167 protein-coding genes, 1 other RNA gene, 1 pseudogene and 1 riboswitch (1 of these 170 running past the window's edge) are annotated in these 164,370 nt (G+C 31.5%); of the genes and pseudogenes, 67 read left to right on the top strand and 102 right to left on the bottom strand.

Annotation, left to right across the window (positions count from 1 at the left end):
* Positions 1-832 (top strand): collagen-like domain-containing protein (locus tag AAEO58_RS10440; RefSeq protein WP_481129026.1); only part of this gene is annotated, 832 nt, incomplete at its 5' end.
* A gap of 133 nt (positions 833-965) precedes the next feature.
* Here the strand turns inward: AAEO58_RS10440 and AAEO58_RS10435 are convergent.
* From AAEO58_RS10435 to AAEO58_RS10380, 12 genes are all read right to left on the bottom strand, one after another.
* Positions 966-1,712, bottom strand: coding sequence for a maleate cis-trans isomerase family protein (locus tag AAEO58_RS10435; protein ID WP_284698689.1), 747 nt, complete (start codon positions 1,710-1,712; stop codon positions 966-968).
* 133 nt (positions 1,713-1,845) lie between these two features.
* Positions 1,846-2,754: a fumarylacetoacetate hydrolase family protein gene (locus tag AAEO58_RS10430; RefSeq protein WP_341683339.1), complete on the bottom strand. Its 909-nt coding sequence runs from the start codon at positions 2,752-2,754 to the stop codon at positions 1,846-1,848.
* A gap of 77 nt (positions 2,755-2,831) precedes the next feature.
* A complete protein-coding gene (locus AAEO58_RS10425; RefSeq protein WP_341683338.1) occupies positions 2,832-4,007 on the bottom strand; it encodes a retropepsin-like aspartic protease in 1,176 nt (391 codons plus the stop codon).
* 16 nt (positions 4,008-4,023) lie between these two features.
* Positions 4,024-5,136, bottom strand: a complete 1,113-nt coding sequence (locus AAEO58_RS10420; RefSeq protein ID WP_341683337.1) for a cupin domain-containing protein — start codon at positions 5,134-5,136, stop codon at positions 4,024-4,026.
* A 24-nt stretch (positions 5,137-5,160) separates the two neighbouring features.
* Positions 5,161-6,411: a serine hydrolase domain-containing protein gene (locus AAEO58_RS10415; RefSeq protein WP_341683336.1), complete on the bottom strand. Its 1,251-nt coding sequence runs from the start codon at positions 6,409-6,411 to the stop codon at positions 5,161-5,163.
* Between the two features lie 3 nt (positions 6,412-6,414).
* Entirely contained in the window at positions 6,415-7,395 is a 981-nt protein-coding gene (locus AAEO58_RS10410) for a carbon-nitrogen hydrolase family protein (protein WP_341683335.1), read from the bottom strand.
* A gap of 61 nt (positions 7,396-7,456) precedes the next feature.
* On the bottom strand, positions 7,457-7,879 hold the full coding sequence (locus tag AAEO58_RS10405; protein ID WP_341683334.1) for an acyl-CoA thioesterase: 423 nt from the start codon (positions 7,877-7,879) through the stop codon (positions 7,457-7,459).
* Complete coding sequence (locus tag AAEO58_RS10400; protein WP_341683333.1) at positions 7,872-8,435, bottom strand: hypothetical protein; 564 nt, start codon at positions 8,433-8,435, stop codon at positions 7,872-7,874. Before AAEO58_RS10400 ends, AAEO58_RS10405 begins: the two co-directional genes overlap by 8 nt.
* Positions 8,436-8,440: 5 nt before the next feature.
* A complete protein-coding gene (locus AAEO58_RS10395; RefSeq protein WP_341683332.1) occupies positions 8,441-10,021 on the bottom strand; it encodes an AMP-binding protein in 1,581 nt (526 codons plus the stop codon).
* Positions 10,022-10,038: 17 nt separating this feature from the next.
* Positions 10,039-10,392: a four helix bundle protein gene (locus AAEO58_RS10390; protein WP_341683331.1), complete on the bottom strand. Its 354-nt coding sequence runs from the start codon at positions 10,390-10,392 to the stop codon at positions 10,039-10,041.
* Between the two features lie 27 nt (positions 10,393-10,419).
* Positions 10,420-12,720 (bottom strand): oxidoreductase, encoded by a 2,301-nt coding sequence (locus tag AAEO58_RS10385; protein WP_341683330.1) that lies wholly within the window; start codon positions 12,718-12,720, stop codon positions 10,420-10,422.
* A 40-nt stretch (positions 12,721-12,760) separates the two neighbouring features.
* Positions 12,761-13,366, bottom strand: a complete 606-nt coding sequence (locus AAEO58_RS10380; RefSeq protein ID WP_341683329.1) for a flavin reductase family protein — start codon at positions 13,364-13,366, stop codon at positions 12,761-12,763.
* Between the two features lie 232 nt (positions 13,367-13,598).
* Here AAEO58_RS10380 and AAEO58_RS10375 point away from each other — a divergent pair, with 232 nt between their 5' ends.
* The 10 genes from AAEO58_RS10375 (at position 13,599) to acs (ending at position 25,248) form a co-directional block, all read left to right on the top strand.
* Positions 13,599-14,018 carry an IS1/IS1595 family N-terminal zinc-binding domain-containing protein gene (locus AAEO58_RS10375; protein WP_026725866.1) on the top strand — a complete coding sequence of 140 codons (420 nt, stop codon included), beginning with the start codon at positions 13,599-13,601 and terminating at the stop codon, positions 14,016-14,018.
* Between the two features lie 97 nt (positions 14,019-14,115).
* Positions 14,116-15,492 (top strand): porin, encoded by a 1,377-nt coding sequence (locus AAEO58_RS10370; protein ID WP_341683328.1) that lies wholly within the window; start codon positions 14,116-14,118, stop codon positions 15,490-15,492.
* Between the two features lie 20 nt (positions 15,493-15,512).
* On the top strand, positions 15,513-17,054 hold the full coding sequence (locus AAEO58_RS10365) for an MFS transporter (protein ID WP_341683327.1): 1,542 nt from the start codon (positions 15,513-15,515) through the stop codon (positions 17,052-17,054).
* A 12-nt stretch (positions 17,055-17,066) separates the two neighbouring features.
* On the top strand, positions 17,067-17,282 hold the full coding sequence (locus tag AAEO58_RS10360; protein ID WP_264369391.1) for a DUF6814 family protein: 216 nt from the start codon (positions 17,067-17,069) through the stop codon (positions 17,280-17,282).
* A 74-nt stretch (positions 17,283-17,356) separates the two neighbouring features.
* Positions 17,357-17,551, top strand: a complete 195-nt coding sequence (locus AAEO58_RS10355; protein WP_341683326.1) for a hypothetical protein — start codon at positions 17,357-17,359, stop codon at positions 17,549-17,551.
* Positions 17,544-20,237 carry an ATP-binding protein gene (locus AAEO58_RS10350; RefSeq protein ID WP_341683325.1) on the top strand — a complete coding sequence of 898 codons (2,694 nt, stop codon included), beginning with the start codon at positions 17,544-17,546 and terminating at the stop codon, positions 20,235-20,237. Before AAEO58_RS10355 ends, AAEO58_RS10350 begins: the two co-directional genes overlap by 8 nt.
* A 6-nt stretch (positions 20,238-20,243) precedes the next feature.
* Positions 20,244-20,606 (top strand): response regulator transcription factor, encoded by a 363-nt coding sequence (locus AAEO58_RS10345; protein ID WP_341683324.1) that lies wholly within the window; start codon positions 20,244-20,246, stop codon positions 20,604-20,606.
* Between the two features lie 22 nt (positions 20,607-20,628).
* Positions 20,629-21,210, top strand: coding sequence for a DUF3885 domain-containing protein (locus AAEO58_RS10340; protein WP_341683323.1), 582 nt, complete (start codon positions 20,629-20,631; stop codon positions 21,208-21,210).
* Positions 21,211-21,323: 113 nt separating this feature from the next.
* Positions 21,324-23,219, top strand: coding sequence for an acetate--CoA ligase (locus AAEO58_RS10335; protein ID WP_341683322.1), 1,896 nt, complete (start codon positions 21,324-21,326; stop codon positions 23,217-23,219).
* A 121-nt stretch (positions 23,220-23,340) separates the two neighbouring features.
* Positions 23,341-25,248 carry an acetate--CoA ligase gene (gene acs / locus AAEO58_RS10330; protein ID WP_264369386.1) on the top strand — a complete coding sequence of 636 codons (1,908 nt, stop codon included), beginning with the start codon at positions 23,341-23,343 and terminating at the stop codon, positions 25,246-25,248.
* A gap of 55 nt (positions 25,249-25,303) precedes the next feature.
* On the opposite strand, the gene AAEO58_RS10325 is transcribed toward acs, so the two are convergent.
* Together AAEO58_RS10325 and AAEO58_RS10320 are read right to left on the bottom strand one after the other, a co-directional pair.
* Positions 25,304-25,912: a 3'-5' exonuclease gene (locus tag AAEO58_RS10325; RefSeq protein ID WP_341683321.1), complete on the bottom strand. Its 609-nt coding sequence runs from the start codon at positions 25,910-25,912 to the stop codon at positions 25,304-25,306.
* 3 nt (positions 25,913-25,915) lie between these two features.
* A complete protein-coding gene (locus AAEO58_RS10320) occupies positions 25,916-27,835 on the bottom strand; it encodes a DUF294 nucleotidyltransferase-like domain-containing protein (RefSeq protein ID WP_341683320.1) in 1,920 nt (639 codons plus the stop codon).
* A 133-nt stretch (positions 27,836-27,968) separates the two neighbouring features.
* Here AAEO58_RS10320 and AAEO58_RS10315 point away from each other — a divergent pair, with 133 nt between their 5' ends.
* The 17 genes from AAEO58_RS10315 to AAEO58_RS10235 all read left to right on the top strand — a co-directional run bounded on the left by AAEO58_RS10315 (position 27,969) and on the right by AAEO58_RS10235 (position 36,884).
* Complete coding sequence (locus tag AAEO58_RS10315; protein ID WP_341683319.1) at positions 27,969-29,096, top strand: hypothetical protein; 1,128 nt, start codon at positions 27,969-27,971, stop codon at positions 29,094-29,096.
* Positions 29,090-29,284, top strand: coding sequence for a hypothetical protein (locus tag AAEO58_RS10310; RefSeq protein WP_341683318.1), 195 nt, complete (start codon positions 29,090-29,092; stop codon positions 29,282-29,284). The genes AAEO58_RS10315 and AAEO58_RS10310 overlap by 7 nt, the downstream gene beginning before the upstream one ends.
* 62 nt (positions 29,285-29,346) lie before the next feature.
* Positions 29,347-29,526 (top strand): hypothetical protein, encoded by a 180-nt coding sequence (locus AAEO58_RS10305; RefSeq protein WP_291108238.1) that lies wholly within the window; start codon positions 29,347-29,349, stop codon positions 29,524-29,526.
* Positions 29,527-29,578: 52 nt separating this feature from the next.
* Positions 29,579-29,746 (top strand): hypothetical protein, encoded by a 168-nt coding sequence (locus tag AAEO58_RS10300; RefSeq protein WP_341683317.1) that lies wholly within the window; start codon positions 29,579-29,581, stop codon positions 29,744-29,746.
* Positions 29,747-29,856: 110 nt separating this feature from the next.
* The gene (locus tag AAEO58_RS10295; RefSeq protein ID WP_341683316.1) at positions 29,857-30,612 is read left to right on the top strand and encodes a hypothetical protein; all 756 of its coding nucleotides are present in this window, start codon (positions 29,857-29,859) and stop codon (positions 30,610-30,612) included.
* A 14-nt stretch (positions 30,613-30,626) separates the two neighbouring features.
* A complete protein-coding gene (locus AAEO58_RS10290) occupies positions 30,627-31,079 on the top strand; it encodes a hypothetical protein (protein WP_341683315.1) in 453 nt (150 codons plus the stop codon).
* Positions 31,079-31,282 (top strand): hypothetical protein, encoded by a 204-nt coding sequence (locus AAEO58_RS10285; RefSeq protein ID WP_291108231.1) that lies wholly within the window; start codon positions 31,079-31,081, stop codon positions 31,280-31,282. The genes AAEO58_RS10290 and AAEO58_RS10285 overlap by 1 nt, the downstream gene beginning before the upstream one ends.
* Positions 31,282-31,497: a hypothetical protein gene (locus AAEO58_RS10280; protein WP_291108229.1), complete on the top strand. Its 216-nt coding sequence runs from the start codon at positions 31,282-31,284 to the stop codon at positions 31,495-31,497. Before AAEO58_RS10285 ends, AAEO58_RS10280 begins: the two co-directional genes overlap by 1 nt.
* Positions 31,498-31,543: 46 nt before the next feature.
* A complete protein-coding gene (locus AAEO58_RS10275; RefSeq protein ID WP_291108226.1) occupies positions 31,544-31,687 on the top strand; it encodes a hypothetical protein in 144 nt (47 codons plus the stop codon).
* Entirely contained in the window at positions 31,677-32,258 is a 582-nt protein-coding gene (locus tag AAEO58_RS10270) for a lysozyme family protein (RefSeq protein WP_341683314.1), read from the top strand. The genes AAEO58_RS10275 and AAEO58_RS10270 overlap by 11 nt, the downstream gene beginning before the upstream one ends.
* Before the next feature lie 106 nt (positions 32,259-32,364).
* Positions 32,365-32,886: a hypothetical protein gene (locus AAEO58_RS10265; protein ID WP_341683313.1), complete on the top strand. Its 522-nt coding sequence runs from the start codon at positions 32,365-32,367 to the stop codon at positions 32,884-32,886.
* Between the two features lie 4 nt (positions 32,887-32,890).
* The gene (locus tag AAEO58_RS10260) at positions 32,891-33,268 is read left to right on the top strand and encodes a hypothetical protein (RefSeq protein WP_341683312.1); all 378 of its coding nucleotides are present in this window, start codon (positions 32,891-32,893) and stop codon (positions 33,266-33,268) included.
* A gap of 497 nt (positions 33,269-33,765) precedes the next feature.
* The gene (locus AAEO58_RS10255; RefSeq protein WP_341683311.1) at positions 33,766-34,158 is read left to right on the top strand and encodes a hypothetical protein; all 393 of its coding nucleotides are present in this window, start codon (positions 33,766-33,768) and stop codon (positions 34,156-34,158) included.
* A 116-nt stretch (positions 34,159-34,274) separates the two neighbouring features.
* Positions 34,275-34,883, top strand: coding sequence for a YqaA family protein (locus AAEO58_RS10250; protein ID WP_341683310.1), 609 nt, complete (start codon positions 34,275-34,277; stop codon positions 34,881-34,883).
* Positions 34,880-35,164: a DUF3817 domain-containing protein gene (locus AAEO58_RS10245; RefSeq protein ID WP_341683309.1), complete on the top strand. Its 285-nt coding sequence runs from the start codon at positions 34,880-34,882 to the stop codon at positions 35,162-35,164. The genes AAEO58_RS10250 and AAEO58_RS10245 overlap by 4 nt, the downstream gene beginning before the upstream one ends.
* Positions 35,165-35,167: 3 nt before the next feature.
* Positions 35,168-36,412 (top strand): mechanosensitive ion channel family protein, encoded by a 1,245-nt coding sequence (locus AAEO58_RS10240; RefSeq protein WP_341683308.1) that lies wholly within the window; start codon positions 35,168-35,170, stop codon positions 36,410-36,412.
* Positions 36,413-36,497: 85 nt separating this feature from the next.
* A complete protein-coding gene (locus tag AAEO58_RS10235; protein WP_133606918.1) occupies positions 36,498-36,884 on the top strand; it encodes a glyoxalase in 387 nt (128 codons plus the stop codon).
* On the opposite strand, the gene AAEO58_RS10230 is transcribed toward AAEO58_RS10235, so the two are convergent.
* A complete protein-coding gene (locus AAEO58_RS10230; RefSeq protein ID WP_341683307.1) occupies positions 36,881-37,546 on the bottom strand; it encodes a DUF2461 domain-containing protein in 666 nt (221 codons plus the stop codon). The genes AAEO58_RS10235 and AAEO58_RS10230 overlap by 4 nt on opposite strands.
* Positions 37,547-37,658: 112 nt before the next feature.
* Positions 37,659-38,048: an acyl-CoA thioesterase gene (locus tag AAEO58_RS10225; protein ID WP_133606912.1), complete on the bottom strand. Its 390-nt coding sequence runs from the start codon at positions 38,046-38,048 to the stop codon at positions 37,659-37,661.
* A 90-nt stretch (positions 38,049-38,138) separates the two neighbouring features.
* On the opposite strand from AAEO58_RS10225, the gene AAEO58_RS10220 reads away from it, so the two are divergent.
* Positions 38,139-38,606, top strand: coding sequence for a hypothetical protein (locus tag AAEO58_RS10220; RefSeq protein WP_341683306.1), 468 nt, complete (start codon positions 38,139-38,141; stop codon positions 38,604-38,606).
* Between the two features lie 105 nt (positions 38,607-38,711).
* On the opposite strand, the gene hisIE is transcribed toward AAEO58_RS10220, so the two are convergent.
* The 20 genes from hisIE to AAEO58_RS10120 form a co-directional block, all read right to left on the bottom strand.
* On the bottom strand, positions 38,712-39,311 hold the full coding sequence (gene hisIE / locus AAEO58_RS10215; RefSeq protein ID WP_341683305.1) for a bifunctional phosphoribosyl-AMP cyclohydrolase/phosphoribosyl-ATP diphosphatase HisIE: 600 nt from the start codon (positions 39,309-39,311) through the stop codon (positions 38,712-38,714).
* A gap of 76 nt (positions 39,312-39,387) precedes the next feature.
* Positions 39,388-40,143 carry an imidazole glycerol phosphate synthase subunit HisF gene (gene hisF, locus AAEO58_RS10210; RefSeq protein ID WP_341683304.1) on the bottom strand — a complete coding sequence of 252 codons (756 nt, stop codon included), beginning with the start codon at positions 40,141-40,143 and terminating at the stop codon, positions 39,388-39,390.
* Positions 40,144-40,205: 62 nt separating this feature from the next.
* Complete coding sequence (hisA, locus tag AAEO58_RS10205) at positions 40,206-40,970, bottom strand: 1-(5-phosphoribosyl)-5-[(5-phosphoribosylamino)methylideneamino]imidazole-4-carboxamide isomerase (protein WP_341683303.1); 765 nt, start codon at positions 40,968-40,970, stop codon at positions 40,206-40,208.
* 28 nt (positions 40,971-40,998) lie between these two features.
* A complete protein-coding gene (gene hisH, locus AAEO58_RS10200; protein ID WP_341683302.1) occupies positions 40,999-41,580 on the bottom strand; it encodes an imidazole glycerol phosphate synthase subunit HisH in 582 nt (193 codons plus the stop codon).
* A complete protein-coding gene (gene hisB, locus AAEO58_RS10195; RefSeq protein WP_341683301.1) occupies positions 41,580-42,719 on the bottom strand; it encodes a bifunctional histidinol-phosphatase/imidazoleglycerol-phosphate dehydratase HisB in 1,140 nt (379 codons plus the stop codon). The genes hisH and hisB overlap by 1 nt, the downstream gene beginning before the upstream one ends.
* A complete protein-coding gene (gene hisC / locus AAEO58_RS10190; protein WP_341683300.1) occupies positions 42,691-43,752 on the bottom strand; it encodes a histidinol-phosphate transaminase in 1,062 nt (353 codons plus the stop codon). The genes hisB and hisC overlap by 29 nt, the downstream gene beginning before the upstream one ends.
* Before the next feature lie 5 nt (positions 43,753-43,757).
* Positions 43,758-45,032, bottom strand: a complete 1,275-nt coding sequence (gene hisD / locus AAEO58_RS10185; protein ID WP_341683299.1) for a histidinol dehydrogenase — start codon at positions 45,030-45,032, stop codon at positions 43,758-43,760.
* 32 nt (positions 45,033-45,064) lie between these two features.
* Positions 45,065-45,922, bottom strand: coding sequence for an ATP phosphoribosyltransferase (gene hisG, locus AAEO58_RS10180; RefSeq protein ID WP_341683298.1), 858 nt, complete (start codon positions 45,920-45,922; stop codon positions 45,065-45,067).
* A gap of 260 nt (positions 45,923-46,182) precedes the next feature.
* Positions 46,183-46,683 (bottom strand): hypothetical protein, encoded by a 501-nt coding sequence (locus AAEO58_RS10175; protein WP_341683297.1) that lies wholly within the window; start codon positions 46,681-46,683, stop codon positions 46,183-46,185.
* Between the two features lie 12 nt (positions 46,684-46,695).
* Positions 46,696-47,808, bottom strand: a complete 1,113-nt coding sequence (locus tag AAEO58_RS10170) for an efflux RND transporter periplasmic adaptor subunit (protein ID WP_341683296.1) — start codon at positions 47,806-47,808, stop codon at positions 46,696-46,698.
* Positions 47,809-47,816: 8 nt separating this feature from the next.
* Positions 47,817-52,151 (bottom strand): CusA/CzcA family heavy metal efflux RND transporter, encoded by a 4,335-nt coding sequence (locus AAEO58_RS10165; protein ID WP_341683295.1) that lies wholly within the window; start codon positions 52,149-52,151, stop codon positions 47,817-47,819.
* Positions 52,152-52,239: 88 nt separating this feature from the next.
* Positions 52,240-52,614: a hypothetical protein gene (locus AAEO58_RS10160; RefSeq protein ID WP_341683294.1), complete on the bottom strand. Its 375-nt coding sequence runs from the start codon at positions 52,612-52,614 to the stop codon at positions 52,240-52,242.
* A gap of 81 nt (positions 52,615-52,695) precedes the next feature.
* The gene (locus AAEO58_RS10155; RefSeq protein WP_341683293.1) at positions 52,696-54,084 is read right to left on the bottom strand and encodes a sensor histidine kinase; all 1,389 of its coding nucleotides are present in this window, start codon (positions 54,082-54,084) and stop codon (positions 52,696-52,698) included.
* A 2-nt stretch (positions 54,085-54,086) separates the two neighbouring features.
* Positions 54,087-54,971, bottom strand: coding sequence for a cation diffusion facilitator family transporter (locus AAEO58_RS10150; protein ID WP_341683292.1), 885 nt, complete (start codon positions 54,969-54,971; stop codon positions 54,087-54,089).
* Position 54,972: 1 nt separating this feature from the next.
* On the bottom strand, positions 54,973-55,638 hold the full coding sequence (locus AAEO58_RS10145) for a response regulator transcription factor (protein ID WP_341683291.1): 666 nt from the start codon (positions 55,636-55,638) through the stop codon (positions 54,973-54,975).
* Positions 55,639-55,650: 12 nt separating this feature from the next.
* A complete protein-coding gene (locus AAEO58_RS10140) occupies positions 55,651-56,973 on the bottom strand; it encodes a DUF3570 domain-containing protein (protein WP_341683290.1) in 1,323 nt (440 codons plus the stop codon).
* Positions 56,974-56,983: 10 nt separating this feature from the next.
* Positions 56,984-57,193 carry a DUF4266 domain-containing protein gene (locus AAEO58_RS10135; protein ID WP_262318573.1) on the bottom strand — a complete coding sequence of 70 codons (210 nt, stop codon included), beginning with the start codon at positions 57,191-57,193 and terminating at the stop codon, positions 56,984-56,986.
* Complete coding sequence (locus AAEO58_RS10130) at positions 57,194-58,177, bottom strand: FAD:protein FMN transferase (RefSeq protein ID WP_341683289.1); 984 nt, start codon at positions 58,175-58,177, stop codon at positions 57,194-57,196. It lies immediately after the preceding gene.
* Positions 58,174-58,611 (bottom strand): thioredoxin family protein, encoded by a 438-nt coding sequence (locus AAEO58_RS10125; protein ID WP_341683288.1) that lies wholly within the window; start codon positions 58,609-58,611, stop codon positions 58,174-58,176. Before AAEO58_RS10125 ends, AAEO58_RS10130 begins: the two co-directional genes overlap by 4 nt.
* An 80-nt stretch (positions 58,612-58,691) precedes the next feature.
* A complete protein-coding gene (locus AAEO58_RS10120) occupies positions 58,692-59,042 on the bottom strand; it encodes a DUF1801 domain-containing protein (RefSeq protein ID WP_341683287.1) in 351 nt (116 codons plus the stop codon).
* Positions 59,043-59,129: 87 nt separating this feature from the next.
* On the opposite strand from AAEO58_RS10120, the gene AAEO58_RS10115 reads away from it, so the two are divergent.
* The 5 genes from AAEO58_RS10115 to creD all read left to right on the top strand — a co-directional run bounded on the left by AAEO58_RS10115 (position 59,130) and on the right by creD (position 62,631).
* Positions 59,130-59,753 (top strand): hypothetical protein, encoded by a 624-nt coding sequence (locus AAEO58_RS10115; protein ID WP_341683286.1) that lies wholly within the window; start codon positions 59,130-59,132, stop codon positions 59,751-59,753.
* A gap of 1 nt (position 59,754) precedes the next feature.
* Positions 59,755-60,381 carry a YiiX family permuted papain-like enzyme gene (locus AAEO58_RS10110; protein ID WP_341683285.1) on the top strand — a complete coding sequence of 209 codons (627 nt, stop codon included), beginning with the start codon at positions 59,755-59,757 and terminating at the stop codon, positions 60,379-60,381.
* 30 nt (positions 60,382-60,411) lie between these two features.
* Positions 60,412-60,708, top strand: a complete 297-nt coding sequence (locus AAEO58_RS10105) for a winged helix-turn-helix domain-containing protein (protein WP_133606851.1) — start codon at positions 60,412-60,414, stop codon at positions 60,706-60,708.
* 54 nt (positions 60,709-60,762) lie between these two features.
* Positions 60,763-61,218 (top strand): hypothetical protein, encoded by a 456-nt coding sequence (locus AAEO58_RS10100; RefSeq protein ID WP_341683284.1) that lies wholly within the window; start codon positions 60,763-60,765, stop codon positions 61,216-61,218.
* A gap of 117 nt (positions 61,219-61,335) precedes the next feature.
* Positions 61,336-62,631 (top strand): cell envelope integrity protein CreD, encoded by a 1,296-nt coding sequence (gene creD / locus AAEO58_RS10095; protein WP_341683283.1) that lies wholly within the window; start codon positions 61,336-61,338, stop codon positions 62,629-62,631.
* A 49-nt stretch (positions 62,632-62,680) separates the two neighbouring features.
* On the opposite strand, the gene AAEO58_RS10090 is transcribed toward creD, so the two are convergent.
* The 3 genes from AAEO58_RS10090 to AAEO58_RS10080 form a co-directional block, all read right to left on the bottom strand.
* Positions 62,681-63,991 (bottom strand): Na+/H+ antiporter NhaC family protein, encoded by a 1,311-nt coding sequence (locus AAEO58_RS10090; RefSeq protein WP_341683282.1) that lies wholly within the window; start codon positions 63,989-63,991, stop codon positions 62,681-62,683.
* A 60-nt stretch (positions 63,992-64,051) separates the two neighbouring features.
* Positions 64,052-64,147: riboswitch (SAM-I-IV-variant riboswitch) on the bottom strand.
* 81 nt (positions 64,148-64,228) lie between these two features.
* Positions 64,229-65,884, bottom strand: coding sequence for an MFS transporter (locus AAEO58_RS10085; RefSeq protein WP_341683281.1), 1,656 nt, complete (start codon positions 65,882-65,884; stop codon positions 64,229-64,231).
* 76 nt (positions 65,885-65,960) lie between these two features.
* Positions 65,961-67,184 (bottom strand): NAD(P)-dependent oxidoreductase, encoded by a 1,224-nt coding sequence (locus AAEO58_RS10080; protein WP_341683280.1) that lies wholly within the window; start codon positions 67,182-67,184, stop codon positions 65,961-65,963.
* A gap of 154 nt (positions 67,185-67,338) precedes the next feature.
* Here AAEO58_RS10080 and ssrA point away from each other — a divergent pair.
* Positions 67,339-67,736, top strand: a transfer-messenger RNA (tmRNA) gene (gene ssrA / locus AAEO58_RS10075).
* Between the two features lie 162 nt (positions 67,737-67,898).
* Here the strand turns inward: ssrA and AAEO58_RS10070 are convergent.
* The 3 genes from AAEO58_RS10070 to AAEO58_RS10060 are packed head-to-tail and all read right to left on the bottom strand — an operon-like array spanning position 67,899 to position 69,660.
* Positions 67,899-68,669, bottom strand: a complete 771-nt coding sequence (locus AAEO58_RS10070) for an ImmA/IrrE family metallo-endopeptidase (RefSeq protein ID WP_341683279.1) — start codon at positions 68,667-68,669, stop codon at positions 67,899-67,901.
* Positions 68,669-69,064: a hypothetical protein gene (locus AAEO58_RS10065; protein WP_341683278.1), complete on the bottom strand. Its 396-nt coding sequence runs from the start codon at positions 69,062-69,064 to the stop codon at positions 68,669-68,671. Before AAEO58_RS10065 ends, AAEO58_RS10070 begins: the two co-directional genes overlap by 1 nt.
* Complete coding sequence (locus AAEO58_RS10060) at positions 69,061-69,660, bottom strand: sigma-70 RNA polymerase sigma factor region 4 domain-containing protein (RefSeq protein WP_341683277.1); 600 nt, start codon at positions 69,658-69,660, stop codon at positions 69,061-69,063. The genes AAEO58_RS10065 and AAEO58_RS10060 overlap by 4 nt, the downstream gene beginning before the upstream one ends.
* A 138-nt stretch (positions 69,661-69,798) precedes the next feature.
* Here AAEO58_RS10060 and AAEO58_RS10055 point away from each other — a divergent pair, with 138 nt between their 5' ends.
* Genes AAEO58_RS10055 through AAEO58_RS10045 form a run of 3 tightly spaced genes read left to right on the top strand, consistent with a single transcriptional unit; the run spans position 69,799 to position 71,995 of the window.
* Entirely contained in the window at positions 69,799-70,290 is a 492-nt protein-coding gene (locus AAEO58_RS10055; protein ID WP_341683276.1) for a Pycsar system effector family protein, read from the top strand.
* Positions 70,291-70,296: 6 nt separating this feature from the next.
* Positions 70,297-71,322, top strand: coding sequence for an adenylate/guanylate cyclase domain-containing protein (locus AAEO58_RS10050; RefSeq protein WP_341683275.1), 1,026 nt, complete (start codon positions 70,297-70,299; stop codon positions 71,320-71,322).
* The gene (locus tag AAEO58_RS10045) at positions 71,300-71,995 is read left to right on the top strand and encodes an SEC-C domain-containing protein (RefSeq protein ID WP_341683274.1); all 696 of its coding nucleotides are present in this window, start codon (positions 71,300-71,302) and stop codon (positions 71,993-71,995) included. Before AAEO58_RS10050 ends, AAEO58_RS10045 begins: the two co-directional genes overlap by 23 nt.
* Positions 71,996-72,257: 262 nt before the next feature.
* On the opposite strand, the gene AAEO58_RS10040 is transcribed toward AAEO58_RS10045, so the two are convergent.
* The 9 genes from AAEO58_RS10040 to AAEO58_RS10000 all read right to left on the bottom strand — a co-directional run bounded on the left by AAEO58_RS10040 (position 72,258) and on the right by AAEO58_RS10000 (position 83,825).
* Positions 72,258-75,251 (bottom strand): NACHT domain-containing protein, encoded by a 2,994-nt coding sequence (locus AAEO58_RS10040; RefSeq protein WP_341683273.1) that lies wholly within the window; start codon positions 75,249-75,251, stop codon positions 72,258-72,260.
* Positions 75,252-75,474: 223 nt separating this feature from the next.
* Complete coding sequence (gene hsdR, locus AAEO58_RS10035) at positions 75,475-77,790, bottom strand: EcoAI/FtnUII family type I restriction enzme subunit R (RefSeq protein ID WP_341683272.1); 2,316 nt, start codon at positions 77,788-77,790, stop codon at positions 75,475-75,477.
* Between the two features lie 38 nt (positions 77,791-77,828).
* Entirely contained in the window at positions 77,829-78,287 is a 459-nt protein-coding gene (locus AAEO58_RS10030) for a hypothetical protein (protein ID WP_341683271.1), read from the bottom strand.
* Positions 78,287-78,763, bottom strand: coding sequence for a helix-turn-helix domain-containing protein (locus tag AAEO58_RS10025; protein ID WP_341683270.1), 477 nt, complete (start codon positions 78,761-78,763; stop codon positions 78,287-78,289). Before AAEO58_RS10025 ends, AAEO58_RS10030 begins: the two co-directional genes overlap by 1 nt.
* 3 nt (positions 78,764-78,766) lie before the next feature.
* A complete protein-coding gene (locus tag AAEO58_RS10020) occupies positions 78,767-79,366 on the bottom strand; it encodes a hypothetical protein (RefSeq protein WP_341683269.1) in 600 nt (199 codons plus the stop codon).
* A gap of 62 nt (positions 79,367-79,428) precedes the next feature.
* On the bottom strand, positions 79,429-80,856 hold the full coding sequence (locus AAEO58_RS10015) for a KAP family P-loop NTPase fold protein (protein WP_341683268.1): 1,428 nt from the start codon (positions 80,854-80,856) through the stop codon (positions 79,429-79,431).
* A complete protein-coding gene (locus AAEO58_RS10010) occupies positions 80,853-81,212 on the bottom strand; it encodes a hypothetical protein (RefSeq protein WP_341683267.1) in 360 nt (119 codons plus the stop codon). The genes AAEO58_RS10015 and AAEO58_RS10010 overlap by 4 nt, the downstream gene beginning before the upstream one ends.
* 16 nt (positions 81,213-81,228) lie before the next feature.
* The gene (locus AAEO58_RS10005) at positions 81,229-82,374 is read right to left on the bottom strand and encodes a restriction endonuclease subunit S (RefSeq protein WP_341683266.1); all 1,146 of its coding nucleotides are present in this window, start codon (positions 82,372-82,374) and stop codon (positions 81,229-81,231) included.
* Positions 82,371-83,825, bottom strand: a complete 1,455-nt coding sequence (locus AAEO58_RS10000; RefSeq protein ID WP_341683265.1) for a class I SAM-dependent DNA methyltransferase — start codon at positions 83,823-83,825, stop codon at positions 82,371-82,373. The genes AAEO58_RS10005 and AAEO58_RS10000 overlap by 4 nt, the downstream gene beginning before the upstream one ends.
* Before the next feature lie 529 nt (positions 83,826-84,354).
* Between AAEO58_RS10000 and AAEO58_RS09995 the strand changes: the two genes are divergently transcribed.
* Positions 84,355-84,888, top strand: a complete 534-nt coding sequence (locus tag AAEO58_RS09995) for a hypothetical protein (RefSeq protein WP_341683264.1) — start codon at positions 84,355-84,357, stop codon at positions 84,886-84,888.
* Between the two features lie 7 nt (positions 84,889-84,895).
* Here AAEO58_RS09995 and AAEO58_RS09990 read toward each other — a convergent pair whose 3' ends face one another.
* The 8 genes from AAEO58_RS09990 to AAEO58_RS09955 all read right to left on the bottom strand — a co-directional run bounded on the left by AAEO58_RS09990 (position 84,896) and on the right by AAEO58_RS09955 (position 91,818).
* Positions 84,896-85,357, bottom strand: coding sequence for a hypothetical protein (locus tag AAEO58_RS09990; RefSeq protein ID WP_341683263.1), 462 nt, complete (start codon positions 85,355-85,357; stop codon positions 84,896-84,898).
* A gap of 21 nt (positions 85,358-85,378) precedes the next feature.
* Positions 85,379-86,182 carry a relaxase/mobilization nuclease domain-containing protein gene (locus tag AAEO58_RS09985; protein WP_341683262.1) on the bottom strand — a complete coding sequence of 268 codons (804 nt, stop codon included), beginning with the start codon at positions 86,180-86,182 and terminating at the stop codon, positions 85,379-85,381.
* Positions 86,183-86,184: 2 nt separating this feature from the next.
* On the bottom strand, positions 86,185-86,481 hold the full coding sequence (locus tag AAEO58_RS09980; RefSeq protein ID WP_322549009.1) for a plasmid mobilization protein: 297 nt from the start codon (positions 86,479-86,481) through the stop codon (positions 86,185-86,187).
* A gap of 151 nt (positions 86,482-86,632) precedes the next feature.
* Positions 86,633-87,499 (bottom strand): toprim domain-containing protein, encoded by an 867-nt coding sequence (locus tag AAEO58_RS09975; protein ID WP_341683261.1) that lies wholly within the window; start codon positions 87,497-87,499, stop codon positions 86,633-86,635.
* 217 nt (positions 87,500-87,716) lie between these two features.
* On the bottom strand, positions 87,717-88,910 hold the full coding sequence (locus AAEO58_RS09970; protein WP_341683260.1) for a VapE domain-containing protein: 1,194 nt from the start codon (positions 88,908-88,910) through the stop codon (positions 87,717-87,719).
* A gap of 128 nt (positions 88,911-89,038) precedes the next feature.
* Complete coding sequence (locus AAEO58_RS09965) at positions 89,039-89,344, bottom strand: DUF3853 family protein (RefSeq protein WP_264369822.1); 306 nt, start codon at positions 89,342-89,344, stop codon at positions 89,039-89,041.
* A 216-nt stretch (positions 89,345-89,560) separates the two neighbouring features.
* Positions 89,561-90,529 (bottom strand): hypothetical protein, encoded by a 969-nt coding sequence (locus tag AAEO58_RS09960; protein WP_341683259.1) that lies wholly within the window; start codon positions 90,527-90,529, stop codon positions 89,561-89,563.
* A 2-nt stretch (positions 90,530-90,531) separates the two neighbouring features.
* Positions 90,532-91,818, bottom strand: coding sequence for a site-specific integrase (locus AAEO58_RS09955; protein WP_341683258.1), 1,287 nt, complete (start codon positions 91,816-91,818; stop codon positions 90,532-90,534).
* A gap of 437 nt (positions 91,819-92,255) precedes the next feature.
* Between AAEO58_RS09955 and AAEO58_RS09950 the strand changes: the two genes are divergently transcribed.
* The 9 genes from AAEO58_RS09950 (at position 92,256) to AAEO58_RS09910 (ending at position 100,453) form a co-directional block, all read left to right on the top strand.
* Positions 92,256-94,373, top strand: coding sequence for a ribonucleoside triphosphate reductase (locus AAEO58_RS09950; protein ID WP_341683257.1), 2,118 nt, complete (start codon positions 92,256-92,258; stop codon positions 94,371-94,373).
* A complete protein-coding gene (gene nrdD, locus AAEO58_RS09945) occupies positions 94,354-94,518 on the top strand; it encodes an anaerobic ribonucleoside-triphosphate reductase (RefSeq protein WP_111567273.1) in 165 nt (54 codons plus the stop codon). Before AAEO58_RS09950 ends, nrdD begins: the two co-directional genes overlap by 20 nt.
* A complete protein-coding gene (locus AAEO58_RS09940) occupies positions 94,475-95,197 on the top strand; it encodes an anaerobic ribonucleoside-triphosphate reductase activating protein (RefSeq protein WP_341683256.1) in 723 nt (240 codons plus the stop codon). The genes nrdD and AAEO58_RS09940 overlap by 44 nt, the downstream gene beginning before the upstream one ends.
* A gap of 33 nt (positions 95,198-95,230) precedes the next feature.
* Positions 95,231-95,665, top strand: a complete 435-nt coding sequence (locus tag AAEO58_RS09935; protein WP_264549169.1) for an RrF2 family transcriptional regulator — start codon at positions 95,231-95,233, stop codon at positions 95,663-95,665.
* A gap of 36 nt (positions 95,666-95,701) precedes the next feature.
* Positions 95,702-96,637, top strand: a complete 936-nt coding sequence (gene nadA, locus AAEO58_RS09930) for a quinolinate synthase NadA (protein ID WP_341683255.1) — start codon at positions 95,702-95,704, stop codon at positions 96,635-96,637.
* Between the two features lie 6 nt (positions 96,638-96,643).
* Positions 96,644-98,167 (top strand): L-aspartate oxidase, encoded by a 1,524-nt coding sequence (gene nadB, locus AAEO58_RS09925; RefSeq protein WP_341683254.1) that lies wholly within the window; start codon positions 96,644-96,646, stop codon positions 98,165-98,167.
* On the top strand, positions 98,167-98,598 hold the full coding sequence (locus AAEO58_RS09920) for a c-type cytochrome (protein WP_341683253.1): 432 nt from the start codon (positions 98,167-98,169) through the stop codon (positions 98,596-98,598). The genes nadB and AAEO58_RS09920 overlap by 1 nt, the downstream gene beginning before the upstream one ends.
* On the top strand, positions 98,595-99,920 hold the full coding sequence (locus AAEO58_RS09915; RefSeq protein WP_341683252.1) for a cbb3-type cytochrome c oxidase subunit I: 1,326 nt from the start codon (positions 98,595-98,597) through the stop codon (positions 99,918-99,920). Before AAEO58_RS09920 ends, AAEO58_RS09915 begins: the two co-directional genes overlap by 4 nt.
* A 95-nt stretch (positions 99,921-100,015) precedes the next feature.
* A complete protein-coding gene (locus tag AAEO58_RS09910) occupies positions 100,016-100,453 on the top strand; it encodes an RrF2 family transcriptional regulator (protein WP_264369705.1) in 438 nt (145 codons plus the stop codon).
* 27 nt (positions 100,454-100,480) lie between these two features.
* Here AAEO58_RS09910 and AAEO58_RS09905 read toward each other — a convergent pair whose 3' ends face one another.
* From AAEO58_RS09905 to AAEO58_RS09895, 3 genes are all read right to left on the bottom strand, one after another.
* On the bottom strand, positions 100,481-102,466 hold the full coding sequence (locus AAEO58_RS09905; protein ID WP_341683251.1) for a TonB-dependent receptor plug domain-containing protein: 1,986 nt from the start codon (positions 102,464-102,466) through the stop codon (positions 100,481-100,483).
* A 65-nt stretch (positions 102,467-102,531) separates the two neighbouring features.
* Positions 102,532-103,377 (bottom strand): hypothetical protein, encoded by an 846-nt coding sequence (locus tag AAEO58_RS09900; protein WP_341683250.1) that lies wholly within the window; start codon positions 103,375-103,377, stop codon positions 102,532-102,534.
* Positions 103,378-103,493: 116 nt separating this feature from the next.
* A complete protein-coding gene (locus AAEO58_RS09895) occupies positions 103,494-103,868 on the bottom strand; it encodes a hypothetical protein (protein WP_341683249.1) in 375 nt (124 codons plus the stop codon).
* Positions 103,869-103,989: 121 nt separating this feature from the next.
* On the opposite strand from AAEO58_RS09895, the gene AAEO58_RS09890 reads away from it, so the two are divergent.
* The 3 genes from AAEO58_RS09890 to AAEO58_RS09880 all read left to right on the top strand — a co-directional run bounded on the left by AAEO58_RS09890 (position 103,990) and on the right by AAEO58_RS09880 (position 106,435).
* Positions 103,990-104,577 carry a Crp/Fnr family transcriptional regulator gene (locus AAEO58_RS09890; RefSeq protein ID WP_341683248.1) on the top strand — a complete coding sequence of 196 codons (588 nt, stop codon included), beginning with the start codon at positions 103,990-103,992 and terminating at the stop codon, positions 104,575-104,577.
* Positions 104,577-105,794 (top strand): hypothetical protein, encoded by a 1,218-nt coding sequence (locus tag AAEO58_RS09885; protein WP_291138473.1) that lies wholly within the window; start codon positions 104,577-104,579, stop codon positions 105,792-105,794. The genes AAEO58_RS09890 and AAEO58_RS09885 overlap by 1 nt, the downstream gene beginning before the upstream one ends.
* Before the next feature lie 86 nt (positions 105,795-105,880).
* The gene (locus AAEO58_RS09880) at positions 105,881-106,435 is read left to right on the top strand and encodes a fasciclin domain-containing protein (protein WP_341683247.1); all 555 of its coding nucleotides are present in this window, start codon (positions 105,881-105,883) and stop codon (positions 106,433-106,435) included.
* 106 nt (positions 106,436-106,541) lie between these two features.
* Here the strand turns inward: AAEO58_RS09880 and AAEO58_RS09875 are convergent, their stop codons facing one another.
* The 18 genes and pseudogenes from AAEO58_RS09875 to AAEO58_RS09790 all read right to left on the bottom strand — a co-directional run bounded on the left by AAEO58_RS09875 (position 106,542) and on the right by AAEO58_RS09790 (position 122,812).
* A complete protein-coding gene (locus AAEO58_RS09875; protein WP_291138468.1) occupies positions 106,542-106,913 on the bottom strand; it encodes a group III truncated hemoglobin in 372 nt (123 codons plus the stop codon).
* Positions 106,914-106,949: 36 nt separating this feature from the next.
* Entirely contained in the window at positions 106,950-107,717 is a 768-nt protein-coding gene (locus AAEO58_RS09870; RefSeq protein ID WP_341683246.1) for an ABC transporter permease subunit, read from the bottom strand.
* Entirely contained in the window at positions 107,701-108,423 is a 723-nt protein-coding gene (locus AAEO58_RS09865; protein ID WP_341683245.1) for an ABC transporter ATP-binding protein, read from the bottom strand. The genes AAEO58_RS09870 and AAEO58_RS09865 overlap by 17 nt, the downstream gene beginning before the upstream one ends.
* On the bottom strand, positions 108,420-109,649 hold the full coding sequence (locus tag AAEO58_RS09860) for a nitrous oxide reductase family maturation protein NosD (RefSeq protein ID WP_291138459.1): 1,230 nt from the start codon (positions 109,647-109,649) through the stop codon (positions 108,420-108,422). The genes AAEO58_RS09865 and AAEO58_RS09860 overlap by 4 nt, the downstream gene beginning before the upstream one ends.
* 6 nt (positions 109,650-109,655) lie before the next feature.
* Positions 109,656-110,075 carry a nitrous oxide reductase accessory protein NosL gene (locus AAEO58_RS09855; protein WP_341683244.1) on the bottom strand — a complete coding sequence of 140 codons (420 nt, stop codon included), beginning with the start codon at positions 110,073-110,075 and terminating at the stop codon, positions 109,656-109,658.
* Positions 110,076-110,660 carry a hypothetical protein gene (locus tag AAEO58_RS09850; RefSeq protein ID WP_341683243.1) on the bottom strand — a complete coding sequence of 195 codons (585 nt, stop codon included), beginning with the start codon at positions 110,658-110,660 and terminating at the stop codon, positions 110,076-110,078. It abuts the gene before it with no gap.
* Between the two features lie 163 nt (positions 110,661-110,823).
* The gene (nosZ, locus tag AAEO58_RS09845; protein WP_341683242.1) at positions 110,824-112,809 is read right to left on the bottom strand and encodes a Sec-dependent nitrous-oxide reductase; all 1,986 of its coding nucleotides are present in this window, start codon (positions 112,807-112,809) and stop codon (positions 110,824-110,826) included.
* Between the two features lie 63 nt (positions 112,810-112,872).
* Positions 112,873-113,352, bottom strand: coding sequence for a c-type cytochrome (locus AAEO58_RS09840; protein ID WP_291138447.1), 480 nt, complete (start codon positions 113,350-113,352; stop codon positions 112,873-112,875).
* A 168-nt stretch (positions 113,353-113,520) separates the two neighbouring features.
* Positions 113,521-113,955 carry an OsmC family protein gene (locus AAEO58_RS09835; RefSeq protein WP_341683241.1) on the bottom strand — a complete coding sequence of 145 codons (435 nt, stop codon included), beginning with the start codon at positions 113,953-113,955 and terminating at the stop codon, positions 113,521-113,523.
* A 2-nt stretch (positions 113,956-113,957) separates the two neighbouring features.
* Positions 113,958-115,766: a hypothetical protein gene (locus AAEO58_RS09830; protein WP_341683240.1), complete on the bottom strand. Its 1,809-nt coding sequence runs from the start codon at positions 115,764-115,766 to the stop codon at positions 113,958-113,960.
* Positions 115,767-115,886: 120 nt separating this feature from the next.
* The gene (locus tag AAEO58_RS09825; RefSeq protein WP_264369722.1) at positions 115,887-116,126 is read right to left on the bottom strand and encodes a cytochrome C oxidase subunit IV family protein; all 240 of its coding nucleotides are present in this window, start codon (positions 116,124-116,126) and stop codon (positions 115,887-115,889) included.
* 10 nt (positions 116,127-116,136) lie between these two features.
* A complete protein-coding gene (locus tag AAEO58_RS09820; RefSeq protein WP_341683239.1) occupies positions 116,137-116,706 on the bottom strand; it encodes a cytochrome c oxidase subunit 3 in 570 nt (189 codons plus the stop codon).
* Positions 116,703-117,215 (bottom strand): annotated as a pseudogene (locus AAEO58_RS09815) (carbonic anhydrase). The gene AAEO58_RS09820 and the pseudogene AAEO58_RS09815 overlap by 4 nt, the downstream one beginning before the upstream one ends.
* Before the next feature lie 164 nt (positions 117,216-117,379).
* Positions 117,380-118,348 (bottom strand): DUF438 domain-containing protein, encoded by a 969-nt coding sequence (locus AAEO58_RS09810; RefSeq protein WP_341683238.1) that lies wholly within the window; start codon positions 118,346-118,348, stop codon positions 117,380-117,382.
* Between the two features lies 1 nt (position 118,349).
* Positions 118,350-120,116, bottom strand: a complete 1,767-nt coding sequence (locus AAEO58_RS09805; RefSeq protein ID WP_341683237.1) for a nitric oxide reductase activation protein NorD — start codon at positions 120,114-120,116, stop codon at positions 118,350-118,352.
* Positions 120,117-120,129: 13 nt separating this feature from the next.
* Positions 120,130-120,915, bottom strand: a complete 786-nt coding sequence (locus AAEO58_RS09800) for a CbbQ/NirQ/NorQ/GpvN family protein (protein ID WP_341683236.1) — start codon at positions 120,913-120,915, stop codon at positions 120,130-120,132.
* A gap of 108 nt (positions 120,916-121,023) precedes the next feature.
* On the bottom strand, positions 121,024-122,361 hold the full coding sequence (locus AAEO58_RS09795) for a cbb3-type cytochrome c oxidase subunit I (protein WP_341683235.1): 1,338 nt from the start codon (positions 122,359-122,361) through the stop codon (positions 121,024-121,026).
* Between the two features lie 16 nt (positions 122,362-122,377).
* On the bottom strand, positions 122,378-122,812 hold the full coding sequence (locus AAEO58_RS09790) for a c-type cytochrome (RefSeq protein WP_291138420.1): 435 nt from the start codon (positions 122,810-122,812) through the stop codon (positions 122,378-122,380).
* Positions 122,813-122,976: 164 nt separating this feature from the next.
* On the opposite strand from AAEO58_RS09790, the gene ric reads away from it, so the two are divergent.
* Positions 122,977-123,699: an iron-sulfur cluster repair di-iron protein gene (gene ric, locus AAEO58_RS09785; RefSeq protein WP_341683234.1), complete on the top strand. Its 723-nt coding sequence runs from the start codon at positions 122,977-122,979 to the stop codon at positions 123,697-123,699.
* A 127-nt stretch (positions 123,700-123,826) separates the two neighbouring features.
* On the opposite strand, the gene AAEO58_RS09780 is transcribed toward ric, so the two are convergent.
* From AAEO58_RS09780 to aroC, 5 genes are all read right to left on the bottom strand, one after another.
* On the bottom strand, positions 123,827-125,104 hold the full coding sequence (locus tag AAEO58_RS09780; RefSeq protein ID WP_341683233.1) for an alginate export family protein: 1,278 nt from the start codon (positions 125,102-125,104) through the stop codon (positions 123,827-123,829).
* Between the two features lie 28 nt (positions 125,105-125,132).
* The gene (locus tag AAEO58_RS09775; RefSeq protein WP_264369731.1) at positions 125,133-125,726 is read right to left on the bottom strand and encodes an SCO family protein; all 594 of its coding nucleotides are present in this window, start codon (positions 125,724-125,726) and stop codon (positions 125,133-125,135) included.
* A 23-nt stretch (positions 125,727-125,749) separates the two neighbouring features.
* Positions 125,750-126,535 carry a formylglycine-generating enzyme family protein gene (locus AAEO58_RS09770; RefSeq protein ID WP_341683232.1) on the bottom strand — a complete coding sequence of 262 codons (786 nt, stop codon included), beginning with the start codon at positions 126,533-126,535 and terminating at the stop codon, positions 125,750-125,752.
* 16 nt (positions 126,536-126,551) lie between these two features.
* A complete protein-coding gene (gene nirK / locus AAEO58_RS09765) occupies positions 126,552-128,018 on the bottom strand; it encodes a copper-containing nitrite reductase (RefSeq protein ID WP_341683231.1) in 1,467 nt (488 codons plus the stop codon).
* A 515-nt stretch (positions 128,019-128,533) separates the two neighbouring features.
* On the bottom strand, positions 128,534-129,595 hold the full coding sequence (aroC, locus tag AAEO58_RS09760) for a chorismate synthase (RefSeq protein WP_133606742.1): 1,062 nt from the start codon (positions 129,593-129,595) through the stop codon (positions 128,534-128,536).
* A gap of 159 nt (positions 129,596-129,754) precedes the next feature.
* Here aroC and AAEO58_RS09755 point away from each other — a divergent pair, with 159 nt between their 5' ends.
* Together AAEO58_RS09755 and AAEO58_RS09750 are read left to right on the top strand one after the other, a co-directional pair.
* A complete protein-coding gene (locus AAEO58_RS09755) occupies positions 129,755-130,561 on the top strand; it encodes a hypothetical protein (protein ID WP_341683230.1) in 807 nt (268 codons plus the stop codon).
* A gap of 51 nt (positions 130,562-130,612) precedes the next feature.
* Positions 130,613-131,116, top strand: coding sequence for an outer membrane protein (locus tag AAEO58_RS09750; protein ID WP_341683229.1), 504 nt, complete (start codon positions 130,613-130,615; stop codon positions 131,114-131,116).
* Positions 131,117-131,155: 39 nt separating this feature from the next.
* On the opposite strand, the gene AAEO58_RS09745 is transcribed toward AAEO58_RS09750, so the two are convergent.
* From AAEO58_RS09745 to AAEO58_RS09690, 12 genes are all read right to left on the bottom strand, one after another.
* Positions 131,156-131,581 (bottom strand): protease complex subunit PrcB family protein, encoded by a 426-nt coding sequence (locus tag AAEO58_RS09745; RefSeq protein WP_341683228.1) that lies wholly within the window; start codon positions 131,579-131,581, stop codon positions 131,156-131,158.
* Positions 131,581-132,714: an N-acetyl-alpha-D-glucosaminyl L-malate synthase BshA gene (gene bshA, locus AAEO58_RS09740; RefSeq protein WP_341683227.1), complete on the bottom strand. Its 1,134-nt coding sequence runs from the start codon at positions 132,712-132,714 to the stop codon at positions 131,581-131,583. Before bshA ends, AAEO58_RS09745 begins: the two co-directional genes overlap by 1 nt.
* A gap of 64 nt (positions 132,715-132,778) precedes the next feature.
* Positions 132,779-133,234 (bottom strand): DUF1801 domain-containing protein, encoded by a 456-nt coding sequence (locus tag AAEO58_RS09735; RefSeq protein ID WP_341683226.1) that lies wholly within the window; start codon positions 133,232-133,234, stop codon positions 132,779-132,781.
* Positions 133,235-133,275: 41 nt separating this feature from the next.
* The gene (locus tag AAEO58_RS09730) at positions 133,276-136,194 is read right to left on the bottom strand and encodes a serine hydrolase domain-containing protein (RefSeq protein WP_341683225.1); all 2,919 of its coding nucleotides are present in this window, start codon (positions 136,192-136,194) and stop codon (positions 133,276-133,278) included.
* 142 nt (positions 136,195-136,336) lie between these two features.
* Positions 136,337-137,560, bottom strand: a complete 1,224-nt coding sequence (serB, locus tag AAEO58_RS09725) for a phosphoserine phosphatase SerB (protein WP_341683224.1) — start codon at positions 137,558-137,560, stop codon at positions 136,337-136,339.
* Between the two features lie 21 nt (positions 137,561-137,581).
* Positions 137,582-138,064: an ABC transporter ATPase gene (locus tag AAEO58_RS09720; RefSeq protein ID WP_133606725.1), complete on the bottom strand. Its 483-nt coding sequence runs from the start codon at positions 138,062-138,064 to the stop codon at positions 137,582-137,584.
* Positions 138,065-138,066: 2 nt separating this feature from the next.
* Positions 138,067-138,672 (bottom strand): hypothetical protein, encoded by a 606-nt coding sequence (locus AAEO58_RS09715; protein WP_341683223.1) that lies wholly within the window; start codon positions 138,670-138,672, stop codon positions 138,067-138,069.
* A gap of 14 nt (positions 138,673-138,686) precedes the next feature.
* Complete coding sequence (locus AAEO58_RS09710; protein ID WP_341683222.1) at positions 138,687-139,478, bottom strand: (Fe-S)-binding protein; 792 nt, start codon at positions 139,476-139,478, stop codon at positions 138,687-138,689.
* Positions 139,479-139,509: 31 nt separating this feature from the next.
* The gene (locus AAEO58_RS09705) at positions 139,510-140,832 is read right to left on the bottom strand and encodes a 4Fe-4S dicluster domain-containing protein (RefSeq protein WP_133606719.1); all 1,323 of its coding nucleotides are present in this window, start codon (positions 140,830-140,832) and stop codon (positions 139,510-139,512) included.
* Positions 140,833-140,842: 10 nt separating this feature from the next.
* A complete protein-coding gene (locus tag AAEO58_RS09700) occupies positions 140,843-141,796 on the bottom strand; it encodes an MlaD family protein (protein WP_133606717.1) in 954 nt (317 codons plus the stop codon).
* Between the two features lie 35 nt (positions 141,797-141,831).
* Positions 141,832-142,959 carry an N-acetylmuramoyl-L-alanine amidase family protein gene (locus AAEO58_RS09695; protein WP_341683221.1) on the bottom strand — a complete coding sequence of 376 codons (1,128 nt, stop codon included), beginning with the start codon at positions 142,957-142,959 and terminating at the stop codon, positions 141,832-141,834.
* A 12-nt stretch (positions 142,960-142,971) separates the two neighbouring features.
* Positions 142,972-144,066 (bottom strand): N-acetylmuramoyl-L-alanine amidase family protein, encoded by a 1,095-nt coding sequence (locus AAEO58_RS09690; RefSeq protein WP_341683220.1) that lies wholly within the window; start codon positions 144,064-144,066, stop codon positions 142,972-142,974.
* Positions 144,067-144,136: 70 nt separating this feature from the next.
* Here AAEO58_RS09690 and AAEO58_RS09685 point away from each other — a divergent pair, with 70 nt between their 5' ends.
* From AAEO58_RS09685 to AAEO58_RS09670, 4 genes are all read left to right on the top strand, one after another.
* Positions 144,137-146,839, top strand: coding sequence for a putative LPS assembly protein LptD (locus AAEO58_RS09685; protein ID WP_341683219.1), 2,703 nt, complete (start codon positions 144,137-144,139; stop codon positions 146,837-146,839).
* A 12-nt stretch (positions 146,840-146,851) separates the two neighbouring features.
* Positions 146,852-147,232, top strand: a complete 381-nt coding sequence (locus tag AAEO58_RS09680; protein ID WP_341683218.1) for a RidA family protein — start codon at positions 146,852-146,854, stop codon at positions 147,230-147,232.
* Positions 147,233-147,359: 127 nt separating this feature from the next.
* Positions 147,360-147,842: a hypothetical protein gene (locus tag AAEO58_RS09675; RefSeq protein WP_341683217.1), complete on the top strand. Its 483-nt coding sequence runs from the start codon at positions 147,360-147,362 to the stop codon at positions 147,840-147,842.
* Between the two features lie 109 nt (positions 147,843-147,951).
* Positions 147,952-148,395: a PH domain-containing protein gene (locus AAEO58_RS09670; RefSeq protein ID WP_341683216.1), complete on the top strand. Its 444-nt coding sequence runs from the start codon at positions 147,952-147,954 to the stop codon at positions 148,393-148,395.
* Between the two features lie 53 nt (positions 148,396-148,448).
* Here the strand turns inward: AAEO58_RS09670 and AAEO58_RS09665 are convergent, their stop codons facing one another.
* From AAEO58_RS09665 to AAEO58_RS09645, 5 genes are all read right to left on the bottom strand, one after another.
* Positions 148,449-148,820, bottom strand: coding sequence for a methylglyoxal synthase (locus tag AAEO58_RS09665; protein ID WP_341683215.1), 372 nt, complete (start codon positions 148,818-148,820; stop codon positions 148,449-148,451).
* Between the two features lie 84 nt (positions 148,821-148,904).
* Positions 148,905-149,756: an N-acetylglucosamine kinase gene (locus AAEO58_RS09660; RefSeq protein ID WP_341683214.1), complete on the bottom strand. Its 852-nt coding sequence runs from the start codon at positions 149,754-149,756 to the stop codon at positions 148,905-148,907.
* An 80-nt stretch (positions 149,757-149,836) separates the two neighbouring features.
* The gene (gap, locus tag AAEO58_RS09655; RefSeq protein ID WP_341683213.1) at positions 149,837-150,841 is read right to left on the bottom strand and encodes a type I glyceraldehyde-3-phosphate dehydrogenase; all 1,005 of its coding nucleotides are present in this window, start codon (positions 150,839-150,841) and stop codon (positions 149,837-149,839) included.
* A 27-nt stretch (positions 150,842-150,868) separates the two neighbouring features.
* Positions 150,869-151,855, bottom strand: coding sequence for a 6-phosphofructokinase (gene pfkA, locus AAEO58_RS09650; protein WP_133606699.1), 987 nt, complete (start codon positions 151,853-151,855; stop codon positions 150,869-150,871).
* Positions 151,856-151,990: 135 nt separating this feature from the next.
* Complete coding sequence (locus tag AAEO58_RS09645; protein ID WP_341683212.1) at positions 151,991-156,376, bottom strand: translocation/assembly module TamB domain-containing protein; 4,386 nt, start codon at positions 156,374-156,376, stop codon at positions 151,991-151,993.
* Positions 156,377-156,592: 216 nt separating this feature from the next.
* Between AAEO58_RS09645 and tsaD the strand changes: the two genes are divergently transcribed.
* From tsaD to AAEO58_RS09600, 9 genes are all read left to right on the top strand, one after another.
* Positions 156,593-157,615: a tRNA (adenosine(37)-N6)-threonylcarbamoyltransferase complex transferase subunit TsaD gene (gene tsaD / locus AAEO58_RS09640; RefSeq protein ID WP_341683211.1), complete on the top strand. Its 1,023-nt coding sequence runs from the start codon at positions 156,593-156,595 to the stop codon at positions 157,613-157,615.
* Between the two features lie 4 nt (positions 157,616-157,619).
* Entirely contained in the window at positions 157,620-158,588 is a 969-nt protein-coding gene (locus tag AAEO58_RS09635) for an acyl-CoA thioester hydrolase/BAAT C-terminal domain-containing protein (protein ID WP_341683210.1), read from the top strand.
* Between the two features lie 5 nt (positions 158,589-158,593).
* A complete protein-coding gene (locus tag AAEO58_RS09630; RefSeq protein WP_341683209.1) occupies positions 158,594-159,298 on the top strand; it encodes a 16S rRNA (uracil(1498)-N(3))-methyltransferase in 705 nt (234 codons plus the stop codon).
* Complete coding sequence (locus AAEO58_RS09625) at positions 159,291-159,932, top strand: DUF4159 domain-containing protein (RefSeq protein WP_133606690.1); 642 nt, start codon at positions 159,291-159,293, stop codon at positions 159,930-159,932. Before AAEO58_RS09630 ends, AAEO58_RS09625 begins: the two co-directional genes overlap by 8 nt.
* 306 nt (positions 159,933-160,238) lie before the next feature.
* A complete protein-coding gene (locus AAEO58_RS09620) occupies positions 160,239-161,201 on the top strand; it encodes a zinc metalloprotease (RefSeq protein WP_341683208.1) in 963 nt (320 codons plus the stop codon).
* Positions 161,202-161,280: 79 nt separating this feature from the next.
* A complete protein-coding gene (locus tag AAEO58_RS09615; protein WP_133606686.1) occupies positions 161,281-162,375 on the top strand; it encodes an AI-2E family transporter in 1,095 nt (364 codons plus the stop codon).
* A 2-nt stretch (positions 162,376-162,377) separates the two neighbouring features.
* Positions 162,378-163,556, top strand: a complete 1,179-nt coding sequence (locus AAEO58_RS09610) for a class I SAM-dependent methyltransferase (protein WP_341683207.1) — start codon at positions 162,378-162,380, stop codon at positions 163,554-163,556.
* 5 nt (positions 163,557-163,561) lie between these two features.
* Positions 163,562-164,131 carry a hypothetical protein gene (locus tag AAEO58_RS09605; RefSeq protein WP_341683206.1) on the top strand — a complete coding sequence of 190 codons (570 nt, stop codon included), beginning with the start codon at positions 163,562-163,564 and terminating at the stop codon, positions 164,129-164,131.
* A gap of 12 nt (positions 164,132-164,143) precedes the next feature.
* Positions 164,144-164,370, top strand: the 5' portion of a protein-coding gene (locus AAEO58_RS09600; protein ID WP_341683205.1) for a hypothetical protein. Its footprint extends 226 nt past the window's final position; only the first 227 of its 453 coding nucleotides appear in the window; it begins with the start codon at positions 164,144-164,146; its stop codon lies off the right edge, out of view.

The following is a 164,370-nucleotide window of genomic DNA, read 5'->3' as shown; positions in this document are numbered from 1 at the left end:
AGCGACAGGTCCAATGGGTCCTCAAGGTCCAGCAGGATTAAATGGTAATGATGGTTTAGACGGAGCGACAGGTCCAATGGGTCCTCAAGGTCCAGCAGGATTAAATGGTAATGATGGTTTAGACGGAGCAACAGGTCCAATGGGTCCACAAGGTCCAGCAGGATTAAATGGTGTTGATGGTTTAGACGGAGCGACAGGTCCAATGGGTCCTCAAGGTCCAGCAGGATTAAATGGTAATGATGGTTTAGACGGAGCGACAGGTCCAATGGGTCCTCAAGGTCCAGCAGGATTAAATGGTAATGATGGTTTAGATGGAGCGACAGGTCCAATGGGTCCTCAAGGTCCAGCAGGATTAAATGGTGTTGATGGTTTAGACGGAGCAACAGGTCCAATGGGTCCACAAGGTCCAGCAGGGTTAAATGGTGTTGATGGTTTAGACGGAGCAACAGGTCCAATGGGTCCTCAAGGTCCAATTGGTTTATCAGGAGTTCCTACAGCATTTACATTTCTTTCTAAAACAACGAACTATACTATCACTTCTAGTGATATTTTAAACAATGTATTTTTAAAAAACACTAGTAATTCGTTAATTACAATTACACTTCCGAGTGCTAGTATAGCTGGATCTGGTAAGATGATTTATATTACAAGTACATCAACTAGTTTATACCAATCTATAAATGTATTGAGTAATGGTATCGATACTATATATGGTTTTTATAGCAATACAACGGGAACTATGAATATATCAACAATGACTTCTTCTAACATAGGTTGGGTTCAATTGGTTAGTGATGGAACAAGTTGGAATATTTTAGGAATGTATTGGTAATTTTGATAATTATAATATTCTCAGTTAGAATGTAAGTAAATGAATAAAAATTATTATAAGTAAATAATTAGATCAAAAAAAGCTACAACATATATGTTGTAGCTTTTTTGTTTATTATAATCTTAAAAAAAAATTAATACTTTCCACTCAACAATTCACCACCAATAGCTGATTTGGCTTCGATTCCTAATTTCTTCATCATCTCATAAGTCGTGCAAACGGCAGCTGAAGTCACAGGAATTCCACATTCCGCTTGAATCAAATCGATAGCTTCTAATGATGGCATTTGTACACAAGCTGAAGCCACTAAAACATCCACATCCGTTAAATCCAATTGTTTATAAATCTCCAATAAATTCATCGGATTTTGAGCCGCTACTTCTAAGTTATCAGGAATTTCCAATGCAATGCTTTGTTTTACTTTAATTCCTTGATTTTCGATATAATCTACCACCATATCCGTTAACGGACGCATATAAGGTGTAATAATCGAAATTTGTTTTGCACCTAAAACCTTTAATCCATTAATCAAAGCACCTGCAGAAGTTACAATTGGAGTAGGGAAGTCGTTTGCTACCGTTTCTTGATGTAAATTCACTTCCGAAACACAATGATAACCGCGTCCCATACTCATTATGGCTACTAAACATGCATAACCCATTACGTCAACATGAGCATCAGATAATTCTTGCGCACATTTTAAACTCATGGCATCCATAGCTTCCAATTCTTCTTTGGTAACTTTTTTCATGCGCATTCTACTGCTATGAAAAGTGAAGCGTTCTGGTAAGATAGTTTCTCTTGAGCGGAAAATAGCTGGTATTTCGGTTTCCATCGTTACGTTTGATGATGGAACTATTTGGCCTATTCTGTATTTCATTTTTATATTTTTTTGGAACGCGGATGAAACGGATTGCTTACGCAAACGCTAATAACCACAGATTTTATTTTAGAACACAGATTGAAAAAATTGAAATAATTTTAAAAATTTCTTTAATCTGATTTTATTATAATTATATTTCTTTAATCGTATTCACAATTGTACCAATTCCTTCCACAGTAGCTTCCACAACATCTCCATCGTACATCCATTCTTGAGGGTCACGACCTGCGCCAACACCTGCTGGAGTTCCGGTTGCAATGATGTCACCAGCTTCTAAAGTAAAAACTGTACTTAAATCTTCAATCAAATCATTTATGTTGAATAACATCAATTTAGTATTCGAATTTTGTTTTTCAACTCCGTTTACTTTTAAGGATAAATTCAAGTTGTGTGGGTTTTCGATTTCGTCTTTTGTAACGATAACGGGTCCCATTGGAGCAAAAGTATCTTGTCCTTTTGAAACAATCCATTGTCCTTCACGGCGACAATCACGTGCTGATATATCGTTAATTACCGTATATCCAAATACATAATCTAATGCTTCAGATTTTGAAACGTATTTTCCTTTCTTTGAGATAATTACAGCTAATTCACATTCCCAATCTAATTGCGAAGTCAACTTCGTATTTTTGATTATTTCAGTATTCGTAGCCGTAACCGTTGTTGGTGGTTTTGAAAAGATAATCGGTTTTGTCGGAAGCTTACCAGTTGTGTCTAATGTCCGAGCACTTTCTGCCACATGTTCGGTATAATTCAAACCAATTCCGATGATATTTTTTCTTGGTTTTTCGATTGGTGCTAAAATCGTTACTTCGTTCATTTCGTAAGCGATTTCTTCGAAGAAATTCTCAGGTGTTTCGGCAATCATTTCAGTAATTTCTGGAATAATTTCAAATCCCATATCAATTAATTCCAACATATCGTTTGGTAATGGGAAATTAGATATTTCTCCAAAATCCTGCATATCGATTACTTGGTTGTTATGAATGAATCCTAAACGAGGCTCGGTGTCTTGTGTTTTGTATGTAAGTAGTTTCATATATTGAATACCTCTATTTTATAAAATGGATTTCCTACAAGAGGTGAATAGGATTTTAATTTATATTTAAAAAAAATTTAGTTTACAATTTCGATTTCGAATATTACATTTTCTTTATTTTTTATTTTTAAGTAATATCTATCTTTATTTTTCCAATCCTCTTTGTGAGCTAAATAGTTACAAAGTGACATTTCTGAGATATTTTCTTGATCGATACTAATCACTTCATCTCCCGAATTCATTAATTTTTTAAGATTTTCATCCCAAATTAATCCAATAACAACTTTATCATTTAGTAAAGAAGTTTGAAATTTTGGTCTTGGGTCTAGTTCAACTCTATTTACAGGTTCAAAGTAAAATTTTTTATTTATAAAATCAAATGTTAAGTTGCCATGTTTTAAAAAATCTAATCCTATTCTCGAATTATTGTCACTAGTAGTTGAAGTAACCAAATTTTTTAGTTCATATTGATTAAGTAATGTAGTTTCCACTTGAAGCAATTTTTGCTCCGTAGCATTGCCAGAACCAAAAAGTCCTACATCACCAATACCTGTTGAAGTTCCAATAAGATTGAATATATTATGTTTTTCAAAAATTGAATAGGCTCTTTTTGACATATCATAAAGTCCATCCATACCTGTATCAACAAGAACCATGTCTGAAGCTTTCTTGTTATCTTTTCCAATGAATTTTAGTTTAATATAGGGCGAAAGTTGATTGTTAACTAAAACCATTTTCATTGGTTTATTTTCAATTTTCAGTTGTTTTATTTTGTTAGTGATTGTTATTGATTGATTTTGACTATCGATATTTAATATAGATTTTCGAAATAAATTACTACCAATAATTCCGTCAATACCATAACATTTCATTAGATTATGCTTGTCAAAATCATAAACTAATCCCGCTTGATTTTCAAAAGTTAGGTTTCCGATTTTTAATTGTGGAACCATAGCAGATTTCATAGCTTCATTTAAATTATTTGCGTCACTTATATTTATAGAGTCACCAATAATTAAATTATTTTCTTTTAAAATATTATTAGAAAATATATTTGGAGCACCTGTATCTAAAATGAATTTATAAGTTTTTTGATTTATGGTAACGGGAATAACAATCTTCCCTAAAACAAATTCATATTGTATTACTTCAAAATACTCTTTAGAATTTACTGAACCCTGATTAAAATTTATATTTTGCGAAAATGAAATTAAGGGCAATGAAAATATCAAATAGATTATCAAACTTCTCATGAAAATATAATTTTAATTATGTAATAGATTGATATCCATTGTTTTCTTCTAATTCTCTTGATTGAAATAATCCTAAACCTTCAATAACCGGTAAATCATTGAAATTGAAAAGGCAAGCATCTTCTGTTTCCGATAAATTGTGATGTTCGTGACAAGCCCAAGATGGAACGCAGAAAATATCGCGCTCTTTCCAATCAAAACGTTTTCCGTTGATAATAGTGTAACCTTTTCCTTTTGCACATTGGTAAACGAAAGAACCCGTGTGTTTGTGTGCTTTTCCTTTGAATCCTGCGGGTAATAATTGCATCGCAGCTCCCATAGTTTGCATTACATGTCCACCAGTTAATGGATTCGAATATTGCATAAAAATTCCATCAAATGGGTTGACTTCATTCACTTTTTGGGCTTCTAATAATGCTGGATAAACATTTTTCCAAGAATATTTGAATAGCGGAGAATACGGTTTGTCCCAAGTCTTATCCGCTGGAATCAATCCTGCACCACCATATGTCATAGGAGAGAAGTTTAATGGTGCTGTTAATGGTTGTTTACCATCATAAACCGCATAATCATTGGCCTCCAAAGCATTAACTAATGGAATATCCAAACCATCTTGCCAAATACAAGTTTTTCCGCCTTCTTCCACGCCATGCTCGTGCCATGTAGAATTAGGAGTAATGACAAAATCGTTGACTTCTAGCATGATTTTATTGCCATCAACCACGGTATATCCTTTTTCGCCTTCCATAATAAAACGTAGGGCAGAAGCACGATGACGGTGCGCCGAAGTACTTTCTCCAGGGCGCGTGACTTGAATTCCGGTGTATAACCAACCCACAGCTGCAGAAACATCTTTGCGTTTGTCGTTTACCAAATATACGACGCGTCTTCCGGCTTGTTCAGGCGTTACTAATTCGGATGATTTTAAAACTAAATCGCGTAAATCATCATATTTCCATAACATTGGAACCGAAGAAGAACGTGGTTCCCAAGGCTCGATGTCGTTGGCAACTGTCCATAATGCACCAGCACCAAGTGTTTCTAATTCTTTGTAGTACGCAATTAATTCGGGGGAGTCTTGAACACGAGCTCTTCCGTATTGGTCGTCTGAATAATTATTTTCTTCCATAAAATTATTTTAAATCGTATACAACTATTCTAATTTGCTTAATTTGTTTAATTTTTCTGTGTATATATCTAAAGCATCATTAATTTGCTTGTGATATTTATTTGTTTCTGATCCACTTGGATTAGTATTTATGATATAATATCTGGCCGTTTTTTTCTTTTTATCAAATTGAATAACGGAAAAAAGTCCAGGATCTCCTCCAAAATGCCCAAAATTACCCGATGGATAAATAGTCATGGTAATACCAATATTATAATCTCCATATTCGCTTGTATCTCTATCTATGAAGTTTTTAGCTTGAAGTTGCGGTCTAAAATATTCTTGATAACTTTCTTTATTCAATAAAGTACCTTTTCCTAAAAATCCCTTCAAAAGTTCGCTAATATAATTTCCCATATCTTTGGAAGTTGTTAGTAGTCCTCCATCTGGATAGGTATTTAAGGAATAAAATGGATAGGGAGTTTTTTTGTCTTGAAAGGTGTTTGTGCATTTCGAATAATTAACCGAATCAAAGCTCCATCCAGACGAATTCATTTGAAGTGGTTTTAATATATTTTCTGTTGTGAATTTATCATAAGAAATACCAGTTGCTTTTTCTAAGACTAAAGCTGCAAGCGTTGCTCCAATGTTAGAATAGTTGTAAATTTCGCCAGGTTTTTTGTTCAGAAATACATCTTTTAAATACCATTTTCCTTTAGAATCCAATGTGTTTTGCAAAAATTCTTCTATAGTTATTTTAGCCGTTGGTGGATTAAATTTTGTTGGTGAAATATCAATATCAAGATTTTGTTTAAGATTAATAGTGTCGTTTAATACGATTGTTTTTTTCATATAAACTTCATTATCATTTATTGAAGATGTATGTGTGGTTAATTGTCTAATGGTAATTGGAATATTTGGATAATATGGATTAGTGACTTTGAAAGAAAGGTATTTGTTAATTGGGTCATCCAATTGCAATTTTCCTAATTCTTGTGCCTTAAGTATGGCAATACCAATAAATGTTTTCGATACAGATGCAATATTTTGAACCGTATTTTCGTCATATTTTTGCTTGGGTTCCAAATTAGCAATTCCAAAGCCATTTTGATATAACACTTCATTTTCGTTTGCAATTGCTACTCCAAAACCATTAAAGTCAGTTTGCTTACTAATTTTTGTCAATTGTTCTGTAAGTTCCTTTTGAGCTATAAGAAATTCAGAAGAATGTGTTTTTTCCTTCTTAGTACAAGAATATAGAAGCAACGAAAATATAAATACGATTATTTTTTTCATTTTTTATCTCTTATTAAACTCCTCGTGATTATCGATAAATGTGATTTTTCGAGTAGGAGCGGTATTTACTCGTAAATCAAAAATATCAAATCGATTGTAATGTCCTAAAATATCGTGCATTTGTTTCGGTTGGATGCATTTTGCTAAATCAATTTCGGCATACACCATTCCTTCTTCGTCAATTAGTGGTTGCCCAATTACCGCTCCATTTGGACCTATAAATCCAGAGAAAGCAGAACTTTTTCTATCTAATAATTCATCTACATTCGGAACATCGGCACGTAACGCGTCTTTAATTTCTTGCGAAACGGTTGAACACGAAACAATTGTAAATAATTTCCCTTCAAACGAATGTGCAGCGGCACGAATTTTAATTGCTTCTGCCATATCGTAATCTGGTGGTGCTACGGGAAGTGAAATATAATTCGCAATATGAATCAATTCGCCTTGAGAAAGTAGCGTAAAACGTGCTAATGTATTTGTGTTTTCGCCACAAGCTAAGGTTCCAATAGGTCCAATTTCTGTATTGTACACTTTTAACGAAGAACCATCGCCAGAAGACCAGGTAAGTTTTTCGGCCCATGTTGGGACTAACTTTCTGTGTTTTCCAACGATAACGCCTTTGTTGTCGATGATTAAATTGGTATTGTAAATTTCGCCATAGCTTTTGCCGCGTTCGTTGATTCCCATCACAATATGAATGTCATTGTCTTTGGCAGCTAAGCAAAGCTTCTTGATTTCTGGACCTGCTACGTCAACCGAATTTTTATACAATTCTTCGTACCATTTGCTCCCTTGAACTGGCGTCATAATCCAATTCCAATAGGGATATCCAGCGATAAAAACTTCTGGAAAAGCGATTAATTTTGCTCCGTTATTACTAGCTTCTTTAATAAAAGAAATGGCTTTGTCTACCGTTTTTTCTACATTAAGAAATACAGGTGACGTTTGAACGGTTGCGGCTTTGAATTTTTTGAATTCCATAGTTATATAATTACGAATTTAAAATTACGAATTATGAATTGAAACGAGATTAAGTCGTAATTCATAATTGGTAATTCATAATTTTATTCTTCATTTCTTCTGTAAAAGGTTCTGCTTTGATGCCGTTTCTTTCTGGATTGAAAGCTACGTTTACTAAGGTAACTTCGCCTTCTAAAACGGTGTTTTCTGCTTCATTTACAAACTGAAATCCGCAAAGAATAGACGAGTTTTTTAATTCTTTTACCCACAATTTTTTGGTTAAGATTTCTCCCAATCTTGCTGCATTCTTAAATTGAATTTTTAAATCCACCGTTGGAATCCCATTGGTTTCGTGCATTTTTGAAAAAGGACGATCTAAGGCTTCTTCAAACCAATCTTCTACTAAACAGTTTAGCATTTCTAAAAATCGGGGATAGAAGACAATTCCAGCATAATCAACATGTTGGAAGCGTACTTTTTCTTGTTTTGTAAAATAATTACTCATTCTTTTTATTAAATTTCAGTTGTAATTCTAAATCTTTTTCTTCTATTTTTTTCCAATAAGCATCATTTTCTTCTTTTGTATCTTCAAAATAAGTAATTCCGAATTCTTTAAAAAGTTTTTCTTGATATAACATTTTGTTATTTAATACTATAAAATTATCTGATGCTCTTGAGTTCATACAAGAAAAGCATAGTTCAACAAATCCTAAAATAACATCATTTTCATCATAAAAAACAATTGTATGTCTTGGATCGTAACAATTCGCTCTTTCTTCAATATTACTGTTTGATTTTACTAAACTTTTCTTTAGTTTTTTTATTTCATTTAGGTTTAATATGACTTTATTTCTAATGTGTTTTTCTGGAAACTCGACAACACTTTTATTTCTTAAATATTCATATTTTTCATTTCTTTCCCATTTATTTTGATCATAATAGGCATAAATTTCAATTTTATTGGTTCTATTAAAAATTGATTCAATATCATTACTTTCTTTTTTTCTTGATACACAAGAATAAAAGATAACAAAGAGTATTAAAAATATTTTACACTTCATGTTTTCTACTTCAACTTAAATCGTTGTATTTTCCCTGTTTCCGTTTTTGGCAAACATTCCACAAAATTAATTACTCTTGGATATTTATAAGGAGCAGCTACTTCTTTGAACCAGTGTTGGATACGATTCTTCATTACATCTGTTGCTTTAGTTGTATCGTGTAATACAATATGCGCACAAACTAACATTCCTCGTTCTTCATCTGGTAAACCTACTACAGCACATTCCAAAATATCTTCGTGGGTTAAAAGTACGGATTCTACTTCAATTGCCGCAATATTATAGCCAGAAGAAATAATCATATCATCACCACGAGCTACAAAATGGAAATAACCTTCTTCATCTTGACGAAAAATGTCGCCTGTGATGTTCCAACCGTTTTCAACGTATTCTCGTTGTTTTTCTTCTCGGTTTAGGTATTTGCAACCAGTAATTCCTCGAACAGCTAGTCTTCCGGCTTCGTTTTTTTGTAATTCGTTGCCTTGTTGATCTATGATTTTAGCTTCATAACCGGTGATGGCTTTTCCTGTTGCTCCAGGTTTCATGTTTTCTTCATTGGACGAAATAAAAATATGCAACATTTCTGTAGCACCGATTCCATCTATGATTTTTAAACCTGTAGCTTCATACCAATCTTGCCAAATTTTCAAAGGCAAAGTTTCACCAGCAGATACACATTTTCTCAAACTCGAAATATCGTAATCTTGAACTTTTGTGGTGATGATGCGCCAAGCAGTAGGAGCGGTGAAGCAAATAGTTATTTTAAAATCTTGAATCGCTTTCAATAATAAATCTGGACTTGGTTTTTCGATAAGAAATGTTGAAGCTCCAAAATACATTGGAAACAAAACCAATCCACCTAAACCAAAGGTAAAACCTAATGGTGGACTTCCTGTGAAAATATCATTTGGTGAAGGCTGTAGTGAATATTTTGGAAAAGCTTCGCAAATATTCAAAATATCTTTGTGATAATGTGCCGTCATTTTGGGTAAACCCGTGGTTCCAGAAGTGAAACCAATCAAAGCCACCGAATCTGATTTGGAATGATAATTATGGAAAGTTTTTGGTTTGGTAGCCATTAATTCTTCCAATTGCGAATTACCATAAAAACAAGTTTGTTTTAGGAAATTTGACTTAACCAAATGAATTTCTTCTTCCAATTCCTTATCACACAACACATGCGAAATTTCAGCACAATCGATAATCGTAGTCAATTCTTTAGAACGAAGCAATGGCATGGTCGCTACTACAATTCCGCCCGCTTTTAAAATAGCAAACCAACACGCAACCATCATGGGATTGTTAGCCGAACGAATCAAAACGCGATTACCAGATTGTAATCCTAAATCATCTACCAAAACATGAGCAATTTGATTCACTTTTTCAAATAAATCTTGATAAGTCCAAGTTTCCTCAAACGTACGAATACAAATGCTATTTCCACGACCTTCACGAATGTGGTTGTCTAACAATCTATCCACGCAATTCAGCATTTCTGAATGTTGGAATTGAGGTAAATCCAAAAAGGTATATTCTGGTTGTAATTCCAGAGCAGGTAAGCTATTGTGAGCGAAATTATCCTTCATTAATTACGAATTTTAAATTACGAATTACGTAACGTTTTTTGAATAGAACCAATTATTCTAAGTAACTCATCAACATCTTTGAGTAAACTATCAGCTTCCTCAACAGATAAATAATCAGTATCTTTTAATAATCTAATCCAATAATGTGTTTCTCTTGCTTCTTTATATGATATGGTTAATTTGGCGAAAAAATCTTTTCCTGATTGTCCTCCAATGGCTTCTTCAATATTAGCTCCAATTGAAGTTCCACATCTTAATAGTTGTTTACTTAAAACAAATTCTTTTTTTTGTTCAGATAAATATTTAAAAACTTTTATTATTCGAACAGCAAAAGCATAACTTTTTATTTGAACAACATTATCATTTTTCATAATTCGTAATTTCTAATTCGTAATTATTTACTTCTTATTACTTTTCGGTTTTAATGCTTTTTTCATGCCTTCCACTTGTTTTCTTTCTGAAGCCTTAAGTGGATACAAATGAGAAACGCCCATTTTATATGGATTTGGGATATCATTCGCTTGAAATTGTTCGTAAGCTTGTGCGTTTCTAACGAAATTAGCATCTAACAATAATGGTCGTCCCAAAGCGACTAAATCGGCTCTTCCGTTAAGAATTATGGTGTTAATTTGGTCGATGTCTTGAATATAGCCAGCAGTTATGGTTGGAATATGAACGGTATTTCGAACAGCATCCGAAAAAGGTGTTTGCCACATTCTTCCCGTTAATGGTTTTTGTCCAGCGACAGTATTTCCTGTTGAAACATTTATGATATCTGCTCCAGCATTTTTGAAAGCAGTTGCAATAGTAATTACATCTTGTTCTGAAATTCCATTTTCTGCCCAATCTGTTGCTGAAATTCGCACTGAAATTGGTTTTTCAGTTGGGAATACTTCACGAATTGCTTTAAAAACTTCTATTGGATATTTCAAACGATTTTCGATGTTTTCACCAAATTCGTCCGTACGGATATTAGTCAATGGAGACAAGAAAGAAGCTAATAAAAAGCCGTGATGTGCTTGTAATTCAATCATATCAAAACCAGCTTCGTCTGCATTTTTAGTAGCTTGAACGAATTGCGCTTTGATTTCCTCCATATCTTCCAAAGTCATTTCCTTTGGAGTAGCAAAATTATCGTTGAATGGAATAGGAGAGGCGGAAATTAAATTCCAAGGCGTTTCCATTGGTCCGTTGCCTTCCCAAGGTTTTTTAGTAGCACCTTTTCTTCCTGAATGTCCTAATTGAATTCCGATTTTTGTTTCGGTATTGTTATGGATGAAATCCGTGATTTTTTTCCATTGGTTCAATTGTTCTGCATTGTAAATTCCCGCACAACCTTCTGTAATTCTTCCGGTTTCTGAAATTGCGGTCATTTCGGTAATGATTAACCCAACACCACCAGTAGCGCGACTTCCGTAATGGACTAAATGCCAATCGGAAACCAATCCGTCTGTAGCGGAATATTGTCCCATTGGCGCCATAACGATGCGGTTTGGGAGTTCTAGTTCTCTAATTTTAAATGGCGTAAATGCAGCCGAAACAATCTCGACTTCGCTCGATTTGACAAGATTATTGTTAAACTCTTTTAGAACTTTATCTGTAAATGATTTATCACGTAATCTTAAATTTTCATACGTTACTTTCTTAGAACGCGTCATACATCCAAAAGCAAATTGTTGGAACGGATGTTGCATGTGACGATCCATATTTTCGAACCAATCTAAAGAAACGATTGCTGCATATTGAATCATTTCTACTGTATTTCTTCTTGACTTGTCGTATTGTTCAAAAGCGGCTTGCACGTTATTTGGATTCGCAATTACGGCATCTGATAATCCGATAGCACAATCCATTGCTAATTTGGTTCCTGAGCCAATAGAGTAGTGGGCTGTAGCTTTCGCATCGCCTAATAAAACAATATTGTTATGATACCAATTTTCATTCGTTACATGCGGAAATTGACGCCAATGTGATTTGTTTGAAATTAGCGGATGACCATCTAATTCTTCTTTGAAGATTTCTGCGATTTTGGTCATCGTGTCTTCTTCATTTGTGACTTCAAAGCCGTGTTTTTGCCACGTTTCATCTGAACATTCAAAAATCCATGTACTCATGCCTTCTTCATATTGATAGGAGTGAGCAACTATAGTTCCGTGAGGTGTACTTCTGAAGAAATAAGTAAATGCATCTAGCGGTTTTGTAGAACCTAACCAAACAAAGCGGTTTTTCTTTAATTCGATTTTAGTTCCGAATTCCTTTTGGTATTTTGTACGGATAGCACTTGCAATTCCATCTGTTGCTAGAATTATATCAGAATCTGCGAATTGCGATAAATCTTCAACATTTTGTTCGAAATGCAGATTTACGCCTTCTTCTAAACAGCGTTGTTGTAATAATTGTAACAATGTTTTACGTGAACAACCGCAAAAACCATTTCCAGCAATACTTACTTCTTCACCATCACGAGCAACGATAATATCATCCCAATACGCAAATTTGCTACGAATTAATTCGTACGATTGCATGTCTCGTTTTAAAAATTCTCCTAGCGTTTCATCTGAAAATACGACACCAAAACCAAAACTATCGTCGGGTTTATTGCGTTCGTAAATATCGATTTGGCAATGAGGCATTGCTTTTTTTGTTAATATCGAAAAGTAAAGTCCGCCTGGACCACCACCTATAACTGTTATTTTCATGTTTTTAATTGATAATTAACAATGAATAATTGATAATTAGTTATTGTCTTTTGATTGAAAAAATTTCTCCTAATTTACTATAATTTGAACCTGCTAAACGTGCAACTGGTTTGTATTTATCTAAGTTAATCCTATGATTTTCCATTAGAATAGAATCATCTATATGCATCGTGATAATTTTACCAATAATAATACAAGCACCTCCATTCTGATGGTTTTCAATGAAATAATGATGTACCATTTCACATTCAAAATGGACCAAGCTTTCTTTGACACGTTTTGGTTTGATGTAAATAGCATCAATAGGAGTAACTCCAGCTAATTCAAATTCATCAATATCAGAAGCTACGCTTTGAGAAGTGGTGTTCATTTGTTCTACAACTTCTTCCGTAACTAAATTGACAACGAATTGTTTGTTGTCTAATATATTATTTAAGGTGTCTTTGTTTTTGTTTCCAGTTCTAACAGTTGAAAACATAACGTGTGGCGGATCTTCGCTTACTACATTAAAAAAGGAAAAAGGAGCAAGGTTATTAATTCCATTGGCATCAATTGTTGAAATCCAACCTATCGGTCTAGGAATTACAGTTCCTGTTAATAGTTTATATAAAGTGGAAGATTCCGTAGTAGTAATATCGAATTGCATAGTTTAGTGTTGTTTCTACAAATTAAATAAAATAACTATACTATTTCATAACAAAAATGCATTTTTTTTCATTTTAACAAAATTAAAAATGTAGTGATTTTGAGTTTAATTTATACTATTCACAATTTTAAAACCTAAAAATTGAAAGAAGTAAAAAAATAAATTAAAATTTTTATCATATTATTTTTTGTATATTTTGCAAAATTAGTATATTTATGCAAAAATTATATATATGGAGATTTTATCCTGTCCGAAGTGTCAAAGCGACAATATCGTTAAAAGTGGTATCATCAAAGATAGACAGCGCTATTTATGTAAATCATGTAATTATTACTTCACTGTCAATAAATTAGGAAAAAAGATAGATGATTACTATGTAACTAAAGCTTTGCAATTGTATCTAGAAGGTTTAAGTTTTAGAGAAATTGAACGTATTATTGGTGTTTCACACGTTTCTATTAGTAATTGGGTAAAAGAGTTTAAAATCAAGAAACCACCACATCCTAATTACCATCCAACATATAAGATTTTTAAGCATAATGAATTGGTTGAATTCCTTCAAAACAAGGATCAATTGTCGGGTGCAGGTATGATTATAACAGAACTTGGAGATAAGTTTATGCTTATAAAATGGGAACGTTTTAAAGATTAGCTATACTTTTTTACAAAAATATATACTGTAATTTTTTTCGTTAACAGAATTTTAGAATTTGGTCATGCAGAAATGCCCAACTAACCAAATTTTAATTATGAAAAAATTACTAACTATTTCAGGATTATTTTTATCTCTGCTAGTATCTGCTCAGGGTTCACCTGATTACGGTGGAGGTTTAAAATTCAATTTAAATCCAGAAGGAAGCAAATACATGCGCTTTATTGCATGGAATCAAGTTTGGCTTCGTTCAACCGATTTGAATCCAGGTTCTATGATTGGAGATGAATCTGTTTCTTCTTATGAAGATGCTGGCTTACGTCGTTTACGTTTGTTAGCTTATGCACAAATTTCTCCACGTTATATGATTTTGACTCATATAGGAATTAACAATCAAACTTTTATTAATGGTGGCGCTTCAGGTTCGGCTGGAACTGGTGGATATGGAGCAGGAAAAAAACCGGGAATTTTTTTCCATGATGCGTGGAATGAATATGCTGTAGTTTTACCACAAGAATCAAAACCTTTTAGTTTGTCTGTTGGAGCTGGATTGCATTATTATATGGGTTTATCTCGAATGACAATGTCTTCTACTTTGAATTATTTAACTATTGATGCACCAATCTTCAACTGGCCTTTAATTGAAAATTCAGATCAGTTTGCAAGACAAATTGGAATTTTCGCAAAAGGAAAATATAACAAATTCGAGTATCGTTTTAGTATCAATAAACCTTTTTCTACAAATCAAACACCAACAAATGTTACCGATGCAAGCATTGCAAGAGCTGTAGATAATAACAATGTTACTCAATGGTCAAAAGCGGGTTATGTGGAATATCAATTTTTTGATAAAGAAGCTAACTTTTTACCTTATAAAGTGGGAACTTATTTAGGAACTAAAAAAATGTTCAATATTGGAGCAGGTTTTTATAATGCACCAAAAGGAACGCAAACTTCAGTAAACGGAGTAATTGAAGAACATCCAATCAACTTATTTGCTGGTGATGTTTTCTTGGATATGCCAATTGGAGCTAAAGAGAAAAAAATGGCTATCACAGCGTATAGTGTTTTCTATAATTATGATTTCGGACCTAATTATTTAAGAAATCTTGGTATTATGAATGAAAGTATTGCCGATCCATCATTTTCAGGTTCACCATCTCTGGCAGGAGCAGGGAATTTACAACCGATGATTGGTACGGGGAATATTTGGTACACACAAGCAGGGGTTTTATTACCAAGTAAAAGTGAGAAACCAAAAGTAAGAATTCAACCATTTGGAGCTTATACTTATAAAAACTTTGATGCTTTAGAAAAAGCAAGTAGCCAATTTGACTTAGGTGCTAACTTTTTCTTAGACGGTCATCATGCAAAAATTACTACCCAATATTCAACACGACCTGTTTACACAGCAGTTGATAAAATTGACAAGTATAAAGGAGAATTCATCATACAATTACAAATCTATTTATAAACAACTAATAAAATTAAATTATGAGCGATAACAAATCATCAAAAGGAATCTGGAAAGTTATTTCGGCTTCCTCAATGGGAACAATGATTGAGTGGTATGACTTCTACATCTTCGGAAGTTTGGCTGTAGTATTATCTACTAAATTTTTCCCTTCTGACAATCCAACAGCAGCTTTCCTATCAACTTTAGCAACATTTGCTGCAGGTTTTGTAGTTCGTCCGTTTGGAGCCCTTTTCTTTGGTAGATTAGGCGATTTAATTGGAAGAAAGTATACTTTTATGGTTACTTTAATGTTAATGGGTGGTGCTACTTTTATAATTGGATGTATTCCAAGTTTTGAAACCATTGGCTACGCAGCACCTGTTTTAGTGTTAATTCTTCGTTTACTTCAAGGTTTAGCGCTTGGAGGTGAATATGGTGGTGCAGCAACTTATGTAGCAGAACATGCGCCTAAAAACGAAAAAGGATATTGGACTTCTTGGATTCAAACTACAGCAACTGTAGGTTTATTTATCTCTTTGATGGTAATCTTACTTACTAAAGGGCTAATGTCTAAAGAAGCTTTTGATGAGTGGGGATGGAGAGTACCGTTTTGGGTTTCTATTGTAATGGTATATGTTTCGTTCTTGATTCGTAAAAATATGCATGAATCTCCAGCTTTCGCAAAAGCAAAATCGGAAGGTAAAACATCAACAAATCCATTAAAAGAGAGTTTTGGAAATAAATTCAATTTAAAATTTGTTCTTTTAGCATTATTTGGTGCAACAATGGGGCAAGGAGTTGTTTGGTATACGGGGCAATTTTATGCCATGAACTTCTTAAAAACAGTACAAAGTATTGAATCTTCTCAAGTAGATACTCTATTAGGTATTGCGCTTTTATTAGGAACACCGTTTTTCGTATTCTTTGGATGGTTGAGTGATAAAGTTGGAAGAAAAGTGATTATGATGAGTGGTATGTTGATTGCTATTTTAGCGTATCGCCCAATTTATAGAGCCATGTATGCTTCAACAGATTTAGCATTGAAAACAGAAATAGTTAATCAAACTAAAGTAGTTCCTTCTTTAAAAGAAATTGATGCTACAAAAATGGATTCTATCTACACTACAACTAAAGCTTACACCGATGGCACTACTGTAGAAGAAATCAAAACTATCCATTTTGAAAGTGGAAAAGTAATGTTAGATGACAAAGGAAAAGACAGAGTAGAAACCAAAGTGACTAAAATGATTAATAATAGCGACCGATGGTTCTTAGTATTAATGGTTTTTATTCAGGTGATTTTTGTGACTATGGTTTATGGACCAATTGCGGCATTCCTTGTAGAAATGTTTCCAGTTAAGATTAGATATACCTCAATGTCATTGCCTTATCACGTAGGAAATGGTATCTTTGGTGGATTACTGCCTGCTATTTCAACCTATTTTGTTACCACTTCTAAAGAAGCAGGTGATGTAGAGTTTTATTTAGAAGGACTTTGGTATCCAATTGGAATTGCAGCGATATGTTTTGTAATTGGAATGATTTACATCGATAGAAAAATTAATACACTTCACGACTAAAAAATAATAATCATGAACACAATAAAAAAATATTTAGGAATCGTATGGATAGCGTTAGCAATTGCAATAGCCTATTTTTCGATTGGAATTTTTGGAGGTAAATTAACTTCAGGAAAACAAGATGATTTAGTTTTTGGAATTATAGTTTTCTTTATACTTTTACCAATGGTTGTTACCGGATTAACTATTTTTGGTTGGTATGCAATCACTGACGAATATGAAGATTAATTAAAAAAAATATACTTAACTTAGAAGCTCTTATTTTACATAAGGGCTTTTGGGTTTTATAAATAGATATAAAAATGAAAAAAAGACATCAACAAAAATTAGTGGTTTTGTCATTGCTATTGCTTTTGGCGCTCAACTTGCCAATAGTATTATTATTTGATAGTTCCGAAAGTTTTTTAGGGTTTCCTATCATTTATATTTATGTCTTTTCAGTTTGGTTATTTTCGGTTTTAATGTCATGGATTGTAGTTCAACGTTATTATGAATAGTGCGATACTTTTACTTATTCTACTAGGCTACTTAGGTATTCTTTTTTTTATAGCGCATTGGGCTGAAAAAAAAGAAAATATCAAATGGACTAATAATTCATACATCTATTCTTTATCATTAGCGGTGTATTGTACGGCTTGGACGTACTATGGAAGTATTGGAGTAGCAGCAAATTCGGGTTTAGGTTATTTACCCATTTACATCGGACCCATCATTATTATTCCGGCTTGGATTATTATTTTAAAGAAAATCATTCGTATTTCTCGTGTGAACAAAATTTCAAGTATTGCTGATTTTATCTCACTTCGTTATGGTAACAGCCGTTTTTTAGGAGCTATAGTAACTGTCGTTTGTTTGGCTGGAATTACTCCTTACATCGCTTTACAATTAAAAGCAATCTCAGAAACATTTCATATTGTAACAAAAACGAATACAAGTTCTTATATTTTTGATGACACCACGACTTATGTCGCCATCGCTTTAGCCTTATTTGCTTCTTATTATGGAACACGTTATGTAGATGCTTCTGAAAAACGTAAGGGAATTGTAACTGCTGTAGCTTTGGAAAGTATACTGAAGTTAGTCTTCTTTTTAATTGTTGGAGTTTACGTTACTTTCTTCGTTTTTGATGGATACGATGATATTTATGCAAAAGCCTCACTTTTAGAAAACTTCAAAGAAAAAAATACCATCGGCGGATTAGAACAAGGATTAAACTGGTTCTTTTTGAGTATGGTTTCGCTTTTTGCTATTTTCTTATTGCCTAGACAATTCCAAATGTCGGTAGTAGAAAATAACAGAGAACGTCATATTAAAACTGCGATTTGGTTGTTTCCATTATACTTATTGTTGTTCAATATTTTTGTGTACCCAATTGCTTGGGGTGGAAATGTTTTATTTGAAGGTCAAAATGTTAATGCCGATACATATTCACTTTTAATTCCTCAATTTTTCGATAATAAAACCTTAACCGTTTTAGTGTTTTTAGGTGGATTTTCAGCTGCGATATCAATGATTGTCGTTTCGAGTATCAGTTTGTCTACGATGTTGAGTAACAACTTGTTGATTCCGTATACTTTCTTAGGAAAATTAAAAAACGAGGAGCAAATTATCAACAACAAAAAGATTGTAAATATCCGTAAAATCGGAATCTTTTCACTCATTATCGCTGCTTATTTCATTTACCGATTCTTCGCTTTAGATTACAGTTTGGTTTCTATTGGATTGATTTCGTTTGTCATTATTGCTCAATTAGCACCAGCCTTTTTCGGAGCCATTTTTTGGAGAAGAGGTTCAAGATTAGGAGCTATTTATGGAATTTTAATTGGATTTTTAATTTGTATTTATACCTTGTTATTGCCTTATGCTATCGGGTTAACCAATAATGAAAGTTCGTTTATTTCAGAAGGTTTCATGAAAATTGGGTTGTTAAAACCGTTCCAACTTTTCGGATTGGATTATTTGCAACCGGTTCCTCATGCTTTGTTTTGGAGTATGTTGTTCAATACGCTGACTTATTTCGCGGTTTCGGTGAGTTTTAAAGGAAATTATCGCGAACGCAATTATGCCGAAATGTACGTTGACATCGATAAATACAGTACCAATCATGAAAACGCTTTTGTTTGGAAAGGAACGGCTTACACACGTGATATCGAAAAAGTCTTAATCCGATTTTTAGGAGAAGAACGTACCAAACGCGCCATGAATATCTTCAATGTGAAGTACAATGTGGATAAAGATCAAGAATTGGCAGATGCGAGATTAGTGAAATTTGCCGAGAATTTATTAACGGGTCACATTGGAACAGCTTCGGCACGAATTCTGATTTCGAGTGTGGTTAAGGAAGAAAAAGTTACACTTCCTGAAGTTTTGAAAATTCTAGAAGAATCAAAAGAAAATATCACCATCAATAAAAAATTGACGGAAACTTCGAACCAACTCCAAAAAATCACTTCAGAATTACAAAAAGCCAATGAAACGTTGGTACGAAAAGATGTTCAAAAAGATGAATTTTTAGATACGGTAACACACGAACTTCGCACGCCAATTACCGCTATTCGTGCTGCGAGTGAGATTTTGCACGATGATGACGAAATTCCAGAAGAATTACGAAAACAGTTTTTACAAAATATCATTTCCGAATCCGACCGATTGAATCGTTTGATTGATAAAATTTTGGATTTAGAGAAATTCGAAACGGGTAAACAAACCATTCATCCAAGTCAAAACAACCTAATTGCAACGATTGAACATTCGATTGAACCTTTAAAACAGTTGATTAAGAATAGAAATATCAGCGTTTATGTTGAAAGCAAAGACAAAGTTTTGGCTTATTATGACGAAGATAGAATCATTCAAGTGGTTACCAATTTACTATCAAACGCAATAAAATTCTGTCCAGAAACCGATGGTTTAATCACGATTCAAGTCAAAAAGAAAGATAATTTCATAGAAACTTCGGTTCAAGACAACGGAAAAGGTATAAATCCTAACGATTTTGACGTTATATTTGACAAATTTTATCAAGCTTCCAATCAGAATTTCAAAAAACCGGTGGGTAGCGGATTAGGATTGGCCATTTGCAAACAAATTATTGAACATCACAAAGGTAGAATTTGGGTAGAACCAAGTGTAAAAGGCGCTTGCATTGTATTCACTTTACCAGTAAAAAATATTGAAAATTAAGAGACGATGAAAAAGATTTTAATAGTAGACGACGAACCCAACATCGTAATGACGCTTGAATACACCTTTAAGAAAAGCAATTACGAAGTTTTCATAGCACGCGACGGACAAGAAGCTTTAGATATTTTAAAAACGAATTTCCCTGATGTTATCATTTTAGACATCATGATGCCTATGGTAGATGGTTTTGCTACTTTAGAACAAATTAGAAAAGACGCTAATTTACAACACACAAAAGTCATGTTCTTATCTGCAAAAAATAAAGAAAGTGACATTGAAAAAGGTTTAGCGCTTGGTGCTGATGCTTATATGACGAAGCCGTTTTCGATTAAGAAAGTAGTGGAGAAAGTGGAGGAGTTGTTGGGTTAGAAAATATATATTTAGACAAAAAATGATAGGTAGAGAATTTGAAAAATTTTGGAATAATTATTTTAATCAGACTATTCCATTAAATTATCTTTTTAAAGAAGTTTATCATGAAAGATGGTTAAGAATACATAGCCTTCCACAGTCAAAAAGATATCCTGATAATGATTTAGAAATGAATATCATTTTGCAACGACAAAATCAAATAATTTCTGATATTTACAATGAAAATGAAGAAATTTATTTAGTTATGGCAAATATAATTCATAAGAAAGAAAAACATGAACTAATAAATTTTTATCCAAATTTAAATTTTGAAAGAAGTTATTCAATTGAATTGGAAAAGCATTTTTCTAACAACTTTAATAAAGGTGAAATATTAGATGTTTTTGTTTGTGAAAAGAAGTGGAATTTAAATTCTTATGATGAAATTTTAAAAGACATTGCAAACGATATTTCAAGAGTTTTTTTTATTTCATTGAATAATAAAATAATTGTATCACCTTATGATGGAGGAATTGACATTATTTTCAATTTTGAAACTGATAAAAATATACATAAAGAAAAATACAAGGAGTGGATTTCAAATAGAATTGATGAATTATAATTTTTTAATACTTTAAAACTATCTATATCTATTTAGCAACATTAATTCATTTAGCATGATTTTATTTTCTACATTTACTAAAGAAAATAAATCACATAAATTGAATAATACAAATGAATTATTGCGATATATATAATAAAAGTATAACTTATTCTGAAGAATTCTGGAAAGAACAAGCCAATCAATTAGAATGGTACAATCAACCTTCCAATATTTTATCAACTGATAAAAACGGTTATCCATTATGGTTTGCCGATGGAGATTTAAATGCTTGTTATCTTTCAGTTGACAAACACATTCAAGATGGCTATGGCGAACAAGTAGCTATCATCTACGATTCACCCGTTACACAAACTGTTAAAAAGTATACATTTAACGAAGTTAAAACCGAAGTAGCCAAATTAGCAGGCGGTTTATTATCACTTGGTTTAGAAAAAGGCGATACCGCTGTAATATACATGCCAATGATTCCTCAAGCGGCATTCGCTATGTTAGCTTGCGCTCGAATAGGAGTAACGCATTCAGTAGTTTTTGGAGGTTTTGCCCCACATGAGTTAGCTATTCGTATCGATGATTGCGAACCTAAAGCCATTATTACCGCTTCTTCAGGAATTGAAATCGATAGATTAATTGCCTACAAACCTTTAGTAGATGAAGCTATCGAATTAGCCAATCACAAACCAGAAAAAGTAGTGGTTTTCAATAGAAAATTAGGAGCAAGAGTTCCGTTTAAAAAATATGATGTCGATTACGATGCGTTGGTTTATGGTTCTGAAGAAACGCCTTGTATTCCTGTAAATTCGACACATCCATTATACATTTTATACACTTCAGGAACAACTGGAAAACCAAAAGGAATCGTAAGAGATACAGGCGGTTATGCTACTGCACTTAAATTTTCAATGCAACATATTTACGATGCAAAAGAAGGTGATGTTTTTTGGGCTGCTTCTGATGTGGGTTGGGTTGTAGGGCATAGTTATATTGTCTACGGACCTTTAATGAATAGAAATACTACGGTTCTTTTCGAAGGAAAACCAATCCGAACTCCTGATGCGAGTACATTTTGGCGTGTTATTGCTGAACATAAAGTAAATATCATGTTTACGGCTCCAACAGCCATTCGTGCTATTAAAAAAGAAGATCCAAACGGAGAATTCATCAAACAATACGATTTAAGTAGTTTACGAATTCAATTCTTAGCAGGTGAACGTTGTGATGTAGCAACTTTAGAATGGTATCGCGAACATATTCCAGTTCCAGCTATCGACCATTGGTGGCAAACAGAATCAGGTTGGCCAATGATTGCTAACATGATGGGAGTAGAGTATTTGCCTATAAAACCAGGCTCAGCAGGAAAAGCGGTTACAGGTTATGACATTAGAATTTTTGGAGAAAACGGACAAGAGTTAGGTCCAAATGAAGAAGGTTACGTAGTAATTAAATTGCCATTACCGCCAGGAACTTTATTAGATTTATGGAAAGACAACGAACGTTTTAAAGCAGGATATTTAAACAAGTTTCCGGGTTATTATTTCTCAGGTGATGGCGGATTTAAAGATACTGACGATTATATTTACATCACAGGTAGAGTAGATGATGTCATCAATGTAGCGGGTCACCGACTTTCAACTGCTGAAATGGAAGAAATTGTTGCTTCTCATCATTCTGTGGCAGAGTGTGCTGTTATTGGAATTAATGACGAATTAAAAGGTCAAATTCCGTTAGCATTAGTAGTAGCAAAATCTGGTGAAGATATTGAACATTTCCAATTACAACATGAAGTGGTGCATTTAGTTCGTGAGCAAATTGGAGCGGTGGCTTCATTGCGTGATGTAGTTATTGTGCAACGTTTACCCAAAACACGTTCTGGAAAAATTCTTCGTAAAATGATGCGAAGCATTGCTGATGGTGAACAATTTCAAGTTCCATCAACCATTGACGATGAAGCAATTATTGATGAAATTAGAGATGTTTTAGAACATGCTAAAATTGGTTGTTTTAAATAATTTTGACCAATCACTAATTACTTTTTACTAATCACTTAACTATATCTATTTAGCAAGAAAATATAAAATTCTTAAAACAGATTGGTTATCTTTACATTATCAATTAAAATAAAGCTAAAAAATGAGTTATTATAAAATACACGATTTAGAAAACTACTTTAAAATGTATAAGAAATCGGTACGTGAACCAAGAAAATTTTGGGATCGTATTGCCGATGAAAACTTTACTTGGTACCAAAAATGGGACAAGGTTTTTGAAGTAGATATGCAAGAAGCTAACTTTAAATGGTTCTTGAATGCAAAAGTAAATATCACTAAAAACTGTATCGACAGACATTTAGCAAAAAGAGGCGATAAAACCGCAATCATTTTTGAACCAAATGATCCAAGCGAAGCAGCACAACATATTTCTTACAACGAATTATACGTTCGTGTGTCTAAAATGGCAAATGTTTTGCGCGATCAAGGCATTAAAAAAGGCGATAGAGTTTGTATTTATTTACCAATGATTCCAGAATTAGCCGTTGCTGTATTAGCATGTGCTCGAATTGGAGCTATACATTCAGTTGTTTTTGCTGGATTTTCATCTTCGGCAGTTGCTAGTCGTATTAATGATAGTGAATGTAAAATGGTGATTACTTCTGACGGAAGTTATAGAGGTAATAAATCAATCGATTTAAAAGGAATTGTTGATGAAGCTTTAGAAAAATGTCCTTGTGTAGAAACTGTTTTGGTAGTTAATAGAACCAATACAGAAGTTACCATGAAAGAAGGCAGAGATTTATGGTTACAACCTTTAATGGATGCTGCTATTGGTAACAATGTCGCTGAAATTATGGATGCAGAAGATCCGTTATTTATATTGTATACTTCGGGTTCTACTGGGAAACCAAAAGGAATGGTACATTCTACTGCCGGATATATGGTTTACACCGCTTATACCTTCAAAAACGTATTCAATTACGAAGAAAACGATGTGTATTGGTGTACCGCAGATATTGGTTGGATTACAGGTCACTCTTATATTTTATACGGACCACTTTTAAACGGAGCTACAACGGTAATTTTTGAAGGAGTTCCTTCTTATCCAGATTTTAGTCGTTTTTGGGAAGTGATTGAAAAACATAAAGTTACACAGTTTTATACTGCGCCAACAGCTATTCGTGCTTTAGCAAAAGAAAGTTTAGATTATGTTCAAAAATTTCCACTAAGTTCATTAAAAGTAATTGGTTCAGTAGGTGAACCTATTAACGAAGAAGCATGGCATTGGTACAACGACCACGTAGGAGGGAAGCGTTGTCCATTAGTAGATACTTGGTGGCAAACCGAAACAGGAGGAATTATGATTTCTCCAATTCCGTTTGTAACACCTACAAAACCAACGTATGCTTCGTTACCATTACCTGGAATTCAACCTGTTTTAATGGATGAATTGCGTAATGAAATTGAAGGTAATCAAGTAACAGGAGCTTTGTGTATTAAATTTCCTTGGCCGTCCATGGCGAGAACTATTTGGGGTGATCATCAGCGTTATAAAGAAACCTATTTCACTGCTTTCCCAGGTAAATATTTCACTGGTGATGGGGCTTTACGAGATGAAGTTGGGTATTATAGAATTACAGGTAGAGTAGATGATGTTATCATTGTTTCTGGACACAACTTAGGAACAGCGCCAATTGAAGATGCTATTAATGAACATCCAGCAGTTGCAGAAAGTGCAATTGTAGGTTTCCCTCATGATATCAAAGGAAATGCACTTTACGGATTCATTATCTTGAAAGAAACAGGTGAAGGTCGTGATAGAAATAACTTAGCAATAGAGATCAATCAATTGATTTCAGATCAAATAGGTCCAATCGCTAAATTAGATAAGATACAGTTTGTTAGTGGTTTACCAAAAACACGTTCTGGTAAAATTATGCGAAGAATATTAAGAAAGATTGCTGAAGGAGATTTCTCTAATTTTGGAGATATTTCCACTTTATTAAATCCTGAAATAGTGGAAGAAATTAAAAACGGCAAGCTCTAGTTTTTTAGTTTTATTGGTTAAGAAACTGCTTCAGCAATGGGGCAGTTTTTTTATTTTAAATCTCTAATTTTCGTTTCAATTTCAAAAACAATAAAGCTGTAATAAATGCATCACCACTTGCGGTATGACGATCAGATTTTTTGATTTTATAAATATCACATAATTCATCTAACGAACTGTGCTGTTCTTGTGGTAAGGATTTTAGTTTTTGATACATAACATCAGTATCCATAGCTTGATTTTCTAATTTACCCACATCCAATCGGTTTAAAGCTTGGTTTATCATTTCAATATCAAAATCTATGCGATGACCTATTAATGTTGCATCTTTTATAAAATCTAAAAAGCGAATTATAGCTTCAGCTTCAACCACTTTTTCTTCTTTTCCTTCTTTTAAAATCCCATGTAATGCTACTGTTTCAGGGTTGAAAACATCTTGTTGTAAAAATACTTCCATAAAGTCGCCAACAATAATTTGATTGTTCTGAATTCCAACAGCTCCAATAGATAAAATTCTATCCGATTTATAATCTAAACCTGTAGTTTCACAATCAAAAACTACATAACGTTGCTCTTTACTTTGATTTTCATTAAAGCAACTTAGGTACGTTTCCCAAAATTTAGGGTAATCTTTTACTATTTTTTTAAACCAATTAATTGCCATATTTTAAGTAAAATAAGTTAATTGGAATTTATTCTTAATCACTTCCTGAATATCATTTATCGGTTGGAAATCGTTTTTAAGTTTTACTTTATCTAACTTCGATAACTCACTTAAATTCAAATACCTACCATCTGTTTCATTTTTCAAACCTTCCTCAGTTCTAAACTTTAATAATTCGGCAAAAGCATCACCACAAGCTTCATAAATTGGAGCGTTTTGCGGTTCTAATTCTGCTAGTTTTGCATATCTCGAAATGGTATTGGCTGTGTTTTTAATTCCTTTACTCAATGATAAAATTCGTGCAGCATCAATCAAAGGCATTAAAGCTCTTCCTTTTAAATCAAAAGTATCTTTGTGTTCGCCATCACTTTCTACTAAAAACTGACGGAAGAAACCTAATGGTGGCGGATTTTTCAATGCATCAGCACCCAAATAGGCAAAAAACAACTGATTTTCATGAGTTTCTTCATGAATTGTTTTGGTAATAACATCTACTAAAGATTCATTTCCGTAAACAAAATCGTAATCGAAGAAAATGGTGTTTTGCAAAACATCCTTATCGGCAGGATTAATAATCCAACCTTTAAACTGGTTTTGCCAATCGGAAATCGATTTACACCAAAGGGGATTGCTTGCCATCATTTCGGCAGGACAATATTCGTAACCAACTTTGTTAAGCGTTTTGGTTACTTTTTCAGCTAATTCGATAAAATATTGTTTAACAGTATCGTATTTATCTTCTGGAACATCTTCAAAAACGATTGCATTATCTTGATCCGTTAGTAAAAGTTGTTCTTTTCTACCTTGACTTCCAATGTTTATCCAAGCAAATTGGGCTGGAGGAGGAGTTCCTATTTTTTCAATAGCTAATTCGATAGCACGTTTGGTAATCGCTAAATTAATTTCGCCTACAATAGAACCAATATGATTAATAGGTACATTTTTATCTAACGAATGCTGAATCAAATCGGCTAATTTTCCTCTAACTTCTTTTAAATCAGCTGATTTTTGAGCGCGTTTTGATTGTTTTAAAAGCACACCAGGATTGTTTGCTTGAGCCACTACAATATCATGCTCAGTAATAATTCCAGTAATTTCAGAATCGGTAGAACCATCTTTTGTAACACATAGATGCGATACATTATTCTTAAGCATTATAATTTGTGCTTCAGCAATAGACAAGTTGTCAGCTACTGTAATTACAGGAGAAGACATAATTTTATCAATCGTAACATCAATAGAATAAAGTCCGGTTGCAATTTTAGAACGCAAATCTTTATCAGTTACAATTCCGATTGGTTTTCTATTTTCGTGAATAATCATACTTCCAATTTTGCTACTCGACATTGTTTGTGCAACAAATTTCACAATATCATTAGGAGAAGCAGTTATCGGATTAGAAGTATATTTTATGGGTTGGTAATACTGAATTTCTGAGCTTTGGTCATTGTAAATAACGTTTTCTGAAATCAATTTACCTTTGTTATTTTTATCGTATGGATTTCTAGTATTAGATGCAAAACTCTCTAATAAGAAGCTTAAAACTTCTGGATTTGCAATTACATAAGGTTTAAATGTTTCAATAGGAATAGCATAAATAATACTTTCTTCACGAGCTTTTGCCGTCATTAAGTAATTATTCTTAGCAAAAAACGGGCGTAAACCTAAAATATCGCCTTCATCACATTTATCAATTAAAACATCGTCTGCATCTGAAGTTACAGATAAACCAACAGCACCAGAAGCTACAACATAAAAAAAGGAATGCGTAGCATCATTAATTTTGAATAAAGTTTGATTTTTTTCTAAGTAAATTACTTGACAAGTTTTAGCAATCTCTAACAAGTTTAAATAGGATAAACTTGAAAAGGGCGGATAATGCTTTAAAAAATCGGTGATGCGTTCGGCAATAGGGTTTTTCATAAACACGGTTTATTTATTAAACGAAGATACAAAGTTTGTTTGGCTTATAGAAGTAATTGTTTAAATTTTCTATTTTACATAATGTATATTATAGTTCATTGCTATAATCATACATTCTTAAAATCAGTTAGTTATGAAATTTAACCCAATTCCATTTAATGTCGGGTTAATAGATTCGTTAACTATCTATTTACCATTAGACAAAATTCAAGTTATAGATGAGCGTTTAATTTCAGAGTATCAAGTTTATTATCCTGAAACTGGCGAAATTATCGAAGATTTAAACCCACCAAAGCCAATTTTAATTAAAGATAATGGCATTAATTTTCGTTTTAATCGTGTCGTATTTCCTCCAAATATAATCAAAAAAGAAACTACAGAACTAATACGCTTAACATTGACTTCAAAAATGTTATTTGGTAGATACTTTGAAGGCATTAATATTGACAATTTACAAATGATTGTAGATTATATCAATACTCGTCAAATCATACGTTTTGACCTTGATACTGCATTAAATTCTATATGTAATGATATTGATATTTGTATAAATTACAACCTTGATTTTGAACCATATAAACAAAGTTTACAATACTTAAAAAAAATGGTTAAAGCTTCAAAACAACATGAAGTTACACTCTATCCACGTAAAGAAACATTCAAAAACGACAAAAATTATGGTATCGAATTCAGTAATAGAGATTCTGCGAAAATTGGCTCTCCCTTTTGTAAATTTTACAACAAAACAGAAGAATTGCTTACTAATTCCGCTGATTTTTATAATAAGTATTTATTCCCTCAATTACGTTACGGTCTATCCATTGACAATATTATTAGAAAAGAAATCACAATAAAAAACAATGCAGTAAAACAAAATTTAAGAAAGAAAAAACTTGTAAATCCTGAAAATCAATTATCAACTTTAAACGATATCCTTTCAATTTCACAAACTGAATTAACTACTATTTGCAACGTTCAGTTAAAATATTATTACGAAAAAAAGCAATTTTCTGTATCATCTGATTTAAGTCCTACAGATAAAATAATTAGTTATTATATGCACAAACTCGTAGAACTTGGAGCCGACAAATTAACACTTCAAGAACCACTTACTTTATTTGATTGTAAAGTACAAAAAGCACGCACTAAAAAGCAAATATTAAATTTAATAGATATCACTTTTGATACTGAATATTTAACCAAACAATTAGAACAAAATTCAATTACTAATCAATTTATAAAAATGCAAAACTTATGGTAAAAGCAACAAAACAAAAAAAACAAGCAATAACTAACTTTATTTTACATAGAGTTTTTATCAATTTAGAGTCTTACGACGGTACTTATTATTTAGATGGTAGAAAAAACACAATTTTATCTTTATCACCTCAAGAAGTCGAAATTATAAAGTCAATTTTTCTCGAAGATTACAGAAAACTAAAAATGTAGTTTGTGGGGGTTACTGATACCCCCACCCCAGTTAACAAAAATATTAACCAAAGCACAAAAAAATGAGTACAAAAAAAGCAAAAAAAGACAGGGGTTTAATTGTAAGTCATTCCGCAAAATCCCAAAAAATTACTGATTATGTTTATGTCCTTTCTAACGGTCAAGAACTAACATTCAAAAATAAAGAATTTCCAGTAAAAGAACCACGAATAGAAAATAACGGACAATTACTAATTTTTTAAATCAAATAGAGGGGTCGCACCCCCTCTATTCTAACCTAAAAACTTCCATGTTATGGCAACAATTTCAGAATTTAGAATTTTAACATACAAAGATATTAAGACTTTGTTAGATGTTACAGATGACAGAACAGCAAAAAAGTACTTACAAGATATTAAAGAAAGTACTGGAGCACCAAAAGTCCTATTTTGTCATTTTAAAAAGTATTTTAAAATAGCATAAATACTACATATTCTATACAAAAATACTACATAAAGGGTATAATTCAATAATTGTGCCTTTTTTCATTTCTCATATTTGCCCTATAAATTTTTAATTAAATAAAAAATAGTATGAACATTATTGAAACCACAGGCGTTGCAGATGCTAAAGCGGAATTACAAAAAGGGATTGAAAGTTTGGCTTTCTTCTCTGATAAGACCGTTGACGAAATCGGCGACGAATTGATTAGTATTCAAGTCGAAAGAAACGGCGGTTCTAATCTTGAAATCACTCAAGGTTTTGTAAGTTTAAAAAGATTCCTATTAGCTTCAACCTACGGAGATGATGCTATAGGTTCTTTTCCTGCTTCAAATCCTGAAAGTTACAAAACAGTTGCAGTTATTGAATTAACTGAAATGGGAGCGTTAGTCATGGGTCCAAATGACAAGTTAAAACTTGCTTTGAAAAATCTTGACCCTATGAAGAAATACATTTTTGACGGTATCGAAAGTCCAGTTACTTCTGATGATATCTATATGTATGAAGAAAAAAGCATTGCGGACGAACAAACAAACTACGATGTTAATGTGAAAAATTTTGATATTGCTATTATTGATGATGATGCAACTATTACAGAATTAAACTTTACACATGACAACGGAGTAGTAACTAAACATTCAATGCGTGAAATTAGAGCAATTTCACAAGATATTGACCCAGTTGCATACGTTCGTAATGACGGTAAAGTTTTACCAAATTTTGTTGGTTTTATTCAATTACCATTGAAAGGTATTGTAAATATCAACGTGAGAAAAAATGAAGGCAGTGTAGTTAAATTCTTTATGCGTAAAGATGTTGAATTACTTGCTATGGGTTTAATCAAATAATCTTTATTTAAGAAATGGGATTTTTCAAAAAAATTGGCGGTTTCGTAAAGAAAGCAACAAAACAAATCAGTTTTAAAAACTTGGTTAAAGTTGGTGCAGCGTTCGACCCCACAGGTATTGTAAGCGGTATGCAAGCAAGCCATGAAGCACAAAAGCAAGAAAAAGCACAAGCACAAGCAGAAGCACAAGCACAAGCAGAATACAATGCTACATTACAACGTGCAAACGTTGGTATCAAGGATATTGCTAATGGTGCATTAGGCGGTGCACTTTCAGGTGCTGGAAATGTTCTTGCTGGAACTCCACAAGCTGGTCAAATTGGTTCAACTTTAGTAGATAATACTGCTAACGCTTGGTTGAAAAAAAATTGGTTAAAACTTGTAGGCGGTATTTTAGGTACAGTTACTGTAGTTTTTGTTTTCGTAAAAATGTTAGGGTCAAAAAGACCTACATACCGCAGAAGATAATGAAAGCAGTAATAGGATTGACTGGCATCGGCTTTGTTGAAGGTGTTAGTCAAGTTCCAACCGACGGAACTCCAATGATTGAGGTCGGTAAATTACTAATTCAATTAGTAATCGGTGTGGTAACATTGTTCAAAATGTTAAAAAAACCAAAAGCACCACAAGAGCAAAAAGAAGTATTATCTAATCAAAACACACAAGAGTAATGGCTGGACAAAGTAGAATTTCAACAGATAGATTTGGTAACCCTTATCAGTTAATTGGCTGTAAAGACAAAAAAGGTACAGGATTTTCAAGCGGTTATGTTGAATTAGGCGGTAAACTTTATAAAGTTGAACCATCACAGGCACAAAAAGACGGAGTTGAATTTTGGGTTAAAATTACATTAGTAAAGAAAAAACCATCTCACTCATCAATGTAAAATCAAACGCCTATTATTTTAGGCGTTTTAAAACACTTTTATTATTATGAAAGGATTTTTAAACGGATTACGATTTGCGTTGAAATATGGCGCATATTTAACGGTTATTTTCGATATTATCGGTTATTCTATTGAGCAATTTGAAAAAATCGAAAACAAACAAAACAAGGAAGTCAATAATGATAAGTAGTCAATTCACAAAATTACTATCTGAAGCACAAATTGACAAAGTAATTGAAGTTTGTAACGATTTGGATATTAACCCAAACTGGTTACTTGCTGTTATGTACTTTGAAAGTGGTAAAACATTTAGTCCTTCAAAAACCAATAGTATTGGTTCTGTCGGTCTTATTCAATTTACAAGGGATAAAGCTGGTGTAAACTACAAAACTATTAACGGTAAACGTTACTTACTTTCTGACTTGGCAAAAATGTCATTTTCAGAACAAATGAACGTAGTTAAGGAATACTACAGAGAAGTCATAAGAACTACTAAAAAAGTTCCTGAAAGTTTTGTAGATACTTATTTGGTAACATTTTTTCCGCTTGCTGTCGGTAAAGATGATGACTTTATTTTTCAGACTAAAGGTTTAAGCGCTTCACTAATTGCTAAACAAAATCCAATCTTTGCAAAAGACGGTGTAGTAAAAAAGAAATATGTTATTGACATGTTTAAAAAGTGGTACGGTTCAATTTTCTCTGAAATCGATGTAAAAAAAAAACTTCTAACGCAGTGTCCACATTGCAAAAAATATTTTTAAAAATGAAAGAATTTTTGACAAAACACAAAATTAAAATCATTATTGGTTTAGTTGGTTTAGTTTCTATTACTGGCGCATTTTTCTTGTATAAAAAATACAAAAAATAATGTACAAAAAGAAAATCACAAAAAAAGCCACTACTCCATTTAATTGGAAAAAGTGGCTTTATATTATTATAGGCATTATTCTTTTCTTTCCTTTGGCTCGTTTTATTATTCGCCAGTATAATAAATTCAAAGGCTTAGAAACTGAAATTGATGCAGAAAATCAAGAAAATCAAAATAATGTAAATTACATTCAAAATCAAAATCCAGTTATTGCACAGAATAAAGCGGACAAAATTACTACTCGTAAAGATGTTCAAAGTGCAGCTAAACAATTGGCTCATGATCTGGGTACAAAATACAGCGATAAGAATTCTTGGTGGAGCTGGTTAGACCCACGAGGTTGGACAGAAAATGACAAAAAAGTAGCTGATACACTTTTGTATCAACGATACAATTTTCATCATTTAAAACGCCTTTATAACGAAGTTTACACAAATAACAGAGTTTTGACAGATGATATATTTTCCCTATTAGATGAAGCCGAACTCAAAAGAGTACAAGCTAAACTAACTTTAAATTAATCTTATGAGTATACGATTAAAACAATTAAGCTATCAAACATTAAAGTATTTACCTAAATTAGATTTAACTAAAAATACTTTTAAATTAATGGCGATTAACAGAAACAAAAAAATTGTTTTTGTTGAACTTATTAAATTTGAATTGGTTTATTCAGAAAAACAAGTTTACACTATTCATAGTGCTATTCTTCCAGATGACTTATTTGTATTGGCTATTTTCAATCAAAAAAATCAATTGCATCAAGTTAATGCTGAAAGTTTGTTTTTCACAAATTTAAGTTTAAAAGAAGTGTATTTTTACGGTAAAGAACTGCACGATTTGGATTGGTTGTATGAGGGCGATTTTAGAAAAAAAGATAGTTATTTTTACATAATTCCATAAAATTTAAAAATTTATGTATATTTGTCGTTGAAATGGTGTTACAGCACCTCTCAAAATAGAGTTCAATAGATATGCAAGCCTTTAAATTTATACAATCCACAATAAAAGAACCTATGCGAGTTTTTGCATAGGTTTTTTCCGTTACTATCTTTTCAACTCATTTCGGGAACAACGTGCGATTAGCTAAGTTGTTACGTGACAGGCAAACTAAAAAATTAAAACAGCGAAGCGTTCCATTATTAAATTAAAAATTGTCCTTTTTAATTTAATACCACCGAGAGCCCGGTAGGCGAAGGTTAATTTTAGTATAAACAAAAAAGCCAATAGTTCATCGGTGTTACAGCACCTCCCTACTGGCTATTAAAGTTCAATAATATGACTGCAAATATAATAATTTTATTTTACATGTTGTATATTATAAGTCAAATATAAATTACTTCAAGATTTGTTAAAATACTACTCAAAACGTTTGTGTAAAACTATGAGAAAGTTTAGTTTTGCAATCTATATTATTACGAATCATGGAAAACAGACAAGCCCTTAAATTAATCGAAAAGATTCAGAAAGAATTATTTAAAGATAATTTTGAAGTTTCTGAAATTGTAACCGATTTAAAAAAACTTAGAGAGATTACTTTAGAACTAAATAATCCTGTTGTAACTAAAGCATTACGTTTAGCCTACGAACATTTAGAAAATAACAATGGATTTTTTATTGGTATTCCAGATGATGAACCGATTGACAGCAAAGATGCTGAATTAGAAGTGAAAATTTCAGATGAAAATAATGTAGAAAGTTTTAATTATTTCCTATCATTATTAACTGACTTAGAAAAGAAAAATAATGTATTGGACTTAAAAGAATATAACAAAGCTTTTTTAGCTTACTAAGTTCTAAATTCTATTTTACATAATATAAATCGGTAATAAATTTACCGATTTTTTTGTTTTTCTTAACGCTATTATTACAGCAAACCAACTAATTTTGTTGAAAATATAAATTCCCAATGCCTAAAGTAAAAAAATCGAGAGTAAAACTACTACATCAATACTATAAATATACTGGTTTCTATTCCTTTATATGGCAAGGTGTTAAAAGTGCTATATTGCCAACTGTAATTGTAGTTGCTGTTCTTTTTTATGTCAATTACAAGGTAATCAACCTAAATGAAGGATTATTATATATCACACAAAACTTTAGTGATTTATTCATATTTGGTGTTTTCCTAGCCTCTGAAAGCGTTTTAGGATTAATTCCACCAGATATTTTTATCGCTTGGACAAAAAATACCGAATCACCACTACTCTACTTAACTATTTTAGCTTTTTTATCTTATCTAGGAGGAGTAATTGCTTATTTTATGGGAATGGCTATTGTGGCAATTCCTTCTATTAATAAGCATTTATATGGTAAAATGTCGAAACACATTATTAACATGCAAAAATGGGGCGGATTTTTAATTGCCGTTGGTGCTTTGCTTCCATTGCCTTTTGCTATTGCTTGTTTGGCAGCTGGAATGATTAATTACTCAAGAAAACACTTTTTCTTGTTTGGTTTACTTCGTTTTTTTAGATTTGCTATTTATGGATTTGTAATATATTCTGCTTTATCATGATGAAATCATTTAGATCAATTGCTCTTTTAGAGGGTATTTCTACTCTTGCATTATACTTTTTTGCTATGCCAATGAAATACATTGCTGGTGACCCTATATATGTAAAAAACATAGGAATGGCTCACGGTATTCTTTTTATGTTGTATATTGCTTTTGCAATTTTGAATAAAAATTCTCAAAAATGGACACTTAAAGAATTTGCTATCATTTGTTTAGCATCTTTATTTCCGTTTGCAACTTTTTATATTGACAAAAAATATTTACAACCTAAAGAAGTGTAAAATTTGAAAATCTTTAACTGGGCATACGACATATTTAAAAGTCTCAACTTTAGTGATGATGTTTCTTCTTATTTAAATTTGGGAGTAAATATTATCATATTAGTTGTTGTATCCTATATTTTAGATTTTATATTTAAAAAGGTATTTATTATTTTTCTAGCTATTGTTGCGGCAAAAACTAAATCTTCTTTTGATGATTTTTTAGTTGCTAATAAAACCGCAAAGTATTTAGCTCATTTGCTGCCGCTTCTTTTTATATATAAAACAGTTCCGGTAATCTTGAAAAAATTCACTTATTGGGAAGATTTTTTTGAAAAAGGAGTGAAAATTTACATCATTATACTTTCACTTTGGATTACACGAAGTATTTTCAATGCATTAAAAGATTATTTAAAACACAAGCCTCGCTACAGCGATAAACCAATTGATAGTTACATTCAGGTAATTATGATTGTATTGTGGATTTTCGGAATTACTTCTTTTGTGTTGATAATGTTTGATACTACAATGAAAACATTATTGACTACTTTCGGAGCCATTTCTGCCTTAATTTTTCTTATTTTTAAAGATACAATTCTTGGTTTTGTTGCCAGCATTTCGGTTTCTGTGAATGACATGGTTCGAATTGGCGATTGGATTACAATGGATAAATTTGGTGCCGATGGTGATGTTATCGAAATTAATTTAGCAACTGTAAAAGTTCGTAATTTTGATAATACGACTACGACTATTCCAACCTATAGCTTAATATCGGATAGTTTTAAAAACTGGCGCGGTATGTTAGATTCTGGTGGTAGACGTATCAAACGCCATATTTTAATAAAAGCCAATTCGGTAAGATTCATTCAATCAGTTGAATTAGAAAATTTCAAAAAAATACAACACTTAACAGCTTATATCGAACATCGTCAAGCGGATATTGATAAATACAATGCCAATAACGGAATCGATAAAAGTATCATTGTAAACGGAAGAAATTTAACAAATTTAGGTTTGTTCCGTAAATACATAAATCAATACATTTTATCACATCCAGGAATTAATAAAGATATGCACATGATGGTGCGTCATTTACAACCTACAGAAAAAGGAATTCCTCTAGAAATTTATTGTTTCTCTAAAGACAAAACGTGGCTGAATTACGAACACATTATGGCGGATATTTTTGATCACATTATTGCTTCTATGCCTTATTTTGATTTGGAAGTATTTGAATCAATCAGTACAACAAGTAAACAAAGTAATTAACAACTGATTCTTAATAACTTAAAATAACCTTCAATTTCTTGAAGGTTATTTTTTTTAACTTTAATACAAAATAATTCACTTTATTATGAAAACGAAAGACGAATCGCTTTTAGAAATTAGAGGGGCAAGTATTGGTGTAATTACCGAACAATCAAGTTCCGAAGAAAAGTTTCAAAATCAGACATTGCGACCTATTCTAAAATTCCAAAATGAATTGTTTATTGAAGTTTTTAGAAATTACGCTGTCAAACAAAAAGGTGTATATTTCACACTTTCTCCAGAAAAGAAAGAAAATTACATTGAAAATGCTATCCAACGCGATATCAAATTCCGAAATTCATTAAAAGGAATTGTTTTTGGAATGTTTACCGTTTCGGAATACAAAGAATACATTCAAAATTCATCTAACTTAAACAAAAGAATGATGAATTTACTAATTGAACGTTTAAAAAGTCAAATTCAGATTATTTAATAAATCGATTCTCCATTCAAATCGGTGCTCAATACTTCGCTCATATAATCGAAGAAAGGTCGCATGGCTTGGAAAGTAGCTAAAACTTCTTCTTGAAAATTAGGAGCCAATACTTCTTTATCCGAAAAGTTTCGAGTCAATAAATATTGCTTTTTACGAATCAAATCAATAGCTGGATGCGTTTTATCGAAACCTTTTGGCGCTGTTTTTAACTCCTCGCCTTTCAATTCTCCAAAGAATTTCTTGAATGTTTCATCAGCTATGATAGTCCTGATTGCTTCATCATCCATTTCAAATTCTTTACGAATGCGATTCAAATCGGCAGCATTTGGTTCCCAAAAACCACCACCTACAAAACTTCCTCCAGGTTCAATGTGCAAATAGTAACCGCCACGAAGCATTGGTTTTGTTCGAGTGAACCCTACGCTGAAATGATTTTTATAAGGCGCTTTATCCTTTGAAAATCGCACATCGCGATAAATTCTAAAAATTTGAATACGCTCAATACTATCTATTTTTCCCAACTGCTCACCTACTGATGTAAAAAATGTTTTGGCTAACTTTTGTTCGGTTTCAAAAGCTTTTTTATTTGACGCAAACCAATCACGGTCGTTGTTTTCTTTAAGTTTTGTTAGAAATTCTAGGGTAGATTTATTTATCATTGTATTCAGGATTTTGTCAAGCTGAACTTGTTTCAGCTTCTCTATTTTAGCCACAGATTACGCAGATTAGCACGGTCTTCATACTAATCCTTTAATCCGTGGCGAAATGATATTATTTTTTTAAACGGTCTTCTATAAATTCAATTTGTGTTTTGCCATGTGGTTTTGGTTTTCCATCTTCACCTAAGTTGACCATCGTAATGTTATCAATCGTGATGATTTTTTCACGGGTCATCATATTACGAACTTCACATTTCAATACTAACGATGATTTTCCAAAGTGCGCCACATCCAAACCAATCTCAACTATATCTCCTTGTTTGGCGGCACTCATGAAATTAATTTCACTCATAAACTTGGTTACTACTTTAGGATTTTCCAATTGCACAATCGAATACAAAGCAGCTTCTTCGTCTATCCAAGCCAATAATTTACCGCCGAATAAAGTTCCGTTGGCATTTAAATCTTCTGGTTTTACCCATTTTCTGGTATGAAATCGCATCTTGAATTTTTATTTTAAAGGTAAGAATTTTTGGAGAAATTTGGATATATTTGAGGGAAATTATTGGATGGAAATCTGTATACTAAAACTATGAAAATAAGAAACATACATAATAATTCAGAATTATCAATAACTTACAAAGAATGGAAAAATGATTTTTTAAAATATGGTAAACATGAAAATTTTGAAATATTTGACTATTCTGGACTCCTAGAATTATATCTAATTGATAAAAATGATGGAAAAGCGAAATTTTCTCAAGTTTTAGATAAAGATTTTGCAATTAAAATCGCTAAACAAGAACCTGATAGAATGTTTACAAAAGAACTTGAATTTATATATTATGACAAAAAATTGCTTAGTATTAATAATATTTCAGACGAATCAAAGAGTATAAGTGAAAAAGCTAAAAATTTCAAAACCATTAATATTAGTAGTTTGATAGATAAAGCTTTAAAGCATCCATTTGTAAGCGGTCTTCTTCTTGTTTTAATAACTGTTTTATTTAATAGTAAAAGAGTAATGAACTTTATAAATAAAATAATTGATAATTTGTAATTCTTAACATTAATTGATTTAAAACATTTCTCTGTATTCTATAAAAATAAAAATCATTGTTAGATTTTATGAATATCGAAAATATAATTTAAAAGCATTAAAACCCTACTTCTCCCTTCCCTTCAAAACATCCACAACATCTTGCAACTCAAAACCTTTCGCTTGCAATAAAATTAAGTAGTGAAACAATAAATCGGCACTTTCTGATAGGAATAAATCGTCGTTGTTGTCTTTGGCTTCAATAACTACTTCAACGGCTTCTTCTCCTACTTTTTGTGCTATTTTGTTAATGCCTTTTGCAAATAAGGAAGCAACGTAACTCTTTTCAGCATCGGCATTTGCTTTGCGTTTTGCAATTGTGCTTTCTAATTTTGATATAAACCCAAAATCTTGATTGTTAGCCTCTTGCCAACATGTATCTAAACCTGTGTGACAAGTTGGGCCAGCAGGTTTTACCTTTACTAAAAGCGTATCGTTATCACAATCTTCTTTAATGGAAACTAGTTCTAAGAAATTGCCACTCTCCTCGCCTTTTGTCCATAATCGGTTTTTGGTACGACTGAAAAAAGTTACTTTATTGGTTGCCAACGTTTGGTCTAATGCTTCTTGATTCATGTAGCCCAACATTAAGACGTTTTTGGTTTCACTGTCTTGAATGATGGCTGGGATAAGGTTGTCTGGGGTTTTGTTGAAGTTTATTTTCATGGTTTTTGTTACACAAAGTTTCACTAAGTTAAGCACGAAGTTTCACTAAGTTTTATTTTTAAATTAATCTTTATTTCTATAATCTGATTCTAATTTCTTTATCTTTTAAAAACTGTTTCAATTCAGGAATTTCGATTTCTTGATAGTGAAAAACACTGGCAGCTAAAGCGGCATCAGCTTTTCCGGTGATAAATGTTTCCGCGAAATGTTCCATAGTTCCCGCACCACCAGAAGCGATAATGGGAATGTTTACGATTTCGGATAACTTAGCTAAAGCTTCATTGGCGAATCCATTTTTAGTTCCGTCATTATTCATGGAAGTGAATAGAATTTCACCAGCGCCTCGTTGCTCGACTTCTTTTGCCCAATCAAATAAATTCAATTCAGTAGGTACTTTTCCACCAACTAAATGTACAATCCAATCGCCATCAATTTGTTTGGCATCAATAGCTACAACCACGCACTGACTTCCGTATTTTGCTGCAATTTCATTAATCAAATTTGGATTTTTAACAGCTGAAGAATTTATAGAAATTTTATCTGCGCCATTACGAAGCAATACATCTACATCTGCTACAGATGAAATACCACCACCAACCGTAAACGGAATATTTATCGCAGCAGCAACCTTTCGAACTAAGTCGATTAATGTTGCGCGACGTTCTTCTGTGGCTGAAATATCTAAGAAAACTAGTTCATCAGCGCCTGTTTCAGCGTATTTTTTTGCTAATTCTACTGGATCACCAGCATCTTTTAAATCCACAAAATTGACACCTTTAACAGTTCGTCCGTTTTTGATGTCTAAGCAGGGAATGATTCTTTTTGTCAACATGATTTAGTGATTAGTGATAAGTAAATAGTGATTAGCTTTCCAAACTTTTCACTATTTCCTTTTTACTTATTAATAATATAGTTTTCTAATTGCTTTAAAGTAATTCTGCCTTCGTAAATGGCTTTTCCGATGATGGTGCCTTCGCAACCTAATTCGGCTAATTTTGGTAATTCATCGAAAGTAGAAATTCCTCCAGAAGCGATTAGTTTTAATCTCGCTTCTCGACTTCGCTCGAAATGACATGCTCGATTTGACAAATCGGAATCTAAAATTCTTTGGTATAATTCAAAACTTGGACCTTCAAGCATACCGTCTTTTGAAATATCGGTACAAATTACGTATTGAATACCTTCTTGTTGATAGCTTTGAATAAACGGAATAACCTCTTCTTTTGATTCTTCTAACCAACCTGAAATCGCTACTTTTTCATTCATAGCATCAGCTCCTAAAATGATTTTATCTGCTCCGTATTGCTGAATCCAACTTTTGAAAACTTCTGGTTGTTTAATGGCAATACTTCCGCCTGTGATTTGATTGGCGCCGCTTTCAAAAGCAATTTTTAAATCGGCATCAGATTTTAAACCACCACCAAAATCGATTTTTAAATTCGTTTTCGAAGCTATTTGTTCCAAAACTTTGTAATTCACGATTTGGCTTGATTTTGCGCCATCTAAATCTACTAAATGCAAATACTCAATGCCGTGTGCTTCAAATGATTTGGCTACTTCTAAAGGATTTTCGTTGTATATTTTCTTCGTATCGTAATCGCCTTTAGAAAGTCGGACACATTTTCCGTCGATAATGTCTATGGCTGGGATTATTCTCATTTTATTGGTTTTAAGTGAACGGTAAAAGTTAAAGATTCAAAAAGTTATTCAAGATTTGTTCTCCGAAGATTCCACTTTTTTCTGGGTGAAATTGTACTCCGAAAAAGTTATCGCGTTGCAATGCCGTGCTATATTCAAGTTCGTAATTCGTGGTGGCAATCGTGTTTTCAGATAAAGACGCATAATAACTATGAACCAAATACATGAATTCGTTTTCTTTAATTCCTTCAAACAATGGCGTTTTCAGATTATAAATCGTATTCCAACCCATTTGAGGCACTTTTACTTCTTGAGAAAATTTCACAACATTAACATCAAAAATTCCTAATCCGTTTGTGTTACCTTCTTCAGAATATTTACACATCAATTGCATACCCAAACAAATTCCTAAAACCGGTTGTTTTAAGGTTGGAATTAATACATCTAAACCACTTTCTTGTAACATTTTCATGGCACTACTCGCCTCGCCTACACCAGGAAAAATAACTTTATCGGCTGATTTTATGGTAATCCAATCGTTCGTAACATTACCTTCAAAGCCCAGTCTTTCCAAAGCGAATAAAACACTTTGCACATTTCCGGCTCCGTAATCTATAATAGCTATTTTCATTACAACATTCCTTTGGTTGAAGGTAAAATCATTTTTTCTGTATCGCGTTTTACTGCTACTTTTATTGCTTTAGCGAAGGCTTTAAAAATCGCTTCAATTTTGTGGTGTTCGTTGGTGCCTTCTGCTTTGATGTTTAGATTCGCTTTTGCGCCATCTGTGAACGATTTGAAGAAGTGAAAAAACATTTCCGTTGGCATTTGACCAATCATTTCACGTTTAAATTCGGCTTCCCAAACTAACCAGTTTCTTCCTCCAAAATCAATCGCTACTTGCGCTAAACAATCGTCCATTGGTAAACAAAATCCGTAACGTTCGATGCCTAATTTATTACCTAACGCTTTTGCAAAAACTTCTCCTAAAGCTATTGCGGTATCCTCAATCGTGTGGTGTTCGTCTACTTCTAAATCGCCTTTAACTTGAATATCTAAATCCATTTGACCGTGACGTGCAATTTGGTCTAACATGTGATCGAAAAAGGAAATTCCGGTGTTGATGTTGCTTTTTCCTGTTCCGTCTAAGTTTAAAGAGATAGCGATATCAGTTTCATTTGTGGTTCTGGAAATAGAAGCTGTTCTTTCATCCAATTTTAAAAACTCGTAAATCTTCTGCCAATCCATAGTTTGTAAAGCTATTACATTTTGTAATTCTTCCAATGAAGTTGCGATTTCATTTCCGCCCAAATTTTCTTCATTTTTAATAAAAATTGCTTTTGAACCTAAGTTTTTTGCCAACTCTACATCGGTAATTCTATCACCAATTACGAATGAATTTTCCAAATCATATTCAGGATTATTCAAATACTTCGTTAACATTCCAGTTCTTGGCTTTCTGGTTGGCGCATTGTCTTCTGGAAAACTTTTATCGATAAAAATTTCATCAAATGTTACACCTTCATTTTCGAATGCTTTTAGAATAAAATTTTGGGTTGGCCAAAACGTTTCTTCTGGAAAGCTAGTTGTTCCCAAACCATCTTGATTGGTTACCATTGCTAATTCGAAGTCCAATTCTTTAGCTATTTTACTCAAGAATTGAAAAGCCTTTGGATAAAATTCTAATTTAGTTAAACAATCCAATTGGTAATTTTCTGGTTCTAAAACCAAAGTTCCAACTCTATCTATAAATAATACTCTTTTCGGCATTGTTGAAGGTTTTTAATAATTCAATAATTTGTTCGGTTTCTTCTTTCGTTCCAATACTAATTCGCAAGCAATTTTCGCATAATGGTTGATTGCTTCTGTTGCGAACCACTACTCCATTATCTATAAATTGTTGGTATCTGAAATTAGCATCATCTACTTTAATCAAAATAAAATTAGCATCTGATGGATAAATTTTTTCAACAAATTCACATTTTGAAAGTGCTTCAATTAACTTATTTCGTTCCACTAGTATCTTTCTAACTTGAGTTGACAAAGTGTTTTGCAATAATTTTTTCACCGCAGTTTCTTGCGATAAACCGTTGATATTGTAAGGAGGCTTAATTTTATTCAAAACCGAAATAATTTCTCTTGATGCATATAAAATTCCAATACGTAAACCTGCCATAGCATAGGCTTTTGATAAAGTTTGCGTAATAATCAAATTCGGAAAATCTTTCAAAACGGTTAACCAACTTACTTCATTTGAAAAATCAATATACGCTTCATCAATCACCACTAAACCCTTAAATTGATTCAGTATCTTTATTACTGCCGAATCATCAAAAGAATTTCCAGTTGGGTTGTTTGGCGAACACAAAAAGATGATTTTTGTCTTACTATCAACTGCATTCAAAATAGCATCTACATTGGGTTGAAATTCTTCATTTAAAAACACTTCACGATTTTCAATAGCGTTGATATTTGCTAAAACGCCATACATTCCGTACGTTGGTGGCAATGTAATGATATTATCGCGATTCGGTTCGCAAAAAGCTCTGAAAATCAAATCTAAGACTTCATCGCTACCATTTCCTAAAAGAATATTTTCTTTTTGAACGTTATTTTTATCCGCTATAATAGTTTTTAATTCTTTTTGTTGCGGATCTGGATAGCGATTCATTCCATTTGTGAATGGATTTTCATTGGCATCCAAATAAATCATTGGTTTGGTAAACTGTTCAAATTCATCACGTGCTGAGGAATAGGGACTCAGTTTTTTTACGTTTTCTCTGATTAGATTTTCTAAATTCATAGCTCTTATTTTAATCTTAATGTAACTGCATTTTTGTGTGCTTGTAAACCTTCGGCTTCCGCCATTGTTTCTATCGCTTTTCCGATGTTTTGAATTCCTTCATTTGATATTTTTTGGAATGTCATCGCTTTTAAGAAACTATCTAGATTTACACCGCTATAACTCTTGGAATATCCGTTTGTTGGTAAAGTGTGATTGGTTCCTGAAGCATAATCTCCTGCGCTTTCTGGAGTATAATTTCCAATAAAAATCGAACCTGCATTTTGAATGCCATCAACGAAATAATCTTCATTCTTAGAACATACGATAAAATGCTCTGGACCGTATTCGTTAATTAACGATAATGCTGTCTTTTCGGTTTCAACGAAGATTAATTTGGAATTATTAATAGCAACTTGAGCGATTTCTTGTCTCGGAAGTTCTTTTAATTGTTTGTATACTTCTTCTTCTACATCGTTTAAAATGTTTTTGTTAGTAGTTACCAAAATCACTTGGCTATCTTTTCCGTGTTCGGCTTGACTTAGCAAATCAGAAGCTACGAAACTTGGAATGGAGGTTTCATCTGCATACACTAACAATTCACTTGGACCAGCAGGCATATCAATTGCTACACCATTTTGAGAAGCAAATTGTTTAGCTATCGTTACAAATTGGTTTCCAGGTCCGAAAATTTTATATACTTGTGGAATAGTTTCTGTACCGAAAGTCATTCCGGCAATCGCTTGAATTCCGCCCACTTTGTAGATTTTAGTAACACCACATAAATCAGCAACATACAAAATTGCAGAATTAATTTTTCCATTTTTATCAGAAGGCGAACACATAATAATTTCTTTACAACCTGCTAATTTTGCTGGAACTGCCAACATTAAAACCGTTGAAAATAAAGGAGCAGTTCCACCAGGAATGTACAATCCAACTTTTTGAATTGGACGTTTTTCTTGCCAACACGTAACTCCAATAGTAGTTTCTACCACAATTTTATCTGTTTTTTGAGCTGCGTGAAATTGTTCGATATTTGATTTCGCTAATTGAATCGCTTCTTTTAATTCGGCAGAAACTTCTTTTTTAGCTATTTCAATTTCTTCTGGAGTTACTTTAATATTTTCTAAAGTTACACCATCAAAGAAAGATGCATATTTTGCTATGGCTTTATCACCTTTTTGTTGTACTTCTTTGAAGATTTGCTTTACCGTTTCTTCAACATCTGAAAATGTTTGTGTTGGTCTTTTGCAAATTTCTGACCAAGTTTCAGGTTGTGGATTATATATTTTTTTCATGATTCTTTATTCTAATTACTTTATACCATTTTCTATAAAACCATTTTTTCAATTGGGCAAACTAAAATTCCTTCTGCTCCGGCTTCTTTTAGTTGGTCGATGACTTCCCAAAATTTATCTTCATCAATTACCGAATGAACGCTGCTCCAACCTTCTTCCGCTAATGGCATAACTGTTGGACTTTTCAATACAGGAAGAATTTTACTGATTTCAGAAATTTTTTCATTGGGAACATTCATCAAAATATATTTCGATTTTCTTGATCGTAAAACCGATTGGATTCTAAATTGTAATTTAGCTACTACTTGTTTTGCTTCCTCTGAAATTTGAGGAGAAACCGCTAAAACAGCTTCACTTTTTAAGATCACTTCTACCTCTTTTAAACCGTTTTTAAATAAGGTACTTCCGCTTGAAACGATATCTACAATCGCATCTGAAAGTCCGATGTTTGGGGCAATTTCAACCGAACCTGAGATTTGGTGAATGTCTACAGAAATTCCTTTCGAAGAAAAGTAGTCCACAACCGTTTTTGGATATGAAGTGGCAACACGTAGTCCGTTTAAATCTTGAATAGAATTGTAGTTGAAATTCTTTGGAACCGCTACCGAAACTTTACATTTGGAGAAACCTAATTTTTCTGCAATTTGAATATTTTGACCTTTTTCAACCAAAAGATTATCGCCTACAATCGCAATATCAACTACACCATCAATCAAATATTGAGGAATATCGGAATTACGTAAATAATAGACTTCTAATGGAAAATTGGAAGCGGTAACTTTGAGTTGGTCATTTCCATTGTACACTGAAATTCCGCAATCTTTTAAGATTTGAATACTTTCATCGTGAAGGCGACCAGATTTTTGAATAGCAATTTTTAACGTGTTCATTTTAATTTTATTTAATTTTAAAATGAGTACACCAAGAAGTTTTTTAAAAAATGCTTACCAACAAAAAACCCGCTTGATGTACTCAAACGGGTTTCTGATTTATATGATTTAATTACATAGCATCATTACTTCGCTTGAGCGGAGGTATGATGATGATGATGTAATTGATTTAAAAACATAATTTCTGTTATTATTTAACACTGCAAATGTAACAACTAATTTTTCGAATAAACAAAAGTTTTTGAAAATTTATATTTTGTTTAGTGATCATCGTTGTCTAATTCTTGCTCTTTATTTTCTATTGAAGCGTTGCTATTATTAGCATTTTCTCTGATTTCGGTATGACGAATTTCACCACCAGAAGTTCCAACAGACTTAGACAAAACAGCAGATCCAATTGCTAAAATCAAAACAACATAAGAAACAATTGAAGCTTTTGCATGTTTTTTCACATTGGCAACTAAGCCTAAAATCGAAAGAATTCCTAAAACATAAAGAACTTTCATAAAGGTTTCAGCAATTTCTTCATGTTCGTGAATGATTTCGTGTGAAGTGCCTAACTCTTCAACAATTTCTTCTGCTCCTTCTCCTGTCATCATAGTAGCTTTTGCCATAATCATACAAACAATAAAAATGACATAAGCTGTATTAACTAAAATAGTTTGTTTTTTAATGATTCCATAAGCTAAAATTCCTATTCCAAAGAATAATCCAATAATCGGAAAATGGTTAAAAACCATGTGTAAATGTGCGTCGTTCATAATTTTTATTTTTTAATTAGTTAAATCGAAAACTCCTTTGGTTAGAATTTTTGAGTTTTCATTGATGGTTTCGTTTGATAAAATCTCAATAAATTTTTCTGATTTTTCGCCAATGTTTACCAATGTTTTCTTAAAAATATAATTGCCTTTGTTTTCTTGTAATAAAAGTACAAAATTCTTGTTGTTTTCAGTAATTAATGCTTCTGAAGGAATTCCTAAACCTTTTTTAGAACTAATTACTATTCCAGCTTCAACAAACATTCCTGATAGTAATTTAGCTTTGTCAGTTGGATTTAAAACTCCAAAAACGGAGATGGTTCTATCTTTATTTTCAATCGATTTTCCAACCAATTGTACTTTTGAAGTAAAAACATCTTTACTAGCCTCTGGAATGGTAAAACTAATATTTTGGCCTTGTTTTACATGTAAAATATCTTTTTCGAAAATGCTTAAATTTAAGTGTAAATAATTGGTATCTACAACTTCTAAAATTACATCAGATGGTGACATGAACATCCCAACATTAGCATTCATAACGGTAATGTCTCCCGAAATTGGAGATGTTAACGTGATAACGGATGTAAATCTTCCCTTTTCAACATTTGCTGGATTGATGTTTAGTAAAAGTAATTTTTCGCGTAATCCTTGATACATTCCTTTTGCTTTGCGGTAATCGCTTTCTGCTTTTAGGTAATTCTTTTGTGATGTAATTTTTTCATTATACAACGTTTTCTGACGCTCAAATTCGGATTTTAAATAATTAATTTGTTCAGCTACTTCTACATAGTCTTTTTGAATGTCTAAATATTCTGTGTTTTCCAATGTTATTAAAGCTTGTCCTTTTGAAACTTTATCACCAACCAATAACTTAGTTGCTTTTACATAACCATCAATAAAAGGTGTTATTTTAGCTCGATATTGTGGTGGAACATCAATTTTACCAGATGCTTTTACTGTAACATCAAAATCTTGTTCGGATGGTGAATCAACAATCATTCCTGAGGATTTAAATTGTTCAGCAGTAACCGTTATTAATCCATCATCTTTTACCGTTTCTTCTACTACTTCGTTTTTACATGAAATAGTAAAAGTTACTAAAGCTAGTATGTATAAAATCTTTTTCATTTGAATTTTTATAAATTGATATATTGTAAATCTAATTGTGTCTTGTTGTATTGAATAACTGCGTCTAAATATTCCACTTGAATAGTTGTAGCATTTTCTAAACTTAAAATGTATTGAAAAAAGTCAATTTCACCATGTTTATAGCTACTATTGGCAACTTTAATAATTTCTTCAGATACTTTCTTTCCGTATTGATTATAGTAATCGATGGCTTGTTGGTATTGATTTAACTCGCTACTCTTTTGATTAATATAAGCATCAATTTTTGTTTGTTCGTTTTGCTTTTGTTGCTCCCAAGCTTGAGATTCTAATTTAGCTACTTTTGATTTGGCTATGTTTCCATTAAACAAAATTGGAACTGATAATCCAACTTGAAAACCATACAAAGATTGTGAAATTCCAGTATTTTTCCCTTGAAAATATTCCAAATTTAAATTGGGTAACCAGTTTTGTTTTTGTAAACTTTCATTTGATTTATAATTTTTTGTAACACTTTCTAAATAAGAAGTATATAATTCTTTACTTGAAGTATTTTTTAAATTAATTAATGGTTTAATTTCTAATGATTCAATCACTATTTTTTCATCACTTTGTACTAATGATTGTAACAATTCTAACTGAGCTGCTTTGGCTTTATCTATTTGAGATAATTTAGTTCTAATCTGTCTAAATTTTGCTTCAGCAGTAATTTTTTCTAAATAGTTGGTTTCCCCTAATTCAAATCTTCGATTGCTAGCTTTTGAGAAATTTTGGTATAAACTATCTAAATACTGGTACAATTTTTCTTGATGCTTTAAATAAACGATTTCATGATATACTTTTGAAACTTCAAGAGAAAGTTTATTTTTCTGGATTTCAAAACCTGCTTTTTCTTTTTCATACTCAGCCGAATATACTTTTCGTTGTGCACCATAAACCGTTGGAAAAGCAAACGATTGTTGCGCTCCTAATACTTTTAAAGGCTGATTGTTTAAAGCTAAATTATTCTGATCATAACTGTAATACACATTCGTTTTTTCAAAATCATATGCTAGTTTTATCGCTTCTTTTGCTTTTTCAACTTGTAATTGTCCTGATTTTATGTTTTTATTATTGGTAATTGCCTTGGAAACCAAACTATCTAATTCTGGATTACTTTGTTGGCTATATCCTAACAACGAACTGAATAACAAAAAGATGATGATATTATTGTTTTTCATTTTTTTGAATTTTAGTTTTTTCTCTTCTTTTTCGTCATAAATTTTAAATAAAACAGGTAAAACGATTAATGTTAAAAGTGTTGCTGTTATTAAACCACCAATTACAACAGTAGCTAACGGACGCTGTACCTCTGCTCCAGCACCTGTAGAAATAGCCATTGGTAAAAATCCTAACGCAGCAGCAGCCGCTGTTAATAATACTGGACGGAGTCTGTCTGTTGTTCCTTTTAAAATCAGTTCGTTCATGTTTTTCATGCCGCTGTGTTTTAATTCTTTGAAATGTTCAATTAATACAATTCCGTTTAGCACTGCAATTCCGAAAAGAGCAATAAATCCAACTCCTGCTGAAATACTAAATGGTAAATCGCGCATCCATAGAAATAAAATTCCTCCTACAGCAGAAAGCGGAATAGCGGTATAAACCATCATTGCTTCTTTGATAGAACCAAAAGCAAAATGCAGTAAGATAAAAATTAAAAACAAAGCAATTGGAACGGCAATCATTAATCTAGCTTTAGCGCTTTCTAAGTTTTCAAATTGACCGCCGTAAGTAACACGATATCCTGGAGGCAAATCAACTTTAGCTTCAATAATTTTCTTAACGTCATCAACAACACTTTGTAAATCGCGGTTTCTTACGTTGATTCCTACCACAATTCTTCTGTTGGTATTATCTCTTGAAATTTTTGCTGGTCCTTCTGTATATTCAATTTTAGCTAGTTCTCGTAATGGGATTTGCTCTCCATTTGGTGTAGAAACATATAAATTGCGTAAATCTTCAATATCCGTTCTATTCGTTTTATCTAAACGAATGACCATATCAAAACGTTTTTCGCCTTCAAATACATTTCCTACTACTTTTCCAGCAAATCCTAGAGCAATCATTTCATTTAAATCGGAAATATTTAAGCCGTAGCGAGCGATTTTACTTCTATCGTATTGCACAAACATTTGTGGTAAACCTTCTGTTTTTTCAATGATAATATCAGAAGCTCCTTCTACATTTCGTATAGCTTTCTCTAGTTCATGCGCTTTTTTGGCCAAAATATCTAAATCTTCTCCAAAAATTTTAATCGCCACATCAGAACGAGAACCTGAAATTAATTCGTTAAAACGCATTTCGATAGGTTGTGTAAACTCGATTTCCATGTTTGGAATTTGTTTTTCTAAAGCTTCCTTAATTTTATCCGCCAATTCATCTTTAGAATCTGCAGAAACCCATTCTGATTTTGGTTTTAATTTAATAATAACATCACTTTCTTCCATACTCATAGGATCGGTTGGTACTTCGGCAGCACCAATTCTACTCACCACTTGTTCAACTTCAGGGAAATTTTTAAGAATTATTTTCTCGATTTTAGTCGTAGTTTCAATGGTTTTAGATAGTGAAGTTCCTGTTTTTAAAACGGGTTGAATTACAAAATCACCTTCATCTAATTGAGGAATAAATTCGCCACCCATGGTTGAAAATAAAGCTATCGCCATGAAAAGTAAAGCAACCGCTCCATATAAAACTTTCTTGGTATTGTGTAAAGCCCATTTAATTACAGGTAAATACCAAGAATTCAATTTATTAATTAATCGATTTGAAAACGAATTAGGGTTTTCTTTTTGTGGTTTTAAAAATAGTGATGCTGCCACTGGAACATAAGTAAAGCAGAATAACATAGCACCTAATAATGCAAAACTAAAGGTCATTGCCATAGGTTTGAACATTTTTCCTTCTACTCCAGAAAGCGATAAAATAGGAATAAACACAATCAAAATAATTAACTGACCAAATATGGCCGAATTCATCATTTTAGAAGCACTTTTATACGTGATTTGATCAATTTCATATTGACGTTCTTTTTTATCCAAACCAACCAAATGACTTGACTTACTTACGATTTGAAAAGCAATGAATTCTACAATAATGACGGCTCCATCAATAATAATTCCGAAATCGATTGCTCCTAAACTCATTAAGTTGGCATCAATATTAAAAATATTCATAAACGAAATCGCAAACAACAAACAAAGTGGAATTACGGAAGCAACAACCAATCCAGAACGCCAATTTCCTAATAAAAGAACGACAACAAAAATTACGATTAAACAACCTAAAATTAAGTTTTCAGCAACTGTAAATGTTGTTTTTCCTACTAATTCACTTCGTTCTAAGAATCCGTTGATGTAGACACCATCTGGTAATGTTTTTTCAATTTCTGTTACTCTATGTTTTACATCTTCAATTACTTTTTTAGAATTTCCATCTTTAAGCATCATGACTTGTCCTAATACTTTTTCTCCTTCTCCATTTCCAGTTATTGCACCAAAACGATTGGCATGACCAAATTGTACTTTAGCCACATTTTTAATGTAAATTGGAGTTCCTGATTCGTTTTTAACGACGATATTTTCAATATCTTCAATTGAGTTGACTTTTCCTTCACCACGAATAAAATAACTTTCATTGGTTTTTTCAATATACGAACCTCCTGCAATGCTGTTATTTTTTTCTAAAGCTGTAAACACATCAGAAGTTGAAATATTCATTGCCTTTAAACTAGCCGAATTAATAGCAATTTCATACTGTTTTAAGTAACCTCCCCAAGTATTAATTTCAACAACTCCTTTTATTCCAGACAATTGACGTTTTACTACCCAATCTTGTATGGTTCGTAAATCGGTAACAGAATATTGATTTTTAAATTCTGGTTTGACTTCTAAAGTATATTGGTAAATTTCGCCTAAACCTGTGGTAATTGGTCCCATTTCTGGCGTTCCAAATCCTTCAGGAATTTTCTCTGAAGCGGTTTTTATTTTTTCTGCAATAAGTTGTCTTGGTAAATAAGTTCCAATTTCATCTTCAAAAACTATGGTTACAACAGATAAACCAAATTTTGAAATAGAACGAATTTCAGTTACACCGGGTAAATTCGCCATTTCAATTTCAACTGGATACGTAATATATTGTTCAATATCTTGAGTGGAAAGATTGCGAGATGTAGTTATAACTTGCACTTGATTATTAGTAACATCAGGCACAGCACCGATTGAAATTTGGAAAACAGAAAACAAACCAAATCCAACAACACCAAGTGTAAACAAAAGGATTATGAGTTTATTTTTCAAACTAAAGGCAATAATTTTTTCTAACATTTTATCAAATTTAAAATAAACAAATAGCATTTATCTTTATAAGACAAATACAATTGAATCATTGATAATGAATCAATTAATAAAAATATTAGAATAACTTAGGCGGTAACCAAATTGAAGCAATCAAATTGGATTCAAAAGATTTATTGTAGAAAAATTTCTTCTCAGAAGAAATTAAAGGTTTTATTGTTTGAATTTGTAATGTTGTTAAAGAGAACGCAAATAATACATTTGACGAATTATCCAATGTTTTAAATGGTAAATCTTGATGATCATGATTGTTCTCGGCATTTTTAGAATAATGCGAAACAATGTAATCAATAAATGAAATTGAATCTGTTGTCAATTCATTTTTATGCTCGTTGTAATGTTCAATTAAGTTAGGAACCTTCAATAATTGTCCTATCGATGTGTTGGCACACATAAATACTGAAATTAGGAAATAGACAATTAACTTATTCACTTTATATTTTTTAAGTAGTTATAAATATACTAAAAACTACATTACAAATCTAAAGAATAAAAATAAGAAAAAACTTAAGAGCTACTTAAGTTTAGATAAAGGAAAGTTTAAAACAAATTTTGTTCCTTGGTTTAATTTGCTTTCTACAGCTATTTCAAGTTTCAATAAATCGCAAAGTCTTTTTACAATAGACAAACCTAACCCAGTTCCTTTAATTTCTGGATGATTAGAAACATCGGAACGATAGAACGAATTGAAAATTTTATCCAAATCATTTTTGGCAATTCCAACACCATAATCGGTAATTGAAAAAGTAACTACATCATTTGTTTTCCCTAATTCAATTGCAATTTCACCATTAGGATTTGAGTATTTTATGGCGTTTGAAATTAAATTACTAATAATGATTGAAACTAAATAATTGTCAGAAATCAGGTAATAATCTTCTGAAAACTGGGTTTTAATTTTAAGTTTTTTATTTTCCGATTTCTCCGAAAAACGAGTTAAATTATCTAAAACTAAAGCATTCAGATAAATAGTTTCTTGTTTTACATTTTGCTTTTGATTTTCAAAACGAGCTAAAAGCAATAATTGATCTACCATATGATTTAATCGATCTACTTCTGAAATACAGAATTGAATTTTTTCTTCATATTCTTGTTGATTTCTAGGCTTTCTGATTAAAACCTCCATTGTTCCTTTAATCACTGCTAACGGAGTTCTCAATTCATGTGAAGCATCAGAAGTGAATTGTTTTTCACGGTCGATTGCGCTTTCAATTCGGTTTAAAAGATTATTTATGTTTTCAGATAAAACGTAAAGTTCGTCTTTATTTTGAGGTAAAGGAATTCGGGTTTGTAAATTATCCTTGGTGATTTGGCTAGAAGTTTCAATAATGGTTCGAACAGGTTTAATGCTTCTTCCTGCAAAAAATCGAGCAATTAAGAAAAGTAGAATAAGGATTAATGGAAATGTAATTAATAGAATATTCTTCAAAATCATAACAATTTCAAAATCTTCTAATGACATCGCAACTACTAAATAACCAACAACTTCCCCTTTGTTTATAATTGCAGTTTGTATTTGTCTTACCGGAATATTATTTAACTTGGTATCGATAAATTCGTTGTTACTATTTGGGAAAAGTTTTAGGTTCGAACTTTTTAGATTTGGCGATTTATCAATAAGTAGCTTGTTATTATCGTAAAACTCAACAAAAACAGGATTCACACTAATGGAATTGTGTTCTCTTGCTCTCCATTGGTCCACCTGAATTAAATACGTATCATTAGAATCAGTAGAAACATCATCTAAATGTTTGTATAATTCTTCTTGAATTTCTTCATTAACGTGTTTATTAACACTATACTTTACAATATTATAAATGAATAAAAAAACTATAGCAATAAGAATGGAACCACTTACAATGTAGTTAAAAGCAATTCTATTTTTAAATGAAAAAGATAACATAGTTAGCGTTCGATGGATTCAAAATTAGGCTCAATATGTATTAAAACATGACCTAATTCAATTAATTGTTCACGAAGTGTATCTTTCAAAATATGTGAGATATCATGTCCTTCTTTTACCGAAATAGTACCATCAACCATAACGTGTAAATCGACGTGATACTTCATACCAGCTTTTCTAATAAAGCATTTTTCGATGCAAATTACACCATTAACTGTTTGAGAGATACGTTTGATATCGGCTTCTAAATCATGATACAAATGCTCATCCATAATTTCTCCTAAAGCTGGACGAAAAATTTTATAGCAGTTATACAGAATAAAAACAGAAGCTAATAAAGCCGCCCAATCATCAGCTGATTCATAACCTTTTCCTAAAATTAGTGCAATTGAAATACCAATAAAAGCGGCAACAGAGGTAATAGCATCACTTCTATGATGCCAAGCATCGGCTTTTAATGAACTACTTTTAGTTTCGATGCTTTTCTTCATTACAATTTGAAAAGAGATTTCTTTCCAGATAATGATTGCACCTAAAACAAAAAGTGTGAAAGGTTTTGGTAATTCGTGTGGTGTTCCAATGTTATGAATACTTTCGTAAGCAATAATTGTAGCAGAAATTATTAAAAAGCCAACAACTAAAAATGTAATTAATGGTTCAGCTCTTCCATGTCCGTAAGGATGATTTTCATCAGCAGGCTTGTTAGAATATTTAATACCAAAGAGCACTAAAAAAGAAGCAAAAATATCAGTCGTAGACTCTATTGCATCAGCAATCATGGCGTAAGAATTACCAAAATAACCCGTTATTCCTTTTATTAATGCTAATAACGTGTTTCCAATGATGCTAAAGTAAGTGGCTTTTATTGCTTTTTCAGTGTTTGGCATGCTAAATTTCGTTTGCTATATACCCTACTCCTCTAATAGTTTTAATTAATTCTTGGTCTTTCGTAAGATTCAATTTTTTCCGAATGGCATTCATGAAGACATCAATTACACCTGTATCATATTCAAAATGAATATCCCAAACGTCCTCAATGATATTGGTTCGGGTGCAAACCTGACCTTTGTTTTTAATTAAATATTCAAGTAGTTCAAATTCTCGTTGCGTCAAAGATACTTCTTTATTTTCCACAAAAACTTGAAATTTTGATTTATCAATTTTAATATTTCCTAAAGTTAAAACTTTCATTTCATCTTTTGTACGGAAATGAATTTTGATTCTTTCTAGTAATTCATCAAACGAAAAAGGTTTTTTAATATAATCATTTGCACCAGCTTTTAAACCTTCAATGGTTTCTTGAACCGTGTCTTTTGCAGTTAAAAAAATAATAGGCAAATTTGATTTTTCTATTCTGATGTTTTTGCATACTTCAATTCCTTGCATTTTTGGCAACATCCAATCTAATAAAACTAAATCAATTGGAAGTTCTAAGGCTTTTTTTAATCCATCTGCACCATCAAAAGCTGAAGAAACGGTATAATTTTCCTCTTCTAAACCTTGTTTTAGAAAATCAACAATTCCTTTTTCGTCTTCAATAATTAGAATATGCATGATAAATTAATGTTATTGTACAAATTTAACCCCAAAGCTAACAATATTAGCACTTAAACCATCGTTTCTGTCGTAATGATTAAAACGTAAATCGATATTTTTTAGTCCAAACTTCCAAATTTTTGCATTGGTAAAAATGTCGGTATAACTAATCCCAACTCCATATTGATGCGCATTAAAAGATGACAAATCATAATCTGAAGTATAATATTCATTCGTTGAAACATGACCTTCATATGGGGCAAAATACTTTGAAGCTCCTTGCGAATAAAAACGATACATCGGGATTACAGTAAATTTCTCAGTTAATTTATAAGGTAATTCAAAATTAAGTGTGTGTGATGTAATGTCCCAATTATCAAAATAATAACGATAATAAGTTCTCAATGTTAATTTTTCATTCAAATAGAAATTCCATCGTGTTCCAATTGGTAATTTGAATCTCGAATCTGGTAAACGTTCAATATCGTCAGCTAATTGGAATTCATTAATAAAGAAATCACCTTTGTCAGCAAAATAAACACGTTGGTATGGTGTTGAAAGTAAGCCATTTTGATATAAAACATCTAAGAAAAATGAACCTTGTATTTTTTTAGTCACCACTTGCGAAAAACCTAAACTTAAGGCAAATGAATTTCTGTTTTTTTGATCGTGTTCTTTGAAATTAGTAGGATTGTAAACTTCTGAAGAAATTTGACCTGGTGTAATTACGAAATCGTTATAAATTCCGCCATTCATTCCACTATAATCGACAAAATCTTGCAATTCTTTTGGGTAGATAGGCTTCCAAGTATCTAAATAAACGTTAGCAGCAACCGAAACTTCAGAGTTTTTTCCATTAAATAATCTCGAAACACCACCACCAAAACCAATGGATGAATAATCGTATTCCACCGAACCCGAAATATGTCCGTTCCAAATCGTGTTTCTATCATCTGAACTGTGGCTGTAATTTAAAACCAAAGACGTTAATACATCTTGTGCCGAAGCACCAGAACTCGCTTGCCACGGACTTGGTGTATTGCTATCAAACGGATTAATATTTCCAGAAGAAGCTGAAGAATAAGCTGAAATTCCAGCATCAACGGTTAATACGTCATCATCATTTAATGGAATTGCTACTACAAATGTTGGGGTAAGATTTGTTAATTCTTCCATACCATTTCCACCAGAAACAGCAGAATGAATACCATCTTGTTTATAATAACTCATTAAAAAATCTACCTCGATAGATTCCAAAACACGTTTTTTATACGCTACTTCAGTTGAATCTTTCTCTTGAGAAAAACCAATTAGCGAACAAAATGCAAATAGTAGGGTTATTTTGTTTTTCATTTTTTCTCAATTAATTACATCCACAACCACCACCTGTTTTTCCACCATTTGCACCCGAAGCAGCTTCGCGATACACTTGAAAAGTGGTTTCAAAACGCTCTGAACTTCTGGCAGAAAGTTTCATTTCTGGATCATTGATATATTGTTTATCGTACTCTTTTACGGTGTTGCATGAAATAGCTGAAAAAACAACTATTACAACTAAAATTATCTTTTTCATTTACTGATATTTTTTAATGTCTATATTTTTTGATACATGAATTGTGCCTTTATCGTCAACAATAATACAACCTATTCCGTTTAATTGATTGATTAAATCTAAACCAACTTCAACTCCTAAAACGAAAATTCCTGTGGCTAAAGCATCTGCTAATTCGGTTTGTTTTGAAAAAACGGAAACACTTACAATTCCTGAAGCAGGATAACCAGTTCTTGGATCAATAATGTGCGAATAGCGTTTTCTGTTGAACGTAACAAACTTTTCATAACTTCCTGAAGTTTCAACCGCACTATCATCTAATGGAAACGTAGCAAAGACTTTGTTTTTGTTCATTGGGTTTACAATTCCTACTGTCCAAAGTTCACCACTTGGTTGTTTTCCCCAAGTATTGATATCGCCTGAAACATTGACTATTCCGCTTTTACACCCTTTTTCTTGAAGTAAAACTTTAATTTTATCTGCTATATAACCTTGACCAATTCCTCCAAGTCCCAACTTCATTCCTTTGTTTTTAAGAAAAATTGTGGTGTCTTTTGGATTTAGAATTATGTTTTGATATCCAACTCTTTCAACCGATTTTTTAATAGCTTCTGGAGATGGCATTTCCTTCATGCTTCCGTCAAATTTCCAAATTTTATCCATTGATGCATAGCTAATATCAAATGCTCCCGAAGTTAATTTTGAAATTTTTGTAGCTCTTTCAACCAAATCATATACTTCTTTATCTACTTTAACTGGTTTAATTCCAGCATTTTGATTCACTTTTGAAATTTGAGTTGTTGGAATCCAATCCGAAATTAAATTTTCAATTCGTTTTACTTCGGCTATAGCCAAATCAGTGTATTGATTTCCCTGCATTGAATCAGTAGCAACAACCGTAATTTCAAAAGGACTTCCTAACAAATTTTGTTTTTTCTTAAAAATTTGTTGGCCAAATGAACTACTTGTTGCTAAAGCAAATAAAAGAATTGTTACTACTCTCATTTTTTCTCTAATGCGTGAATCATTTTGATATATTCTTCAGGAGAAACGTTTTTAAATCCCATTTTTCCTAATACTTTTCCATTTTTATCCAAAACTACGACTAATGGAAAACTACCTTCTACGTTATATTTTTCGGCTAATTTTCTGTTGTGTTCCGTTTGTTCTTTTGGTAATTCATTGGCTTTTTTTCTTGGAAAATTGGCTTTAACCAAAACCCATTCTTCTTTTGCCTCTTTTTTAAAAGCTTCAGATTGCCAAATATTTTTATCTAATTTGATACATGGCGCACACCAATCTGAACCTGAAAAAACGATTACTACATTTTTATCTTGTTCGGTTGCTATTTTTTTTGCTTCCTCAAAATTAGTTTGCCATTCTTGTGAAGCGGCGAAATTGGAAATTGCTAATGCAAATAATAGAAGTAACTTTCTCATTTCATTTAAATTTATATCAAATGTAACGAGAATATCTGTTGATTTGTATTTTATTAAAAGGAAATTAAGCGAAAATTAAGTTAGGTGTATAAGCCTTTCGCTTCCGAAATAACATCAATTAAAACAGTATTATCTATTTCTTCAATAGAAAAATAACGCAAGGATTTCACTGTGTTTCTCTTTTCATCAATTAAAGTTGCTTGATTCCTTTTTAACTGAAAACCTTTGGCAAAGCCAAGATCTAAAAAACCTTTTTTATGATTGGGAGCCAAATAACAAAATGGCTTTTTTTTATAATACACATACGGAATGCCCCATTTGAAAAGTAATTCAGATTGCGAAAGCTCCTGCTCTACTACTGATAATACATGTAACATCATCGCTTGGTATTGTTCAGGTTGACGGAGTATATATGCTTCTGTGGGTTTCATTTAAAAAACATTTTTTCAAAAATAATGTAAAAATTGTTTGGTCAACAAATTATTTATTATTTACTTTGTATTTCAAAGTACTTTAAAATGGAAAACTACAACTATCTTAACGACATTACCGAAATCAAAAATTTGATGAACAAATCATCACGTTTTATATCTTTGAGTGGTTTATCTGGAATTTTAGCAGGTTTTTATGCTTTAATTGGAGCATGGTTAGCTTATAAAACCATTTACTTTGATACTTCAACAATGGGTGCTTATCGTGATTTAATCATTTCTGAAGCTGCTGTAATTCGATTATTGATAATAGCAACATCCGTTTTGGTGTTGTCAATTGTAACTGGGATTGTTTTAAGTATCAGTAAAGCGAGAAAAAGTCATGAAAATGTATGGAATACCGCTTCAAAAAGATTGGTTATCAACTTTATGATTCCTTTGGCAACTGGTGGATTTTTTATTATCTTTTTAATCGAAAAAGACATTTTGGGTTTAGTTGCTCCGTTAACTTTGATATTCTACGGATTAGCCTGTGTAAATGCTAGTAAATATACTTTAGGAGATGTTCGTTATTTAGGAATAACCATGATTGCTTTGGGATTATTATCGACTTGGTTCTTAGGTTATGGCTTATTATTCTGGGCATTAGGTTTTGGAGGTTGTCACATTTTATACGGAAGTTTAATGTATTTTAAATACGAGAGAAAGTAAGATGAAAAATCTAATTGTATCGCTTTTCTTTTGTTTAATTTTTATTTCATTTAATTGTAAAGAAATAAATAGTAAAGAAGTTGCTTTTCAAAATGGTGATATCATTTTTCAAACTTCACAATCTAAACAATGTGAAGCAGTTAAAATTGCAACCAATTCAAAATTTTCTCATTGTGGAATCATCTTTATTGAAAATGGTAAAACTTACGTATATGAAGCGGTTCAACCTGTTAAAATGACTTTGCTTGAAGATTGGATTTCTCATGGAAAAGATGCTAAATATGCTGTAAAAAGATTAAGAAAGTCAGATAAAATATTGACTAATGAAGTTTTACAAAAAATGAAGTCTTACGGAAAATCAATGAATAACAAAGATTATGATTTGTATTTTGAATGGAGTGATAATAAAATTTATTGTTCGGAATTAGTTTGGAAAATTTATAAAAATGGAGCCAATATAGAACTATGTAAAACCAAAAAACTGAAAGATTTTAATCTTGATAATCCATTGGTAAAAAGCATTATGAAAGAAAGATATGGAAATAATATCCCTTTCAATGAAGCTGTAGTAGCTCCTTCTCAGTTATATGATTCTGAAATAGTTGAAACAATTTTCGACAACTTTTAATCTTTTAAACCATAAACTTTTAAACTAAACATGCTAAACATTATCCAAAATATCAACAAAGCCTTTGATCACCGAATTCGTTTGGGGATAATGTCGGTATTGATGGTGAATGAAAGTGCCGATTTTAATATGCTAAAGGAACTTTTAGGCGTAACAGATGGTAACTTAGCTTCGCATACTAAAGCGCTAGAATTAGAAAATTACATTCAAATTGAGAAACAGTTTATTGGCAAAAAACCCAACACAAAATATAGTGCTACAAAAGAAGGAAGAATTGCTTTTACTTCTCACATCGAGGCGCTTGAAAAATTAATAAAGAAAAGCTAAACCTATTTTTTTATCTATTTACTTTGAAATTCAAAGTACTTTTAAATATTTATTATGAGAGATTTATTTATAGAAAAAATGTACGAACTCAGTAAAAAACCGTATCAAAAATTCTTTAAAAAAGGAAAAGCTTGGGATGTTAAAGTCAATCATTTGATACAACTTCCTAATGATAGCTTGGGATTTCACTTGGGTTGCTTTTTATTGAAATATAATTTTGAAATCCAACCTAAGTTAGAAGACCATGATATTATTCACGTGCTAACCAACACTGGAATTTCAGTTGTGGAAGAAATAGGTATGCAATATTATCTCTTTGGCAACGGTAAACGAAGCTTGTATTTGATAATGGTAATCGTTTCTGGAACACTCTTCTATCCTACTAGATTTTCGTATTTCAAACAACAATATCAAAGAGGAAAACAAGCACATGCATTCTACGGGTTAGACTTTTATAATATGCTTTCTGTTTCACTAACACATATTCAACAAACCTTTAATATTCAATAACATGAACAAACTAATTTCAATCACAATGTCAATAGCTGTTACATTTATTTTAGCAATCGCTATGATATCAACAACGATTAGAAACCTTAAAAATTATAACCAATAAAATCAAACATCATGGAAACACAATTTCAACAAGAACCAAAAGTATCGTTCTTTCAAACCACAACCGCTAAAATGATCATGGTAGGGATTCTAACCTTAGTATTAATCATTCCACTTGCTTTAGTGCAAGAATTAATCGTAGAAAGAAGCCAACGCCAAAAAGAAGTCATTACCGAAACGACTTCCAAATGGGGAAATTCCGTTTATTTTTATGGTCCTATTTTAAAAGTGCCGTACAAAGACCCTTTGTCGGGTGCCAATAATTATGCCTATTTCTTTCCAGAAACCTTGAATAACAAAACCGAAGTTACCATGGTAAAACCTTTGGAAAGAAGCATTTACAAATCGAATGTATTTACAACCAAAATGCAATTTGATGGAAATTATACTACTCCTAATTTCGCTTCGAAAGGAATACCAGCCGAAAACATTTATTGGAATCGCGCTAAAATTTTAATTCGTACTACCAACTTGAAAAGTCTTAAAGATGAAGTAAAAATGAAAATTGGAAATCAAAATTTAGCTTTTGAATCGGTTGCAAATAGTACAAACGACAGCATCGAAAGTTTGGAAACCAACTATTTTGATTATAAAACGCTTGAAAACAATACCAAATTTAATTTTACGATTTCATTTAACGGAAGCAAGCAGGTAAAAATGGTTCCGATTGGAAAAACAACTGATGCAAAGGTTACTTCGAATTGGAATTCGCCAAACTTTAACGGAAACTTCTCGCCTATTTCAAGAGAAATTAAGGATAACGGATTTGAAGCCAATTGGAAAATACTGCACTTTAATCGACCATTTGCTCAAAACTATTTTGAAGTTTTACCTGAATTAGGCAAATACGCTTTTGCAGTAGATTTTATTACGCCGGTTGATGAATACCAACAAAACGAGCGTGCTTCAAAATATGGTTTTTTGGTAATTGGATTAACGTTTTTAATCTTCTTTTTGATTCAATCTATAAGTAAAATCAACATTCATATTTTTCAATATTCAATGATTGGAATAGCGTTAATCATGTTTTACACTTTGCTAATTTCGATTACAGAACACAGTACTTTTTCTTTTGCCTATTTAATAGCTGGAGCATCGGTCATCATAATGATTTCGCTGTATTCCATTTCCATATTAAAAGATAGAAAGTTTCCAACTTTCATTGGGATTTCGCTTAGTGTTTTATATACTTTTATCTATGTGATTATCCAATTGGAAGATTATGCGCTATTAGTAGGAAGTATTGGATTATTCTTGATATTGGCAGCCGTGATGTATTTTTCGAGAAAGATTGAGTGGAATAAATAAAAACAAAACCTCCGATTGAAGATTATCAATCGGAGGTTTGTTTAAACTATTATTTCGAATATTTCATAATAATTCGGTCCCAAAAATTACTATAAATAGCTAACAAAGTAACAACGAATAAAAACAAATAATACCAAGCATTCAAAAATAAATCAGACCAGGACAATGAACCTTTAGAAAAACTAATAATTAATAAAACTTGGGCACCATAAGGTAACAAACCTTGGAAAATACAAGAGAAAATATCTAAAATAGTAGCTGTTTTCTTTGGATTAAGCTCATAATCATCATTAATTTCTTTGGCAATACCTCCAGTTACTACAATAGAAACTGTATTATTGGCTATAGCAACATTTACTAATCCGACAAGTGCTCCAATTCCCATTTGTGCCGATTTCTTTGTTTTGATACGCTTTTTAATTTGATGTAGCAAAAAAGTAATTCCTCCTGCCTTTTCAACCAAAGCTGCCAAACCTCCTGTTAACATGGATAATAAAAAAATATCCGTCATGCTTGTAAAACCTTGGTAAATGGTCTTTGAAAAAGTTAAAAGCGTAAAATCATTCGAAATAAAACCAATAAGTCCTGCCGAAAGTATTCCAATAAAAAGTGTATAAAAAACATTAATCCCAATTAAAGCCAAAACAATAACCAACACATACGGTACAATGGCAATTAATTCATACTTTTCTGCTGCTACTGTCAATTGACCTTCACCATATCCCAAAAAAAGTAGTACTATAATCGTGAATAGAGCTGCAGGAAGTGCTATAAATAGATTTACTTTAAACTTATCTTTCATCTTACATTCTAAAGATTGTGTGGCTGCAATTGTTGTATCGGAAATCATGGAGAGATTGTCCCCAAACATGGCGCCACCTAACAAAGAACCTCCAATTAAAGGAAGAGAAGCACCAGACTTATCAGCTAATGAAATAGCTATTGGACCTAAAGCCACTATTGACCCTACGGATGTTCCGGTAGCAGTGGATAAAAATGCTGCGATTAGAAAGATTCCTAAAGGAAAATAGGAAGAATTGATGTTTTCTATTCCCAAATTTACTACTGCAGCAACACCTCCCATACTTGTGGAAACAGTTGCAAAAGCTCCTGCTAAAAGATAAATAAGACACATTGTAATAATCTTAGAATCACCACAACCTGCTATCAGACTGGAAACCTTGTTGTCTGAAGTATCTTTAAAAATAACAAAAGCTGTAACAATTCCTAAAATAACCGCAATGGATGAGGGTAAAGCGTAAAAATCATTTAGTAAAATTCCGCTTCCTAAAAATGTAAAAATAAAAACTGCTAAAGGCAGTAAGGCTAATAAATTTCCTTTGTTTTGTGTTTGTTTCATGCGCATTTTTTTAAAAATTTACGTATCACGAAACCCAAAATAAAATCATGAAAAATGAGAATAAACAACATTTTTTCCAAAAGTATTGGCTTATCGTTTTAGCACCTTGCTTGTTGTTGCAGGTTGCTATCTTTGAAAAGATTCGTGATAACGTTGGCAAAATTAAATTAAAAAAATGGTAAAAAAAAACTCCGTCACAAAATTACGTTATGACGGAGTTTTTTTTATGATATATTTCTAATGACTTCCTTCTACTTCAATAGCATCTACATCAATGTTTTGTTTCTTTAATAAGCCTTTCACTAATACAGCAAATAATGTTAAATAAGCAAAACAAATAACAGCAACAATATACGATTGATGAATTCCAATTATATCTGATAATTTTCCTTGTAAGGGAGGAATAATCCCACCTCCTAAAATCATCATTACTAAGAATGCCGAACCTTGAGAAGTATATTTTCCTAATCCAATAATAGATAAACTAAAAATAGAAGGCCACATAATACTACAAGCCAATCCACCAGATAAAAAGGCATAAATAGCAATTGTTCCTGTGCTAAACAATCCAATTAACATTGCAATTACACCAAAAGTTCCAAAAATCATTAAGGTTCTTGCCGGTTTATCTTTACTCAAAAAGAAAGCTATAATTTGAATAATCACACAAACGATATACCAATACAAGGGTTTCATATCTTTTCCAGAAATGATATTCACTCCTAAAATGATTCCGAATGCGATAATTGGTATAATAAGTAAAGCTAATGTTTTCTTCATTCCTTGCAAATTGAAAACACTGATAGCTCCTGCCCATCTTCCAATCATTAAACTTCCCCAATACATTGAAATATAAGGTGCAATTTCTGAAGATTGTAAACCTCCAAATTCATCTAATTTTAATAATTCACCCAAATTACTTCCAACAGCAACTTCTACTCCAACATAGGTAAATATCGCTAACATTCCTAAAACCAATTGAGGATATTGCATCGCACCCCAACCTTCCGATTTCTTTTTTGCGGATGTATAAGAAAACATCAAACCACCAACAACTACTAATAAAGCACCTGAAAGCCAAAGCATTCTATATTGTTCTAAATCTGAAAAATCTGCATCACAATAATTAGTTGTATCTAATTGATAGGTTTTAAAAATTGGCACAAAACAAGCTGCTAATAAAACCGTCATAATCACTAATGTTCTTAATGCTTTATTAGCCTTTTCCATTGGTTCGTTTGCAATTCCGCTAGGCACTTTTTTTGAAAACCAAAATAAAGCTGCAGCAGCTACGAATAATAAGCCTACTCCAACATATAGTAATACTACTTTATTAAGTTCTAATGTTTTAATCTGTTCGTCTGAAACGGATGCAGCTGTACCAAATAATGCTAATGCCACTATAATAGGACCTATTGTAGTTCCAAAAGAATTGATTCCGCCTCCAAGATTTACTCTACTCGCTCCCGTTTTTGGATCACCTAATAAAATAGCAAAAGGATTGGCTGCAGTTTGTTGTAATGAAAAACCTAAAGCAACTATAAATAATCCTACTAACATTCCCGCGTAAACACTTGCTTCAACGGCAATAATCATGACGCCAGCTCCCAGTGCTGAAAATAATAATCCATAAACAATACTTTTCTTATAGCCCCATTTTCCTACGATATCTTTTCCTGATAAATCACCCAAAGCAAACAATAATAAGGCTCCTATGTAATAAGCGGTATAAAAAGCAAAATCGACCAACTGAGACTGAAATTGATCTAGTGAAAAATAACTTTTACAAAAAGGAATAAAAATACTGTTTCCAGCTGCGATAAATCCCCAAAAGAAAAACACTGTAATTAGTGTATATAATGCAGGATAATTGGTTTTGATTTGATTGCTCATTAGTTTTTGATTAGTTTTAACAAATATATACGTTTTATTATAAAAACAAAAAACCCGATTCACATCGGGCTTGTTATTATTTAGTAGCTATAGCTTCTTGTTTTTCGTCAACGTAATCTTGTAGATATTTAAAACGTTCTGTAAGTTGACCGTTTTCTGTAATTTTGGCTCTTTGCAAAATTCCATCTTTATCTCCATTAAAGAAAGCTGGAATTACATGTTCCATAAACATTTCTCCAAAACCTTCACTAGCGTCTTTAGGTAATTCACAAGGTAAATTATCAACTGACATCACCATGATAGAAGCCGGATGAGTATACGAAACTTCTTTGTGTTCGCTTGGTAAGTATCCAAAGAAAGGCTCTGCAATTGTTGATGCTTTAATTGTACAAGCTACTGGTCCATCAACATCACAAGAAATATCGGCAACTACTTGAATTTTATTATCAGCAGCACGAAGCATATCACGAGTTAAAATATCTGGCGAACCGTTACCGTGAAAATGTCCAGCGATGTACATATCAGCAACTTTCGTAAAACGTTCAAAATTAGAAACGTAATCTTGTGGGTTTTTGTAAAAATCGGTATTATCTAAAACCTGACCATCAATACGTTTGTTATAATCTAATACGTCGATTTGAGTGTAAACAGGTTCTGTATAGTTTTTATTTAAAAAATCTTCAACACTTACTTGTTTGATTTTAATTCCGTCTAAAATCTCTTTAGCTCCCATTCCTACTTTACCATGTCCGGTAAGTACAATTTTAATATTTGGAAGCGTTCGGCGTTTTAAACGTGCGATTAAATCTTCTTTACCACTTAAGGTTTCTGCTTTTGGTAAAGTGAATAAATCGTATTTGATTCCGAATCCTCTGAATCCATTATAAGCCCCTACTAATCCAGCATAACGACCAAAGCCAATTAATCTGTGATTGGTTGCATCTACAATAGTTTCATGATCGTATAATTCGATATTTTTATCTAAAATAGCTTTTAACAATTTGCGATTGTATGGCTGTTTTTTAATCGTGTGCGAAAAGAAAAAGTACTTTTTATTTGGAATTAAAGCATCAACAGGAACTTCTTTTACTCCAAAAAGAACATCACAATCCGACATATCGGCAGTGACATTTAATCCTAAATTACGATATTGGTCATCAGAGAAGATTCTGATATCTGAACTTTCCACTTTTATTTCCGCTTCTGGATGTTCTGATTGTAAGCGTACTAACTCTTCTGGAGTAAAAACTACTCTTCTATCCGGTGGATTTTTTCTTTCTTTGATGATTCCAAACTTCATAGCCAACAGTATTTATAACTGAATATTGATTTAATGTTACAAATATAACTTTTTACTTTAGTTTGCACAATAGTTTTTTTATTGAAAAATTGGTAGTATTTTTGGCTCACTTTTTGAGTATAATATTATTCAAAAAACACTACTTATTACACATGGGGTCGACTGGTTTTGACAGCGAGTGGAATTGATTAGTAAGCACGTCGAGCATTGTATGTTTAGCTCGTAAATCCAAATGTACAAACCTATAAACGGCGAAAATAATTACGCTTTAGCTGCTTAATCTGAATTATAGTAAGATTTGCCAAGTTCCTACTAGGTAGGAAAGCTGGATTCTCCTCAAAAGCCTTGGTTTATGGCGGTTGGTTTAGGAGAACCGTAAATGTAAACCTAGAGAAGGTAATGCTTTAAATCCTTCTTGACACTGATAAAGCTAAGCTAAAAGTGGCGGTTTCTAGCCTTGCTTTTAGTCGAAAATTCAAGAGGAAACTAAGCGTGTAGAAAGCTTTTTGATTGCTTGTTTGGACGAGAGTTCGATTCTCTCCGACTCCACAATTAACATTGATTATCAATGTTTTAAAAAACTTACACCCAATTTTACACCCAGTTATGTAAAGTTGGGTGTTTTTTTAAAAGTGCATTTATTCAAATCTAAGCACTATAAAACCTTAATTATTGCCTTTCATATTTTGTAATATTTTCTTCATTATTAACCCTTTAGTCTTGCCAGATTATACTCAAAACAGAATTAAATCTTGGTGTAATTATACAAAATTCATACATTGTTTCATTCTTTTCATATTTTCCTAGCTCAAACCAAGTAGACTTTTCAATTTCTTGAATATCATTTATTTTGTAAACTCTTTTATGTCTATAATACTCCTCCGCTACTGATTCTTCAGGAACTTTTAGTTTATTTATATCAGGTATTTTGCAATACATATCATTTGATTTTTTCCAATATTGAACTTTTCCATTCTTACTATAAAAAGCAGCTAATGGATGATTTCCTAAATCTATAAAACGATATACTGTAGATGTTAAACTAGTATTAAAGGAATTTGAAAGTTCTACAAGTAATTCTGGATTAAATCTACACCCCAAACAAGCTTTTCTAAAACTATCTTCTGGCATTAACAATTCTGCAGCAAAGTCATTTGCTTCTTTTTCTTGAGGACCTTTTTTAAATCCTTCTAATGTCGTATCGTCATCCGAAAATGAAGCATTCATGTTAGCATGCAAAAGAATGTGCCCAAGTTCATGAGCCAAAACATAACGTTTTCTTTGAGGAAATTCTATTTTCGAATCAATTGTCACAATTGATTTACCATTCTTCATGACAAGTCTTCCATCTGAATTTCGTAAATTTTTTTCCAAAACTATCCCATCATGATATACTATTAAATCTTCTATATCGATAGAAGAAACATCGTCTATTCCTAAAAAAGCTAAAAGATTTTTAGCAGTACTAATAGCGTTTTTTATCATTAAATATCGTTCTTTTCAATTTTCTCCATCAAATCTAATAAATCAGTTTCGTTAAGAATATCTCTGAGATCTTGTTCATCCATTTTGTCAAGATTATTAAACTGTAGTTGTGGAGATCTTTCTTGTAATATAGCTAAAATACCATGTTTGGTAGTTTCTTTTGTCTGCTGAAAAAGCATTAATGCCTTTTTATAAATGTCATCTCGATGAGCTTTTTTAATTGCTACAGTTTGTTGAAAAAGTAGTTTTTTAACTTGAGAAACTACATTTCTCTCCAGTTGTGAAGGATCATATCCTTCTAGAACTAGAAGCTCATTAAGAATTTGAGGCTCTTCTACCACCATTAGATAAAGATCTCTATTTAAATTATCAATATTAACTTTTATATTTTTCATTGCTTTACAACGATTTTTTTTATAATTCTCAATCCTCTTTTGATTGAATTATTTACTTCATCTTTTGATATATTCAAATCTCTTGATATATCTCTTCTTGGTGAGCCTTCTAACCATTCACAAAATATTGTATGGTCATCTTTATTTTCACCAAAAGCTTTTTCAATTCTTCCCCAAAATTCATTTTCTATAAAAATTTCATCAGGTAATTCATTTTGACGAATCTGTTCATCTGTTAATTCATCATAGTCCGCGTAATTATCATTATCTACTATTAATTTTTCAGGACCTCCGGCATTTATAATTGATCTTGTTGATGATTTAATATGGCTAGAAATAAGACTTTTTACAACCCAAATTAGATGGTGAGTAATATTTGGATAACGCTCAAAATCCCATTTTCTTACTCCAGTAAAAACCTTCTCAATTGCTAGTGCCGCAAAATGTTCTGCATCAACACTATCTTTTTCGGTTCTAACTTCAAAACCCATCCTGTTCAATTTTTTTGATGCATATAACACCAATTCCTTATAAATCAAACCCCAAGACCGATCATCAATGCTCCTAAGCCTCTCTAAGGTTTTGGAATCTATCATACGGTTATTTTAGTTTCTATAAATATATGCTCTTTTAATTATTTTTTTTGCCATATGGCAAAAAAAATAATTCTTGGAGCTTATGTAATATATAAGGCTATTTTATTTAGCCATTTTTAATACTAAATTTTATATTTTATGGAAAAAGAAAGATTACTTTTTTGTATTCAGCGTTATGATCATTATTACGATAGTGTTAATAACAAGAGTTCTGTTTTTTTGGGACTAAGTACTTTTATTGTAGGTGGTTTAACAACAGGATACTTTGTCCTACCTGATTTAATTAATTGTATAACTTGGATATACATATTAATAGGGATACTTATTGTTTTAGGTATACTTATTATGATTATAGTTATACAAGCTGCAATACCACATCTCTCAAATGAAAAAAATTCTTTACATTATTTTGGTTCAATATCAAAAATGAGTTGTGAAAATTTTTGTCTAAAGTCTAAAGATACTAATTCTGATGAAGATGAGCTAATTGACTTGAGGATGCAAGTACATCAACTTTCAAGTGGATTAAAATCAAAATTCTCATTTTTGAGAATAGCAGGAATTTTATTTTTAATACAATTTATACTTTTTATACCTCTATTTATATTAATAATTAATAATTTAAAATAATTTTATATGAACATTTTTAATGATTATCTCTCAACAGTAAAAGCTGCAATGACAGCTGACCCTAAATCAAGAAATTTAAATGAGAACTGGAACAATGCAAGTGGTGGCCTAAGGGGTGCATTTAGTTCAAACACTCTAAATGCAATGGTGCCAGAAAAGCGTTTACTACCAAGTTTAGATGTTTTTGCACGTGAAATAGGTTTACAACCAAATTTTGAACAGAAACTAGGTCTTCATCCTGACCATGCACACTTGAAACATACTGACAATATAGAAAATGATTACATTGTCTCAATGTTTGTAGATATAAAAGGGTCAACAAATCTCTTCAAAAGGTATCTTCCTGAAACGGTTTGGATAATAAGTAATACTATTCAAAGAGCAGCAATTCATACATGTTTAATCTTTGGAGGATATGTTCATCGCCTTCAGGGAGATGGGTTGTTCGTTTATTTTGGAAATAAAAACACATCTCCTGAGATTGCTGTCAAAAGAGCTTTACAATTTGCAAGTATTTTTACATATTTTGTAAAAACCGATCTTAAACAATTATTTAATGAACAAGGCATAGAAGATGTCTGTACAAGAATTGGAATTGATTTAGGATATGATCGTGATGTTGTTTGGGGAATGGCAGGGCTTGGAGAAATAAGTGAAGTAACAACTTGTAGTCTTCATACTAGTTTAGCAAGTAAAATGCAATCTAGTGCAATTAGTAATGGAATCGTTATTGGTGATCATATTAAAAACGAAGTGCCATCTTTAGCAGAGTTTTTCACTCCTGTTTGCCAAAGAACTCAAAATGAAAATGACCGTTATATTTTTAGAATTCAAAATGAAAATTGGAATTATACACAATATGACTTTGCTTGGTTACCATTTCTTAAAACACAGGATTTCATTGCTACAGATTTACAAGGTGTACTTCAACTTAAACAAAAAACAACACCTATTTATGATAGAAATATTGCCAATTTAGCTCCAATTGCTATAAATAATAAACCATATTATGGATTTAATAAAAAAGATTAGTCAGTTTGAACGAGATTTTATTAAAGTCAATGAGTCGTTTCCTCTATTAAATTATTCATGGAATAATAAAAGTAAATCCTGGGTAATTAAAGGAGATTTAGATATTTGTGATGTTAAAGGCGTTTATTGGAACACCTTTAACATTGCAATTGTTGTTCCTGAAGGATATCCATTTTGTGTCCCAATGGTTTTTGAAATAAGTCAAATTTTACCACGAGATAAAGATTGGCATATTTCCGATGAAGGAATTTGTTGTATAGACATAGAACATAACTTAATTGTTATGAGTAGAAAAGGTATACAAATGAATGATTTTATTGAAAAAAAAATATATCCTTATTTCGCAAACCAATTATACAAACTAGAAAAACATAAATATGCGGGTGAAGAATATGGACATGAAACAGAGGGAATTATTCAATATTACAATGAAAATTTAAAAATACAATCCTTAGACAGCATCATTGTTTTCATTGAAATTATAATTAAAAATAATGATTTAACTCGAAACAGATTATGTCCTTGCAATAGTGGCAAAAAGATTAAAAAGTGTCATGAGACATCAATAGAATTAATTAAGACACTTGGAAAGGTCAAGATATTAGATGACTTAAAAAAGTTGAAAATCCATTATTTGAAAACACAATCTCAAAAAATTTCAAACGAATTATAAACTTGGATGTTTTCTAAACTAGTTATTTTTGAAACCGATAATCTATTATAATTTTTTTCTAAATTTTCTTTTATAATATTTAAATCCATTTTTAAAATTTTTATTGGTTCATAAATTTATCAAGATAAACAAATAATCAATAATCAAAGCTTCTAAAAATAACTTTTGATTTTTAGAATAGTAGATATTAAGTCACGGATTACAAATCCAGGACATCGGGAAAATTAAACATAATCATAAAATGTTTAAGATAAAAAGAGTATTATTTAATAATCTTTATTTCATTAATCTCTCTATATTCAATATCATCAACTCCAGATATTTTGTCAATCTCGTTAAAAAGCAAAATAAATTTTTGAAAAATATTTACATCATTTATTTTCAAAATTTTGTTGGCAAAAGTCATTTTGACTGAGTCTTTTACTTTGAAAATATTATCAATTTCTGTTTTTTCTAAAACATTATTTTCGTCTAGTAATTGTTTAGAAAAATAATGTTCAATTGAAAAATAATTATCATTTTGTTCTTTCTTTATATAAAATTGCAATTCATATGGAATAGGTAATAACATAGCATAAATATTCCCTTCAATTCTCTTTTTAATTCTAGCACAATTTTCATGAATATCAAATTTTGAACTATGTAAAGTCCCTTGAAACTGAGCTAAACCTTCTCTATCATTATCAAATAATCCTATGACAATTTGATTGCTCTCTAAATATGCTAGTCCATCGATTAATGCTTTTGCCAAAACATTTGCACCACCATTTGATACACCACCCACCTTAATTTCCCAATAAGGCATTTCACCTGTTAAAACAGTATACGCATGCTCAATTATCATTGCATCAGTAGGCCCTTCTACAAAGATTTTTATTTTTTTATTAGGGGTAACTGTATCATAAATAGTAAACCTATTTCTAGAAGAAGGTTGAATTATTCTGTCAATATTGTTCTTAATATAAGTCGGATGCGATGAATCAGAATTTCTAGTCCTTATTGGTTTTAAGATATCCTGCTTTTGTTTTCTAAGTTCTTTACTACCTAAATTGTCTATAGAAACTTCTAATAACTTTGTATAAAATTCGTTACCTGAAGTTTTAACCTTACCAATTACTTCCAATAATTTATTTTCCATATTAAGTCTATTACTCGAAGCTGTAATTGATAAAATCAAAATTCGGTAAACAATATTATCTAAATAAGGGTAATTTGGAATTGATTTTTTTTCTTCATATTCATCCAGTAATTCATCTATTGACATTGAAATAGGATTTTTTAGTGTGATGGAATCAAAATTATCTTGAAAAATAAATATTGGAAAAACTCCTAATACTGGTAGTGAAAATTTACTAAATAATATATTTTGAGGTAAACTTGAAGATATTTTTTTAAAACAATCATACATCTCTACCATTTTTAAAAGAATTACTTTAATTCCTTCTTTTCTAATATTATCATCTGTAAGATATAAAGATTGTAGTAGATATCCCATCCCATTAGCTGCTGACCAATAATCTTTCATATTACTACTGGTCTCGACTTTTTTAATTATTTCTTCAAGAAATTTTGGCATTTTTCTTGACCATCCTGCGTAGAAAACAGATGTATATTGCCAATTGACATCAAAAAAATTATCTACTAAATCAGCCTCTAATTCTCTATGATTCTTAAAAATTTCTTTTGCTGCAAAATACTCCATATAAGAGTCATGTCGGAACTTTATATACTTCCCTTTGTACAAAATTAATAAGCCTGTATGCTTAATAATAAAGTCTAAAGCTTGAGGTAATAAATCAAAATTAATCGTACCAGAAACAGAACCTAACTTATTTTTTATAAATTCTACAAACTCATCAATGGTCATTAATTCACCATTCTTTCTTTGGAGCAATTCCAAAGCATATAATCCAATAATATTTTCTTTTAATGTAACATCTAAAAAGTCAATGCTTTTATCAACCATTGTTCTTCCTAAAAGTAAATTACTGAATTTATCATAAACATCAGTTAAAGTTGAAGGAACTTCTTGATTGGTCTCTTCATATAATATTGATAATAAAGAAAGATTTAATGGTGTTAAAGGAAGTTTCTCAAGAACTTTATTTTCTTTCATTGACTCAATTAAACTTTGAGCCCTATCACCATTACCTTCAAAATATCTCAATGCAAAACTTTCAACTTGATGATTGTTGAATTTTTGTATAAAAACGTTTTTATGCTCATTTTTTGATGTTACTTTATAAATATCATCTAAACTATTTGATCTAGTACCAATAAAAACTTTAACCCCTTTTTCAAGCAAAAGTTCTAATTGTAATTTAATTCTTTTTTGATAGCTTTCATCAAATTCATCAATCGAATCAATAAGTAAAACTAATTGATAATTTTCAACAATATTATCAATAGTATAATTTTCAAAATGGCCATTTAATTTTTTCTCAAGTAAATAGTCTTTTAGACTTAAATGACTTTCTTTTGAAAAGACATCTCGTAAATTTGTATTGTCTAAAAAAACAGGTAAAAATTTTTTATTACTTATAAGTGTGTTCCTTTTTATTAAATTTTTACCAATTTCATTTAAAAGCCTTGTTTTACCAACCCCGGGATCTCCATTAATAACTAATAATCTCTCATTCTCATCTATTAATTTGTCTATATTAATTTTTGAGAATGCCTTTTGAGTTGATTGCTTATCTTCTGTTCTGAGAAATAAATTAGGCTCTATAAAAATTGATAATAATTTTTGATGAGCAGATTTATATTCTACTAGCTTTTTGATTTCAAATGATTCTTCAAGTATGTTCTCAAAACTTTTTTCATATTCAATTAAAGAGGTGTCATTATGTCTCCAATATTCTGAGTATTTTTCATCAATCAATTTAATTAATTGAGATAATTCCAAAAATTCTAGAAGATTCTTTGTTGGCAGAGTAGTTTCTAATTTTGTTTTAAATCCAGTAGAAATATATTTATTTGCTACTATATAAACTTTTGAGACACCCTCACTTATTTTTTTTTCGATATTTTTTTTAAGTTGGTCAATATCTTCATACGATTTACTAAGTCTTTCATCAAATATCATATAAAAAACCTTAAAATCACCAATATTCTCTTGTTTAAGAATTCCTTCTATTGTGTTTGAAGATGTTTTTTGAATTTCTTTAAAATTTAAAATAGGTAAAATATTCAAAAACAAATTAATCAATTCATCTGTATTTAATTCAGAAGTAATTTTTTCTTTATCTATAATCATCTCTTTACTTTTTTAATAAATACATTTTTATCTACTTTAAATGCATTTTTAATTCAACTTTTGCGAAAGTAACTAAAGTATTAATCTACTTTAATTACCCATTATTAACAACACTGATTTCCAAATCACATAATCTATAAAGCTACAATATCATTTTTTAAATTATTTAAAGCTTGGCAATTTTTTTTGTAATTATACTATAAAAGTTCAATTAACAAAAATACTATGCATATAAGTACTTTTGAAAATCTATAAATGTCTCTCTGATATTTTCAATACCTCCTAAAGTTTCAGATGCATCACTGATAGATTGGTATTTTAATAACAATAGCTGAGGTAATTTTTCTTGATCTAATTCATCGACACCTGTTTCTTCATATTTTGATAAAACAAAATTTAAGAAATCTTGCTGTTTATCACTTAATAAAAGTATGTTGTTTTTAGCTTTTACTACTCGATCAACTCTTGTTAATGGTTGAATATTAAAAGCAACATATTCTAACACATCAAATAAATCACTCTTCTCAGCTTCTATTAATTGTTGAAGACCTACCAATTCATCTTTACCATAACCAGCATCGCTAAGCTTATTTAAAAAGGCTTTTCGAGTTATTGGATTTGACCAAATAGCTTTCAATTCTTCTTCATTTTTAAAGAACTCAGGCAATTTGCCAAACAAATTTTGAATGAACTGTTCCGCTGTAATCGGCTTTCCATCGGCACTCCAAAATGAAGTTGAAGTCATGCTTTTAATTTCACGGAGCTTACCATCAGCTAGTTTAATTTTTACTTTTTCTCTTTTAGGCTTATCAATTGGTTCTCTTGGAGGTTCGTCAACACCTCCAGGACTATTTCCTCCCATAGGTTTTGGAACAGTTGGTTCCGGTTCTAAAGGTTCTCCGTCCCATTCAGGATCTAGGAAGTTTTTATAAGCTCCTACAAAATCATAAATAGTAAAATAATCTTTTCCATCAAACATTCTTGTACCTCTTCCTACAATTTGTTTAAATTCAATCATAGAATTAACAGGACGCAACAAAACAATGTTTCTAACATTACGAGCATCAACTCCAGTAGACAGTTTTTGAGAAGTAGTCAGTATGGTTGGAATTGTTTTTTCATTGTCTTGAAATTCTTTCAAATATTGTTCGCCCATTGCACCATCATAAGCTGTGACACGGACACAATAGTTTGGATTCTTGGATTTACTTTGCTGATTGATTAAATCACGAATAATTGCAGCGTGAGGCTGATTAGCACAAAAGATAATTGCTTTTTCATTCTCATTAGCATCTTCTAAATACAGTTGCACACGTTTTAGCTCACGCTCTTTAATTTCAATGTTTTTATTGAAATCACTTTCTTTATATACTTTTTTAGTGTCTACTTCACCTTCTACAATATCATCGTCTGGAGTGTAAATATATTCGTCTAATGTAGTTTGAATACGCTTTACTTTAAATGGAGTTAAGAAACCATCGTTAATACCTTCTTTTAAAGAATATATATAAACAGGCTCTCCAAAGTAAGCATATGTGTCAACATTGTCTTTACGTTTTGGAGTTGCTGTTAATCCCAATTGAACAGCTGGCGAAAAGTACTCTAAAATTTTTCTCCAATTTCCTTCGTCATTTGCACCGCCTCTATGACATTCATCTATAATAATGAAATCAAAAAAATCAGCTGGATATTCACCAAAATAAGGTTCTGGATTTCCTTCGTTATCAGTACCACTCATAAAGGTTTGGAATATGGTAAAAAAGACACTTCCATTGGTTGGCACACTTCCTTTTTTGCGAATCTCTTTTGGATTTATACGTACTAAAGCATCTTCTTGAAAAGCAGAAAATGAATTGTATGCTTGATCTGCTAATATATTTCTGTCCGCTAAAAATAATATTCTTGGTCTACGTTGTCCATCTTTTTTTAAATTCCATCGCGTTTGAAATAGCTTCCATGCTATTTGAAAAGAAATAAAAGTTTTACCCGTTCCTGTTGCTAATGTTAGTAAAATACGTTGGCAATCATTTGCAATGGCCTCCATTGTTTTCTGCACAGCGTTTTCTTGATAATAACGAGCACCTCTTGCTCCACCCATTAATTCAAAAGGTACAGCATTAAATTTATCACGCCATTCATTAGCTACTGCAAATGTTTTATGCCATAATTCCTCTGGGGTTGGAAAAGAAGTAATTAATCCTTCTTCGCCACTTTCCATACAAATTTGATAGATTTCTTTACCGTTTGCTGCAAAAGTAGTTTTCAATTGCATTTTGGTAGCGTATTCTTTGGCTTGCATAACACCCTCGCCAACTTCTAATTCAATACTTTTTGCTTCAACAACAGCTAATTTTATTCCTTTGTAAACCAATACATAATCAGAAATTACAGGCTTAGCTCGTTTTCCACCAGTTTGGATACGACCTTCAGTGATGTTGTGTTCACGTAAGATTTTAGTATCAATGTTTACATCGGTGCCCCAACCACTTGCTCGTAGCTGTGGGTCTATATATTCGGCTCTTGTTTCGGCTTCGTTCATAAATGAAGTATATAAATAAAAAAAGCAACCTGGTTAGGTTACTTTAATTCTACTGAATCTATTGTCTTTATTGTTACATCCTCTTTTACCATTTCTGTAACATTAATTGTTGGTAACAAAAACATATTAAAAGGAGTATTTTCTGTTTTAGCGTGTAAAACACCTCTCAGAGTCCCCATTGCTAACACTACTAAATGCCTTGCTAAAGCAATTGGAATTTTTATTACTTTGGTATCTTCATCATACAAAGTCTTCCAATGTTCTGGAATTATCTCAAATAAGCAACCTATTTCTAGTAGTAGAAAAGGGCCTTTATCTTGATTAAATTGAACCGAAAGCAATACTGTAATAACTCTTTTTTCTAAGTTAAAACCGAATCGAAGTCCATTTCCTATTTGGATATTCTGATTGTCCTTATCAAATGCACTTTCAATAATTGCAAATTGTTCAGTTGTGATTTTTCGTAATCCAAAACTGATTTGATCTTTATTTTCCATTAGGCTGCTAATGCGTAATTATTTTCTCCTGCAACACCTTGTATATTATCTACTACATAGGCTTTTGAAGTTACAGAAGAAGGTTTTGTCAAATTTGCTTTATTTACATCTAAAAACCAATTAAAGAATTCAGATTGTAAATTTTGTTTTATTTCTATTTTAGGAACCTCAATCAAAGTAATACCTAAAATGCGTCCTATTTTACAAATGGTTTCAATCTGTAAGTTTTCTTGTCCTTTCAATAGTTTATTCACATATTGAGCAGAACATCCCATAGCATCTGCTAATTCTACCTGATTTTTAGGATATTTATTAGCTTTTTTATTAGCCTTTAAAGTAGAGGCTACTCTAACAGCAATACTAAAAGAAATATCTAACCAATCTTCATTCTCTTGACGCCATTTGGCTTTCTCTAACCAGCCTGAGTCTTTAATAGAAGTTTGTTTTAGCTTTTGCTTTATTTTATCTATACTCATAATTTAGTTTACTATTAGTTCAAACAATTCTAACTCATCATTATCTTCATCCATAAGATAACTACGTGTTATTTTTAGTTTTTCTAATTCATTAAGTAAATAAGTTCTATCGTTTAGTGTTTTTCGGAGCTTTATAGCTCCTCCGCAAACTACAAATAAGTTTGCATCAATTCTAATGGCATATAGTCTTATCCAAGTTTTTTTGCCATCTACTTTTACTTTATCTTTTTCAAATTCCTTTTCAAACTTTCCATCCGATAAAGGCTTGAATAACATCGACAAATTTTTGTGGCGTGTAGTTTTTCCATGTTCTGCATATTCAATGAGAATAGCTTCTAATTTTTTTGCTTCTTTTCTAGTTTTTTCAATGGCTTCATCAATTGTAATTCCTTCCCAGTAAGCCTCTTTTAAGTCCTCTTCATGTTCCTCAAAAAATGCTCTCAGTCTTACAGGGTCATTCCAAAAGTAAAACAATCTTCTAAATTCATGTAATTGTTCTACTGGAATAGTTACTCCATTATCATCTACAGCGTTTATTTCTGTATCATATAGAACAGAATATAAACTTTCTTCTACAACTGCAAATGTACTAACTATTTCCATAAAATCAACTTACAGGTTTATTTTTTTTAAATATTTTAACGTTTAATCAAGTTTGTTTAATCTCATTCTTTAAATCCTTCTAGTAATTCAATCTTATTTAAAACATTTTCTAAAAATTCTCCACTTCCATATGCTTGATCGTTAAGATAAATAAGATTTTTTAAAAATATTGATTGTTGACCTGAATAATCTTCAAATTTAGATTGAATTTTTAACTCATATAACCTGAATTCTACATTTAAAGCTAATAAATTATCATTGCCATTAGGTTGGTAATAATTATTATAAAAATGGACTAAAAAACTTTCAACTTTGATAAGTAATGTATTTTCTTCTTTAGTTAATTTAGATTTAAAAAGATTAGCAAATTCATTTTGAAGTTCATTTACGGTCAAAACTTTGTTTCTAATTTTATAATAAAATTCTCTATCTGTATACTTTATAATATTAAAAAAAACAAAAATTTGTGGGTATAGATGGCTATTAAATACAAATGATTTCAAAGAGAGCCTTGCGTTAGATAGTATTTTTTCTTGTTGTCTTAATGAAATTTTAAGATGTTTAAAAATTAAAATTGTAATTTTTATAAAATTATTTACTTCTTCAGCAAACTCATAGTGATTATTATGGAGTCTTAATCTTTGTTCTTGTCTAAAGAATGTTTCATAACCATAATAATTATATAAATACTTTACATATTTAACTGTATCTGGTTCAGGGATAGAATACTCAATATCTATAAAACGTCTCAAATACTCATCTGCATCAATAAACTCACTGCCATAAACACCTCTAACCGCGTGACCTAATTGCTCCTTGTCAATAGATAAAACAAAAACGATGTTTGGTATTGAAAAGAAATGCTTAATCTGCTCTAAAATTGAAACCGCATAATCTGGGCGACAACGGTCTAATTCATCAATAATAAAAATAACAGGTTTATCTTTCCAGGTATCAGCAATAAACTTGGATAAACTTTCTCTAAATTCCTTTATACTTTTCTTTTTATTTGCATATTCATTTACATCTTTCTCGAAAATATCTCCTAAACTTTTTCCAACCCCTTCTGCTATGTCTTCATAAGTTTCACCAACGTATTTTTTTACAACAGCTTTAACTAAAACAGGGGCAAGATTTTTTGTGAAAATTGCTGCGTTTTTTAAGGCATTTTCAAAATTAGGATTGACTACATCTTTTTTGGTCAATGTTTTTAATTCTCCCATTAATGCAGTCAAAGCGTTATTCTCAAAATCATTTTCCCAAGCATTAAAAAGAACTGTTTGAAAACCATTATCTTTTAAATCTTGGTTCCACATTCTAATAAATGTAGTTTTACCTGTACCCCATTTATTGTTGATTGCTAACACAAACCCATCTGCATAAGTAGAAACAATGTTGGTTAAAACATCTGCATATTTTTTCCTATCCAATTGACATTTACCAAAAGGATTTTCTGCCTCTATATCTACTATTTCGTTGTGTTTTATCATAAAATTCTATAATTTCTACTATTAAGTTGAACTGCAATATTTGCTTTTACAAACAATTTTCCAACAGAATGAACATAACAAGGTTTAACTTCATATTCATGAGGATATATTTTTTTAAAAACATTTCTGTTATATATATTGTTATTTGTTAAACTCTCTTCAAACAGTAATTGCAACATCAATAAAGAGATATTTATATAACTATTTTTTCCAACTTTTATCTTAAACGCTTCATCAACTTTATTAAAAGTGTATGGAGGTGTATTCACAACAATCTTGTAATGACCAAATCCTGCAAGATGATCATTAATCACAATATTTTCTCTTAGATTTATTTCTGCTTCTCCCCAAGTCATAATTTCCTTTTATTTCCTAAAACTCACCACTAAAAGCCTTTTGCAAAACACTCTTTTTCAACTCCTCTAAATCCTGTAATTTTTGAGTATAAAACGCTTCAAGCTTTTTAGTTTGTTCACGCAAGGCATCGAGTTTGGATACAATATTTTGTTGCTCTTTTATTGTTTTTGGAAAACAAATAAAAAAGTTTTCTAATTGTACTTTTGTTATTGCTTGTCTTGTTGCTCCTTGATCTCCTGTTAATAATAATTGGTCTTTATAAAACTTTGAAGTTAACAGAAAATTTAAAAATCTGGAATTCAATATCTCATTTTTGGGTCTTATTATAGAAACGTGTTGATTTACTCTTGCTGGAATGATTTCTTTTGGAATAAGACAACATCTTGCAACAGATGCGCCTGTAATATTTAATAGAACATCTCCTTCTTCAATTGTAACATTTTTTAATGCTCTTCCTTGAATATCATCTATAAAAGCTAAGTTCTTTTTCTTAAATTTTAAATCATGAACATTCATACTCCTTATTAAAGAAATTCCTTCAGTTTTATAACTAGCATTTCCACCTTTAGGAGTTGCTCCACTTCCTATCTTTAAAGTTATATCCCCTAATCTTTTCTCATCCCAACCATCATTTTTCTCACTAAAAACCCTTTGTAACTCGCTTTCAAACAACTCCTTTGCATTTTTTAAATTTTGCTCGGTGTTGGCTTTGGCCTTATCAATAGCAGTAAACGCTTCATCTAAAATAGAAACAATGCGTTGTTGCTCTTTTAAAGGCATCCATAAGAAAGGTTCATTCTTATAATCTTTAAAATAAATATGTGGTATGGCGGCACCAGCAACATATTTTTTAAAGTCAACAGACATCAAAGTATAATTTAGATAATCTAAATCAATATCCTCATTTGGCAATAAATATTGTAATGTTCCAATAACAGATGTAAACGCTTCCATTTTTGTAACTCTTCCAACTCCTGAACCATCTTTTACAATTGATAAATATGGTTTATCTCTATGGTAAAAGCTAACGTTTTTTATTAAACCGCTTGCACCAAAAATTGGGTATATACCTTCATCATTTGCTAACTTATTTTGTGAAATATTTGACGATGCACTTTTACATACATCACCAATAGTTTTCATTTCCCAACCTTGCTTCATAACAATTCCAAAATTGAGTTTAAAATAGTATTTGTTTCAGCATCCAGCGTTTTCATTTCTTGTAAAATGGTTTGTGGTGCTCGTAAAACTGTTTCTTCTTTTTTATTCGGGTTTTTGGCGCTTAGGTCAAAAGTGGTTGCATCTAAATCGGCTACTTTTATACTCCAAGAATTATCACTATCGGCAAAGGTTTTTTGCAAGGCTATAAACTCGGCTAAATCTTTTTCGTTTAACGGGTTGGTTTTGCCTAAGTTACGGTCTAAGTTTAATTGGTAAAACCATACTTTATCGGTAGTCATTCCTTTTTCAAAAAACAATACAACTGTTTTTACTCCAGCACCTGTAAAGGTTCCGCCAGGCAAATCTAAAACCGTATGCAAATTGCAGTTTTCCAACAACAATTTACGTAAACTTACTGAGGCATTGTCAGTATTGCTTAAAAAAGTATTTTTAATTACTACACCTGCTCGTCCGCCAGCTTTCATCATTTTTACAAAATGTTGCATAAACAAACTTGCGGTTTCTCCTGTTTTAATAGGAAAGTTTTGTTGTACTTCGACACGTTCTTTTCCTCCAAAAGGCGGGTTGGCTAATACTACATCAAAACGGTCTTTGTCTTGTATGTCGGCAAGGTTTTCAGTAAGCGTGTTGGTATGCACAATATTAGGAGCTTCTACTCCATGTAATATCATGTTCATAATCCCAATAATATAAGCCAACGATTTTTTCTCTTTACCGTAAAAGGTATTTTTTTGTAAGGTTTCAATATCGGTAGTGCTTAAGTTTTTAGCGCTTCGCATATAATCAAATGCTTCGCACAAGAAGCCTGCACTTCCTACTGCACCATCATATACTTTTTCACCAATTTGTGGATTTACTACTTTTACAATGGTTCTAATTAATGGACGTGGGGTGTAGTATTCGCCACCATTACGCCCAGCGTTACCCATGTTTTTAATTTTGTCTTCGTACAAATGACTCATTTCGTGCTTTTCAGCGTGGGTACGAAAACGTAATTCGTCTATACGGTTAATTACTTCCCGCAAGTTGTAACCACTTTGTATGCGGTTTTTTAATTCGCTAAATATTTCACCTATTTTATATTCAATTGTATCGGCACTTTCCGCAGATGTTTTAAACTTTTTAAGATAATTAAACAGTTGGTTGTTTACAAAATCGGCTAAGTCATCACCCGTAAGTGCGGTATGATGGTCAATTTTTCCTTCTTTGTCTTTTGGAGCTGCCCAAGTATTCCATTTGAATTCGTGAGCAATAATAGGCAGATAGGTTTTGCCTGTTAGCAAGGCTTCATTTTTTTTATCTTCTTCTAAATCGTCTAAGTATTTTAAAAACAATACCCATGAGGTTTGCTCTACATAATCTAACTCGCTCCCGCAACCTGCATCTTTGTGTAATATGTCGTCTACGTTCTTAAAAGTTTGTTCAAACATGGTGTGTAACTAATTGGTTTTTAACTTTAATGAAAAAGTATTTTAAAATTCGATAATCCCCCAAACATAAAGAAAAAAAAGCACCCATACAACCCGTAAAATTACCTGATTTTGAAACCAGGTAAAAATACTTAGGAACTTTCTTAGCGAAAGTAAATAAAGGGATTGATAAAAAAATGTGGAAAACCGTAAAAGGCTATAAAAAAAATTAGTCCGCAGATTTGATGTTTTTAAGCTCCCTATGATTCATTTTTTCAATTGTTGAAAAAGAAAGATATATCTTTCAAAAGAATTGGATTAGAATTCTTAAATTTACATCAGAAAACAAAATAATGCGTTTCGCTTAAAAATTCCTGTTACAGAAATCGACCAAATTTTTAAACACTACAGGAAGTAAAAGTGGAAACGTCTGCGATAAGCGTGGGCGTTCCTTTTTGCTATGTAGTGTGGGTTCTTGGTCGGACCTCTGTGACTAGCTTGGGGAATTAGCCCACGTGTCTTTTTAGGTAAATCATAAACTTATAACTTTATGGCTCTGAAAGAAAAAGCAACAAAAAAAAGCAGTAAAACTGCTTTTCAAAAAATCCTAAACTACTTATTGTTTCAAGATTTTACTACTCCGAACTTTAGTTCTGGGTATGCTAATCTGTCAGAAAGTTTTATTGAGAATAACAAAACTGGAACATCAACAGAAGAAGTTCTGAATTCAAAATTAATTGACATATTTAAAATTCAGTTACTCAATCTGAACTATGAGGATAGAGGCGAAATCATTGATACCATATTAGATGACAAAAATAGTTATGATGTTTTATTGTTTTTATTTACAATGGAAATAGAAAAACATTTCAAAAATAAACCTGATAATATTCAAGCTGAATTCTTAAAAATGTTGCTCTATTATCAATCAGACAACCAATTAAATACTCTTATTCTTATCTATTTCAGATTATATTTCGTTGATTTATTCGAAGTACAATTTTCAAAAAGCTCTCAAATTTCGGAACAAGAATATGAATCTGTTTTGAAAATTTATACAACAAAAAAAATCCAGTTTGAATAAAGTTTTATTAATTTTTATTGTTCAACCATTTTACATATTTATCTTTTAATTTTTCATCATTAAGAAAACGAATAAATTGAGTTTCAGTTTTTTGCTTTTTGTAGTGATTACTAATAGCATAGTAAGAACAGAAAACAGTAATTGCAAACATTACAGCAATTGACATACTAAAATAATAGAAAAAAGAATCTTTTTGCTTTCTCTGTTGTTCTAGTTTGTTTAAGTATAAATTCATTGCAGCTTCAATTTGAGCATTTTTTTGAACAATTAAATTAATCTGTTTTTCGTTAATTGTTTCCAAAGGCTCAAAATTAAGTTTTGGTTCATATTGATAAAATAAATCCATTTTAGCATCTATACTATCGCTAATTTTTTGGAGTGAAGCAGTACTCTTTTCTATGTTTTCGATTTGTTCAATAAATACAGATAAACTATCTGCAATTTTTGGTTGTGCTTTTTTGTATGACATAATTTTTTAAATTATTATTATTTAATACCCCATATCATTGCTTTTACCAATCAACTTCGCAATTTTAATAATAGGTTCTAATGGAGTGTAAGGTTTCATTAAAGAGCTAAGGCCAAGATGTCTGTTTATTTCAGATGCTTTAAAAATTTGTCCTGAAAGTTTATCGGTTAATTTATGCCCTTGAACAATTCCTTTTTTATTAAATACTGTATCCACTTTAATTCCTAACTTCTCCATACTTTTTTGATACTCATTAAATCCTTTAGGATTCATTTTGATAACTGATTCATGTTTGTTAAAAATCTCTTTACGAAGACTTTTAAAATTGTCCTTTTGTGATTCAACACTCTTAACATTATCAATCATTATTTGTTTGGCAGAAGTTAACCCTCTTTCTTGTGCAATTTCATGCGCTGCCCATTGTGCTCGTTTTCCAATATGATGATCTGAAATTAATTTTCCATTGGTTTGAACCCTGTTTGCAATAATATGAATGTGTTTGTGTTTCTTCTCTGTGTGCACAAAAGCAACAAACTGCTGTTTATCGGGATCAATTCCTAATTTACCCATATACTGACGAGTAATATCTTTTAATTCCTTATTTGTTAGTTTTTGACCGTCTTTAATATCAGGTGACAAAACCAAACTAAATGTTTTATTGGAAGCTCTTTGATTTAATTCTTGCATAGACTTGATTTCCTCCATAATTTCTTTTGGATTATCTCCACAAAGTAAATTTCGGTCGAGTTCATACCCTTTTTCTTTATCCATAACGTAATTACCAAGCGTTCCTCCTCCAGAACATGCTTTTGCTAATCCAATCATAGTTATTTAATTTTCATTAAATGTTCACGAATTAATTTACTTGTTACAAGTGCTTCTTCTTTTACCCCAGTTGTATCACCAAGTTTAAAAAGATTAGAAATTCTTCGAAAATTATCTCCGTATTTTGAAAGTAATTGATAGCATTCAATTTCTTCGGGAGTTAATTTACTTGATAATTTGTAATTAAATGCTAATGCTCTCATTAGTTCAGAAATACTAATTCCACTATCTTCTGCTTTCTTTTTTATTATCAAATATTCTACTTTAGAGACTCTGAATTTTATAAAATAGTTTTTCATTTTTTTTCATTTTTGAATGTTTACTGAGTTCTGCTCTTCCTTTTTGCGACCATCGGGAGAAAAAACGAGATGCTAATTTGGACCAAATGCGGAGCAATTTGTGTCCACATTGGCACATCTCGATTACTTACTACTTTAAATCATTTTTAAATCACTCCTTTAAATTAAAATTCCCATTAACTAACCATTCATTCAAATCCTTATATCCAAAAAACAAGCTCCTCATATCTATAACATTCAAATACTTACTCTTCAGCATTTCCGTATATTTATCTCCCGCAGAATCATAATCTAGATATACTTCTATTTCATCGTAGTTTGATAAAAATTCACAACGACTAATTAATGCTACTGAATTCAGAATTAAATAATCACTTGAATTTTTTTCTAAACTCTTAAAAGAAATATAGTCAGTGAAGCCTTCAAATATTCGGATAGTTTTTTTGTTTTTATCACCTTTTACAATTAAAGTAATATCTTTTTTTCCAATGCAAATTTTTGCATATTTGGAACGAATTTCAAATCCATTACTATTATTTTGAAATCCAATTCCGAAGTATTTTTTTCCGTTTATTTCATAATGGACTTCTTTTAAATTTGATTCGTTTTCGTAATGATAAATTTTTCTGTTTTCTAAATATTCTCTCAAAGCATAGTGTTGAATTCCAGTTACTTTAATTATGTTTACTTTACTTTCAGGTTCACTAAAATTAGATGCAATATTTTTTTGCTTTTGAAAAGAAAAAATAGATTGATTAGAATAATTTTCTAAAAATTTTAAAACTTCTGGAATCGTATAATTGAATTTAATTGCAATAAAATCTATTATGTTTCCGCCTTTCTGAAGTCCGTGGTCGTACCATCTGTTAATTTTAGTATTGATTTTAAAAGAAGGCGTTTTTTCTTCGTGTAGAGGACTGGAATACCAAACATCAAATCCAATAGTTTTTGATGGTATATAATTCATTTTTTGCAACACTAATTCTAGAGGAATTTGCTTCGCTTTTTCTATGTTCATTTTTAGTTTTATCTAAGTATTTGCCATTTTTACTTACCTACTTACCTAAACCAGTAAATTCAAGTGTTCGCAACATTTTTATAAATTACCTAATACTTACCTACCTACCTGAGTTTTTTAGGTAAGTATAGGTAGGTTAATTTATATATACTTACCTTAAAAAAAGTCATATTCTATAAGGGTTTAGGTAAGTAGGTAAGTTAGGTAAGTACATTTTTTAATTATTCATTATTTCAACTGGACTAATATTGAACTTTGGCTTTGCCAAGTAACCATATACTTGCTTTTGGGGATGTTTTATCCTAGAAAATTTGAAACCACTAAGTGCCTTACCAATTTTCTCTCTGCTCAGTTTTAATCCCAATGGAATTAGTTTTGTCATGATTTCAGTTGATGTATTGAAATAGATTAAATTCTCCGTTTTTTCGAAGTATTTAATTATCATTTCTTGCTCAATAGTGAGGCTGGTATATTTTTCATTTCTCTTTTCATTATCAATGATATCTTGCTGCGTTAATTCCGGCTCAAAATTCTTGTCATGATATGCTAAATAGTAAGCTTGTGACCAGACATCGTCCATGTCAATTTCTTTGGAGTAATTAAAATCGATTCTTCCGATAACATCAAAAATTATCCATCGAACCGATCCAGTTTCATCTGTAAGGAAATCGACCATATTTGTTGAACCAACGAATGAGCAAATACGAGGTAAATTTTCAGCTCTGCGTTCGTATGGAAGTCGTTCGTTAATGAAAACCTTACTGATTAGAGATTTTAAGTAGTTTACTTCAGTTTTTCCAATTACTGATAATTCCTCCAGGTTAATGATTAGGTTCTTGCACATCTTAACCCGAGAATCCTTGTCGGTTCCAATATCTTCAGCAATGTAATTAGACAGCTTTTTTGGAATGAATTTTTGAAAATATGTTGATTTTCCAGCGTGTTGGTCACCATTTGCAAGAACTAGGCAATGTTTGTTTATTTTATCTTTTTCAAAAGCACAAATAACTGCTCTCGCAAACCATTTTTTCAAATGATAGGCAAATGCTTCATCATCATTAGTTTTTACATAAGAAGCAAGCTTTTTGATGTAATCAACTTGATTATTCCATTTTGGCAACTCTAAAAAATATTCTTTGATGGGATCATATCGTTCAATAAGGTTCGACTTGATTAATATTTCGAGCTTATTGTAATTGGTTTCAATGTTATTCCTGGTTAACTCAATTAAGAGTGAATTAAGGTTTAACGACTCCCAATTATCATTTCCATTGATATTTATCTCATAATCTAAAGAAATGGTGTTGAACCGAATTCTATATTTAGAATTGATGTATTTGATAATTCTATCAAATATGGTATTTGATGCAATATCAGACTGATACAGCACGTTTTGTGATTTGTTTTTCATACAATAGAAGAATTATTGTATATTTGCAACGCAGATATACAAAGAGATTACAAAGTATAAGCACGATTGAACGGCGAATTCAATTGTGCTTTTGTTTTTTAAAGAAGTTTGATTTCAATAAGACCAAATTACTTTCTCCCACCCTTTTCAACTTTTGCAAGTTTCATGGCTAAATCGGCATCTACAATAATTTTTCTACCAATTTGAGTAATTGCAGCATCAATCTTTTTACTTTTTTTCAAACGATTTGCAGTTGGTTTACTACACCCAAACAATGTTGCAATTCCTTTTATACCGTAAACATATTTTTTTGATTGAGTATTTTGGTCTGTATTAATTGGTGTAATCTCGTTAGAGGTTTTATTATTGATAAATAAAAACTCTTCTGTAGTTAACTGAAAAAGTGGCTTTTTTAATAATTCTTGAATTTCCATAATAATAAACTGTTGTATTAAACAATAGCCTTGTACAGAGGCTTTCGATGTTCGAACAGTGTAAAACTAAATAGTAATTGAAGTGGTATGAAGGTGGTTTTTCAAAAATATTTTACTAATTAATCCTAATAAAATAACCACTTCCCATAGCTTGAGAAGTGGTTATTAAGTAATTTGTTGTCTTTAAGATTCTGTATGATATGATTTTCTTCTAAATCATTTAAATATATTGTCAATTTCTTTCACAAAGTCTTTTGAAGTTTCATCTGCATCATCACGAGTAATTTCCTTGTATTTTGATTTGTAAGTATCTAAGTTCAATCCTAATTTATTTAAGATTTCTATTCTCCAGGCTACCTTTCTTTTTGAATCAATTGTTTCATATAATTTATGAACTAAATAATACGCTTTATTTTTTTGATTTTTGATGATTTTTAATTTACCAAATGAATTTACCAAATTGAACTCATTATAGTAATCAATTTCACATGAAGACTCAAATACAATTTCATTACTAACCTCAAATATATTTCCAATAAGTGTCATGTTAAAATAATTACTTTTATTTTCATCAGCTTTTTGTAAATGCTTCTGTAAAGTATTCTTGTAATTATTACTTAACTCAAATATTTTTGAAAAAATGTTTTTATAGTATTTCTGAGTAAATTTAATTAATGCATCTTTTTTGTTGACCAATTCATGAAATTTTTCCATTTCGGGTAAATAAAGTGATTCAGTATATTCGTACTGCTTTCTGAAAACATCTATCTCTTCAGTAGTATATCCTTTATAAAAAGTCCCATCAAATGCTTTTTTAGCTAAAGTATATTCAATCTCATATTCTTTTTTAACTCTAGTTTGATATTCAATCTCAAAATCATAAATTTCATTATGTTTATTACAAATATTTTGAATATCGTAATTATCAAAAACAGACTTATTGTCTTTGTAAATAATTATATTTTCTTCAATTTCATTTAGAAATGAGTTCAGTATAACTTGGTAATTATTCGTTTCAGTTATGCTTGTCAATATAGTTTTATCAAACTCAATAATATTACAAAAATTATTGTAAAAATCTGTAACAAATTGGTGGTCTTCAAAAACAAAAAAATCATTATTAATGACTTTCTTAAAAATTTTATTTACCTCATTATATTGAGATATTAGGCTAATTAACTCCATACCTAAACGAGATTAAACTTTTTCATTTCATTAGCCTTTAACTCATTAATAACATCAATATAAGGTTTCATTGATTTATAATCTGAGTGTCCAGTCCACTTCATCACAATTTGAATGGGAATCCCAATGGAAAGTGCATAGCAAATAAATGTTCGTCTCCCTGCATGTGTACTCAAAAGTTCATATTTTGGTGTAACTGTGTCAATTCTTTTCGCTCCTATGTAGTAAGTTTCATGTATAGGTTCATCGAAACCCACAAGCTCAGCCAGTTCTTTAATGTAATCATTCATTTTTTGATTACTAATTACAGGAAGAGCGTTGTCATTTTTAAACGGCACATCTTTATATTTATTTAGAATTGCACTAGAATAATCATTTAAGTCAATAAATAAGCTATCACCGGTCTTAACAGTTGTGATTTCGATGTGATTGTTTTTAATATTACTTTTTTTTAAATTATATACGTCTGAATAACGAAGGGAACTATAACAACAAAAAATGAATACATCCCTAACTCTTTCTAAATATTTTTTTTGTTCGGGAATGACAAATTCCCGAAGGCTTTTTAATTCATCTGGTGTCAGAAAAATTACTTTTTTTGCAACAATTCTTATATTTGGCTTAAACTTTTCAAAAGCATTTAAACGATTATATCCTTTCTCATAAGCCCAACGAAGAAACCACTTAAGAAAGCCTAATTGCTTTAAAATTGAAGTATTTCTCATTTTCTTGATTTCACCAAGATATAATATATAATTATTCAATCCATTTTCATCAAAATACTCAAATGTTAAATCTGATTTAAAAGTAGATAAGTGAACCTTAACACTTTCAAACTTTTGCAAAGTAGATTTTGCCCAATTTTTTTGTCTACCATTCACATTCTTAAATTCATCATATGCAATTATAAAATCATTTTTAGATGATCTGATAGATTCATTAGACTTTGATTTATTTAATTCAACAAATTCTTTTTTTAATATTTCTACAGTAGGATTAATGTTTTTAGTTTCAAAAACTTTAAAAATATCTTGAATTTGAGTATAATACTTTTGAAGGTCGCTATTAATATCAGATGCATTTTGCTTTAATTTATTAATACATCCATTTTTTACTTTCTGTTTTTCAAAATCCCATTTAGCAACATCAATACGATAACCAGTTGAAAAATCAATCCTGTTATTAGAAAAAATAACTCTCATACGAATTGGAACATTATCAATAATAGGAATCCCATCTTTCTTTCTGTTCTCTAATGAGAAAATTATATTACGCTTAATATTTGCCATAATTGGGTGTGAAAAAGTTACACCCAAATTTACACCCAGTTTTTGAGTTATGCAATAATATTTTATGATATTTTAATTAATTATAAAAATCAATAACCTGTTAATTAACAGGTTATTGAGTGTTTTTGATTTTTTATGATACTATAGGTGTTAGAGTCTCCGACTCCACAGAAAACCCTGTAAAGCATTGATTTTACAGGGTTTTTTATTTTTCAATAATTGTCGTTCCATATTGATTGTTGTTCATTTTTTTTAATTGAATTGACTTGATTTTTAAAATTATTAATTCTAAAATTAAACATAAAACAAACCATCCCTAAACCAAAAACTTATCAACAAAATTAAGTTTTAATTTGTTGATTACTATTTATTCAAACAAGACTAAAAAGTCTTTTTAATATCTAAATTTGCTCCATACCACAATAAAATTCTGCAATATGGACAAATTTGTAATCAAACGAAACGGCACCTATTTACCCTTTGAACCTTTCAAAATAGAAGAAGCCATTACAAAAGCTTTTGCCAGTGTAAGCGAAACTTTAAACCTAAGAATTATTGAAACCGTGTTCCAATTGTTGACACATCAAGACACTTGGACAGTTGAAGATATTCAAGATAAAATTGAAAAAACACTTTACGAATATGGACATTATGAAGTAATGTGTTCTTTCATGTTGTTCCGTCATACTCGAAAACTTCAACGCGAACACGTATTAGGCTTGAATGATGACACCACTTATGTTGATAGCACCCAAACCATAGAAGAATACACTAACCAAACCGATTGGCGCATCAATGCCAACGCTAATACTTCTTATTCCAACGCAGGTTTAGTGAATAATGTCGCAGGAAAAATCATTGCGAATTATTGGTTAGACAAAGTCTATTCGAAAGAAGAAGGCTACGCACATCGTAATGGCGATATTCACATTCACGACTTAGATTGCTTAACTGGTTATTGTGCGGGTTGGAGTTTACGTGTTTTATTAAATGAAGGTTTTAACGGTGTTCGAGGCAGAGTAGAAAGCAGACCACCTAATCACTTTAGAGAAGCATTAGGGCAAATGGCCAATTTTTTAGGGATTTTACAAAGCGAATGGGCAGGAGCCCAAGCCTTCAGTTCGTTTGATACGTATTTGGCTCCTTATGTTTTCAAAGATAATTTATCGTACGAAGATGTTTTAAAAGCGATTCGAAGTTTCGTTTACAATTTAAATGTTCCCGCACGTTGGGGACAATCGCCATTTACGAATATTACTTTGGATTGGGTAGTTCCTGATGACTTAAAAGAGCAAATCCCAACACGAAACGAACAACATCTTTTCAAAGGAATCGCTTCAGAAGATTTTATAAAAAGAGTAAAAGAAAGAGGGGTTTCAGACATAACCGAAATGCGTTACGAACATTTTCAAAAGGAAATGAATCTCATCAACAAAGCCTATTATACGGTTATGACCGAAGGAGATGCGCATGGGCAACCCTTCACATTCCCTATTCCAACGGTTAACATTACCGAAGAATTTGATTGGTACGGAGAAAACACAGATATTCTTTTCGAAAATACAGCTAAAATTGGTTCGTCTTATTTCCAGAATTTCATAGGTAGTCAATATATGTATGATGAAAACGGCAATAAAATTGAAAATCCAAACGCCTACAAACCCAATGCCGTACGAAGCATGTGCTGCCGTTTACAACTCGATTTACGTGAATTACTAAAAAGAGGCAACGGTTTATTTGGAAGTGCCGAAATGACTGGAAGTATTGGTGTAGTAACAATCAACATGGCAAGATTAGGTTATCTAAACAAAGGCAATAAAGCCAAATTATATTCCGATTTAGATCGTTTGTTAGAAATTTCGAAAGCTACTTTAGAGAAAAAACGTGTTTTCATTCAGGAAATGTATGATAGAGGATTGTTTCCATATACTAAACGTTATTTGCCACATTTCAGAAATCACTTCTCCACAATTGGCGTAAACGGTATTAATGAAATGATTCAAAACTTCACCGATGGAAAAGAAGACATTGTTTCGGATTACGGAATGGCATTCGCAACCGAAATATTGGAACACATCCGAACCAAAATGAGAGCTTATCAAGAAGAAACAGGTAATTTATACAATTTAGAAGCTACTCCAGCAGAAGGTACAACCTATCGTTTTGCTAAGGAAGACAAGAAACGTTATGCCAACATCATTCAAGCAGGAGAAGGTGAAAATATTTACTATACCAATAGTTCACAATTGCCAGTAGATTATACAGAAGATCCGTTTGAAGCTTTGTTGTTGCAAGACAATTTACAATGTCAGTACACTGGCGGAACGGTCTTACACTTGTATATGAATGAAAAATTGAGTTCGGTAGAAGCGTGTCGCAATTTTGTTAAAAAAGTAATTACCAATTTCAAATTGCCTTACATCACGGTGACTCCTGTTTTTAGCGTTTGTCCGAAACACGGCTATTTAAATGGCGAACACGAATATTGTCCTAAATGCGATGAAGAATTATTAGCAACCTTAAAAACAACATCTTATGCAAACACAAACCACTGAAGCCTTGCTTCAACACAATGAAAAGAGAACCAAATGTTTGGTTTACACACGAGTAATGGGCTATCACAGACCCGTAGAAAGTTTTAATATTGGAAAAAAAGGTGAACACAAACAACGTACCCATTTTAGAGAATGTAAATCTTGATTTTCTAAACAAAAAAGCCATTCATAGTTTTACACCCTTCACCCTATTAGATTATCCTGATAAATCAGCTTGTATCTTGTGGTTTGCAGGGTGTAATATGAAATGTGATTATTGTTATAATCCAGAAATAGTTTTCGGGAAAGGCTTGTTTTACTTTTCCGAAATCTTTTCGTTTTTAAAAACCAGAAGAAATCTGTTAGATGCTGTTGTGTTTAGTGGTGGCGAATGTTTGATTCATAAAGACATTATACTCATCATCAAATTAGTAAAAAGTTTAGGTTTTTTAATTAAAGTGGATACCAATGGAAGTCAGCCTAAAGTACTTGAAAAACTAATTAAAGAAAAGCTTATTGATTATGTAGCTTTGGATTTCAAAGGCACCAAAGAGAAATTTTTTGCTATTACAAAATCGGATTTTTATTCACAATTCATTTCTTGCTTTGAATTGCTTCAGAAAAGTACGATTCCGTTTGAAATTCGTACTACGTATCATTCTTCTTTACTAAATCCTGAAGATATTGCTTCGATGCAAAACGTTTTAGTAGAATTAGGTTATGATAAAACCTATTTCATTCAAAACTTTAGAAACTATCAAAACACCATTGCACCACTCCCCGATTCGCAATCTATTTCGGAAAAGGATATAAATCAGAATATGACTAAAATCATAATTCGATGATTTAAAATGCCTAACTTTGTGTAAATTTTAAATATGTTTTCGAAAACCTGTGAATATGCCATACGAGCTACAATTTACATTGCCTCAGAATCGTCTGCAGGCAAACGTTGTGGTATTCGGGATATTGCTAGAAAAATTGAATCGCCAGAACCTTTTACAGCTAAAATATTACAGCGTTTAGTAAAAGCCGACATCATAAAATCGATTAAAGGAAATGGTGGTGGATTTGAAATTGAAAAAGCACAATTGAAACAAATAAAATTAGACCAGCTGGTAAAAGCTATCGACGGAAATGACTTATTTGACCGATGCAGTTTAGGACTTCACGATTGTTCCGACAAACAACCTTGTCCATTTCATCATAAATATAAACCATTACGTGAAAATTTGAAGAAAACTCTTAGAGAGACTTCCCTTTTGGATTTGATAAGTGAATTCAATACTGGAGAGACTTTCCTTAAGCTTTAAAAAATTTGTTTATATAAAAGATAAAAACATCCTTTAATGAAAACAATTACGGATTTAAAAGAAAAAATTCTTGCTCTAAAGAAAGAAAAAAATGCAGTTATTCTCGCCCATTATTATCAAGAAGAAGCCATTCAAGAAATAGCGGATTTTGTAGGTGATAGCTTGGAATTGTCTCGAAAAGCATCACAAGTGGATGCTGATATTATTGTTTTTGCAGGAGTGTATTTCATGGCAGAAACCGCTAAAATTGTCAATCCTAATAAAAAAGTAATCGTTCCTGATGTAAAAGCAGGTTGTTCGCTTGCCGATGGATGTACACACGATGAATTTAAAGCCTTTTTAGAAAAATATCCAAATCATACCGTTGTAACATACATCAATTGCACAGCCGAAGTGAAAACTTTAACCGATATAGTTTGTACTTCTTCGAATGCTAAAAAAGTGATTGCTTCCATTCCAGAAGACCAACCCATTGTGTTTGCTCCTGATAAAAATTTAGGTAAGTATTTAATTGCTGAAACTGGTCGTGATATGGTTTTATGGGGAGGTTCTTGCATTGTTCACGAAGCATTCTCTTTAGAAAAATTAATCGACTTATATAAAAAACATCCAACCGCTACCATCATTGCTCATCCTGAATCGGAAACGCATATTTTAAAAGTAGCACACTACATTGGTTCGACATCAGGCATGTTGAATCATGTGAAAAACAGTACAAACGACACTTTTATCGTAGCCACAGAAGCCGGAATTTTACACCAAATGCAATTGGATAATCCAACCAAAACATTAATTCCAGCGCCTTCAAAAGAAGACAATACGTGTGCGTGCAGTGAGTGTGCGTTTATGAAAGTCAACACCTTAGAAAAACTCTATCAATGTTTACAAGATGAAAATCCAGAAGTACATTTGGATAACGAAATCATCGAAAAAGCTTTACTTCCTATTCAAAGAATGTTAGCGCTAAACTAAAACATCATGCAAAATTTAGAAACAGATATATTAATAGTAGGCACAGGATTAGCAGGATTATCTCTAGCGAAATATCTCAGTGAACAAAATCCAAACCTACAAATCACCTTACTTAGCAAAACTTCCATTGACGAGTGCAATACCTATTACGCTCAAGGCGGAATTGCCGTAGTACACGACTTTATCAAAGACAGTTACCAACAACATATTCAAGACACCTTACTTGCAGGAAAAGGCATTTGCGATAAAAAAGTAGTCGAACATGTGATTACAGAAGCTCCTGCCCGATTGCAAGAATTGATTCAATGGGGCGTGGAATTAGATAAGAATAATTCAGGCGAATTGGATTTAGGATTAGAAGGCGGCCATTCTCAAAATCGTATTGTACATCACAAAGACAAAACAGGATTAGAAATTGAAACCAAGTTGATTCAAGTCGTTCAAAATTTGGCGAATGTTACCATAAGAACTTCTTTTTTTGCCACAGATGTTTTGCTAGATAATCAAAAATGCATCGGAATCATTGGATTTGATGAAAAAAGTGAAGTGACTTCCATCGTAGCAAAAGCAACCATTTTAGCAACTGGTGGTTCAGGACAAGTGTTTGGGGTTACTTCTAATCCATTTGTTTCTACAGGAGATGGCGTGGCGATGGCGTATCGAGCAGGTGCTAAGTTGGAAAAAATGAAATACTTTCAATTCCATCCCACAGCGCTTTACGAACCCAATAAAAGTCAGGCTTTCTTAATTACCGAAGCGATTCGAGGATTTGGAGCTCATATTTTAAATCATGAAATGGAGCGTTTTGTTTTCGAATATCATCCTGATGGTGAATTAGCAACTCGAGATATTGTTTCGAAAGCCATTTCTGACGAAATGAAGAAAGAACATTCTAAACACGTTTGGCTCGATGTAAGACATTTACCGATAGAAACTTTCAAAACGAAATTTCCAAAGGTTTATAATTATTGTTTTGAAAATGGTATTGATGTTTCCAAAGATTTAATTCCGATAACTCCAGCTGCGCATTATCAATGTGGCGGAATTGTGGTGGATGAAACGGGAGCTACTTCTATCAAACAATTGTTTGCAATCGGAGAATGTTCTCACACCGGACTTCATGGTGCGAATCGATTGGCATCCAATTCATTATTAGAAGCGATTGTTTATGCGCATGATTTAGCTAAAAATCTTGAAGCTACTATTGACGACGTTAAAAACAGTAAAGCTATAATAACTCCTATTCGCTATAAAAATATTCATCATGATGAAATCTTACAATTTAGAAATCAACTACAACATTTCATGAAATATGATTCATTATATGAAAATATCAAAAACACCGAAAAAGTATTTGAAATGGTAACCGAGATGAGCAAACGCTTAAAAAAGAAATTCAAAAATTATAATTCACATCCGTTTTTGTGTGAAACTTATAATTTGATTCAAACGGCTGAAATAATTTTAAAAGATAGTTTACCCAAAAGATACCGAGCAAAATCTGTTAAAAAAGAAAAAACTATTTCGTAATGCTGAACCTATTTGCCCATCCAAAACGCATTTTTTTTGTGCTCTTCGTTTGTTTCATAGCGTTTAGCGTTTGGATTTATACTATTCCGCTTTTTAGTCCAAGTCAATATTCTGAAAAAGAACTTCATTTAGTAGCCGAAGGACGATTGGTTTGGCAGAAATACAACTGTCATACGTGTCATCAATTGTATGGTTTAGGCGGTTATTTGGGTCCCGATTTAACGAATGTATATTCCAGAAGTGGCAATAACGAATATTACATTAGAGCAATAGTAAAATCAGGTGTTAAGCAAATGCCAGCCTTTAAAATATCGGAAGAGGAAATGAACGCGCTTTTGCAATTTTTAAAAAATGTAGATCAATCGGGAACTTCAAATCCGCAGGATTATCAGCCTGAAATACTAGGAACTTTTAGCTTAGAAAAGAAATGAAAAATATTGGAATTTGGCTCATCAGAATCGCCTTGTTATTATTGTTAGCAGGACTTTTTTTTGGACATTTAGCTTCCGAAAGCTACAGAATAACCGAACCAAAATCGGGTGTAATGGGATTTTTATCGCTTCGACCACTTCATGTGAGTAGTGCCTATTTAGGCATCATAACAGCGGGCTTAGGTTTTTTAACTTTAATCATTCAGAAAAAAAGAACTTCACAGTTTGGTACCTTTCTACAATACATTCATTTTACGCTTTGGATAATTGCTTTAACTGGGATTTTCTACAGTTACTTTACAGGTGATTTTGGAGGAAGAGAATATTGGGAATTCAATCCAGTGTGGGCTTTACCTATTTTTATCTCTTTCATTGTCTTCTTGGTGTTCTATATTCATCAAATTGGATTTAAAGTAAAATGGCCTGTATATTATTGGATGTGGCTAACCGGATTGGTATTCTTTATTTTTACTTTCATTGAAAATTATTTGTGGATTTTTCCTTATTTCAGAAAGCATTTTATTGCCGATATGACCATTCAGTGGAAAGTAAATGGTTCGCTCGTGGGTGCTATAAATCAAATCATTTATGGTGTTGCATTTTACTTGATGGAAAAAATTAGTGGGGACGAAAAATCGTCCTACCAAAAACTATCATTTGCGATGTATTTTTTAGGAATGTTTAATTTGATGTTCAATTGGGGACATCATATTTACTTGCTTCCAACCGAAAAATTCATTCATTACATTGCCTATGCCGTGAGTATGACCGAATGGATTATCTTGATTCGCATTTTTTATAAATGGAGCAAACAAATTAAAGAAAATAAGCAATTTTATTATTTCTTCCCATACCGCTTTTTAATGGCCGCTGATTATTGGGTAACCATTAACTTAACACTTGCGCTATTTATGTCAATTCCCGCGATTAACTTGTTCACACACGGAACACACATTACAGTGGCTCATGCGATGGGAACCACCATTGGAATTAACACCATGATTATCATTGCTGCTGCCTTTTATTTCATAAAACCTACTTTTAATAACAGTAAATGGAAACAATTTGGTACCATTACCTTTTGGGTAGTACAAGGTACACTCTTCCTTTTTCTGAGTTCATTGATTGGGATGGGAATTCATCGTGCGATATGGCAAGCCGGTTTAGCTAATGAAAGCTTTAACAAAATGAGTAGTTCTAGTGGAAATTGGGTATTGCTATTCATTATATTTGGAACGATTTTATTTTTAAGTATGGGAACTTTTATCGTGTATTTGTTTGTCAAATCTTGGAAAAAAAACAAATTCGATTTTCCTTATTAAAGAATATTTAATTGAAAAAGTGATGATAAAAATCATCCTATTAATACTAATTACATTGTATATTTGGCACTTAATTTTATAATTAACAACCGATTATGTTTTCAAAATCATGTAATTATGCTATAAAAGCTACCATATTTATTGCCAAACATTCTTTAGAAGAAAAAAAAGTAGGTTTTGTTGATATCTCTAAAGAAATTGATTCACCACAAGCTTTTACGGCCAAAATTCTACAAATATTGGTTAAAGCTGGAATCATTGATTCTGTTAAAGGTGTTAATGGCGGATTTTATATTCCAAAAAAACGGATTGCTACAACTTTTTTAGTTGAAATTGTTAACGCAATTGATGGTGATGCTGTTTTTCATGGTTGTGGATTAGGTTTATCACAATGTTCAGAAACGCATCCTTGTCCAGTACATGATAAATTTAAAAGTATAAGAAATGAACTGGCTCACATGTTAGAAACCACTAATTTAGAAGAATTAGCTTTAGGCATCAAATCAGGGGAAACTTTCTTGAAATCGCTATAAAACCAATTCTTCTAATTTGTAGTATTTTTAAAACTGAAACATCAAATTTATAAAGATATTTCGTCCCATTCTTGGAAGATTTTTCCAATCGGTGTAGGTAGTATAATTGGAATCGAAAACGTTTTCAACACCTGTGTTGAGTACTAATTTAGCTTTATCAAAAGTAAATTTGTAACCAAAGTTAGTGTTCAATATCACATAATCAGGCGTTTTGTCTTCTCCATAAAAAGTATTGTATTCGGTTTGTGTGGCATTCCCTTTTAAAATTATTTCAGAGGTAAATTTTCCTGGTCTAAATCCTAAAGAAGTCATGTAGTTAAACGGACTCATAAAAGGCAATCCTTTGCTTTCATTGTCCTTTCCTAAGTTATACACCAATTGTCCTTTCCAAATCCAATCATCTGAAAATTGATAACTAACTGTAAAATCGGAAGAAAAAATAGTAGCAAAATCTAAAGCGGTATATACTTTAATTCCATTGGCACCAATAGTCATAGGCGCTACCGAAGCATCCGGAATTCCGATGATATAATCGTAAATATGAAAATAGGAAGCCGAAATTTTAGTTTGCCATTGTGCTTTTTTGTAGCCAATAGTCGCATTTCCTTCTAACGATTTTTCATTTTTTAAATTTGGATTCCCAATATAATCAAATCCGTCAAAACTATTGAACAGATAAAACCCATAACCTTCCGAAACCGATGGAGCGCGTTCGCCATACCCCATTCCAAAACCATACGAAATCCCGTCTTTGTTATAGAAATAATTAGTCGAAATACTTTTTAGGAATCGAGAATTTGAAGCTTCCATTTCAGGATAGAAAATCTGTAAACTTTGTAAGCCAAAATCACTTGCTACATTGTTATTATGAAATCCCAAATTCGCAGTTAATTTCAAATTAGAATGGCAATTGATTTCGTAATTATCTTCCAAATAAATTCCAGAATACAACGTACGAACATCAGGCCAAGTGAACATAAACATTAAGTTTTCGTTTGGATCGGATGGATACATCGTCATTTCGGCAACGGAACGATTATAAAACGAATTCAAATTGCCTAAAAATTGATGTTTTTTATATTTTCCATTGATTTTTGAATAAAAACCATAGGTATCACTCCAACCTGGCATGTCCATGTGAATAGGGACATCAGGACGTTTGGTGTCGTCCATGGTGTGCGTAATTGTATTGAAATAGAGTTTGGTTTCCCAATATTCGATTTGCTCCAAATTAGGTTTGTAATTGAATTTTACCGAAGTAATTAAAGCTTCCGCCAAAGAAACATCCATTGGTAATGCAGGATAACCAACATCGGTAGCTCTATCAAAAATTACAGAAGCTTCAATGTTTTTATTAGGAGCCAATCGATAACCTGAAGTAGCCGATAAATTCAATTTTCTGAACTGTGAAAAATGAATTTCTTTATCATTTCCTGCTTTATAATTTTCGGCATCGCGATACATTACATCAGTATCTACATAAAACAAACTATCGGCAAAATTGATTGCTGAACCAATGATTTTTTGACGATTATTCGTTTCATAACCTGAGTTGACGAAGAATTCCCAACCTGAATTGGTAAATTGGCGTTGGCTTCTTTTTAAATCTATTGAACCACCAATCGTATTTCCATGACAACTTCCTTGTTGTCCTGATGAAATCGTAGCTTCTGATAAATTAGATACTTCAACATACGAAGTTACTGGGTCCATTTTATCAGTACAGGCGCCAAAAATTCGCATTCCGTCAATAGTTATGACAGTGCGTTCGGATGCCATACCATTAATAATAGGTTCCCAAGCATAAGCACCTCTTTTAATTAAATCTACTTTGGTTGATTTTTGCAAAAATTCGTCTAAAGTAGCGAGTGTTTTTCCTTGTTTTTCATGCAATGGTGCTTTTGTTCCCACCACCAAAACTTCTTTAAGTTCTTTGGTTTTTAGAGATTCTACTTCCTGACTGAATGAAAAATAAAAGGAAAATAACAGAAAAAATACTACTAATTTTTTCATGATAAGTATTTTTTAAAAAAAGGTCATTACTAAAAGAGATAATGACCTTTTTTTAGATGAGATTATTAGAATTCAATTTCAAAGAAAATACTACTAGCAGTAACGGTTTCTGTTATCTCTTCTCCTTTTAAAACAGTTCCTTCTGCATTTGCTAATTGTAGATTTATTTTCCAATACCCCGTCATAGTTAACGATAATTTTCCATCGTATAATCCACCAGTAGTAGCTTGTGTCGCATGAACGTTATTTGGAGAAGTATGATTTCCCATACTAGGCATTCTTGGGTCGATTTTTACAGTATAACCATCCACAACTGGGAAAGTCATCATATTTTGCATTTTCCAAACACCAACTTGCATGTTATTAATTGCAACTTTTGGATGATGAGGCTCAATGTAAGCAACTAAATACTTAACACCATCTGAACCCGTAAATGTATTTACTTTTCGTTTTGTAGAAGCTGGCACATCAATTACAGAAGTAACAGTATAATTAACATCATTTATAGTATAATCGATTTTTAAATCCCAATATTCTGTATCGTTTTGCGCCATTTGGAACATGATATATCCTTCGTACAATGTTCCATTTTCAGTTACTTTTTCCACAGCTGAATATGGGCATGAATGCGACATAGAAGTCATGTGCATAAGTGGAGCCCAACTCACTTCTGCATTTTTAATGTATTTGTCTGTAGTGTTGTCTTTAATTCTTAAGCTAATTTCATTGTATCCTTGTTCTAAACTTCCCATGTGAGAATACAATTCAATAGTATGTGTATCGTTAGTGATTTCTTTAAATTTAGTAATTCCTTCTAATTCATTTACAGCAGTTTCATCATCGTTTGAACAAGACACGAAAGTTAAGGCCATAGCAAAAATGGCTACAATATATTTTATTGAAGTTTTCATTATATTTTTTAATTAAAGTGATTGTAATTGCATCTGAAATGTGATTTTTCAGAGAAATTATGATATAAGTTGAGTGGGTTAATTCAGAAAATGAACTAACAAAAACCAATATTTAATTAAGAAATAAATGTAGGCGGATGAAAGAAGGCACAATCATTCAAGTGAAAGTATAAGTTAGAATAATTGTTACCAATTGAAGTTTTATTTAAAAAATAAATTTGTCTAATCTCAATAGGTTTAATTTCTTGAAAAAATACAATTTCAGTTTGCTCGAAAGTTATTTTTTTATCAGAAGAATTATCAGAATTGCCTTCTGAAGCTTTTGCTAATTCTTTTGTTAAATGACACTTCCCATTACATTTTAGTTCAGGTTTCAATTTATTTTCACAAAGTTCATTAACAATATAATCATAATTAACCACGTATTCTAAAACCGGAAGTATTGGCTTTAAAAACATTAAAAGTGTTAGTATGACTAGTAATTGCTTCATGGAACAAATTTACATGAAATAAATTAGCGTTTAATATGATTTCAGTCATATTTTGTTTAATTTTATTGAGATTAATTTGTGCTTTATCTAAAAAAAATAAAGCCTTAAACTTAACTCCTTTATGCAGATAGATTTAGATTTATTATTTACTTGGGGAGCTATTGCCAAAGAGTACAAGAAAAATGAAATTATTTTCTATGAAGAGGAATCGGCAAATTTTTATTATCAAATCATTGAGGGTTGCGTAAGAATGTTCAATTCAAATGAAGAAGGAAAAGAATTTACTCAAGGCTATTTTAAAAATGGTCAGAGTTTTGGAGAACCTCCTTTATTTATTGATGAAGTTTATCCATCAACAGCGATAGCTTTTAAAGATTCTAAGCTAATTAAAATTTCGAAAGAGAAGTTTTTAAGGATTTTAGAGGAATATCCATTTATTCAGAAACAGTTCTTGAATCTGATGGCCGAACGAATTCACACTAAAGCTAGAACCACAAAAGACATTGTAAATCAAAAACCTGAATTTAGAATCATTGCGTTTTTAAATGCACATAAAAATCCAAATTGTCCTAAAAAAGAATTGGTTGAATTTACAAGACAAGAAATCGCCAACTTTACTGGTTTACGTGTTGAAACTGTGATTAGAGAACTTTCAAAATTGAGTAAAACAAATAAAGTGGAAATTATTAATCATAAATTATATTACTAATGCTGTTTAAAACATCATTTTGGATCCGATTTTCAATATTTAATCTACTTTTAGTAGCTCTTCTTGGTCTTTTAATGCGCTATAAAATAGGTTTCGAATTTCCACTACTTGATCAAAAAAGTTTACAACATTCGCATTCTCATTTTGCCTTTGCTGGTTGGGTTAGTCATACTTTAATGACCTTACTTATTTCGTTTCTACAGAAATATGACCTTAAGAATAAAATCATTTTTAAAAAATATAATTCTATTTTAATTGGAAATTTAATTTGTTCTTATGTGATGCTATTCTCATTTATTATTCAAGGATATGGCACCGTTTCAATTACTTTTTCTACCCTTTCAATTTTTGTTTCTTATTGGTTTGCTTATGTATTTTTTAAAGATTGTAAACAAATTGAAACAGAATCTATTGCTGTAAAATGGTTTAAAGCAGCTTTATTTTTTAATGTAATTTCTTCTTTAGGTACTTTTGCATTGGCTTTTATGATGGCCACCAAAAACATCCATCAGAATGAATATTTGGCTTCCATTTATTATTATTTACATTTTCAATATAACGGTTGGTTTTTCTTTGCTTGTATGGGATTATTATTGGATTATTTAAAAATCACAACTAGTTCAAATCGTATTTATTCTCAATCGTTTATACTTTTATTTTGGTCATGTATTGCGGGTTATTTTTTATCAACGCTTTGGTTAAATTTACCTCTTTGGATTTATATTATAACTGCCATTTCTGCTGTTGTTCAAGTAATTATTTGGTATTTATTATTCAAAACTATTATTAAAGAGAATAAATCCATCTTTGTTAATCTTCCAGGATACTTAAAATATTTAATTATTTTTATCAGTTTGGCTTTAAGCGTAAAATTTTTATTGCAATTAGGTTCAACTATCCCTGCAGTAAGTGAATTAGCTTTTGGTTTTCGACCAATTGTGATTGCTTATTTGCATTTGATTTTATTAGCTATTATTTCGCTATTTCTTCTATTTTACGTTTATGCAAATAATTTTGTAGTAATAAATAAAAAAACCATTTTAGGACTGATTCTATTTAGTCTTGGAGTTATTTTAAATGAAGTAGTTTTGGGAATTCAAGGAGTTGCATCATTAAGCTACACTTTAATCCCTTTCATAAACGAAAGTTTATTTGGGATTGCCTTACTTCTTTTTACAAGTATTTTATGGACAACTTTTTATTCAAAAAAAAGATAAAAAAGTATTTTTTATGATTCAACTCATAAAATAATATTCAGATAATCAAGTACTTTGTGTATATAAATTTTTACATATTGTACATTATGAAAAATTCCATTAAAACTTTATTATTAGCCAGTTTACTAATTACATTTGGTTGTAAACAAGGCGAAGAAACAACTTCAGAGTCTACATCTGAAACAACTGAAGTACCATCTGGCGGACAGGAAAATGTGGTTGATGCTACATCAAATCCAAATATTGTACAAGTTGCATCTGGAAGTAAAGATCACACCACATTAGTAACAGCAGTTAAAGCGGCTGGATTAGTAACTTCTCTTAGTAACGCTGGACCTTTTACTGTTTTTGCTCCTACTAATGCAGCATTTGATAAATTACCTGCTGGAACCGTTGAAGGGTTATTAAAACCAGAGAAAAAAGGTGATTTAGAAAATGTATTAGGTTATCATACTTATGTAGGCTCACTTAAAACAGAATATATGCAAGATGGTCAAGAATTTGATATGGTATATGGTGGGAAAGTAAAAATTACCAAACAAGGAGAAAAAACGTTTGTTAATGGATCTGAAATTGTTGCTACAATTGAAACATCAAATGGAATTATTCATGTAATTGGTGACATTTTACTTCCAAAATAAGAAACAATTATTAATTCATCTTTTTTATAAAGGTAAAAAGCGTAGACTTTACTAGTTTACGCTTTTTGTTTATATGCTTGCTATGATAATTATTAATAAAGATATATTAACTTAATGTTTTATACATGATTACATTGGCAATATTGAGTGCTCTTTCTTTAATTTCTGTTGCTTTTTCACCTTCAAATAACGTATCAACGGTAGCGGTAAACAAGTGTACCCAATGTTCGAAATGTTCGGGTCTCATAGGACATTTACTATGTAAATCCTTATGTACTTGCATTGGACTTCCGCTATAATTTCCGGTGTAAAAAAGTATGTTTTCCCAAAAATCGTACATTTTAGGCAAGTGCTCATCCCAATTTACTTTAGCAATTTCAGTAAACAGAAATCCTATTACCGAATCGGTTTTAATAGTATCGTAAAAAGTATTTACTAAAAGTTCAATATCTTTTCTATTTCTTATATCTGTTTTCATTACTGCAATTTGATTTAGTAGAAAAGCAAATTTCTGTTATAAGTCTTTCTTGTTGAATTTTCGCAATGAAATGAAAAAGGGAATAATTGCCCACAAACTCAACAATCCAAAAGAAACAATTAAGCCAATGGATGTACCAAAGAAATCTTTAAATATAGCGCCGGTGTACCCCATCATTGCTGAAACATCTAAATGCAATAAAATTTGAATTCGCGCCAAATCTATCGGACTAAAAGCGGTAATACCTACCATCATATTTTCAATTGGATATTCGGCTAATTGAAACAATAAAAACAATACCATTCCGTCAAATAATAGTGCGAAATACAACCAAATCATTATTGCTAAACCAATTCCTTTTGCTTTATCTCGTGTTAAAATTGAACTCAAAAAAGCCAAAGCAACAAATATGACCGAAATTAGACATCCATTGAGCAACATCATAAAACCGATACTATCTGGAGAATTAATCAATAACGGAATCCCTGCTCCAATAAAAAAAGCAAAAACCATAGCCGATGAAAGTCCGAAAAACAAACTCAACCAAATTTTTCTTCTTTTTATAGGCTGACTTAGCAAAAGCTCAATAAACTCGGCACTGTTGTACAAATAAATCGTCGCGAATAATATAGAAACCAATGGAACTGTAAATAAAATTACGTTTAAGATAGTCAATAATCCTTTTGCAGAATTGTCTTCCAATGCAAAAGAACTCCAAGATAAAATTGACAAAATCAGCGTGTAAGCTAGAACAATCTTATTTCTGATGATGTCTGATAAGATGATTTTAATTATTCGATTCATTTTTTTTGTCCTTTAAAATTTTAGCAATGGCTTTTGATATTTTTTCTTCTCCGGTATTCGCTTTTAATTCGTCTACTTTTTGATGAAAATGCACTTTTCCTTCCTGCATGAAAATGATTTCAGTAATTAAATCGTCAAGTTCACTTAGTAAATGCGAGGTAATCAAAATCAATTTTCCTTTCTCTTTTTCTTTGATTATTTTTTCTTTCAATACCTCAGCAGCTAGCGGATCTAAACCTGCGGTGGGTTCGTCTAAAATCAGTACATCTGGATTAAAAAGAAACGCTAAAACCGCACTTACTTTTTGTGTGGTTCCACCAGATAAAGTTCGCATTTGCTTATCAAACATTTTCTCTAATTCGAAAGCATTGAATAAATCTTCGTCCAAATTGTTAGAAGAATTTCGAATTTTTTTTATCATTTCAATAATTTGACCAATAGTCATATTATCTGGATATCTTCCAATCTGTGGCATGTAGCCAATTTTTTCTCTGTACAGATATTCTCCTAAAACAGAGTTTCCGTTAAAATGAATTGTTCCGGTATCAGGCAGAACCATTCCTAAAACCGCTTTTATCAAAGTGGTTTTTCCACATCCGTTTGGACCAATTAAAGCGATGCATTCTCCTTTTTTACAAGAAAGATTGATGTTCGTTAAAACTTCAAATTTTCCAAACTTTTTATTCAGGTCTTTTATCTCAATCATAGTGGCAGTGACTTCATTAAGGGCTTATTATCAATAAAATTATCTGGTGTTATACTAGGTAATACTTTTTCAGATTTATCTAAAAGCGTTATCATAAAACTTCGATACAACAACATGGCAGAAGGCGTGTTTTCGGTAAGTACAGCAAATAAACTGAGCGGATGATAAGGAACGTCGCCCATCCCATCTTTATTTAAATCATAACCTTCATATTTATCCCAATAATTAGCATTGAATGTGTTTAAAACCAAGCTACCATTGGTACTAATATCAAAAGTGTTTTTTAAAAAATTATTGTTTACAATTTCGTTATCCATGCAACTAGCTTGGATTTTCATTCCCCAACCATTTGATTTAAAAACGTTTTTTTCTACTTTAATTCGGGAAGTTCCTTCCATGTAAATTCCGGAAGTATTTTGAGCGAATCGATTATTGAAAATATAACTATCTGAAATTTCTTTCAGCAATAACCCATAGGCCGAATCTCCCCAATTTTCCTCAAAATAGTTATTGAACATTTTTACATTTTTGGTAAACATAACAGCTACTCCAGCACCATTATTTTTAAAAACATTAGTAATATAAGCATCGTCATTTGAAAACATGAAATGTAATCCGTATCGTATGTTGTTATTAGCAATATTTCTCCAAATTACGGAATTCGTAACAAATTCGAAATAAATTCCGTCTCGGTGACCTTCAATTCTATTAGCAATAATTAAAATATCTTTTGATTTCCAACAATGAATTCCGTTGCCTAATTTTTGCTCTTCTTTTCCATATGCCTTTAGCGTATTATTTTTAATAATACAGTTTTGAGAATTTTGTAGATATATTCCAAAAAAATTATCGTCTAAAACATTATTTTGAATTAAAACATGACTTTTATTGTAAACTTTGATGCCGCATGGATCTGTAATAGTTGCATAAGCGCTTCGTATTACCTTGAAACCATCAACTACAACACTATCAGCGTGTATTGATAAAACTTCATGCTTTTTTTCACCATCTAAAACAGGTAAATCTTTTCCTAAAAAAACAATTTTTTTATCAATTATTATATTTCCTTCTTTGTACCATCCACTATGTACAATAACTGTATCACCCACTTTAGCTAAACTAATTCCTCTTTTAACAGACTTAATTGCATATTTTTTACCTACGTGAATAGTGGTGGCTTTTAGAGAAAGTGAAAAAAAAAGGAAAATAATTAAAAAATATTTCATTTGATTTTATTTAATTATTTCACTCCAAGATGTTGGATTTGCTTTATATTTTTCAATTACTATATTTGCTTCTTCCTCTGTTTTTACAGCAATTATATTGCCACGCATTGGGCTATTAATCTCCCCTCCTTTCGCATAAAAAGCAGTTTCAGCAGGAATCAAAATATTATTTTCACTAAAATCATGAATATAAAAAGATTGAATATTTGTTGTTCGATTTTCTTTGTGATAACTAATCATACAATGCATATCATCAAACTTATAAATTCTTCCTTTATTAGTAATTAATTCTGCTCCGAATTTTCCGTCTGAAATTTTCATTTTACAAAACTCACATGCGTCTGAATTTAACTTAATTGGTTCTGCTTCTTTTGTTACACAAGAAACTGATAATAATAAGATTAAAAGATAAGATAACCATTTCATTTATATTGATTTTTTAAATTTAAATTCTTTAAGAACTATTGCAAATAATAAAATCCCAGCACCTACAAGCATCCATCCGCCTATATCTGGAATGGAATACGCTCCAAAATTCAATAACTGTTTGTAACCAATTAATGGAGGTTGATAAGCCATACCAGGTACTTTTATTGCGGCATTAGGATCAAGATTATGTCCATATTCGTAATTCCATCTATAAAAATCAAATCCTGCAAGAATTACAAAGAGTATAAATATTACAAGAAAGCCAAAAACAGCTTTTCTATTGTTAATGAATACTAAAATTAATGAAGTTAATGCAAAAGCACCAAAAATATAAGGAAGAACTGTAAATTCAAAAAAGTTTTCTGAATGTAAAGTTGCCATACCAATGTAGTGATTTAACCCATTTATTATATCAACATCTCCACCAATTTTATTTGCATGAAGTTGTAACATTAGTCCTTCTGGGTATTGTGGAGCATCTAATTCAATTCTCCACATGGGCACAAATAATGAACCAATAAATAATAATCCTACTAGTACTAACAAAACTTTAGAAAGTATTGTTAAATTGTTTTCTTTCATGATTTCTATTTTTATGTTAAAATCATAGATTGTTTTAAATAAATTATTGTATTTTTTCTTACAATTAGAAAAACAATAATGACTTTTAATTATAGTTTTAAGTGAAGATTTTTTGTTTTATTGGTTGAAAAAAATTAGGGAGCATTCCTGCTCCCTAAAAAAATTATTTTGTTGAAGAAGCTGGTAAATTTGTACCTAAGCTATAACTAATTGGCACATTACTTCCTGCAGGAGAAACTCTAATGTATCCTGACATTTCTTGGTGTAATGCACTACAGAAGTCTGTACAATAAAATGGAACAATACCAACCTTAGATGGTTTCCAATTTAAAGTTGCAGTCTCTCCTGGCATAATTAGTAATTCAGCTGTTTGTGCTCTTCTAATTGAGAATCCATGAGGAACATCCCAATCTTGTTCAAGGTTTGTAATGTGGAAATATACATCATCTCCTACTTTAATTCCTTCAATATTATCTGGAGAAAAGTGTGAACGAATCATGGTCATGTAAACATGTACTTTATTTCCTTCTCTAACTACTTTTGTTTCCTTTTCACCTTTGGCAACTCTTGGATGTTTATTGTTTTTTAAATCGTAAAATTTCAACTGTCCATTATTACGAATCAAATCAGCTGGAGCTGCTTGAGCATAATGTGGTTCTCCAATAGTTGGGAAATCTAATAATAGCTTCATTTTATCTCCACTAATATCATATAATTGAGCAGATTGTGTTAATTCTGGACCAGTTGGTAAATATCTGTCTTTCGTAATTTTGTTATACGCAATTAGATATTTTCCGAAAGGTTTTTTTGAATCACCACCAGGAATACATAAGTGACCTACCGAGTAATAAGTTGGAACTCTATCTAAAACTTTTAATGTTTTGATATCCCATTTCACTACTTCAGAAGATACGAAGAATGTGGTATAAGCATTTCCTTTCCCATCAAACTCAGTATGTAAAGGTCCTAATCCTGGTTTTTGAACTTCTCCATGAAGAACAGAATTGTATTTTAAAACTGGAATTCCTTCATAATCACCTTCATAATCTTTTTTACCAATAGCTTTTACCATTTTATCAAAGCTAAATACTGGAATTAATGCTGCTAATTTACCAGAACCCACTATATATTCACCTGTTGGGTCAACATCACAACCATGAGGTGATTTCGGGCATGGCATTAAATAACAAATATCTTTCATTGCCATAGCGTCTAAAACTAAAACTTCATCTTTAATTACTGAAGTTCCTGTATGCGTTTCGTCATTCCATGTGTTATGTGCATATTTTGTTTTTTCAATTTTACCTTTACCAGCTTTGATATATTCTTCAGCTTTTTTCCAATTGACAGCCATGATAAAATCTTTATCATTTTGAGAAGCATTTACTTCTAAAAGGGTATTTGCTTGTTCAGAATTGTAACAAGTGAAGAAAAACCATCCATGAGATTTTCCTTTACCAGCATGGGAAAGGTCAAAATTCACACCTGGTAAACGTAATTGGAAAGATAAATCCATTTTACCAGATTCTTTATCTACTTTAATAAAACTGATGTGAGCTTTAAAATTTTCTTTATACGTATTAATTGGCACATCTCCTTTATCGTAATCCCCAGGTACACCAAAACGAGTTCCAGCAACTACATATTCTGTGTTTTCAGTAATAAAAGGTGAAGAGTGGTTACCAGCAGAGTTTGGTAACTCAATAATTTCTGAGGTTTTAAAACGTTTTAAATCAACTCTTGCGATACGTGGTGTGTTGTTTGCATTAGCAAATATCCATCTACCATCAACTTCACCGTTAGTTTGAGATAACTCTAAGTGATGTTGATCATCCCAAGGAATAAAACCTTCTGAAGTGTTTAACATAGGTTTTGTTTCTTCACTAAAACCCCATCCACTTTCAGGATCAACAGAGAAAATAGGAACAACCTTCAACATTCTACCGCTTGGAAGTCCATAAACACTCATTTGACCACTAAAACCACCAGATACGAAATTATAAAATTCATCGTATTTACCAGGTGCCACATAGACACGTTGGGCAGCATCTCCACTCACGGCATCCCCTGAATTTTTTGGTTTACATGAAGTAACCAAAGCACTTCCCAATACAATTACTAGAATTGCTTGTACAAATTTATTTTTCATGATATATGTAATTAAAATTTGGGATGTTGAGTCACTTTCACCCGATCCAACATCCTTATTCATTTATTTCACACCATCGTTTTGACGCATGTATTCCAAAATTCCTCTGGCTTCATCATCAGAAACACCTTGATTAGGCATACGAACCAAACAAATCTCAAGTTGAGCTTGCACTTCTGGGTCTTTGTCAATCATAGGATCTGGATTGGTAATGAAGTTCATAATCCATTGAGGAGTTCTTCTTTCGGTTACTCCTTTCCATCCTGGTCCAACTAATTTTTCATCTGTCATTTTATGACACGATGTACATTTTACACCTGCAACTTCTTCACCTTTTGTGGCCATCGCTTGATCTAAAGTTGCTCCTAACTCAACGGTATCGTATTTTCCTTCACCTCGTTTTGGATCATACGATGCAGGATCTGCTGCTTCAGTTGTAGCTTCGCCTCCACCAGGCTGATAATTATCTTCAGCAGACGCTTCTTTTTTACCACATGCTATAGCTAAAGCAAGAGATAAAACAAGTAAAATTGATTTGTTCATGATTTTTAATATTAAAATTATTACTACAAATTTCTGAAATTGAGCCGCTTAAAAGTATGATTACAATCATAAAAAAGGATATTTTTATCTTTATTATTAACAATTGTTTAATAAAAAAGGTTGTCTCCAAAACTGGAAACAACCTTTACAACAACCTATTTATAAAAATTACATTACCTTCACTTTAAAATCTAAAACCACATTTGAAATAATCGAATTAGAAATCAAACACGCCTTTTCTGATTTGTGCAAAATGCGTTCAGTTTTTTCTATCTGCTCTTGATTTTTGATGTACACTATTGGTTTTAAAATAATTTCTGTCATCAAGAATTTTCCTTCAACCGATTCTAAAACTCCTTCTGCTTTGCATTCAAATTTTTCGTATTCTAGCTTGGAATAGTCAGCAATGGCTAAAAAAGTAGTCATAAAACAACTTAAAACCGAAGCGGTAAATAAATGTTCAGGAGACCAATGGCCTGCGATTCCTTTATCAAATTCAGGAGGTGTAACCACCTCAATTGTAGATGGAAATTCAGGTGATGATAAAATCCCTTTTCTATCTCCTGTCCATTCTAAACTTAAATTATAACTGTGTTTTTCCATAATTAAGCGGGTATTGTATTAAATTCTAAACTTGTTAGTTGGGATTCCATTTTTAGCATTTCTTTTCTTATTACTTGGTTGTTACCTTGAAAATAAGAACTGTTTTCAAAAAACGATTTGTAATATGAAATTCCATTTAAAAGATTGATTTTAAACGTTTCCCATTTTTTAATCTGTTGAGGCGTTATTTCCAAAGCCTCATTAATTTGGTTAGTTAAATAGGAAACATATAAGCCTAATTCCTTAATAAACATATTGGGTCTATTTGTGTGATTTTCAATTTTATTTTTTCCATAGATGTGCTGAATCATCTCTTTTAGAGACACTTCATTTGAAAAATATGCCATATTAGGTCCAGGACAAACCACAACGCCTTGAGACTGTCCTTTAATTGGAATTCCAAGCTCTAAATGACTTGCATTTGCTAATCCAACGCACAAACATGATTTTTCGGTAATGGCTGTATATTCTTTCATATATGCTTCATAAGAAATCGAGTTACGTTTTTCTTCTAATTCTTCAATTTTCTTATCTTGATGTTTTTTAGATGCTGTACAACTTCCTTCTTTTTTATATTCTTTACTTAATGCTAAATATTTCTTAGGACACGAACTTCCGGCTTTTCCAGACGCAATACGTTGGCTTTTAAAAAAGTCATTGGTTGTTCCTTTGATGGTATTGAACGGAACTCCTAAAGGCGAAATGTTACTCAAATACAAATCTTCTTCTTTGGCATTGGCCAATAATTTTCGTGTTTCTATATCAACTGAAGTAGCTTCTGGTACTAGAAGAAATGGAGAACCCCATCCTACCGCATCCACTTGATAATGGTCTAATAAAAACTGGTGTTCTTCTGCTGTTCCTACTCCACCTTGAACTGTTATTTTTAAAACGGGTGGTTCGTTTGGAACTTCTTTATTTTTTGATGCTAAAGCATTTGTAAATAGCGAATAAGCTGATTGAATCAATTCATCTTTTTTATTTTTAAATTCTTCTAGAATTGGACCTAATAAAAATCCGTCGGTAGCAAAAGCGTGTCCGCCACAATTTAGTCCTGATTCGATACGATATTCAGAAACCCAAAGTCCTTTTTTAGCTAGAAAATTTCCTTGAATCATTGCCGAACGAAAATCGCTTACTTTTAGAACAATTCTCTTTTGAAATTGTCCGTTGGTATCGGGATAAAATTCGTTAAAAGATTCCATGTAACCGTATAATCTTGGATTCATTCCAGCAGAAAAGATTACTGATGAATTTGTTGTACTGTTTACAAAACCTCTCAAAGCGGCATGAGCATCGTTATAGATTACTGGCAATTGTTCGTCATCAATAAAGTTATCTTTATCAATTTTTGTCATGATATTCACATCGATACTTCCAGGTGCAAAATGATGGTCTAGAATAGTTTTCAACTCCATCATATTGTTTTTTCCAGACGCTATTACTTGTTCCAATTGCAATTTTAATTCAGAACTTGAAGGTAAAATGGTGATAAAATCTTCTAATTGTGTTCTTTTTTCTATCAATTCTGATTTGAATGATTCGAATTTTTGAGTCACCACTTTATCTAATAAATTCAGATAATTAGTAATTCGCTTTGCTCTAAAATCTTCTACCTTTTGTGATATTTCTTCGTAAGGATGTTTGAATTTTTCAGCGTAAAAAGCGGTCATTTTTTCAATCAAATCGTCATCCATAATAGAAATTACAGAATCAATTCCGTATTGCGCCACTCGCATTGGACTATCAATAGTGAAAGCCAATCCCATAACGGGAATGTGAAAAGTGTGTACGTTTTTTTGTAAAGTCATATTGTTTTCTTGGTTATTTTTGAGTTCGATTTATTTCTTAACGAAATAAATATTGACAAATAAAGTACAATCCTTCAGATTAATATATGATTATTATCATGCTTTGAAAATTGGAAGAGTTTAGAGTAAAATCACTAAAATGATTCCCATTAAACCACCAAAACCTAATATCAAATATTTCCAAAAAGGATGCGCTTTTTTTAATTCCATAAACTGAAAAGCCACCAACCAAAACTTAATTAAAGCTAAACTTACAACTGTTATTGCCATAATTTCTGCACTTACATTTAATGCTAAAAAAGCTGCGATTACGGTAAGTGCTAACAACAAAATAAACGTAGAAGAAATAGTGTCTTTCATAATCTATCATTTAAAAAAGTAAATAAAGTACTGGGAATAAAAGCAACCAAATTAAATCGCACATGTGCCAAAAACTGGCACTGGCTTCGATATCTTCAAAGGATGCTTCTGTTTGTTTTTTTCTGATGGAAAACGTAATTATTATTAAAATTACCAATCCCACGATAACATGTATAAAATGAAAACCCGTTAACAACCAATAAAAAGTGAAAAACGAATTGTAATCCATATCTAAGCCAACAGCTAATTTTTCATAATATTCTATTGATTTTAAAACTAGAAATCCGAAACCTCCAACCATTGCCCAATTGAAATAGGATACTGTTTTTTTGACATTGGATGCTTTAAAAAAGTGAATTCCTTTGGCAACAAAAAATCCGCTGGTTAACAACAGAATCGTATTTATAGTTCCAATTGTTTTATTCAGTTTTAAACTACTATTGTGAAACAATTCACGTTCTTCTGAACCGTAATAAGCCAAAGCTAAAATAGCCATTCCAAAAGTGATGAGTTCTAGATAAATGATTATCCAGATTAAAATGCCTCCTGGTGGATAATATATTGATTTTGTATTGTTCATGATTGTAATAATTCGACTTTTCCAGTGTGTAAATCGTAAAAAGTTCCTACTATTTTGATTTTTTTCTTGTTGACCAATTCTCTAATAATTTGACTTGATGACAAAATATGATCTATGGTTGAAAGTACGTTTAATCGTCCCGCTTCATTGGATTAATGTTCAGGTAATGGATACGTTCTATGATGGCTAAAAGCTACTTTAATTTGATTGGTTAACTGTGTAAGATGTCCCAAATTCACATTATCGATTGCCCCTTGAACCGCACCACAATTGGAATGTCCTAACACAACCAATAATTTGGTTCCTTTTACCTGAACAGCATATTCCATGCTTCCTAAAATATTGTCGTCTTCGATATTTCCAGCAACACGTGCTACAAATAAATTTCCAATTCCTTGATCAAAAACAATTTCGGGCGGTACACGCGAATCGATACAAGACAACACAAAAGTGTGCGGATGTTGGTCTTTTTCTGAATGGTGTGCTTCATCAATAAAATCATGATGCATCAATTTATTGTTTACAAATCGCTCGTTTCCTTCTATCAATTCTTTTACTGCTTCATCCGCTGTTTTAGGTGCATGATAATGTTCTATTGTTTCACAAGAAAAAATAAAAAGGATAAAAATGCTGAATAAAATGGTATCTATAATTCTCATAATTTTCTAATTAATTATTTCCATTCTAACAATCGTTTTTCGCCATCAATTTGCTTGATATCGGTAATATCTTGCGACATTTCGATTACGCCTTTATATCGTTTTTGAGTATCTCTAACTGCGAAATAGCGAATGTAAATCAGACGTTCTTTGTAGTTAATCCAGAAAGAAGCTTCGTTTTGTTCGCCTTTTCTAAACGCTTCTAAAATTTGCAAAACGGTATCCACACTTTTAGGCGGATGACAAAAACGAACTTCTCTACCAATAATTCCAGCACTTCTTGGGAAAACACGTTCTTCACCTCGATTGTAGAAAATCACTTTATCGTTTTCATCAACATAAGTTAAATCGATAGGTAACGTTTTGAAAAGTAGATTTACTTGTTCAATTGTCATGAAGCCTTCATCATAATGCGCTGCATTTTCGTTGAAAACAACATCCGCTCTTCGTTCCGTATCTTGTGATGGATGAATGTATTCCGATTCTTTAGGGAATTTTGGAGGTGTTTCGGCTAACATCCAACCAATTTCTTCTTCTCCTTTTCGCATTTTAATCCAATCTTCTTCTGATAATAAATCCAACGCATTCGGAAACAAAACATTTTCTTCTACCTCCAATAAACGATATAAATTTTGAGATATTAAATTGGTATTGTGTTTGGCTGAAGTAAAATCTTGGTCTTCCAAATTTTTTCTAACAATGCGAAACATTTCTCTAATCGTATCATGAAACGACCACATATTACGCGATGGTCCTCTCCAACCTTTTTGTTCTAAGAACGGAAATAATTGATTTTCTTTTCGTTCAAAACGTTTTTCAACTGTTGCTAAATGATTAAAAACATTATAGAATTTCTGAAATTCTTCTTTTGGATTAATAGTATTTAATTCTTCTAATAATTGATGTATTAAATCGGTTTCTACGAAATAAGTATGAATGGGATGTCCTTCAATCACGTTTGTATGTGTTTCTGATGTTGACATTTTATTGATGTTTGATTTTCTCATAAAGTTTTACCAATGATTTCAGCAAAGCTTCAGGAGATGTTAATATTTGATAATGATTTTGACCGAACATTTGCGGTAAATAATATTTGGCTTGCGCTTCGATGGCTAAGGCGTACGAATTAATTTTTCGCTCGTTTAGTTCTCGTAATGCTTGTTTGATGTCTTGAATACCGTGTTGACCTTCGTATTTATCGTAATCGTTTGGTTTTCCATCGGAAAGAACGATAATCCATTTATTTTTGGCATCCAATTGATCCATTCGTGCTCCTGCATGACGTAAAGCGGGACCAATTCGAGTGTAGCCATTAGGTTCAACTGCGCCTATTTTATGTTTGGCTTTGTCCCAACTTTCGTTGAAATCTTTCAAAGTTAAATAGGTTGTGAAATTTCTGGTTTTGGAATAAAATCCGTCAATCGCAAAATCGATGTCGAACTCATGTAAAATTTCACCAAATAAAATGGAAACTTCTTTTTCTACATCAATCACCCGATTTCCAGCGGCATAACCATCGCTTGAAAGACTAATGTCTAACAAAACCAAAATAGCAATTTCTTTATTTTTCTTTCTTTGGGATAAATAAATGCGTTCGTCTGGCGATTTTCCAGAATGAATATCGGTATATAAATCGGTTAACGCGTCTAAATCGAAAGCGTCACCTTGTAATTGTCTTCGTTGTTGTTGCATTTTATTATTCACGCTAGTAAGCATTTTTCGTAAACCATTTAAAGTGGTTTTGTACTTTGCCATCGTGTTTTTATAATAAGTTGCGTGAGTTTTAAGTTGGGTTTTCGGATATACTTTACAGAAGTTTGTTAAGTAATTTCGTTTTTTGAAATCCCATTCGTTATATTTTAAATGGAAGCCTTTTTCATCTACCTCAGCACTTTCGGCTATGGAAGTATTTTCGACAAAGTCAGCCTGATAAACGGAATGCACCATATCGTCTACACGAACGGTAAACTTCATATTCATCTCTTCCAACGCTTCTTGATGTTGTTCTAAATCATCGGCACCATCAAAATCGCGCCAATTTCCGTTGAATTCTTCTGCAGTTTCAATTTTCTCGAAACTGTGCATTAACACATAATCTTCTTGTTGTTTTTTGTCGATAGTTAGCGATTCGATTTCTTCTACAGCTTTGGCATGAAGTGTGGTTTCGGCTACGACGTTATTTTGAATTTTCTTAGTATTGTCATCAAAATTTAGTAACACATTTTCATCTTCAATTTCGGGCGTATTTTTCATCCATTTTCCATACAGCCAAGAATAATCAATGGTTTGGTCTTTTTTATTGATGGGTAATTTTGACACCGCATCATAATAAAACTCTTGCATGGATGGATAATCCTGAAACATTTTTTCTAAAACCAATGGTGCGGTTTCTGTAGCTTTTTCCAAAGAAAGTTCAGGTGAATTGTCTAGGTTATCCCAATTCAAATTCAATTGTTTTTGAACACTCAAATACACCGTTCTGAAAAAATAAAATTTCAGGTTTTCTTCTTTTGTTGGAAATAGCGAAAAATTTATTGGAAGAAAGAAGTTTTTGTTTTTATACCCACCTTCGCGTTCGGCTGGAAAAATTTCGATTGGCGCACCAAATATGGCTCTTGCAAAAAGAGTTAATCTTGGTTTAATATCGGACAAATTGATTTGGCGACTAAGAGTTTCAACATCATTTAGTCGTTTATTTTTAAAGTATTTGAGTACTTTTTTATAAATAATCTCATCTAATTCAAAACCCATTTTTTCAATTCTTTTAAATCATTAAGTCACATAAATCTTTCAAAGCTTCAATGGTTTCTGTTTCGTCTGTCAAAGGTTCTACCACTGCTACGTGAACAGCTAGTCGTTTTGGTAATCCGTTATTGATAAGTTTGGCAGCGTCAACTAATAATCGGGTAGAAACAGTTTCGGTTAAACCTAATTCAGTAAGATTTCTAATTTTAGTTCCTATAGTAACTAACTTTTGAGCAATATCAGCTTCAATTCCTGTTTCGTTAATTAAAATTTCTGTTTCAACTTTTGGATTAGGATAATCGAATGAAAGTGCTACAAATCTTTGACGAGTTGATGGTTTTAATTCTTTAAATCCTTTTTGGTAGCCAGGATTAAAGGAAGCTACCAAAAGAAAATCAGGATGAGCTTTAATGGTTTCTCCTAACTTATCAATAAAAAGTTCTCTTCTATGATCGGTTAAGGAGTGAATGGCTACGATGACATCTGGTCGTGCTTCGGCAACTTCATCTAGATATAAAATATATCCGTTTTTTACGGCTATGGATAAAGGTCCATCAATCCAAATGGTTTCGGCTCCTTTGATAATGAAACGCCCAATTAAATCGGTTGCTGAAGTTTCTTCGTGGCAACTTACAGTAACTAATGTTTTATTCAATTCATTCGCCATGTATTCGATAAAACGCGACTTTCCGGAACCTGTTGGCCCTTTTAATAATAAAGGCAATTGCAATTGGTTAATCTGATTGAAAACTTCAATTTCTGAACCTACTGCTTTATAAAATATTGTTTTTTCTGCTACTATCATGACAATTTATTTTAAAAAAAACCGAAACCAAATGCTGGCAGCGACAACTCTAGGCACTTGGTCTCGGTTAGCTATTAATTTTAAATTTCTAACCAAAATAATTAATAACTATTCTTCTTTTACAAGTGCTTCATCTGTGGGTTTACCATATTTGATAAACTCAATAATGAATAATGTAATTCCTGTTGTAAAAAGGGTTGCACAAAGCAGTAACACTACGAAGTGAATTGCAATTTCATTTTGAACATCCATGAAATCTAATTTCATTTTACGTTCTAAATATACTTGAGCAACACCAGCAACTCCAAAAGCTACCGTCATTCCTAACATTCCCACATTTGACAACCAAAAAGCCATATGACCACTTGTATTGTTGTAACGTTTTCTTCCTGTTAAATTGGGCAACGCATAGCTGATTATTGCTAAAACAATCATAGCATAAGCACCCCAGAATGCGTAGTGACCGTGCATGGCCGTTACTAATGTTCCGTGTGTGTAAAGATTCGTTTGTGGTAATGTATGTGCAAAACCTAATAACCCAGCTCCTACAAAAGATACAATAGAAGCGCCGATTGTCCAGAATAAAGCAATTTTGTTTGGATGTGATTTTTCACCTTTTCTATACATGTACACTGCGAATAATGCCATCGCTAAGAACGCTAATGGTTCTAATGCTGAGAAAATTCCACCTACGATTAACCAAATTTTATTAACTCCTATATAATAATAATGATGACCTGTTCCTAATAAACCTGAAAGGAACGTTAATCCTACAATTACATATAACCATTTTTCAATAACTTCTCTATCAACACCAGTAAGTTTGATTAATAAGTACGATAAAATACCTCCCATGATTAGTTCCCAAACTCCTTCAACCCATAAATGGACTACCCACCAACGGAAGAATGAATCGGTAACTTGACTATCGAACCAAATCATACCAGGTAAATATAACAATGCTGCAAAAACCAATCCCATTGTTAAAACTAAAGCGGTTGTAGTTCTGCGTTCAGCTTTGTATAAAGTGGTTAAAATTAAACCTAAGAACAGTAAAACATTGATAACAACCAAAATATCTAATTCTCTTGGAATTTCGAGGAATTTTCGGCCTTCCCAAATATTAAAGTGATACCCAACGATAGCTAAAACTCCAACAACTGCTAAGGAAATCAACTGTACATATGCCAATTTCACATTAACTAATTCTCGTTGCGCTTCTTCAGGAATAATATAATATGCCGCTCCCATGAAACCAGTTAATAACCAAACTACTAATAAATTAGTGTGAACGGCTCTCGCAGTATTGAATGGAATAAAATCGTGAAGACCATCCATTCCGATTCGGGCAAAGCCCATAATAAAACCATAGATAATTTGTAATGCAAATAATAACATGCATAATCCAAAGAACCAATACGCTACTTTTTGTGATTTATATTTCATAACTCTATATTTTGGATTATTTTTTGTCTTTAGCTAAAGGAGAAACCACTCGATCAAAACCATTCAAATCAATGTTGCCAATCCATTTAAAGTAAGCGACCATCGCTTCTGCATCGGCATCATTCATTTCGTATTTGACCATTTTTCTGCCTTTTGGCCCCCAAGGAACTGGAGATTGTAAGACCGCTTTTACGTAGCCTTCTCCTCTTCTTTCAATTACCTTGGTAAGTTCTGGAGCATAATACGCTCCTTCACCAAGTATGGTATGACAACCCATACAATTATTCGATTCCCAAATTTCTTTTCCTCGAATAACTTTTGCATCAATCTTATCATGATAAGTTTGATCATTTTTAGGCATGAACGAATAGATAGTTAATCCAATAAAGACTAAAAAGGTAACTACTGTTCCACCTAAAAAAAATGCTCGTGCTTGTGATTTTGATAACATATTTTAGATATTAGTTAAGAATAATTTATAATTAAAGATATTTTTATCCTTTTTAATTATATAGCAAAATAACCAACAAAAAAAGTCATTAAATATGATTAGAATCATACAATAAAAAATACATTAAAGATAAATTTGTCTTTTATTAAATTAAATATAGAAACATGGTTATAGATTCAAACAAAACAGTAGGCACAATAGTAGCAGATGATTATAGAACTGCTGGTGTTTTTAGCCAATTAGGTATCGATTTTTGTTGTAAAGGGAACCGAACTATTGATGAAGTATGTGCAAAAAAAGGAATAGATAAATTTGCTCTTTTAGATGAATTAGAAAGAGTAACATCTAACAACAATAATCAAGGTATTGATTTTAAATCTTGGGAACTGGATTTATTGATTGATTATATTGAAAAAAAACACCATCGTTATGTGGAAGACAAAATCCCGCAATTGCTTTCGTTTTTAATTAAGCTAGAGCAAGTACATGGTGCACAACATCCAGAACTTTTTGAAATTAAAAAATTATTCAAAAGAAGTGCTGATGAATTAACGCAACACATGAAAAAAGAAGAGTTAATTTTATTTCCATTCATCAAAAAAATGGTGGAAGCCAATAGAAATAATTCACCTATAAATATTCCTGGATTTGGTTCTGTAGCCAACCCAATTGCAATGATGATGGAAGAACATGAAAATGAAGGTGAACGATTTGAAAAAATTGTAGAATTATCAAACAATTATACACCGCCTACAGATGCTTGTAACACGTACAAAGTAACGTACCAAATGTTACAAGAATTTGAAGCAGATTTACATGCGCACATTCATTTAGAAAATAATATTTTGTTTCCAAGTGCCGTTGTTTTACAAGATAAGTTTTATTAGTTAATTAGGTTCTTTAAACGGAGTCGTCATAATTACATGGCGACTCTTTTTAAAGTAAAAGGACTGCTAAATTTTATATTAGCAGTCCTTTTTTAATTAACAATAACCCTATTTATAATTAATTAACCTATTTTTTATATGTAAACAATTGCGGATTAAATGATACCATTACCCAAGCCCAATTGTTGCAATTGCTGTTATTCCCTCCTTTTAAGACTTCCATAGTATCACTAGCTAACATTTTTGAAATACCACCAGTAATCAGAAAATTTTTATCCACTTTATAAGATATTGTTACATCAATTTCAGTTCCTAAATAATTGTCTTGTTTTTCTAAAGTTGTCATGTTATAAACCGATTCAGCACTATAAAAAAGGTGTGGCGATAATGTTACTTGCCATTTATTCTTATCGTAAATGAATTTGGTATAAAAATCTTGTAATCCAACCGAACTTTTATGATTTCCGACGTAGAAATAATCCATTATACCATTGAAGCCGTGGTTGGTTCCAAATAATGGTGTGAATGATTTTACTTTAGTATCGGTATCATTTTGATCTTTACCTGATAAATATTCGAAACCTAATTCGGCTTTAAACGGAGCTGTAAATTTATATCCCAAATTAAATCCCGCATAATACGCACCAACATCTACTTTATCATTAGTAACTGCAGCTTCTCCTGTTTGAGCATACAAACCGAAATCTCCATAGAATTTAGAAGTATCCCATTTTCCATAAGTTCCGATGGTTTGTAAATACGCTACTTGGAATTTATTTTCGATTAAATTTTCATATTGGTATCCATTATTTAGAGCTAAAAAGCTCAAACTTAGTTTTGAAAATTTCTGGTTGAACCAAATAAACTGCATGTTTTTGTAATTCGTCACATAAGCGGATTCGTATAAAGCTTCGTTGTTGTTATTCAACGCAGCACCGAAATCCAACTGGTATTTATTTTTCTTATTTGTAACCAAAACCGCATCGTGACTTTGCCCTTGTTGTAACCAATCGATACCGCCCATGATTCTTTGATTGTCGTAAGAAAGCACTTGTCGACCGAATTTAGCTGTCCAGTTTGTATTGAAATCATACGAAATCCAAGATTCGAATAGGGTCACTCCATTTTTATCCGATGGTGAAGTTGTGGCTACATCGCCCCAAACTCTTACGTTTTGAAACGATAAATTGGCTTTAAATTTTTCTTGTTTGTAAAAGAAATTCATCCTCGAGCGTTGGGAAACAAATGAAGTTGGATATAACTCATCTTTCATTAATTCTTTGAATCCGTTTCGGTATTCAAATCGAGGTCTAATTTGTAGGTTGACGTCTAACTCTTGAGCAAAAGAACCTGCTGTCGAAATTGCAAAAGCAACTGCAACTAGAATTTTATTATGAAGTTTCATTTTTTATTGATTTTTTTTGGGGAAGCCACTACTCTACTTTCGCTGCTTCTTCTTTGATTTTTGAAACCGTTTTATCGTAACTAACTCCTAAACCTTCTTGTTGGAATGCTAATTCACCTTCCGCATTAAATACACTAATTATATTGGAATGTGAGAAATCAATTGGAGATATTTTTTTATAATTTACTGCTAAAACCGCTGCAAACTCTCTAGTGTTTTCTTCATTAGAACGTAAGAAAACCCATTGATTTCCAGTCATTTTATTTTCGATAGAAAAATCTTTTAATCGTTTTGGAGTATCTACTGTTGGATCGATACTTACTAAAACCATTTGGACTTTATCTTTGTATTCTTCCGGAATTTTAGATTCAATATTTCGCATATCAGCTACTAATCTTGGACAAGCTGATTTACATGAAGTATAAATCATCACCATAACTAGTACTTTTCCTCTCAAATCTTTCAGTTCAATATCTTTTCCGTCTTGATTGGTCCATTTTTCAGGCAAATTATAAATTGATAAATCGGTTATAGGTTTATCTTTTATATTTTGTTTTTCTTCATTTGAATTGCATCCTAAAATAAAAATAGAGGCAATTACTAGTAAAATTATCTTTTTCATGACATATTTTTTTAATTGAAAACTCAATTAGAGATGTTTTTGGCACATCTGAAGCCCAAATTTTTTGTAGTGTAATTCGCTTTTATACTGCCTCTAAAAGCATAGCGCATAAAAGCGGCATAATTCATTAAATCGGTTGCGTTGACAGAACCACTTCCGCAGAACAAATCTTTATCGGTATCTTTATCTTTTCTAGATTCTCCTGATAAAAAGATGCTGTTAAAATCGAAAGTCCATTCCCAAACTAGTCCGTGCATATCGTAAACGCCCCAATAATTTTTGAATGTTTTCCCTACGGAATTGTTGTAAGTTTTATTTTTTTCATACCAACTCAAGATGTATTTATTGAATTCTTCTCGTGAACGAGCATCTTTTCTTTTTTCGTCTGCCATGGCTACATATTCCCATTCATCTAATGTTGCTAATCTTTTACCTTGGCATTCGCAATATTCTTTTGCAGCAAACCAAGAAACATTGGTAACAGGCGCATTTGGATTTAATTTACCGAAATTCAAATCGCCACTCCATTCATATAAGTAAGTAGTATTGGCAAAAAGACGTTTGATTTTTGATTTTCGGTAAGCCGAATTGGTTTTTAAGAATTCTAAATATTCTTGATTTGTAACCGGATATACATCTAACAAAAAGGATTTGATGTAGACTGGTTTTTTATCTGCAGTTCCATATAAAGGAACATAACTCCCTGCTCCTATGGTTACCATATCTTCGGATACCTGAGAAAAAGAAATGGAAACCCAAAATAATAAAAATAGGCAGTAGTGAAATCGTTTAATAAATTGAGCTTCCATTCTTTATTTTTTTATATTAATGTATATCTTTTGTTTTTGGTGCTGGTTTTGCTCTCTGCGTTTTAACCATTTCTGGAGTTACTTTGGTTTTGTTGTTTCCCCAACTATTATATACATAAGTTAAAACATCTGAAATTTCTTGATCCGTAAGGTTTTGACTAGTCATTACTGAATTAAATTTTTTACCATTCACTGTAATTTCGCCGCTTAAACCATGAAGTACTGCGCTTATAGCTCTATTTGGATCTGCATTTAAGAAATCTGATTTAGATAGCGGAGGGAACGCTGCAGGAATACCTTGTCCTTCTGACTGGTGACATGCAAAACAAGTTCTTGAATAAATGTTTTTACCATCTGTCATTTGTTGGCTTAAAGTTTTATTAACGACAACTTCTTTACCATTACCAGTTTTTGGCATATTTTGGATGGTTCCTCCTTCTGGATGATATATTCCTTCTTGAGTAGTACCTGAGTAAATTTTAGCATTTTCGGCTCCTTCTACTTTTAACATTCCTAAGGCTCCTTTATTAAATGCTCTAAAAATGGAATGGTCTACTAAAATAAATGTTCCAGGAACATCCACTTTAAACTCTACAATAGCTGAACCACCAGCAGGAATTAAAGTAGTTTGTACATTTTTGTTGATCATGTCACCACCTTCTATATGTACTTTATCAAAAATTTCTCCAATAACGTGAAAGGATGAAACTAAGTTTGGACCACCATTACCCATGTAAATTCTAACTGTTTCACCTACTTTAGCGGTTAAAGCTTTATCACCTGTTAAAGCACCTACTTTTCCGTTAAAGACTACGTAATCCGCATGTTCATCTACTGCTTTTGTCATGTCAAAAGGTTGCATTCCTGGTTCTCCATATTTACCTTTCGTATAAAAATCACCTTGCATTACGTAGTATTCTTTGTCTACTGGAGGTAAACCCCCTTCTGGTTCTACCAAAATTAAACCATACATTCCGTTTGCAATGTGCATTCCCACAGGAGCTGTTGCACAATGGTACACATACAATCCAGGATTAATACATTTAAAATTAAATGTTTTTTCATGTCCTGGCGCTACTAAAGAAGATGCTGCTCCACCACCTGGACCTGTAACGGCATGTAAATCGATGTTATGAGGCAATTTGTTGTCTGGGTGATTTTTCAAAGTAAATTCAACTTCATCACCTACTCTAGTTCTAATAAAACTTCCTGGAACACTACCTCCAAAAGTCCAGTAAACATACTTAACACCGTCGGCCATTTCTCCTTCGATTTCTTTGATTTCCATGTTTACAATTAATTTTTTAGCAGGACGATCTCCAACAGGTTTTGGAACAAATGGAGGTGCTGTTAGTTCTGCAATCATTTGATCACCAACTGCAATATCAGCGTAATTGGTGGTTGAGTCACCGTTTTGTTTACATGCTATACTTGCCGCACAAGCTACACATAATAACAAAACTTTTTTAATAAAATTACTCATGGTAGAAAAATTAGTTTTAAATATTGGTTTAAATAATAGTTTCGTTACTATCATTTTATAGGTCAAAATTAAAAGACAAAAACATCCTTTAATATGATAAAAATCATGTTTCAAAAAAAAGTTAAAAAAATATTAAATTAATTAAGTTCAAAAAAAAAGAATATTAAGATATAGTCTTTAATGATTTTAAAGAAACAGATTAATTGTAGGGTCGATAAAAAATCACTGCAAAATTTAGCAGAAATCATAATTTTTAATTAATAGTAGAGCAATAAAAAAACTTCAATTCAAAACAAAAAGAATTAGTTTTGAATTGAAGTTGTCATTGTAATTTAAGTAATATCAAATATAATTGTCTCAGATCTTCCTTAAAAAAGTTCGAAACGCCTCTACTCTGCTCCACAAAAAACCCTGTAAAGCATTTATTTTACAGGGTTTTTTATTTTTATTGTGCGTTTTATTCTAAAATAAATCTACATTTTAACTAAATCTTAAATAAAGATATTCATTGTTTTTTATGAATACATTTTATTTAATAAAAAATAATCTGCAATTACTAAAGCAGCCATAGCCTCTACGATAGGGACCGCTCTTGGAACCACACATGGATCATGTCGGCCTTTTCCCTGCTGCTCTATAATATCACCCTGATTCGTTAAAACTTCTTGTTTTTGAATCAATGTTGCAACAGGTTTAAATGCTACTCGAAAATAAATATCCATCCCATTTGAGATTCCGCCTTGAATTCCTCCTGAAAGATTACTTTTTGTAGTCCCATCAGTATTATATGAATCGTTGTGCTCACTTCCTTTCATTTTGGCACCACAAAATCCGCTACCAAATTCAAATCCTTTTACTGCATTTATTGAAAGCATTGCTTTTCCTAATTCGGCATGTAATTTATCAAAAACAGGTTCTCCTAAACCTATTGGCACATTTTGAATTACACAAGTAATTGTTCCTCCGACAGTATCACCTTGTTTTTTAATTTCTTTTATATGATTTTCCATTTTTTCAGCTGTGGCCAAATCTGGACAACGAACTGAGTTACTTTCAATTTTTGAAAAATCTAAATCTTGATAAGGTTTATCAATGAAAATTTCGCCTACAGATGAAACAAAAGCGTTTATTTTAATTTCAGCAATAATTTGCTTTGCAATGGCACCACCTACTACTCTACTTGCGGTTTCGCGAGCCGAACTTCTTCCTCCACCACGATAATCACGAATGCCGTATTTTTGTTCGTATACATAATCGGCATGACTTGGTCGGTACGAGTCTTTTATATGCGAATAATCATCTGACTTTTGATTGGTATTTGGAATAATAAAACCAATTGGAGTTCCTGTAGTTTTGCCTTCAAAAATTCCAGATAGAAACTGTACTTCGTCTTCTTCTTTTCGTTGTGTAACAATAGAAGATTGACCAGGTTTTCTTCTTTGCATTTCGGCTTGAATAAAATCAAAATCTAAATGAATTCCAGCTGGACACCCATCAATAATTCCTCCTAAAGCTTCTCCATGAGATTCTCCAAAAGTGGTTAATTTTAATAATTTTCCAAAAGTATTTCCTGCCATAACAAAAGACTACGTTAATTAAATTGATAAAGATTAACAAATGTAATGATAATTTAAAAAATAGTTTAGATAAAATACTAAGAGTAAAAATTGTATTGAAAATTCTCAATTAATTAAGTAAAAATACTATATTAGCTTACTAATTTAACTTAAATAAATATGAAAAAAACAATATTATTAACATTTTTATGTGTCTCTACATTATTTATTTCTTGTTCTAATGACGATGAAAACGGAAATGGAGCTGATAATTTTACAATTCCTTTAACTGATGGAAATTATTGGACTTACGATGTTGATAGTGAAGGAACTTTTACTCGTGATTCTTTGTATATTTCTGGAGATGTTGTTTTTAATACAAAAACCTATAAAAAATTTCAAACTAGAGATAATGTTGCTACAGGATTTTATTCATCATCTTTACGAAATAATGGTGTGCGAAAAAGTGACTCAAAATTATTATTATCAGGAGATTTGTCTTTAGCATCTGGTCAAAATTTACCAATTAATTTTGATTTATCCTTAGATGATTTTGTTATTTTTAATAGTAATGCATCCAATAATCAAGCTTTAAACAGTAATCCTGTAACAGGAACTATTCAAGAAACATTCAATGGATTTCCGTTAACAATTAACTATTCATTACAAAGTTATGGAGGAGAAAGTTTTACTACGTTTACTTCACCTAATGGTGAGGCTTACAATAATGTAAAAGCAACAAAAATTAAGCTTAATGTATCTGTTAATTCTGAACAAACATTTGGAGGTTTTACAATCCCAATAGTCGTTTTGGCACCACAAGATTTAATTGTATCAACTATTTATACTGCTGATGAAATTGGGGTTGTTTATGTAAATACAGACACTTCATACACTATAAACTCTGATCTTGCGTCAGAATTTGGAATACCTCCAACAGATTCACAAAACCAAAAAGAGCACCTTGATATTTATATGATTGACTAAATTGGCATGAAATTTGTAAAAGATTTAGCTATATTTGTAAAAACATTTAATATGAAGAAATTATTTTTATCTGCTTTTATGCTAATTGGGTTAGCATTTAACGCACAAGCTCAGGACATTTCTAAAAACGCATTAGGATTACGTATTGGAGACAATGATGGTTTCGGAGGAGAAATTTCTTATCAAAGAGGAATTGGTTCTAACAATCGTTTAGAATTTGATTTAGGATGGAGAAACAGCAAAGATGTTGATGCTTTAAAATTAGTTGGTTTATATCAATGGGTTTGGAACATTGAAGGCGGTTTCAACTGGTATGCTGGTGTTGGTGCTGGTTTAGGAAGCTGGAGTTATGACAAAAATGGAATTAGCGACAGTGGAGCATTTGCTTTAGTTGCTGGAGATTTAGGAATTGAGTATAATTTTAATGAAGCACCAATTCAATTATCATTAGACATTAGACCTGAATTCTATTTAAACAATAGTGGTGATAACCAATTTAGAGAAGATAGTTTTGGTCCAGATATCGCTTTAGGCGTACGTTATAGATTTAATTAAATAATAAAAAAAAAGTCCCAATTAAATTGGGACTTTTTTTTATTCAATTATTATTTTATCTCCTTTTGGAATTAAAGCTATACAATAAGGTGATGTAATAACTGTTGTTGCCAGTTCCCCTTTTTTAGGACCTATTTCTATTTTCTTAACAATTATAGAATTATTTTCATTTAACACAGATTCAATATCAATACCAAAGCCTCCTGAATTTTTTTGACCCTGATACAAAACCAAAACATTCTTCTTTTTAAAATCTACTGCTAAAAATTTAGCATATTCAGATTCATCCAATTTAAGCGATTCTATAAATTGAATATAGGTTTCATTATCTTGAATTAATAGATGACCAGGTTTTTCAGCACCACCCATTTCACTTTTGTAAATTACGGAGAATGAATTATCCGTAACTTCTTTTGGAGCGCTACAAGACATTATTAAGACTAATAAAGGTAAAATTTTAATCATTATTTCGAATTATTTAAGGCTTTAAAATAAACTTGTTCATATAAAGGCATAATGTTTTGAATATCAAAAAGTTTAGCCGTTGCTAATGCATTTACTTTAAACTGAGCCAACTTATTTTCATCTTTTAAAAGAGAAATAGCATCACTACTCATTTTAGCAACATCTCCTACATCACTTAAATATCCTGAAAAACCATCTTTATTTACCTCTGGCAGACCACCAGAATTACTTGAAATAACAGGAACACCACAAGCCATAGCTTCCAAAGCGGCTAATCCAAAACTTTCTGTTTCGGATGGCAATAAGAATAAATCGGAGAAACATAAAATCTTATCAATTTCGTTACTGTTTCCAAAGAAAATGACTTTGTTTTGAATACCTAATTGTTCACATAATTGCTCTGCTCCTTCTTTTTCAGGACCTTCACCTACCATCATTAATTTTGAAGGTACTTCTTTTTGGATTTCAAAAAAGATTCTAACGATATCATCTATTCTTTTAACTTTTCTAAAATTGGAAATATGAGTAATGATTTTCTCATTATCCGGAGCCATCAAAGAACGATGACACGGAATATTCTCTTTTAATTTGTCTTTATTTAATTCAATGAAATTTGGAATAACTTCGATTTCATTTTTAATATCAAACAAGCGATACGTATCGTCTTTTAAACTTTGAGAAACACTTGTTACCACGTCTGATTTATTGATACTAAAACTAACTGCTGGCTTATAAAATGGATGATTTCCTACTAAGGTAATATCGGTTCCGTGTAAAGTAGTCACCATTGGAATATGAATACCTTCATCTGCTAACATTTGTTTTGCCATATAACCTGCATACGCATGAGGAATGGCATAATGCACGTGTAAAACATCAATTTTGTACAATTTCACCATATCAACCAACTTGCTAGAAAGTGCTAATTCATAAGGTTGATAGTGAAACAAAGGATATTCGGGAACGTGAACTTCGTGATAATGTACATTTGGATTCAACAAGGCTAATCGCACGGGTTGACTGTAAGTAATGAAGTGAATTTCGTGACCTCTTTTAGCTAATTCCAAACCAAGTTCAGTCGCAACAACACCGCTTCCACCAAATGTAGGATAACAAACTATAGCAATTTTCATTTAGGTAAATTTTGAAATAAAATTACCACTTCTAGAATTGGCAATTATAAAACATTTGTTAAAATTATTTTTTAAACTCAGATTCGTAAGTAGTAATCCAATCGGCAACCGTGATTTTTTTCACCAACTCGCCTATTAACTCAAACGGAATGTTTTCTGGTTTTTTGATGCGTAAACAACTTTTACCAATATCTAATTTTTGTTTCGAATGTTTTGGATATTCAGCAACAAACCAATCATATAATTCTGGCTTAGCATAAATACCCATATGATAAAAATTGATGCTGTTTTTTTGACTCGCAAATCCCATAAAAGGTAAAGCTTGCTTGGGATCACAATGATATCCTTTTGGATAAATAGAATGTGGCACAACATAACCTGCCATACCATAACCCATAGCTTCTTGAAAACCTTTGGGAAGATTTTCTAATATTACATTTCTTAATTTTTGCAACGCTTCTCTCCTATCTTCTGGAGCTTCGTTGATGTATTGATCTACTGTAGTTGCTGCTGATGTCATAGTTAGTTGGTTGAAGTTTGTATTGAATAAATTTACAAAAATTACTCAATTATCGCTTCGTAAATCACTTTTTGAATATTTTCTCTAATATTTTCTTTTGATAATTTATTAGTTGCATTAGAATCTGGAAACGTTCTGTTAGATAAGAAAACATAAACAATTTCTTTTTCAGGATCAGCCCAAGTCATGGTTCCTGTAAATCCGGTATGACCGAAACTTGTTAGTGAAACACAACCGCATGTTGGACCTTCGTTTCCTAATTGTGGTTTATCGAACCCAACTCCTCTTCTATTTCCATCTTTACAGAAATAACACGTATTGAAAATATTAAAAGTGCTTTCAGAAATATATGTTCTTCCGCCATAACTTCCTTTCTGAAGATACATTTGCATAACTTTCGCTACATCCAAAGCATTTGCAAACAAACCTGCATGACCTGAAATTCCGCCTTGCATAGCAGCAGCCATATCGTGTACATATCCTTGAACTATCTGATGTCTGAAATAGTTGTCATTTTCCGTTGGAATAATTCTATTTGCATTCATTTTTCGCAATGGATTGTACATAATAGAATTAGCTCCTAATGGCTCGAAAAAATTAGCATGTGCCAAATCTTCAAGTGATTTTTTATTGTGTAATTCTAAATATTCTTTAAAAAGAATGAAAGTAAAATCGCTGTATTTATATTGTTTTTTAGGCAACAATTCACTGTCTAAAATGGTTTTTACAATCGTATCATTATAATTTTTTCTCAAATACAATTTATCAGCTACATGAACTGGAAATTCATCTGAAAACTCACTTCTATAAAAATGTGTACTCGGTCTATTTAAACTATCTAAAGTAGCTTTATAAAACGGAATCCATGGTTGAAAACGAGCTTGATGCGTTAACATATCCAAAACTGTTGCATTTGCTTTGTTTGAATTTTTAGCTTCTGGCAACATGGTTTTTAACTTGGTTTCCAACGTTAAATGACCTTGATCAAATTCTTGCATTACATTTGGCAAAGTAGCAACAATTTTGGTTAAAGAAGCAATATCATACGCATCTGTATTATTAACTTTTTGAGTAGATTCATACGTATGATTTCCGAATGATTTTTGATAAATTACTTTTCCTTTTCGAGCCACAACTACTTGAAGTCCAGGTGTCATTTTCTTAGAAATCGCATAGTTGGCAATCGAATCAATTTTAGTCAAAACTTTTGAATTCATTCCAACATTTTCAGGAATTGAAAATCCTAAACGTTTAATTTCTAAGGTTTCGATTCCTTCATTTACCTTAAATTCATCATCAATAGAAACAGGCAATTTTCCTTTTGCTCCCATCGATCCAAAGATAATTTGAGGTGCAATTGTTTGTGCAATATCGTTGTTTTGATAGGCAACTACAATGGTTTCAATATCTTCGAAGTTTTTTAAATTGGTTAATGAATATGGTTTGGTAAAACAAGTTAAAATCACATCATTTTGTTTGGAAATTTGATTAATCCAAAGCATTTCTTTGAAGTTCAAATTGTGATTTCTCCAAGCGCCATCTTGTTTATGATAACCAATAATTACTTTCGTATAATCTTGTAGTTGTACTAAAACCGAATCTAAATTTTTGTTTGTAATTTCACTAATTGAAGCGTAATTTCTCAAATTAGCCAAAAACGTATCTGATTTATCGTTTCCTAATTTGATGTAAGCAATTTTCTCTTTTTCAATATCTCGAACCGGAATTAACTTATCGTGATTTTTGATAACCGTTACCGCATTTTCATATAATTTATAATTCAAAGCGTCATATTCAACTGCATTCAAATCTTGGTATAAATTATCTAAAACGATGGGTTGATAATTATTCAAATTTGCTTTGTATTTATAAGCTAAAATCTTTTTAACCGAATACATCAAACGTTCTTCGGTAATAATTCCTTTGTCAAAAGCTTCTTTAAACTTTTTTATTGCAACTGGAACATTTTCAGCAAATAACAATACATCATTTCCAGCTAAAAAAGCCTCTAAGTCAATATCTCCAGGTTTTTTAAAATTACTTGCACCTTTCATGTTTAAAGCATCAGTAAAAATTAAACCTTCAAATTGCAACTCTTTTTTTAGGATATCAGTAACAACTGGATACGAAATTGAGGTTGGATAATTGGCTCTTGGTTCTAAACTTGGCACATTCAAATGCGCTACCATTACACTCGACAAACCATTATTAATCAGTTCTTTATAAGGATACAACTCAATATCATCTAATCTTTTTCTATCGAAATTAACTACCGGTAAAGTATGATGTGAATCGGTTGAAGTGTCTCCGTGACCTGGAAAATGTTTCGCTGTTGCGTAAACGCCTTCATCTTGAAGACCTTTCATTAATGCAATAGCTCTTGTGGTCACATTTTCTTTAGTTTCACCAAACGAACGATTTCCAATGATTGGATTTTTTGGATTGGTATTAATGTCAACGACTGGCGCAAAATTGAAATGAATTCCCATTCGTTTTGATTGTTTTGCCATTTGATTTCCAGCTTTTTCAATCAATTTCATATCTTGAACAGCACCAAGCGTCATATTCCAAGGATAACGATAGGTAGAATCTAATCGCATGCTTAATCCCCATTCGGCATCAATTCCGATGAACAATGGCACTTTTGATTTTGCTTGAAAACGATTGGTTAATTTCGCTTGACGAACTGGTCCGCCTTGAAAAAAGATTAATCCTCCAATTTTATATTCTTCTACTAATTTATCGATTGATTTATTGTGCGCTTCATCTTTATTAGAATAAGCCGCAACCATAAACAACTGACCAACTTTTTCTTCAAATGAAAATTGGTTGTAAATACTGTCGACCCAAACTTGTTGTGAAACTACTTTTTTAGCGGTTAAAACAGGTTTAGTTGTATTTTGGGAAAATGATATATGTATAAAAACCACCGAAAACAGTAGTGTGAGCACTCTTTGCATAAATTATAGTTTGATTTTTTAACTTAGAACTAAATCCATGCCAAAATACTACATCTTTACTTTAAAATAAAGTGTTTTAGGTTTATTTTATGAAGAAAGTTGTTAACCAGAGATTCTAATCTTTTTTTGGAAGACCTGGAAATTAATCTATCAAATCGATATGGCGGTCGTGATAGCCTAATAAATACAAAACACCATCTAATCCAATGCTCGAAATAGAACTTTGCGCATTATCTTTTACTTTAGGTTTCGCATGAAAAGCAATTCCTAAACCAGCAAGATTAAGCATTGGTAAATCGTTAGCACCATCACCAACAGCAATAGTTTGGTTAATATCAATTCCTTCTCTAAGTGCAATTTCTTTTAGGTATTCAGCTTTCTTATTACCATCAACAATTTCACCTACATAACCTCCGGTAAGAACACCATCTATTATTTCAAGTTCATTGGCATAAACATAATCGATTCCCAATTCTTTTTGCAGATATTTTCCAAAATAAGTAAATCCACCAGAAAGAATTGCGGTTTTAAAACCATACGATTTCAAAGTATCGATTAATCTTCTAGCTCCTTTGGTTATCGGTAAATTAACAGCAACTTCTTCAAGAACTTCTTCTCTTAAACCTTTTAAAAGTAGCATTCTTTGTTTGAAACTTTCTTGAAAATCAATTTCACCTTGCATAGCTGATTCAGTGATTGCTCTAACTTGCTCGCCAACACCGGCAAGTTCGGCTAGTTCATCAATTACTTCGGTTTGAATTAAAGTAGAATCCATGTCAAAGCAAACTAAACGACGATTTCTTCTAAAAATATTGTCTTCTTGAAAGGCAATATCTAGATTTAATTCGGAAGAAATAGCCATGAATTTTTCAGTAAATTCAGACTTATCTTTTATTTGTCCGCGAATAGATAATTGAATTGAAGATCTTGGATAATCATCTTCTTTAACTAAAGAAACTCTACCTGTTAAACGCTTGATAGCATCAATATTTAAGTTTTTTTCAGAAATAACTTTTGTCACTTCTGAAATTTGTTCGGCTGTTAATTTTTCACCTAAAAGCGTTACGATATAACGGTCTTTACCTTGGAGTTTTACCCATTTTTCGTAATCTTCTAGCGAAATGGGTTTGAATTTAGCCTTAATACCTAATTCATAAGATTTGAATAAGATATCTTTTAGTACAGCAGCTGATTTTTTTCCCGATTTGATTTGGAACAAAATACCTAATGAAAGTGTGTCGTGAATATTAGCCTGACCAATATCTAAAACATTTGCATCATATTCTGCTAAAACAGCAGTTAAAGAAGAAGTTAATCCGGGCTTGTCATGCCCGGAAATACTTAATAAGAATATATCGCTATCCATGAAATATTTTGAGAAATGAATCTAAAAAAATCTATTATGCCAACTTTCGCTAGCTGGAACTTCCCAAAAATCTTGCCATTCACCTAATGTGTTTACCAAATTATTGAAAACAATAGTATTTCCAGAAACAGCTTTTTCTTTTGCTAATTTTTTGAAATCTATAAGTGGTTTAAAAGCAACGTGTTCACCCATTTTAAAGGTTACATTCATTTTATCCAATAAATCAACTTCATATTTTTGCTCCAAATTTTGAATGAAAGCAACAGAAGCATCAATTGAACATCCAGTTGCGGCTTGTACTTCCTGATTTACTGCAATAATTATAAAGCGATTGTATTTTGTTATAAAAGAAGCTTCTAATTGTTGACCGTGAGCAGACCAATCTTCTAAAAAAGAAGTCAAATCTTTTTCAATTTCTTGAATTTCTTCGTCAGAAAATTTTCTATTGGATTGATAAATCCAAATTTTTGATTCTTCTGGTAAGCTATCAAATGGTACAAACATGTTTATTTTTTTATGATATCAGTAACAATTTTATACGATACAAACTTGCCTAATTTAGCATCAAACAATTCCATTTCATAATATACAACGTCAACAGCATCAGATGCTTTTAAGACTTTATCCGTTAACAAAAAGGCATTATCGAAACTACTTAATAAGATGAATTGATTAGTTTTACCTGAATCTTCTTTTACAATAAATGTTATGAATTGCTCCGATTTAATTTCTGAAATTTTTCCAGAAATTGTTAGTTCTTCAGCATCAACAACTTCTTCAGCTTCTCCTGATTCTTCATCTAACATAAATTTAAAAACAGCCGGACATTTTAATCCCATTCTAGCACCAATATTAGTTGCTAATTCTTCCATTTTTTTATCGTTAGAAATTACATTTTTTCCATAATACTTTTCTACGTCTTTTTCATAAGCATTGATACCTTCAAGCAAACAAATTCCGATGGTTAATTCAAAACTTTCCTTTGTAAGTTCTTGTTTTTCAGCACACTCACAAGCTTTTTCTGCTAATTTATCAGATAATTGATCTTTAGTAAGTTTTTGAGCAAAAGCAACATTTCCTACAAGGACAAGTAATAATAAGATTTTTTTCATGTTTTGGTTTTAATTTATAAATTTTGTGCGTTTGCAATTATTTCAGCAATATCTAAGACTTTAACTTCATTTTCTTTGTGTGCAAATTTTACTCCGTCGGTCATCATTGTATTGCAATAAGGACATCCCGTAGCAATAATATTTGGAGTAGTTTCAAGAGCATCTTGTGTTCTTAAAACGTTGATTTCCATATTCCCTTTTTCAGGTTCTTTAAACATTTGAGCTCCACCAGCACCACAACATAAAGCAGAACTTTTACTTCTCTTCATCTCAATAATTTGTGCATTTGTTTGAGATAATATTTCTCTTGGAGCTTGGTATTCATTGTTAGCTCTACCTAAATAACACGGATCATGAAAAGTAATACGACTACCTTTGTAAGTATCTTTATTAAAATCAATACGTCCTTCTTTCAAAAGTTGCTGAATAAACTGAGTGTGGTGCAAAACTTCATAATTTCCACCCAAACTAGGATATTCATTTTTTAAGCAATTAAACGAATGAGGATCACATGTTACAATTTTTTTTACTTCGTAAGCATTAAGCAATTCTATATTCATTAATGCTTGCATTTGAAATAGAAATTCATTTCCAGCTCTTTTTGCAACATCACCCGTGCAACTTTCTTCAGTTCCTAAAACTGCAAAATTTACATTTGCTTTATTTAAAATTTTAACGAAAGCTCTTGAGATTTTTTTTGCTCTGTCATCGAAACTACCAGCAGAACCTACCCAAAATAAAATTTCAGGTTGTTTTCCTTCGGCCATCATTTGGGCCATTGTTGGTACAATTAAATTTTCAGACATATTATATACTATTATGATAGTTAATGTAAAATTATTCGTTTACCCAATTTAAACGATCCATTTGATTGTAAGGCCAAGGCGCACCGTTGTTTTCAATATTACTCATCATATTGTTCAATTCCATTGGTGCTGCACTTTGTTCCATTACCAAATAACGACGCATATCAATAATAATTGATAACGGACTAATATTAATAGGACATTCTTCAACACATGCATTACAAGTTGTACAAGCCCATAATTCTTCTGGTGTGATATAATCGTTTAATAATGATTTTCCATCATCAACAAATACACCTTTATTTAAATCGATATTTCTTCCTACTTCCTCTAAACGATCACGCGTATCCATCATAATCTTACGAGGCGATAATTTTTTACCTGTTTGATTTGCTGGACATGAAGACGTACAACGACCACATTCGGTACAACTATAAGCGTTTAATAATTGAACCCAGTTTAAATCTTGAACATCAGAAGCTCCAAATTTAGCTGGAACTGCATCTGGATTTGCTGGCGCTGCAAACGGGTCAGCACTTGGATCCATCATTAATTTTACTTCATTTGTAACACTTTCTAAATTGTTTAATTTCCCTTTTGCATTTAAATCTGCAAAGTAAGTATTAGGGAAAGCTAGTAAAATGTGTAAGTGTTTAGAGAAATATAAATAGTTCAGGAAAACTAAAATTCCAGCAATGTGCAACCACCAAGCAGCTCTTTCAATAATTACAACCAAACCTTCACTCATTCCATTAAACATTGGAGCGATAAATTGAGAAATCGGAAAACTTCCTGCTTGATTATAATGTCCTATTCCTAAATTTTGCAAGTGAAAATCTGCTGCATTCATCAATAAGAATAATGACATCAATACAACTTCAAAATATAAAATATAATTAGCATCATTTCTTGGTTTTCCATCCAAGTCAGAACTTGCGAAACGACCTAATTTGGTAACATTTCTTCTAATCCAAAAGATAATTACTGTGATTAAAACTAAGAAAGCTAAAATTTCGAATGAACCAATTAAAACATCGTAAAATCCTCCCATGAATGACAACACTCTGTGGGTTCCGAAAAGTCCATCAATAATAATTTCGATTACTTCGATGTTGATAATTACGAATCCAACATATACTATAATGTGTAAAAATCCAGCAACAGGACGTTTTACCATTTTAGATTGACCCAAAGCTACCATAGTCATATTCTTCCAACGTTCAGAAGCATTATCACTACGATCTACATCGTGTCCTAATTTAATATTACGAATTAGTTTTTTTACATTAATTGCAAAATAACCAATACCAATTGCTAAAAGCAATGCGAAGAAAATATTATCTAAAAATTGCATCGTATAAAATTTACTTTTTAATTGTATCGTTTACTGGCGCTACATAAGGTTTGTTTTTCTTGCCAAAAACAGAAACATTTACATAACGTGTTGGATTTAGTCTAACGTCTTGTAATAACAATTCTAATTCTTTAGAAGTATTAGTAAAGTTATTATACATAGCATCGTCTTTCATTAATTTCCCCATAGTTCCTTTTCCTTGTTCTATGTCGGTCATTATTTTATCAACATTTGCTAATGTTTTTTCTAAATTTTTAACCGTTTGTCCTAAATTAGCTTTAGCTAGAGAATCAGACATTTTTGAAAAATTAGCAGCCGTTTTATCAAAATTAGTCATCGTTGAATTGATTTTCGATTTGTTATCAGCAATCATTTCATTGATATTTTTTGAAGCTACACTAAATTCGGAAAGTGTTTTGTTTAGTTCAGCAATACTATTTTTAAGATTTTGCTTTGTTTTTTCGTCTAGAATTTCATTTACGTTTGTAAATAAAACATCAGCATTGTCTAATAATTTTTGAACTTTATATTGTAAAGGTTCTAATTGTTGGGCTAAAGCATCCGTTAATCCTAACTTGCTACTTGCTTTTAAGTAATCACCCGTTTTGATGTAATCCTTATCTTGAAAATTAGGTTTGATAGCAATTTGTCTTCCTCCTACTAAACCAGAATCATAGATTTCGGCAACACTAGATTTAGCAATTGGAAAATCAGTTGTGATTTGCATTTCTACTAATAACTTTCCATCAGGTTGAATATTAATGGAATTAACTTTACCAATAGCTAATCCGTTTAACGTAACTGGTGCTGAATTTACAAGTCCGGCTACATTATCGTACACAACATAAACACGTGTGCTACTATCAAATAAGTCTTTGCCTTTTAAAAAATTATATCCCCAAATAAATAAAAATATTGAGACAATAACGAGGATGGCGGTTTTGATTTCTTTAGTTAGTTTCAAAGCTTTATAATTTTTAACAAAAATAAACTTTTATTTTATTTTATTGCATCGGTAACGTTTATTTTTATTCCATCTTTATAAGCTACAATAAATGCAGTAGCATATCCTTTTTTCTTGGCTTCTTCTAACTTTTGTTTAGCTACATCGTAATTTTTTTCTGAGGCGTAAAAATATTTAAATAAACTACCAGTTGATTCAACCGAAATCGGACTTAATCCTTTAAAGTTTGAAGGCGATGTTGCTAATTCTTTAGTACTTGCCGAAATTTGAATTTTAAATACAATTCCTTTTTCTGTAGCTTTTTCTACTTTCTTAACAGCTTCCTCTTTCTTTGGATTTTCTTTTACAATTGTTTCTTCTTTTTTATCTATGATTTTGATGTCTTCTTTTACATTGTCATTGCTTGATGGATTAAAAAATTCGTTTTTATAATCCAATATTGCTCCCGCAATAGCTTCAGCTAATTTATTTTGACCGTCTTCTGAATTTAAAAATTCTCCTTCTTCTTTATTAGACACGAATCCCATTTCAACCAAGACTCTTGGCATCGTAATTTGGCGCAGTACTAAAAATCCAGCTTGCTTTACACCTCTATTCTTATTATCCGTTTTCTTCGTGAAAAATTCCTGAACTCTTCCTGCTAGCTCAATACTTTGGTCAAGGTGTTCTTCTTGTAAAATTGAAATTCCGATAACTGATTCGGGCGAATTTGGGTCAAAACCATCATATTTAATTTTATAATCGGTTTCCAAAGTAACTACTTCGTTTTCATTTTTTGCTACTTCTAAGTTCGAAGCATTTCGAGTAATCCCCATTACATAAGTTTCGTTTCCTGAAGCGGCTTGGTTTTTATTCGCATTACAATGCATCGAAACAAAAATACTTCCTTTCGATTTATTGGCAATATTGGCGCGTTGCTGTAATTCAATAAAAACATCCGATTTACGCGTATACACCACATCAATTTGAGGATCCTTTTCTAAAATAGCTCCTACTCGAAGTGTTGTTTGCAAAGCAATATTTTTTTCAATGTTACCATGATATACGGCACCATAATCTTTTCCGCCATGGCCAGCGTCTAAAACTACTTTAAATTTTTGACCTTGACTATATCCTGATAAAAAATGCATTGCAATAACTACAAATACAATTCTCTTAAACATACGCTTTTATTTTTATTTTGTAAATGTTACTATGTAAGCAGAAGTATATCCTTTTTTCTTTGCTTCTTCTAATTTTTTCTTACAAGCAACTAAATCCGTTTCTTCTCCGTAAAAATACTTATATACCTTTTTGTCTTTTTCAACTGATATTTGCTTTAAACCTTTAAAATTTGAAGGTTTTGTATCCAGTTTTTTTGTTCCAGCTGAAATTTGAACTTTATAATACGTCTTGTTTGATTTTTCGTTATATGAATTATCAGAACTATTGCTTTCAGAGTTTGAATCAACTTTTGTAGGTATTGAATTTTCAACCGTTTCTCTTTCTGTAACTACACCATTAAAGAAATTATTTTTATACGATACAATTGCATTTGAAATCGATTCCGACATTTCTTCTTTCCCTTTTTCAGAACTTAGGTATTTTCCTTCTTCAGGATGAGTTACAAAACCTAATTCAATTAAAACTCCCGGCATAACTGTAGCATCTAAAACCCAAATAGGTTGTTGCTTTACTCCTCTTGAAAATCTATTATTATTTTTAACAAAGTTAGTTTCTATTTCAGATGCCAAACTAATACTTTGATCTAAAAACTCTTCTTGCAATATTTTTAAACCTAACAACGTTTCCGGATTATTTGGATCAAAACCTTTATACTTTTCATTATAATCTTTCTCTAAAAAGATAACACCATTCTCTTTTTTTGCAATATCTAAATTAGTATCGGTTCGAGACATTCCCATTACAAAAGTCTCTGTACCTCTTGCTGCAGTACTTTTAACGCCATTACAATGCACTGAAATAAACAAATTTGCCTTTGCTTTATTAGCAATATTAGCACGCTCTCTTAATCCTATAAAAACATCAGTTTTTCGAGTATAAACTACCTCGATACTATTATTTTTCTCTAAAATCTTACCAATTTTAAGCACCACATCTAAAACGATATCTTTCTCTTTTATTCCGTTTTTTACTGCTCCGGGATCTTTTCCTCCATGGCCAGCATCTAACACCACTTTAAATTTAGTAGTGTTTTGACTAAATCCAAAGGTAAAAGTGAAAAATAAAACCAATAAAGATAGGTATTTAGCGTTTTTTTTATATGGCATAAAACAATTGATAAGTTTATAAGTTATAATTTTATTAAAACATTATTTTTGCAAAAAAATATATGTAAGTTTGACACTTCAAAAAGTGAGCCAAATTTTTACAAAAATACTATTAAAAGCATTGCATACAAAGTTATTTCATATCGTTTTTTCAGTAATTTTTCTAACATTAGGAACCACCTCTATTTTTTCTCAAGAAAATCCAATTCCAGGTACCGTTATTTTAACGAAGTCTGATCTTGAAAAAGTTAAAGATTCTACTGCTTCAACTAAAGACACTATAAAAAAGAAAAAACCTTTCTTAGATGGTGTGGTAAATATGAAAGCGAAAGAATATGAAAAGCTTGACCAAAAGAAAAAAACTGTTACTCTTCACGATGAGGCAGAAATCTACTATACCGATTTTGAACTTAAAGCTGGTAGAATTGTTTTAGACTATGAAAAAAATCTAGTTTATGCTGGTAGATTAAAAGATTCGGCTGGAAATTACATTCAACGTCCTAAATTCAAACAAGGAGACAATGTTGTTGAACCCGATTCTATTATTTTTCACACCAAATCAAAAAGAGCTAAAGTTTGGAATTCGAGAACGCAGCAAGGTGAACTTTTTATAAAAGCTGAAATTTCTAAAAAAGAAAATGATTCGGTTTATTTTATGAAAAATGCCCGAATGACTACTTCTAAAAATATAGAAGAACCAGAATATTATTTTTTAGTTAAAAGAGTAAAGTTTGTACCTAAGAAAAAAGTCGTAATTAGTTCTACTCAAATGTACATTGCGGATGTTCCTACTCCTATTTGGTTGCCGTTTGGTTATTTTCCAATGACCGAAAAAAGCACTTCAGGTTTTATTATGCCGACTCCAGGACAAAACAACAGACAAGGTTACTTTTTACAAAACGGAGGTTATTATTTTGCACTAAGTGATTATTATGATTTAGCCGTTTTAGGAGATTATTATACAAATGGTAGTTATGGTTTACGAGCCGAAAGTAGTTACGCCAAACGCTATAAATTTAATGGTCGTGTAAATCTTAGATTTGAAAACAACATTCAAAGTGAAAAAGGTTTTCCAGATTATTTAAAATCCAGACAATACAATATTCAATGGTCGCATAGCCAAGACACAAAAGCTTCACCTAATTCTAGATTTTCGGCATCGGTAAATTTAGGAAGTAGTCAATACTTTAGACAATCGGTAAATTTGAATAACATTGGTTCAACAGTAAATAACAATTTAAGTTCTTCTGTTTCCTATTCAAAAACCTTTCAAACGGTTCCTCAAGTAAACATGTCTTTGTCTGCAACGCATTCTCAAAATACAAATACGCAACAAATCGACATGACACTTCCAACGTTTCAAGCAAGTGTTGATCGTATTTTTCCCTTTGCTTCCAAAGATGGAGTAAAAAAAGGATTCATAAAAAATATTAATTTACAATATAATATTAGAGGAGAAAACAGAATTCGTACTACTGATTCTTTATTCTTTAAGCCTCAAATGTTTAGAGATGCAAGAACTGGATTTCAACACTCTATTCCTATTAGCACCAATTTTAAAGTTTTTAGACACTTTAGTGTTACAGCTAGTGCTAACTATAATGAAGTTTGGACATTAAACACTATCGAAAAATTTTATAGCGCTACAGAAAACAAAGTAGTTACTGTAGATCAAAAAGGTTTTGAATCTTACCGTACTTATAATTTCAATGCTGGAATTGGAACAACTCTTTATGGTACTTTTAATTTTGGAGAAGGTAAAAAAATTGAAGCTATTCGTCATGTAGTTCGACCAAACATTTCATATGGCTATACTCCAAGTTTTGATCAATACTTTGAAAGATATGCTTTAGATGCTACTGGGATAAATTTTGCCGATTATACAAAATTTGATAACGGTCTTTTTGGTTCGCCTTCAAATAATATTTCCAACGCATTGAATTTTTCTGTAAGTAATACTTTTGAAGCTAAAGTAAAAGATAAGGAAAGTAAAAAAGGCGAGACTAAAAAAGTAATGCTTTTAAACAACTTAAATTTTGCTACTCGATACGATTTTACAGCCGATTCTTTAAAGTTAAAAGAAATTTCGGTTAGTGGTGGAACACAATTGTTCAAACAAAAAATGAGTGTCAATTTTGCAGCTGTTCTTGATCCGTATGCGATTGATAATTCGGGAAGAAGAATAGAAAAATTCAACATTGATAATGGTGGAAGTTTACTAAGATTGCCTCGTGCCAATTTAACTTTAAACTATAGTTTTTCAAGTGCTGATGGTGACAATAAAAATAAATCAAATGAACAAAATGTTCAAAATGGAGGTCGTGAAGACGATTTATTTGGTGTAGGTGCTGATTTGAGTGATAACCGCCAAAGTTTGTTTAAAAAAGACGAAGAAGGTGAAAAAAAAGATTCTAATTCAGAATGGTACAATACTAAACTGCCTTGGGATTTAGTTATTGCTTATTCAATGAATTACAACAATACAAACAGACAAAACGAAATTGCTTCTCACTCTTTAATGGCATCAGGAAATATCGAATTAGCGCCAAGATGGAAAGTAGGATTTTCATCAGGATATGATTTTGTTCAAAAAGGCGTTACGTTTACACAATTGCGTTTTGAACGTGATTTAGAAAGTTGGAGAATGAGTTTCAACTGGGTCCCATTCGGACAAAACACCTACTGGGGCTTTTTCATTGGAATTTCATCTTCTATATTAAGTGATATTAAATACGACAAACGCCAATTACCAGACCGCGTTTTCACACAATAATAAACATACAACATGAAAAAAATTATTTATACCGATAAAGCGCCTGCTCCTATTGGACCTTATAACCAAGCTGTTTTGGTAGGCAACACTTTGTATACTTCAGGGCAAATTGCTTTAGACCCAGCCACTATGGAATTAGTTTTAGACGATATAGAAACTGAAACCAAGCAAGTAATGGAAAACATGAAAGCCGTTTTAGCTGCAGCCAACATGACGTTTGAAAACGTAATTAAAACCACCATTTTTATTATGAATATGGGCGATTTTGCAAGAATTAATACCGTTTACGGAAGCTATTTTGATGAAGCCACAGCGCCAGCAAGAGAAACCGTACAAGTAGCCTGCTTACCAAAAAATGTAAATATTGAAATCTCAATGATAGCAGTGAAATAAATTTGCTACACTTTATAATTTGAAATCCTCACAATTTTTGTGGGGATTTTTTTATATATTAGCTTAACGTAATAACTTTAATACACTATTTATTTATTAATCATAAGTATAAAATTATATTATAAGAATGAAATCAAAATTTTCTATATCATTTATCCTTATTAGTTTTTTATCGCTTTTCGGACAAGAAAACATTAATTTTGAACAAAAAGCATTTGAATTTTATAAAGATTCTATAATTGATAAAACTTCATCGAAAATTAACTTTGTTATTAAAGTTCAGGATTATAATTATTGGGAATCAGATTGTACAGAAAAATACACACTTAAATGGCAAGACACTATGTTTGCTTTAGTTGAAAGTAAAAATAATATTAAGGTAAAAAACATTAATTTAAGTAATGACAATAGATTTAAAAAAATAAAGAAGTTTAAAAAAGGTGATTATCCAAGAACTTTTGTTATATCAAATCTGAAAAGAGATGAAAATCAAAACTTTGTCACAATTGTCGAAACCTACAAAAACGAAGTTATCAATTATCTTTTTGAAATGGATATTTATGGTAAAGTTATAAATTGGTGTAAAGGAAAATGGATTGGGAAAAATTGAATCCAGCCACTACCAGCGGTTTACTTCAATGCATACTTTTGGTTTTACGCACGAAAAAATGTTAAGATAAATAATAACTTTACTATTCTAAAAATTGACATTTAATTTAATGAAAAACAACAAAAATATATACTTTATTTTACCATCAATCATAACTTTTTCAATTTCAATTATCTATTTTTTCATTGTACTTGGTATAAATTATTATGACAACGAAGAAGAAATATTCATTAAATCTCTATCAGAATCAAGTTTTATTCTCCTCATTTTTTCGGCTTTAAGTTTTCCTGGGTTTATATTGCATTTTAGATATATCTTTTTAAATAAAAACTTTAAAATTAAGTTTCATAAAAAACATTTTGAAATCTTAAAAGAAAATGAAGCTAAAATAGTTTTATATACTGAAGTAAATAAAATTGAAATGCATTCAACAATATGGAAAAGTAGAAACCCTTGGAGTGATTATGGTTACGTAAAAATAATTCTTGAAAGTGGAGAAAAAATATTTTATAATAGCTTGACAATATTGAAAATTCAGAAAACATTTTATTAAGTATTGAAAGAATAAAAAAATATAATCTTGAAGATATTTATCCTTGGCATTAGTTAAACTTCATCCAATCCCAATAACAACAACTGCGCCGTAGCTTCATTAGTCGCTAAAGGCACATTGTGTACATCGCAAATTCGAATTAGCATATTAATATCCACTTCGTGGGCGTGGCTAGAATTTGGATCTTTAAAGAATAAAACCATTTTTGTTTTTCCTTCTGCTACTCTTGCTGCAATTTGAGCATCGCCACCAAGTGGTCCTGAAAGCATTTTCTTTACTTTAAAACCGGCTGCTTCTGCTTTTGAACCAGTTGTTCCAGTAGCAATAATTTTAAGATTATCTTTTAATAAAAGGGCTTTGTTTTTATTTAAAAACTGCACCATATCGGCTTTTTTTCCGTCGTGCGCTATAATGGCTATTTCCATATTCTTTAATTTCCTTACAAATATAAAAAGAAAAAATCCCAAATCAATTGCTTCTGATTTGAGATTTTATCTATTTCATTTTAATTATTTGTTTAAAATGTGATATTCAATTAATCCGTCAATTGGTCTTCGTAACACATTTCCTATTGTAATTCCGCGTTTTTTTAATACTTCTGTTAATTCGTCTTTCAAATAAAACGCAATCGAACCTATAAAATGTACGGGAACTTCTTTACAATTTTCGAACTGTTCTACGTAGTTTTCTACAAAGCATTCCATTTCTTCTTGAATGAATTTTTGGCAGAATTCGGTGTCTTTATGTTTGATTAAAAATTTTGCAAATGTTGCTAAATACGCATTTGGATTTGGTTCTTTGTATAAGTTTTGCTTGATATAATCGGCATCCACATTGTATTCTTCTTCAAATTCTTGTGCTAATTCTTTTGGCATTTTACCAAAATAATATCCACGAATTAAATGACGTCCAAAACGATTTCCAGAACAATCATCCATAGCAATATAGCCAAGAGATTGTACTTTTTGGTGCAATACTTTTCCATCAAAATAACTGCAATTAGAACCTGTTCCTAAGATACAAACAATTGCTTTTTCATCTTTTGGAGTAGTTGCATAAACCGCAGCATAGGTGTCTTCATGAACCACAACGACTGCATTTTTAAAATATTCTTGAAAAACTAAAGTCAGAAAGTCTTTCATTCTATCGTTTCCGCAACCTGCTCCGTAAAAGAACAAGTGAGTTGCTTTGTCTTTGTTGTGCGAAATATCAAATTTGTCGTCTAAACGATTGATAATTTCTTCATTCTGTAATACTTCAGGGTTTAATCCTAAAGTTTGGGTAGTGAACAATACTTTTCCGTTATCATCAATAGCAATCCAATCGGCTTTAGTAGAACCACTGTCAACTAATAATTTCATTTGGTTGGTGTTAGTTTAGTTTAGTTTAAGGAACAAAAAAATCCCGCACACAAATGTAACGGGATTTTTTTAAAGAAATATTATTTTAAACCAGCAATATGTACTGATAAGTCGATTAATTTACTTGAATATCCGTATTCGTTATCGTACCAAGAAACCAATTTAAAGAAAGTAGAGTTTAACCCAATTCCAGCTTTAGCATCTACTACAGAAGTTCTTGAATCGCCAACAAAATCTTGAGAAACTACATCATCTTCGGTATATCCTAAAATGCCTTTCATTTCGTTTTCTGAAGCCGATTTTAATACTTTCATGATTTCTTCATAAGTAGTTTCTTTAGCTAATTTAACTGTTAAATCTACAACCGAAACATCAACTGTTGGTACACGGAATGACATTCCTGTTAGTTTTCCGTTTAATTCTGGAATCACTTTTCCAACCGCTTTTGCAGCTCCAGTTGACGATGGAATAATGTTTACACTTGCCGCACGACCGCCTCTCCAATCTTTCTTAGAAGGTCCATCAGCTACCATTTGAGTTGCTGTTGAAGAGTGAACGGTTGTCATTAATCCTTCAACAATTCCGAAATTATCATTGATAACTTTTGCTAATGGTGCCAAACAGTTTGTTGTACATGAAGCATTAGAAACAATAGTATCCGAAGCTTTTGCTTCGGTGTGATTTACTCCCATTACAAACATTGGAGCATCAGCCGAAGGAGATGAAATTACTACTTTTTTTGCACCACCATCAATATGAGCTTGCGCTGTTTCTAATGTGGTAAAAATTCCAGTACATTCAGCCACTACATCTACATTTACATCTCCCCAATTAATTACTTTAGGATCTTTTTCTGCTGTGACTCTAATAATTTTATCGTTTACATATAGTTTACCTTCTTTAACTTCTACTTTTCCATTAAAACGACCATGAACTGAATCGTATTTTAATAAATAAGCTAAATGATTTACATCTAATAAATCGTTGATGGCTACTACTTCTACATTATCTCTATTGAACGTTTCTCTAAATACAATTCTTCCGATTCTTCCGAATCCGTTAATTCCTAATTTTACTTTTGACATTTTCTTTTCTTTAATTTACTATTTTTATTATGATGATACGATATCGGATACTTTTACCAATTCCATATCTATTTCACTTTGTCCTTTAATTGCTTGTTCTAATGGTGTTAGTGTTACTTTATCTTGATATAAACCCACCATGAAGTTTGATTTTCCTTCTAATAAAGTTTCAACTGCTTTAACTCCTAATCTAGACGCTAAAACTCGATCAAAGCAAGATGGAGAACCACCGCGCTGCATGTGTCCTAAAACCGAAACACGAACGTCATATTCTGGCATGTTTTCTTCGATATAATCTTTTAATTCGAAAACATTTTTACCAATTTTATCTCCTTCAGAAACCACAACAATACTTGAAGTTTTTCCTGAATCCTTACTTCTTTTTAATGATTCCACTAAACGTTCTAAACCAAAATCTTCTTCTGGAATTAGGATTTCTTCTGCTCCTGCTCCAATTCCAGCATTTAATGCGATATGACCTGCATCTCTTCCCATTACTTCTACGAAAAATAATCGGTTGTGAGAGTTTGCTGTATCTCTAATTTTATCAATAGCATCAATTACGGTATTCAAAGCAGTGTCATATCCTAAGGTGTGACTTGTTCCAAAAATATCGTTATCAATAGTTCCTGGAATTCCGATTACAGGAAATTTATATTCTTCATTGAAGATTTCAGCACCTGTAAAACTACCATCTCCACCAATTACTACAAATGAATCAATTCCAGCGGCTACTAAGTTTTCGTATGCTCTTTTTCTTCCTTCTGCGGTACGAAAATCTGCCGAACGAGCTGATTTTAAAATTGTACCTCCTTTATTAATAATGTTTTTCACATCACGAGGTCCCATTTCTTTAAAATCACCTTCTATCATTCCTTGGTATCCTCTGTAAATACCAACACATTCTACATTATAATAAGCACAAGCTCTAACTACTGCACGAATGGCAGCATTCATTCCTGGAGAATCTCCACCAGAAGTTAAAACACCTACTCTTTTAATCTTTGTTGACATATATTTTGATTGTTTATGTAAAGTTATAAAACGAAAAATAAAAAAACAGTGATTCTTGCAAACTATTTAATTATAGTCGCAAATTCAAACGTTTTCGTTAATAACTTTTTGATTTTTCTACTAAAAAACTACGAATTAATCGATTTCAGGAACGCGAATAGGTTCTGGTTTAATCGCTTCTGTTGATTTTGTTTTTCTTTGATTGATGAATTCAATAAACTCTGGTGGAAATTCTGAATCAGGTAAATCATCTTGCGATTTAGATGGATCTGTCTTCTTTTTATTTGTATTGAATATTTTTTGCATCATTTCTTTAAATGTATTAAATTCAACGTTATACGTAATTCCAAGACCTTGTGTATATCCAATTCCTTCTCCTACGTAATTGATGTCGTTTTCACGGTTAAATACATGTGCGTTAAGCGAACCATCTTCATTAATTTGAATTAAAACTTCTAAATTACCCACAATGACAGATTCAGTTACACCACCAACAGGAACTCCTACTTTACCATTAATTGAAATTCTGTCATTAATTCGAGTGTTCATAGTTACTCCAACTCTATCTGATATATCAGTTAATCTATTCCCTTGTGTATAATCTACTTCAAACTGCAAATTACTATCAGCATCTGCAAAAAGTCCGTTAATAATAGAACTTGCTCCTTCAATTAAAGAACCATAAGCAGCGTTACCTGTAGATTCTTCTGTAACAAAAGTACCTGTTGCCATTAAAGCAAAAGCTTGAGTTTGTCTTGTATCTTTATCTTGTAGCTTATAATCAATTTCACTTTTTAATACTGAACTAACTGTTGGAAAATCAATATTAAAATCAGGTTGTGGATTGCTTAAATTTCCGTTTAGTAAAATAGTTACATTGGTATCAACTTTTCTATTAAAAGAAGCACTTTCAACTAAAACTGCTGGATTTGCCATAGTTTTATAAGTTGCTTTTAAGTCTAAAACAGCATCCATTGGGTTACCATCCCAACGGATAGTTCCTCCTTTTTCGACACTAAATTTTTTATCGATAATACCGCCATATTTGAAATTGTATTCCCCTTCCTGAACTTGAAAATCGCCATACATTTCAAATTTACCCAAAGTATTAATATTCATTTGCATAGAACCATAGCCCTTACCTTTCATGGCATGTCCGGTTTCTCGATTTAAAATAATCTCTATATCAGTATCGGTATCAATATCAAAATTAAAATCAAGTTCTATTCCTTCGTATCTATTTTCTTTAGAAATTTTTTCAGTTAATGATTTTTGAAATTCTTCAACTGTCATGAAATTAATAAACGAATTGTTTCCTAAATCTTCTTCATCATTAACAGGAATTTTAATAGAAGTTCCCTTTTCAGATTCCCCTGCTACTTTGATATTTAAAGCATCTACAGAACCAGTAATACTAGCTTTTCCTTTCATAAAAGCTGTTCCGTAATAATAAGCATCTTCTGAATCTTTGGTATCTAAAGCCAAAATATTATCAGAAACTAAATGCAAATCAAGTTCCCAATCGCCAAGATTTTCATGTCGGATAGTACCATCAATTACTCCTTTGGTTTTGTATTTGGTATCGGTTACTTCAATTTTTCTCAAGCTAAATTGATGCTCGGTTAAATCTACTATGGCATTTTTCTCAAACGCATAATCTACATTCAAATATGGAACTCTCATTCCTGCATCGTTAAGATAGAGACGTCCATCCATTTCGGGCTCAGTCAATGAACCTCCAATTGTAGCTCGCCCTGTTGCATTTCCTCTAATATCTGACAAAACATTACCAAGTAAGGAACCAAAAGGCGCCAAATTAAACTTATCGAACCCAGCAACCAAATCCAAACTAGATTGTTGACCAACAAAATTTACATTCCCATCTAAGAAAAAGTGTTCTTGTCCTTCTTGCTTCAAACTAGAATTAACTTTAAACTGATTGAAATTTTCATTTCCTTCAATTTTAAAATCTAAATCGCCTAATAAAAACTGATTGATTTTTAAGCTATCAATGGTAAGATTAGAAATAGGTTCGTATTTATTTCGATCTTGTTTGTACGTTATATTTCCATTTACTTTTCCACCAAAAGACAAACTATCTAATGAAGGTGTGACTTTGTTTAAATCGACATCATCAAATGTTAATTTAAAATCTTTATAAGTTGAATCTCGCATGGTACCGAAGAAATCAATTTTTTGGTCATTATGAGATAAAGTCAACTTTTCAAAATTGAAATTTTTAAGGTATTTATCAAAAACTATTTTATTATCGTTCGTTTCACCTTCATTAATGAACCATACATAATCTTTAAATTTAATTTCTGATTTTTTAAATCCTAGAATAGACTGCTTGTCTTCATCTATGGTGTGGTATAAGTTTAAGTCGTAAGTATCTTCACTTTTTGGACCTCCTTTAAATTCAGAACGTACAAATAAGGTGTCATTTAAAGTAACATTAATCAAATTAAAATCGGCAATTTTATACTTGTCATTTTTAATTGAATCAACAGTAATGTAGGCGTTATATAATGGATTTTTATTATCGATTTCAATATTTACATTTTCAATAGTATTTTCATATGCAATGATATTTGGCGAAGTAAAATCGAAGACAAATTTACCTTCATCACCATTAATTTTTCCTTTAAGCTTGGTATTCTCAGATATTTTAACATCGGGAACAAATACTTCAACAATTTTATCGTGAAGCGTTAAATCGAAGTTTATGAATTGTCCTTTTTCTAATTTATTTGGAGAATAATTGGCATACAAACTTCCTAGTGCATTCTCTACCATTTTTTGCACCTGACTAACCTTGTATTTTCCAACAATTTGACCAGTTATAATATCGGGTGAGTTGATATCGATTGTTCGTACTCTATCACTATCAAAAGAAGAAACAATTTCAAAATCATCAAAAAAGTAGGAATCTTTACTGTTTTGATACGAAACATCATTTACATGCAATACGCCAGCTAAATCATCAATTGAATTTCCATCAGCTTTAAAATCGATAGTTCCTTTAAAAATGGAAATAGAATCTGTTTTATAGAAGTTTAAGATATGTAAATCGGCATAGTCAATTTGGGCTTTAAAATCATACTTTTTGGCTTTTAAACTCAAATCGATTGTTCCGTCAAAATCCATTTTTAAATTAGGATCATTACTATTAAAATATCCTTTATAATAAGGCATTTTCATACTTCCATCAACCGTAATATTTTGATAGTTGTAGCCGTTGTAATAGAATTTTCTGATTTCACCTTTAATTGCAGTATTCAACAATTTTTGAGTAAATCCTCTTCCGTCAACATCTAAATTTACGGTTGCTCTACCAATTTCTTGTTTACCTAACAAAGTTCCTAAATCAAAATCATTTAAAATTAAATTTCCTTTGTACAATGCATTATCAATAACATCAATATTTTGCATTGACAAATTACTTTCTAATTCGCCTAATTTAGACATTAAATAAACATCCGCATTAATATATTTTTGGGTTAATTCTACTCCGCCAATCATGTTTACCGTTCCTAACTTATCTAAAGTTGATGGTAAATTTTTACCTAAAATTCGAGGCAAAATCGCTTTTAATCGATCATAACTAGAGGTAAGTCTATCAAAATTTCCTTTCATGTAAAAAGCTTGATCACCTTTTCCAAAAAGATTCTGAAAATTAATGGTTCCAACAATCTCCGATTGATTTTTATCGACTAATTTTAAATTATGTGTTGTGCAATTGTTCAATGTTCCAATCAAATGCGTATCCACATAGAAAACATTGTTTTTACCAAATTCGTTATAGAAATAATTCAAATCGTTTGATGCTATCGAAGCTTTATCAAATTGAACATCAAAAACTACTTTGTTATTAAAATCAGAAAAATCTTTTCGGTCGTATTTCAACTCTACTCTACCTTTCATTTCTGATTCAGGCGTTTTCATCGATAGACCATCTAACAAAATATTCTTTTTCGTATAGGTAAAATCAGATGTAATATTTTCAACCACTAATCCTCGATGATCTTTAAACGATAACTTTTCAATGTAAGTAGTAACATTTGCACCTTTTATGAAAAAATCTTTAATTTCTCCATTAAGCTGAGTAAAATCGAGCATTTTTGGAGTTTTAAGATTGTGATCGATGTATTGAAAACGACTATTGAAAACGGTCATTTTATTGGCTTTCATTCTAAATTTTCCAGAAGAAGGCGAACCATCATCAAATGCTTCAATAAATTTATCAAGATTGGTATACTTTTCACCTTTATAATTCACAATACGAGCATCTAATCCATTAAGAATTACATCTTTCATGTAAGGGTGACCCGGATCGTAAATTTTCTTGAAACTTAAAATAGAAGTATTTAGCTTTTTAATGTAAAACAAAGTGTCTTGATGATGGTCTAAAACCAACACTTCTCCTAATTTTACACTACCAAAAGGCGTTATAGCAACTTTACCTATTGAAATATTGGTTCCAAAAGATTTATTTAAACTATCAGTTGCATATTTACCCAAAGCAGTTTGAACAAAAGGCAACGACAAAAGAATACCCAACAACAAGAGAAGCAATAATATTGCAACTAGGGTTCTAAATAGTATTTTTTTAAATTTTTTGATACGTTCTTTTGTTTTAAATTTGCGTCAAAATTATCCCTTTTGGGTATAACCCAACAAAAATAGGGAATTTTGTAAGATAATTGTAATATCTTTAGTTCAAATTTCATGCCTAAAATGACAGAAAGAAAAATATATACTTTAGCTATCGAAAGTTCGTGTGATGACACTGCTGCTGCTGTACTTTGTAACGATGTAGTATTATCTAATATTGTAGCGCGTCAGGCAATTCATGAAGAATATGGCGGAGTAGTACCAGAGTTGGCATCTAGAGCACACCAACAAAATATTGTTCCAGTTGTTGATGTTGCAATTAAAAAAGCAGGAATAACTAAAAATGACTTGAATTGCATAACTTTTACGCAAGGTCCAGGATTAATGGGCTCGCTTTTAGTGGGTGGTTCTTTTGCGAAATCGATGAGTATGGCGTTAGACATTCCGTTGATTGCAATTAATCACATGAAAGCGCATATTTTAGCTCATTTTATTGCCGAAGAAGGTTATGAAAAACCAACATTTCCTTTTATTGCTTTAACTATTTCAGGTGGACATACCCAAATTGTAAAAGTCAATAGCTTTTTCGATATGGAAATTATTGGAGAAACTACCGATGATGCTGTTGGTGAAGCATTTGATAAAAGCGCCAAAATTTTAGGACTTCCCTATCCTGGCGGACCTTTAGTAGATAAATTTGCTCAAGAAGGAAATCCGAAAGCGTTTCCATTTACCAAACCAAAAGTTGACGGATTGAATTTTAGCTTTAGTGGATTAAAAACTCAAATTTTATATTTCGTTCAGAAAAATGTGGCTTTGAACCCTAATTTTATTGAAGAAAACAAAGCGGATATTTGTGCTTCCATTCAATATACTATTATCAATATTTTAATGGATAAGCTGAAATTAGCGGTTGCTGAAACTGGAATTAATCAGATAGCTATTGGTGGCGGTGTTTCGGCCAATTCAGGAATTAGAACAACACTGAAAGAAGCAGAAAAAAAATATGGTTGGAAAACGTATATTCCTAAATTTGAATATACTACAGACAACGCAGCAATGATTGGAATTGTAGGTTACTATAACTTTTTAGAAGGAAATTATAGTAATTCCGAAATAACTTCAAAAGCTCGAATTGAATTTTAAGGTTATGAAGGAAATTATTCTATTTTTATTGATTTCTGTTACAACTTTTGGACAAAAAAAACCAGAAGATTTTGGTTATAAACATCTAACTTTTACTTTCAAAAAATTAAATGTTGATGTTTTAATTCAATCCAAAAAAGGTGAGGAAAACATTCAAAAACCATTGTTTTTTTGGTGTCAAGGAAGTATGCCACAACCTTTATTAAAATATGATGAAACTGGTTTATATGGGACTTTTCCGTTTGATGTAGATGATTTTTTAACTGATTATCATATAATAATTGTTGGAAAACCAGGTGTTCCTTTGATTTCTGATGTTAAAGATTTAAAAAGTAATTATCAATATTTAGTTGAAAACGACAGTATTCCTAAGGTTTATTCAGACCATAATTATTTAGATTATTATGTAGAAAGAAATGATTTCATTATTAAAAAACTCTTGAAAGAAAAATGGGTTTCAAAAAATAAATTAGTTTTAGCAGGTCATTCAGAAGGAAGCACTATTGTAGCAAAATTAGCAACTAAAAACAAGAAAGTTACGCATCTAATTTATTCTGGAGGAAATCCTTATGGAAGAATTTTAAATATATTACAGCAACAAATTTTCATTTATAAAGATTATGAAGCTATAGAATATTGGAAATCTGTTGTAGCTAATAAACAAAACATTACCTACAATGGTAGAGATACTCATAAAGCCACTTTTGATTTTTCTCAACCCTCTGCAATCCATTTGAAAAAACTTAAAATTCCTGTTTTTATTACCTATGGAACAAAAGATTGGAATGCTCCTTATAATGATTTGTTATATATTGAAAGTATTCAACTAGGTTTGAAAAATATTGAATTTAAGCCCTATTTTGATGTGGAACATAATTATTTTCCAGTGAATGAAAAAAGGGAGCCAAATCATGAAATTTACAATTGGGAAAATGTTGGAAAAGATTGGAAAAGTTGGTTAGATAAAAATTAAAACACATGCAGTTATTCTATAATTCAGACATAAAACAAGGTGATTCAAACTTCTTTTTCGACAAAGAAGAAAGTAAACATATTGTTAAAGTTCTACGTAAAAAAGAAAGTGATAAAATATTTATTACTAACGGATTAGGATTTTTATTTGAATCAGAAATCCTTTTGGCTTCTGAGAAAAAATGTGAAGTTAAAATCGTAAAAGAAACCTTCAAAAATCCTGATTCATTTTACACACATATTGCTGTTGCCCCTACCAAAATGAACGACCGATTAGAATGGTTTTTAGAAAAGGCAACTGAAATTGGCATTCACGAAATTACACCAATCATTTGCGATCATTCAGAAAGAAAAGTATATAAAATTGATAGAGCGGAGAAAATAATTCAAGCCGCTATGAAACAATCGTTACATTATTATTTACCTAAAATTAATGAACCAATTTCGCTTTCTCAATTTGTAAAATCAAACATCGACGGACAAAAATTTATCGCGCATTGCGAAGAAACAGATAAGAAATCGTTTAAAAACGAAGTCAATAAAAATAATAAAGTAACTATCTTAATTGGTCCGGAAGGCGATTTTTCAACAAAAGAAATCAATTTGGCTATTGAAAATAATTTTATTCCTGTAACTTTGGGAAATACAAGATTACGAACAGAAACTGCAGCTTTAGTAGCGTGCCATACCATTGCGTTGATAAATGAATAAATTTTTAGCTTTTGGAATTTTATTAGTTTGGAATTTGGGCTTTACCCAAGAAATCGCCGTTGCTAAATATTCTGGTGGTGGCGATTGGTATTCAAATCCAACTTCTTTACCCAATTTAGTTAAATTTTGCAATCAAAACATCAAGACCAATTTTAATACTAAAATCGCAACTGTTGAAGTGGGAAGTGCTGAAATATTCACCTATCCATTTGTTCACATGACCGGTCATGGAAACGTTGTTTTTAGTGCTAATGACGTGATTAACCTGAGAAATTATCTTACTTCTGGTGGTTTTTTACATATTGATGACAATTACGGAATGAACGAATTTATTCGAAAAGAAATCAAAAAGATATTCCCTGATAATCCACTTACAGAAATTCCTTCCAATCACATTTTATTTCAAGAACCTTTTGCATTTCCTGGTGGATTACCTAAAATTCACGAACACGACAATCAAAAACCACAAGCTTTCGGAATTTTTATTGATGGCAGAATTGTTTTACTTTACACCTACGAAACCGACTTAGGTGATGGATGGGAAGATGCCGAAGTGCATAATAATCCACAATCAACCAGAGAAAAAGCATTGAAAATGGGTGCCAATATAATCAATTACGTTTTTAAGAATTAATATTTTTTTAAACTTAAAAATTCATTTTTATTTCCTCTTTATTTTAAAAAACTTCATTTTTTTTTTCAAAATCTCAATAAACACTGAAAAAATAAATTGAAAAAGTACAGAAAATCTGTAACAATAATTCTACAAAAGTTTTTTAGTTTTGAAATGAAACATTTAATAACTATTTGAGAAAAATAATGAATACCTTTTTGCAAAAACTTTGATTTATTGTAAAAAAAACAAACATTATAATAAAAAAATAAAATATCGTTATTAAATTGTTAATTAACCAAAATCTACTAACTAAATGTATTATTTATGAAAAAACTTCTTTTATCAGCAGTTTCATTACTGTTATTAATTTCATGTAGTAATGATGAAACAAATTCCTCAACAGATTTAGCCACATCTGGAGCGCATAAACATCATAGAGGTTGTGCTTCTCATGAAGTACACGAACAACAATTAAGAGAAAACCCTGAATTAGCTGCAAAAATGCAGGAAATTGAGAGATTTACTCAAAATGCTATTACAAATGGAAGACTTGTTAATGGTAAAATTCAAATTCCAGTAGTTGTAAACGTATTATATAGAACTGCTGCTGAAAATATTTCTTTAACACAAATTCAATCTCAAATTGATGTATTGAACAAAGATTTCAACGCAACAAATTCAGATTTTAATCAAGTACCGACAGTTTTCTCTGGTGTAAAAGCTAACGTTGGAATTTCATTCGTACTTGATGCTGTTTACAGAAAATCAACTACTAAAACATCGTGGGGAACTCGTGATGCTATGAAAAAATCAACTCAAGGCGGAATTAATCCTACTTCACCAACAACTAAATTAAACTTATGGGTTTGTACTATTGGTGGTGGAATTTTAGGTTACGCACAATTCCCAGGTGGTTCATCTGCAACTGACGGAGTTGTTATTGATTCAAAATATTTAGGAACTACAGGTACTGCAACTGCTCCTTTCAACAAAGGAAGAACAGCTACTCACGAAGTTGGTCACTGGATGAATTTAAGACATATTTGGGGTGACACTACTTGCGGAAGCGATTTAGTAAGCGATACTCCTACTCATAATACAGCTAATTACGGATTACCTGCTTTCCCTCACTACTCTACTTGTACAGGAACACCTATAGAAATGACAATGAATTACATGGACTACACAGATGATGCTGGAATGTACATGTTCTCAAACGGACAGAAAAGCAGAATGCTAGCCATTTTTGCTTCTGGAGGTTCCAGATTTTCATTTGCACAGCCATAATCAAATGAAACATTTGAGTTAATTAGGAAAACTCACCATTATGTGGTGAGTTTTTTTTATTTTAGCCAAAAAGAAAACAATGACATCAAAAGAATTATCAATAGGAATTGTAAGAGCGGTTGCTATATTAGTTGCATCATGCTTAGTTTTGTTTTTTTTGTATCAAATTACAACTGTAATACTGTATTGTATTATTGCAATTGTAATTTCTTTGCTATTGAATCCTTTGGTTAATTTTTTAAAACAAAGATTCAAATTCAGAAATACTTTAGCTGTTATTTCGTCTTTACTAATAGCTTTTCTTATTATATCTGGATTTGTATTGCTTTTCGTACCTTTATTGTTAGCACAAGGCGAAAACTTATCGTTATTAGATGTTAGCTCTTTAGAGAAAAACTATCATTTATTGCTTGAAAATATTACTGTTTTTTTAGATTCTTATAATATTAATACTAAACAACTGATTCAAAGTAGTAAACTATCATCTTTTGCCACTTTTGAATTTATTCCGAATTTCTTAAATAGTTTTTTAAGCACATTAGGAAGTTTTAGTATGGGGTTTGCTTCGGTACTTTTCATAACGTTCTTTCTTTTAAAAGAAAAAGACGTGTTATATCTAAAATTCAAACGATTACTTCCTGAAAATCAAAAAGAAAAAGTATTGAATTCTATACAAGATATCAATCATTTATTATCACGCTATTTCTTAGGATTATTGTTACAATTAACCATTATAATGCTTTTATATCTAATTATATTTATAATTTTTGGTGTTGAAAATGCTATTATAATTGCCTTATTATGCGCTATTTTTAATATTGTTCCTTATGTAGGTCCGCTAATTGCTTCAATAGTTGCCGGTTTGTTAATTATGACTAGTGGCATAGGTTCTGGTGCCGATTTTGCCACAGAAACACTTCCAACAGCAATTTATGTGTTAATCGGGATGTCTTTAGTACAAGTAATTGACAACAATTTTAGTTCGCCACTTATTTTTTCTAAAAGCACCAATTCACACCCTTTGGAAATTTTCTTAGTGATATTAATTGCTGGAATTTTATTTGGAATCACTGGAATGATTATTGCGGTTCCATTTTATACTTCTTTAAAAGTAATTGGTAAAGAATTTTTACCCAATAATAAAATCATAAAAGCGCTTACCAAAAATTTATAGTTTTGAATTTAGAATCTCTTTTACATATTGATATCCAAAATTTTATCAACCAAAATTTGAATACTGATAGTTCAAAACTAGCTTTAAAGAAAAATCCTTTTCCAGAAGTAAATTACACGACAATTATCAATCAAATTATTGCGAAAAAGAAAGCAAAAGATAAACTTCCAACTTGGTATTTATCCGAAAATATCATTTATCCAGAGAAAATTTCTATCGAACAAACATCTTCAGAAACTACAGCAAAATATAAAGCTTCACTAGTTTCGGGCGAAAATTTAATCGATTGCACGGGCGGATTTGGGATTGATGACTTCTACTTTTCAAAACAATTCAAATCGGTTATTCATTGCGAATTGAATGCTGATTTGTCTAAAATCGTAAAACACAATTTCGAAGTTTTAAAAGCGACTAATATCGAATGTTATCAAGGTGATAGCACACAAATCTTAGAACAATTAAATCAAAATTTCGATTGTATTTACATTGATCCTTCTAGAAGAAATGATGCGAAAGGCAAAGTCTTCATGTTGGCAGATTGTTTGCCAAATGTAGTTGACTTACAAGATTTTTATTATCAATTCACTAATACTATTTTAATCAAAACCGCTCCTATTTTAGATCTTCATGCTGGATTATTGGAATTGAAAAATGTAGCAGAAATACATATCGTTGCTGTTGATAATGAAGTAAAAGAATTGCTTTGGAAAATAGAGAAAAATTTCAATGAAGCACCAGAAATTATAGCGGTGAATATCGAAAAAGAAAAACAAACGATCACCAAAATTGAAAGTTCAAAATCGTATTCAGCACGTTATAATTTGCCAAAAAAATATCTTTACGAACCTAATGCGTCTTTAATGAAATCAGGTGGATTTGAAGGGGTTTCCGAATTATTTGCTGTTGGAAAATTGCACCAACATTCGCATTTGTACACTTCGGACGAAATCATCGATTTTCCTGGAAGAAAGTTTCAAATTGATGCGATTGTTCCGTTTCAGAAAAAAGAAATTTCGCAACATATTCAAGGTAAAAAAATGAATGTTTCTACCCGAAATTTCCCAATAAAACCTGAAGAAATAAAGAAAAAATATAAAATTACAGATGGTGGAACAATTTTTGCATTTTTCACTACGAATATAAATAATGAAAAAATAATTTTACTTTGCACCAAATTATAATCCAAATGAAACACCTTTTATCGCTACTATTGTTACTTACATTAAGTGTTAACGCTCAAAATAAAGATTGTAAATACGACATTGAAGAAAAAACCGATTCTACTTCAATTAAATCATTACCTCATAAATTGATGAATGAAAGAATTTTTGGAAACAATAAAGAATTTATTTTTTTTGGATTACTTAATAGTGATGGTATTCCAATGTTGAGCTTACAGCAATTACAAAAAAGTAATGATTTTATACCCGTAAATTGCTTGTCAAAAAACTCTAAGATTGTAATTCAATTGATGAACGGTAAAATTGTAACCCTTTTACATGCCTTTGATGATGTTTGTAGCGATTTAAATTATAATTCTGAAGAGAAAAGCAACATTAGAATATTAACAGCTTATTTTTACTTTACTAAAACTAATTTTGAAGAGTTGAAAAATAGTCCCATTTCATTAGTGAGAATTCAATTTTCAGGAGAATCAAAAGATTATGTCGTTAAAAGTGAATTGATTTCTGAGTCTTTGAAAATAAAAACAAACCCATCAAATTATTTTATGGAGTTTTTGAAGTGTGTGGAGTAATATTTATAAAAAATGAAAATTATTTACCTAATCATCTTAAGTCTTCTTACTCAACATGGAGTTATGTCACAGGAGATCAAATCAAACGATCCTTCAAAACTTACTATTGAGTTTATAAAAGACTATAAAAAATGGAACGATTACACTTATAATTTAAGCCAAACTAAAAATAATGATGAGAATATTGAAAAAGAATATAAAAAAATAATTTCTAAATATTGTCAATTAGGCAAAATACA

Origin of the sequence: Flavobacterium helocola, from assembly GCF_038289885.1 — a bacterium.
Lineage (GTDB): Bacteria > Bacteroidota > Bacteroidia > Flavobacteriales > Flavobacteriaceae > Flavobacterium > Flavobacterium cheniae.
The sequence above is the reverse complement of the archived record's forward strand: the minus strand, read 5'-3'. Positions and strand labels throughout refer to the sequence as shown.

Excerpts from the sequence above, each read along its gene's own strand:
- AAEO58_RS10275 (WP_291108226.1), top strand. The coding sequence starts at position 31,544 with ATGAAAGGATTTTTAAACGGATTACGATTTGCGTTGAAATATGGCGCA.
- AAEO58_RS09625 (WP_133606690.1), top strand. The coding sequence starts at position 159,291 with ATGAATAAATTTTTAGCTTTTGGAATTTTATTAGTTTGGAATTTGGGC.
- hisA (WP_341683303.1), bottom strand. The coding sequence starts at position 40,970 with ATGAGAATAATCCCAGCCATAGACATTATCGACGGAAAATGTGTCCGA.
- AAEO58_RS10165 (WP_341683295.1), bottom strand. The coding sequence starts at position 52,151 with ATGTTAGAAAAAATTATTGCCTTTAGTTTGAAAAATAAACTCATAATC.
- AAEO58_RS10085 (WP_341683281.1), bottom strand. The coding sequence starts at position 65,884 with ATGAGCAATCAAATCAAAACCAATTATCCTGCATTATATACACTAATT.
- AAEO58_RS09840 (WP_291138447.1), bottom strand. The coding sequence starts at position 113,352 with ATGAACAAATCAATTTTACTTGTTTTATCTCTTGCTTTAGCTATAGCA.
- AAEO58_RS09960 (WP_341683259.1), bottom strand. The coding sequence starts at position 90,529 with ATGGAGTTAATTAGCCTAATATCTCAATATAATGAGGTAAATAAAATT.
- AAEO58_RS10125 (WP_341683288.1), bottom strand. The coding sequence starts at position 58,611 with ATGAGAAAGTTACTTCTATTATTTGCATTAGCAATTTCCAATTTCGCC.
- acs (WP_264369386.1), top strand. The coding sequence starts at position 23,341 with ATGAGTTATTATAAAATACACGATTTAGAAAACTACTTTAAAATGTAT.
- aroC (WP_133606742.1), bottom strand. The coding sequence starts at position 129,595 with ATGGCAGGAAATACTTTTGGAAAATTATTAAAATTAACCACTTTTGGA.
- AAEO58_RS10300 (WP_341683317.1), top strand. The coding sequence starts at position 29,579 with ATGGCAACAATTTCAGAATTTAGAATTTTAACATACAAAGATATTAAG.
- AAEO58_RS10105 (WP_133606851.1), top strand. The coding sequence starts at position 60,412 with ATGCTAAACATTATCCAAAATATCAACAAAGCCTTTGATCACCGAATT.
- AAEO58_RS09865 (WP_341683245.1), bottom strand. The coding sequence starts at position 108,423 with ATGATTGAGATAAAAGACCTGAATAAAAAGTTTGGAAAATTTGAAGTT.
- ric (WP_341683234.1), top strand. The coding sequence starts at position 122,977 with ATGGTTATAGATTCAAACAAAACAGTAGGCACAATAGTAGCAGATGAT.
- AAEO58_RS10405 (WP_341683334.1), bottom strand. The coding sequence starts at position 7,879 with ATGAGTAATTATTTTACAAAACAAGAAAAAGTACGCTTCCAACATGTT.
- nadB (WP_341683254.1), top strand. The coding sequence starts at position 96,644 with ATGCAAAATTTAGAAACAGATATATTAATAGTAGGCACAGGATTAGCA.
- AAEO58_RS09630 (WP_341683209.1), top strand. The coding sequence starts at position 158,594 with ATGCAGTTATTCTATAATTCAGACATAAAACAAGGTGATTCAAACTTC.
- AAEO58_RS09890 (WP_341683248.1), top strand. The coding sequence starts at position 103,990 with ATGCAGATAGATTTAGATTTATTATTTACTTGGGGAGCTATTGCCAAA.
- nirK (WP_341683231.1), bottom strand. The coding sequence starts at position 128,018 with ATGAGTAATTTTATTAAAAAAGTTTTGTTATTATGTGTAGCTTGTGCG.
- AAEO58_RS10355 (WP_341683326.1), top strand. The coding sequence starts at position 17,357 with ATGAAAAAAAGACATCAACAAAAATTAGTGGTTTTGTCATTGCTATTG.
- AAEO58_RS10025 (WP_341683270.1), bottom strand. The coding sequence starts at position 78,763 with ATGAGTATAGATAAAATAAAGCAAAAGCTAAAACAAACTTCTATTAAA.
- AAEO58_RS09665 (WP_341683215.1), bottom strand. The coding sequence starts at position 148,820 with ATGGAAATAGCCATTATAGCGCACGACGGAAAAAAAGCCGATATGGTG.
- AAEO58_RS10420 (WP_341683337.1), bottom strand. The coding sequence starts at position 5,136 with ATGGAAGAAAATAATTATTCAGACGACCAATACGGAAGAGCTCGTGTT.
- AAEO58_RS09950 (WP_341683257.1), top strand. The coding sequence starts at position 92,256 with ATGGACAAATTTGTAATCAAACGAAACGGCACCTATTTACCCTTTGAA.
- AAEO58_RS09670 (WP_341683216.1), top strand. The coding sequence starts at position 147,952 with ATGAAAAACAACAAAAATATATACTTTATTTTACCATCAATCATAACT.
- AAEO58_RS09905 (WP_341683251.1), bottom strand. The coding sequence starts at position 102,466 with ATGAAAAAATTAGTAGTATTTTTTCTGTTATTTTCCTTTTATTTTTCA.
- AAEO58_RS09975 (WP_341683261.1), bottom strand. The coding sequence starts at position 87,499 with ATGAACATAGAAAAAGCGAAGCAAATTCCTCTAGAATTAGTGTTGCAA.
- AAEO58_RS10070 (WP_341683279.1), bottom strand. The coding sequence starts at position 68,669 with ATGATAAAAAACGCTATTAGTACTGCTAAAAATCTTTTAGCTTTTTTA.
- AAEO58_RS10145 (WP_341683291.1), bottom strand. The coding sequence starts at position 55,638 with ATGCATATTCTAATTATTGAAGACGAAAAAGGAATTGTTGATTTTCTA.
- AAEO58_RS09900 (WP_341683250.1), bottom strand. The coding sequence starts at position 103,377 with ATGAAAACTTCAATAAAATATATTGTAGCCATTTTTGCTATGGCCTTA.
- AAEO58_RS10280 (WP_291108229.1), top strand. The coding sequence starts at position 31,282 with ATGGCTGGACAAAGTAGAATTTCAACAGATAGATTTGGTAACCCTTAT.
- AAEO58_RS09705 (WP_133606719.1), bottom strand. The coding sequence starts at position 140,832 with ATGCAATTTTTAGATAATATTTTCTTCGCATTGCTTTTAGCAATTGGT.
- AAEO58_RS10325 (WP_341683321.1), bottom strand. The coding sequence starts at position 25,912 with ATGGCAATTAATTGGTTTAAAAAAATAGTAAAAGATTACCCTAAATTT.
- AAEO58_RS09680 (WP_341683218.1), top strand. The coding sequence starts at position 146,852 with ATGAAAAAAATTATTTATACCGATAAAGCGCCTGCTCCTATTGGACCT.
- AAEO58_RS10260 (WP_341683312.1), top strand. The coding sequence starts at position 32,891 with ATGAGTATACGATTAAAACAATTAAGCTATCAAACATTAAAGTATTTA.
- AAEO58_RS09910 (WP_264369705.1), top strand. The coding sequence starts at position 100,016 with ATGTTTTCAAAATCATGTAATTATGCTATAAAAGCTACCATATTTATT.
- AAEO58_RS09985 (WP_341683262.1), bottom strand. The coding sequence starts at position 86,182 with ATGATTGGATTAGCAAAAGCATGTTCTGGAGGAGGAACGCTTGGTAAT.
- AAEO58_RS10080 (WP_341683280.1), bottom strand. The coding sequence starts at position 67,184 with ATGAAGTTTGGAATCATCAAAGAAAGAAAAAATCCACCGGATAGAAGA.
- AAEO58_RS10045 (WP_341683274.1), top strand. The coding sequence starts at position 71,300 with ATGGATTTAATAAAAAAGATTAGTCAGTTTGAACGAGATTTTATTAAA.
- AAEO58_RS10030 (WP_341683271.1), bottom strand. The coding sequence starts at position 78,287 with ATGGAAAATAAAGATCAAATCAGTTTTGGATTACGAAAAATCACAACT.
- AAEO58_RS10235 (WP_133606918.1), top strand. The coding sequence starts at position 36,498 with ATGAAAACGAAAGACGAATCGCTTTTAGAAATTAGAGGGGCAAGTATT.
- AAEO58_RS10320 (WP_341683320.1), bottom strand. The coding sequence starts at position 27,835 with ATGAAAAACCCTATTGCCGAACGCATCACCGATTTTTTAAAGCATTAT.
- AAEO58_RS09730 (WP_341683225.1), bottom strand. The coding sequence starts at position 136,194 with ATGCAAAGAGTGCTCACACTACTGTTTTCGGTGGTTTTTATACATATA.
- AAEO58_RS10055 (WP_341683276.1), top strand. The coding sequence starts at position 69,799 with ATGGAAAAAGAAAGATTACTTTTTTGTATTCAGCGTTATGATCATTAT.
- AAEO58_RS10245 (WP_341683309.1), top strand. The coding sequence starts at position 34,880 with ATGATGAAATCATTTAGATCAATTGCTCTTTTAGAGGGTATTTCTACT.
- AAEO58_RS10335 (WP_341683322.1), top strand. The coding sequence starts at position 21,324 with ATGAATTATTGCGATATATATAATAAAAGTATAACTTATTCTGAAGAA.
- AAEO58_RS09860 (WP_291138459.1), bottom strand. The coding sequence starts at position 109,649 with ATGAAATATTTTTTAATTATTTTCCTTTTTTTTTCACTTTCTCTAAAA.
- AAEO58_RS09850 (WP_341683243.1), bottom strand. The coding sequence starts at position 110,660 with ATGAAAGAAAACAATTTAACAATACTTTCTAAAGTTTTGTTAGTACTA.
- nadA (WP_341683255.1), top strand. The coding sequence starts at position 95,702 with ATGAAAACAATTACGGATTTAAAAGAAAAAATTCTTGCTCTAAAGAAA.
- serB (WP_341683224.1), bottom strand. The coding sequence starts at position 137,560 with ATGGATAGCGATATATTCTTATTAAGTATTTCCGGGCATGACAAGCCC.
- AAEO58_RS10040 (WP_341683273.1), bottom strand. The coding sequence starts at position 75,251 with ATGATTATAGATAAAGAAAAAATTACTTCTGAATTAAATACAGATGAA.
- AAEO58_RS10135 (WP_262318573.1), bottom strand. The coding sequence starts at position 57,193 with ATGAAAAAGATAATTTTAGTTGTAATAGTTGTTTTTTCAGCTATTTCA.
- AAEO58_RS10100 (WP_341683284.1), top strand. The coding sequence starts at position 60,763 with ATGAGAGATTTATTTATAGAAAAAATGTACGAACTCAGTAAAAAACCG.
- hisF (WP_341683304.1), bottom strand. The coding sequence starts at position 40,143 with ATGTTGACAAAAAGAATCATTCCCTGCTTAGACATCAAAAACGGACGA.
- AAEO58_RS10015 (WP_341683268.1), bottom strand. The coding sequence starts at position 80,856 with ATGATAAAACACAACGAAATAGTAGATATAGAGGCAGAAAATCCTTTT.
- AAEO58_RS10285 (WP_291108231.1), top strand. The coding sequence starts at position 31,079 with ATGAAAGCAGTAATAGGATTGACTGGCATCGGCTTTGTTGAAGGTGTT.
- AAEO58_RS09795 (WP_341683235.1), bottom strand. The coding sequence starts at position 122,361 with ATGAAATATAAATCACAAAAAGTAGCGTATTGGTTCTTTGGATTATGC.
- AAEO58_RS10385 (WP_341683330.1), bottom strand. The coding sequence starts at position 12,720 with ATGAAAATAACAGTTATAGGTGGTGGTCCAGGCGGACTTTACTTTTCG.
- AAEO58_RS10115 (WP_341683286.1), top strand. The coding sequence starts at position 59,130 with ATGGAAAACTACAACTATCTTAACGACATTACCGAAATCAAAAATTTG.
- AAEO58_RS10250 (WP_341683310.1), top strand. The coding sequence starts at position 34,275 with ATGCCTAAAGTAAAAAAATCGAGAGTAAAACTACTACATCAATACTAT.
- AAEO58_RS10315 (WP_341683319.1), top strand. The coding sequence starts at position 27,969 with ATGAAATTTAACCCAATTCCATTTAATGTCGGGTTAATAGATTCGTTA.
- AAEO58_RS10120 (WP_341683287.1), bottom strand. The coding sequence starts at position 59,042 with ATGAAACCCACAGAAGCATATATACTCCGTCAACCTGAACAATACCAA.
- AAEO58_RS09615 (WP_133606686.1), top strand. The coding sequence starts at position 161,281 with ATGACATCAAAAGAATTATCAATAGGAATTGTAAGAGCGGTTGCTATA.
- AAEO58_RS10395 (WP_341683332.1), bottom strand. The coding sequence starts at position 10,021 with ATGAAGGATAATTTCGCTCACAATAGCTTACCTGCTCTGGAATTACAA.
- AAEO58_RS09995 (WP_341683264.1), top strand. The coding sequence starts at position 84,355 with ATGGCTCTGAAAGAAAAAGCAACAAAAAAAAGCAGTAAAACTGCTTTT.
- AAEO58_RS10380 (WP_341683329.1), bottom strand. The coding sequence starts at position 13,366 with ATGCAATTCGATATTACTACTACGGAATCTTCCACTTTATATAAACTA.
- AAEO58_RS10060 (WP_341683277.1), bottom strand. The coding sequence starts at position 69,660 with ATGATAGATTCCAAAACCTTAGAGAGGCTTAGGAGCATTGATGATCGG.
- hisIE (WP_341683305.1), bottom strand. The coding sequence starts at position 39,311 with ATGAAAATAAACTTCAACAAAACCCCAGACAACCTTATCCCAGCCATC.
- AAEO58_RS09770 (WP_341683232.1), bottom strand. The coding sequence starts at position 126,535 with ATGGAAGCTCAATTTATTAAACGATTTCACTACTGCCTATTTTTATTA.
- AAEO58_RS09790 (WP_291138420.1), bottom strand. The coding sequence starts at position 122,812 with ATGTTATCAAAATCACAAGCACGAGCATTTTTTTTAGGTGGAACAGTA.
- AAEO58_RS09690 (WP_341683220.1), bottom strand. The coding sequence starts at position 144,066 with ATGCCATATAAAAAAAACGCTAAATACCTATCTTTATTGGTTTTATTT.
- AAEO58_RS09800 (WP_341683236.1), bottom strand. The coding sequence starts at position 120,915 with ATGATAGTAGCAGAAAAAACAATATTTTATAAAGCAGTAGGTTCAGAA.
- AAEO58_RS09980 (WP_322549009.1), bottom strand. The coding sequence starts at position 86,481 with ATGAAAAACTATTTTATAAAATTCAGAGTCTCTAAAGTAGAATATTTG.
- AAEO58_RS09735 (WP_341683226.1), bottom strand. The coding sequence starts at position 133,234 with ATGACATCAGCAGCAACTACAGTAGATCAATACATCAACGAAGCTCCA.
- AAEO58_RS09935 (WP_264549169.1), top strand. The coding sequence starts at position 95,231 with ATGTTTTCGAAAACCTGTGAATATGCCATACGAGCTACAATTTACATT.
- AAEO58_RS09870 (WP_341683246.1), bottom strand. The coding sequence starts at position 107,717 with ATGAATCGAATAATTAAAATCATCTTATCAGACATCATCAGAAATAAG.
- AAEO58_RS09855 (WP_341683244.1), bottom strand. The coding sequence starts at position 110,075 with ATGAAATGGTTATCTTATCTTTTAATCTTATTATTATCAGTTTCTTGT.
- AAEO58_RS09675 (WP_341683217.1), top strand. The coding sequence starts at position 147,360 with ATGAAATCAAAATTTTCTATATCATTTATCCTTATTAGTTTTTTATCG.
- AAEO58_RS10435 (WP_284698689.1), bottom strand. The coding sequence starts at position 1,712 with ATGAAATACAGAATAGGCCAAATAGTTCCATCATCAAACGTAACGATG.
- hisC (WP_341683300.1), bottom strand. The coding sequence starts at position 43,752 with ATGAATTTAGAAAATCTAATCAGAGAAAACGTAAAAAAACTGAGTCCC.
- AAEO58_RS10345 (WP_341683324.1), top strand. The coding sequence starts at position 20,244 with ATGAAAAAGATTTTAATAGTAGACGACGAACCCAACATCGTAATGACG.
- hisB (WP_341683301.1), bottom strand. The coding sequence starts at position 42,719 with ATGCCGAAAAGAGTATTATTTATAGATAGAGTTGGAACTTTGGTTTTA.
- AAEO58_RS10370 (WP_341683328.1), top strand. The coding sequence starts at position 14,116 with ATGAAAAAATTACTAACTATTTCAGGATTATTTTTATCTCTGCTAGTA.
- nrdD (WP_111567273.1), top strand. The coding sequence starts at position 94,354 with ATGCAAACACAAACCACTGAAGCCTTGCTTCAACACAATGAAAAGAGA.
- AAEO58_RS10415 (WP_341683336.1), bottom strand. The coding sequence starts at position 6,411 with ATGAAAAAAATAATCGTATTTATATTTTCGTTGCTTCTATATTCTTGT.
- AAEO58_RS09710 (WP_341683222.1), bottom strand. The coding sequence starts at position 139,478 with ATGTCTGAAAATTTAATTGTACCAACAATGGCCCAAATGATGGCCGAA.
- creD (WP_341683283.1), top strand. The coding sequence starts at position 61,336 with ATGGAAACACAATTTCAACAAGAACCAAAAGTATCGTTCTTTCAAACC.
- AAEO58_RS10020 (WP_341683269.1), bottom strand. The coding sequence starts at position 79,366 with ATGGAAATAGTTAGTACATTTGCAGTTGTAGAAGAAAGTTTATATTCT.
- AAEO58_RS10170 (WP_341683296.1), bottom strand. The coding sequence starts at position 47,808 with ATGAAAAAGATTTTATACATACTAGCTTTAGTAACTTTTACTATTTCA.
- AAEO58_RS09755 (WP_341683230.1), top strand. The coding sequence starts at position 129,755 with ATGAAAAAAACAATATTATTAACATTTTTATGTGTCTCTACATTATTT.
- pfkA (WP_133606699.1), bottom strand. The coding sequence starts at position 151,855 with ATGTCAACAAAGATTAAAAGAGTAGGTGTTTTAACTTCTGGTGGAGAT.
- AAEO58_RS10225 (WP_133606912.1), bottom strand. The coding sequence starts at position 38,048 with ATGCGATTTCATACCAGAAAATGGGTAAAACCAGAAGATTTAAATGCC.
- AAEO58_RS09830 (WP_341683240.1), bottom strand. The coding sequence starts at position 115,766 with ATGACTTTACAAAAAAACGTACACACTTTTCACATTCCCGTTATGGGA.
- AAEO58_RS09825 (WP_264369722.1), bottom strand. The coding sequence starts at position 116,126 with ATGAAAGACACTATTTCTTCTACGTTTATTTTGTTGTTAGCACTTACC.
- hsdR (WP_341683272.1), bottom strand. The coding sequence starts at position 77,790 with ATGAACGAAGCCGAAACAAGAGCCGAATATATAGACCCACAGCTACGA.
- AAEO58_RS09915 (WP_341683252.1), top strand. The coding sequence starts at position 98,595 with ATGAAAAATATTGGAATTTGGCTCATCAGAATCGCCTTGTTATTATTG.
- AAEO58_RS10140 (WP_341683290.1), bottom strand. The coding sequence starts at position 56,973 with ATGAAAAACAAAATAACCCTACTATTTGCATTTTGTTCGCTAATTGGT.
- AAEO58_RS09970 (WP_341683260.1), bottom strand. The coding sequence starts at position 88,910 with ATGAAAAACAAATCACAAAACGTGCTGTATCAGTCTGATATTGCATCA.
- AAEO58_RS10390 (WP_341683331.1), bottom strand. The coding sequence starts at position 10,392 with ATGAAAAATGATAATGTTGTTCAAATAAAAAGTTATGCTTTTGCTGTT.
- AAEO58_RS09780 (WP_341683233.1), bottom strand. The coding sequence starts at position 125,104 with ATGAAACTTCATAATAAAATTCTAGTTGCAGTTGCTTTTGCAATTTCG.
- AAEO58_RS09920 (WP_341683253.1), top strand. The coding sequence starts at position 98,167 with ATGCTGAACCTATTTGCCCATCCAAAACGCATTTTTTTTGTGCTCTTC.
- AAEO58_RS09620 (WP_341683208.1), top strand. The coding sequence starts at position 160,239 with ATGAAAAAACTTCTTTTATCAGCAGTTTCATTACTGTTATTAATTTCA.
- AAEO58_RS10295 (WP_341683316.1), top strand. The coding sequence starts at position 29,857 with ATGAACATTATTGAAACCACAGGCGTTGCAGATGCTAAAGCGGAATTA.
- AAEO58_RS10305 (WP_291108238.1), top strand. The coding sequence starts at position 29,347 with ATGAGTACAAAAAAAGCAAAAAAAGACAGGGGTTTAATTGTAAGTCAT.
- AAEO58_RS10350 (WP_341683325.1), top strand. The coding sequence starts at position 17,544 with ATGAATAGTGCGATACTTTTACTTATTCTACTAGGCTACTTAGGTATT.
- AAEO58_RS10270 (WP_341683314.1), top strand. The coding sequence starts at position 31,677 with ATGATAAGTAGTCAATTCACAAAATTACTATCTGAAGCACAAATTGAC.
- tsaD (WP_341683211.1), top strand. The coding sequence starts at position 156,593 with ATGACAGAAAGAAAAATATATACTTTAGCTATCGAAAGTTCGTGTGAT.
- AAEO58_RS10400 (WP_341683333.1), bottom strand. The coding sequence starts at position 8,435 with ATGAAGTGTAAAATATTTTTAATACTCTTTGTTATCTTTTATTCTTGT.
- nosZ (WP_341683242.1), bottom strand. The coding sequence starts at position 112,809 with ATGAAAAATAAATTTGTACAAGCAATTCTAGTAATTGTATTGGGAAGT.
- AAEO58_RS09720 (WP_133606725.1), bottom strand. The coding sequence starts at position 138,064 with ATGTTTGTACCATTTGATAGCTTACCAGAAGAATCAAAAATTTGGATT.
- AAEO58_RS10050 (WP_341683275.1), top strand. The coding sequence starts at position 70,297 with ATGAACATTTTTAATGATTATCTCTCAACAGTAAAAGCTGCAATGACA.
- AAEO58_RS09635 (WP_341683210.1), top strand. The coding sequence starts at position 157,620 with ATGAAGGAAATTATTCTATTTTTATTGATTTCTGTTACAACTTTTGGA.
- AAEO58_RS09990 (WP_341683263.1), bottom strand. The coding sequence starts at position 85,357 with ATGTCATACAAAAAAGCACAACCAAAAATTGCAGATAGTTTATCTGTA.
- AAEO58_RS10065 (WP_341683278.1), bottom strand. The coding sequence starts at position 69,064 with ATGAAAAATATAAAAGTTAATATTGATAATTTAAATAGAGATCTTTAT.
- AAEO58_RS10130 (WP_341683289.1), bottom strand. The coding sequence starts at position 58,177 with ATGAGAGTAGTAACAATTCTTTTATTTGCTTTAGCAACAAGTAGTTCA.
- bshA (WP_341683227.1), bottom strand. The coding sequence starts at position 132,714 with ATGAAAATTGCTATAGTTTGTTATCCTACATTTGGTGGAAGCGGTGTT.
- hisD (WP_341683299.1), bottom strand. The coding sequence starts at position 45,032 with ATGAAAAAAATATATAATCCACAACCTGAAACTTGGTCAGAAATTTGC.
- AAEO58_RS09965 (WP_264369822.1), bottom strand. The coding sequence starts at position 89,344 with ATGGAAATTCAAGAATTATTAAAAAAGCCACTTTTTCAGTTAACTACA.
- AAEO58_RS09695 (WP_341683221.1), bottom strand. The coding sequence starts at position 142,959 with ATGTTTAAGAGAATTGTATTTGTAGTTATTGCAATGCATTTTTTATCA.
- AAEO58_RS10360 (WP_264369391.1), top strand. The coding sequence starts at position 17,067 with ATGAACACAATAAAAAAATATTTAGGAATCGTATGGATAGCGTTAGCA.
- AAEO58_RS09660 (WP_341683214.1), bottom strand. The coding sequence starts at position 149,756 with ATGAAATTATTAGTTGACAGTGGTTCTACTAAAGCCGATTGGATTGCT.
- AAEO58_RS10310 (WP_341683318.1), top strand. The coding sequence starts at position 29,090 with ATGGTAAAAGCAACAAAACAAAAAAAACAAGCAATAACTAACTTTATT.
- hisH (WP_341683302.1), bottom strand. The coding sequence starts at position 41,580 with ATGAAAATAGCTATTATAGATTACGGAGCCGGAAATGTGCAAAGTGTT.
- AAEO58_RS09835 (WP_341683241.1), bottom strand. The coding sequence starts at position 113,955 with ATGGAAAAACACAGTTATAATTTAAGTTTAGAATGGACAGGAGATAGA.
- AAEO58_RS10000 (WP_341683265.1), bottom strand. The coding sequence starts at position 83,825 with ATGTTTGAACAAACTTTTAAGAACGTAGACGACATATTACACAAAGAT.
- AAEO58_RS09880 (WP_341683247.1), top strand. The coding sequence starts at position 105,881 with ATGAAAAATTCCATTAAAACTTTATTATTAGCCAGTTTACTAATTACA.
- AAEO58_RS10150 (WP_341683292.1), bottom strand. The coding sequence starts at position 54,971 with ATGCCAAACACTGAAAAAGCAATAAAAGCCACTTACTTTAGCATCATT.
- AAEO58_RS09775 (WP_264369731.1), bottom strand. The coding sequence starts at position 125,726 with ATGAAAAAGATAATTTTACTAGTAATTGCCTCTATTTTTATTTTAGGA.
- AAEO58_RS10005 (WP_341683266.1), bottom strand. The coding sequence starts at position 82,374 with ATGAAGCAAGGTTGGGAAATGAAAACTATTGGTGATGTATGTAAAAGT.
- AAEO58_RS10175 (WP_341683297.1), bottom strand. The coding sequence starts at position 46,683 with ATGAACGACGCACATTTACACATGGTTTTTAACCATTTTCCGATTATT.
- AAEO58_RS09745 (WP_341683228.1), bottom strand. The coding sequence starts at position 131,581 with ATGATTAAAATTTTACCTTTATTAGTCTTAATAATGTCTTGTAGCGCT.
- AAEO58_RS09885 (WP_291138473.1), top strand. The coding sequence starts at position 104,577 with ATGCTGTTTAAAACATCATTTTGGATCCGATTTTCAATATTTAATCTA.
- AAEO58_RS10375 (WP_026725866.1), top strand. The coding sequence starts at position 13,599 with ATGGAGATTTTATCCTGTCCGAAGTGTCAAAGCGACAATATCGTTAAA.
- AAEO58_RS10290 (WP_341683315.1), top strand. The coding sequence starts at position 30,627 with ATGGGATTTTTCAAAAAAATTGGCGGTTTCGTAAAGAAAGCAACAAAA.
- AAEO58_RS10220 (WP_341683306.1), top strand. The coding sequence starts at position 38,139 with ATGAAAATAAGAAACATACATAATAATTCAGAATTATCAATAACTTAC.
- AAEO58_RS09955 (WP_341683258.1), bottom strand. The coding sequence starts at position 91,818 with ATGGCAAATATTAAGCGTAATATAATTTTCTCATTAGAGAACAGAAAG.
- AAEO58_RS10340 (WP_341683323.1), top strand. The coding sequence starts at position 20,629 with ATGATAGGTAGAGAATTTGAAAAATTTTGGAATAATTATTTTAATCAG.
- AAEO58_RS09895 (WP_341683249.1), bottom strand. The coding sequence starts at position 103,868 with ATGAAGCAATTACTAGTCATACTAACACTTTTAATGTTTTTAAAGCCA.
- AAEO58_RS10010 (WP_341683267.1), bottom strand. The coding sequence starts at position 81,212 with ATGACTTGGGGAGAAGCAGAAATAAATCTAAGAGAAAATATTGTGATT.
- AAEO58_RS10090 (WP_341683282.1), bottom strand. The coding sequence starts at position 63,991 with ATGAAACAAACACAAAACAAAGGAAATTTATTAGCCTTACTGCCTTTA.
- hisG (WP_341683298.1), bottom strand. The coding sequence starts at position 45,922 with ATGAACACGTTAAAAATTGCTATTCAAAAATCTGGTCGCCTTCACGAT.
- AAEO58_RS10230 (WP_341683307.1), bottom strand. The coding sequence starts at position 37,546 with ATGATAAATAAATCTACCCTAGAATTTCTAACAAAACTTAAAGAAAAC.
- AAEO58_RS10265 (WP_341683313.1), top strand. The coding sequence starts at position 32,365 with ATGTACAAAAAGAAAATCACAAAAAAAGCCACTACTCCATTTAATTGG.
- AAEO58_RS10425 (WP_341683338.1), bottom strand. The coding sequence starts at position 4,007 with ATGAGAAGTTTGATAATCTATTTGATATTTTCATTGCCCTTAATTTCA.
- AAEO58_RS09875 (WP_291138468.1), bottom strand. The coding sequence starts at position 106,913 with ATGAAAACAGATATAAGAAATAGAAAAGATATTGAACTTTTAGTAAAT.
- AAEO58_RS10410 (WP_341683335.1), bottom strand. The coding sequence starts at position 7,395 with ATGGAATTCAAAAAATTCAAAGCCGCAACCGTTCAAACGTCACCTGTA.
- AAEO58_RS09605 (WP_341683206.1), top strand. The coding sequence starts at position 163,562 with ATGAAACACCTTTTATCGCTACTATTGTTACTTACATTAAGTGTTAAC.
- gap (WP_341683213.1), bottom strand. The coding sequence starts at position 150,841 with ATGTCAAAAGTAAAATTAGGAATTAACGGATTCGGAAGAATCGGAAGA.
- AAEO58_RS09810 (WP_341683238.1), bottom strand. The coding sequence starts at position 118,348 with ATGTCAACATCAGAAACACATACAAACGTGATTGAAGGACATCCCATT.
- AAEO58_RS09715 (WP_341683223.1), bottom strand. The coding sequence starts at position 138,672 with ATGAAAAAAATCTTATTATTACTTGTCCTTGTAGGAAATGTTGCTTTT.
- AAEO58_RS09805 (WP_341683237.1), bottom strand. The coding sequence starts at position 120,116 with ATGGGTTTTGAATTAGATGAGATTATTTATAAAAAAGTACTCAAATAC.
- AAEO58_RS10365 (WP_341683327.1), top strand. The coding sequence starts at position 15,513 with ATGAGCGATAACAAATCATCAAAAGGAATCTGGAAAGTTATTTCGGCT.
- AAEO58_RS10110 (WP_341683285.1), top strand. The coding sequence starts at position 59,755 with ATGAAAAATCTAATTGTATCGCTTTTCTTTTGTTTAATTTTTATTTCA.
- AAEO58_RS09820 (WP_341683239.1), bottom strand. The coding sequence starts at position 116,706 with ATGAACAATACAAAATCAATATATTATCCACCAGGAGGCATTTTAATC.
- AAEO58_RS10155 (WP_341683293.1), bottom strand. The coding sequence starts at position 54,084 with ATGTTATCTTTTTCATTTAAAAATAGAATTGCTTTTAACTACATTGTA.
- AAEO58_RS10430 (WP_341683339.1), bottom strand. The coding sequence starts at position 2,754 with ATGAAACTACTTACATACAAAACACAAGACACCGAGCCTCGTTTAGGA.
- AAEO58_RS09750 (WP_341683229.1), top strand. The coding sequence starts at position 130,613 with ATGAAGAAATTATTTTTATCTGCTTTTATGCTAATTGGGTTAGCATTT.